General features: G+C 40.2%; 175 protein-coding genes, 1 tRNA gene, 1 pseudogene and 1 riboswitch. Of the genes and pseudogenes, 78 read left to right on the plus strand and 99 right to left on the minus strand.

All coding sequences use genetic code 11. The features are described 5' to 3' along the window. Nucleotides 1-88: 88 nt before the first annotated feature. Complete coding sequence (locus tag ACLKML_RS18105; RefSeq protein ID WP_413284373.1) at nucleotides 89-1,288, plus strand: iron-containing alcohol dehydrogenase; 1,200 nt, start codon at nucleotides 89-91, stop codon at nucleotides 1,286-1,288. Between the two features lie 191 nt (nucleotides 1,289-1,479). Here the strand turns inward: ACLKML_RS18105 and ACLKML_RS18110 are convergent, their stop codons facing one another. From ACLKML_RS18110 to ACLKML_RS18130, 5 genes are all read right to left on the minus strand, one after another. Further along, a complete protein-coding gene (locus ACLKML_RS18110) occupies nucleotides 1,480-2,334 on the minus strand; it encodes a MurR/RpiR family transcriptional regulator (RefSeq protein WP_413284374.1) in 855 nt (284 codons plus the stop codon). Nucleotides 2,335-2,718: 384 nt separating this feature from the next. Beyond that, nucleotides 2,719-4,362: a pyridoxal-dependent aspartate 1-decarboxylase PanP gene (gene panP / locus ACLKML_RS18115; protein WP_413284375.1), complete on the minus strand. Its 1,644-nt coding sequence runs from the start codon at nucleotides 4,360-4,362 to the stop codon at nucleotides 2,719-2,721. 123 nt (nucleotides 4,363-4,485) lie between these two features. Beyond that, nucleotides 4,486-4,998, minus strand: a complete 513-nt coding sequence (locus ACLKML_RS18120) for a hypothetical protein (protein WP_413284376.1) — start codon at nucleotides 4,996-4,998, stop codon at nucleotides 4,486-4,488. Between the two features lie 174 nt (nucleotides 4,999-5,172). Then, entirely contained in the window at nucleotides 5,173-6,078 is a 906-nt protein-coding gene (locus tag ACLKML_RS18125) for a lysine exporter LysO family protein (RefSeq protein ID WP_413284377.1), read from the minus strand. A 23-nt stretch (nucleotides 6,079-6,101) separates the two neighbouring features. Continuing rightward, on the minus strand, nucleotides 6,102-7,022 hold the full coding sequence (locus ACLKML_RS18130) for an HDOD domain-containing protein (protein WP_413284378.1): 921 nt from the start codon (nucleotides 7,020-7,022) through the stop codon (nucleotides 6,102-6,104). A gap of 356 nt (nucleotides 7,023-7,378) precedes the next feature. Between ACLKML_RS18130 and ACLKML_RS18135 the strand changes: the two genes are divergently transcribed. The 6 genes from ACLKML_RS18135 to ACLKML_RS18160 all read left to right on the plus strand — a co-directional run bounded on the left by ACLKML_RS18135 (nucleotide 7,379) and on the right by ACLKML_RS18160 (nucleotide 13,835). Then, the gene (locus ACLKML_RS18135) at nucleotides 7,379-7,966 is read left to right on the plus strand and encodes a TfoX/Sxy family DNA transformation protein (RefSeq protein WP_413284379.1); all 588 of its coding nucleotides are present in this window, start codon (nucleotides 7,379-7,381) and stop codon (nucleotides 7,964-7,966) included. A gap of 182 nt (nucleotides 7,967-8,148) precedes the next feature. Beyond that, nucleotides 8,149-9,177 carry an ABC transporter permease subunit gene (locus tag ACLKML_RS18140; protein WP_413284380.1) on the plus strand — a complete coding sequence of 343 codons (1,029 nt, stop codon included), beginning with the start codon at nucleotides 8,149-8,151 and terminating at the stop codon, nucleotides 9,175-9,177. Nucleotide 9,178: 1 nt separating this feature from the next. Beyond that, the gene (locus tag ACLKML_RS18145; RefSeq protein ID WP_413284381.1) at nucleotides 9,179-10,225 is read left to right on the plus strand and encodes an ABC transporter permease; all 1,047 of its coding nucleotides are present in this window, start codon (nucleotides 9,179-9,181) and stop codon (nucleotides 10,223-10,225) included. A gap of 26 nt (nucleotides 10,226-10,251) precedes the next feature. Beyond that, nucleotides 10,252-12,078: an extracellular solute-binding protein gene (locus ACLKML_RS18150; RefSeq protein WP_413284382.1), complete on the plus strand. Its 1,827-nt coding sequence runs from the start codon at nucleotides 10,252-10,254 to the stop codon at nucleotides 12,076-12,078. A gap of 27 nt (nucleotides 12,079-12,105) precedes the next feature. Next, entirely contained in the window at nucleotides 12,106-12,918 is an 813-nt protein-coding gene (locus ACLKML_RS18155) for an ABC transporter ATP-binding protein (protein ID WP_413284383.1), read from the plus strand. A gap of 71 nt (nucleotides 12,919-12,989) precedes the next feature. Beyond that, nucleotides 12,990-13,835, plus strand: a complete 846-nt coding sequence (locus ACLKML_RS18160) for an ABC transporter ATP-binding protein (protein ID WP_413284384.1) — start codon at nucleotides 12,990-12,992, stop codon at nucleotides 13,833-13,835. A 171-nt stretch (nucleotides 13,836-14,006) separates the two neighbouring features. Here the strand turns inward: ACLKML_RS18160 and ACLKML_RS18165 are convergent, their stop codons facing one another. The 3 genes from ACLKML_RS18165 to ACLKML_RS18175 form a co-directional block, all read right to left on the minus strand. Then, nucleotides 14,007-14,552: a hypothetical protein gene (locus tag ACLKML_RS18165; protein ID WP_413284385.1), complete on the minus strand. Its 546-nt coding sequence runs from the start codon at nucleotides 14,550-14,552 to the stop codon at nucleotides 14,007-14,009. 341 nt (nucleotides 14,553-14,893) lie between these two features. Then, the gene (locus ACLKML_RS18170; protein WP_413284386.1) at nucleotides 14,894-15,391 is read right to left on the minus strand and encodes a response regulator; all 498 of its coding nucleotides are present in this window, start codon (nucleotides 15,389-15,391) and stop codon (nucleotides 14,894-14,896) included. Continuing rightward, the gene (locus tag ACLKML_RS18175) at nucleotides 15,388-17,349 is read right to left on the minus strand and encodes an ATP-binding protein (protein WP_413284387.1); all 1,962 of its coding nucleotides are present in this window, start codon (nucleotides 17,347-17,349) and stop codon (nucleotides 15,388-15,390) included. Before ACLKML_RS18175 ends, ACLKML_RS18170 begins: the two co-directional genes overlap by 4 nt. Nucleotides 17,350-17,526: 177 nt before the next feature. Between ACLKML_RS18175 and ACLKML_RS18180 the strand changes: the two genes are divergently transcribed. Then, complete coding sequence (locus ACLKML_RS18180; RefSeq protein ID WP_413284388.1) at nucleotides 17,527-18,783, plus strand: DUF945 family protein; 1,257 nt, start codon at nucleotides 17,527-17,529, stop codon at nucleotides 18,781-18,783. 196 nt (nucleotides 18,784-18,979) lie between these two features. Continuing rightward, nucleotides 18,980-20,062: a 3-phosphoserine/phosphohydroxythreonine transaminase gene (gene serC, locus ACLKML_RS18185; protein ID WP_413284389.1), complete on the plus strand. Its 1,083-nt coding sequence runs from the start codon at nucleotides 18,980-18,982 to the stop codon at nucleotides 20,060-20,062. A 170-nt stretch (nucleotides 20,063-20,232) separates the two neighbouring features. On the opposite strand, the gene cydC is transcribed toward serC, so the two are convergent. The 5 genes from cydC to ACLKML_RS18210 form a co-directional block, all read right to left on the minus strand. Beyond that, the gene (gene cydC, locus ACLKML_RS18190; RefSeq protein WP_413284390.1) at nucleotides 20,233-21,954 is read right to left on the minus strand and encodes a heme ABC transporter ATP-binding protein/permease CydC; all 1,722 of its coding nucleotides are present in this window, start codon (nucleotides 21,952-21,954) and stop codon (nucleotides 20,233-20,235) included. After that, nucleotides 21,947-23,734 (minus strand): heme ABC transporter permease/ATP-binding protein CydD, encoded by a 1,788-nt coding sequence (gene cydD / locus ACLKML_RS18195; protein ID WP_413284391.1) that lies wholly within the window; start codon nucleotides 23,732-23,734, stop codon nucleotides 21,947-21,949. Before cydD ends, cydC begins: the two co-directional genes overlap by 8 nt. 180 nt (nucleotides 23,735-23,914) lie before the next feature. Next, the gene (gene trxB / locus ACLKML_RS18200) at nucleotides 23,915-24,886 is read right to left on the minus strand and encodes a thioredoxin-disulfide reductase (protein WP_413284392.1); all 972 of its coding nucleotides are present in this window, start codon (nucleotides 24,884-24,886) and stop codon (nucleotides 23,915-23,917) included. Between the two features lie 188 nt (nucleotides 24,887-25,074). Next, nucleotides 25,075-25,806, minus strand: a complete 732-nt coding sequence (locus ACLKML_RS18205) for a vancomycin high temperature exclusion protein (protein WP_413285926.1) — start codon at nucleotides 25,804-25,806, stop codon at nucleotides 25,075-25,077. Nucleotides 25,807-25,906: 100 nt separating this feature from the next. After that, the gene (locus tag ACLKML_RS18210; protein ID WP_413284393.1) at nucleotides 25,907-26,230 is read right to left on the minus strand and encodes a DUF3392 domain-containing protein; all 324 of its coding nucleotides are present in this window, start codon (nucleotides 26,228-26,230) and stop codon (nucleotides 25,907-25,909) included. Nucleotides 26,231-26,494: 264 nt separating this feature from the next. On the opposite strand from ACLKML_RS18210, the gene ACLKML_RS18215 reads away from it, so the two are divergent. Beyond that, a complete protein-coding gene (locus ACLKML_RS18215) occupies nucleotides 26,495-26,872 on the plus strand; it encodes a transporter (protein ID WP_413284394.1) in 378 nt (125 codons plus the stop codon). A gap of 114 nt (nucleotides 26,873-26,986) precedes the next feature. Here the strand turns inward: ACLKML_RS18215 and ACLKML_RS18220 are convergent, their stop codons facing one another. The 6 genes from ACLKML_RS18220 to ACLKML_RS18245 form a co-directional block, all read right to left on the minus strand. Then, nucleotides 26,987-28,090 (minus strand): phosphoribosylaminoimidazolesuccinocarboxamide synthase, encoded by a 1,104-nt coding sequence (locus tag ACLKML_RS18220; RefSeq protein ID WP_413284395.1) that lies wholly within the window; start codon nucleotides 28,088-28,090, stop codon nucleotides 26,987-26,989. A gap of 138 nt (nucleotides 28,091-28,228) precedes the next feature. Further along, a complete protein-coding gene (locus tag ACLKML_RS18225) occupies nucleotides 28,229-28,699 on the minus strand; it encodes a hypothetical protein (RefSeq protein ID WP_413284396.1) in 471 nt (156 codons plus the stop codon). Nucleotides 28,700-29,065: 366 nt separating this feature from the next. After that, nucleotides 29,066-29,248: a hypothetical protein gene (locus ACLKML_RS18230; RefSeq protein WP_413284397.1), complete on the minus strand. Its 183-nt coding sequence runs from the start codon at nucleotides 29,246-29,248 to the stop codon at nucleotides 29,066-29,068. Nucleotides 29,249-29,369: 121 nt separating this feature from the next. Beyond that, the gene (locus tag ACLKML_RS18235) at nucleotides 29,370-30,218 is read right to left on the minus strand and encodes a hypothetical protein (protein WP_413284398.1); all 849 of its coding nucleotides are present in this window, start codon (nucleotides 30,216-30,218) and stop codon (nucleotides 29,370-29,372) included. Nucleotides 30,219-30,320: 102 nt separating this feature from the next. Further along, complete coding sequence (locus ACLKML_RS18240) at nucleotides 30,321-31,004, minus strand: DUF2786 domain-containing protein (RefSeq protein WP_413284399.1); 684 nt, start codon at nucleotides 31,002-31,004, stop codon at nucleotides 30,321-30,323. A gap of 152 nt (nucleotides 31,005-31,156) precedes the next feature. Next, nucleotides 31,157-31,840: a DUF3334 family protein gene (locus tag ACLKML_RS18245; RefSeq protein ID WP_413284400.1), complete on the minus strand. Its 684-nt coding sequence runs from the start codon at nucleotides 31,838-31,840 to the stop codon at nucleotides 31,157-31,159. A gap of 184 nt (nucleotides 31,841-32,024) precedes the next feature. On the opposite strand from ACLKML_RS18245, the gene ACLKML_RS18250 reads away from it, so the two are divergent. Both ACLKML_RS18250 and ACLKML_RS18255 read left to right on the plus strand, forming a co-directional pair. Continuing rightward, nucleotides 32,025-35,144: an FAD-binding and (Fe-S)-binding domain-containing protein gene (locus ACLKML_RS18250; protein ID WP_413284401.1), complete on the plus strand. Its 3,120-nt coding sequence runs from the start codon at nucleotides 32,025-32,027 to the stop codon at nucleotides 35,142-35,144. Nucleotides 35,145-35,249: 105 nt separating this feature from the next. Next, nucleotides 35,250-35,711: a methyltransferase family protein gene (locus tag ACLKML_RS18255; protein ID WP_413284402.1), complete on the plus strand. Its 462-nt coding sequence runs from the start codon at nucleotides 35,250-35,252 to the stop codon at nucleotides 35,709-35,711. Between the two features lie 192 nt (nucleotides 35,712-35,903). Here ACLKML_RS18255 and ACLKML_RS18260 read toward each other — a convergent pair whose 3' ends face one another. Both ACLKML_RS18260 and mpaA read right to left on the minus strand, forming a co-directional pair. Further along, entirely contained in the window at nucleotides 35,904-36,629 is a 726-nt protein-coding gene (locus tag ACLKML_RS18260; protein ID WP_413284403.1) for a DUF3581 domain-containing protein, read from the minus strand. A gap of 135 nt (nucleotides 36,630-36,764) precedes the next feature. Further along, nucleotides 36,765-37,487: a murein tripeptide amidase MpaA gene (gene mpaA, locus ACLKML_RS18265; protein WP_413285927.1), complete on the minus strand. Its 723-nt coding sequence runs from the start codon at nucleotides 37,485-37,487 to the stop codon at nucleotides 36,765-36,767. Between the two features lie 191 nt (nucleotides 37,488-37,678). Here mpaA and ACLKML_RS18270 point away from each other — a divergent pair, with 191 nt between their 5' ends. The 5 genes from ACLKML_RS18270 (at nucleotide 37,679) to rplT (ending at nucleotide 42,692) form a co-directional block, all read left to right on the plus strand. Next, complete coding sequence (locus ACLKML_RS18270; protein WP_413285928.1) at nucleotides 37,679-39,280, plus strand: peptide ABC transporter substrate-binding protein; 1,602 nt, start codon at nucleotides 37,679-37,681, stop codon at nucleotides 39,278-39,280. Nucleotides 39,281-39,487: 207 nt separating this feature from the next. Continuing rightward, nucleotides 39,488-41,416 carry a threonine--tRNA ligase gene (thrS, locus tag ACLKML_RS18275; protein WP_413284404.1) on the plus strand — a complete coding sequence of 643 codons (1,929 nt, stop codon included), beginning with the start codon at nucleotides 39,488-39,490 and terminating at the stop codon, nucleotides 41,414-41,416. A gap of 30 nt (nucleotides 41,417-41,446) precedes the next feature. Further along, the gene (gene infC, locus ACLKML_RS18280; RefSeq protein WP_317716667.1) at nucleotides 41,447-41,971 is read left to right on the plus strand and encodes a translation initiation factor IF-3; all 525 of its coding nucleotides are present in this window, start codon (nucleotides 41,447-41,449) and stop codon (nucleotides 41,969-41,971) included. A gap of 135 nt (nucleotides 41,972-42,106) precedes the next feature. Beyond that, a complete protein-coding gene (gene rpmI, locus ACLKML_RS18285) occupies nucleotides 42,107-42,301 on the plus strand; it encodes a 50S ribosomal protein L35 (RefSeq protein ID WP_317716668.1) in 195 nt (64 codons plus the stop codon). Nucleotides 42,302-42,338: 37 nt separating this feature from the next. Then, nucleotides 42,339-42,692 (plus strand): 50S ribosomal protein L20, encoded by a 354-nt coding sequence (gene rplT, locus ACLKML_RS18290; RefSeq protein WP_171754615.1) that lies wholly within the window; start codon nucleotides 42,339-42,341, stop codon nucleotides 42,690-42,692. A gap of 100 nt (nucleotides 42,693-42,792) precedes the next feature. Here the strand turns inward: rplT and ACLKML_RS18295 are convergent, their stop codons facing one another. Beyond that, nucleotides 42,793-43,221, minus strand: coding sequence for a GNAT family N-acetyltransferase (locus ACLKML_RS18295; RefSeq protein WP_413284405.1), 429 nt, complete (start codon nucleotides 43,219-43,221; stop codon nucleotides 42,793-42,795). Between the two features lie 259 nt (nucleotides 43,222-43,480). Between ACLKML_RS18295 and pheS the strand changes: the two genes are divergently transcribed. Both pheS and pheT read left to right on the plus strand, forming a co-directional pair. Further along, the gene (gene pheS / locus ACLKML_RS18300) at nucleotides 43,481-44,464 is read left to right on the plus strand and encodes a phenylalanine--tRNA ligase subunit alpha (protein WP_317716671.1); all 984 of its coding nucleotides are present in this window, start codon (nucleotides 43,481-43,483) and stop codon (nucleotides 44,462-44,464) included. An 18-nt stretch (nucleotides 44,465-44,482) separates the two neighbouring features. Further along, the gene (gene pheT, locus ACLKML_RS18305; protein WP_413284406.1) at nucleotides 44,483-46,870 is read left to right on the plus strand and encodes a phenylalanine--tRNA ligase subunit beta; all 2,388 of its coding nucleotides are present in this window, start codon (nucleotides 44,483-44,485) and stop codon (nucleotides 46,868-46,870) included. A 105-nt stretch (nucleotides 46,871-46,975) separates the two neighbouring features. On the opposite strand, the gene glgC is transcribed toward pheT, so the two are convergent. Beyond that, the gene (gene glgC, locus ACLKML_RS18310; RefSeq protein WP_413284407.1) at nucleotides 46,976-48,229 is read right to left on the minus strand and encodes a glucose-1-phosphate adenylyltransferase; all 1,254 of its coding nucleotides are present in this window, start codon (nucleotides 48,227-48,229) and stop codon (nucleotides 46,976-46,978) included. A 634-nt stretch (nucleotides 48,230-48,863) separates the two neighbouring features. On the opposite strand from glgC, the gene ihfA reads away from it, so the two are divergent. After that, complete coding sequence (gene ihfA, locus ACLKML_RS18315) at nucleotides 48,864-49,160, plus strand: integration host factor subunit alpha (protein WP_195703195.1); 297 nt, start codon at nucleotides 48,864-48,866, stop codon at nucleotides 49,158-49,160. Nucleotides 49,161-49,199: 39 nt separating this feature from the next. Here the strand turns inward: ihfA and ACLKML_RS18320 are convergent, their stop codons facing one another. After that, the gene (locus ACLKML_RS18320; RefSeq protein ID WP_413284408.1) at nucleotides 49,200-49,967 is read right to left on the minus strand and encodes a RelA/SpoT domain-containing protein; all 768 of its coding nucleotides are present in this window, start codon (nucleotides 49,965-49,967) and stop codon (nucleotides 49,200-49,202) included. A gap of 268 nt (nucleotides 49,968-50,235) precedes the next feature. Between ACLKML_RS18320 and ACLKML_RS18325 the strand changes: the two genes are divergently transcribed. Beyond that, nucleotides 50,236-50,889: a thiopurine S-methyltransferase gene (locus tag ACLKML_RS18325; protein ID WP_413284409.1), complete on the plus strand. Its 654-nt coding sequence runs from the start codon at nucleotides 50,236-50,238 to the stop codon at nucleotides 50,887-50,889. 134 nt (nucleotides 50,890-51,023) lie between these two features. On the opposite strand, the gene purT is transcribed toward ACLKML_RS18325, so the two are convergent. From purT to ACLKML_RS18360, 7 genes are all read right to left on the minus strand, one after another. Then, nucleotides 51,024-52,199, minus strand: a complete 1,176-nt coding sequence (gene purT, locus ACLKML_RS18330; RefSeq protein ID WP_413284410.1) for a formate-dependent phosphoribosylglycinamide formyltransferase — start codon at nucleotides 52,197-52,199, stop codon at nucleotides 51,024-51,026. Between the two features lie 227 nt (nucleotides 52,200-52,426). Next, complete coding sequence (cdd, locus tag ACLKML_RS18335) at nucleotides 52,427-53,314, minus strand: cytidine deaminase (protein WP_413284411.1); 888 nt, start codon at nucleotides 53,312-53,314, stop codon at nucleotides 52,427-52,429. 471 nt (nucleotides 53,315-53,785) lie between these two features. Then, on the minus strand, nucleotides 53,786-55,150 hold the full coding sequence (locus ACLKML_RS18340) for a DEAD/DEAH box helicase (protein WP_413284412.1): 1,365 nt from the start codon (nucleotides 55,148-55,150) through the stop codon (nucleotides 53,786-53,788). Nucleotides 55,151-55,323: 173 nt separating this feature from the next. Next, nucleotides 55,324-56,013: an LrgB family protein gene (locus ACLKML_RS18345; protein ID WP_413285929.1), complete on the minus strand. Its 690-nt coding sequence runs from the start codon at nucleotides 56,011-56,013 to the stop codon at nucleotides 55,324-55,326. Continuing rightward, the gene (locus ACLKML_RS18350) at nucleotides 56,013-56,375 is read right to left on the minus strand and encodes a CidA/LrgA family protein (RefSeq protein WP_413284413.1); all 363 of its coding nucleotides are present in this window, start codon (nucleotides 56,373-56,375) and stop codon (nucleotides 56,013-56,015) included. The genes ACLKML_RS18345 and ACLKML_RS18350 overlap by 1 nt, the downstream gene beginning before the upstream one ends. 55 nt (nucleotides 56,376-56,430) lie before the next feature. Continuing rightward, complete coding sequence (sbcB, locus tag ACLKML_RS18355) at nucleotides 56,431-57,855, minus strand: exodeoxyribonuclease I (protein WP_413284414.1); 1,425 nt, start codon at nucleotides 57,853-57,855, stop codon at nucleotides 56,431-56,433. An 89-nt stretch (nucleotides 57,856-57,944) separates the two neighbouring features. Beyond that, entirely contained in the window at nucleotides 57,945-58,760 is an 816-nt protein-coding gene (locus tag ACLKML_RS18360; RefSeq protein WP_413284415.1) for an NAD(P)H-binding protein, read from the minus strand. A 269-nt stretch (nucleotides 58,761-59,029) separates the two neighbouring features. Here ACLKML_RS18360 and ACLKML_RS18365 point away from each other — a divergent pair, with 269 nt between their 5' ends. Continuing rightward, nucleotides 59,030-59,983, plus strand: a complete 954-nt coding sequence (locus ACLKML_RS18365) for a lactate/malate family dehydrogenase (protein WP_413284416.1) — start codon at nucleotides 59,030-59,032, stop codon at nucleotides 59,981-59,983. Nucleotides 59,984-60,340: 357 nt separating this feature from the next. Then, complete coding sequence (locus ACLKML_RS18370; RefSeq protein ID WP_413284417.1) at nucleotides 60,341-61,372, plus strand: succinylglutamate desuccinylase; 1,032 nt, start codon at nucleotides 60,341-60,343, stop codon at nucleotides 61,370-61,372. Between the two features lie 122 nt (nucleotides 61,373-61,494). On the opposite strand, the gene ACLKML_RS18375 is transcribed toward ACLKML_RS18370, so the two are convergent. Further along, nucleotides 61,495-62,277 (minus strand): sterol desaturase family protein, encoded by a 783-nt coding sequence (locus ACLKML_RS18375; protein WP_317716688.1) that lies wholly within the window; start codon nucleotides 62,275-62,277, stop codon nucleotides 61,495-61,497. Between the two features lie 83 nt (nucleotides 62,278-62,360). Between ACLKML_RS18375 and ACLKML_RS18380 the strand changes: the two genes are divergently transcribed. Together ACLKML_RS18380 and nagK are read left to right on the plus strand one after the other, a co-directional pair. Beyond that, entirely contained in the window at nucleotides 62,361-63,116 is a 756-nt protein-coding gene (locus tag ACLKML_RS18380; RefSeq protein WP_413284418.1) for a tRNA-uridine aminocarboxypropyltransferase, read from the plus strand. 176 nt (nucleotides 63,117-63,292) lie between these two features. Next, nucleotides 63,293-64,207: an N-acetylglucosamine kinase gene (gene nagK / locus ACLKML_RS18385; protein WP_413284419.1), complete on the plus strand. Its 915-nt coding sequence runs from the start codon at nucleotides 63,293-63,295 to the stop codon at nucleotides 64,205-64,207. 92 nt (nucleotides 64,208-64,299) lie between these two features. On the opposite strand, the gene ACLKML_RS18390 is transcribed toward nagK, so the two are convergent. The 3 genes and pseudogenes from ACLKML_RS18390 to mobA all read right to left on the minus strand — a co-directional run bounded on the left by ACLKML_RS18390 (nucleotide 64,300) and on the right by mobA (nucleotide 65,699). Further along, on the minus strand, nucleotides 64,300-64,560 hold the full coding sequence (locus ACLKML_RS18390; protein WP_413284420.1) for a DUF2960 family protein: 261 nt from the start codon (nucleotides 64,558-64,560) through the stop codon (nucleotides 64,300-64,302). Nucleotides 64,561-64,573: 13 nt separating this feature from the next. Continuing rightward, nucleotides 64,574-65,083: pseudogene (gene mobB / locus ACLKML_RS18395) on the minus strand (molybdopterin-guanine dinucleotide biosynthesis protein B); the annotation flags it as partial. Continuing rightward, nucleotides 65,070-65,699: a molybdenum cofactor guanylyltransferase MobA gene (gene mobA / locus ACLKML_RS18400; RefSeq protein ID WP_413284421.1), complete on the minus strand. Its 630-nt coding sequence runs from the start codon at nucleotides 65,697-65,699 to the stop codon at nucleotides 65,070-65,072. The gene mobA and the pseudogene mobB, both read right to left, overlap by 14 nt. A 480-nt stretch (nucleotides 65,700-66,179) precedes the next feature. On the opposite strand from mobA, the gene ACLKML_RS18405 reads away from it, so the two are divergent. Continuing rightward, on the plus strand, nucleotides 66,180-67,400 hold the full coding sequence (locus ACLKML_RS18405) for an ammonium transporter (RefSeq protein WP_413284422.1): 1,221 nt from the start codon (nucleotides 66,180-66,182) through the stop codon (nucleotides 67,398-67,400). A 350-nt stretch (nucleotides 67,401-67,750) separates the two neighbouring features. Next, complete coding sequence (gene cobB / locus ACLKML_RS18410) at nucleotides 67,751-68,473, plus strand: Sir2 family NAD+-dependent deacetylase (protein ID WP_413284423.1); 723 nt, start codon at nucleotides 67,751-67,753, stop codon at nucleotides 68,471-68,473. Between the two features lie 149 nt (nucleotides 68,474-68,622). Here cobB and ACLKML_RS18415 read toward each other — a convergent pair whose 3' ends face one another. From ACLKML_RS18415 to potA, 4 genes are all read right to left on the minus strand, one after another. Next, complete coding sequence (locus tag ACLKML_RS18415; RefSeq protein ID WP_413284424.1) at nucleotides 68,623-69,678, minus strand: extracellular solute-binding protein; 1,056 nt, start codon at nucleotides 69,676-69,678, stop codon at nucleotides 68,623-68,625. 110 nt (nucleotides 69,679-69,788) lie between these two features. Then, the gene (potC, locus tag ACLKML_RS18420; protein WP_413284425.1) at nucleotides 69,789-70,586 is read right to left on the minus strand and encodes a spermidine/putrescine ABC transporter permease PotC; all 798 of its coding nucleotides are present in this window, start codon (nucleotides 70,584-70,586) and stop codon (nucleotides 69,789-69,791) included. Beyond that, complete coding sequence (gene potB, locus ACLKML_RS18425; protein WP_413284426.1) at nucleotides 70,583-71,443, minus strand: spermidine/putrescine ABC transporter permease PotB; 861 nt, start codon at nucleotides 71,441-71,443, stop codon at nucleotides 70,583-70,585. Before potB ends, potC begins: the two co-directional genes overlap by 4 nt. Next, nucleotides 71,427-72,542, minus strand: coding sequence for a spermidine/putrescine ABC transporter ATP-binding protein PotA (gene potA / locus ACLKML_RS18430; protein WP_413284427.1), 1,116 nt, complete (start codon nucleotides 72,540-72,542; stop codon nucleotides 71,427-71,429). The genes potB and potA overlap by 17 nt, the downstream gene beginning before the upstream one ends. Before the next feature lie 316 nt (nucleotides 72,543-72,858). Between potA and ACLKML_RS18435 the strand changes: the two genes are divergently transcribed. From ACLKML_RS18435 to ttcA, 4 genes are all read left to right on the plus strand, one after another. Further along, nucleotides 72,859-73,707, plus strand: coding sequence for a hypothetical protein (locus tag ACLKML_RS18435; protein ID WP_413284428.1), 849 nt, complete (start codon nucleotides 72,859-72,861; stop codon nucleotides 73,705-73,707). After that, entirely contained in the window at nucleotides 73,700-74,482 is a 783-nt protein-coding gene (locus tag ACLKML_RS18440) for a glucosaminidase domain-containing protein (protein ID WP_413284429.1), read from the plus strand. Before ACLKML_RS18435 ends, ACLKML_RS18440 begins: the two co-directional genes overlap by 8 nt. A 10-nt stretch (nucleotides 74,483-74,492) precedes the next feature. Then, complete coding sequence (locus tag ACLKML_RS18445; protein WP_413284430.1) at nucleotides 74,493-75,155, plus strand: DUF2987 domain-containing protein; 663 nt, start codon at nucleotides 74,493-74,495, stop codon at nucleotides 75,153-75,155. Between the two features lie 177 nt (nucleotides 75,156-75,332). Further along, a complete protein-coding gene (gene ttcA / locus ACLKML_RS18450; RefSeq protein WP_413284431.1) occupies nucleotides 75,333-76,241 on the plus strand; it encodes a tRNA 2-thiocytidine(32) synthetase TtcA in 909 nt (302 codons plus the stop codon). A 181-nt stretch (nucleotides 76,242-76,422) separates the two neighbouring features. Here the strand turns inward: ttcA and uspE are convergent, their stop codons facing one another. The 10 genes from uspE to ccoN all read right to left on the minus strand — a co-directional run bounded on the left by uspE (nucleotide 76,423) and on the right by ccoN (nucleotide 85,421). Continuing rightward, nucleotides 76,423-77,370: a universal stress protein UspE gene (gene uspE / locus ACLKML_RS18455; protein WP_413284432.1), complete on the minus strand. Its 948-nt coding sequence runs from the start codon at nucleotides 77,368-77,370 to the stop codon at nucleotides 76,423-76,425. A gap of 160 nt (nucleotides 77,371-77,530) precedes the next feature. Beyond that, complete coding sequence (locus ACLKML_RS18460; protein ID WP_413284433.1) at nucleotides 77,531-78,280, minus strand: FNR family transcription factor; 750 nt, start codon at nucleotides 78,278-78,280, stop codon at nucleotides 77,531-77,533. Nucleotides 78,281-78,380: 100 nt separating this feature from the next. Beyond that, complete coding sequence (locus ACLKML_RS18465) at nucleotides 78,381-79,055, minus strand: sulfite exporter TauE/SafE family protein (RefSeq protein ID WP_413284434.1); 675 nt, start codon at nucleotides 79,053-79,055, stop codon at nucleotides 78,381-78,383. After that, the gene (gene ccoS, locus ACLKML_RS18470) at nucleotides 79,042-79,212 is read right to left on the minus strand and encodes a cbb3-type cytochrome oxidase assembly protein CcoS (protein WP_413284435.1); all 171 of its coding nucleotides are present in this window, start codon (nucleotides 79,210-79,212) and stop codon (nucleotides 79,042-79,044) included. Before ccoS ends, ACLKML_RS18465 begins: the two co-directional genes overlap by 14 nt. Next, complete coding sequence (locus ACLKML_RS18475; RefSeq protein WP_413284436.1) at nucleotides 79,205-81,574, minus strand: heavy metal translocating P-type ATPase; 2,370 nt, start codon at nucleotides 81,572-81,574, stop codon at nucleotides 79,205-79,207. The genes ccoS and ACLKML_RS18475 overlap by 8 nt, the downstream gene beginning before the upstream one ends. A gap of 16 nt (nucleotides 81,575-81,590) precedes the next feature. After that, nucleotides 81,591-82,070 carry a FixH family protein gene (locus tag ACLKML_RS18480; protein ID WP_413284437.1) on the minus strand — a complete coding sequence of 160 codons (480 nt, stop codon included), beginning with the start codon at nucleotides 82,068-82,070 and terminating at the stop codon, nucleotides 81,591-81,593. A 127-nt stretch (nucleotides 82,071-82,197) separates the two neighbouring features. Then, on the minus strand, nucleotides 82,198-83,172 hold the full coding sequence (ccoP, locus tag ACLKML_RS18485; protein WP_413284438.1) for a cytochrome-c oxidase, cbb3-type subunit III: 975 nt from the start codon (nucleotides 83,170-83,172) through the stop codon (nucleotides 82,198-82,200). Next, on the minus strand, nucleotides 83,172-83,348 hold the full coding sequence (locus ACLKML_RS18490) for a cbb3-type cytochrome oxidase subunit 3 (RefSeq protein WP_413284439.1): 177 nt from the start codon (nucleotides 83,346-83,348) through the stop codon (nucleotides 83,172-83,174). The genes ccoP and ACLKML_RS18490 overlap by 1 nt, the downstream gene beginning before the upstream one ends. Nucleotides 83,349-83,360: 12 nt before the next feature. Beyond that, nucleotides 83,361-83,981, minus strand: a complete 621-nt coding sequence (ccoO, locus tag ACLKML_RS18495) for a cytochrome-c oxidase, cbb3-type subunit II (RefSeq protein ID WP_413284440.1) — start codon at nucleotides 83,979-83,981, stop codon at nucleotides 83,361-83,363. 12 nt (nucleotides 83,982-83,993) lie between these two features. Beyond that, entirely contained in the window at nucleotides 83,994-85,421 is a 1,428-nt protein-coding gene (ccoN, locus tag ACLKML_RS18500) for a cytochrome-c oxidase, cbb3-type subunit I (RefSeq protein ID WP_317716723.1), read from the minus strand. Between the two features lie 247 nt (nucleotides 85,422-85,668). Between ccoN and ACLKML_RS18505 the strand changes: the two genes are divergently transcribed. Both ACLKML_RS18505 and ACLKML_RS18510 read left to right on the plus strand, forming a co-directional pair. After that, complete coding sequence (locus tag ACLKML_RS18505; protein ID WP_413284441.1) at nucleotides 85,669-86,040, plus strand: hypothetical protein; 372 nt, start codon at nucleotides 85,669-85,671, stop codon at nucleotides 86,038-86,040. Between the two features lie 98 nt (nucleotides 86,041-86,138). Further along, complete coding sequence (locus tag ACLKML_RS18510) at nucleotides 86,139-86,474, plus strand: PBPRA1643 family SWIM/SEC-C metal-binding motif protein (protein WP_413284442.1); 336 nt, start codon at nucleotides 86,139-86,141, stop codon at nucleotides 86,472-86,474. Nucleotides 86,475-86,614: 140 nt separating this feature from the next. On the opposite strand, the gene ACLKML_RS18515 is transcribed toward ACLKML_RS18510, so the two are convergent. The 3 genes from ACLKML_RS18515 to matP all read right to left on the minus strand — a co-directional run bounded on the left by ACLKML_RS18515 (nucleotide 86,615) and on the right by matP (nucleotide 89,025). Next, a complete protein-coding gene (locus ACLKML_RS18515) occupies nucleotides 86,615-87,964 on the minus strand; it encodes an MATE family efflux transporter (RefSeq protein ID WP_413284443.1) in 1,350 nt (449 codons plus the stop codon). A gap of 287 nt (nucleotides 87,965-88,251) precedes the next feature. Then, a complete protein-coding gene (locus tag ACLKML_RS18520; RefSeq protein ID WP_413284444.1) occupies nucleotides 88,252-88,560 on the minus strand; it encodes a DUF3634 family protein in 309 nt (102 codons plus the stop codon). Between the two features lie 15 nt (nucleotides 88,561-88,575). After that, nucleotides 88,576-89,025, minus strand: a complete 450-nt coding sequence (matP, locus tag ACLKML_RS18525; protein ID WP_413284445.1) for a macrodomain Ter protein MatP — start codon at nucleotides 89,023-89,025, stop codon at nucleotides 88,576-88,578. Nucleotides 89,026-89,189: 164 nt separating this feature from the next. Here matP and ACLKML_RS18530 point away from each other — a divergent pair, with 164 nt between their 5' ends. Next, complete coding sequence (locus tag ACLKML_RS18530) at nucleotides 89,190-90,848, plus strand: AAA family ATPase (protein WP_413284446.1); 1,659 nt, start codon at nucleotides 89,190-89,192, stop codon at nucleotides 90,846-90,848. A 64-nt stretch (nucleotides 90,849-90,912) separates the two neighbouring features. Next, nucleotides 90,913-91,431: a bifunctional 3-hydroxydecanoyl-ACP dehydratase/trans-2-decenoyl-ACP isomerase gene (gene fabA / locus ACLKML_RS18535; RefSeq protein ID WP_413284447.1), complete on the plus strand. Its 519-nt coding sequence runs from the start codon at nucleotides 90,913-90,915 to the stop codon at nucleotides 91,429-91,431. A 140-nt stretch (nucleotides 91,432-91,571) separates the two neighbouring features. Here fabA and rmf read toward each other — a convergent pair whose 3' ends face one another. From rmf to ACLKML_RS18600, 13 genes are all read right to left on the minus strand, one after another. Next, nucleotides 91,572-91,745, minus strand: coding sequence for a ribosome modulation factor (gene rmf, locus ACLKML_RS18540; RefSeq protein ID WP_317716738.1), 174 nt, complete (start codon nucleotides 91,743-91,745; stop codon nucleotides 91,572-91,574). A 143-nt stretch (nucleotides 91,746-91,888) separates the two neighbouring features. Further along, complete coding sequence (locus ACLKML_RS18545) at nucleotides 91,889-93,829, minus strand: DUF3466 family protein (protein WP_413284448.1); 1,941 nt, start codon at nucleotides 93,827-93,829, stop codon at nucleotides 91,889-91,891. Next, nucleotides 93,830-95,749 (minus strand): ABC transporter ATP-binding protein, encoded by a 1,920-nt coding sequence (locus tag ACLKML_RS18550; protein ID WP_413284449.1) that lies wholly within the window; start codon nucleotides 95,747-95,749, stop codon nucleotides 93,830-93,832. Continuing rightward, on the minus strand, nucleotides 95,727-95,969 hold the full coding sequence (locus tag ACLKML_RS18555; RefSeq protein WP_413284450.1) for a glutaredoxin family protein: 243 nt from the start codon (nucleotides 95,967-95,969) through the stop codon (nucleotides 95,727-95,729). The genes ACLKML_RS18550 and ACLKML_RS18555 overlap by 23 nt, the downstream gene beginning before the upstream one ends. Next, nucleotides 95,962-98,100 carry a bifunctional 23S rRNA (guanine(2069)-N(7))-methyltransferase RlmK/23S rRNA (guanine(2445)-N(2))-methyltransferase RlmL gene (gene rlmKL / locus ACLKML_RS18560; RefSeq protein ID WP_413284451.1) on the minus strand — a complete coding sequence of 713 codons (2,139 nt, stop codon included), beginning with the start codon at nucleotides 98,098-98,100 and terminating at the stop codon, nucleotides 95,962-95,964. Before rlmKL ends, ACLKML_RS18555 begins: the two co-directional genes overlap by 8 nt. Before the next feature lie 584 nt (nucleotides 98,101-98,684). Continuing rightward, a complete protein-coding gene (locus tag ACLKML_RS18565) occupies nucleotides 98,685-99,227 on the minus strand; it encodes a cell division protein ZapC (protein ID WP_413284452.1) in 543 nt (180 codons plus the stop codon). Nucleotides 99,228-99,382: 155 nt separating this feature from the next. Beyond that, nucleotides 99,383-100,393, minus strand: a complete 1,011-nt coding sequence (gene pyrD, locus ACLKML_RS18570) for a quinone-dependent dihydroorotate dehydrogenase (RefSeq protein ID WP_413284453.1) — start codon at nucleotides 100,391-100,393, stop codon at nucleotides 99,383-99,385. A gap of 46 nt (nucleotides 100,394-100,439) precedes the next feature. Continuing rightward, the gene (locus ACLKML_RS18575; protein WP_413284454.1) at nucleotides 100,440-105,284 is read right to left on the minus strand and encodes an NAD-glutamate dehydrogenase; all 4,845 of its coding nucleotides are present in this window, start codon (nucleotides 105,282-105,284) and stop codon (nucleotides 100,440-100,442) included. A gap of 177 nt (nucleotides 105,285-105,461) precedes the next feature. Then, a complete protein-coding gene (locus ACLKML_RS18580; RefSeq protein ID WP_413284455.1) occupies nucleotides 105,462-105,680 on the minus strand; it encodes a DUF2835 domain-containing protein in 219 nt (72 codons plus the stop codon). Between the two features lie 108 nt (nucleotides 105,681-105,788). Next, nucleotides 105,789-108,407, minus strand: coding sequence for an aminopeptidase N (pepN, locus tag ACLKML_RS18585; RefSeq protein WP_413284456.1), 2,619 nt, complete (start codon nucleotides 108,405-108,407; stop codon nucleotides 105,789-105,791). A 128-nt stretch (nucleotides 108,408-108,535) separates the two neighbouring features. After that, nucleotides 108,536-110,542, minus strand: coding sequence for a carboxy terminal-processing peptidase (gene prc / locus ACLKML_RS18590; RefSeq protein WP_413284457.1), 2,007 nt, complete (start codon nucleotides 110,540-110,542; stop codon nucleotides 108,536-108,538). 17 nt (nucleotides 110,543-110,559) lie between these two features. Beyond that, complete coding sequence (gene proQ / locus ACLKML_RS18595) at nucleotides 110,560-111,195, minus strand: RNA chaperone ProQ (RefSeq protein ID WP_413284458.1); 636 nt, start codon at nucleotides 111,193-111,195, stop codon at nucleotides 110,560-110,562. Nucleotides 111,196-111,295: 100 nt separating this feature from the next. Then, entirely contained in the window at nucleotides 111,296-111,769 is a 474-nt protein-coding gene (locus ACLKML_RS18600) for a GAF domain-containing protein (RefSeq protein ID WP_413284459.1), read from the minus strand. Nucleotides 111,770-112,016: 247 nt separating this feature from the next. Between ACLKML_RS18600 and ACLKML_RS18605 the strand changes: the two genes are divergently transcribed. The 3 genes from ACLKML_RS18605 to rsmF all read left to right on the plus strand — a co-directional run bounded on the left by ACLKML_RS18605 (nucleotide 112,017) and on the right by rsmF (nucleotide 117,581). Beyond that, nucleotides 112,017-113,303 (plus strand): PqiA/YebS family transporter subunit, encoded by a 1,287-nt coding sequence (locus ACLKML_RS18605; RefSeq protein WP_413284460.1) that lies wholly within the window; start codon nucleotides 112,017-112,019, stop codon nucleotides 113,301-113,303. 58 nt (nucleotides 113,304-113,361) lie between these two features. After that, nucleotides 113,362-116,013, plus strand: a complete 2,652-nt coding sequence (locus ACLKML_RS18610) for an MlaD family protein (protein ID WP_413284461.1) — start codon at nucleotides 113,362-113,364, stop codon at nucleotides 116,011-116,013. Between the two features lie 140 nt (nucleotides 116,014-116,153). Next, a complete protein-coding gene (gene rsmF / locus ACLKML_RS18615; protein ID WP_413284462.1) occupies nucleotides 116,154-117,581 on the plus strand; it encodes a 16S rRNA (cytosine(1407)-C(5))-methyltransferase RsmF in 1,428 nt (475 codons plus the stop codon). 176 nt (nucleotides 117,582-117,757) lie between these two features. On the opposite strand, the gene ACLKML_RS18620 is transcribed toward rsmF, so the two are convergent. From ACLKML_RS18620 to ACLKML_RS18630, 3 genes are all read right to left on the minus strand, one after another. Next, the gene (locus ACLKML_RS18620; RefSeq protein ID WP_413284463.1) at nucleotides 117,758-118,609 is read right to left on the minus strand and encodes a S1 RNA-binding domain-containing protein; all 852 of its coding nucleotides are present in this window, start codon (nucleotides 118,607-118,609) and stop codon (nucleotides 117,758-117,760) included. A gap of 133 nt (nucleotides 118,610-118,742) precedes the next feature. Continuing rightward, the gene (locus ACLKML_RS18625) at nucleotides 118,743-119,219 is read right to left on the minus strand and encodes a PaaI family thioesterase (protein ID WP_413284464.1); all 477 of its coding nucleotides are present in this window, start codon (nucleotides 119,217-119,219) and stop codon (nucleotides 118,743-118,745) included. A gap of 94 nt (nucleotides 119,220-119,313) precedes the next feature. Continuing rightward, the gene (locus ACLKML_RS18630; RefSeq protein ID WP_413284465.1) at nucleotides 119,314-120,195 is read right to left on the minus strand and encodes a putative PEP-binding protein; all 882 of its coding nucleotides are present in this window, start codon (nucleotides 120,193-120,195) and stop codon (nucleotides 119,314-119,316) included. A 210-nt stretch (nucleotides 120,196-120,405) separates the two neighbouring features. Between ACLKML_RS18630 and ACLKML_RS18635 the strand changes: the two genes are divergently transcribed. Beyond that, a complete protein-coding gene (locus ACLKML_RS18635; RefSeq protein ID WP_413285930.1) occupies nucleotides 120,406-121,467 on the plus strand; it encodes a 3-deoxy-7-phosphoheptulonate synthase in 1,062 nt (353 codons plus the stop codon). 3 nt (nucleotides 121,468-121,470) lie between these two features. Further along, a complete protein-coding gene (locus ACLKML_RS18640) occupies nucleotides 121,471-121,953 on the plus strand; it encodes a YajQ family cyclic di-GMP-binding protein (protein WP_413284466.1) in 483 nt (160 codons plus the stop codon). Nucleotides 121,954-122,117: 164 nt separating this feature from the next. Here ACLKML_RS18640 and ACLKML_RS18645 read toward each other — a convergent pair whose 3' ends face one another. Then, nucleotides 122,118-123,062: a bifunctional precorrin-2 dehydrogenase/sirohydrochlorin ferrochelatase gene (locus tag ACLKML_RS18645; protein ID WP_413284467.1), complete on the minus strand. Its 945-nt coding sequence runs from the start codon at nucleotides 123,060-123,062 to the stop codon at nucleotides 122,118-122,120. Nucleotides 123,063-123,505: 443 nt separating this feature from the next. Between ACLKML_RS18645 and ACLKML_RS18650 the strand changes: the two genes are divergently transcribed. The 6 genes from ACLKML_RS18650 to ACLKML_RS18675 all read left to right on the plus strand — a co-directional run bounded on the left by ACLKML_RS18650 (nucleotide 123,506) and on the right by ACLKML_RS18675 (nucleotide 129,099). Continuing rightward, complete coding sequence (locus ACLKML_RS18650) at nucleotides 123,506-124,534, plus strand: amino acid ABC transporter substrate-binding protein (RefSeq protein WP_413284468.1); 1,029 nt, start codon at nucleotides 123,506-123,508, stop codon at nucleotides 124,532-124,534. 80 nt (nucleotides 124,535-124,614) lie between these two features. Next, nucleotides 124,615-125,820, plus strand: a complete 1,206-nt coding sequence (locus ACLKML_RS18655; RefSeq protein ID WP_413284469.1) for an amino acid ABC transporter permease — start codon at nucleotides 124,615-124,617, stop codon at nucleotides 125,818-125,820. Between the two features lies 1 nt (nucleotide 125,821). Further along, nucleotides 125,822-126,919 carry an amino acid ABC transporter permease gene (locus tag ACLKML_RS18660; RefSeq protein WP_413284470.1) on the plus strand — a complete coding sequence of 366 codons (1,098 nt, stop codon included), beginning with the start codon at nucleotides 125,822-125,824 and terminating at the stop codon, nucleotides 126,917-126,919. 21 nt (nucleotides 126,920-126,940) lie between these two features. Then, nucleotides 126,941-127,690 carry an amino acid ABC transporter ATP-binding protein gene (locus ACLKML_RS18665; RefSeq protein WP_317716779.1) on the plus strand — a complete coding sequence of 250 codons (750 nt, stop codon included), beginning with the start codon at nucleotides 126,941-126,943 and terminating at the stop codon, nucleotides 127,688-127,690. A gap of 281 nt (nucleotides 127,691-127,971) precedes the next feature. Further along, complete coding sequence (locus ACLKML_RS18670; protein WP_413284471.1) at nucleotides 127,972-128,637, plus strand: Bax inhibitor-1 family protein; 666 nt, start codon at nucleotides 127,972-127,974, stop codon at nucleotides 128,635-128,637. Nucleotides 128,638-128,769: 132 nt separating this feature from the next. Further along, on the plus strand, nucleotides 128,770-129,099 hold the full coding sequence (locus ACLKML_RS18675) for a TusE/DsrC/DsvC family sulfur relay protein (protein ID WP_413284472.1): 330 nt from the start codon (nucleotides 128,770-128,772) through the stop codon (nucleotides 129,097-129,099). A gap of 57 nt (nucleotides 129,100-129,156) precedes the next feature. Here the strand turns inward: ACLKML_RS18675 and yccX are convergent, their stop codons facing one another. Further along, nucleotides 129,157-129,432 (minus strand): acylphosphatase, encoded by a 276-nt coding sequence (gene yccX / locus ACLKML_RS18680; RefSeq protein ID WP_413284473.1) that lies wholly within the window; start codon nucleotides 129,430-129,432, stop codon nucleotides 129,157-129,159. Nucleotides 129,433-129,725: 293 nt separating this feature from the next. Between yccX and ACLKML_RS18685 the strand changes: the two genes are divergently transcribed. From ACLKML_RS18685 to ACLKML_RS18695, 3 genes are all read left to right on the plus strand, one after another. After that, nucleotides 129,726-130,919 (plus strand): class I SAM-dependent methyltransferase, encoded by a 1,194-nt coding sequence (locus ACLKML_RS18685; protein WP_413284474.1) that lies wholly within the window; start codon nucleotides 129,726-129,728, stop codon nucleotides 130,917-130,919. Nucleotides 130,920-131,210: 291 nt separating this feature from the next. After that, nucleotides 131,211-132,515, plus strand: coding sequence for a TolC family outer membrane protein (locus ACLKML_RS18690; protein WP_413284475.1), 1,305 nt, complete (start codon nucleotides 131,211-131,213; stop codon nucleotides 132,513-132,515). A gap of 11 nt (nucleotides 132,516-132,526) precedes the next feature. Continuing rightward, nucleotides 132,527-133,138: an OmpA family protein gene (locus ACLKML_RS18695; protein WP_413284476.1), complete on the plus strand. Its 612-nt coding sequence runs from the start codon at nucleotides 132,527-132,529 to the stop codon at nucleotides 133,136-133,138. 185 nt (nucleotides 133,139-133,323) lie between these two features. On the opposite strand, the gene ACLKML_RS18700 is transcribed toward ACLKML_RS18695, so the two are convergent. After that, complete coding sequence (locus ACLKML_RS18700) at nucleotides 133,324-135,354, minus strand: methyl-accepting chemotaxis protein (RefSeq protein WP_413284477.1); 2,031 nt, start codon at nucleotides 135,352-135,354, stop codon at nucleotides 133,324-133,326. A gap of 110 nt (nucleotides 135,355-135,464) precedes the next feature. Between ACLKML_RS18700 and ACLKML_RS18705 the strand changes: the two genes are divergently transcribed. Then, on the plus strand, nucleotides 135,465-135,962 hold the full coding sequence (locus tag ACLKML_RS18705) for a C40 family peptidase (RefSeq protein ID WP_413284478.1): 498 nt from the start codon (nucleotides 135,465-135,467) through the stop codon (nucleotides 135,960-135,962). Here the strand turns inward: ACLKML_RS18705 and ACLKML_RS18710 are convergent. Beyond that, on the minus strand, nucleotides 135,959-136,303 hold the full coding sequence (locus ACLKML_RS18710; protein ID WP_413284479.1) for a DUF3802 family protein: 345 nt from the start codon (nucleotides 136,301-136,303) through the stop codon (nucleotides 135,959-135,961). The two genes, ACLKML_RS18705 and ACLKML_RS18710, sit on opposite strands and share 4 nt — an antisense overlap. Nucleotides 136,304-136,560: 257 nt before the next feature. Here ACLKML_RS18710 and ACLKML_RS18715 point away from each other — a divergent pair, with 257 nt between their 5' ends. Then, entirely contained in the window at nucleotides 136,561-137,433 is an 873-nt protein-coding gene (locus tag ACLKML_RS18715) for a fructosamine kinase family protein (RefSeq protein ID WP_413284480.1), read from the plus strand. A gap of 1 nt (nucleotide 137,434) precedes the next feature. Here the strand turns inward: ACLKML_RS18715 and ACLKML_RS18720 are convergent, their stop codons facing one another. Then, nucleotides 137,435-138,055: a riboflavin synthase subunit alpha gene (locus ACLKML_RS18720; protein WP_413284481.1), complete on the minus strand. Its 621-nt coding sequence runs from the start codon at nucleotides 138,053-138,055 to the stop codon at nucleotides 137,435-137,437. Nucleotides 138,056-138,165: 110 nt separating this feature from the next. On the opposite strand from ACLKML_RS18720, the gene ACLKML_RS18725 reads away from it, so the two are divergent. After that, complete coding sequence (locus ACLKML_RS18725; protein ID WP_413284482.1) at nucleotides 138,166-139,536, plus strand: MATE family efflux transporter; 1,371 nt, start codon at nucleotides 138,166-138,168, stop codon at nucleotides 139,534-139,536. A gap of 128 nt (nucleotides 139,537-139,664) precedes the next feature. Here the strand turns inward: ACLKML_RS18725 and ACLKML_RS18730 are convergent, their stop codons facing one another. Further along, nucleotides 139,665-140,513, minus strand: a complete 849-nt coding sequence (locus ACLKML_RS18730) for a DNA ligase (RefSeq protein ID WP_413284483.1) — start codon at nucleotides 140,511-140,513, stop codon at nucleotides 139,665-139,667. Between the two features lie 278 nt (nucleotides 140,514-140,791). On the opposite strand from ACLKML_RS18730, the gene ACLKML_RS18735 reads away from it, so the two are divergent. Beyond that, nucleotides 140,792-140,868: transfer RNA gene (locus tag ACLKML_RS18735), tRNA-Val, on the plus strand. 111 nt (nucleotides 140,869-140,979) lie between these two features. On the opposite strand, the gene ACLKML_RS18740 is transcribed toward ACLKML_RS18735, so the two are convergent. After that, entirely contained in the window at nucleotides 140,980-141,402 is a 423-nt protein-coding gene (locus ACLKML_RS18740; RefSeq protein WP_413284484.1) for a DUF3859 domain-containing protein, read from the minus strand. Nucleotides 141,403-141,708: 306 nt separating this feature from the next. On the opposite strand from ACLKML_RS18740, the gene ACLKML_RS18745 reads away from it, so the two are divergent. The 6 genes from ACLKML_RS18745 to ACLKML_RS18770 all read left to right on the plus strand — a co-directional run bounded on the left by ACLKML_RS18745 (nucleotide 141,709) and on the right by ACLKML_RS18770 (nucleotide 147,578). Next, on the plus strand, nucleotides 141,709-143,001 hold the full coding sequence (locus ACLKML_RS18745; RefSeq protein ID WP_413284485.1) for an extracellular solute-binding protein: 1,293 nt from the start codon (nucleotides 141,709-141,711) through the stop codon (nucleotides 142,999-143,001). A 73-nt stretch (nucleotides 143,002-143,074) separates the two neighbouring features. Beyond that, nucleotides 143,075-143,956 carry an ABC transporter permease subunit gene (locus tag ACLKML_RS18750; RefSeq protein ID WP_317716806.1) on the plus strand — a complete coding sequence of 294 codons (882 nt, stop codon included), beginning with the start codon at nucleotides 143,075-143,077 and terminating at the stop codon, nucleotides 143,954-143,956. Between the two features lie 89 nt (nucleotides 143,957-144,045). Next, nucleotides 144,046-144,888 (plus strand): sn-glycerol-3-phosphate ABC transporter permease UgpE, encoded by an 843-nt coding sequence (ugpE, locus tag ACLKML_RS18755; protein ID WP_413284486.1) that lies wholly within the window; start codon nucleotides 144,046-144,048, stop codon nucleotides 144,886-144,888. Between the two features lie 40 nt (nucleotides 144,889-144,928). Then, nucleotides 144,929-146,008 carry a sn-glycerol-3-phosphate ABC transporter ATP-binding protein UgpC gene (ugpC, locus tag ACLKML_RS18760; protein ID WP_413284487.1) on the plus strand — a complete coding sequence of 360 codons (1,080 nt, stop codon included), beginning with the start codon at nucleotides 144,929-144,931 and terminating at the stop codon, nucleotides 146,006-146,008. A 10-nt stretch (nucleotides 146,009-146,018) separates the two neighbouring features. Then, nucleotides 146,019-146,798, plus strand: coding sequence for a DeoR/GlpR family DNA-binding transcription regulator (locus ACLKML_RS18765; RefSeq protein ID WP_413284488.1), 780 nt, complete (start codon nucleotides 146,019-146,021; stop codon nucleotides 146,796-146,798). Between the two features lie 69 nt (nucleotides 146,799-146,867). Further along, complete coding sequence (locus ACLKML_RS18770; protein WP_413284489.1) at nucleotides 146,868-147,578, plus strand: glycerophosphodiester phosphodiesterase family protein; 711 nt, start codon at nucleotides 146,868-146,870, stop codon at nucleotides 147,576-147,578. Nucleotides 147,579-147,771: 193 nt separating this feature from the next. On the opposite strand, the gene ACLKML_RS18775 is transcribed toward ACLKML_RS18770, so the two are convergent. Continuing rightward, nucleotides 147,772-148,278, minus strand: coding sequence for a M48 family metallopeptidase (locus ACLKML_RS18775; protein ID WP_413284490.1), 507 nt, complete (start codon nucleotides 148,276-148,278; stop codon nucleotides 147,772-147,774). A gap of 168 nt (nucleotides 148,279-148,446) precedes the next feature. Here ACLKML_RS18775 and ACLKML_RS18780 point away from each other — a divergent pair, with 168 nt between their 5' ends. Continuing rightward, complete coding sequence (locus ACLKML_RS18780) at nucleotides 148,447-148,680, plus strand: glutaredoxin family protein (RefSeq protein WP_317716816.1); 234 nt, start codon at nucleotides 148,447-148,449, stop codon at nucleotides 148,678-148,680. A gap of 14 nt (nucleotides 148,681-148,694) precedes the next feature. Here the strand turns inward: ACLKML_RS18780 and ACLKML_RS18785 are convergent, their stop codons facing one another. Beyond that, nucleotides 148,695-149,048: an MmcQ/YjbR family DNA-binding protein gene (locus ACLKML_RS18785; RefSeq protein ID WP_413284491.1), complete on the minus strand. Its 354-nt coding sequence runs from the start codon at nucleotides 149,046-149,048 to the stop codon at nucleotides 148,695-148,697. Between the two features lie 173 nt (nucleotides 149,049-149,221). On the opposite strand from ACLKML_RS18785, the gene ACLKML_RS18790 reads away from it, so the two are divergent. Then, nucleotides 149,222-149,794, plus strand: a complete 573-nt coding sequence (locus tag ACLKML_RS18790) for a nucleoside triphosphate pyrophosphohydrolase family protein (RefSeq protein WP_413284492.1) — start codon at nucleotides 149,222-149,224, stop codon at nucleotides 149,792-149,794. 856 nt (nucleotides 149,795-150,650) lie between these two features. Here ACLKML_RS18790 and ACLKML_RS18795 read toward each other — a convergent pair. Beyond that, nucleotides 150,651-182,480 carry a retention module-containing protein gene (locus tag ACLKML_RS18795; RefSeq protein ID WP_413284493.1) on the minus strand — a complete coding sequence of 10,610 codons (31,830 nt, stop codon included), beginning with the start codon at nucleotides 182,478-182,480 and terminating at the stop codon, nucleotides 150,651-150,653. Nucleotides 182,481-182,720: 240 nt separating this feature from the next. Between ACLKML_RS18795 and ACLKML_RS18800 the strand changes: the two genes are divergently transcribed. Then, complete coding sequence (locus tag ACLKML_RS18800; RefSeq protein WP_413284494.1) at nucleotides 182,721-183,074, plus strand: DUF2750 domain-containing protein; 354 nt, start codon at nucleotides 182,721-182,723, stop codon at nucleotides 183,072-183,074. 124 nt (nucleotides 183,075-183,198) lie between these two features. Here the strand turns inward: ACLKML_RS18800 and queC are convergent, their stop codons facing one another. Further along, entirely contained in the window at nucleotides 183,199-183,885 is a 687-nt protein-coding gene (gene queC, locus ACLKML_RS18805; RefSeq protein WP_413284495.1) for a 7-cyano-7-deazaguanine synthase QueC, read from the minus strand. 183 nt (nucleotides 183,886-184,068) lie between these two features. Between queC and ACLKML_RS18810 the strand changes: the two genes are divergently transcribed. Then, nucleotides 184,069-184,881: a Cof-type HAD-IIB family hydrolase gene (locus tag ACLKML_RS18810; RefSeq protein WP_413284496.1), complete on the plus strand. Its 813-nt coding sequence runs from the start codon at nucleotides 184,069-184,071 to the stop codon at nucleotides 184,879-184,881. 104 nt (nucleotides 184,882-184,985) lie between these two features. Here ACLKML_RS18810 and ACLKML_RS18815 read toward each other — a convergent pair whose 3' ends face one another. The 7 genes from ACLKML_RS18815 to ACLKML_RS18845 form a co-directional block, all read right to left on the minus strand. Continuing rightward, nucleotides 184,986-185,471 carry an N-acetyltransferase family protein gene (locus ACLKML_RS18815; protein ID WP_413284497.1) on the minus strand — a complete coding sequence of 162 codons (486 nt, stop codon included), beginning with the start codon at nucleotides 185,469-185,471 and terminating at the stop codon, nucleotides 184,986-184,988. Between the two features lie 245 nt (nucleotides 185,472-185,716). Next, nucleotides 185,717-187,597 carry a propionyl-CoA synthetase gene (locus tag ACLKML_RS18820; protein WP_413284498.1) on the minus strand — a complete coding sequence of 627 codons (1,881 nt, stop codon included), beginning with the start codon at nucleotides 187,595-187,597 and terminating at the stop codon, nucleotides 185,717-185,719. Nucleotides 187,598-187,622: 25 nt separating this feature from the next. Further along, on the minus strand, nucleotides 187,623-188,924 hold the full coding sequence (prpF, locus tag ACLKML_RS18825; RefSeq protein WP_413284499.1) for a 2-methylaconitate cis-trans isomerase PrpF: 1,302 nt from the start codon (nucleotides 188,922-188,924) through the stop codon (nucleotides 187,623-187,625). Between the two features lie 14 nt (nucleotides 188,925-188,938). After that, the gene (gene acnD, locus ACLKML_RS18830; protein ID WP_413284500.1) at nucleotides 188,939-191,515 is read right to left on the minus strand and encodes a Fe/S-dependent 2-methylisocitrate dehydratase AcnD; all 2,577 of its coding nucleotides are present in this window, start codon (nucleotides 191,513-191,515) and stop codon (nucleotides 188,939-188,941) included. Nucleotides 191,516-191,555: 40 nt separating this feature from the next. Next, a complete protein-coding gene (gene prpC / locus ACLKML_RS18835) occupies nucleotides 191,556-192,686 on the minus strand; it encodes a 2-methylcitrate synthase (protein ID WP_413284501.1) in 1,131 nt (376 codons plus the stop codon). 266 nt (nucleotides 192,687-192,952) lie between these two features. Beyond that, a complete protein-coding gene (gene prpB, locus ACLKML_RS18840) occupies nucleotides 192,953-193,846 on the minus strand; it encodes a methylisocitrate lyase (protein WP_413285931.1) in 894 nt (297 codons plus the stop codon). Beyond that, nucleotides 193,846-194,547 carry a GntR family transcriptional regulator gene (locus ACLKML_RS18845; RefSeq protein WP_413284502.1) on the minus strand — a complete coding sequence of 234 codons (702 nt, stop codon included), beginning with the start codon at nucleotides 194,545-194,547 and terminating at the stop codon, nucleotides 193,846-193,848. The genes prpB and ACLKML_RS18845 overlap by 1 nt, the downstream gene beginning before the upstream one ends. A 263-nt stretch (nucleotides 194,548-194,810) precedes the next feature. Between ACLKML_RS18845 and ACLKML_RS18850 the strand changes: the two genes are divergently transcribed. The 5 genes from ACLKML_RS18850 (at nucleotide 194,811) to ACLKML_RS18870 (ending at nucleotide 200,368) form a co-directional block, all read left to right on the plus strand. Beyond that, nucleotides 194,811-195,494: a DNA-3-methyladenine glycosylase I gene (locus ACLKML_RS18850; RefSeq protein ID WP_413284503.1), complete on the plus strand. Its 684-nt coding sequence runs from the start codon at nucleotides 194,811-194,813 to the stop codon at nucleotides 195,492-195,494. Between the two features lie 132 nt (nucleotides 195,495-195,626). Next, nucleotides 195,627-197,054, plus strand: coding sequence for a TolC family protein (locus ACLKML_RS18855; RefSeq protein WP_413284504.1), 1,428 nt, complete (start codon nucleotides 195,627-195,629; stop codon nucleotides 197,052-197,054). Next, nucleotides 197,051-198,037 (plus strand): HlyD family secretion protein, encoded by a 987-nt coding sequence (locus tag ACLKML_RS18860; RefSeq protein WP_413284505.1) that lies wholly within the window; start codon nucleotides 197,051-197,053, stop codon nucleotides 198,035-198,037. Before ACLKML_RS18855 ends, ACLKML_RS18860 begins: the two co-directional genes overlap by 4 nt. 1 nt (nucleotide 198,038) lies before the next feature. Next, complete coding sequence (locus tag ACLKML_RS18865) at nucleotides 198,039-199,244, plus strand: ABC transporter permease (protein ID WP_413284506.1); 1,206 nt, start codon at nucleotides 198,039-198,041, stop codon at nucleotides 199,242-199,244. After that, nucleotides 199,241-200,368 carry an ABC transporter permease gene (locus ACLKML_RS18870; RefSeq protein WP_413284507.1) on the plus strand — a complete coding sequence of 376 codons (1,128 nt, stop codon included), beginning with the start codon at nucleotides 199,241-199,243 and terminating at the stop codon, nucleotides 200,366-200,368. The genes ACLKML_RS18865 and ACLKML_RS18870 overlap by 4 nt, the downstream gene beginning before the upstream one ends. 10 nt (nucleotides 200,369-200,378) lie before the next feature. Here ACLKML_RS18870 and ACLKML_RS18875 read toward each other — a convergent pair whose 3' ends face one another. Next, complete coding sequence (locus ACLKML_RS18875) at nucleotides 200,379-201,116, minus strand: chromosome partitioning protein ParA (protein ID WP_413284508.1); 738 nt, start codon at nucleotides 201,114-201,116, stop codon at nucleotides 200,379-200,381. Between the two features lie 511 nt (nucleotides 201,117-201,627). Beyond that, a riboswitch (glycine riboswitch) is annotated at nucleotides 201,628-201,747 on the plus strand. 186 nt (nucleotides 201,748-201,933) lie between these two features. On the opposite strand from ACLKML_RS18875, the gene ACLKML_RS18880 reads away from it, so the two are divergent. Then, a complete protein-coding gene (locus ACLKML_RS18880; RefSeq protein ID WP_413284509.1) occupies nucleotides 201,934-203,310 on the plus strand; it encodes an alanine/glycine:cation symporter family protein in 1,377 nt (458 codons plus the stop codon). 173 nt (nucleotides 203,311-203,483) lie between these two features. On the opposite strand, the gene ACLKML_RS18885 is transcribed toward ACLKML_RS18880, so the two are convergent. Beyond that, entirely contained in the window at nucleotides 203,484-204,131 is a 648-nt protein-coding gene (locus ACLKML_RS18885) for a LysE family translocator (RefSeq protein ID WP_317715088.1), read from the minus strand. Nucleotides 204,132-204,254: 123 nt separating this feature from the next. Between ACLKML_RS18885 and ACLKML_RS18890 the strand changes: the two genes are divergently transcribed. Beyond that, on the plus strand, nucleotides 204,255-205,736 hold the full coding sequence (locus ACLKML_RS18890) for a carboxypeptidase M32 (RefSeq protein ID WP_413284510.1): 1,482 nt from the start codon (nucleotides 204,255-204,257) through the stop codon (nucleotides 205,734-205,736). 386 nt (nucleotides 205,737-206,122) lie between these two features. On the opposite strand, the gene ACLKML_RS18895 is transcribed toward ACLKML_RS18890, so the two are convergent. Continuing rightward, complete coding sequence (locus tag ACLKML_RS18895; RefSeq protein WP_413284511.1) at nucleotides 206,123-206,296, minus strand: hypothetical protein; 174 nt, start codon at nucleotides 206,294-206,296, stop codon at nucleotides 206,123-206,125. 373 nt (nucleotides 206,297-206,669) lie between these two features. Between ACLKML_RS18895 and ACLKML_RS18900 the strand changes: the two genes are divergently transcribed. Together ACLKML_RS18900 and ACLKML_RS18905 are read left to right on the plus strand one after the other, a co-directional pair. After that, nucleotides 206,670-208,121, plus strand: coding sequence for a catalase (locus ACLKML_RS18900; protein ID WP_413284512.1), 1,452 nt, complete (start codon nucleotides 206,670-206,672; stop codon nucleotides 208,119-208,121). Between the two features lie 240 nt (nucleotides 208,122-208,361). After that, complete coding sequence (locus ACLKML_RS18905) at nucleotides 208,362-209,717, plus strand: MFS transporter (RefSeq protein WP_413284513.1); 1,356 nt, start codon at nucleotides 208,362-208,364, stop codon at nucleotides 209,715-209,717. A 136-nt stretch (nucleotides 209,718-209,853) separates the two neighbouring features. On the opposite strand, the gene ACLKML_RS18910 is transcribed toward ACLKML_RS18905, so the two are convergent. Together ACLKML_RS18910 and ACLKML_RS18915 are read right to left on the minus strand one after the other, a co-directional pair. Continuing rightward, the gene (locus tag ACLKML_RS18910) at nucleotides 209,854-211,452 is read right to left on the minus strand and encodes a sulfatase-like hydrolase/transferase (protein ID WP_413284514.1); all 1,599 of its coding nucleotides are present in this window, start codon (nucleotides 211,450-211,452) and stop codon (nucleotides 209,854-209,856) included. A gap of 90 nt (nucleotides 211,453-211,542) precedes the next feature. Further along, nucleotides 211,543-213,309: a solute:sodium symporter family transporter gene (locus ACLKML_RS18915; RefSeq protein ID WP_413284515.1), complete on the minus strand. Its 1,767-nt coding sequence runs from the start codon at nucleotides 213,307-213,309 to the stop codon at nucleotides 211,543-211,545. Between the two features lie 174 nt (nucleotides 213,310-213,483). Here ACLKML_RS18915 and ACLKML_RS18920 point away from each other — a divergent pair, with 174 nt between their 5' ends. Next, nucleotides 213,484-214,377: an AraC family transcriptional regulator gene (locus ACLKML_RS18920; RefSeq protein ID WP_413284516.1), complete on the plus strand. Its 894-nt coding sequence runs from the start codon at nucleotides 213,484-213,486 to the stop codon at nucleotides 214,375-214,377. Here ACLKML_RS18920 and ACLKML_RS18925 read toward each other — a convergent pair. Next, nucleotides 214,346-216,802 carry an EAL domain-containing protein gene (locus tag ACLKML_RS18925; protein ID WP_413284517.1) on the minus strand — a complete coding sequence of 819 codons (2,457 nt, stop codon included), beginning with the start codon at nucleotides 216,800-216,802 and terminating at the stop codon, nucleotides 214,346-214,348. The two genes, ACLKML_RS18920 and ACLKML_RS18925, sit on opposite strands and share 32 nt — an antisense overlap. Nucleotides 216,803-217,091: 289 nt before the next feature. After that, entirely contained in the window at nucleotides 217,092-218,288 is a 1,197-nt protein-coding gene (locus ACLKML_RS18930; RefSeq protein ID WP_413284518.1) for a potassium/proton antiporter, read from the minus strand. 461 nt (nucleotides 218,289-218,749) lie between these two features. Here ACLKML_RS18930 and ACLKML_RS18935 point away from each other — a divergent pair, with 461 nt between their 5' ends. Both ACLKML_RS18935 and ACLKML_RS18940 read left to right on the plus strand, forming a co-directional pair. Then, nucleotides 218,750-219,772 carry a hypothetical protein gene (locus tag ACLKML_RS18935; RefSeq protein WP_413284519.1) on the plus strand — a complete coding sequence of 341 codons (1,023 nt, stop codon included), beginning with the start codon at nucleotides 218,750-218,752 and terminating at the stop codon, nucleotides 219,770-219,772. Between the two features lie 260 nt (nucleotides 219,773-220,032). Next, nucleotides 220,033-221,838, plus strand: a complete 1,806-nt coding sequence (locus ACLKML_RS18940) for an EAL domain-containing protein (RefSeq protein ID WP_413284520.1) — start codon at nucleotides 220,033-220,035, stop codon at nucleotides 221,836-221,838. A gap of 32 nt (nucleotides 221,839-221,870) precedes the next feature. Here ACLKML_RS18940 and ACLKML_RS18945 read toward each other — a convergent pair whose 3' ends face one another. After that, on the minus strand, nucleotides 221,871-222,269 hold the full coding sequence (locus tag ACLKML_RS18945) for a ribosome recycling factor family protein (protein WP_413284521.1): 399 nt from the start codon (nucleotides 222,267-222,269) through the stop codon (nucleotides 221,871-221,873). 226 nt (nucleotides 222,270-222,495) lie between these two features. On the opposite strand from ACLKML_RS18945, the gene ACLKML_RS18950 reads away from it, so the two are divergent. Further along, the gene (locus ACLKML_RS18950) at nucleotides 222,496-222,711 is read left to right on the plus strand and encodes a hypothetical protein (RefSeq protein ID WP_413284522.1); all 216 of its coding nucleotides are present in this window, start codon (nucleotides 222,496-222,498) and stop codon (nucleotides 222,709-222,711) included. 135 nt (nucleotides 222,712-222,846) lie between these two features. Here ACLKML_RS18950 and ACLKML_RS18955 read toward each other — a convergent pair whose 3' ends face one another. Both ACLKML_RS18955 and hrpA read right to left on the minus strand, forming a co-directional pair. Next, on the minus strand, nucleotides 222,847-223,329 hold the full coding sequence (locus tag ACLKML_RS18955; RefSeq protein ID WP_413284523.1) for an outer membrane beta-barrel protein: 483 nt from the start codon (nucleotides 223,327-223,329) through the stop codon (nucleotides 222,847-222,849). Between the two features lie 168 nt (nucleotides 223,330-223,497). After that, nucleotides 223,498-227,460, minus strand: coding sequence for an ATP-dependent RNA helicase HrpA (hrpA, locus tag ACLKML_RS18960; protein WP_413284524.1), 3,963 nt, complete (start codon nucleotides 227,458-227,460; stop codon nucleotides 223,498-223,500). A 191-nt stretch (nucleotides 227,461-227,651) separates the two neighbouring features. Between hrpA and ACLKML_RS18965 the strand changes: the two genes are divergently transcribed. Next, complete coding sequence (locus ACLKML_RS18965; RefSeq protein ID WP_413284525.1) at nucleotides 227,652-228,014, plus strand: hypothetical protein; 363 nt, start codon at nucleotides 227,652-227,654, stop codon at nucleotides 228,012-228,014. A gap of 67 nt (nucleotides 228,015-228,081) precedes the next feature. Here the strand turns inward: ACLKML_RS18965 and ACLKML_RS18970 are convergent, their stop codons facing one another. After that, entirely contained in the window at nucleotides 228,082-228,804 is a 723-nt protein-coding gene (locus tag ACLKML_RS18970; RefSeq protein ID WP_413284526.1) for a sulfite exporter TauE/SafE family protein, read from the minus strand. Between the two features lie 135 nt (nucleotides 228,805-228,939). Here ACLKML_RS18970 and ACLKML_RS18975 point away from each other — a divergent pair, with 135 nt between their 5' ends. Beyond that, nucleotides 228,940-229,386 carry a TerB family tellurite resistance protein gene (locus ACLKML_RS18975; RefSeq protein WP_413284527.1) on the plus strand — a complete coding sequence of 149 codons (447 nt, stop codon included), beginning with the start codon at nucleotides 228,940-228,942 and terminating at the stop codon, nucleotides 229,384-229,386. A gap of 188 nt (nucleotides 229,387-229,574) precedes the next feature. Here the strand turns inward: ACLKML_RS18975 and ACLKML_RS18980 are convergent, their stop codons facing one another. Together ACLKML_RS18980 and ACLKML_RS18985 are read right to left on the minus strand one after the other, a co-directional pair. Next, nucleotides 229,575-230,105 (minus strand): exonuclease domain-containing protein, encoded by a 531-nt coding sequence (locus tag ACLKML_RS18980; RefSeq protein ID WP_413284528.1) that lies wholly within the window; start codon nucleotides 230,103-230,105, stop codon nucleotides 229,575-229,577. 37 nt (nucleotides 230,106-230,142) lie between these two features. Further along, on the minus strand, nucleotides 230,143-230,616 hold the full coding sequence (locus ACLKML_RS18985; RefSeq protein WP_413284529.1) for a DUF2947 domain-containing protein: 474 nt from the start codon (nucleotides 230,614-230,616) through the stop codon (nucleotides 230,143-230,145). Nucleotides 230,617-230,686: the final 70 nt, after the last annotated feature.

Below are 230,686 nucleotides of genomic sequence, written 5' to 3' on the forward strand. Positions count from 1 at the left end.
GAAAAGAGTGTCAGTGAGTTGTATTAAATCAATTTTTTAGATCGAAAACTCTAGCAACCTAACTGCACTTAATGTTTAGGGAGTTGACATGTTCCAGTTTATGACATCTGCAAAGATTGTATTTGGTGAAGGCGCGCTTAATGCATCATTGTCTATTTTCAATCAATATGGCTACAGTGTGTTGTTGGTTACTGGAAAAAGTAAACAACGTGCAGAGAGTGTGATTAACTATTTCAATAGTCAAAATATGCGATATCAGCATGTTTCTATATCAGGCGAACCCAATATCACAATGGTAGAAGAGATCTCTATGGTCGGACGAAAATTCAGACCAGATATGGTAGTTGCAATTGGTGGTGGCAGTGCGATTGATATGGGGAAAGCACTGTCAGCTGTTATCCCTAATCAAGGCAGTGTCTATGATTACGTAGAAGTAGTGGGTCGAAATGTGCCACTTAAAACTAAGCCTCTTCCCTTCATTGCCATTCCTACTACTGCGAGCACTGGATCAGAAGTGTCCAATAAAGCAGTATTAAGATCGGGCCAAGATAAAGTTAAAGTGAGCCTTCGTTCTCCAGATATACTGCCTGATGTTGCGATTATTGATCCAGTATTGACTTACGATACAGATAAAACAATTTTAAGCAGAGGGGCGCTTGAAACCTTTACACATCTCATGGAATCTTATGTATGCGGGTCGCCTAATCCGCTAACAGATATGGTGTGTGAAGAGGGGTTAAGAAGACTAGCGTTAGCTATTGTTCCTGGGTGTAAAAATAATGATTATAAATCACTATCTGACCTATCTTTTGCTGCTTGTTTGGGTGGGATGGCCATTAGCAATGCCAAATTAGGTGCCGCACATGGCCTTGCTTCTTCACTTGGTGGGAAAATAGAGGCGCCTCACAGCATCATTGCCGCTAGGTTAGCTCCTTTTGTCATGAAAGAAAATATTAAAGCGGCAGAAGCGCAAGGTCGTAATGATATTTTGCTCCGCTACAGAGAAATTGCGAAAATACTAACACAAAATAATCAGGCGGATTATCTTGATAGCGTTGTTTGGGTAGAGGGCATGCTAGAGCATTTGCAGTTGCCAAATTTGAATGACTTTGGTATTTGTAAAACTTCATTTAGCCAAGTGGCTCAAGATGCGTTGCAATCGGTATCGATTAAAGGTAATCCAATACCGCTTAATCAAGACCGGCTAGTTTTCATATTAAAGCAAGTTTGTTCTTGCGAAGAAAATTCAAATGATGAAAATTTACCTTTAAGTACGATTTGCCTCTAAATACTATTTGTCTCTAAATACTATTTGCTTCTAAAGACAATCAGCTTCTAAATATAAGAGCAATAGAGCAAGTTAACGATAATCAATGCGGAGAAACGTAATATAGAGCAAACTGCCAAGTCGGAAGATACCAATCGGCTTGGCTTAGTCGTTGCGCATACTTTGTTTCAGAAATACCCAGAGATATGAGATTAAAATTGAGTAATTTTATCGTAGCGAGAATCTTTTAACGCGTCTTTAACGCGTCTCAAGTTGTTTCTAAATCCAGAGCCACGACGCAATGTAAATCCAGTCGCTAATACATCAATAACAGTCATTTGCACCACACGACTGGCCATCGGCATATAAACATCAGTATCTTCTGGTACATCTAAAGTAATCGATAAAGACGCGGCTTTATCGAGCGGTGAATCTTTGGCAGTGATTGCAATAACGGTTGCACCATTTTCTCTGCCTAATTTAGCCACTTCAACCATACTCTTGGTTCGGCCAGTGTGTGACACTAACACAATGACATCGTTATCCGTGCAGTTAATGCAACTCATTCTTTGCATAACGATATCTTCAAAACAAGCGATCGGAATATTAAATCGGATGAATTTATTTTGAGCATCTTTAGCGACGGCAGAAGATGCCCCGAGGCCAAAGAATGAAATACGTTTTGCTTGAGTAAGCAGATCGACCGCTCGATTTATTTGAATTGGGTCTAAACTGTTTTTTGCAACATCAAGACAAGCCATTGTCGATTCAAATATTTTATGTGTATACGCATCAGGACCATCATCTTCTTCTACGTTCCTATTAACATACGGCGTACCGTTAGCTAAGCTCTGCGCAAGATGAAGTTTAAAATCAGGAAAGCCTTTGGTATCTAACCTTCTACAAAACCGGTTTACAGTAGGCTCACTTACATCGGCCATTTTGGCAAGCGTGGCAATACTTGAATGAATAGCGGTTTGTGGTGATGCCATAATAACTTCGGCTACTTTTCGTTCAGATTTACTGAAACTTTCAAGGCTTTTTTGGATTTTTTCCAGTGTATTCATAATATTATCTAGTCGTTTGCTGCAAATAAGCGTTTGGCTTTAAGCCAATCTAATGTAAAAAAGTGTAATCTAAAAATAAAACTCAGTTCATCAAAATCGACGAACTAAAAAGAATGATAAGCTGTTATAAAATAAACAGCATTAATACAACTCACTCTAACATGAGTATAAACCCAACCGTCAGTGTGTCTGAAACAAAACAGAACTATATCGTCTATTAATTGGCTATTCTATGACAAACTTCAAACAAAATTTCAGTTTGGAAGGTTAAACCTCAATATATGTACAAAATATAATCGCTAGGGTGTCTTTATTGACGACTGAATTACAAGATTTAGAAAAAAAATTACATTTATCGATTCATATACTGTTTGAATAATAACATTAAGCCAGGATGTGTTGAGATAGTTTGGTTATTTCGTTCAGTAACGAGCCACTGCCAGTGGCTATCTGTCGTTGTTCGTCTAAAACCGATTGTAATATTTGCTCGGTGGTTAACGGGTTGGCTAATACTACTCTAAATACAATCGTATCCATTTTGCCCCAACGATGAGGGTTGAGCTTGGTTCGTGAAACAAAGGTTTTGCCTTCTTCGCGTTGGCGCTTTTGAATATATTGAGTTAAGTCGTTGAGCAGTTTGTGCAGATGTTTGATTTGCTTAGTATCCGCCACGCTTAAGGCTCTAATCGCTAACGGTGGAATATAGCGGTAAGTTAATAAGCACAGTTCGGGTTCAGAAATTAACTCAAAATCGTCTTGTTGGCCAATAAGATTGGCAAAATACTTGGCTTTATTTATACCTTGATCAATAAGAAGTTCGTAACCTGGGCGGCTGATAATGTGCATGCTGGAATAAACTAACATTGCCATCCCAGAACGAGACCCTTCTAATGTATGGCTGCCAAGATCTTTCGAGCCTTTACGTAAAATATATTCAGCATGGTGTTCTATTGCAGACATGGCATCAGGGTTTTTAAATAACACCATTCCTGCACCCATTGGAATATAAAGCTGTTTATGCGCATCTATAGTGACTGAGTCGGCAAGTTCAATACCATCTAAAAGGTGACGATTGTTATTAGACATTAACGTTGCACCACCCCAAGCTGCGTCAACATGAAAATGGCAGTGTTCACGTTGACTGATTTCAGCCAGTTTTTTGAGAGGGTCGATATTGCCCGTTTCCGTTGTGCCTGCTACACCAACAATGGCGAAAGGTTTGATGTTTTGCTGCTTTAATTCGCCGATTTTTTTCTCAAGATCAGCGATACAGATGCGGCTGTTATTATCCGTTTTAATCGAGACTAAACTGTCCTGACCTATACCGAGAATGTTAATGGCTTTCTTTAATGAATAATGCCCTTTATCTGAAACTAATATGGCTAATCCGTCATAACCGTAGTGTTTCATTGCACGGTATAAGCCTTGGTTTTCTACTCCGGTAAAATCACGGTCTGCTTTTAACGCATTATTTCTCGCTACCCACAGTGCGGTAATATTAGCAATAGTACCGCCAGAGCAGAATGCGCCTAACGAGTGCTTCGCGCTGTGCATCCATTTTTGGTAGAACGAGTCGTGCTGCTGATAAATTAAACCATGTAACATGCCTAGAACTTGTCTTTCTAACGGTGTGAATGCTTTTGATGTTTCAATTTTGACCAGGTTTTGGTTTAGCGCAATCATGATTTTAGATAGCGGCATAAGAAAATATGGTAGGGCGGACGTCATGTGGCCGATAAAGCTAGGTGCTGAGGTGTGAACCGAATGAGAAACAACCGTGTTGAGTAAGTGCTGCGTATGATCTGAAACAAAAGTAGGAGTTTCAGGAATAGAACATTGTGAAAATTCTTTTTCAATCTCATTCAGAGGTTTTTCTTCAGCAACAATATGTTCTCCGAGAAATGCATTTAAATTCTCAGAGAGTTTTTTTTCGATCAAGGAAAGTGCCGAAGTAGGAGCTTCTGGGACAGTAAAAATTTTGAGTAAGCGTTCAAAGCTTACGTCTGCTATTTTATTTTCAGATATCATACAAACGAGGTAGACAAATACTAGTGGCTATTTTAAGGCGATTAATCTAAACGAAAACGGGAACAATGTCCCGCTCTAATTATGAAAATTCAATTATCATGCATATAACAAAAAAATTCAGAATTACATACAGTTAATGTTTTCTGTTTTTGCAATTGCGTTATTGTACTTACTCAGAACAGAGTCGATTTTGTTAGGGTGACTTAATAAATCTGCAAACGCAGAACGAAGTTGGTAATTTTTTTCGTGTGGTTTTGATTGCCTATCGTTAAAGCTAACCGATGCTAATTTACCAAGTTCATCAGTACGACTTGCCAACGCTTTCACATCAACTTGTTCAAGCTTCAACCAAGCTTCTATCGGTTGCTCGGTTGCCACTTTACTGGTGTTTTCTTCTAGAAAGACATGCACCGCAGCACGATTGAGTTCAAAGTGATTTTTTCTACCATTATAGAACCAGGCCCCAACTTCTTCTAAATCTGGATATTGTTCAGTGGTCAATGTAATTAAATCTTGGTACCAAGTCAGAGATGCATCAATATACGAGTCATACTTGCCTGTAAGACACTGGGTATCTGCGGCTTGGGACAGTGTAGAGGCGCTGCATAATAGAGCGGCAAAGAGAAAGCGTTTCATTTACGTTCCTTGGTCAAAATTTAGGATGAATAAGTCATTATTGCGATTTGCAACAACTAAGATTTGAGGTAATCAAGTTTACACTAATGTAGCAAAAAGTAACATCTCATCAACAGTTTCGATGAGATGTCGCTAACATTTTCAATTTTTGGCACATGATACCTATTTTGATAATTATGTACTTAGTGATACGAAAAACAGCATAAATACAGGCACAAATAAGCTTAAAATAAAACCACTAACGATAGCAACAGGCACACATTTTACGCCACCTGATGTTTGAATTATAGGTAGCGTAAAATCCATAGCAGTTGCTCCAGCATAGCCGATGGCACTGCATGGCCGACTTTGTATTAGCATAGGTATCATAACTAAAGCGAACAACTCTCTTAATAATTCTATCATAAATGAGGCACCACCAAATATTGGACCAAATGCATCGCCCATTAGAATACCGGAAAGAGAATACCAACCAAACCCTGACGACATAGCCAGCCCCTGCGCTATAGGGATTTCAAGCCATAGTGCTGATAATATGCCACCAATCCAAGAGGTGATAATAATCACCAGGGCAATAATCATTCCGTGTTTATTGAGTAATATTTGCTTGAGGCTCAGTCCACTATTACGTAATTGGATACCAATTAAAAACAATAGTAGAAATAAAATCCATTCACTGGCGGTATCAACCCAACTAAGATCAAAGTTGAGAATTAAACCGATCATTAACCCTGCACCTACAACGACAATGAGCTTAACGGATTCAAGAGCCATTGATGACAATGGAATTTTCTGTTTAGATTGCTCGGTTTTTAATGGAAATAGTTTATCGACTAACGGTAAAGCAAGCAGATTGCATAAGCCGAGTAAGACAAAAAATGTGGCAGTATATTTTAGAATAGTTTGGAGATTACTGCTTAAGTTATCCAGTGCGGCTAAACTCAATCCCATTAGAAATAAAATGACGTAAATAAGCTGAGCAGTATAGGCATTGATATGATTGAGTAATTTTTTGTCGGAGATAGCGAAAAAATACCCCACGATAAGTGGTGCAAAGATAAAAATCATACCTGAAAACATGGTTTAACCTGTAATATTTGAGCTTATAGCCCGGTGGAATTCATGACATCTGCAAGACGTTTGTTAAACTCGCTCGTCGTTAGGTTGCTTAATTCGTACATTGCATTGGCACCTGCAACATTGATTTCTACATAATGTTCATCAATCGCCTGATCTTGTTTCCGATACATCAGCAGATGATGAGCAATTCGTGCTATATCTAAATAATTGATTTTTTGTCTAGGTTGATAACGCTCTTCATTGGTTGCCACTTCAATATAATCTTCATCAAACATCCAATGTTTAAGAACAAGTTCGCTAATAATAGGGCAGCGGGATTCGAATATACGTATCGCTAATTGTTCCTTTAAATAGTTACCGCGTTCCAAATAAAAGTGGTATTCATTAACTAAACAAAACAAACCGATATCGGCAAGTAGTCCAACTAGTAGAGCTTTTTCTATTTCTAGATTACCGTATTCACTAGGAGAATAAGCCTGTATTGATTGTGTGATTAATAACATAGTTGCTGCTAACTCTCGTGAACGAGCGGCGCTATTTAGTAATATTTTACGGCATTCTTTGGATAAGTGGGTGCAGTTTTTTAATTGTTCAATTGACTGTGCGGTAACGATATCTCTTACTCGATAAATACCCAACCTAGAAATTGCGGTTTGAATATCGTTACAAGTAATATTACGACGATTGAATATAACCGAATTTGCAACCCTAATAACAACGGCAGTTAAACCGGGATCTTCAATTAAACATTCTGCTACATCCGAAACACAAGAGTCTTCTAATGTGCTGAGCTTCTGAATTTTTAAGACAACCTCAGGTATTGGAGGTAGGGTTATTTTTCCGCTGTTAATTGATTGTTCAACCAATTGGGCGAATTCAGATTCCAGACCTTCAAAAAGGGCTTTCTCATCTTCTGGAAGCCAAAAAAAAGATAAATGATTCATGTGGTTTTTCCTATTTTCTTGTTTGTAATATTACATGGGCGTGACTATCTGTACCACTATCAAATCTGATTAATTTTATTGTTTTAGCATCAATCTCGCAATTTGAGGTTTTACAAGGGCAAGTGAAAAATAAACTTTTACAACGATGAGAAAAATCGAACATTTTTTGTTCAATTGTTGTGAGGTGAGCCGTAAATAAAAAGTTAATGTGCTTATAATCCTATTTAATATGCAACCAAATAGACTTTAAGCAGTAATATCGAAATTGGTTTAATAATGACCAATAATACACAATTGTAGCATTAGCAGCATCGATGTTTACAACATGACAGCGTGAAAGCGCATAGGGACGTAGAATGGATAATTTATGTTTTTATGAGTACGCAAAAAAATTTGGAGCTTATGAAAAGCACTCTATGTTTGGAGGTGTTGGCTTGTTTTCTGACAATGCCATGTATTTATTAATAACAGATACACATTTCTATTTAAGAGGCGGAGGTATATTAGACAGTGAATTGGTAGCGCTCGGTTGCAGCCGATATCGTCATATTAAAAAGCAAGGAATAGTAACGGTAAACTATTATGATATTACAGAGCTATACTATCAAGGCTATGCTGGACTCTCTACTCTTATTCGTCGCTCAATATGTATTTCAATAGAATATCGAGAGTATTATCGTTTGAATCGAAAAAAGAGACTTCGAGATCTGCCCAATATGCGGTTGACCTTAGAACGAATGGTTATAAAGTCAGGGGTATCAGATGTCGATTTTTTTATTAGCCTTGGTGCGGTCGGGGTTTACCAAAAAGTTAAACAGCAATATGGTAAGAAGGTTGATTATCGATTGCTATGGAAGTTTGCAGGAGCGATAAATGGTGTCCATTGGATGTTAATTGATGCCAAAACTAAAAAAGAACTAAAGCGCACGTACGATTCGCTCTAGTTGTATTACCGTTACAAGTCAGGCCTAGCTTATGCTAGGCCTTTTTATTTTTGTAAAAAATAAAAAGGCAATGTTTTCTGGAAGTGGATCTTAATTTGCCTATATGATTGCTCAGAACATAGGTTGTGTTATAACAGGAAGGTTAGGAGTGTTAAAATCAAGGATAAGGAGAGTGGTAAGTAGTGTTTGATTATTTTTTACGCCGAATGATGTTAGTAGTTCCAACGTTTATTGGGATCACTATTTTAATCTTTGCCATCACTCGCCTCGTTCCCGGAGGCCCTGTTGAGCGAATTCTTTCTAGCATGCAGTTTAATAGTAGCGAGATTTCTGCCGTCACGAGTGATATTGGTGCAAGCTCTGCTTTATCAGACGACCAAATAGCCCAACTCAACGCTTTCTATGGCCTAGACAAACCCGTTGCTGAAGCGTACTGGCAATGGTTAACTAAAATAGTGACGCTCGATTTTGGTGAATCGACACGATATTATGAACCAGTGACCGATATGATAGCCGAACGCCTTCCGGTTTCGTTATTTTACGGTGGAATGACTTTCTTTATCGCCTACTTTATTTCAATTCCTTTAGGTTACTACAAAGCGCTTAAACATGGCTCCGTGTTTGATTCTTTGTCCTCGATAGCGATTTTTATTGGTTATGCGTTGCCTGGTTATATTGTTGGTGTGCTACTGATTACTTGGTTTGCTTATAATCTAGAATGGTTCCCAATGGGCGGTTTTGTAGGCGATGATTTTGATGATTTGGAAAGTTTTTCCGAACAAGTTAAAGACATTTTGTGGCATGCTATTTTGCCACTGATTTGCTATTTGATTGGTGATTTCGCTACATTAACTATGACCATGAAGAATAATTTGATGGAAAATTTATCGGCTGACTATATCCGAACTGCAATCGCGAAAGGCCTGCCATTTAATCAAGCGGTTCGTAAACATGCGTTAAGAAATAGCCTGATCCCTATCGCTAGTCATTTTGGTAATTCGTTATTATTTTTTATGACTGGCTCTTTTTTAATTGAAGTTATTTTTGATATTGATGGTATTGGTTTGTTAGGGTACGAATCTATCGTAGAAAGAGATTATCCGGTTGTAATGGGTATTGTTGCGATCAACGCAGTGATGCTATTAATTGGCAATATTTTGTCAGACATCTGTGTCGCTTTGGTCGATCCACGAGTTAAGTTTGGGGAATAATATGGCTTTTAAATTCGATCCCTTAACGCAAAAGAAAATTCGACGTTTCAAAGAGATCAAACGTGGCTATTGGTCACTAATTATTCTTACCACATTACTGCTGTTGTCTCTCGTCGCCGAATTATTAGTCAATAGTAAAGCTTTGGTGGTTCGTTACCAAGGTGAATATAGTTTCCCAATCTTAACCGATGTGAGATTAGGAACCGAGTTTGGTTTAGAGTACTTATCTGAAACTAACTATAGAGAATTAAAACAACAATTTATTGAGGAAGATAAAGGTAATTTTGTGCTTATGCCAATCATACCTTGGAACCCGTATGAACAAGATTTTTCTACTGATTATCCTCCAACACCACCAAGCGTGGCTAATGAGCACTATTTAGGAACCGATATTATAGGCCGAGATATTTTAGCCAGATTAATTTATGGTTTCAGAATTGCTATGGGGTTTGCGCTGATTACCATGGTGATCTCTTATGCAATAGGAACAACAATTGGTTGTGCGATGGGCTTTTGGGGCGGCAAGTTTGATCTTATTTTCCAAAGAGTGATTGAAGTATGGTCCATGGTACCGTTCTTGTACGTGATTATGATTTTAGTCTCTATTATTCAACCAACTTTTACATTGTTTGTGTTTATAAATGTGTTGTTTGGTTGGATGGGAATGACATGGTATATGAGAACCATGACTTATAAAGAGTCAGCGAGAGAATATGTTTTAGCAGCAAAAGCGTTAGGCGCATCAACGTCTCGTATTATTTTTAAACATATTTTGCCTAATACAATGGTTATGATAGTGACACTTGCGCCATTTACCATTGCGGGAAATATAACTGCACTGACTGCATTAGATTATTTAGGGCTTGGTTTAATGCCTCCAACCCCCTCCTGGGGAGAGTTACTACAGCAAGGGAAATCTAATTTAGACTCGCCATGGATTGTTATGTCAGTGGTTACCTCTATCGTTTCAGTTTTGGTGATGGTAACGTTTATTGGAGAGGCTGTTAGAGCGGCATTTGATCCGAAAAAATTCACCCGCTACATCTAATAATTTTTGTACATAAGGATATGGAAATGAAAAAAATTCTATCAGTTATTCTACTTTCCAGTTTTTCAGTTTCTGTTTGGGCCGATCAAGTTCTGCCAGCTGGTTTGACTTGGGAAACCAATGTGGATGAACCTCTTTTTGCTTCTGATAAAGCCCAATTTGGTGGCACATTTCGAACTTCTATTAGCAGTTTTCCACAAACCTTTAGAACCGTAGGACCTGATGCAAATGGCTCGTTTAGATCTTGGTTACTCGATGCGCATCCTGCACTAGTCAACAAGCATCCTAATACAGATGAGTGGATACCAGATCTTGCTAATGAATGGGCGTTTAGTGATGATAATCGTACCGTTTATTTTCGATTAAACCCGCAGGCCAAATGGTCTGACGGCCAACCAGTGACAGCAGATGATTTTACGTTTATTTTAACGTTAATGCGCTCAAAAGATATCGTAGCTCCCTGGTACAACACTTATTATTCAACAGTCTTGCAAGACGTAACTAAGTACGATGACCACACCATATCGATTACCTTATCTGAGGCGAAAGATAAAAAAGATTTGTTAGAAAGTACTAATCTTGCGCCAAGACCAAAACATTTTTATAAACCTGATGTGGATAAAAATGGCGATGGAATTGATGACAATTTTGTACGCAAATATAACTTTAAAGCTGAGCCGACAACATGGGCTTACGCGATAGATAAAGTCAAAAAAGGCCGCTCTATTACCTTTAAACATGTAGGGCAAGATTGGTGGGGCTATAGTAATCCGTATTATAAGAATCGTTATAATGTTGACACTATTCGTATTCAAGTGATTCGTGACGATGATATTACCAGAAAACATTTTGAAAAAGGCGATTTGGATTCATATCCTTTAGTGCGACCTAATTTGTGGCACGAAAAGTCTAATGGAAAAATGTATCAAAATGGCTACGTACATAAGTTTTGGGGATTTAACCAAGTGCCACAAGGTGCTGGTGGCATGTGGCTTAACACTGCCAAACCTAAGTTAAATGATATTAATGTTCGTAAAGGGCTTGCTCATGCGACAGATTTTGATGGCATGATTGAAAAAGTGTTGAGAGGTGACTATTCTCGTCAACCAAATGGTATGGGAGTAGGGCAAGATAAATTTACCAACGAATCTATTACCGCGCCTAAGTTTGATCCAGCATTAGCGGCTGAATTTTTTGACAAGGCGGGCTTTAGCACAATAGGTAGCGATGGAATTAGAGCGAATGAGAAAGGTGAACGACTATCCTTCGCCATTACTTATTCGGCAAGATTCCACACACCAAGATTGGCATATTTAAAAGAACAAGCAAAATTGGCAGGCGTTGAGTTCACTTTAAATCTTATTGATGGCTCTTCTGCATTTAAATATGTCAGTGAGAAAAAGCATGAGATTTCATTTCATACGATGGGGTCCGGTTCTCAACCACAATATTGGGAGTATCTCCATTCAGATAATGCCAATAAACCTCAAACCAATAATTTTACCAATTACAGTACGCCAAGTTTAGATAAATTGGTTATGCAGTTTCGTAGCGAATTTAGTCGTGAGAAACGCGAAGCATTATCGCGTGAAATACAACAAGTCGTTGACGATGCGGGTATTATTATTCCTGGCTATATGGTGCCATACACGCGTGTTGCCTATTGGCGCTGGATGAAGTTTCCTGACCAACCGATGACAAAAAAGACGTCCAGTTTATTTAGTACTGGTGCCCCGATGGATTTAGGGACGTATTGGATAGATAGCCAAGTTAAAAAAGAAACCAAGCAAGCTATTAAAGAAGGTATTTCATTTAAACCAGTGACATTAATTGATGACACCTACAAATTTTGATAGCGATTTACTCATTAAGGGCTTAATTTGACGACTCAAGCAGATGTAATTTTACAAGTGCGTGACTTGGAAACGGAATTTTTGACCGATGATGGCGAGGTCAAGGTGCTGCATGGTGTGAATTTCGATGTTAAAAAAGGTAAGACACTTGGTCTTGTGGGTGAATCCGGTTGTGGAAAAAGTGTCACCTCCATGTCGATTCTCGGCTTGCTTCCCAAGCCATATGGCCGAGTAAGCAAAGGTCAGATTATTTATCGTGGTACCGATTTACTAAAACTACCTGCCGATAAAATGTATGAGATGAGAGGGAATAATATATCGATAATATTTCAAGACCCAATGACAGCATTGAACCCTGTGCAAACAATTAAAGTACAGCTGGACGAAGTGTTAGTATTGCATCGTAAAGAATTGAATAAATCTGAACGGCAACAATTGTCACTTGAAATGTTACGTAAAGTACGTATTCCTGATGCAGAAAAAAGATTAAATGAATATCCGCACAACTTATCGGGTGGAATGCGACAAAGAGTGATGATCGCAATGGCCTTGGCATGTAAACCCGATATTCTGATTTGTGACGAACCAACGACTGCATTAGATGTGACCGTACAAGCTTCCATTCTTGATTTAATGGTGGAGTTACAAAATGAAACGGGAATGGCGATGATATTTATTACCCATGATTTAGGCGTTGTTGCGGAAATGTGCGATGAAGTGGCAGTGATGCTTGATGGCAAGATAGTAGAGAACGCCGATGTGTTTGAACTGTTTGATAACCCAACTCACGCATACACAAAAAAGCTGTTGTCGCTTATACCGACAGTAGAACACGGATAACAGAGCACGAATCCTGGCAACAAAACAGCGACATCGATGATAGAACCAATATTGAATATTTGAGTATATGGATGAATAAGCCGAAAAAAAAATCAAGTTCTAATGAGAAAGAAGTACTTCGGGTTGATAATCTGCAGCAGCATTTTACTTCTGGCAGTGGCGTGTTCAGAAGAGGCTACACTGTGAAAGCGGTTGATGGTGTGTCCTTACATGTTGCGCAAGGAGAAACATTAGGTTTAGTTGGAGAATCTGGTTGTGGAAAAAGTACTTTAGGTCGAACTATCCTCAAACTTTATCAGCCAACGGGTGGTAAGATTTTTTTTGAAGGTTCTGAAATAACGGATTATTCGGTTAAGAAAATGCGTCCGTTGCGTAAAGATATGCAGATTATATTTCAAGATCCTCTGGAGTCACTCAATCAACGTCATACCGTTGGTAAGATAATAGAAGAGCCCTTTATCATTCATGGAATTGGTAACAAAGTCGAACGTCACCAATGGGTTAAAGAGTTAATAGCAAAGGTCGGATTAACTCCAGAGTCGATAGAACGTTATCCACATGAATTTTCTGGAGGACAGAGGCAACGGATTGGGATTGCACGCGCCATCGCTTTAAAACCTAAATTACTCATTTGTGATGAATCGGTTTCAGCGCTTGATGTTTCTGTTCAAGCTCAGATTTTAGATTTGTTATTGCAGCTTCAGCAAGAGATGGACTTAGCGATGATTTTTATCTCTCATGATTTGTCGGTTGTTAGGCATATTTCTGACCGGGTAGCAGTAATGTATTTCGGTAAGGTGGTTGAATATGGTCCTGTTAACCAGATTTTTCAACAACCAGAAAATGCTTATACCAAAAAGTTGCTAGCAGCGATTCCTGTTTCTCATCCCAAATATAGAAAACGAAAAACAAATTAACCAACCCTATTATTATATTTAGAGTCTAGTTAAATAAAAACCGAAGCAAAATAGCTTCGGTTTAGAATGGTCATGGTAACTTACTTGATGCTGTAAATCCGTCTTTATTCTCACTCTATCGCTTTAATTGATAGAGTCTAAGTGCATTGATATAGCACCACACTCGATTAATTACAGCTTGAAACGAGTGGTAAACATAAGTTGATCACCGTAAAAGTCATTTATTTTACCTTCAAGACCAATACTAAATAGTTCTGTTGAATGGAAACGAGCAAATATTGAGCCGAATACATCGTCATCATCATAAATATCGATATAGCCTATCTTTCCACCTACTTCAAGTTGTGGTCCGATCCATTGGCGAAGACCAAGGTTGACTTCCATTCCAATGTCACTGTTCGCATCTTTCTCGTCTACAGCACGTAACAACATTTCACCAGTCATATCTGCCCAATTGTTGATAGGCGCGTGAAAGCCAAAACCACCAGAAAAGTTGTAATCACCTTCAAATTCAGAATCGACTTTCAACAATGCGTGTGCGTTCGGGTGAATAGATGCACTATAAGCCGCACCAAATGTGACGGGATCAATACCAATACGTGCTTCTGCATAATCGTAATTAAAGTTGCTCATAATTGCAGGACTGTTTGGATCTGATGCTGCGAACGCTGAGCTAGAAGCAAGTAATAAACCCGCAATAGTAAGTAATTTTTGCATAATTATAGTAAACCTGTGTTCTCTAAGTTAATCGAGATGGAGTAAATAAGCTTGAGTATTGGTACTACGATATAATATTTAATTGCATCAAGTCACCAAAAAAATTGATAATATTATTTTGTGTGGTCAAATAACAATCAAACGGCATCTTTTTATGCTTAGTAAATATATACCCGTTACCCTTGACGTTGCATTTTTGTGCCTACGTTGTTCACCTCAATCGTATAGTTTACCTATACTCATGAGCTTCATTCGCTTGTCGCCTTAATGCAACTCTAATGGTTTTAGGTATAACGATTAGTATTATTATTTAAGCAGACAATACCTTGTTTATTGACACGCTATTCACCAAACTGACTACGTTTGCTTGCTAAGGCATTAAAGATTTTTTCTGTATCTAGAACGCGAGCCCATGGCATAAGGTCTGCTTCATTTTCTATCATATATTGTGTTAATTGTTGCTTCAGAGTAGCGACAAGTTCGTTGCCATGCCACGGTTTCGCAATATAAAAATCTAAGCTCGCGCTATTGACAGCTTCAACGGTTGCCTCTAAATCGGCTTGGCCAGTGAGTAACAGTTTACGCGCTGGCTTGGTTAGTTCATTGTGATTTAGTTCGATGAGAAAACTGATACCCGTTTGTTCCGGCATAATATGATCACAGAGAATAAGGGCTAACTTGATATTGTCGTCGATATATTCTTGAATAACATCTTTTGCTTCTGCTACCGATTCTGCTCCTTCAATAATAAAGTTATCTTCAAACTCAGAAAGATCTTGTACTACGCTATCTAGAACTTCTCTTTCGTCATCCACACATAGAATGAGATATTTATTCATCGTATTTCCTTATCTGTATTTACGACCGCATTTGCAGGTTGAAACGGTAGCCACACAATCATTTTAGTATATTGGTTTGGGCTCGATTCTACGTCTATCCAACCACCATGTTGAGCCAGTATTTGATGACAAACTGACAGACCAATGCCTAAGCCAAAATTGCCTTCTTTTTTAGTCGTGTAATTTAATTCAAATATTTTGTCTTGTTGTTCTTTTGGTATGCCGCAACCATTGTCTTCAAATGTTATTTTGGCATACAGAGATCCTTGTTTAATTTCTTGTTCTGACGTTATCTTCAAGTATCCCTTGTCAGGAAAAGCATCAATAGCATTAGAAACTAGGTTAGTCCAAACTTGTTGCATCGCATTGGTTAAACATAAAATATTGGGTAAATCTTGATATTCTTTGATAACCGTATGCCGTTTAAGTTTGTTTTCAAAAATAACCAACGTATCTTCTATTCCTTCATGAATATCGACAACATGCATTACTTCGTTGTCTTGTCGGGCATACCCCTTCAAACTTTTCACCATATCGGCAATTCTTTTGGCACACACTTGAACTGACCGGAGTGTTGATCCTGCAATATGGTACTTTTCTAATCCTGCTATGCTGGTGGCTAAATTCTTACTTTCTTTACCAAGTTGAATAATTTCATCTAGATTGTGATGAAGATTGAGTTGAACAATTTTTTTTGCCAGTTGTTTATCGCTGATGTTAGGTAAAATTTCTTTGGTCTGTTGGCGTATTTCTGAAGTCGACATTGGACGTGACTGCATTGATTCTCGCAATATGTTTGCCCCTAGTTGTTGATGAGAAGCTGGTAATGGCGAATGAATCAGTTGGTCTATTTGGCTGGTTAATGTATCCGCTCCTCGTAGAATAGCGGCAATAGGGTTGTTTAATTCATGCGCAACACCTGCGACAAGTTGACCAAGCATGGCCATCTTCTCTCGTTCAATCAATTGTTGATGGGCTGTTTCTAAAGATTCATATGTTCTTTGTAACTCCAATTTAGTTTTGATACTTCTTTGCAATCGTCTGTTAAAGTGACGGAGTAGCATATTGGTAAAAAGTGGAAGCAGCTCACTATTTGAATTGAGTACTTCAGAAAAGACATTCTTATCTAATTTAATCACTTTAGTTGTAGTTAGTGTAATAGCTGTCGAAAACGACAGTTCACCAGTTACAAATGACATGCCACCAACTAGGCTACCTTTTGAATAACGCACCACTTCTCTTTGTATGGCTAAATCATCTGCTTTATAAAGTGCGACATCACCCTCTACAATAAACCATAAAAATTCGTTAGGTTCGCCTTCAACGGTTAATAGGTGATCGGTTGAATAGGTTCGACATGCTCGCGTGTCATCTTTTTCGGCAAAAAACTTGAGTAAAGCGCCAATGAATTGGTCTGCAAGATAAGAATCACTTAATTGATGAAAATCATGTATAAATCCTGAACGATAAGAGTCGAGTTTACTATTTATATGGGCACTTAGAATTCGCGATTGATCTAATACTGTGCTGTAACTCAGCCAGTTATCGGATGGCGTACCTAAGATAAAGGTGGTCAGTTCTTTTTGAGCAATTTCTAGTATAGCGTGTTTTTTAAGAGGTTTAGTTAAACAGTGATCTAAACGTCCTTCATTTACTGCCATTAAAATAGTTTCAATATCTTCACCGTCACTAACCAAAATTTTTCGCGCATCTTTGGTATGTTCGGAACGATCAAGTTGAATTAGGAAGTCTGCGGCATCAAATGAGTGGCTTGATGCTGCAATGGCCATGGCGACCGATTGTCCATTCTCTTGCACATATTCGAGTGTTTGTAGTGCGTCTTCTGGTGTATCGACACAGCAAATATCAAAATGAGTGGATAGAGCCGCTAATTCAGTTCTTAACGTTTCGACTGATATAGGATCATTATCTAGATAGAGCAATACATACTGAGTCACAGTCACCTCAACGATGTTTTATTTACTAATGTAACAATTTTCACCAATTAGAGATGGGAGCTAAGTAAAACTCTTACCCATAGCATGAATAGAAACTCTGATTTAACTCAAGGTTTTAAGTTATAGTTAATCACGTTATAGTTAATCCATTTTTTATAGACAACGATAAGTGAATTCATGCAACAGATAAAAAAGTTTGGCGCGGTTGGTGGTGTATTGGTATTGGTTGCGTGTTGGCCACTTGCCGTAGGCCAGATAGCGCAAAAGGTACTGACAGATGGTATTGCGGCAATTAACAATGAGCAATTCACTGCAGAAGTGGTTGATTATGACCGCCACTATTTATCTGCGTTGGCCACCACTAGATATGAAATTATTGATCCTACCCTGAAACAACAGTTTATTAATGACGGTTTGCCGACAGTATTTAACTTAAAGCACTCTATTCAGCATGGTGTTATCAAAGTCGATTCTGTTACCGAATTTGTCGATTTTGACCAGATTCCTGCCAGGTTATCTTCTGTCACACAGCTTAATGGCAATACGCATTTTACATTAGATATCGATAATATTAATTATCCTATTCCTGACACATTGAACTCATCTATTTATGTTGCGGCATCTAAAATTCAAGGCAAAGCAACGGTTTTAGGTGAAGTTGATGTTACGTTTGATATTCCTACCGTCCAGTTGCATTTTGATTCTGGCGAAAGTTGGAACATATCATCAATAACTGGTTCGGCAAAAGGTAAAAAAGACAACAGTTTTTGGCAAGGAGAGCAGCAGATTAATATCGCTGATTTTGCGTTACTTTCACCTGATGGTGGTGTAGAAGCAAGTGCCACTAATTTTAGCTATAAATTTAGTTCCTCTACCGATCATAACGAACAAAGATTGGATACCAACCATGTTATTACTGTTGAACATATGGTGTCGAATCAAGGTGAGTTAGATTCAGCTAAATTTGATTTTACACTTGGTTACTTAGATAAAAATGCTTTTGAGGGATTGGTCGGTTTATATCAATCAAACGCAGCGATTGATAACGCTGTAATAGCGAAATCGACCCCGTTGATCGACCAATTGTTTGATAGAGGATTTAAGATAAAATTAAACGAGCTGAATATTACCCAAGGTAAGGGTGTTTTCCGTTTAGATTGGTTATTAGAGATCCCTCAGGGTACCAGTAATGTAAGCCAGGACTTTAGCAAGGTTATTCCGGCGTTTACTGGCGACTTTACTGGTTATATTTCAAACGAACTCATAGAGTCTTATCCTCATATGCAAGAGGGAGTGGATGAGTTAGTGATAATGGAATTTATTCAACCGGATGAAAATGGCTATAAAAGTGACGCAAAAATCCTTAATGGTAAAATTGTATTTACCAATGGCCAAGAGATACCATTGATGATGTTATTGATGTCCATGATGTAATAACAATGGATAAATAACGGTTTTATTGAAAAGAGGCGATTAAGCCTCTTTTTTATGCTTTTTCTACGCTTAAAAACATGCTATTACTGCTGCATGTTTACAAGATATCTAGTTTATAAAAAGATACCGTTCACAAGAAATAGAATTTAAAAAATATAGTCCACAAGAAATAAAATAAGCAGGAGCAAAAAATATCATGGGAACCATTTATAATTTTAGTGCCGGGCCTGCTGCTTTGCCTAAAGCGGTAATGGAAAAAGCGCAATCCGAATTTATTGACTGGAATGGGCTTGGGACTTCTGTTATGGAAATCAGCCATCGTAGTAAAGAATTTATCAAAGTAGCTGAAGATGCAGAACAAGACTTGAGAGATTTACTTAATATCCCAGACAACTATAAAGTGTTATTTTGTCAAGGTGGAGCGCGAGCTCAGTTTTCAGCCGTACCGATGAACTTGCTTGGAAACGCGTCAACGGCCACCTATATTGATGCTGGCTATTGGGCTGAGAGCGCTATAGTGGAAGCAAAAAAATATTGCCAACCAGATGTATTTGATGCTAAATGCCTCATTGATAATAAAGTCGCTGTTTTGCCTGTACAGGACTGGAAAATCTCTGAACAATCCGCGTATGTTCATTTCTGTCCAAATGAAACCATTGATGGTATTGAAATAAATGAATTACCAGTGACTGATAAACCGATTGTTGCCGATATGTCTTCGACTATTTTATCTCGTCGTATTGATGTATCCAAATACGGGGTTATTTATGCTGGTGCTCAAAAAAATATTGGACCTGCAGGTATTTGTATCGCGATAGTACGAGATGACTTGCTCGATTTAGCCACTAAAACGCTGCCAAGTATTCTTAATTATAAAGTCCTTGCGGAAAAAGACTCAATGTACAACACGCCACCAACATTTGCTTGGTATTTATCTGGGTTGGTATTTAAGTGGTTAAAACGCAGTGGTGGCGTTGAGGCTATTGAAAAAATCAATATTCGCAAAGCAGAGCTACTGTATAAAGCGATAGATGACTCTTCATTCTATACCAATGGTGTACATGAAAATAATCGTTCTCTGATGAATGTTCCCTTTCAACTTGATAAACCAGAACTTGATAGCAAATTTTTACAACTGGCTGATGCAGCTGGTTTGAAAGCACTCAAAGGCCATAGAGCGGTAGGTGGAATGAGAGCTTCGATATACAACGCAATGCCACTTGAAGGTGTGCAGGCTTTAGTTGATTTTATGCAGAAATTTGAAGCTGAATACGCATAAACAGAGTTACTAGCCAAGATAGTATTTTGTGTAGTAGATTAGCTTTATAATAAGACAGCCTCGCAATGTGAAATTGTGAGGCTGTTTTTTACATAGTTTATTAACTTGTTAACTTACTTATATAGATATCATATTGTATCTATCACTAAACAAGCGAAATATCTGTGTTGTTATAGCGTTTGATGCAAATGATGGTATCGACCTTGTAGAGAAAGTAGCTGTTCATGGGTGCCTTGTTCTACTATGCAACCTTCTTCGATTAAACAGATTTGATCCATGGTCTTTAAACCAATTAATCTGTGAGTAATGAAGATGACGGTTTTACCTTCGAAATGTTGTTCAAATAGATCCATTATTTGTTGTTCCGTTTTTTGGTCTAACCCTTCAGTCGGCTCATCCAATAGAATGATTGGCGCGTTATGTAATATTGCACGAGCAATACCAATACGTCTTTTTTCGCCGCCAGAAAGTTGTCTGCCACCATCGCCTAACCATATATCGATACCGTTATCTGATAGCAACGTTGTTAGACCTACCTGCTCGACAACCTTGATAAGTTCAGCATCTGAAGCTTGTTCTTTTGCCATGGCTAAGTTGTCTCTTAGTGATCCGTTAAGTATATCGACGCGTTGACTAACAACCGATATCGTTTTGCGTAAATTCACTTCACTAATTTTATTTAGTGGAGTAGATGCAAGGGTGATTGATCCACTATTCACATCCCAATAACGACAAAGTAACTGAATAAGTGTTGATTTTCCTGAACCGGTCTGTCCTAGTATTGCGCAACGCGAATTGGCTTTAATTTCTAGGTTTAGGTTATTAATGACGGTTTGTGTCGTGTCAGCATAAGTAAAGCTCACACTATTAAATGCAATATCGTATTGATCTGAAATCAGCTCACCTTGATTAGGAAAGACCACCTCAGGGTCAGCCAGAATGATTTCGTTCAGTCTACGTGCTGAGGTTATAGTTTGACCTAAATGTTGAAAGGCGCCAGCGATAGGCATTAACAATTCGAAGCTAGCCATAGTGGCAAAAGCAAATAATGCCACCATTGGATCGGGAGGATTACCACCCACACCATCAGCTGCTAACCACAATATAAGAGTTAGCGTGAGGCCATTAACTAAAATCAGTAAACCACTCGCCATGCCAGTAAGATTGGCATTAACATATTGGTTTAGCATCAGCTTTTGCTGAGATTCTAAAATAGCGTTTCGATAACGTTCTTCAGCCGCAAATAAAACCAGCTCACTGTGACCTTGTAACCAATCGAGTGAGGTAACTCGTAATTGTGATTTATTATTGGTTAGGCTTTGCCCGTTATGTTTGCCGAGTTTGTAAAAAACTACCGGCCAAATCAGCAATATTGATAATAAAATCAAACCGAGAGTTAGGCCAAGAGTGACATCAAACCAACTCAAAAATACGGTAAGAGTAATGATACTAACAGCACTAACCACGATAGGGCTTAACAACCGTAAATAGACATGGTCCATTGCGTCTACGTCTGCGACTAATCTGTTTAGTAGATCACCATCGCGTAAATTGGTTACACGACCCGGTACTAAGGGTGCGAGTTTGTTGAAAAAGAATACTCGAAGTTCTGTTAACAGCTTAAATGTAGCGTTATGACTAACAACTCGTTCACCCCAACGTCCTGCGGTTCTTCCCATCGCTAAACCACGTACCGCCCCTCCCGGCAACATGTAGTTAAACGTTTCTTTAGCTATGGTTAGCCCTGCAATGGCGGAAGCAGAAATAAACCAACCAGATAAGGTGAGCAATCCTATAGAGGCAAACATAGTAACAAAAGCCAACAACATGCCTACGGATAAACCAAACCAGTGTTTTTTGTAAAGCTTTAGATAAGGCAATAACTCACGCATCGAGGTCTCCTTGTTCGCTATCAAGTACCGTGTTTTTAGCGTTTAGCATGGTGGCAAAAAGCCCGTTTTTGTGTCGTAAATCGGTGTAACTACCTAATTCGACTACTTGGCCGGATTGCAAAACAATGATTTGTTCAACATTCTTCAGTTGAGATAATTGATGAGTTACGATAAGCGTCGTTCTCGTTTGGATCTGATTTTCTAATCCTTTCATAACCAATTTTTCACTTTTAGCATCTAAGCTGGCCGTTGGTTCATCTAATAGCCAAAAATGACCTTTTTGCAACATAGCTCTGGCTAAAGCAATTCGTTGTGCTTGCCCAACCGATAACCCTCCAGAGCGATCGTTAATTTGATAATCTAACCCGTGTTGATTCACAAATTCTGCTGCAAAAGATTGTTCTAGAACAGTGTCAATCACACTGTCAGAAACGTTACTATTGCCTAACGTGATATTGTCTCGAATCGAACCGTGTAATAGCAATGGATTTTGTCCAACCCAGCTAATTTGGTCACGCCAATCAACTAAATCACATTCTTTAAGTTCCAACCCATTAATTGTTAAACTTCCGTCATAAGGTAAGAAACCTAATATGGCATTAATTAAACTGGTCTTGCCTGCGCCACTGGGGCCAACTAGGGCAGTAGTCTTGTTGGCGTGGAGCGTAAAGCTAACCGGTCCGAGTAATTGACTTCCTTCTGGGCTTTTAACGATTAAATCGTTAGCGACAATTTGAATAGCCTCAGGGGTTGGTATTGGTTGTACGCCGGAATGTTGTTCCGTTACTTCGGTATTTAAAAACTCTACAATACTTTCTGCTGCACCCACGGCTTGTGCTTTAGCATGATAAAAAGTACCAAGATCACGTAGGGGTTGATAAAATTCTGGTGCTAGAATCAAAATAAATAAACCGGAGAAAAGAGTAATACCAGTGCCATAGAAACCAAAGTTCAATTCACCAATGTAACTAAAACCAAAATAAACAGCGGTTATCGCAATAGAAATTGAAGTGAAAAATTCCAATACTGCCGAGGATAAAAAGGCGACTTTTAAAACGTCCATAGTGCGTGTTCTAAATACTTCTGAAGCACCGTGAAGAGTTTCTTGTTCGACTTTAGTTCGATTAAATAAGCGGATAGTGGTCATGGATTGTAATCGGTCATAGAAGTGACCAGATAAACGTTGCAGCGCTTTAAAGTTTTTCTTGTTCGCATCTGCTGCTTTCATTCCAACTAAAGCCATAAATAGTGGCACTAATGGAGCGGTGACAAGGAAAATAAGTCCGGCGGCCCAATTGGTTGGGAAAACTACCGCTAAAATTATTAGCGGAACCAATACTGATAAAGACATTTGTGGTACATAGCGTGCGAAAAAGTCTTGCATGTCTTCGACTTGTTCTAGCAGCAATGTTGCCCAAGTTCCTGCGGGTTTGCCTTTGATATAAGCGGGTCCCAACACTCTTAATCGATCTAAAATGAGTTGTCTAATATAAATCCGAATCTGCTCACCGGCTCGAAACCCTGCAATTTCTCGTCCCCACGTGCAGATAGAGCGTCCAATAACTGTTGCGACTAAACCAACGAAGTAGGGGATTAGGACATTTTTATCGACATTTTCAATAATCAATTGGTGTAGGATTGAAGCAAGTAGTGCTGCTTGACCGAGCAAGAATAGGCTTGATAACAAACCCAAAGAAATACTAATAACCAGCCAGCGTTTCGCTAACTTGCTTTGCAGTTTAAGCCACTTATTGAGATCTCGCTGTTTTGATTTATCCATGTACTTATAAGACTTCTTTTCATTATGATTTTTTGTTTTAGGAAACAATTGGTTATTTTAGAAAACAAATAATTGTTTGGAAAAATCATCAAATCATGTATGTGTTAGAACAAAGGGTGATTATACAAAAAGAAAACCAACGGGAATACCGTTGGTTTATAAGGTTTTGATAATAAATCTTTATTCGCTCGAATTACTGTCAGTGAGCGAATCTAAGTATCGTTCTGCGTCCAATGCGGCCATACAACCTGTCCCTGCAGAGGTAATGGCTTGTCGATAATTTTGATCCATCACGTCACCAGCGGCAAAAATACCTTCAATACTGGTTTGAGTTGCATTGCCATTTAGTCCCGAATTTACGGTTAAATAGCCATTATTGGTATTTAACTGCCCATTGAACATATCGGTATTTGGATGATGACCAATTGCCACAAAAAGCCCCATTACATCAATTTCTTCTAATGAATCGCTTTGAGTATCTTGTAAACGAAGTCCAGTCACGCCCATGTCATCACCAAGCACTTCATTAAGTGTTCGGTTGGTATGTAGAATTACATTACCATTATTTACCTTGTCCATAAGACGGTTCATCAGTATTTTTTCAGCTCTAAAACCGTCACGACGATGAATTAAATGTACTTCAGAAGCAATGTTAGCAAGATATAAAGTCTCTTCAACTGCGGTGTTTCCTCCGCCGATTACAGCGACTTTTTGATTTTTATAAAAGAACCCATCACACGTTGCACAAGCTGATACTCCGCGACCTTTAAAGGCTTCCTCTGATTCCAAACCGAGATATTTTGCTGAAGATCCGGTCGAAATAATTAAGGCATCGCAAGTGTAAGTCAGGTTGTCGCCTTCAAGGCGAAACGGACGATTTTGAAAATCGACGGTGTGAATATGGTCAAATACAATTTCTGTTTCAAATTTTTCAGCGTGTTCTTTCATGCGTTCCATTAAAGATGGACCGGTTAAATCATCAGCGTCGCCAGGCCAGTTCTCTACTTCGGTGGTCTCAGTTAACTGCCCACCTTGTTGTAAACCAGTAACTAAAACGGGTTTTAGATTAGCTCTTGCCGCATAGACAGCAGCGGTATAACCTGCTGGACCACTGCCTAATATCAATAGTTTACTGTGTTTTACTTCTTTCATTGGGCTAACTCCAAAATGATAATTTATTTTTGTTGTGATTGTAGGGAATATGAGTGCTAGTTTAAAGACAATCTACGTATTAAATTGGTAACTTTGTTAGTTTAAAGCATCGTTCCACTCTAGTAATCGTTTGCGCTGAAAAGTTGCTTATTCTCTGTTGTTCTTTTCGTTCTACTTTATAATCAAAGTTAATTGTTTGGGCTGGCATCATTAGGTTTTATACCGATTGTATTACTGTGGTCAGCATCCATTAATTCTGCGTTTGTCTGTACTGTTGTTGTGGTCGTGTGTTTTATGGGCTCTTTTGGGCCTAAAAATTTAGGTTGTGTTCGGAACACGTATAAGTCGAGCAAAGCTTTAACTCGGGCAAACACTTCCCTAAACCTGACCGATATACCAGAATATTGTTGAGGTCCGGGAACAGCAAGGCAGACTGCTTCTATATCATAGTGTTTTGCAATATATAATGCTCTTTCACAGTGGAACTTCTGGGTGATAATAATAAATTCATCTGCCTCGAATATTTTTTTAGCTCGAACGATTGAGTCCAATGTTCTAAAGCCTGCATAATCCAAATGAATGGTTTCTTCAGGAACCCCCGCCTTTAATAAATCTCGTTTCATTGTCCAAGGTTCATTGTAAGAGCGATGAGCATTGTCACCGCTTAACAGAAAATCATCTACTTTATCGTTTTTGAACAGGGTAATAGCAGCATTGATTCGGTTAGCATAATAATCATTTAATACCTTACCAAGGTATTTGCTGGTTCCGAGTACCATGGCGACATCGTAATTGGGTAAATTTGATGGTTGGGTATATATATTGTTTTGGGTTGTCCAGCTAAAAATACGATCTGCTAGCACAATACTTACCACCGATAATATTAGCGTTAGTGATAAGCTAATGACTAAGATTCGCATCGATATTTTACCAGACAAAAATCGTTTGTTTGATAAATATTGTGCTGATTTAACTCGCTGTGTTTTAGTCAAATTTGAGTGTCCTAATGGCGTATGCGTATTATACGTGACGATTCTTTTGTGCCCACATGCCTATGACAATAAAACAAATGATAACTGAAATAAATAAGATTCCGGTATCTAATGTTTTGAGCCATCGAGCTAAGTAAGGTGATACATTGATAATAATTAGCCCATAACCAAAAGCGTTAAGTAATATAAAGGTAAATGTTCGCACGATGAAATGTTGTCTAACCATTTTCCTACGCATGAAATGGTTAATATCTCCACCAAGAATAACCAGCATACAGGCAATAAAAGCGACTGAAATTTCAGTAACGTAAGGTATTAAGTAGTAACCTACGGGCGAGAAAAAATCCAACATAATTTATAATCAATTGTACGATATTCAATAATGACCGATTCTATCAAATATCCTCTTGTTCGTGTTGTATTGAACCAAAAAATATCATTCCTGTAGGAATAGTGTTACAAGCTTGTTGTTGATATGCCTTTATGTACCGCTAGATTCAACCAACAGATTATTGTCTTATATTCTATTGCCATATATTGCTTGTTGTTTAATAGTAATTGTATGTTGTTTAATAAATAGCAGCATGTTGTTTAAACGCAATAGCGTGGGGGCATAATGGAAAAGCACGAAGACACAATAGCAGTGTTTGATTACACATTGTTTTTGGGTGAAAGTTGCAAACAAAAATGGACTTTTATTGATGGGCTTTATTCTTCGGTCTCGGTTTTTTGTAGAGTGTGGAAGGGCAAAGCCAATCAACAATGTGAACCTAATGATAAGCTGTGGAAATTGGCTTTGAATAATTTATCAGCCAGCTCAAGTGATGAATCAAATATTATCAGTTTAGTTAATGTTGCTCGGCATGAGGGTATAAAAGAGTTACACCTTATGCTGCCTTATGAGTTAGATATTCAGCAAATTAATACCATTATAGAACAAACCAATGTCAAAGTATGGCATGTAAAAAAAGATCAACTTATTGTTATTTTTTGAAAGGCTTTAAGCTGCCACTTTAGTGGTAACGTTATGTTATAAAATACAACGGACACCTATCACTAGAGTGTCCGTTGTTCATTGTATCTTGGTTAAATTATTTTCAGACGATGATTAAACAATCAAATCGTATTCATTACGCAATATATCTATAATCTCTTGTTTAGGGTTATTGCTAAGTTCGATCTTTTTATTGGTGATTTTTTCCGCAATATCGATGTAAACTTTTGATACTTTCATCAACGCTTCCAATGGCAATTCATTGTTCTGCGCAAGAGCGGCTCTTTCTGGCATACGCTCTTTATTTAATAGAATATCTGGATCAGGGAAGTAATTAAGTAAAAATTGTCGAAATCCTTCTTTTGAATTCTCAACAATATTGCCTTTTTCATATTCCGATTTATCCCAAATCCGAGATGAATCTGGGGTACCAACTTCATCCATATAAATGAGTTTTTCAATACCATCGCGATCAGTAACGTAACCAAATTCAAATTTTGTATCGACAAATATTTGACCTACTTCATCAAGTGCAGAGCTAATAACATTGAAACCTTGTTTAAGTAATTGCTCATAAAGTTTAATATCATCAATGTTAGAAAAATTGAATGCAACAAAGTTATCTTCAATATTTTTTCGCGAAATATTCACATCGTCTGCTTCAGGTACGCCAGCAATACCTTTTAGAATACCCTTGGTCGATGGGGTAATTAATAGTTCCTTCAAGGGCTTGTCTTTTTCTAAATCGTTTGGCAATTCAATACCACAGAATTCACGTTCTCCTTTTTCATAAGAACGCCACATCGAGCCAGTAATATATTGACGGCAAATTGCTTCTATCATTACTGGTTTGGCTTTTTGAACGATCCAGATAAAAGGATGAGGAATATCTAGAATGTGGCTATCTGCTAGACCGTTGTCTTTAAATAGCTGAAACCAGTGATTAGAGATCGCATTTAATGCTGCACCTTTTCCAGGAACACCTTTAAGGCCACCTTCACCTTGCCAAATACAGTCGAAAGCTGAAATACGATCACTGATAACCATTATAGCAAGTGGGGCGTCTGGAGAGACATTATAGTTTTTTTGTTCAATTAAACGTTTACTGTCTTCTTCTGTTAGCCAGTAAACAGAACGAACTTTACCACTATGAACGGGTTTATCGGTTCTAATTGGAAGATCATCATTTACAGCGAGAACTTGGTTAGCGAGACTCATCAAGATATTCCTTAAGTATATGCTTCAAAATATGGGCGCATAATACCAGAACTAAATTTGACTGCCACAGAAAAAGCAAACGATTGCGGTGTGATCAGTTACTAAAACATATGATTAACTTAGTGGCACAAATGTATTTTAGTGACAAAAATGGCTTTGGTCGGTATTTATCCCTAAATAAAAGACAGCACATCCTTTAATACTCGCTAAGGTATTAATTCTTATTCTAGAGTGATATTCAATTTTTGAACTTGCTACGATTGCGCTAGCGGTTCCTGCTTCTATGGCTTTAATCACGATCTCTTCTTCGCAAAATAGAGACGACGACTTCATTTGGATAATGGTATTACAATTAATGTTATGTTTGGCTAATTCAGCATGAATAGGACGAGGGCAGTCAGCTGTATAAAGAATCCATTGTTTTCTGTTAGACAAAATCGCCAACGCTGAGTAGATAGAATCAACGGAATTTTGTGACTGTGTTGCTTGGTTAATAGCAGCAAAGTTACTCGATCTGGTATTGGGACCAATTTTGTTTTTCTCAAATTGGTAATTCTTAAACATATGACTTTCAGACGCATTGCTTTCACATATATTGCTCTTAAACATAATGCTGTATCTCCATACATACTGTATAAATAAACAGTATTATAGTTTTGTTCGTTATGCAAGCATATTTTTGTCCAAATAATAACCTCTCCGGTGATGATTTAGACTAGACGAGTTATTAGAGGTGGAACGTGGTAATAACCATTTATTGTCAATGAGGAGATTGAATGGTCTTAAGTTATTCTTTAAATAGAAAACAATAGAGGAGAAACAAGGATCAGGTTAAATCTTAAGAGATTTAGCGACGTTTGGTTAGTTAATACAGTGTGGGGGGAGATAAGCGTGGAATCTAACTAACCTGAATTCTAAATAGAGCCACATTGAGAAGCTTAGGTTATCCATAATTCAGGTTATCTGGGCTAGCGATTAGTAGCTCTCTGCTAGTTTGTTTCTTAAGGCTATTTCATCTGTATTAAACAAACTTACATCGATTCTCGCTAAATCATTGCATTCTTCACAAGAGTGATGACATTTACCATCTACATATTCATGACGAGTAAGTAAACTACGTTTGTTACACCAATCACAGTTGCCTTCGATACTTGACATTACATTCTCTCCAATAGTTTTGTTCTTATTTGTACGCAATCGAGACTATGCCATCGATTTAGTATGGTACTATTTTTAAGCGGGATTATGACATAAAACGCAATGAAATGTTAAATTTTTGTTACTTTTTGTTGATTGGTTGTTTCAAATAATGGCTGATGGTTTTCACGGCTGCGTTTAATCGTTGCATTTCTTCATCACTACCACCTGCATCCGGATGATAAATGCGGCTGAGTTTTTTGTATCTGAGCTTAATGTCTTTTTCGTTAGGCACGTAAGGTGCTCTAAAGCCTAAGACTGCGCAAGCGATGGTCAGGCTTTGTTCTTGCTTGCTTTTGTTTATATCATCTTGATTTTTTTTCAATCGAGAATGAGCAAGTGAAAGATGTTTCTGTAAAGTTTTGATTTTTTTACTTTGTTCCACAATCTGTAGATTGAGATTAGTTGCTTTGGTATTTTTGTTATTCCGGTATAACCGCTTTACAAAAATATAGAGTAGAGAGAAAAGAATAAATAGAGAAGTAATAAGGTAATTTGCGTTTAGGGTACTTGGCGTGTCTATTGCTGCTGGAATTGGTTGGTTTTTTAATTGGGCTAGGTCATCATCTATTTGCTGGTCAAGTACTGAGATGGATGCAACTTGTTTCGCTCTTCTATTATTAAATAGAGATTCTAGTACCCGCGCGTAACCTTGTTCAGACTCTGTTAGTTGCCGTTCGTTACCGATTAAATACCAATTTTTAGCTAATGAAAGGCTATTGTATGCTCCGTTGTTACCGAATTCGAATAAGTTTCCTAGTTCAGATATTGCCTGATTATTACCTTGTAAAGCGGCTCTCAGCAGCCAGTAATGAGCTTGTTCAGTGGCTTTGTCTGCTATTAATTGCTGAGCTAACTGAATTTGAGCTGTAGTATCGCCTGATTCTGCCTGTGCAATAAGTGCCTCATCGCTTGCTGCTGCCACTGACAAGGATATGGTGTTTAAGAAAAAATAAAGGCTGATTACGATGAACCGATAATGTCTCATTTAATCTATTGAGCCTCATTGTTTTAGTTTAGATAGTGCATTTTTTTATTTAAGCATTTTAGGCGTTTTTCCGCCGTCAACCGGACGGTTGACGGAAAGTTTTCTGCCTTTTTTGAGACCGACTTCGTAGTCTTTAGTGATATTTTTCATTGCGTCTCTAAGTTGTTGCTTAAAGGTTTCACGATCAATATTTTTAAATTCACGGTCAATGTAGTTATTGATTTTACTGTTTGAATCATCATCTGGTGCAATTTCAGGTAGTTTTTCTAGTGCACCTTCAACCCACCCAGAAACAAAAGAATTGACGCGTTTTGTCACTTCAGTGGTACTGGTTCCCGTGCCACTGAAGCTGTTTCTAAACTGTCCAGTGTGTTCATTCATTTCTCGATAAACAATATCAAAAGCAAAAGCAGCAAAAATTGCACGGTCTGCCTCACCAATAAATTCTACTCTCTTTAATCCTTTATGATTAAGCAGCACGGCTTCTACACCAAATTTAGTGTTAATACCTCTAATAACTCGCAAAATAGTCGAACTTATACTTGCGGGCAAAAGATGAGAAGATTGAGTCTTGCCCATTTTGATAAATTCAATATCGTCTTTATCTAGACCATATTTAATCATCAATCGATGAGCCATTTTTATTGCTTGAGCCGCTTCATTTACATTGGCTGAGTTACCTAGTTCTAGGCATTTTGCAATTTTCTTTAGGGCTTTCTGCTTATCCATGAACCTACTTTTTAGACAGGGCTTAAATTTTGAAAGTCGGTTATTTTACCTAGTTTTATCTAAGAGATAAAGCACACTTAACGTTTACAAGTAGACAAATTTGTAAATTAACGGTTTTTAATTCATCAACATACGTATGAGTTAATACAGGGTTAAATACCTAGTTCATCCAATAAATCATTCGCTGTATTATTGTCCACATCTTGTGTTGTTTTAGTAGAACTAACTTGTCGGTTTTGTTCTTGCTCGATAATCGAATCGGGACATTGATTTTCTTCTATCTCAAATTCTTCCATTTGAATAAATTCGGTTTTATCCATCGCGAGTTCCAGATAAAAGATATTGTTAGCTGCAGTAGAAAAGCTAACTCTTCTTGCTTGTGGACGATCTAAGTCTGTATCTACAGAAATTTTTACTTGCTTATTGATTGCCAGCATTTTCGGCTGGTTTTGGGTGATATTGGTTTTTAATTCATTACGAATTTTATTGGTGAAATCTCCTACCAGTTGATTGGTTAACTCTCCAAGAACATCGCCCACTTCATTTGAAGTGTGTAATATCGCGAGTTCTTCTTCCGGCATTCCCATATTTCTCATGTACTGAGTATAGATTTCTAATGCAGCTTGTGAGGTAAAGTTGATAATAACCAAGCCAGAAAAGCCGCCATCGAACAGAACAAAACAGCCAAAATCTGGACGCAGACAGGTCTTGTTGATTTTTTGTACCATTGCAGAGTATTGAATATTAGTATTAGTCGCGGTACTTAATACGCTGGAGACTGATTGACAGAGCTTAAGTAAAATATCTTCAGTTGTAACGACCTTGGTTTTTTTCATGATTTTTATTCTCATAATGTTTTGCAATAGTGAGTAATGATTATGAGCAAAAAGATTGCTTAGGTCACTAGGAATAGTGTTTTGTTCAATTGTCATATGATGTAAAGTGACAACAATCAAAATTTAACACTGTTAAAGCATATTGAGCGGTAGGAAACAGTGTAGTAAAGGGCAGGAAGCACCAATGTCTAGCAATGTAGAAAAAATAAATAATATAAACGAATCGTCTAATAATAATCAGCCTTTTAATGCAAAACTAACAACGACCAAATTACCTAGATTAGAGAATCAAAATAGTGTTGATCCTCTGGTTCTAAAGTATTTGAAATTGTTAGAGTCGCAAGGTTTCACTGGTGATATTGAATCTCAATATTCAAGTCGACTTGCGGTTGCTACTGACAACAGTGTGTATCAACAACTTCCTCAAGCGGTGGTACACCCTAGAAGTACTGAAGATGTGCGTTTAATTGCTAAATTGAGTAAACATTCAGATTATGACCGTATTACGTTTTCTCCTAGAGGCGGTGGAACTGGAACCAATGGCCAGTCGCTAACCAAAGGTATCGTCGTTGATCTTTCGCGTTATATGAATAAAGTTTTGGAGGTCAACCAAGAAGAAGGTTGGGTTAGAGTGCAAACTGGTATTGTTAAAGATAGTTTGAATGATGCTGTGCGCCCTTATGGTTATTTTTTCTCTCCAGATTTGTCTACCAGTAATCGAGCGACGGTAGGCGGTATGATCAACACTGATGCCTCGGGCCAGGGTTCATTGATGTACGGTAAAACGTCAGATCATGTTTTATCGTTGCAAGCGGTTTTTGCTGATGGGTCAATTTTTGAAACTGATCATTCTCGTGGTGAGCCGGAGGTGGGAGAGTATGCGCATCAAGCATACCAAGTGGCTGAAAAGGTGTGTCGGGATAAAAGACAGCAAATTGTTGACAAATTCCCGCCTTTAAACCGCTTTCTTACCGGCTACGACTTAAAGAATGCATTGAATGATCAGAATGAGTTTGACTTAACTCGAGTGCTTTGTGGATCAGAAGGGTCACTTGCATTTATTACTGAAGCCAAGCTTAACTTAACGCCTATTCCAAAAGTTAGAACCTTAGTTAATGTTAAATACGATAGTTTTGATTCGGCACTAAGAACCGCCCCTTTTCTGGTCAAAGCAAACGCTTTATCAGTAGAAACGATTGACTCCAAAGTACTTAATTTAGCTAAGCAAGATATTGTTTGGCATTCTGTGCGTGATCTGATTCTAGATGTACCAGATAAAGAGATGCTAGGGATCAATATTGTCGAATTTGCAGGAAATGATGACCAAGTGATTGCTCAACATGTTGATTCATTGGTCGAACAGCTAGAAGCAATGATGGCTAATCAAGAAAACGGTGTGATTGGTTATCAGGTTTGTGATGATTTAGCGAGTATCGGTCGAATTTACGGTATGCGCAAAAAAGCGGTCGGCTTACTAGGTGCAACCAAAGGACGAGCTAAACCAGTCGCCTTTACCGAAGATACTTGTGTTCCTCCAGAGAATTTAGCCGATTTTATTGTCGAGTTTCGTCAACTACTTGATAGTAAAGGCCTTTACTATGGAATGTTTGGCCACGTTGATACCGGTGTATTGCATGTGCGTCCTGCATTAGATCTTTGTGATCCGTTACAAGAAAGTTTGATGCAAGAAATTTCTGACCGTGTGGTTGTTCTTGTTGCCAAGTACGGTGGATTAATGTGGGGCGAACACGGTAAAGGATATCGCTCTGAGTACGGTCCTGCTTTTTTTGGTGAAGAGTTATTCCAAGAGTTACGTCGTGTTAAAACTGCTTTTGACCCGATGAATAAGATGAACCCCGGTAAGATATGTACTCCATTAGATAGTGCTGCAGAATTAGTCAAAGTAGGTGACACTAAACGTGCTTACTATGATAGGCAGATCAGCGTCCAAGTTCGGGATAGCTTTCAACAAGCTATGGAGTGTAATGGTAATGGTTTATGTTTTAATTACGACACTAGCTCACCAATGTGCCCATCTATGAAGGTTACCGCAGATAGACGACATTCACCCAAAGGGCGAGCAGGTTTAGTCCGTGAATGGCTTCGTCAGTTGACAGAGCAGGGGGTTGATATTCTCGATCTAGAAAACGATACATTGAGTAAGAGTCCTAGTATCAAAGTAATGATAGATCGAGTTAGGAATAGTTTGAATAAAAAACATGAGTATGATTTTTCTCATGAAGTTTATGAAGCGATGAATGGCTGTTTAGCTTGTAAAGCGTGTGGTACTCAGTGTCCGATAAAAGTCGACGTACCGAGTTTCCGTTCGCGTTTCTTAAATATCTATTATTCGCGTTATCAGCGTCCAGCTAAAGATTATTTGGTTGCTAATATTGAAACCATGCTACCGTTAATGGCAAAAGTACCGGTGGCAGTTAATGGTGTCCTGAGGCAAAAATGGGTGCAAAATTTAACAGCAAAAACGGTTGGTTATATTGATGCTCCACTGCTTTCAAAACCGACTTTAAAGCAGTACCTTGCGAAAACTGGCGGTATCAAATTTGATATGCAACAGTTGCAGAAACTGTCGTTACAACAACGAAACGATTATGTCCTTATTGTTCAAGACCCATTTACTTCGTTTTATGATGCTGATGTGGTTGCTGATTTTGTTGCATTGCTAGAAAGATTAGGTAAAAAACCGGTGTTATTACCATTTAAACCGAATGGAAAAGCACAACACATTAAAGGGTTTTTAAAACAATTTACCAATACAGCGAAAAACACATCGAGTTTTTTAAATGACGTGTCCGAGCTTGACATTCCGATGGTTGGTGTCGATCCTGCACTTGTGCTGTGTTATCGAGATGAGTATGTGGACATTTTGGGTGAGGACCGAGGTGAGTTCCAAGTTCTAAATTCGCATGAGTATTTGCTTAATCAACTGGATAGTTTCCCTGTGGGTAAACCCTCTCAGCTTGAACCATGGCACCTTTTTGCTCATTGTACCGAAAAAACTAGAATGCCTAATGCAGAAAAAGAGTGGCAAACCATCTTTAAGTTTTTCGGTGGCGTGTTAGAAACAGTTTCAGTCGGTTGTTGTGGCATGGCGGGTACCTTTGGCCATGAACTGGATAAATTCGAAATGTCGAAAGATATTTATAATTTAAGTTGGCAACCACAAATGCAGAATTTACCTAAAGAGCGCTGTCTCGTAACCGGTTATTCTTGCCGTAGTCAAGTTAAGCGTTTAGAAGGTGAAAAGATCAAGCACCCAATTCAAGCGTTGCTACTAATGGTTTAAGCTGTTGATGTTTTAACTTATTGATAGTAAAAGCTATTGACAGTTTAAAATGCTTATTACCTAGTGAATTTAGGCTTAAACACTCAACGTAGTCGAGGGAAAAATATGCGTGCACTTGAATTAAAAGTACCACCAGTCGTTGTCTTTTTATTGTGTCTTGTCGTTATGTATTGGATCAATACTATTTCAACTGTTTGGAACGTTTATTTACCTATGCCTTATATTGTCGGCGCTGTTTGTTTTTGTGCGTCTGGTTATTTTGGTTTAAGTGGGATAATGGAGTTTAGTAAGGCGAAAACTTCAGTCCATCCAGTTAACATGAATAAAACAACCGCGGTAGTAAATAGTGGGGTGTATAAGATAAGCCGAAACCCAATGTATTTCGGCTTACTATTGCTATTATTTGCTTTTGCTTATGTGCAACAAAACATACTGAATTTTTTGGTTTGTGCCGCATTTGTACTGTATATGAATAGATTTCAAATTTGCGTAGAAGAAAAACATTTACAGCAAAAATTTGGTGCTGAGTATCTGGATTATAAGAAAAAAGTACGACGTTGGATTTGAGTGATAGACTTTTTGCGCAATAGCTACGCGTTAAGCTTTCAGTGACATAAGATAAAATTTGGTGTAATACAGAAGAGCCAGCATGTTTGCTGGCTCTTCTGTATCGATAAGATAAAGAGTGTTATTGCTAAACTAACCGCTATGCATGTTACCCATTTCTACAAACTCATTACAAAATAACGGATTGAAACATTACGCTGCAATAGGATTTTGAGATAAGAACGCATCTTTGCAGGTATAGAAGTGAGTGACTAAGTTATCTACCGCGGTTTTGTCATATGGGCGCAATCCACTGGTCACTAAACGTTTCACACCTTTGCCAACGATGACACCATCTTCTTTAAATACAAAGTTAAGAGTAACGACGCCACGCTTGCCTTCGACTTCAAAATTGGTTTCTGATATTTCAACATCGGGGTGGTGAAGATCGAATCTATCAAACTCGACTTCCATACTTTCATATATAACCAATGGACGTTGACAATTAATCATTACATTTTTCTGTTCCATTAAAGGAACTAAAATATGTGGAAAATTCATACCAGAAAACTTAACGTATGTTTTAATTACATGTTCGATGAATTCTGAATCGTGGCTGACTTTTCCTTGTCGATTCATATGCAAGTATTGTTTGCCTTTGTCATCTACAAGAGCGCTTTCATTTTCGCATTTATGTTCTAATTTCAGAGCAATACCATCGTTAACCATGCCAGAGAAATCAAAGCGCATTTTTTGGCTGATACCTTCTTCTGTTAATAAAACAGCAAAAAGGAGATCACCTGGTACACAAAAGCGTTTATTATCTTCGTCGTGAATTGGATTAAAATCACCGGCTATCTTTTTAGCAAAGTGGCTGGCTTGACGACGAGTAAACTGAAACTGATTATTGGTTACTGAAACATAAGGAGATAGAAACATAATTCTCTGCTAGTGGCTAAAAACGCCACAATTATATACAATTTTTCAATGAAGATGGTCTAATCAGTCAATTTCATTTAAAAAACAATAAAACTCTAGTTTTTATTGTTTAAAATCAAACAGTTGAATTTTAATTTATTTCTTGGTTAATAACGAGTAATCACTGGTTAGTAGCCTTATCATTGGGTTTATATAGGTTTCGCTAGCTGAATCAGCTGAAATCGCAGGTAACTCAACCGTTACACACGGGGTATGGTTTTCTTGGCACCATGTCCCAAAAGAGCCAGGTGTTTCATAGCCGACATCTTTAACCACCGGCAGTGAAAATTGCTCTGACAACCAGAATGCTAAGGCACTGAAATATGGATCATCTATGCAAGAAAGCGGTTCGTGAAAACTCACCGTAAATTTGGGTTCGAGTTGATTTATCAACTCGATAAGCGCCTGAGTTTCCGGCTCTATTTTATTTGAACTTGCCGTCTTGATCACTACGTCTCTACTGCTAGCCAAGCTATTCCAGCGATACACAGTATCTTGGTGAAGTTGATTTTGGGTTGGAAAGTTTCGATTTAAATCGACGCAATTGGCATTAGACCGTGTTCCTAGCTGATTGCCATCAGGATTAATAGATAAAATGACATTATGCTGCAGTTGATTTGGTTCTATACTGCGAAGCGCACAAGATAACGTCGATATCGATGCGGTTTCATCGCCATGAGTGCCGGCAAAGATCAATCCAGCATTATCTGAGTTAGTTTGTGCTGGGAAATATAATAGAGGAGCGCCATAAACAGAGCGACCATATTGTATCGGTTCAATAAGAAGTGAGGCTCTATGATGACGAGGTCTTAGATTCAACATAATTTATCCTAAATATGTCAGGCTTAGCCTAAAAGTATCGATCACAAACTGATATATTTACTTTCGGCAAATTGTTGTAATTATATAAACAAATATTGTTGCAATTGCCTATCGATTTTAATTGATCGCTCATGTCTAAGTGTATCAATATTTAAGGAAAACCCATGAAAATAAAAAATAAAATATCTATGTCAGTGGTCGCAGGTGCGATTTTTTGTCTTTTAAATAATGCTTACGCAGCTAACGTGCCCGATGGCGTTGTACTCGCAGATACTCAAACCATAATAAGAGGCAATGATGCGGAAGCTGCGACCTTGGATCCACTAAAAGCAGAAGGAATGCCTGAGATTCATATTTTACGTGATCTATTTGAAGGCTTAGTTATTCAAGACCAAAACGGTAAAGTGATTCCTGGGGTAGCGGAGCGTTGGGAAAATAAAAACAACCAAACTTATACTTTTCATCTTAGAAAAGAAGCGCGCTGGTCTAATGGTGACCCTGTCACTGCGGAAGATTTTCTGTTTAGTTTACGCCGAGTAGTCGACCCTAGCTTTGCTTCACCTAATGCGTGGTATATCAAGCTAACAGAAATCAAAAATGCAAAAGCGATTATTGAAGGGAAAATGCCAATAGATTCATTAGGTGTAAAAGTATTAGATCCTTATACGATTAAGTTTGAATTAGAAAAACCAGTTCCTTATTTTATTGCAATGACGGCACATACCGCGATGATGCCGTTGCATCGTAAAAGTGTATTAGAGCATGGTGAAACTTGGGCAAGGCCAGAAACAATGATTTCTAATGGCGCATTTATCCTAGAAGAGTGGGTCATTAACGAACGTATTGAATTAGAAAGAAGTGACGCTTATTGGGATAGCAAAAACACCGTTATTAATCATGTCACGTATATACCGTTTGAAAATCAAAACTCTGCGCTAAACCGTTATAAGGCAGGTGACATTGATATGACGTCAGATGTTCCTGCTCAAATGGCAACCATGCTGCAAGATCAATATCCAGAAGACTACCGTGTAACACCATTGTTATGTACTTATTACTATGCTTTCAATACCGAACATGCGCCTTTTAATGATCCTAATGTACGCAAAGCTGCCGCTTATTCGATTAAACGAGATGTTATCACCAAAGGAATAACCAATGTTGGTAACGTCCCTGCATACACTTTTGCCCATAAAGATGTGGCTGGGTTTACAGCGACGATGCCAGAATATGGTTTATGGACACAAAACCAGCGCGAACAAGAAGCGGTACGATTAGCGAAAACGTCTGGGTTTGATAAAAACAAACCTATTGAAGGAACGCTGCTTTATAATACTAGTGAGAGTCATAAGACTATTGCCGTTGCAATCGCTTCTATGCTTAATAAAAATCTCGGTGCAGATATTACGCTCGAGAATCAGGAATGGAAATCATACTTAAGTGCTAGAAAATCCGGTGATTTTGATATTTTAAGAGCTTCATGGTGTGGTGATTATAACGAAGCCTCTACATTCTTGAGTTTGTTTACATCAGATAACGAAAGAAACTATGCGTTTTATAAAAATCCTGTTTATGACCAAGCGATCGCACAAGCCCAGTCGGCAACCGATGAAGTAGAAAGAAATAAATATTATGACCAAGCAGAGACGATTCTCGCAGAAGACATGCCAATAGCGCCAATCTATTTTTATATGCAAGCAAGACTAGTCAGACCAACTATTGGCGGCTTTCCGATGCATAATGCAGAAGGGCGAATCTATTCTAAAGATCTTTATGTTATGAAAAAATAACCGTGAGTAAAAAGCAGAGTAAGGTCTGATATGACGATAAATCAGAATTATTCTGCTTTCTCCCTATGCAAAGCGTTATTAAGCGAGTAAAATCCGTCGCTTGGTGAATATCCGGTATACGTATTACTGAGAGATATTCAGCAACTTTACCCAACTTTAAACAATCATGTGTTGCTTGGTACGCAACACCACTGTGAAGGAAATCTCATGCCTATAATCACTCTACCTGATGGTAGTCAACGTCAGTTTGATAACCCTGTTTCCACTATGGATGTCGCCGCTTCAATTGGTCCTGGTCTTGCTAAAGCAACGATTGCAGGTCGTATTGATGGTCATCGTGTTGATGCTTGCGACCTTATTGAGACAGATGCAAGTCTTGAAATCATAACGGCAAAAGATGAGCAAGATGGTTTAGAAATTGTACGTCATTCATGTGCACATCTTCTGGGGCATGCGATTAAGCAGCTATTTCCAGACGCAAAAATGGCCATCGGTCCAACCATCGATAATGGTTTCTATTATGATATTGATCTAGAGCATTCGCTGACTCAAGAAGATCTTGATGCTTTAGAAAAGCGTATGAAAGAACTGGCTAAAACCAAATATCAAGTGGTGAAACAGAAGGTAAGTTGGCAAGAAGCACGCGATGCTTTCGAAGCACGTGGTGAAACGTATAAGATTGAAATCTTGGATGAAAATGTTGCAAGAGACGACCGTCCAGGACTTTATCATCATGAAGAATATGTTGATATGTGTCGTGGCCCACACGTACCGCATATGGGGTTTTGTCAGCATTTCACATTATTAAATGTTGCAGGGGCTTATTGGCGTGGTAATAGCGATAATAAAATGCTGCAACGTATTTATGGTACGGCTTTTCATGATAAGAAAGCGCTTAAAGCGCATCTTACTCGTTTAGAAGAAGCAGCAAAACGAGATCATCGTAAAATTGGCAAGCATTTGGATCTATTCCACATGCAACAAGAAGCGCCAGGCATGGTCTTTTGGCACCATAACGGCTGGTCTATTTTCCGTAATCTTGAAGCGTTTATTCGTGCTAAATTAGATGAATATAACTATCAAGAAGTAAAAGGTCCATTGATGATGGATCGCGTTCTGTGGGAACGTTCAGGTCACTGGGATAAATACGCGGATGCGATGTTTACAACCAGCTCTGAAAACCGCGAATATGCGATTAAACCAATGAATTGCCCAGGACATGTGCAAATTTTTAATCAAGGTCTTAAATCGTACCGCGATTTACCCTTGCGTATGGCTGAATTCGGCTCTTGCCACCGTAATGAGCCGTCAGGTGCCTTACATGGCATAATGCGCGTTCGTGGCTTCACACAAGATGATGCTCATATCTTCTGTACTGAAGAGCAGATCCAAGATGAAGTAACCGAGTGTATTAAAATGGTATACGACGTATACAAAACGTTCGGCTTTGAAAATATAGAAGTGAAGCTTTCAACTCGCCCTGAACAACGTGTCGGGAGTGATGAAATTTGGGACCGCAGTGAACAAGCACTAACAGAATCTTTGGATAATCTAGGCATCAAATTTGATATCCAAGAAGGCGAAGGTGCATTTTATGGACCTAAAATTGAATTTACTTTACATGATTGTTTAGATCGAGCGTGGCAATGTGGTACAGTACAACTCGATTTCAACCTTCCAGGTCGATTAGGAGCAACTTACGTTGGTGAAAACAACGAAAGATTGGTTCCTGTAATGATTCACCGTGCAATATTGGGTTCTTTAGAACGATTTATTGGTATTCTTATTGAAGAGTATGCAGGATTTTTCCCAACGTGGTTAGCTCCTGAACAAGCTGTAATTATGAATATTACCGATAAACAAGCTGATTATGTCCAAGAAGTAGCAAATAAATTGCAAAAATCGGGAATTAGAGCAAAAGTAGACTTGAGAAATGAGAAGATAGGCTTTAAAATTCGCGAACACACTTTAAAGCGTGTACCGTATCTGCTTGTTTGTGGTGACCAAGAAATGGAAGCTGGTGAAATCGCAGTACGAACTCGTAAAGGTAAAGACCTTGGTAAGATTAAAGTTGAAGACTTTATAAGCAATCTTCAAGTTGAGGTTTCTACCCGTAAGCTTAATCTGGAGGAATAAACTATTAAAGGCGGAAGACGTGGCCAGCAAGTGGCCAAACCAAACCTGCACCGTTTAAACGGTGAAATTCGTGGCGTACGTGAAGTACGTTTGACTGGCGCAGATGGTGAGCCAGTAGGTATCGTAAGTCTTGCTGAAGCAATTACAGCAGCAGAAGAATCTGGAATGGATCTGGTAGAGATCAGTCCGAACGCCGAACCACCAGTCTGTCGAGTGATGGACTATGGTAAGTTCCTCTTCGAGAAGAGCAAAGCTGCTAAAGAGCAGAAGAAGAAGCAAAAGCAGATCCAGATTAAGGAAATAAAATTCCGACCTGGGACTGATATTGGAGACTATCAGGTAAAACTACGCAACCTGACGCGTTTCCTAGAAGAAGGCAACAAAGTGAAGGTAACAATTCGCTTCCGTGGCCGAGAAATGGCACACCAAGAGATTGGTGTCGATGTTCTTAAGCGTTTAAGAACCGATACAGAAGAATTAGCTGTTGTCGAGTCTTTTCCAACGCGTATAGAAGGTCGTCAAATGATCATGGTGTTAGCCCCTAAAAAGAAGTAATTAACGGCCTACAAGTAATCTAGTCTCGCAGCGACTATCGTTGCGGGATTTTATTCGCCCTAATTACTATGTTTATTAACGATGTTTATTAACGATTAAGTTAATTTAAACCTAACAATGCGGAGTTCTTCATCCATGCCAAAGATGAAAACCAACAGAGGTGCAGCTAAGCGTTTCAAGAAAACAGCTGGTGGCATCAAGTTTAAGCACGCGACAAAACGTCATATCCTGACTAAGCGTACTACTAAGAATAAGCGTCAACTACGTCCTAACGCAATCCTTCCTAAATGTGAAGTGGCTGGTGTTATGCGTATGATGCCATACGCTTAAATCTTTTTAGTTTAATTAATAGTTTAGGAGAGACATAATGCCTCGCGTAAAACGTGGTGTACAAGCTCGTGCATCTCATAAGAAAGTTCTAAAGCAAGCTAAAGGTTACTACGGAGCACGTTCACGTGTTTATCGTGTAGCTTTCCAAGCAGTTACTAAAGCTGGTCAATATGCATACCGTGACCGTCGCAATAAAAAGCGTCAGTTCCGTCAACTATGGATCGCACGTATTAACGCTGCTTCTCGTCAAAATGGTCTATCTTACAGCCGTTTCATTAACGGTCTAAAGAAAGCATCTATCGAGATCGATCGTAAGATCCTTGCTGACATCGCAGTATTCGATAAAGCTGCTTTTGCAGTTTTAGTAGAAAAAGCGAAAGCTGCTCTTTAATTAGAACAGTGAATCAGACTTGAAAAAAGAGACCTTAATTGGTCTCTTTTTTTGTTCTATGGTTTTTATTTTTTATCTATATATTCAATCAGGATTCTGGTTATCCGGCTATCAACTGCTTTTGCATTGAAATATGCTCGATATTTGCTTCGGTATACTGTTCACCAAAACAACTAAAACCTAATTGGGTATAAAAAGATTCGGCATGTAACTGAGCACCTAAATAGAGTCTTGGGTAATGGTTTTCAACAGCAAATCGTTCTAATGCACTAATAACTTGTTTGCCATAACCTAGTCCTCTATGACTACTGAGTACGGCGACTCGTCCAATGTGCCCATCATCTAATAATCTGCCTGTTGCGACAGGGGTTTCATTATCGTAAATAAGAGCGTGGGTAGCGAACGAATCAAGTCCGTCAAAATCAAGAGTCGAATCCACCTTTTGCTCTAAGGTAAAGACAGAATGTCTAATATGACGGATCAGTGGTTCATATTCCGCAACGAATTTTATACAGATAGCGTTATTCATGGTTAGTCTTGTTTATTAGTTATTGTGCAATCCTATCAAAACAGCTCAAGGACGGCCAAAATTTATTAAAATTCAAAATTAATTTAGTTTTAAGCGTCGAATAAGGTAGATTCGATTTGGCTTTAACTCGTTGTTTGATTACTATGTGTAGTTATTCAGTTATATACATTGGGCGTGTTGATTTTTCAAAGTAGTAATCTACTTCGAAAGAACAAAACGCCTTTATTATGGACACTACCGAAAGGTAGATGAGGAAAAAATGCAACATCTACAAGAGATCATTGCTAACGCAACGTCAGCTATTAATAGTGCTGAATCGTTAGTCGCGCTTGACGAAGTGCGCGTTCAATTTCTAGGAAAAAAAGGGGAGCTGACCAGTCAACTTCAAAGCCTAGGTAAACTCCCTCCAGAAGAGCGACGTACCGCTGGACAAGAAATCAATAAAGCCAAAGGTGTTGTTCAACAATCGATTGCCGCACGTAAAGATGCGCTGCAACGTGCAGAACTAGAAGCAAAATTAGCTGCAGAAACGATTGATGTAACTTTACCTGGACGCCGTATCGCTAATGGTGGGGTTCATCCTGTTACTCGTACTATTGAGCGAATTGAAAGCTTTTTTGGTGAATTAGGTTTTACAGTTGAATCTGGTCCTGAAGTTGAAGATGATTTTCATAATTTTGATGCGCTAAATATTGCCGATGATCATCCAGCTCGTACCGATCATGATACGTTTTTCTTTAATCCTAAGTTGATGCTTCGTACTCATACTTCAGGTGTACAAATCCGTACGATGGAAGAGCGTCAGCCTCCATTGCGCTTTATTGCACCTGGCCGTGTATATCGTAACGATTACGACCAAACGCATACACCAATGTTCCATCAAGTAGAAGGTATGCTTGTAGACGAAAATGTTAACTTTGCTCAACTTAAAGGGATTCTAAATGATTTCCTTTGTAATTTCTTTGAAGAAGATTTAGAAGTTCGCTTCCGTCCTTCTTACTTTCCTTTCACAGAGCCTTCAGCTGAAGTTGACGTCAAAGGTAAAAATGGCAAATGGTTAGAAATTCTAGGCTGCGGTATGGTGCATCCAAATGTACTTCGTAGTGTTGGAATTGACCCAGAAAAATATTCAGGCTTTGCCTTTGGTATGGGAGTAGAACGTTTAACGATGCTACGTTATGGCGTAAATGATCTTCGAGCGTTCTTCGAGAACGATCTTCGTTTCCTTAAACAGTTCAAGTAATTCAGAGGCAGTCGAACAATGAAATTCAGTGAATCTTGGCTACGTGAGTGGGTAAACCCTGCTGTAACAACTGACGAGCTAACACATCAAATTACTATGGCTGGTTTGGAAGTTGATGACGTTCTACCAGTCGCCGGAACCTTTTCTGGTGTTAAAGTGGGCAAAGTTGTTGAATGTGGACAACACCCTGATGCCGATAAACTTCGTGTAACAAAAATTGATATTGGTGAAGATGAGCTTCTTGATATCGTGTGTGGCGCGCCTAATTGTCGTGAAGGTATAAACGTTGCCGTTGCAACCGTGGGTGCGGTACTGCCGGGCGATTTTAAAATAAAGAAAGCCAAACTTCGTGGTCAACCATCGCATGGCATGCTGTGTTCGTTTTCGGAACTTGGTATTGATGTTGAATCTGATGGAATAATGGAGCTGTCAACCGATGCTGAAATCGGTAAAGACTTCCGTGAATTTTTAGATCTGGAAGATGTAACCATCGATGTAGACTTAACCGCTAACCGTGCCGATTGTTTTAGTATTCGTGGTTTAGCAAGAGAAGTCGGAGTGTTGAACCGAGCAGAAGTTGAATCGCCAACTTTTGACGTAGTCAACCCATCAATTGATGATACTGTTTCTATTGATGTTAAAGCAGAAGATGCTTGTCCGCGCTACCTTGGTCGAGTTATTAAAGGTGTCAATGTACAGATTGAAACACCTATTTGGATGCAAGAAAAATTGCGCCGCTGTGGTATTCGTTCAATTGATCCTGTTGTTGATATCACTAACTATGTTTTGCTGGAACAAGGCCAACCAATGCATGCTTTCGATTTGAGTAAAATCGAAGGTGGTATTGTCGTTCGTTTGGCAGAGCAAGGTGAAAAATTAACTCTATTAGATGGCAATGAAGCGGAATTAAATAGCGATACGCTGCTTATTTGCGACCATGAGAAGCCGTTAGCAATTGGCGGTATTTTTGGTGGCGAAGGTTCTGGTGTTACAACCGAAACCAAAGATATTTTATTGGAGTGTGCCTTTTTCTCACCGGATGCGATCCGTGGCCGTGCTCGTAGCTATGGTCTGCATACGGATGCTTCGATGCGTTATGAGCGAGGAGTTGATTATACTCGTCAAACTGAATGCATGGAACGTGCAACACAATTGTTGATTGATATTTGCGGTGGTCAAGCTGGGCCGATTGCAGGTTTTGAATCTGATCAGCATCTTCCTACCGCTAACACGGTTTCACTTCGCCGCTCCAAGTTAGATTCTCTTCTTGGGCATGAAATTCCTTCTAGCGATGTAGTGGAAATATTATCTCGTTTAGGTTGTGAAGTAACCGAAGTTGCAGAAGGATGGACAGCAATATCGCCGGCTTGGCGTTTTGATATCGCTATTGAACAAGATTTGATTGAAGAAGTTGGTCGTATTTATGGCTACGACAATATTCCAAATCAAGCTCCAATCGCTGGACTGAGCATGAATCTGCACAAAGAGGTAAATCAACCTCTTAAGCGCGTTCGCGACCTTTTAGTTGACCGTGGTTACCACGAAGCTATTACCTATAGTTTTGTTGAACCAGAGCAACAAAAATTAGTTGTTCCAGAAGTTGAACCATTAATTTTGCCATTTCCAATATCAGCAGATATGTCAGCAATGCGTCTTGGCTTAATTCAAGGCTTATTAAATACTGTTGTACATAACCAGAAGCGACAGCAACCGCGTGTTCGTTTATTTGAATCCGGTTTAAGATTTATCCCAGATGAAACGGCAGAAAACGGAATACGTCAAGAGTCGATGCTTGCTGGCGTATTAGCTGGAAGTCGTAGTGAGGAACATTGGGATATCGAGAATACAACTGTCGATTTTTATGACTTGAAAGGCGATTTAGAAGCGATTCTTGAATTGACAGCTAATGAGAAAGCGTACAGCTTTGCTGCAACAAAGCACCCGGCACTTCATCCAGGGCAAGCGGCAGCAATTATTGTCGATGGTAAAGAAGTCGGTGTTATTGGTACGGTTCATCCTGAGTTAGAGCGCGCATTTGGCTTAAATGGTCGCACGGTTGTATTTGAGGTTGAATGGTCGGCGATTAATACTCGTGTTTTACCTGAAGCGGTGGCAGTATCTAAATTCCCTGCTAATCGTCGTGATATAGCATTAGTGGTTAGTGATGAAATATCTTCAGGAGAGGTAGTCAATGCTTGTCTTCAAGCTGGCGGCGAATTCTTAACAGAGGCCAAATTGTTTGATGTGTATGTAGGCAAAGGGGTAGAGGATGGCAAAAAAAGCTTGGCGATTGCTTTAACTCTTCAATCTAAACAACGCACATTGGAAGATGCAGATATCGCGGGTTCGGTTGACGCAATTGTAGCGGCTGTTGCAAATCAGTTTGGTGCTGCACTGCGCGTTTAATGTGAATACCACATTGTATTAAAAAAGGGCTCTTAAGAGCCCTTTTTACATTATATTTTTATAACCTATTCATTAATAAGTCGAATTCATTTAGAAACAAAGATATTAATCAAACATATCTGACGTTACTAAGATCACGCCTGTTTCCGAAATGGTGTATTTTTCTGCGTCTTCAGCTGGGTTTTCCCCGATGATTGTTCCGTCAGGAATTTTACAGCCTTCACCAACAATAACTTTAGTTAATCTACAGTTTCTACCTATTTCTGAATTTGGTAAAAGAATACTATCTTTGAGCTTAGAATAACTATGTACGCGAACATTTGCTGAAACCATACAATGTTCTAAGTGAGCACCAGAAATGATAGTGCCAGCGGAGAGTACCGAATCGACGGCATAGCCGCGTCTCCCTTCATCATTGAAGACAAACTTAGCACCAGGTCTTTGTGATTGATTGGTGATAATAGGCCAGTTATGTGAATAAAGATCTAATTCAGGATCAGGTGATAGTAAATCCATAGTTGCCGCAAAGTACTCATCAAGGTTACCTACATCGCGCCAGTATGCTGTTTTTCCAGGATGTCCTTCTTGGGTAAATACGTAACCACAAACCTTCGCTCGACCAAGTAAGCCTGGAATAATGTTATGTCCAAAATCGTGGTTATATTTAGGGTCTTCTAAAGATTTGACTAATTCTTCTTCCAAGATATCAGCATTAAAAATATAAATACCCATCGATACAAGTGATTGAGTTGGATCGCTAGGATCTGCCGGTGGGTTTTCTGGTTTTTCTACGAAAGTTGTAATTTCACCCGTTGCATCTAAACCCATAACACCGAAAGAAGAGGCTTCTTCTATTGGTTTATGGATACATGCTACTGTTACCGCAGCGTCATTTTCGACATGAAAATTAAGCATGCGAGAATAATCCATCTTATAAATATGGTCGCCACCAAGTATAAGTACACGTTTTGTATTTTGTCTTTTGATAAGGTCAAGATTTTGATAAACAGCGTCGGCAGTACCACGATACCAGTCACTACCAGTTCTTTGTTGGGCTGGAACAATACGTACTCCTTCACCCATTGCTGGAGAAAGAATTTGCCAACCATCTTGAAGATGGTCAATTAAATCTTGTGCCATATATTGTGTTAATACACCCACTTTTCTGACGCCGGAATTGATACAGTTTGAGAGAGTAAAATCGATAATTCTAAATTTACCACCAAAGGAAATAGCCGGCTTAGCATTATTGCTAGTTAATTGTTTTAATCGTGTTCCTTTTCCGCCGGCTAAAATTAGCGCACTTGTTTCACGCACAAGTTGGTTGGTATCAGCGTGTGAATAATTGTTACTTGCCATATAGTTAAAGCCTTATAGGTAATGTATTAAAATTGGCGATGTTGTTTATTATTAAGGGGGCAACACCGTCATTACTAAAGTACTATTATTATCAACATTTCTATGTCGATTGGGTCACTGATTTGTTAAGAGATAGGGTGAGTTTTCAATCTTTTGATATTCATCACTAAATATTAGCACTAAATTATTTCGTTCGGTCGAAAATGTTTTACTGCAGTATTATCATCGGTTAATTGTTGTTCGTTAAATATTCAATTTTTGTATGCTAGCTAATTTTATTTAAATTTTTTATTAAAAGTTGTTGCAAGATCATGAAATGATTGAAAAAATACAAAAATTTTACATTGATCGTCTTTGGTGGTTTATTTGACTGCTTTTTTGTGTTTTTTAAATATTTATAGTTGATTTTTGATTGTTTGTTAGTTTTTATAACTGATGAAAATGTGGAGAGTTAGCGGTAAAACAACCTCTACTTGAGTGTTTAGTTAATAAATGAAATAAAAAAATTAGCCAAAATCATAAGGTTGGCTTACACTTCTTTTGATGTCGCCGATATTTTACATCGGTAAAGCACTATCCAATTTGGTGTTACTTAATTGTAGCAATATTTAATACAGCTTTGAGGGAAGTTTTTATGGCGCTCACAAAGGCCGATTTGGCTGAGAACCTGTTTGAAAAACTTGGATATAGTAAGCGAGATGCCAAGGAAACGGTAGAAGTGTTTTTTGAAGAAATTCGTAAAGCACTCGAAAATGGTGAACAGGTTAAGCTCTCTGGATTTGGAAATTTTGATTTACGAGAAAAAAGTGAAAGACCTGGTCGAAACCCAAAAACTGGCGAAGACATACCAATTTCCGCTCGACGGGTGGTTACATTCCGTCCTGGGCAAAAATTGAAAGCTCGAGTTGAAAATATCAAAATCGAGAAATAGCCTTTAATGAAAGACCACATTTAAGTGGTCTTTTTTATTTTATGCTGCTTTTATTTTCGTTGTGATATACGGTTGCCAAGCATCATGATACAAATTAATCGATTGTTGGCGCAATTTGTTTATTCGTGCTTGTTCTAATTGGTTTAGCATACCATTGCTTGCGACCGCATTTCGTTCAATATGCTGAATTTGTTCATACAATTCATGTTCTGGACCGTTTTTCACTTTTGCGATGTCGGCAAGGTGGAGTTGCACTTCTGCGATGATCTTAGTCTTGGGTAATTCTACTAGTATATTTAAATCACGGTAACCAGAAGGAGCCGGATTTTTAAAGCGATTTTTCACACTGACAATCTTGGTTTGATTCTCAAGTAATTCAAACGTTGTGACTAAATCTTCGATGTCGTTGGTGACAATCGTTCCTCTCGCCAAATCAGTGATCCTGCTTACCTCATTAGACAAATCTGTTTTTATTTTGGTTTGAGCTCTTTGTTGTGATTTTACTCCGGAGAAAAGCGCCTGTGAGTTTGTTTGCAGCGCAACACTTTTACAGATGGTTTCTAGTTCGTATTGGGCTTGATGAGCTTTAGAATAGAGCGTATTGAAATCTGAGTAAGGTTGGCGTGCTGAAAGACGAAAAGAATTTATACCGTACAGTCCGCTTAAACTGTGTTTGAACAGTTTTGAGTTAATTTGGTTCTGAGTTTGGCTTCGTTGTTGGTTATCGTTTATAGGCTCAATAGAGGCAAAGGCGGGCGCCCGGCTAAATACCAGTAAGGTGAGAATAGTACGTAACAGTACGTTCATTAAAGCTCCTTGGATTGATGACGTTTGGTAAAATGTGAACTCTAAAGGTCAAACGTATTATTCAATCAAGTGTGCATTTTTGTAGTCGAAACAATTTGTACTCGTTATGTTTTATATCTTAGGGCATTTTTAGTATTTTCAATTGTTCTTTGCACAAATTTACAATCAGTGAGAGATCAATCACATATACAATTTCTTTATGTTACTTGCTTTCTGTACATGATTTAGAGACAGTATTGCGACTTGTTGTTATTAATATTTGGTTGTTATGAGAGATAAAGAATTTTGGCATCATAAGTGGGCGTCGAATCAGATAGGTTTTCACTTAGATGATGTTAATCCATTGCTGATTAAATTTTGGGAAAAGGTCGAGCCTAAAACGACTGATAAAGTGTTATTACCACTTTGTGGTAAAAGTGAAGATCTTATTTGGCTTGCACAAAGGCATGAGTCTGTACAAGGTGTTGAAATTAGTGATATAGCCGTGCGCTCTTTTTTTTCTGAGCATTTTTATACCCCAATGGTCGTAAAGTTAGATGCATCTCATGAGCTGTATCAGTTTGATGAATTATCTATTTATGTAGGCGACTTTTTTACATCTCCAATAGAGAATGTCGACATTGTATACGATCGTGCGGCATTAGTTGCTCTACCTGAGGATATGCGAGAAGAGTACGTTAATCGATTGAAAACGGTGCTTAACAAAGGTGGTAGAATATTATTAGTGACGTTAGATTATGTGCAAGCAGAAATGTCAGGTCCTCCGTTTAGTGTTGCGGAAGTGGAGTTAAGAAGATTATTTAGTGAGTACAAGCTGACATTACTTAATCGGGATGACGCTGATGATATGCACCCTAAAATAGCTAAAAGTGGCTTGAGTCGATTTGCTGAGTTGGTGTGGTTAATTGAAGATGATAGTTAGTGTTTAAAGCCCATTATTGAATAAATATAAACTGAAGATTAAGCATTTATACAAAACAGTGACAACAAAAATGGGCTTGAATTTGAGTCCATTTTTGTTAGTAACTATTAGTGAGTTATATAATTCTATACTTATTAGTACACAATTTTGATTTTAGATGCAGCTGATATAGCTTGATCAATTGCCTTATCCAATTTTTTACGTTGGGCGAGGGCTACACCTAAGCGACGACGACCATCTATATCAGGTTTAGCGAATAAACGGATTTGAGTTTTTGGTGCGCTTAATGCTTCATCCAAACCAGTATAACGGATGTTGTCTGATGTACCATCTCCCAGAATTACTGCAGAGGCGGCTGGACCATGTTGAACTATTTTATTAATAGGCATTCCAGTGAATGCTCTGACATGCAAAGCAAACTCAGAGAGTTCCTGCGAAATCATCGTCACCATACCAGTATCATGTGGTCGCGGTGAAACTTCACTAAAGATAACCTTATCGCCTTTCACAAACAGTTCAACACCAAATAACCCGTATCCACCTAAAGCATTCACGACTTGCTCCGAGATATACTCAGCGGCTTTCAACGCAATATTAGACATAGCTTGTGGCTGCCAAGATTCTCTATAATCGCCATCTTCTTGTCTGTGGCCAATAGGCTGGCAGAAATGAACACCATCAACGGCTCTTACTGTAAGTAGTGTTATTTCATAATCAAAATCAACAAAACCTTCAACAATTACTCGTCCAGCTCCGGCTCTACCACCTTCTTGAGCGTATTCCCATGCAGTTAATATGTCATCTTCGGTTTTTATGACGCTTTGTCCTTTACCAGAAGAGCTCATAACCGGTTTTATAACGCAAGGCATGCCTACATGTTCGATAGCTTGTTTAAATTGCTCTAAGGTATCAGCAAATTTATAAGGCGAAGTTAAAATAGAAAGTTCTTCTGCAGCTAAACAACGGATACCTTCACGGTTCATTGTTAACTTAGTAGCGTTAGCGGTCGGAACAACATTTAAGCCTTTGGCTTCTAGTTCGACTAAAGTGTCCGTGGCAATAGCTTCAATTTCTGGCACCACATAATCTGGTTTTTCCAGTTCAATTATGGCTTTCAAGGCTTCACCATCGAGCATGTCAACCACATGGCTACGATGCGCCACTTGCATTGCAGGCGCATTAGGATATCGATCACACGCGATTACCTCTAATCCAAGTCGGTGACATTCTATTGCCACTTCTTTGCCTAGTTCTCCAGAACCTAATAATAAAACTCTAGTCGCGCCTGTGCTTGTAGCAGTACCCAGCATTGGAAAATCCTTCATTATGATCAAATTGCAAGGATAATACTGGATCTTGAGAATTCCGCAATCGTTTGCTTGTGAAATACGGTCGTTTGCTCGTGAACTATAACGGTTTGCTTTGAATCATAACCGTTTACTGATCAAGGGTAAGCAAAAAAGCCTTAATAAATTAAGGCTCTGGGCGATGAATGTAACGATTGAAAATAGAAGTTATGTAGAATTGGGCAACGAAGTTATATAGAGATATAAGCTAAGGGAATATCAGGGTTTAATGCTTCTAATGTTGCTTGGGTTCCATCAATATTATGAATTTTTCCAGTTGATAATTCAGCAAGCGCGGCTGCTGTTATTTGATCAAACGATTTCCCAGCCATCAGAACTTGTGCTAATGCTACTTGTAGAGGAGGAAGGCTAGGATTAAATGCGGCGTTTTCTGCATAAGAACCAAGAAATACACTACCGTCATTGAGTTCTAACGCTACACCACTGAAATTTCCTGAATAAGGGGCATGGCTATAGTTCAATGCTTTTAGCGCATTGAGTATTAATGGATCCGACTCTGTTGTTTTATAACTTAAAAATTTACCATCCATAAGGCGGTCAGGAATATCAAGATCAGCAGGACCAAAAGAATCGGGCAAATATTCTTGCAGTGACATTTCTTGTCGTTTCGGCAGTTGGATCTTAAGTTCCTGCGCAGTGGTCAATTCATTCATAAATTGGCGGCAGTGACCGCAAGGACTATAGTTGATGGTTATATCTTTTATGCCTGTCTCACCTTTCATCCACGCATGACTTATTCCAGATTGTTCAGCATGTACGGTTTGACTCATTTGAGCGCCTATGAATTCCATATTTGCGCCAAAATACAATTTACCTGACAGACCTCGCACAATTGAACCAACATAAAACTCTGAAATCGGTGCATAAGAATAGGCGGCAGCAAAGGGTAGAAGAGACAGTCTCAACGCTTTATCGCTTAATCCTGAACATTGTAAAAGTTGTTCAAACTGTTCGGCGGTAATGGTCGCGTCAAAATTACCTGATTGAATGAGGTTATTTAAATAGTCAGCAACAGGTTGTGGTGCACCATCGAGTGCTGCATTTAATCGAGTCTTCATATTCGGTCCTTTAAAGGGAAGTACCGACATTCTAGCTAAAGCAAGTTGAATTACAGAGACCTGTGTCACATATTAAATTGCAAGGTGATCTAATTTTTCATAAATAGAGTGACATCACATAGATTTAAGTGACACAGTCGTGATTGGTGTACGTTATTATTGTTATGTAGTTATCGGTAACTTACTGAGCGAAATTATGATGTTATCTAAATTGCAACGTTATCTAAATCGGATGTAATATGATAAATAGTCTCTGAATAATAGTAATGAAAAATCTACAAATATGAAGGAATGTAATAAATAGGAAGTATAAACGTTGTAGCAAAGCGTGGCTTGTTTATCTGCTCAGAGATAAGTAAGGCAGGTGATATTGATTTGTTTCTATCATAAAGTTGCACGCTATGCCGCAGTCAATCATAGAGCTAACGCCAATGCGTTAACTCTATTTGTTTATTGAGACGATGATTTGGTTTATTGAGACGATGATTTAGTCGGTCTTCTGCGTTTTGATGATGTTTGATTATTGGTGTTGTTCGGGTTTTTGTCTGAACCGTTAACTGAAAAATGACGCTTATTTTTACTGGCAGGTTTATGGCCACGAGCCATATCTGTAGAGCGCTGTCCATCACTATGGTTTGTTTTGGGCTTTTTGGTTTTTTTAGCTTTAATTGGACGCTTATTAAGGTTTGATTCCGCTAATGGAACATTGGGCGTAAAACCTTGCACTTCAACTCTTGGAATGATTTTTTGTATCAATCTTTCGATACCAAATAGGTCGGTAATTTCGTCATTTGCAACAAGTGAAATGGCTTTACCAGCTTCTCCAGCTCGACCAGTACGACCGATGCGGTGTACGTAATCTTCGGCGACATTTGGTAAATCAAAATTGACCACTTGCGGAAGTTGTGGAATATCAATGCCACGAGCTGCAATATCCGTCGCAACCAGAGCTCGTACTTCGCCTGATTTGAAACCGGCCAACGCTTTAGTCCGAGCCCCTTGGCTTTTATTTCCGTGGATAGGCGCAGATTTAATCCCTTGTTTATCGAGATAAGTAGATAGACGATTAGCCCCGTGTTTTGTTCGGCTAAAAATGAGCACTTGTTGCCAATCATTGTCTTTGATCAGCTTGACTAGTAATGCTGATTTTCTAGATTTTTCCGCTGGATACACAAGTTGTTCTACTGTTGTTGCGGTTGAGTTTTCTTGGTTGACTGAAATCTCTAACGGATCGTTGACTAATCCTTTGGCTAACGTGCGTATCTCTGGTGAAAAAGTAGCCGAGAACAGTAAATTTTGGCGTTTATTGGGTAGCAAAGCCAGAATCTTTTTAATGTCTCTTAAAAAACCCATATCTAGCATTCTATCTGCTTCGTCTAGAACCAGGACTTCTACTTGAGAAAACTTAACCGCATTTTGATTATAAAGGTCAATGAGTCGCCCCGGTGTTGCAACTAGAACATCACTACCTTTGCGAAGTTTTTGCATTTGAGGATTGATCTTTACTCCACCAAACACAACCATAGAAGTTAATGGTAAATATTTACTGTAGGTTTCAACACTTTGTTGTACTTGTGCCGCAAGTTCTCTGGTAGGCGTTAAGATCAGGGTTCGAATATGGTTACTTTTTACTTTTGTATCGCCACTTAGTTTTTGCAAAATTGGCAAGGTAAAACCGGCGGTTTTTCCTGTACCTGTTTGAGCGGCAGCCATGACGTCTCGCCCATCTAATACTGCAGGAATAGCTTGTTGTTGGATCGGGGATGGTGTGTCGTAACCTTGTTCTTCAATTGATTTAAGAATAGGTGCAGATAAACCTAAAGAGTTAAAACTCATAATATGTTGATTCTCGATTAATAATGGCAAATTAGATGGCAGTAGAGGCATGAATATATGCTACATAGGTGGATAAAAGCCACACGTGTGGATATTAGCAACGTGAGCGCGCATTCTGAGCTATTTAGCCACTGAACACAAGCCCCGTTTATGTTCTGTTGTTGATTTAGTATTTAACCATTCACCAACACGTTCAACCATTGTATGTAACTGTAGATTACCGGAGCAAGAATGGAGGTGATAACGCCGCATAGTACTAATGCCAGTGAGCTAAATGCGCCATCCTTGGGATCTTTTTCGATGCAGGTTGCGGTTCCTAGCGCATGAGATACGGTGCCCATGGTTAGTCCTCTAGCAATAGGATGAGTTACGTTTAATATTTGATAAATTGGATAAGCGAATATCGCACCAAATGCACCGACAATAAGAACCAAAATAGCCGCTATGGCAGGTTCTCCTCCTAGGTGGCTCGATATTTCCATGGCAATCGGAGTGGTGACTGATTTACCCATAATACTGGCGACCAATGACATATCCGTTCCAAGTAAAACCGCAATGGTTGCAGAACTGAGCATAGATAAAGCACTGCCAACTCCGCAAGCAAGAAAGATAATTTTCCAGTTTTTTTTAATGGAGGGAAACTGTTCATAAAGAGGGTAAGCAAGTGCGACCACTGCCGGTTGGAGTAAATAGACAAAAATATCGTTGTCTTGTTGGTACTCAACATAAGGGATATCCAATAACAATAAGATTGGAATTATAATCATTAAACTAATTACCAATGGATTAGCTAGTGGATTATTGAGTTTTGTTGCTACGGCTCTAGCAATGAAAAATGTGGCTATCGTAACCCATGCCCAAATCATGAATCTTCCTTTAACATCTTTTTTAAAACCAAAGCGAGGAATACTATCATGACTAAAGTTCCTCCCACCACGCTAACTAAAATTGGAAAAGCGTTGTTAGCAAGCATTTCATAATGGTCGATTAAACCAACACTGATTGGAATAAACAATATGACCATATAACGGATAAATACATTAGCTGTTGGTTTTATCCATTCTGAAGAAATCACGCCACTCATCATGGCTAAAAAAAGCAATATCATACCAATAATGCTGCCTGGGATAGAGATATCTAACCAGTGTTGAATTATATTTCCTAGCGATAACGCAATTAAAATCATCGTAAGGGAAAAAATGTATTTCAGTACCGTTTGTATCATTGTTTAATAAGACTCTAATTATTTAGGATGTTAAGAAACTAGTCGTTTTACGATGTTAGGAAACCAATTGTTCTACATAATTGTAAACAGACTTTAAAATGCGCATTTTTTTCTCATCGTTCTCATGTTCATGAGCAAGGTTTTCTAAATTTAAAATGTAATTGGGCAGTGATGCCTCAAAGTAGTCTCTGCAACTGCTAGCCCAACGTTGTTGTTGTTGTTCGTCTAAGGTTTCGGGGTAGTTTCTTGCTTGATAATTGAACAACAAAGGAGCAATTCGTTTGTCACCAAATTGAATATCCAAAGCGGCGAGATTTTCTGGTTTTGTTTCAAGGATAATGTCCATCGCCGTTCGATCGGCTGGGGTGAAAAAACCGGAGTAAAGTTGGCTATCGACGTCTTGGTTATCTGGATACTCTCTTTCAACAGAATATAGTTCGACCAGCTTTTCTCGAATCTCAGGATGATTTTTTATCAAGGATAGATTCTGTAGACACTGTTCTCTATTGATACCGATACGCTCGGCGTTATCTGAGGTTAATGTTTTAGCAGGTGCAAGAATAGGGCACTTATTTAAATGCACTAATTTTAGTGGAATTGGTAATTGATCAGGTAATAGCGCATCACGCTTTGTGTACATACGCTGGCGAATTTCGTCACTTGTTAATTCTAAAAGAGGCGTTGGGTCCATAGCAAGATTGATGGTTATAACGGCGTTTTGATTTTTAGGGTGCCATGCCATTGGGACAATCCAACTTATATTTGAACAACTGACGCCAAACATACCCGATACATGAACTAGCGGAGTAAGATTTACAATATCAATAAGTTCATTTAATTTTCTTTTATGCCGCATGTTAAATAAGTAATTAAACAGTTTCGGCTGCGCTGCTTTCAACTTTTTCGCTAATTCAATGGTTGCAATAACATCGGCCATTGCATCATGCGCATTTTCATGTTCAATACCATTGGCTTGGGATAGCTTCTCTAACCTGAATGTAGGCTTACCTTCTGAATCAATTGGCCAATTGATTCCTTCTGGGCGAAGGGCGTAACAGGTGCGCATTACATCGAGCAGATCCCAACGAGAGTTGCCATTTTTCCAACTCCATGCGTAAGGGTCATGAAAATTTCGGTATAAGGTATAACGGGTAACTTCATCGTCAAATCGAATGCTATTGTAACCTAAACTCGTTGTGTTGGGTGTAGAGAGAGCTTGGTGTATTAACTTAATAAATTCCGGTTCAGGTAAGCCATCCTTTATTGCCTTTTGTGGCGTAATACCTGTGATGAGAGCTGCTTCAGGCGAAGGAAGATAATCACAAGGCGGTTGGCAATATATAACGAGAGGTTCGCCGATAATATTAAAGTCCATATCCGTTCGAACACCTGCAAATTGGCTTGGTCGGTCTTTGGCTGGGTCGGTTCCCCACGTTTCATAATCAAACCAAAAAAATGTCGGTTGTTCGCTTGTATTCATAATAGGTCTTTCATTCCTAAGTTAGCCGCCACGGAAGGGCTCATCGATGAGTATTATAAGGTATTTACCACTCAGTAGATGAATTTAATTTACGCTTTATCGACTAGTTTCAGCATCTCATAGCTATCTAAGTGGCAACTTTGGTTTAATGACTGATTATTTGACTCATGGCGATTTGAGCCATGATTGTTTAATGCACAAGAATTTCCGTCGTCCGATACGAACGGTGATAATGCCAATATCATCGCTTGAGCAACGTGTTTAGCAGCAATGGGCTTAAAACTGGCTAAAGGGCCAATAAGTAATGGCCGTAACACTCTAAGTACGGTTTGTACAATCAGTTCATCTTTTCGTACTTGATTTCTTTTACCCAATAATGGACCTGGTCTAACAAAAACCACTTGAGAAAAATTCATCCGCACTAGGTTTTGCTCCATGTTACCTTTGCATTTTAGATAATGAAAAGGAGAGCTGATATCCGCACCGAAGCTAGACACAACCGCAATTTTTTTGACGCCAAGCGATTGCATTGTTTGAGCTACTTGGGTTACTAAGTCCACATCTACCGCGGCTAAAGCTTGCTTACTGCCTGCTTGTTTTTTAGTTGTCCCTAAGCAAATAAAGCCCACATCTGGTTTGGGAGTTGTTTCATGCCAATGAGTGACGGCTAAGTTAGAGTCTTGGATTTGAATCAATTTTTGATGCTGAATCGGGACTGGACGCCTCACCAAAGCACTGACAGAACTTATGTCATTCGAAACTAACAATTGTTTGACCAGTTCTGAACCAATTAACCCTGTTGCGCCTGCAATAATAGCATTGACGTTATTGGCCGCTTTTTTATCGTTTAAATGCGTATCGGCAAAATGTTCGTTGGTATTTGGTTTAGCTACAAAAGTATCCATATCTTTCCGGTAGATAGTAAAATAGAACAATAACGTAATCTAACTATTAGTCAATTGTATCTAAAGCCAGATTAGATAGCCTTTCGACTAAGAGATAAGTTTGTAATACAGATTACAAATGATACTACTTCACTAAATATAGTAAATCAAAAATACATGTAGCAGAACATTCTGCTAAATAGCTGGTTAAGTAGTTATATTGATTGATTTGGTCAATATATTTGGGGTATTGTTTGTTTAGTTTGTTATTATTTTCATGGAGAGAAAATATGAAAATTGGAGTTATTGGTGCGGGTTCAGTCGGTGTCGGGATCTGTAATTACATGTTAACACTTGGTAGTGTGAGTGAGTTGTGCCTTTTAGATCTCAATAAAGAACGAGCTGAAGGCGAGATTCTAGATTTTAGTCACACCAATGCATTAACTTTTAGCAAAAATACTCGCCTTCAAGCAGGTGACGATTATGCCATGTTGCAAGGTGCCGATATTGTAGTGATTACCGCAGGAGCACAGATAAAGGCTGGTCAGAGTCGGTTAGATTTAGCCGAAATCAACAGTAAAATTTGTGTTGATATCGCCAAGAAGATAGAAAAAGTTGCACCAGATGCCATTTTGATTGTGGTGACTAATCCTTGTGACATTGTCACTTATTTCATTGCAGCGAATACCAGTTATAACGCGTCACAGATTATCAGTGCTGGTTGTTTGATTGATACGGCTAGATTAATGACTATTGTGGCTAAAAAGGCGGAAATTGATCCAAAAAATGTGTTTGGCTACGTACTCGGTGAGCATGGTAGCAACTGTTTTACACCCAAAAGTTTGATCAGTATTGCGGGTCAATCTGCCGATTACTACTGTGAAATGAATGGAATAGAGAAAATAGATGCCGATGAACTACTCGACCAAGTTCGTCAAGCAGGTTACGAAATTTTCACTAAAAAACAAAATACTACACACGGTATCGCGGCAAGTGTCTTTAGGATCGTTCAAGCGATATTAATCGATGAAAAGTCGGTTTTACCAGTAGGGACGCTAATTCAAGGCCAATATGGTTTAAATGATGTTGTTGTGAGCTTACCAACGATTGTTTCTAGCAAAGGCGCAGAAAAAATTCTTATTCACCCATTTGAAAAACATGAAAAACAACGGTTAGACTATATTGCTTCTCAGCTGAAAACACTGATTGCCGATGTTGCTACAAAAACCGGTTTAATGCGCTAATCTAGTTTAAAGAAAGCCAATTACATTCAATATTAAGCTTGTTTATTGCGAACAAGCTTTTTGAATATAGGCCCAAATTATAAGTTCACGATAAGTAAAAAAGCCGATTGGATCACTGAAGTCGGATAGAAATCCCTCGATTAGGTGAATTTTCTTTATTAGAGATTGATTCAATAAGTCTAGAAAGTTACTCTCTTATGTCTAATAAAGTGACGCTTGAAATAAGATAGCGGATACTTAAGATAGCGGATAGTAATGTATGTAGAGTTGAGATGTTACTAAGGCTTACTTTGAATTTTGTTACACTAATTATGACTCGTTGGTTTATACAAGACCTGATGTAGTGAGGAGTTACACATGGCACAGTCGCTGTTTCGTCAATCTTTCTTAAACGACAGTTTAGACATAGAAAATAAAATGTTACCGAAACAGATCCAGCTCCCTGATGGTGTTACGATCCGCGTGTTAAAAAGAGGTGTTGTTGAAGTTATTCCTTGCCAAATGTATGAAGATAGCAAAGCGATTGTTCTATCTGCGGGTATTCATGGTGATGAAACTGCGCCGATGGAGCTGCTTGATCAACTTGTTGACGACATTTTAAATCAAAAATTGGTCGTACAACATCGCTGTCTTTTCTTACTTGGCCATCTAGAAGCGGCTATTCAACATACTCGTTTTATACAAGAGAATTTAAACCGCTTATTTGACCACAAAGAGCATGATAGTAGCGTTGAAACTAAAATAGCCACAGACATTAAACAGTCGATAACGGAATTCTTTCAAGATACAGCAGAAAACCAACGTTGGCACTTGGATTTGCATTGTGCTATCCGTGGTTCAAAACACTATACTTTTGCGGTAAGTCCTAAAGTAGCTAAAGCAAATAATCGTAGCCGTGAGTTAATTGAGTTCCTTCAAAAAGCTCAAATAGAAGCGGTGCTGTTGTCAAATTCTCCCGCTAGTACATTGAGTTGGTACAGTGCCGATAAATTCTCAGCACAAACGCTAACAGTAGAACTAGGTAAAGTGGCACGATTTGGTCACAATGATCTTGGACTAATTAGTGAATTTAGCCAAGCTTTGTATGGATTATTGGCTAACAATTTAGATGGTTTTGCACCGTCTCCAGTGATTACTTACCGCGTAACACAGTGTATCAAACGACATACAGAAGATTTTGACTTTACCTTTAGTGATGATGTAGAAAACTTTACTCAATTTGAGCATGGACAAGTTTTAGGTCATGACGGAGATAAGTTACTTTTTGCTAAAGTTGACCAAGAAGCCGTGGTATTCCCAAACAAAAGGGTAGCGTTGGGTCAACGAGCGGCTCTGATGGTAACGCCCGTTGAAACTAGGTACCAAGATGACCAATTAGTTTATGATTGATTCCAACATGCTATTCATATGCTAACCGAACCTTTAATTCATAAATGGCTGTTTATAAATCAATAGTTTATAAACAGCCATTTTAGCCTTTCAAATACTGAGTCTATAGACTAAAGGCTTGTTTAACGAAAAGGTTGAGTCAGCATCTTATCCAAATACTGTTCTCTGCTCTGTCTAAACTCAGGCACCCCAATTAAACAGTTTTCATGGCCACCCGTTGGTTGGCTGATATAAGTGTTAAAAATACGATCCCATATGGAGAGAAAGAAACCAAAATTTGAATGGGTTTCTTTGACCACAATGGAGTGATGTACTCTATGCATATCAGGTGTAACGATAACTTTCCTCAAAATTTTATCTATTGCTAACGGCAGTTTTGCATTGCTGTGATTAAACATGGCGCTGACATTTAATACGATTTCAAAAATGACCACCGCTATTGCTGGAGCACCGAGTAGCATTACGCATGCAATTTTTATCCATACAGAAAGAATGATTTCGATTGGGTGAAAACGAGAGGCGGTAGTCACATCAATATCTTGATCGGTATGATGGACACGATGCAAGCGCCATAAAATAGGTAGCCGGTGAAATAGCAAATGTTGCAGATAAATTGCCATATCAAATAGAACAACGCACACAACTATTGCCATCCAGTTTGGTATTTCAATTAAATTGAACAATCCCCAGCTCTCTTTATCAGCAATTAAAGCCGCTTGAAAAGCTAAAATTGGCATGATGACCGCGAGCAAAAAGCTATTGGTAAAGATTAAACCAAGATTGCTTAACCATCTTATCAGTTTGTTTTGGGATAATTTTTTTCTAGGGTAGAGATATTCCCAAAGGGCAAATAAACAGAAAAACCCAATAAAAAATGACAAACGAATAAGCGAAGAATCTTGCATAAGTAAAACCTAATGTATTTGTAATTACCGATACTGTAAGTACAATTGCGCCAACTTGCTACTACTAATTAGTTTAAAAAAACATGCGAATTCATTCTGTTCATAAATTGATACAGTACAGATTATCAATATCGACTAAGCAATTTAACGCACGCGGTTGTAAAGTTGTACGCTGTCAATATTGTCAAATAGAACAACAATATTGTATCTGTGATTATCAACCTGATATGGATAGCTCACTTTCTGCCCTCATTTTAATGTCACCAAGTGAAGTATTAAAACCAAGTAATACCGGTCGTTTAATCGCCGATGTAATTAAAGATACTCATGTATTTCAGTGGCATAGAACGGAGCCAGACAATGCGTTACTTGAATTATTGGATTCTCCGTCCTATTGCCCAGTAATTGTATTTCCACAGCAATACGTTACCGACCCAGAACGTATTATTCGTCCTTTAGAATTAGAGCAATTGACTCTGAATACAACGAGTGATGATTGTTTAACAAAAGATAAGCGTTTGTTATTTATTTTTATCGATAGTAATTGGCGTGAGGCAAAAAAAATCTTCCGTAAATCTTCATACTTAAGCGGATTACCAGTGCTATCTATTTTACCCGACAAAGTGTCAGAATACGTAATGAGAAAGTCAGATAATGAACACCACCTCTCAACCGCTGAAGTAGCCAGTTTAGTCATGGAGATAGTAGGAGATCGTGAAGCAGCTAAAACACTACAAGCATGGTTTGAATTATTTCGTGAAAGCTATCTGTTGAGCAAAACCCGTATGCTTAGAGATTTAACTCGCCCAGCGTTAAAAAACTACTTGAAAGGTCTGTAGATAACCACGTGATTAAAAAGCCCTTAATAATAGAACCGTATCGTATTTAATTTCAGCTAACAAAATAAGGGCAAGATCACGGTATGCGTAACTTGACTCATGGATAATATCGACTTTTATTTGTGAGTTTGTATTTTTTATTGGTATTTTTAAGCGGATTTTTTGGGAGAAACTACATGTATTACGGCTTTGATGTCGGTGGCACTAAAATTGAGTTTGGTGCGTTTAATGAAAAATTGGAACGTGTTGCGACAGAGCGTGTAAAAACACCCTCTGATGACTATCAATTGCTGATAGACACGATTGCCGACATGGTAAAGAAATATGACCATCAATTTAACACACAAGGAACGGTTGGCTTGGGCCTACCTGGAATGGAAAACGCCAACGACGGCACGGTGTTAACTGTCAATATTCAAGCGGCTAAAGGAAAAACGTTACGGGCCGATCTTCAGCAAGCGATTGGTCGCAGTGTAGCGTTAGAAAACGATGCAAACTGTTTTGCGCTTTCTGAAGCATGGGATGAAGATCTGCAAAACGAAAAATCGGTTGCTGGATTAATATTAGGCACAGGTTTTGGTGGTGGATTTGTTTTTGATGGTAAAGTTTTTTCTGGCCACAATAATGTAGCCGGCGAAGTAGGGCATATGCGTTTACCTATTGATGCATGGTTTCATTTGGGCGATAGTGGCGTGGCTCCTTTGTTTGATTGTGGTTGTGATAAAAAAGGGTGTTTAGATAACTACTTATCTGGTCGTGGATTCGAACTTCTTTATGCTCACTATTATGGTGAAAAGAAAAAAGCGATTGATATTATTCAAGCTCAAGCAGATGGTGAAGCAAAAGCGGTTGAGCATGTAGAGCGCTTTATGGAATTAGTGGCGATTTGTTTTGCCAATTTGTTTACGGGCCTTGACCCAGATGTGGTGGTGCTTGGTGGAGGGTTATCTAATTATGATCTGCTTTATCAAGAATTACCGAAACGTATTCCAAAATATTTATTATCAGTCGCAACATGCCCTAAAATTATCAAAGCCAAACACGGTGATTCTGGCGGTGTACGTGGCGCTGCATTTTTAAATATCAAATAACGAAAATTGAATCAGTTTTAACTCAGTTTTTAGCTAGATAAGCCTTAATATATCATTGAGGCTTATCGGTTATTCATATCGGTAAGGAATGGTTACTTCTCTCCAACACCACGATTGGTTTTTTGAGCTAGCGTTATTTTATCAAAACCTAATTTTTTAAAGTAATTATCTCGATAATCGCGCACGGCTTTTGTTGACGATACCGCTTCAACCTGTTGTTCCATTTTCAAAAAATCACTAATGTCTAATCCTTCCGCTTCAGCCACGGCTTCTTGGATAGTACGATGTTTTTCATAAGAAAAGGGTAATGTTTTTTGCTGTTTTTTATAGATATATATAATGGTTCTAGTCATTTTAGGCCTTGTGAAAATTATGTACATACGTAGTAACAAACAAACTTACTGCGTGTATATCATTTATATCAATTTGTGGGAGTGTGCTATCAACAGCTGAATCGGATGCAATAGCGATAATGTTTGGATCTTGTGTATATAACCAAGGCTTATTCAGTGCTTCACGATGCAGTTCAATTTTAGGGAAGTCCAGAGATTTGCAGCCTTCTACCAAGATCAAATCAAGCTTAGAATGGTCAAACATATTCAGCAGATAATCGAAGCTTGCTTCTTGTTTTGGTGTTTCTGTAAAAAGAACATGACGTTTGGCTGAAGCTACCAACATTTGGTCTGCTCCTGCTTTTCTTAAACGATAGCTGTCTTTTCCTGGTGTATCTAGGTCAAAATCATGATGTGCGTGCTTAAGAACAGCAACACGAAGACCACGTTCTTTGATTAGAGGGAGAATCGCTTCTAACAGTGTGGTTTTACCGGTTCCGCTATACGCAGCGAAGCCGAGTAGTGGTAGGTTAGGCTTGTTCATCTGAAATATTACCAATCTTTGTCGTATGTGCGAAACTAGGGATCGTGTTGTACGTCTCCAGTTGTTCAGGTGTGTTGAGATTAACAAAGGTTTCTGGAATATCAGAAAAATCGACATAGCGAACATTGCATTGTTCGAACAGTAATTTCATTTTGCGATCTCCTTGATTAAGAAACCTTTCTAACTTGTTCAACATATTACCATTCCAAACACTAAAAACAGGTTGCGGATAAGTACCATCATGAGCCACGTAGATATCAATATTATTGTCTAGGCTTGCACTTAGCCGAGATACTAAAGTAGTTGGTATATTTGGTGCATCACAAGGAGTAAAGCCAACCCATTGGCTTGTACTGCGCAATAATGAGGCATGTATCCCTGCTAGTGGTCCTTGAAAGCCGGTTATTGTGTCACCGTGAACACAAGCAATCTTGCTATATTCAAGTTGATTTCGATTTGCGTTAATTGCAATGCTGCTTACTTGATTTTTCAATTTATTATAAATGGTTTGTACCAAAGATTGCCCATTTAACAGCAGTAAACCCTTATCGGTTCCTCCCATTCTTGATGCTTGTCCGCCAGCTAGGATTATCCAGCTTAATTTATTCTTTGCCATTTAATTATTTATATACCAAAAGGTTAATCTATTACTTAATGAAGTATTAGTTGATGCATGATCGGTTTTAAAACGTTTTATCTATTTGATGAACAGAATGTTTATATCGATTCTCGTTTAGCAACATCGTACAGAAAAACAACTTTAGTATAACATAAAACCTCGCAGATATTGATTCTGAAGGATGGAGTGATAATAATTTCAGGGCACGTTAAGTACGACTTTTAAGCCTTAATGTAGTGCAGTTCGCACTATATTGATGCATTTATGGTTTTATCATTGTGCGAGTTTTTCTATCATAATATTTTTGTTTTCATTAATAACAGTTACTTATGTGAGATATCTATTTTAACTAATTTCTGTGTTTACTGGCGTATATATTGCTTAAGGGTGTAACTAACAAAGAAGTTGACCTATTTTGGGTCGCCCTCAAATAATAAGCACGAATATAGTGCAAGTACAAACGGAGTAGTATTTAGAATGAGTATTTCTACTAGCGAAGTTCATGGCGCAGTTCAAATGTTAACTCAAAGCTCGGACACCTTGTTTCTGCTTTTAGGCGCAATAATGGTGTTTCTTATGCATGCTGGTTTTGCCTTTTTAGAAGTTGGCACGGTGCGTAAAAAGAACCAGGTGAATGCATTAGTTAAGATTTTAGCTGACTTTGGCGTCTCAGGTCTTGCTTACTTTTTTATTGGTTACTGGGTCGCGTATGACGCGAATTTCTTTTCCAGTGCATCAACCCTATCGGCGGGTAATGGTTACGAACTGGTTAAGTTTTTTTTCTTATTAACCTTTGCTGCGGCTATTCCGGCGATTGTTTCTGGCGGTATTGCAGAGCGTGCACGTTTTTATCCGATCTTACTTGCTACATTTTTCACCGTCGGTTTTGTGTATCCATTTTTTGAAGGCATTATTTGGAATGGAAACTACGGTGTGCAATCTTGGTTTGAAAACAATTTTGGTGTTGGTTTTCATGATTTTGCCGGTTCTGTGGTTGTTCACGGTGTCGGTGGCTGGATAGCATTAGTGGCGGTGATGTTTTTAGGTATGCGTAAAGGGCGCGTACGTGCCGGAAAACATACTAACTTTGCTCCATCGAATATACCGTTTTTAGCTCTAGGTGCTTGGATACTTTCCGTGGGTTGGTTTGGGTTTAACGTTATGTCGGCTCAGACTCTGAATGGAATAAGTGGTTTAGTCGCGATGAATTCATTGATGGCAATGGTCGGCGGAATTATTGTTGCGTTAATTGTTGGTAAAAATGACCCAGGTTTTATCCATAATGGTCCGTTAGCAGGCTTGGTAGCCGTTTGTGCTGGGTCTGATTTAATGCATCCAATTGGTGCTTTAGTTACAGGGGCCATCGCTGGTGGTTCGTTTGTTTGGTTATTTACCTTTTTACAAAATAAGACCAAGATCGATGACGTTTTAGGTGTTTGGCCTCTGCACGGTGTTTGTGGTGTTTGGGGGGGGATTGCTGCTGGTATATTTGGTCAAACTGCACTCGGTGGTTTAGGTGGCGTGAGTTTTACCGTGCAAGTTCTGGGTTCAATCTTAGGCGTTGCGGTTGCTTTGATTGGTGCTGGTATTGTCTATGGCATTTTAAACCAATTCTTGGGACTTCGTTTATCAGAAGAAGATGAATTTAAAGGTGCCGATTTAGCAATTCATAAAATTAGTTCAGTAAATGAAGATTAAGTTTGTTAGCGAGTCATGATGAAATTTGATGATGCAGCGTAGACTAAAAACGTCATTAGTAAGATTAAAAACGGCACAAGTGCCGTTTTTTTGTACCGATTTGTATCTCGTTTATTACGGGATTTTATTTGCCTTCGACCATAGTCTATAACCCTTTAACTATCAGTGGTATTCCCTTAATGCTAGACTTTACTGCATAATCTCAATACTGGATAACCTAATCGAGTCAGTATTGCTCTTCGAGTATTTAACGTTGTTGAAAAATATCTACACTTAAAAATTGAGAGTGCTAGGTTTTGTTGTTCTCGGTTTAGGTTAAATAGACAAGTTGTACCGCAGAAGGAATTGAAATGTTATTTCCATATAAGAATATCGTTATATTAACTGGTGCTGGTATTTCAGCGGAATCAGGCATCCAGACTTTTAGAGCACAAGATGGGCTTTGGGAAAATCACAAAATAGAAGATGTTGCCACACCAGAAGGTTTTCATGCTAATCCAGATTTGGTGCAGACATTTTATAATGAACGACGTAAGAAATTACAAAATGAAGATATCAAGCCTAATCCTGCTCACATTGCACTGGGTAAACTAGAAGCAGAATTGAATGGTAAAGTGACGGTTGTGACTCAAAATATTGATAACCTTCATGAGCGAGGCGGCACAAAAAATATCATTCATATGCATGGTGAGCTGCTTAAAGCGCGTTGTTCCGAATCGGGCCAAGTCGTGGAGCAGAAAGGCGATATTGTCACCGGCGACTTATGCCATTGCTGTCAAATTCCGGTGCAAATGCGACCACATATTGTTTGGTTTGGTGAGATGCCGTTACGCATGGGTGATATCTATTCTGCGTTAGAAGAAGCCGATTTGTTTATTTCTATTGGGACTTCAGGTGTTGTATATCCGGCTGCGGGCTTTGTTCATGATGCTAAAATGCATGGTGCTCATACCATTGAAATAAACCTTGAACCATCGGCTGTAGAAAGTGAATTCGCAGAAAAAAGAATTGGTAAGGCGAGTGTTGAGGTGGTGAAACTTGTCGATGAATTGTTACAACATCAGGTTGCTTAAACCTTGGTTTCAAGACATTTTAATGATTAAATATTGTTAACGGATAAATATTCTCAACTTATCTGTTAACAACTAACTAGTGTCAATACTATTGATTGAGCTGAACCAGTACAAGTGTATGAGACGACTTGTACTGGACCAAGCAAAAATTATTGTTCTATTTTCAGTTTTTGGAAGTATTCTTCATAAAGCACACTTGCTTCACCAACTTCATCCTGCCAATAGCCCGAGTCCATAATTTCTTGTGGTGGGAAAATATTTTTATCCTGAACAAATTCTTGCGGTAGTAAAGGATAAGCCGCTTCAACTGGAGTAGGGTAACCAATTTCTAGAGCAATTTTGGCTGCGTTTTCAGGGCGTAATAAGAAGTCGATCATCTTATGTGCGGCTTCTATATTTTTTGCTCCAGATGGAATTGATAGGCTATCCATCCAAAAAATAGAGCCTTTTTCGGGCCATATGATCTCAATATTCGCGCCTTCTTGTCTCGCACTATAAGCCGAACCATTCCAAAGCATACCGACCGCAGTTTCACCGGCTAAATAAGGGTTAGCAGGATAATCAGAATTAAACACCAAAACGTTTGGCATTAGCTTTTTCAACTCGTTATAAGCGGCTTTAATCTCATTCGGGTTTGTGGTGTTAGGAGAGTAGCCAAGCTTGACCAACGCGATGTGAAAAAATTCTCTAGAATCATCCATCATCATGAGTTGGCCTTCCCATTTAGGATCCCAGAAATCATTCCAGCTTGTGATTGAATTTGAGTCCATCATATCAGTGTTAATACCAATACCCGTTGCGCCCCAAATATATGGAATAGAATAGTCGTTATTTGGATCAAAAGATTTATTCAGGTAATTGGTGTCAATGCCTTTGAAATTAGATAATTTGCTTTTATCGATTTTAGACAACATATTTTCTTTGCGCATTTTTGAGACAAAGTAGGTAGATGGTACAACCAAATCGTAGCCTTCACCTTGGGTCTTTAGTTTTGCGTACATGGTTTCATTCGATTCATAAGTCGAATAAAGTACTTTGATGCCCGTTTCTTTGGTGAACTCTTCAAGAATTGAATTTGGTATATATTCCGACCAATTATAAAAATACAATTCATCTTCAGCGGCTGAAGCGCCAGTTGATATCGCGGCAGCAGCGAGTGTAACGGCGGTTAAAGTGCCTGAAAAAATTGTTGACCAGTTTTTCATTGTGTTTCCAACTTTACTTATAGATTGATGCTCGAATGTAGATCGCGCATGTATAAAGACATTTCACGTGTATTAGATTTTAAACCAAGCTAACGGGTTTGCAATTAAATTTATTTTTCATCATGTTTCGTTTTTACCTCTATCTTCTTATCTCTCAATATAAATTGAGAGACGATAATTAGAGCTAATGATACTATTAACATTAAGGTAGCTAAAGCATTAACTTCGGGTGAAATACCGACTTTCACCATGGAATAAATCTTTAGAGGTAATATCTCGTATGACGGCCCAGTAACAAACGAACTGATGATAACGTCATCAAGCGAGAGAGTAAAACTCAATAGCCAACCCGAAATTACAGCCGGTTTTGCGAGGGGAAGAATGATTTTTTTCAATATTATCCATTCACTCGCACCAAGGTCTTTGGCTGCTTCTAACATTTTGACATCGAAGTCATTTAAACGGCTGTAAACGGTCACCACTACAAATGGCAAGCAGAATGTCACATGAGCAATTAATAAAGTCGCAAAACCTAATTGGACGCCAATGACTAAAAATAACGCGAGTAGGGCGATAGCCATAACAATATCGGGCGACATCATTACCACAAAAAGCATCCCATTAACCAATTTTTTACCTTGGAACTGATATCGAAATAGTGCAACTGCAGTTAAGCTACCAATGATCGTTGCAACGGTTGCGGAAAAAATAGCAATGTTTATAGAGTGCACGGCCGCTTGCATTAAGCTGTCATTGTTGAAAAGTGATTGATACCACTTTGATGTGAGCCCACCCCATTTCATACCAAACTTATTATCGTTGAATGAGTTGGCTACCAGTACAATTATTGGCAAATAAAGAAATAGGTAGACTAAAGACATAAAGCTAAAAGAAGCTATGCGTTTCATTGCTGTAACTCCACGTTTCGGTTGAGCATTTTTCCCGCACGGTAATACACATAAAGCATCAGTGCCATCGCTAAAGTTAATGCAATACTTGTTGCTGAACCGAAGGGCCAGTCTCGGCTATTGAGTACCTGACTTTTTATTACATTCCCTACCAGTAGGTTTTTTGCACCGCCAAGTAAATCAGAAACATAGAACATGCCTAACGCAGGCAATAAAACCAGCAAGCATCCAGCAATGATCCCCGGCAAAGTTAACGGTAAGGTTATTCGAATAAAACTCTGCAATTTGTTTGCGCCTAGGTCTCTTGCGGCTTCTAAATAGGTATTGTCCATTTTTTCTATTGCCGAGTAGAGCGGCAAAATCATAAACGGTAGAAGAACATAAACTAATCCGATCATCACCGCGGTTTCGGAATACATAATGCGAAGCGGTTTATCGATGATATCCAAAAAGAGTAGTGCTTTGTTAATAATACCTTGAGTCCCTAGAACGATTTTCAAGCCGTAGATTCTAATCAAAGAATTGGTCCAGAAAGGGACAATAATCAAAAACAACATTATTGGGCGCCAATTGGTTGGCATTTTTGCCACAATGTAAGCAAACGGATAGCCAATCAGTAAGCAAAAAATAGTCGCAATGCCTGCCATATAAAATGAGTGTGCGAGTACTTTGGCGTAAAGTGGGTCAAACAGTCGAACGTAATTATCGAAAGTAAAAGTCATCTCGATAAGATTCGATTCATGTCGAGTAAGGAAACTTGTGCCAATAATCATGATGTTTGGTAACAAAACAAACAATGTTAACCAACCAACGATTATAGCGATAATAATGTTTTGTAGGTTAAATTTGCTGTTCATGTTTTAACACCACCTCCCAGCTTTCAACCCAAGTCACCACAACTTTTTGTCCTAATGAATGATCAACATCAGGATCATCTTCATTAAAAAATTCACTCACCATTACTTTTTCACCTGACTGGAGCTCAACCAGAGAATCTAACGTCATACCTTTATAGGTGCGTTCTATGACGTGTCCGACTATGCCACAGGTTTCTGATTCTTTAATTTCTTCTAGGCGAAGATCTTCAGGCCGCAACAATACCAATAGCTTTTCACCTTCATAAAAATCATCAGGATAAAAAATAATTGATTCGGTTCCTTCAAATTCTGCTAGTACCCGCTTATGGTCTATTCGTCGAATAGGCTTAGCTTCAAATACATTAATTTCACCGATAAACCGAGCCACAAAAAGGTTAGTCGGTTGCTCGTAAATCTCTTTTGGTGTCCCGTCTTGCTCGATAACACCATCTCGCATAACGATAATGCGATCCGACATTGATAAGGCTTCTTCTTGGTCATGAGTAACAAAAATAAAAGTAATGCCAAGTTTGCGTTGTAGTTGTTTTAACTCTATCTGCATTTGTTTACGCAATTTGTAATCCAATGCAGATAAAGATTCGTCTAAAAGCAAAACCTTAGGTTTATTGACAACAGCTCTCGCTATTGCAATACGTTGTTGTTGTCCTCCAGAAAGCTGGTGAGGCTTTCGATAAGCCATTTCTTCAAGGCGAACCATCCGCAATGCTTCTAAAACTCGAGGTTCTATTTCCTCGTTGGTTACTTTTTGCATCCGTAACCCAAAGGCGACATTTTCATATACGCTCATATGAGGAAATAGAGCATAGCTTTGGAATACCGTATTAACAGGGCGGTTTTCCGATGGTTTCTCAGTTACGTTGTCACTATCAAGCAGTATGTCGCCAGTATCAGCTTGCTCAAACCCAGCGATAAGACGAAGCACCGTGGTTTTCCCACAACCGGATGGGCCGAGTATGGTCAAAAATTCACCATGATTTACATCCAAACTTAACTGGTTAATTATTTCTTTTCCGTCAAAGCTTTTTGAAATGTTCGATAATTGAACCACGGGATTTACTGAGGAAGTGTTCTGAGTCAACGTTTTTACTGCTCCATAAAGTCTAAAAAAACATAATTAGGGTAAGATCGAATAATAGCTGTGAACGAATATAAATCAAACAAGTTTTCACACAATTAATAACAACAAAAGTAAATTGGCAATTTTAGCCTTGAGAGTGGCGGATGCTAATATTAACGCAGATTAAGAAATAAGGTTGTAACTTCATAGATAAAAATGACAGGAAATAAACTAAAACAAGTTAGTGTTTTAAGATTGTTATGTAATTAAGTATACTGCCCACTATTAATGTATCAGCAAAGAGCAACTTCTTGACTAAACTTGCTCGGAATCAAAAATGACTAATAAAATTGAAAAGAATTTTACTTTAGGTGGTTCAATTGAAACCGCACTTTCAGGCCAATATGAACTAAAGACGATTGATGTCCTAAGAGAAGCATGGAAGCACACACTGAAAAATTTTGTCTCTTTTTTCCCAGCAATTATTATTCTATTAGTGGTCCAAATTGCGATTTTCTATGTTGCGTTGAAACTGCAAATAAGCGATCTATCGGTCATGTTAGATATGTTTCAAAACCCAGAAAACTTCGATAGTAGTATTGTTTCTGCCATATTTATCGCTAATTTTAGTTATGAAGTGATCTCTGCCCCGATATTCGCAGGGGTGTCTCTGATGGCAATGAGTCATGTCGCGGGTCTAACAACTAAAACAAGCCACATATTAAAAGGGCTTTCTTTTACTATTCCGTTGATAACGGCGACTTTAATTAGTTTAGCAATACAAGGATTTTCCGGGATGGTAATTCCACTGTTATCTATGTATTTCTCGATTGCTTTTAGTAATGCCACATTGTTGATTTGTGAAAAACGCGTTTCACCTATGAAATCATTACTGCTCTCATTTCGTGCGGTGAACAAGAAAATATTCCCTCTAGTTAGTCTGTATATTATCGTTACTGCTTTGTTATTTTTGTCTGCTGTTTTTTACGGTTTTCTTTTGGTTATAACCCTACCATTTATGTTCCACGTTAAGGGTATTATCTATCGCAACATGTTTGGTATATCACTTAAAGTTATTTCTGTTAAGTCAGGCGATAGCAATGACCAAAACGGTGACACAGCTGATCAAGATAGTGAAAGTAATAAACAAAATAATGATAAAGGATCGGATGTTTTTGATGCGTAATTATTCTAAATTTTTGTATGCGCTGCTGACTTTGGCCATAGTTGGCTTAGTCTTATTTGCCAGTGGAATAATACACAGAGACTCGAACAGTGATCTTGTGTCAGGTGATGCTCCGGATTTTGCTACGATAACCGATGTGAATGAAAAGAAGTCACGCTTTTTTGAATATCTTACGCCAAGTGTTGAAGCTGAAAATCAACGTGTAGCACAAGAACGAGAAAAACTCATTGCAATAGAAAAATCGTTTCAAGCAGATAAGGTTAATAGTTCAGATAAAGATTACGCCAGTAAGATTGGAGATAAGTATAATTCACCTTTACCTGAAAATGGCGTGACACAGAAATGGTTGGAGGAAATACTTCTAAAAGTTAACGTATTACCAAAAGCGTTAGTCTTAACACAAGCGGCGAATGAATCGGCTTGGGGAACTTCTCGATTTGCTATTGAAGCTAATAATTATTTTGGTCAATGGTGCTACCAACAAAATTGTGGGTTGGTTCCGTTGAAACGTGTTGAAGGTGCGACGCATGAAGTGGCTAAATTTGCTTCTGTAACGGAATCGGTACATGGTTATTTTATGAATGTAAATCGAAATTCTGCGTATGCAGACCTTCGTAAAATTAGAGCCCAACTTAATTCTCAAGGGGAAGACTTACTTAGTCAGACTACTGCGAATAAACTGACTCAAGGGTTATTACGTTACTCGGAACGAGGGCAAGATTATGTTGACGACCTTCAATCAATGATTCGTGTTAACGCTGAATACTGGAAATAATGGGTAAAGTATGAAAAAAAAATTAGTTAATATAATGGTTTGCGCTATTGGTAGTGCAGTATTCTCCACCGCTAGTATTGCCCAAGAATACATGTTTACTTACTCCAAGTTGTATTCTCAATTAAAAAATAATGCTAAAGAAGGCCATGAAGATGTAAAAGTTGGCTTTTTTTTCGTTAATGCTGATGATAAATCATTATGTAATATTGAAAAAGTTTGGATGGAAAAACAAGGTAAATACGAAGAGTTGCCGCCTGTTAATGGTAAAGAAGTTGTAGTGCCACTTGATAGCAATTTGAAATCCGCTAACCCTTTAGTATTTGTTAGAACACCAATGGACATGCGGTGTGATTTTTCGATGGTGGTGATGACTAAGCAACCATTATCAGACAAAGTACATTATCAAGATATTGAGAAGTTACTGCCACAGATGCAGAGTATGTTAGAAGATCTGGGCGGTATGTTTGCCAGTTGGTTTACGCCTGATGTTGAAGGATTGACGCTGGAATTTCCCGAGAGCACGTCAGGCACAGTTGGTTTTTCAAATGGACTTTCGGTTGACATTGTTGAGCATAAAGCGCGTATTCGTCTTGCTGATTTAAAACCAGGTGAGTATATCGAACTACCAGCGACTACCTCCAGAGTATTACCTTGGCTACCGGCTGCAAAATAGCAATAAATTACTATTCTTAATTAAGTAACATTCTCTTCATTTTCTTTAGTCAAACTTTATGTGATTAAAGAAGGTGAAGGCAGTTTTCACTGCTATTAAAACAAAGTATAATCCGCGCCCAACTAACCTATAAGTGAAATCTACATGTCGATAAAATTGGCATAATGAGAAATTGCAATGAACCCTATTGATACAAAAAAGCAAACATTAGAATTTAATAAGCTGCAAAAACGTTTAAGACGCAACGTTGGTAATGCCATTGTTGACTACAATATGATTGAAGAAAATGATGTTGTTATGGCCTGTATCAGTGGCGGTAAAGATTCATTTGCTATGCTGGATATTTTGTTAAAGCTAAAAGATTCTGCTCCAATAAAATTTGATGTGGTTGCGGTAAATTTAGATCAAAAACAACCGGGTTTTCCAGAGCATATATTGCCAGCTTACTTCGAAAAATTAAATATTCCTTACTATATTGTCGATAAGGATACTTATTCTGTTGTTCAAGAAAAAATAGAAGAAGGTAAAACCACATGTGGATTGTGTTCTCGACTTCGTAGGGGGACTTTATATTCTTTTGCCGAGAAAATCGGCGCGACTAAAATTGCATTGGGTCATCACTTAGATGACATTGTAGAAACTATGTTTCTGAATATGTTTTATGGCGCACGTTTGAAAGCCATGCCACCAAAGCTGAGATCAGACGATGGGCGCAATGTGGTTATTAGACCATTAACATACTGCAGAGAAAAAGATTTGATCCGCTATGCTGACCATAAAGCGTTCCCTATCATTCCTTGTAATTTGTGTGGATCGCAAGAAAACCTGCAACGACAAAATATTAAAGCTATGTTGATTGAATGGGATAAGAAAACCCCAGGTCGAGTCGATAAGATATTTAAATCGATCCAAAATATTAGCCCAAGTCAACTGGCTGATAGAGCGTTATTTGATTTTGAAAATTTGCCATTAGAAAGAGAAGGTGAAAGAAAAGCATACGCGTTTGATGAAGCAGAAGTTTCATCTTCAAACATCTCACCTGAAAATATTGATGAATCATTGTTTATCGATGTTTCTAATATATAGAGACGATAAGTTCTCTATTAGGTTATCAAGACCAAAAAAGGTGTGCAACCAATAACAAACACTCCTTTTACTGATTAGTTGTAATGGTTAATTATAAACCTAATCGTAAAAGGAGTGTTGCTTCATTTGCTCGCTAAGCTTATAAGGCTATTGTTCGCTGAACTCGACAATCAATTTTGTATCACGATGACTGATTTGGATCGAGTGGGCTAATAAATCCATTCGGTTTAATCGCCAATACGTCACAATTAATTTTATCGATCACTTGTTCGGCAGTGTTACCAATAAACACTGCTGAAAGGCCAGTTCTACCAGCGGTACCAAGTATCACTAGACCTGCTTTTAACTCTTTTACTGCTGCTGGTATAACATCTTCAGGTAGGCCTTGTTCTACTCGAGTAAATGTTTCATCTATACCGTGTTTTTGTCTCAGGGCTTTCATTTCTTTCAGATGATGACCACGAACAGCATCGGTATAAGTACTAGGATCAAACTCTGGTAATTCAATAGTGATGTTCGACGGTGTTACGGGGTACGAATTAACGAGATAAGGCTGTGCGTCTAAGCGACCACATAAATTTAGTAGTTGCTGAACAATACAGTCATTCAACTCTAAGTGGATAGGGTTTTCTGAACCAACATGAACAGAAGCGATTACGTTACCATTCTCTGGCCATTCATGTTCTTTTACTAATAATACAGGGCAGGGTGCTTTGCGTAATAGATGCCAATCGGTAGGCGTAAATATGACCGATTCTAATATATCGTGTTTTCTGGTCGCTTTTATTAAAATATCATGGTTACCTTCAAATACCTCGCCAATAATGGCTTCGTATGGTCGGTTATGCCAAACTACTTTAACTTGAAAATTAACACTATCATCAATATACGGTGCGGCAACTTTATTCATCCAAGATACTCTTTGCTGAACTACGCCTTTGCGCATTGCGTTGCGTTCATCAATTGAGAGCATAGATGTCATTTCGTATGAAAAGTCGTAGATCGAAAGAAAAAAAGTGATGTTACTTTTAGATTTACTTTTACGTGCTAATTGCATTGCTCTGGCCAAAGCTGGCTGAGACTCATTGTTCACGTTTGCAACGACCAAGATTTGGTTATATATGCTCATAGTCATTCCCTTTTTTGGATAAGAACCAAAGAGTTAATAATACTACTCTAAATATAGTCTATTTGAAGGGAAATTGGAAAAAAGAGATGAAAGGACTTCACAAAATTGAAGTGGCTTCATATGAAGCCACATTTGAACAGGATAATTTATCGGCAATCACTTATTCGTCTGCAGAAATACCAGCAAGGATTTTCAATTCTTGGTGATCGAGAATAGTAATGTATTTACCTTTTACACTGAGGATTTCTGATTTTTGAAAACGTCCTAGCAAACGGCTGATGGTCTCGACAGTTAAACCAAGATAATTACCAATGTCGCCTCGCGTCATAGTTAAACGAAACTCGCGTGGACTAAAACCTCGTTGAGAAAAACGAGTAGATAAATTATACAAAAAGGCGGCTAAACGTTCTTCTGCATTTTTCTTCGATAGTAGCAGAATCATATCTTGATCGCCTTTTATTTCATTGCTCATCAAACGCATGATCTGCTGGCGAAGCTTAGGCATTTTTCCTGATAAATCATCTAAAATCTCGTACGGTATTTCACACACCATAGAAGTTTCCAATGCTTGAGCAAAAGAAGGGTGAGCACTATCGGTAATTGCATCAAAACCAACAAGATCCCCGGCTAAATGAAAACCGGTAATTTGTTCGTCACCTTGCTCAGTGATGGTGTAACTTTTTATTGTACCTGAACGAATAGCATACAAACATTTCAGATCATCACCTGCTTTAAAAAGTTCTTGTCCTTTTTGAATCGGCTTTTTACGTTCTATGATTTGATCGAGTTGATCAAGCTCTGATTCATTTAAGGTAAATGGAATACATAGTTGAGAAATACTACAATCTTGACAGTGGATAGCACATCCACCGGACTGAATTCTTTTAGTTGCTGGTTTTTCTGAAATCATAATTTCCAAGTCACTAATTGATATACATCAATATTTTACCATTGCTCAGGCTTAAAGGATAGTTAAATAATTAATATTAAAATCAATAGATTATTGCATTTTAAGCGAATAAGTTAACAGATTGACTCAAATTATACACTCCATAACTTAGAAGGATTATGGCTCCTGATTGCCTAAATAATGGTGAGTTTTTTAACTTGTTTACGTAATTTGCTCCCAATCCTACCAGTAACATTGACGGCAGTGTTCCAACACCAAATGCAGCCATGATTAAACTACCGTTTACAGCGCTGCCAGATACGGCAGCCCAAGTTAACGATGAGTAAACTAAGCCACATGGTAACCAACCCCATAGTAAACCTAGTGGGAGTGCATGTAAGGGCGATGATAATGGAAGTAGCTTTTTGGTTAAGGGTGAAATGAATTTCCATAAATGTTGCCCAAGCTTTTCAACATATAATAATCCGTGCCACCACTTTCCAATATACAATGCAAGAATAATCATTACTAATGCTGACATTATTCTTAAGGCATTTAAAACCGCATAATCTTGTAATAAACTTGCCGCACTCGAGATCGCACCGCCAACTAATGCACCTGCAATCATGTAACTGATAATGCGCCCGATGTTATACAACAGTGTGGTTAAGGTTCTTCCACCTTTAGTTACGCTATTTAAGCTCATAACGGAGGCGATACCCCCACACATGCCGACACAATGTGCTGAACCTAGAAATCCAACCAGCAATGCGGCGATCCAATCATTTGTTAGCATTTTTTTTCTTATCTAATTCGTCATCGTCAAATAATATATTTTGGCCTTGCCTTTCGAGGTCTTCAAATTGTTCACTTTTTACTGCCCACAGAAATACCCCTACCGCGATGAAAACAAAAACAATTGCGATAGGTATTAGTATATAGAGACTACTCATCTTTTTTTAACAGCCTTAGTGAATTGGTAACGACAATAATGGAGCTTGCAGACATGCCGACAACGGCGATATATGGGGCAACATTTCCTGTAACAGCAAGGGGCAGTATGAAGAGGTTATATCCCAAAGACCATAGTAAATTTTCTCTTATAATCTTACGAGCTTTCAGAGCCAGTTTTCTTGCCGTGAGGATCTTACTCAACTTGTCTCCGAGTAAAACAATATCAGCAGATGCTTTTGCCACATCAGTTCCGCCGCCCATGGCAATAGATAAGTGAGCACCAGACAAAGTAGGGGCGTCATTGATTCCATCACCAACCATCAATGTTATTTGGCTTTCATCCAATGCTCTTAAACATTCGAGTTTTTCAGACGGTGAGGCATCAGCAATTACTGAATGGATCGCCAAGTTGTTAGCAATTGGTTCGGCGTTAACTAAGCTATCGCCAGTTAATAGTGTGGTTTTTATTCCGAGTTGATTTAAGGTACTAATAAACGATTGGCTTTCCGGGCGAATAGGATCTGAATAACAAAACGTTGCAACATGGTTGCCATTAATAGATAGAAATACGGAAGAAGGAACAGCACGGCTATGGTCACCTAATACAAAGCGTGCATTACCTATACGGCACTCTTGGTCATTCCACTGGCCCTTAATGCCTGATCCTATAATATTTTTAACGTGTGAAACTTCTATTTTATTATCAGCATACTGTTTGAATGCATTAGCAATAGGGTGGTTGGCATGCATCTCTAATGCAGCAGCAATAGCGCGGCATGTTTTTTCATCATAATCGGTCAATAATTCTGCGTTGTCGATGACAATTTCACCTTTAGTTAAGGTCCCCGTTTTATCAATAACAAGATGGTTTACTTTACAAAATGTCTCAATGACGTGAGATTTTCTAAGCAATAACCCCAAATCGCCCATTCTTGATGTTGCACAAGTTATCGCAGTGGGTGTGGCAAGGGATAAGGCGCATGGGCACGTTGCCACCAGAACCGATAACATAATCCAGAACGCATCTTCTGGTTGATGTTGATGCCAATAAAACCAGGTTATCGAAGCGATGATTAGAATGACAGCGACAAAATATCTAGCAATTATGTCAGCCAATAAAGCTATTTTAGGTTTGGACATTTGTGCTTCATCTTGCAAGCGAACGATGTTTGCTAACATAGAGTCAGCTTTGCTCGACGTAACTTCGAACTGAAACGCTTCATCGGTATTTATGCTACCAGCATAGACGTTATCGCCGACGGTTTTAACAATCGGAATTGATTCACCAGTTAACATTGACTCATTAACGTGAATACGGCCTTTAAGGATAATTCCATCGGCCGGAATGTGCTCTCCTGGTAGCACTTTTATTTTGTCTCCTGGGTGTAAAACTCTAACTGGAACTTGGCTACCATCAATTTTTGTTGCCATTGCAGGAATCAATTTTAGTAGATTCGCGCTCGCGGCAGCGGCTTTTCGTCTGGCTCGCATCTCTAAAAATCGTCCCAGCAACAAAAAGAAAGTAAACATAGAAACTGATTCAAAAAAGACTTCGCCTTTTTCTTGTACTGTCGCGATGACGCTAGCGCTATACGCGAAAATTAACGCGATAGAAACGGGAACATCCATACCTAATGTTCTGCCTTTAATACTTCTCCAGGCATTGAGATAAAATGGCAAAGCAGAATAAACTAAAACAGGCGTTGCAAATAGTAAGCTAACTATTCTTAGGTACTGCTTAAACTCATTATCAAGGTCACCAAATACCTCAAAATATAATGCTACAGCTAACATCATTACCTGCATGGAAGCTAAACCCGCTACCCCTAGACGGTACAGATATTGCTTCATGGACTGGTGAAAAAATGCTTCGTGAGCGTCGGCTTCAAAAGGGGCGGCTTTATAGCCAAGGTTGTGAATAGCAGACAATAAATCACTGAGTTTGGCCTTTGAATTATCCCAACTCAAAATAGCTCGGTTTGTTGTGGTGTTAACTCTAATTGAGTTCACGCCAGTTTTATCGCTAATTTGTTTCTCTATCAACCAAGCACATGCAGCACATGTTACGCCTTCTAATGACAGAGTGATCTCTGACGTATTGTTATCTTTCCGCACAAATTCTGACTGAACGTCTTCATTGTCATAATTTATAAGCGCTTTTAGTTGTTCTGGAACCAGTTCTGCTTTTTCCGCTTTTTCTGTTCTAAACTGATAATAACTTTCTAAACCACTGTCAATAATGGTTTGTGCTACGGCTTGGCAACCAGGACAACACATCGGCTGAGGTTTGCCCAATATTTCAACGATATAATTCGAGTCTACTGGTACATCTTCACCACAGTGGAAGCACGAAAGTGTCATATTAGATCTCAGATAATTAATTAGTTAATAGGGTTGCGGTTGCCGATGGGAATGAAACTTTCCCTTGTAATAACCATGTTTTGTTATGAGGCTCTACTTCTATAAACCACGGCCCGGCTAACTTATCTTGTAAAATTACTTTATATTGTCCTTTAGCGTTAGAACTTACTGTTTGGCTAAAATCTCGGTCGGCAAGTGTTCTGTGAGTAAAGGTTACCACTAACGCGGGATAAACCTCTAAATCGCCTTTATCAAATTGGATGGATATATTGTTTTGTTCAGAAATGACACTAGCGGATAGCCCTAACGATTGTGCGTATTTGATTTTTGACAAATCGACATTAATTCCTTTGCCTTTTTTATAGTAATCTTTAGCGACAAGGGAAACGGAATTTTTTGAAAAGATGGCTAAGGTTGTAAAACTCGCTACAACGACACATAACGGTAATGTGATTAGAAACCACGGCCAAAATTGTTTATACCAAGGTTTTATCATGAATATCTCTGCTGATTGTTTTAAAGATTGACTGTCTCTAAGGCCAATTGTTGCTGTTTCAAAGACCAAAAGGGAGTTTATTTTAAATAAAAATAGCCCCATAAATGGGGCTATAAATCATTATAGGTTATTTTTCAGTATTACTTAAACTCCACACATAGGAAGCGACAAGTTGTACTTTTTCTTCACCTAAAATATCTTTCCATGCTGGCATCACACCTTGACGACCATTGGTAACCGTTTCAGTTACAGCCGCGCGTGAGTCGCCAAATAACCAATCTTGGTCGGTTAAATCAGGAGCACCTAAAGCAGGGTTACCTTTACCATCTGTACCATGGCAAGCAGCACAAACGACAAAGCGTTGTTTACCCGCTGCGGCTTCTCTGGCATTCACTTTTCGTCCAGACAAGCCCAAAGTATAAGTGACAACTTCTTTAACGCCTTGCTCTCCTAATGCATCACCCCAAGCAGGCATTGCACCAATACGACCATTCATAATGGTCGTTAGGATAGCTTCAGGTTCACCACCATAAAGCCATGCTTTATCTGTTAGGTTAGGAAAGCCTATTTGACCTCGAGCATCCGAACCATGACATTGAGAACAGTTTTGCAAAAATAGACGTTGACCAACTTTAAGGGCTTCTGGATCGGCTGCTATTTCCGGTACAGGACGCAGTTCACCATTTGCGCTATAAGCAAGTTTATTAAATGCTTCGTCATAAAACGTATTTGCTTCATCTAGAGCTCTAGCGTATTCATCTAATGTTTGATTAGCGTGCGCTTGAGCAATATGTTGACGAGATTCTTCGACACTTTTTACTTGTTGGTTTGAGCTAGTCCAACCTAAAAGTCCTTTGAAGGTTCCCAACCCAGGGAATAGAGCCAAATAAATAATGGTGAAAACAAAGGTCCCAATAAACAGAAAACTCCACCATTTAGGCAATGGGTTGTTTAGTTCTTTGATACCGTCATATTCATGTTCCATTTCGGCGCCTTCTTCAACGCCGACATTATTTTTCAAGGCCCAGCCTAAAATCACAGCACAAAAAACTAATGTAACAACTGTGAGAACAATAATCCACGCACTCCAAAATGACGTCATTATTTGTTTACTCCTTTATTATTCTTACCGGCTGTTGTTGGCTCATCTGCAAACACTAAATTTGCATCTTCTTCAAAGCGACTTTTACGGTTCTTACCGAAAGCCCACCAAACAATACCAAAAAAGCTCACAAATAAAATCACTGTCCAGATGGAATGGAAAGTACCAATACTCATAATCATTCCTCCTTATTTCATCGCATGACCGAGAGATTGTAGATAGGCAATAAGCGCATCCATCTCGGTTTTGCCAACGACTTCAGATTTAGCATTTGCAATTTGATCGTCAGTATAAGGAACACCAAATTGATCGCGGAATAGAGTTAACTTAGCTTGGATCAATTCACCGTCTAATACATTTTCAGCCAACCAAGGGAAGCCAGGCATGTTAGATTCTGGAACTAACGCTCTTGGGTTAAGCAAATGCACTCGGTGCCATTCATCAGAATAACGTTGACCAACGCGAGCTAGATCTGGGCCTGTACGTTTTGAACCCCATAAGAATGGGTGTTCCCAAACACTTTCACCAGCAACAGAGTAGTGACCATACCGCTCTGTTTCCGCACGGAATGGACGGATCATCTGGCTATGACAAACACTACAACCTTCGCGGATATAAATATCACGTCCTTCCATCTGTAAGGCAGTGTAAGGTTTTAAGTTATCTACAGGCTCGTTGACTTGTTTTTGAAAAAATAGTGGCACAATTTCCACTAAAGCACCGAAGCTAATAGCTACAATAATTAAAATCGCTAGCAAACCGACGTTACGTTCGACTAGATCATGGCGATTATTTGAGTTTGAACTCATTAATCAATCTCCTTATGCCGGTTGCTCGATAGCTTTAAGACTATCTTCAGGTGCAGTAATAGTTTTATAAGCGTTATAAGCTAACAAGAACATACCTGATAGGAAAATAAAGCCGCCAATAAAACGAACGGTATAGAACGGATAGGATGCTTGAACAGACTCTACAAAACTGTATGTTAGAGTACCGTCGGCATTAACCGCTCTCCACATTAGACCTTGCATTACACCAGAAATCCACATTGCGACAATATAAAGTACCGTACCAATTGTTGCTAACCAGAAGTGAACGTTGATTAAACTAACAGAGTACATTCTCTCTTGTCCGAATAACTTAGGAATCAAGTGATAGACAGAACCAATAGAAACCATTGCAACCCAACCTAAAGCACCTGAATGTACGTGACCTACTGTCCAGTCGGTGTAGTGGGAGAGAGCATTGACGGTTTTAATTGCCATCATTGGGCCTTCAAAGGTAGACATACCATAGAATGACAGTGAGACCACCATAAAGCGCAAGATAGGATCGTAACGAAGCTTATGCCAAGCACCAGACAAAGTCATAATACCGTTAATCATACCACCCCATGAAGGAGCAAATAGGACAAGCGACATCACCATACCAAGTGATTGCGTCCAGTCAGGTAGTGCGGTGTAATGAAGGTGGTGAGGGCCAGCCCAAATATAAAGTGATACTAGTGCCCAGAAATGGACAATTGATAAACGATATGAATAAACAGGGCGTCCAGCTTGTTTAGGAACAAAATAATACATCATTCCCAAAAAACCTGCAGTAAGTAAGAAACCTACAGCATTATGACCATACCACCATTGGATCATCGCATCAGTTGCACCAGAATAGACGGAGTAAGATTTCCCCATAGATACTGGAATAGCTAAGCTGTTTACTATGTGTAAAACAGCAACGGTAAGTATAAACGCACCGAAGAACCAGTTAGCAACATAAATATGTGATGTTTTTCGCTTAACAATCGTACCAAAAAATACGATAGCGTAGGCGACCCATACAACAGCAATCAAAATATCGATTGGCCATTCTAATTCAGCATATTCTTTACTGGTTGTATACCCTAAAGGAAGTGTGATAGCTGCAAGTAAGATTACTGTTTGCCATCCCCAGAAAGTGAAGGGTATAAGAAATCCCCCAAACAGGCGTGTTTGGCAGGTACGTTGCACAACATAATAAGATGTGGCAAAAAGGGCGCTAGTACCAAACGCAAAAATAACAGCGTTGGTGTGCAGCGGGCGTAAACGGCTGTAAGTTAACCACGGCGTATCAAAATTTAGCTGTGGCCAAACTAACTGAGCAGCAATCAATACACCTACAGACATACCAACAATTCCCCAAAGTATAGTAACTAGGGTAAATTGACGTACGACCTTGTAGTTATAGTTGTGCTCAAGTTGTTGTACTTGGCTCATTATATTTCTTCCAATGTTTAAGTGACTACTTTGCTTTTATGCGACTTTATGTCGTAATACGTTCCAAGCGTAATGAAAAAAACCCAATGTATCTAGTGGATCTATCAAAACACTGTTTGGAATGGTATTTTCACCGGATATGATAGTTGAATTAACATTTTAATGACAACGATTTAACCTGCAATTTTTACATTGTGGGATTAATTATTATTAAAAGTTTGAAGTTTGTTACATGAGAATATAAAAAATGGCTGCAGAAAAATTAACTAGAGCGCGACTAGCTCAAATTTTATTCATGATGTTACTACTCGTTTCAGCTTTCATCTGGCGAAGTGTAACTCATTCTAACCACGAAGTTTTGTGTAAAATTAAAAAAAATTGTCTCGTAGAGTCAGGTAAATACACGATTAGTGCCATTTGGGAAAATACTCGGCAACAATACCATATTTCAATCAAACCAGATAATAAAAATTGGTCGATAGAGCAAACTGATAATCAGACGAATTTATTGGAAAAAGAGGACTATTGGACCCTTGATACTGAAAAGTATCCTGTACGTTTAAAAGTGACACAAACTGAGACAACCAATTCTCCGGTGTATTACCTTAATTTTCGTTAGATTGGCTCATTGCCTATGCGTGGTTTATTGCTAATACTAATTTAGATTATCTGCAGTTAAGTTGCTACTATGCGCGTTTTATAAAACTGAGAAGTAAAATGTCAAAATTTTTCTATCGCGGTACGCCCGATATCATGAGTGATTACGGCAAAAATGGTTACAATCCAAAAGCGACACTAAAGTTAGGTTCGAGTAATCGACCTTTATCGTTAGTTGTGCCGAACCAAACTCGCGAGTTAGAAGTGCAAAAATTGGTCGCCTTGCATAAGCTTCATGCGAACATAGAGGTTAATAGCAGCGTAGAAGAAAATATAAAGGAACTAGACGTTGTTATAAATAAGCCACAACCCCAACGATTTGATAAGACACCAGATAGAAATGATCCTTGTTCATGTGGTAGTAACAAAAAATACAAAAAGTGTTGTGGTAAGTAAGCATTAAGTTAAGCGATTTTTGGTATGATATAAGTTACAGAGAGATTTTTTGTCACCCTGTAACTTATATCCTTACTTGAAATTTATACAATAGATTTATTTTTATCGTTAAGTAAAACAATAGATTAACTGATCTATTGTCAATCAAAATTGAGCTTATTGGCTTGTTCACTATCAAATTCTTTCACTGTTTTTCTAGCCAAGGCTCTAAACGGAAACGCTTTGACTATTTCTTCAAACGGTTGAACTGCAAACGCCCACAATATTGAACCTTCAAATACAAAAATGATAATAGCCAATAAAGGAAGAGAAATAACCCATTGGCCAATAAAGTTAATTTTGAATACCGATGTCGTTTTACCAACGGCTCTTAATATGTTGCCATGTATGGTGTTATAACCGCGCACCAGTGGTTGAAAAATATACAGAGGCGCAATGATGGATACTGCCAAATAGGTCTCGGGAGCAAGTTCAGTATAAAGGTGTGGAAAAACGTAATGCACACAAACAAAGAACAGACTACAAAAGACGGACAGCCAGACGGCAATATCGATACTTGAATTAACTGACTTTTCAAGCTGACTAAGTTTACCAGAGCCGATCTGTTGACTGATTAGGATTGCCGAAGCATAAGACCATGAAGCAATAACCCTTCCTCCAGCTTGGATCCATGGGTAGAGCAGGGTAATGGCAACATATTCGTTAATGTTTAATTGAGAATACAGCAACAAATAGAGTGTGGCACCGATGGCTAAAATAGTAGTATTAGCGGCAAAAGGTAGAATTTCAACGATATGCTTACGGGTGTTATGTATAAAAGCATAAAATTGAGTTGGTAGCGTCAATTGAACATTCGAGGCATTAAGTAAGCAGTATCCAAGGAAACAAGTGCGCAGAATTATAGCGAAAACACTGCCTAACGCAGCACCCGATACTCCCATATCTAATTGATAGATAAACAAGTAAGAGAGTAAAGCATTAAAAGGCATTTCAATTAAATAGCCTTTAAAAGGGATCTTAGTTTTGCCCATGCCATTAAACAAAGCGATAGTAATTTGGGTTAACGCGGTGAAAAAAATCACATACAGCGAAATATCTAAATAGCTATAGGCGAGTGTTCGAATCGAATCTGGTTCGATAATCCAATCGACAATGTTCTGCCCAAAAATGAAAATGATCAGCATAAATAAACAGGCGAAACCGCCAGAAATAGTTAAACCAGCAAAAAAACCATTATTTAAGCTTTTGGTGTTTGCGCTGCCATAAGCACGACTCAAGATAATTTGGCTTCCCATTGCTAAAGCCATTTGCATGCTAAGAACGAAGGAAACAATCGTTGATGAAACGCCCATCGCAGCGACAGATTCTTCTCCTAATGGTGAAACCAAAAGAGTATCTATCATTAGCATGGATTGTATAAGCAGACCGTTCAACGCTAAAGGCCAAGCCAAAGCGATATTTTTTTTAGTGTAAGTATCTAGAAGCGACATTGATAAAGTTCATTTGAAAAGTGTAACGAAAAGATTAGTAATATAATAACATAAAAAATAATAGCATTAATATATCGAAGCTAGACCGGGGAGTTCACGAGCAGCTAGAGAAGAACTATATTTAACATAATATACATAATGCGCACTTGTATTAGATGCAATTTATACCCGTTGTTACTGTATTAAACTTGTTGCCATCATATATTATTACGTAGTCAACACTTTGGTATACCGATCTATTGCATGAAGAAGCATCAATAGAAAACCATAATAACGAGCTAACGAAACTATGCTCTCTTTTTATGTTTTGATTTAGGGCTGTGATGAGGAAATACGTTTCGAATTCTTTGCTGAACTTTATGTGGAATCTGTTTAGAGAATTTGAGTTTAGAGCCAAATCGTGTGGTATAGACTTTAACGGTGCCGCTAAATGGCGTTTTATGACCTATTTCTTTACAATTTTGAGTAAAGCCGTGTGGCACATTTCCTTTGTGATTGATGAGAATTCCATCTTCAAATTTTAAGGTAAATTTAGGTCTATCTACAGCAACTAACCAAAAAATAAGCAACGTAGCAACGACTATTACATACAACATATTTAATCACCTTTGTTATTCACCAAGTAATTTACTTAAATCTTGTTTTAAACTACTAACTTTTTTGCTAACTTTCTCTGTACGAGATGCTTCGCTAACCAGATATTCTATTGCATCGGATAAAGTACAGCCTAATTCATTTGCTCTTTCAGATAACTTTTCCCAAACTCGATAATCCAAATCAATAGATTTCTTTTTGGTGTGGATCTGTTCAGCATTAAAATGCCGTTTTCGTTTGGCTCTAATCGCTTGCTTTAACTTATTATCGAGTTCAAATGACATATGATTGTCAATCCACTCAATTACTAGAATCGGTTCACTTTCAATTTCTTTTAATAACTGAACCGCACGATCAGCTTCACTGCTGTCAATATGTCTTGTTATTGCCGTGCCGTCTTTCCATTTATTATGCAAATATTGCCATTTCCAGCCACATTCAAGATTTTCAAGTTGTTGGTATTTCATGATTACTTTCCGACGTTCTGCCTAGTGACAGCGTAACCCAAAAGTGAGTATTTAGACAAGACTTGTAACGGTTTTTGTTTTTAAAACTGTTAACTTGGATAATAACTATTAGCCGCTTGAATTTTTATATATAATCAACGCCCTTTTCACTATATTAGGCCGAAATGAAGCAAGCAGATTGGCGTTCAGTCACACCACAGTTTGATAAGTATGAAGCTATCATTAGTAGTTTTTCAACGTTATCTCCGTTATCTTTTTTTGATCTCCAGCCGAGATTGCGAGCCGCATTACTTCGTTTTGAACAGTTACATAACTGGACTAAAGTTTTGCTTATCAATTCACCGGACAATGCTATTTATCGAAACGCAATCTTGGATGCGATTCACGATGAACACTTAGTGCCAGATGAACGCGTGGTTGTCAAAGCTGAAACACTGGAAATTCGTTCTATTTTAGGTGAATACAAAGCTAAAGATGGAAAAGTTGAGTCCGTATCACCAGGTCTGCTTAGTAAAGCGCATGGCGGTTATTTAGTGGTATCTGCGAATTTAATTATGACTAATCCGTCTTCATGGATGGTGTTAAAGTCGGCATTGCTGGGCGAGTCTATTTCACCTGTTAGTGTTGACACCAAGCACATAGCCATCGACCCACCTTCACAACAAATTGACGTTAAACTTATTGTCATTGGCGATAGAGAGCAATTAAGTGAATTGGATTACTTTGATTCAGACATGAATTCAGGATTTTGTATGTTCAGCGAAGTTGAGCTTGAAAGTAAGCTTAGCGAAGAAACTCTTGTTGGTTACTTAGGGTATGTTAAAGGGCTAATCGACAGTTTCAATCTGCCCAGTTTAGATGCTTCGGGTATTAAAAGGCTCCTTACCGCTGGGACTAGAGAATGTGAAGATCAACACGCTATACCGCTGTGTTTACAATGGCATAACTCTTTACTGAGTGAAGCTGCGTTACAAGCTACAAATGGCGTAATATCTGATATTGAAATTGATCAAGCTATTGATGACAAGTATTTTCGAGAATCTTATTTACCTAAACGTGCACTGGATGACATTTTAGACGGACAAGTTATCATAGAAACTAACGGGGAGCATATTGGCCAGGTTAATGGTTTGACTGTTGTCGATGTTCCTGGTCATCCAATTTCTTATGGTGAGCCTGCTAGAATTTCATGTGTTATTCACTTCGGGGATGGGGATATTTCAGATGTCGAACGGAAAGCTGAGTTAGGTGGCAATCTACATGCCAAAGGTATGATGATCATGCAAGCATTAGTAAGCACAGCGTTAGATTTAGATGAAGCACTGCCCTATTCTGCCTCTATTGTTTTTGAGCAATCATATTGTGAAGTTGACGGCGACAGCGCGTCTCTTGCGGAGTTTTGTTCGTTGGTCAGTGCATTATCTGAAACACCAATCAATCAACAGCTAGCGGTAACCGGTGCGGTTGATCAATTTGGTCGAGTTCAAGCCGTTGGCGGGTTGAATGAAAAAATCGAAGGCTTTTATCATGTATGTAAACATCAAGGCTTCACTGGCAATCAAGGCGTTATCTTACCTAAATCTAATTTAAAACATCTATCGTTACACAAAGATGTTATAAATAGTATTAAGCAAGGTCAGTTTGGTATTTGGCCGGTAGAAAACGTAGATGAAGCAATTGTGTTAATCACAGGTAAAGATTTTAGAGGTGAAAGTGATGACGCTATCTTGAATCGTATATCCGATAGAATCGTACTTTTTAATCGAAGAGAAAATTATCCTTCTTTCTTTCAGAGTCTCTTTAATCGGTTTATAACCAACTGATCGGACTTGATTAGCGTATCTGTGTTCACTAAGATGCACCTAACAAAATTTGGAGTATATAAAAATGCAAAACAGACGTAGCTCGTATAACCGTGAAGATTTACTCGCCTCTAGCCGTGGTGAATTATTTGGCGAAGGATATCCACAACTTCCAGCACCAAACATGCTAATGATGGATAGAGTCACATTAATGACAGAGGATGGCGGAGAATTTGGCAAAGGTTATGTTGAAGCAGAACTCGATATCTCTCCTGATTTGTGGTTTTTTGATTGTCATTTCCCAGGTGACCCTGTTATGCCAGGTTGTTTAGGTTTGGATGCCATGTGGCAACTAGTAGGGTTTTTCCTTGGCTGGGTTGGCGGTGAAGGTAAAGGTCGAGCATTAGGAGTTGGTGAAGTTAAATTTACTGGACAAATATTACCAACGGCGAAAAAAGTCACTTATCAAATAAATATGAAGCGTGTTATTAATCGCAAACTTGTTATGGGATTAGCTGATGCGCGAGTTCTTGTTGATGGCAAAGAAATTTACGTTGCGAAAGATTTAAAAGTAGGCCTTTTCAAAGATACGTCTAGTTTCTAGAATTTTTAGGTAAGTGATCTAATAAGGTTTATTGTGGCAGCTTTCGGGCTGTCAATTTTTTAACAATAAATTTAGTTATAGTGCGTTAAAGGGTAAATATTAGGCCTCATAATTAGAGGCCTGATATTACTAATACTGTTTTATTTATAGAGACCAGAATTTTTATCATCTCTTGCTTCTCGCCATCCGCCTAGCCAAAATGACTTGGCATCAGTTTGCTGATACGGGCATTCATCCATCGATTTTCCATTCAGGCCCGCTTTATAACCTTGAGATTGTGCTCTTTCATGGCGATCGCGCTTTTGTCTCTTCATATTATCGTCCTTTAGCTATTATCAATTTGAACGTGTATGGAGTCAGCAACTCCATAATTAATATTGGTTCAACAATGCTAATTTCTCAAGGGCAAAAAAAAACGGATTCAAAAATTTGAACCCGTTTCATTAATTTGAAAAATTTATCGTTTACGACTGAAACTAAAAAGAGCTAATAGTGTCAAAGCAATAAATCCAATACCACCACCTTGTCTTGAAACAGTAGTGCTTGCAGCGCTGCGCACTTCTATATCTGCACTCGTGGCACCAGAAATTGGCACTAATTTAACGGCAACAATATGTTCCTCGCCAGAACCTTCACCACAATATGCGTTATGTGCGGTAGAATCATACTCGCCAACAGAACATTTAAGCGCTGTAGCAGATATAACACCTGCATCATTAATATCCGACGCATTAATCACGCGATAGCGATTATTAGCAGAACTGTGAGTTCCGCCATTAGTTAAATCATCAATCCACCAAGCTTGATTATTAAATATCGCTCTTCTTTCCGATTGAGTTGTGTCATCATTATACGGATAGATAAACGCCCGCTTTCTACGAACTTTACCATTAACTTCTCGATGACTTTCTGCGTCTATTTGGCCCACAATTTCATTGTAATTATTAATGGCATTGGCTTCACCGCCAGCACCACTAAAGAATATACCACCGTCAAAATAACTCGCTGTCGGATTACCTGAGCTTGCATCGGCAATAAATAAACGATTATTGGCAGATCCTGATTCTGGTTTGCTGCCATAACGTTTTGCTTCGCCGATAACTAACAAATGTTCATTAATATCTTTTGCCACCGAATTACTATAAATGTAATCGCCACTAATTCTAACCGTAGCGTTGGTAATAAAGGTATTTGACCATCCATTTTCTTGAACAGAAAAATTAGCTTTAGGATAAAAAACCGCGGCTTGCATTAATAGAATGCTATTATATTCAGTAGTGTTATAACCGACCAGAACAGGCTTATCTTGATAGCTTCCTGACGTTGGAACGATCGCTGCTCGTACACTACCCTGGGCTGAGTAATCGTCTTCATTGGCGCTATCTTTGGTATCATCTCCAGAAGCATCACCAATGTCATCCCATAAAGCAACACTTACACCTTCAGCCGTTAAATTAGTCGTAGTATCAGTGACACCCCAAACATAAGGTTTCATGGCAAATGCAAAGTTTTGACACGCCTCAAGCACTTCAGGATCATCAACTAAGCAGTTAGCTAAATCGCCAGAGTAGTCTTTGTCGCTATCAGAGTAGTTAAATGGTGCGACAGCGGCGGAGCCAACCACATATTTTTCTGGCGTTCCGTCGTCGTCGTCATCATATTCAAACCAATCGAACGCCAAGGTTCTGCCCATTTTAGCAACAATTGCATCACTAGCATCTTGTCGAGGAAGTAACAAAGTACCGTCGTAAAATCCACGTTGACGATAAACAAGAGCAGCATTCGTTCCGTTAGAAAAATAACCACTACTTGTGATACCGATGGCTTTAGAATCATCATCTAATGCAGTTACTACGACATTTTTACTGTCGTTAATTGCACTAAAACTGGTTGGTGTAACACTAGAATCAGGCGCATCAACACTGGTCGATTCAATAAATCCAGATGCATTCGATTTATAGGTACCCAAGTTCCAGGCTTCACGCTCGTGGTACAACCCTCCTACTTGGTTATCTAAATCACCGAACCATTGATTTTCAGCCCACGCTTCACAAGTTGCATAGCCGAGTTCATTGTCACAGTAGCTTTCTAGATCATCTTGATCTAGATAAAAGAATCGGTTATCAATACCAAAAGGCACTTCTTTTTTATAAGAGAAGCCAACATAAGATTCACCAGTATCGCCAGCCAGATCAAAGCTTGAACCAGTCCCGCAATCGACACTTGAACTAAAGCAACCTAGATTGTCGCTACCAATATCTCCAGTTTCAATAACAGAACCATAAGATTCTGTTCCAGTAGAGGTAACTTCAACAACCTGATACAGTGCTGCGTTAGCCTGTGTTGCCCCTAACACTAACAAGGCTAATGCAGATAATTTAAATTTATTATTACTCATTTACTTATCAAATTCCTGTTGCATAGCCTCTAATTCTTCCCATCTTTCAAAGGCTATTTCCAATTGTTGTTCTTGCGCTGCCAATTTATCTAATATAGGTTGAGTTTGCTCGACAGACTGAGCAAAAAACTCTGGCGTATTGACTTCTTGTTGAAGTTTTTCTATCGCCATTTCAAATTGTTCTAATTTTGCTGGCAGCTCTTCTAATTCACGTACAAGTTTATACGATAATTTTTTTGTCTTAACGCTTTGCTTGGTTACTTTTGTCGGCGACTTAACAACATTTTGCTTTTTTTCAACGCTTGGAGCTCTAGTTTTGAGTGCTTGTAATCGTTGCTGTTGAGCATCGTGGTATCCGCCAACGAATTCTTCTATTACACCATCACCTTCAAATATCCAACTTGTCATTACTGTATTATCAACAAACTGGCGATCATGACTAACTAAAAGTAATGTCCCCTCATAGTTGGCAAGTAAATCCTCTAAAAGTTCCAATGTTTCGATATCTAAATCATTCGTCGGTTCATCAAGAATCAATAGGTTATTAGGTTTAGTGAATAACCTAGCCAATAATAAGCGATTTTTTTCACCGCCAGACAAGGCTTTTACTGGGGTGCGTGCTCTCTTAGGTGAGAATAAAAAGTCCTGTAAATAACTAAGCGCATGACGCTCTTTACCACCTATAGTGACTTCTTGTTTGCCATCAGCCAGATTATCAATAACGGTTTTTTCTGGATCTAACGTTTCTCGGTACTGGTCGAAATAGGCAACCTCAAGTTTGGTACCACAGCGTAACTTACCTGATTGAGGTTCGAGTTGGTCGAGCAGCAGTTTTAACAGTGTACTTTTACCACAGCCGTTTGGACCAATAAGACCGATTCTGTCACCACGCATAATATTAAAACTAAAATTAGATACGATTGGTTTGTTATCATATTCAAAACTAATATTGTCAGCTTCAAAAACGATTTTTCCAGAACGATTAGAAGTATCGATTTGAATATTTGCTTTACCCTGCACTTCTAAGCGATCCGATCGCTCTTGCCTAAGTTTTTTTAGAGCACGAACTCGACCTTCATTACGGGTCCGGCGAGCTTTAATTCCCTGACGGATCCAAACTTCTTCCTGGGCTAATTTTTTATCGAATTCCGCATTTTGCATTTCTTCAACTCGCAAAGCCTCTTCTTTATCGACTAAAAACTGCTCGTAGTTGCCAGGAAATGAAGACAATTTACCTCTGTCGAGGTCTACAATTCGAGTCGCCATTGATTTAATAAATGCTCTATCATGCGAAACAAAGATAATTGAACCACGGAAATCTTTTAAAAACCCTTCTAACCATTCAATCGTGGTGACATCTAAATGGTTGGTCGGTTCATCGAGGAGCAAAACATCTGGGTCGCATACTAACGCTTTAGCTAACGCTGCTTTTCTCTGCCAACCTCCAGATAAATCGGTTAGCTTGGTATGTCCGTCTAATTTTAGTGCCGCTAAAACGTTTTTAATTCTATCCTCAAACCGCCATGCTCCAGTGTGATCAAGCTCTTCTTGCACTTTAGCAAGCCGGTTGATATTTTTCTCTGACGGGTCCTCAGCAATAAGATCCAAAAGATCTTGGTAGATCTTAAGAGTTTTTCCTATTTCAGCTAAACCACTCGCAACGTACTCTAAAACTGTACCTTGTTCATTTCTTGGCGGGTCTTGTTCTAAACGGGAGACAACCACATCTTGTGTTATCTGGTACTTACCGTCATCCATAATAACGTCACCAGATAGAATTTTCATTAGAGTAGATTTACCTGCCCCATTTCTTCCAACCAAACAAACTCGTTCATTTTCTTGTAAGGCAAAATCTGAACCATCGAGAAGTGGAACATCGCCAAATGCTAAGTGACCATTATTTATGGTAAGTAATGCCATTTTTTTCTAACCAATATTTAAGTTGTTCGTCATCAAACGGCCAATTCAATTCATTGCCAGCACAATGCAGTACTGGAATAGTGACCCCGTAACGTAAAAATAATTCATCATTGAATGCAATATCAATGACCTGTGGTGTTAATCCTATCACACCAAGCATAGCTAGCACTTGTTCACACAAATGGCAGCCGTCGGTGCTATAAAGTATCAGATTAGGCATTATTATCATGAGTAATCAGCCAACAATTATGAATCTGTTTATTACGCGCAAAATCCATAGGCAGCGTTTTCGCCGAGATGTTAACGGCACAAAGCCCTGCTTGTTTTAATCCATCTAAATCCATTTTAAAGTGGCGTCTGTTATTGGAAAACAGAATCGTCCCCTCTTTTCTAAGCAGTAATTTCAAATCCTTCAGCAGCGTTAGATGGTCTCTTTGCACGTCAAACGTTTGATCCATGCGTTTTGAATTAGAAAACGTCGGCGGATCAATGAAAATAAGGTCATAATCCTGAGTACATTTGCGTACCCACTGTAAACAATCAGCATGTTCAAATCGGTGCTGATCACCAATCTTAACGTTCAACTTTAAGTTTTCTTTCGCCCACTCAAGATACGTTTTCGACATATCAACCGTCATAGTTGATTTTGCTCCGCCAAAAGCGGCGTGAGCAGTTGCCGATCCGGTATAAGCGAACAAGTTAAGAAAATCTTTACCCTGCGCCATTTCACCAATAATACGTCGTGTAATTTTATGGTCGAGGAATAGACCGGTATCTAGATAATCATGTAGGTTTACCAGCAATTTTACCCCATATTCTTGTACTTCAAAATTGCGAGACCCTTCACCTAATTTTTGATATTGAGAGGTGCCTTTCTTCTTTTCGCGAGTTTTGAGTACCACGTTATTAGCATTAATTCCTGTCACTTGAATAGCCGCGCGAATAACATCCGTTAACCTGCGTTTTGCTTTTTCTTCAGGAATATCTTTTGGTGCAGCGTATTCTTGTATAACAAGATTGTCTAAGTACAAATCGATAGCGACGTTATATTCGGGAAGGTCGGCATCGTAAATTCGATAACAGTCGAGCTGTTCTCGTTTAGCCCACTTGCCAATTTTTGCCAAATTCTTTTTCAATCGATTAGAAAAATCAGGAGCGATTGGGCCATCAGATGACGCGTTTTCCGTACCAATTGATGAAGTGGCTCGGCGTTCACTGATTAAGTAATTTTTTTGGTGACACGGTAACGCCCCGTTTTGTAGCTTATACTGTTTTTCTGCTCTCATCCTCAAACAACTCAATAATTCGTCTGAACTGGAGAAAATTGACGCTTGGCTACCCGCGAAGTTCGCTTTTAACTGTGCTCCCAGAGACGTATATAAAGCAATTAAGCCAGGTTCTGTTCCCAACCTTTCTCCATATGGAGGGTTAGATACAATAACGCCTGTGTCGAAACCTTCAGGGCGAGTTAACGCCGCAGCATCAGCGCAAGAAAATTCAATGACATCAGTTAAGCCAGCTCTTTTCGCATTAGCTCTTGCAATAGTTAATACACGCTTATCATTATCGAAACCAAAAAATTTGGTCTCAATATTTCTTAGCCCTTTGCGCCCTTGCACATTCGCTTCTGCTTTCATTTGAGCCCACACTTCGGGTTCAAAATCGTTTAGTGCTTCAAAAGACCATGTTTTTCTCAACACACCTGGCGCCATATTGGCCGCCATCATCGCAGCCTCAATCAACAAGGTTCCTGAACCACATAGAGGATCCAATAACGACACCCCCTTTTTCCAGCCACTACGCATTATAATTGCAGCAGCAAGTGTTTCACGTAATGGCGCTTTGCCAGCTTCGGTTCGATACCCACGTTGATGCAAACCTAAACCAACTAAGTCTAACCCTAGAATAGCTTTATCACGATGGAGCCTAACATGTACACGAAGATCCGGTTGCTCTTTATTAATAGACGGTCTTTCCAAGTTTTTCTTGGTAAAGCTATCAACAATCGCATCTTTCACTTTCATCGCGCCATATTGGCTGTTTCTAATTTGATTGTTGGTGCCGTTAAAATCGACTACAAACGTTTTATCACTGGTGAAATGAGAAGACCAATTTACTGCCGAAGCTGTCAAATAAAGATCCATATCATCTTGGCAGTTAAATTCTGACAGTACACGTACAAACCTTGAAGCAATTCGGCTCCACAAGCAACAGCGGTATATTTGTTGGTTAGTTGCTTTAAATTTTACCCCTGCTTGTACAGGTTTAACATCAACTATTCCGAGTGTTTTAAGTTCTTCGGCAAGCAAATTTTCTAAGCCATTTGAAGTAATCGCTAAATATTGGTTCATATCTGTCTTAATCAGCAAAAAAATGGTCTTGATTATACCTGATTAGTAATTCAATTAAGAAATAAAACACCGATAAATCTCAGTTAAATAATTTAATCGACTAAAAAACCACCGCTTAATTTTACCCAACTAACAGGAAACTAATTTTACTCAAAAAATGAAGTGAGCATTTACTTCATAATTTATCTAACCATTTTTAAATACTCACAAGCGAAGTGAATACTTATGCTTTATCAATTTGGTATAGACCAGATTGAATTTACGGATGAAATTTAATTACATTTGGCTTTAAAATGGGAATTTTTTAGCAAAAACTGTACAAAAATCCATCTTGTTTCTATTGTATAGGAAATAAAAAAAATTCGATTTGGCAGGCATGTCTCAGTGATGAGAGCAAAATTAGCTTGGTAGTAAGGGATGTTGCTAACTAATTGATCGATAGATTCAGTATGAGTTTGAAGTGGCTTATCTTCAAAAGCTTACCTTTAAAAAAGAGCTGTGGAGATCATGGAGGTGAGTAACAAAAAAAATCGACCACTTAGGGTCGATACAAATACAACAAGGGAACAGGAACGAATTAAATATTAACCAACTAATGCAACGTTTAATGAGTTAAATAGATGATTAGCGCGTGCCATACGATTGTGCATTACTTTAATCGCCTCGCCAAATTTAAGTTCCTTACGGCCATCTAATATAAAAGGTTCATTTTCAACAAGAGCACACAAGCTGGCATTGTCACCAACTTCTATCACCATGAAGTAACCTTCCCCATTGCGATTTTTTAAATGAATAATGTCGCCTTCACAAGGCACGTAATCGGCCTCTTGTAAGTCGAAAAACCAACTCTTAGGCAGAACGGGTTTATGGAAACGTTTTGCTGCAACGCAATTGAGTGTTAATTCAGCTTGTCTAGGTTCAGATAACTCTAATTTGGACGCTCTTTGTTTGAATTCTTGGAATGCGGACGCATCATCAACAGTAAAATCTGTATCAGTATAGGCGCAATCTACAAGAAGCTTGTTTGGGATATTGACTCTAAACAACATGTCATTTCCAAGGTCCAACATCAGAGCTTTCTCTTGCTCATCGTAAAACCAATTCCATGTATCTCTTGGTTTAAGCATCGTTCCGTCTCTATTATTTTTTTAATTCCGTCTCTAGGTTGACTGTAATTTCACCTATTCCAACTAACGAAAATAATTCTACAAGTAGAAGAACAAAAAAAAAGAGGAAATTAAATTCCTCTTTTCCAGATAAACAACGATGTAAAACCGTAAAATTAGAGATTCTTAACGATATCTTTGACTAAACCTGGGCCGTGATAAATAAAACCAGAATAAACCTGTACAAGTTTAGCGCCCGCAAGCATTTTCTCTTTTGCCGCAACAAAAGAGTCAATTCCACCAACACCGATTATCGGAATATTATCGCCCAACTTAGCATGCAGTAGTCGAACAACTTCGGTACTTCTTTGTTGTACAGGACGACCACTTAACCCACCTGCTTCATTGGCGTGCTTCATTCCTTTTACCAAATTTCTATCTAGCGTAGTATTGGTCGCGATAACTCCATCTATTTGGTGTTGGAGCAAGGAATCACATATTTGATTTATTTCATCATCACTTAGGTCTGGGGCTATTTTAAGTGCGAGTGGCACATACTTCCCGTGCAATCGTTCAAGTTCACCTTGTTTGGTTTTTAACTCAGCCAATAGTTGGTCCAGCGCTTCTCCATATTGAAGCGTTCTTAGTCCGGGTGTATTAGGTGAAGAAATATTAACGGCAATATAACCCGCATACTGGTAGGTTTTTTCCATGCAGATTAAGTAATCTTCTGTACCTTTTTCTATTGGAGTATCTTTATTCTTACCAATGTTGATACCTAATACGCCATCGTAAGAGGCTTTTTGAACATTGGCGATAAGATTATCCACCCCATCGTTGTTAAAACCCATTCGATTAATTAAACCTTCGGCTTCAGTTAAGCGAAACAACCTTGGCTTATCATTACCTGGTTGTGGCTTAGGAGTAACCGTTCCTACTTCAATGAAGCCAAAACCCATGGCCCCAAATGCATCAATACATTCACCATTTTTATCTAAGCCTGCAGCGAGACCTACGGGATTTTTAAAGGTTAATCCCATACATTCGACTGGTCGGTCAGGTAAATGTTGGCGGTAAAATAGATCTAATGGTGTACCTTGAATCCGTTTAAAGTTATCAATGGCGAGATCATGTGCTTTCTCGGCATCAAGTTGGAAAAAGCCAGTCCTGGCTAGACGGTAGAGCATGTACACCTCCGATAAAAAAAGCCCCGTATAAACGGGGCTGTATTATTTACTTATTTTTAGAACAATTCAAATTTAATAACATCAGTTCTCGCAAAGCGACTGAAAATTTAGCAAATTCATGCACAGCTCCAACTTTAAACTCATTGAGTATACTTTCCCAACGTTGTAATGAAGGTTCATTACTAGTGATCCATTCATCTAACGCGACTAACGGGTCCAACGTATCACCTTCCGCACAATTGCAACTTAATACTAATGAAGTCAGCTGACGTTGTTGCCAATCAAGATCTTCTCTGAAAGCTGCACGGGCAAGTGCTTGCCAATTATTATCCACCGCTTGAGTATTGATCTGTTTTAAGAACCAATGTAAGGAAATTCTATCTCCTAAATTAAAGTATAATTTCGCCGCATCTTCAACACTGTGGCCACTCTCTTTAGCAACAGATGAAATATCCAGAGCTGAATTTAAACTAGATAAACGAGATACATGGTGAGCAAGCTCTGGTTCAACACCTTGTTCAATCCAAGATTCAGCGAGTTGGTTGTGTTCTTCCACTTCCGCTGAAACCAAGCATTGATCCAGAACCTGATGAACAGCATTAACATCAGCCTTATAAGTTTCAATAAGTTGGCTAACATTACACTGACCAGGATTATTTCTAATCATCCAACGAGACAACCGTCGTAACGTTCGACGTACATGGGAAATAAGTTCATATTGCGCTTCGGCTGTTGCAATATTGTCCAATTTACCAATTCGTTTTATTATCTGTTCAAAATTAAATATATCTCTAGCTGCAGCATAGGAATTCGCTACTTTTACAATGTCGGCCCCTGTTTCCTCTTGTAAGCGAGTAACAAAATTGCACCCCATCTCGTTTACCATTTGATTGGCTAACGATGTAGCAATGATCTCGCCTTTCAATGGGTGATTGTCGGCATGCGCAATATAGTTACGGCGTAACTCTTCTGGGAAATATCGAACTAGTGACTGCTTGTGATATTCATCAGATGAAATCGCATCAACAACCAATTGTTCTTTTAACACCATTTTTCCGTAAGCAATCAAGACCGAAAGTTCAGGTCTAGTCAATGCTAAACCTTTCTTCTCACGTTCTAGTAGAGTTTCATCATCGGGAATATGTTCTAGCGCTCTGTCCAAATAACCCGTTTTTTCCAAAGTATGAATAAAACGGACCAATTCCTTAACTAATGCCGTACCTTGATATTCAGTAACAGAAATAGATTCGGATTGACGATAAGCGTCGTCAAGCACGATCTCTCCTACTTCAGCCTCCATTTTAACTAAAATTTCATTGCGCTGTTTGGTGGTCATATCGCCAAGAGCAACTAAACCATTGAGAAATATCTTGATATTAACTTCATTATCCGAGCAATCAACGCCGCCCACGTTATCGACAAAGTCCGTATTTACCCGGCCACCGTTTAATGCATATTCAATACGGCCACGTTGAGTAAAGCCTAAATTACCGCCTTCACCAATAATTTTTGTTTTCAATTGTGAACCATCTATACGTAACGCATCGTTTGCTCTATCACCTACGTCGGTATGTGTTTCTGTTGATGCTTTAACATAGGTACCTATGCCGCCATTCCATAAAAGATCCACTTCCATTTGCAAAAGCATCTTAATAAGATCATTCGGAGCTAACGATGCTTTGCGTGTTCCCAGCATTTTTTGGATTTCTGGCGTTAATTTGATCGACTTAGATCGACGCGAGAACACTCCGCCACCTTTAGAGATCAATTGTGGATCGTAATCCTCCCAACTTGATCGACCTTTATGGAATAAACGATCTCTTTCTACCCATGATGTAGCCGCATCAGGATTAGGATCGATAAAAATATGTAAATGGTTAAATGCTGCTTGTAGCCTAATATGTTTTGACAGTAACATACCATTGCCAAATACATCCCCTGCCATATCGCCAATACCTACACAGGTAAAATCGGTTGTTTGGCAGTTAATACCCATTTCTCTAAAGTGGCGTTTGACCGATTCCCAAGCACCTTTTGCTGTTATACCCATCGCCTTGTGGTCGTAACCATTAGAACCACCAGATGCAAATGCATCACCCAACCAAAAATTATATTCATCCGCCACTTGGTTGGCTAAATCAGAAAATGTTGCGGTACCTTTATCGGCCGCGACGACCAAATAAGGGTCGTTTTCATCATGGCAAATGACATGATTTGGATGAACGGTTTCACCTTCAATAATATTGTCTGAAATATCTAACAGTGCGCGGATAAATTGCATGTAGCAACGCTTACCTTCGGCAAATATCTCATCTCGAGACGACAAGTTAGCTTGCTTTTTGCACACAAAGCCACCTTTTGCTCCAACCGGAACAATTACCGTATTTTTCACTTGTTGTGCTTTAACTAAGCCTAAAATTTCAGTACGGAAATCTTCTTGTCTATCTGACCAACGAAGTCCACCACGAGCAACTTTGCCTCCGCGTAGATGTACACCTTCGATATCTGGCGAATAAACGAAGATCTCAAAAGCTGGAACGGGTTGTGGAATATCAGGGATTTCACTTGGCTTGAGTTTTAACGATAACCATGGTTTGTTTTTTTTATTTTGATCTATTTGGAAGTAATTCGTTCTTAACGTTGCACAGATCATTTCCATATAACGACGAATGATCCGATCATCATCTAAACTCTCAACTTGATCTAGTTGTTCAGTGATGTGGTTAATAAGATCAGATTGACCTTTATTGGTACCTTTATGTTTAGGATCAAAACGTTTAATGAATAACTGAACCAAACTTTTCGCCAATTCAGGATGATTAGATAACGTATCTTCAATATAATTTTGACTAAAGGGGAAACCCACTTGCCTCATATAACGGGCGTAACTTCTAACAATAGTAATTTCTCTGCCCGTTAAACCAGCACCAAGCAAAAGGCGATTAAAACCATCACTTTCAAGTTCACCGGCCCAAATAGAGGCAAAGGCTTGTTGGAATCTCTGTTGCGATTCTCTCAAATCGATTTGCGCTTCACTTTTGTGCAGCATAGAAAAATCCAATATCCAATAGACGGTTCCATTGGTTTTTCTTATTTCATACGGTGATTCCCCTACCACACGTAAACCTAAATTTTCTAGCATAGGCATTACATCAGACAAATGAATCGGGTTGTCTCTATGATAAAGTTTTAGATGAACAACTTTTGAATTCATGCCCTCTTCTTGTGGACGATAAAACAACATGCCTAATTTATTGTTGTCACTTAGATTTTCCAGCTTCTCAATATCCGCAACCGCAACACCTGGCATCACATCCGATTTATATGAGTTAGGAAATGCATTTTTAAATTCCTTGGCAAATGGCAAACCTTTACTCTCTCCAAGGTTAGCAACAATTGCGTCGGTTAATCTATCGTCCCAAGTTGAAAACGCTTCCATTAAATTATGCTCTATCGTTTTTACGTCCACATTGAAATTATTATTATCAACACGAACGATATAGTGTGTTCTGGCTATCGGGCTTTCTGAAAAATAGGTCGTGAAATCCACTTCTTGATCAGAATTTAGGTGCTGTCTTAAAATCTTTTGTGTTTGTTTTCTTACTTCGGTGCTATATCGTTCTTTTGACACATAAACCATACAACTAAAAAATCGACCAAACGGGTCTTTTCGTACAAACAAACGAACCAGATCTCTGTCCTGCATCTGTACTACACCCAAGCCAATTTTTAGCAGTTGATCTTCATCAGCTTGAAGTAATTCATCACGTGGATAATTTTCTAAAATATTATGCAGTGCTTTGTAAGAATGCGAACCGGCCCGATAACCACTTGAGTTAAGAATACGTTCCACTTTCTGACCAATAAGCGGAATATTAAATACACTTTGGTTATAAACTGCCGAGGTATATAGGCCAGTGAATCGATGTTCGCCAACTACGTTGCCTTTTTCATCGAATTTTTTTATGCCAATGTAATCTGTATAAGCAGGACGATGAATTCGTGATGGCGCATGTCCTTTTGTTAAAATAAGCAGATAAGGTTTGGTGGCTTCAGCCTGTGCGGATTCTGCAAACTGTGTTAGTTTTACCGTGCGAATACGCTTTTTAATAGCGAACAAGCCTAGTCCTTTTTCTGCGGTAGGTTCTAGCTGAAGCCCTTCTTTATTTTCAACCAAGTCATATTCTTTATATCCCATAAAGGTAAAATTATGCTTAGCCAGCCATTTCATAAATTGCAGGCTTTCTTGCAAACGTTCTTTTTCTAGTGGGATATTATTAGCATTCTGCTCAGATTGTTGGATGACTTGTTGTAACTTGTCTGACATAAGTTGCCACTGAGAAACAACCAGTCCAGTATCAGTCAGTACTGCAATTAGCTCTTGTTTTAACGCCTTCATTTCATCTGGATCATTTAAACGGTCCACTTCAATGTGGAACAACGATTGGTATTCACCTTTACCATCGTTAACGGATACCATATCGCCCGTTTTATTTCTCTGTATTTGCGTCGGTCCGTTTAGCATGAAATGACAAGTTAACCCCAATCGAGTTAATGCCATTTTTGTTGACTCAACTAAAAATGAACTGTCCGGTACTACTATTTCTACAATAGTATGAGTAGATTGCCATCCATGACGACCGAAACTAGGATTAAAAACTCGAACAGAAACATCACTCGGGCTTGTCTCTGAAATATGATGCCACAAGCTTACTATCGCACCGTAAAGATCAGAATCGTTACGATGAATTAAATCGTCTTGCGAAATATTGTTATAAAGATGTTTCGCAAGTTGGGTAACTAAAGGTTTTTGAGCAATTTCAAGTTTATCTTGTATAAGCTGATACACTTTTTCAAGAAGAACTGGTACAACCGTTTCGCGTGCGGCCATAATGCACTCCAAATTGTATTTTTGTTAAGGGCAAGGAATTGTGAGTTCATGGAACAAGACACATGTTTAATTGTAAAATACTTATTGTATTTTGGTTAATCAATTGAACGTTTAAGTGTCGAGCAAGATCAAAATCTGTGAGAGATAGCATATTTAACCTACTGAAATTTAACACTTCTACAAGACTTCCAATCGGACAAACTTGTTATCAGGATCTGTGGTTAAACGAAATCGACCTCGAATCCCTATTTGAGTTAGGAAAGGCCTCAATCTTGCGGCGGGAATTTGTAAATTAAGGCCTTGCTCAGTATAAACCATAACGCTGCTTGCACTACCAGAATAGTGCTGTAAAAACACGTGATAAGGAATATCTAAGCGAAAGGTATAATGATTCATTTAATCTAGTCAAATCCTTAATCTTTAGTGTCGAAGTTTACAATCTCTAATTAAGATAACCTGAAAACAAGTGTTCACAGGTTATCTTATATAAACATGTTATGTTGATTAAGACTCTAGTGCTTTTGTGACTTTCTCAAATAAATCTTTGGCTAAATTGTCCAGTTTAGAAAGTTGCTCTAACTGAGTACGCATTAATGCCTGACGGGCTTGATCATAATTGCGATATTTCAGCAGTGGATCAATAAGTCGCGATGCCACTTGAGGATTACTGTTATTTAATTCAGCTAATATTTCACCAATAAACTGATAACCTGAACCATCCTTGGCATGGAAATGAACCGGATTAGCATTGAAAAATGCACCTAATAAACTACGAATTCTATTCGGGTTTTTCAAACTAAAGGCAGAATGATTCATTGTTTGTTTGATCATATGTAATGCATTATCTGCCGGATTAGTACCTTGTAATGCAAACCATTTGTCCATTACTAATCCGTCGTCACTCCACTTATTGCTAAAATCAGCCATCAGATTTTCACGACAGTCGAGTTGTGCCAAATTAGCCGAGGTTAATGCCGCGATTGTATCGGTCATATTATTCGCGCTGGTATAATGTTGTGACACGAGCTCATTTCCACTTGGTAAATAAGCCAAGTAACCTAAGCAAACATTTCTAAGTGAGCGCTGACCAATAGCAGGATGTTCGATTGAATAGTCATCTTTACGTAACGTTACGTAAAGTGCATTTAATTCATCTTGCAAGCTTTCCGCCAGAAGCACTTTAATTGAATGTAAAACTGAAGCGATCACGTCTACATCAATAGGTTTAAACCAACCAGCAACTTCATTCTGACTTGGCAGCGACAACATCTCTGCAATAAAAGCATGATCAAGATCGGAATTTAACAAGACACCTCTAAATGCGTCGATAACTTGCTCAGAGAGTAAAAATGGTTGCCCTTTTTGCTGATTTTCAGCATTAGATTTAATGTATTTAGCCAATAACATCTGGCCAGCGTCCCAGCGAGCAAAATCATTGGATGCATGTACCATCAAAAACATTAATTCATCATCTGAATAGTCATAGACCAATTTAACTGGCGCAGAAAATTCTCTAAGTAATGAAATAACTGGCTTTGCTTCTACATTTTCAAATATATAAGTTTGCTTTTCATCTTTAACATCCAGTACATTGCCAATTTGTTTACCAGCACATTGAAGTGGAATTATCTCACCTTGCTGTGAATATAATTCAATATTCAACGGAATATGTAATGGCAGTTTTTCTGGCTGTTCTGGGCTAGGAGGCGTAGATTGAACCACAGTAAGACTAAAGGTTTGTCTCTCTGAATTAAACTCTGTACTGACATTTATTGTTGGTGTTCCCGATTGGCTATACCAACGTTTAAATTGAGATAAATCAACTGAGGTAGCATCTTGCATAGCGGCAACAAAATCATCACAGGTTGCTGCCGTACCATCATGACGTTCAAAGTATAGTTTCATTCCTTTTTGGAAACCGTCTTCACCCAATAAAGTATGCATCATTCGAATAACTTCACTGCCTTTTTCATACACAGTTAAGGTATAAAAATTATTCATCTCGATGACTTTATCCGGTCTAATCGGATGCGACATTGGGCTGGCATCTTCTGCAAACTGAGGCCCGCGAATAATCCTTACATTGTTAATTCGATTAACTGCTCGAGATCCAAGGTCAGATGAAAATTCTTGATCTCTAAACACGGTTAAGCCTTCTTTTAAGCTCAATTGGAACCAATCACGACACGTTACTCGGTTACCTGTCCAATTGTGGAAATATTCATGACCGATAACCGCTTCGATACCTAGATAATCTGTATCGGTCGCAGTTTGATCATTGGCTAGTACATACTTTGAGTTAAAGACATTCAGCCCTTTGTTTTCCATTGCACCCATATTGAAAAAGTCTACTGCAACAATCATGTAAATATCTAAATCATATTCTAAGCCGAAACGCTTCTCGTCCCACTCCATAGAACGCTTTAAAGAAAGCATGGCATGAGTGGCTCGATCGAGATTACCTTGATCAACATATATTTCTAACGTGACCTCTCGACCAGACTTAGTTAGATATTTATCCGAAAGAACATCAAAGTCCCCCGCTACAAGAGCAAAAAGATACGCTGGCTTTGGATGAGGATCATGCCATTCAACCCAGTGTTTACCATTGGTAAGCTCACCTTGCGCGACTTTATTACCATTGCTCAATAAAAATGGGTATTGAGATTTATCCGCAATAACTTTCGTAGTAAATACCGCCAAAACATCAGGGCGATCCATATAATAAGTAATACGACGAAACCCTTCTGCTTCGCACTGAGTACAGAAAGCACCATCGGATTTATACAACCCTTCAAGCGCGCTATTTGCTTCTGGATCAAGTTGTGTTTTAACAGTAAGAATAAATTGGTTGGGTAACTCATTGATAACCAATTTTCCTTCCGTTTGTTGATATTGAGTCCAGTCAACTCCGTCAACTTGTAGTTCGAGTAGCGTCAGTTGCTCACCATCTAAACTAAGTGAATTGTTGCTACCCATTTGCTTAATAGTTGATACGGCAGTGACAACGGTTTTATTGTCGGCAAGATCAAATTCAAGCTTAATTTGAGAGATAGTGTGGCTAGGGGATTGGTAGTCTTTACGATATTTTGCTACTGGTTGGGATTGATTTTGTGACGACATCTTATTTCCTTTACTTTAACTTGTTAGCTTATCTGATCTAACAAGGTATAAATCGAATCTTTTATCTTGTTCAATCGAGCTAACAGAAAAAAACGAGCATTGCGCTCGTTTTTTCTGTTACCAATTGGTTAACTGGTTCGTAGTGTGTTGATCATATCTACCATAATATCAACAGATTCGTCTAAATAGGCGTCGGGGGCTTGATAATCTTTATCTACTTCATCTAAAGATTTAAACATTTCATTACCCATCGCTTTTTGACGTTGGTTTATACGATCCAAACGTTTCGCTTCTCTATCTTTTATTTGCTGCTCGCGTACTTTTTCATTTAAAGACAGCATATTATCGTCTTGTTCTGCTTTGTACTTAGCAATATCTTCAGCAATAAAACCAAACTCTCTGTCAGTACTAATTCGAACCTGATGTAGTTTGTCGAGTTGAGCGATTTGATCTTGGCGCTGCTTGATAACATTGTATGCAGCTTTATCTATGCTATCCCATGGAAGCGCATTATCTTCCACACTTTCCCCGGTATCTTCTGGATCAATAGCGGTTGGATAAGCGATATCAGGCACAACACCTTTGTTCTGGGTACTACCACCATTTATACGATAGAACTTTTGAATCGTGTATTGAACGTACCCTAATTCTTTATCAAACAAATCATAAATATGGTTCAAAGAACGGTGTTGTTGAACAGTACCTTTACCGAAAGTCTGCTCGCCTAAGACAATCGCTCTGCCGTAGTCTTGCATAGCAGCAGCAAATATCTCAGATGCAGACGCACTATAGCGATTAATCAATACCGTCATAGGACCATCATAACTAGAAACATTATCTGTATCACTGTTTACATTAACACGCCCATAACTGTCTCTTACTTGAACCACTGGGCCTTTTTTAATAAATAGACCAGAAAGCGCCGTCGCTTCAGTTAACGCGCCACCACCATTGTTACGCAAATCAACGATAATGCCATCGACTGATTGTTGTTCAAGTTGCTTGATTAATTTATCGGTATCTTTAGATAAGCCAACATAAAAACTCGGTACTTCAAGCACGCCAATTTTTTTGCCATCTTTCTCTACAACTTCAGATTTAACGGCCCTATCTTCTAAACGTACTTTATCGCGTACAATAGTGACATTGTAACTTTTACTGGTCTTTCCGTCAGGAAGAATATTAAGTGTAACTTTGGTGCCTTTAGGCCCTTTAATTAACTGAACGACATCATCAAGTCGCCAGCCAATAACATCAACCATTTCAGCATCTTCTTGACCAACGCCAATGATTCTATCACCATCATTTAATTCTTTACTTTTTGAAGCTGGTCCACCAGCGACAAGAGAGCGAATAACGGTATAATCATCGGTCATTTGAAGCACAGCGCCGATACCTTCTAACGACAAACTCATTTCTGACTGAAATTGCTCAGCATTACGTGGCGATAAATAACTGGTATGCGGATCAACTTGACGAGCAAAAGCATTCATATAAACCTGAAATGCATCTTCACTCTTAGATTGAGTAAGACGTTTAATCGCGTTGTTATAACGCTTTTCAAGCATCTCTTTAATTTCTGGCCACTCTTTTTCAGTTAACTTTAGGCTCAGCGCATCGTATTTTACTCGCTTACGCCACAATTCATCTAGTTCACTGGTATTTTTAGCCCAAGGCGCGTCTGATCTATCTAATTGGATAGATTCATCGCTATCGAAGGTTATTTCATCATCGAGAAGGGACAAAGCATAAACGTAGCGTTCATATCTTCTAAGCATAGATAAGTTGTAGACATCAAAGGCGATTTGATTGTTGCCGATTTTTAATTGATCATCGAGTAAAATAGACCAATCAGCAAAAGAGTCAATATCCGCTTGCGTGAAAATATTACGATTATAATCAAGCATTTCTAAATAGCGTTCAAACATCGCCTTAGAAAAATCATCATCTAAACTGAAATGTTTATAATGAGATCGAGTAAACCGTGAGGTTACTCTTTTACTTGCGGTTTGGTGCTGAACTTCAGCAGCAAGAGTTGGAAGTTGATCTTTAGAAATTTTTGATTCTAAAGCTTGGGCAGAAGCCGCAATGCTAATGCATGCGGCGACCAAAGTCAGTTTTAAACGGCATTTCATGCGTAGGATAATCTCCTCTATGCGCGCAAGTGCTCCACTTTTACCACCATTTGAAGGCCATTGGTTAGGCGAACACGTACATCATCCTTATTGATTTCGACTATTGTTGCAGCCATATTTCCTTTACCCATATTTACATTCACCTCTTTACCAACCGCCATTTCATCGGAGTTTAAAGAACGGGTTTCTGCAACTACAGGCTTACTTTTTTGTTTCTGCTGCTGTGGCTTAGCGGGTTTGGCATTGCGTTTTTGTGCCGCTGCTTTAGCTTTAATTTTGCCTTCTTCACGAGCTTTGTTAGCTTGCTCTTTTCGGCGTTCTTGCACTCGAGCCTTGCTCTCAGCAAGTGCTTGTTTTGCATGTTCAACATGCTCTTCTTCAAGCTCTCCACAAGCATTACCATCTAAATCAACACGTACTGCTCCGGGTTTTATCCCATGCAGATAACGCCATGACGACGTGTATTGTCTAAGTGCTGCGCGTAACTGAGTTTTACTCACTTTAAGGTCATCTTTCAATCGTTCTGCTAGATCTTGAAAAATACCAATTTTAAGTGGTTTAGCTTCACCTTCTAACGTAAAGCATTTAGGGAAACATTCAGCAACATAAGCGATAACTTCTTTGCTGTTTTTCAACTTTTCAGTGTTTTCCATGAGGTTTCCTGGTTGGAGCGGCCTTCCCGCGAACTAAATTTGACAAATATTTTGGCTATTATAAAGACATGCTTATGAAAAACCACAGGCAATTAACTTTTTATACTTTAATAGCCTGCGAATTAAGCACCTTTTCCACTTTATTCATCAGATCAACCAAGCCTAACTCATCAATTTCGCTGAACCTTGACAATTTAGGGCTATCGATATCTAAAACACCAGCAATTTTGCCATCAATAGAAAACGGAATAACAATTTCAGAATTAGTCTGCGCATCGCAAGCTATGTGCCCAGCAAATTCATGCACATCTTGTATTCTTTGTACTTGATTGGTTGTAACAGCAGTACCACATACTCCTCTTCCTAGAGGGATACGGATACAAGCAGGTTTACCTTGAAACGGACCTAATACAAGTTCATCGCCATCCATCAAATAGAAACCGACCCAATTAACGTCGCTCAATTCTAAATTTATTAACGCACTAAGGTTTGATAAATTCGCGATTAGGTTTTTCTCTGTCTCAATTAAGGCGATAGCTTGCTTAGCCAAAGATTGGTAATCTTTTAATTCCATACTTATATTTACCACTTAAAAATAGTTATATTGTCACCTAAGACAATATTTTGATATTAATTTTGTTTATGATTACTCGTAATCGTTTAATTTACTATGTAATGTTTACACAGTGCAAACTTTAAAATGCTTTTAACTGTACATATGTACCGCTAAATTAATTTATGTTTAATCACTCAAGTTATGGCTGAACATCTTACATGAGCACATTTAACTGCAATATGCTTTCTTACTTAGGATAACAACTATGCAGCAACACATTCTAAACCGTATAGAAAGCAATCAACAAGAGTCCCAACTTTGCAAAGGCTGTGAATTACCTGTCGCGATAGAAAGTTTGCCTGCAGGTAAAAGTGCATTTTGCCCTCGCTGCAATACAAAACTGTATCGAGGTGGGAAAAAGAATTTGAGCGGTAATATTGCCATTGCAATCACTTGTTTACTGTTATTTATCCCTTCGCATTTTTTCCCTTTTATCAGTATCCGCTTGATAGGAATGATGATTCCTGCCACGCTCCCTTCTGGAACCATCACTCTGATGCAAGAGGGTTTTATCGCATTAGGATTGTTAATTTTATTTTGCAGTTCTATTGCTCCTCTTTTAGTTAGCTTATGCGTACTTCTGGTTCACCTTGCGTTAAAAAAAAGGTGGTTTTTAGCATTTAAACACGCTCTTTCTGTCGTTCATTTCTTGAAACAATGGATGATGTTAGATGTGTTCTTGGTCAGTGTGGCAATTGCATGTTTTAAACTACAAGATTATTCCGACATCTATGTTGGGGTCGGTTTATACGGCATTATTTTATTACAGTTGTTTTCACTATTGCTCATATCAAGAATTAGTGTAAAAAGTTATTGGCAAGCTTGGCAAAGCGACTCTAGCTTCAATGTCGCTAAGACCGTGGTACATTGTAGCCATTGTCATCTATCTCAGCCCGAAGCAGAGCAATGCCTTCGCTGTCGCTCTACGCTTTATCACCGAAAACCGAATTCAATACAAAAAACCTGGGCATTGCTTATTGCCGCAGCAGCGTTCACTATTCCGGCTAACGTTATCCCCATTTCCATCTTTTTTAACAATGGCCAACGGGTTGAAGATACCATTTTTTCCGGTGTAGCTTCGTTAATTGTTAGAGATATGCATGGCATCGCTCTGATTATATTTGTTGCCAGTATTATTGTTCCTGCCGCTAAAATAATCGGTTTAGGCTATATATTACTCAGCATTCAATGTAAGCAACGTATTTTAAAGAAACAGCGAATGTTCATTTACTTTGTTGTGAAATGGATAGGAAAGTGGTCAGTGATGGATCTGTTTGTAATTTCTATTATGATGACCTTGGTTGATAGAGGGCAAATACTTAATTTTGCACCTGGCTTTGGTGCAGTGGCGTTTGGTGCGGTTGTCGTTTTAACTATGTTAGCAACAGAAAGCTTTGACCCCCGTTTGATATGGGATAACCCACCTCATCAACAGTCATCTTTGGCTAAACCCTTAAACCAATCGCTAGCTAAAAACAGCGACAATAGTTAACGAAAAACAAAAAAAGCAATTTCGGTCGGCATTAATAACAAGGAACTTGATACACTAGATGAGTAATTCTGAATCAACATCACAAACATACAAACCAAACGTTAAAAGAGAGTTTGGCATATCGCCCCTGTGGATCTTACCCATCATCACCTTAGCGTTAGCAGGTTGGCTTGTGGTTAAAGCGATAAATGATGCTGGCCAACGTGTACAAATTTATTTCTCCGATGCTCAAGGTCTTATAGCAGGACGTACCACCATACAATATCAAGGTTTAGAAGTTGGTATGGTTCGTGATATCTCTTTGTCTTCTAACTTGGACAACATTTATGTCGACGCAGATATTTACCCACAAGCCACACAATTACTGGGCAAAAACACCCGCTTTTGGTTGGTCAAACCTAAAGCGAGTATTTCTGGAATTTCTGGGTTAGATGCATTGGTTTCGGGCAATTATATTGCTATTCAACCAGGCGAAGCGTTAAATCAAGATGATGATGACGATGAATTACAAACTCAATATATCGCGCTAGAAAGTCGTCCAGCCGATTTAGAAGCCGATCAAGGTTTAAACATCACGCTAAGATCGGATGACCTTGGTTCTATTTCTATTGGTTCTCAAATTGTCTATCGAAAAATTCCAATCGGCGAGGTTTATAATTACAAACTTGAATCGGATGGAAAAACCGTTCTTATCAATGCCTACATAAAAAACGAATACGCTAATATTGTTACTAACAAAAGCCGATTTTGGAATGTAAGTGGCGCAGGCGCTCAAATTGGCTTCCATGGTGTCGATGTTCAATTTGAAAGTTTAAGCGCCCTTTTAACAGGAGCAATAGCGGTAGATTCTCCCGATGGTGGAGAACCCGTAGAAGAGAAAGCCAAATTTCGGCTCTATCCTGATTTAAAAACCGCAGGTCGTGGGATTCCGATCAATATAACCTTACCAGATGAAAATAAAATCTCTGCAGGCGGAGCACCAATAATGTATCGCGGCATAGAAATAGGACAAATTACTCACTTGACCTTAAATAAAGGGCGTAAAAACATTGTCGCACTGGCCGCTATCCAGCCTGCATTTAGTGATACTTTAAACAGTGGCACACGCTTTATGCTAGAAGAAGCAAATTTGTCCTTAACAGAGTTGGATAACTTATCTAACTTGGTCACTGGTAATTTTTTAACGCTTATCCCTGGCCAAGGTGAACAAGCTAGAAATTTCACAGCGATTACAAAAGACGAACTTTTAAAAGAAACGCACCATTCAACTTCTCTATTGCTAATGTCAGACGACTCATATGGGCTAAGCGTTGGTACAGAAATTCTTTATCGTGGTTTCGCCGTAGGTTCTATTAGTGCAATCGATTTAGTCAACGATCAAGTTATATTTAATGCACTGATTGACAACAAATATCGACATCTTATCAAGTCTGACAATCGCTTCTTCGTTTCCGGAAGTGTCAGCGCAGAACTAACTGAATCTGGCGTTAATATCACCGTTCCACCGGCAAAACAATTGATCACAGGCTCAATAAGTTTCGTTAGCAAAGGGAGTAATCAAGTCAATAACGATTATCGATTATTTGCCAACCAATCTCTTGCTGAGCTAGCCGATTATGAGCAATCTGGCATACATACGTTAACGCTATTTGCTAACCAACTACCTTCGGTATCTAAAGGCAGCCCCCTACTGTATCGCAACCTACAAGTAGGCAAAGTACAAGATTACGCACTCACCAGCAACGGAGTCGAAATTACCGTTGCTATCGATAATAAATACAAACACTTGCTCTCTGAACAAACTGTTTTTTGGAATCGTTCTGGCGTCGAAGTGCAAGCCGACTTGAGTGGCGTTAGTATTAAAGCCGCACCACTCAAAAGCTTACTTCAAGGTGGAATCGCTTTTGATACGCTAGCAGGAGTGGAAAATAAATCTGGCCAGTATTGGCGTCTCTATGACGATTATGAGCAAGCGACAAAATACGGAACGACTATTTCGTTACTCACGTCTGATACGGTCACAGTAAAAGTTGGCTCTGCGATAAAATTTCAAGGGGTAACAGTAGGTGAAGTGCTCACTCTTACCCCTAATTTTACCAATAATACAACCAACATTCGTGCTCGTATCTTCCCTGGTTACGCAGCTAAATTAACCTTATCAGGCAGTTATTTTTGGACAGTTTCACCACAAATCAGTTTGGATGGTGTTAAAAATTTAGATTCTATCATTGCTAGCTATATTAATGTTCAACCTGGACACGGCGAGCACACCACACAATTTTCGTTGTACTCTTCGGCCATTGAAACGTCAGGTGTATCGTTTACCCTACAAAGTCAGCATCGTCGTTCCGTCACTGTTGGTGCACCAATATTCTATCGTGACATAGAAGTAGGAAAAGTCACCGATGTACAGCTAGGAACATTTGCCGATCGAGTGGTAACAAGCATTGAGATACAACCTGAGTACGCCTATTTGGTACGAGAAAACAGTGTATTTTGGAATGTATCTGGACTTGATATTTCGATAGGCCTATCAGGCGCGCAGATTAAATCGAGTACGGTCGATAATTTGCTTCGTGGTGGTATTGCCTTTGCTACCCCGCAAGACAAGCAACTATTACCGATAGCCAAACCGGAACAAGCTTTTATTTTACATCCAGAGCTACAACCAGAATGGCGAGAATGGCGAACAGCGATACCAAAACCATAACTAACTGAGTGGTTAATTATTTATTGCTCAGGTATTCGCACCTAACTTGTAACGAAATGCAGTATAAAAGCTGCATTTCGTTTTTATATGCTGGTAATTTTAGTTAGAATTACCCTCCATTACCTTACCGAGATACCTTTGTGCACGCCAATATTAAACTTCCACAACAGTTTTTAGATCAAATTAAATCCATCATGCCATCCCATTTGGACATGAATGATTTCATCGAAGCTTGTAAAAGGCCTTTGCGCAGAAGCATCCGAGTGAATACCTTAAAAATTTCGGTGCAAGATTTTGTCTCTAGGGCGGAAGATAAAGGATGGGAGCTGACTTCTATACCTTGGTGTGATGCTGGCTTTTGGTTACAACGACCAAAAACAGAACAAGGTAGATTAGGTAATACAGCAGAACATATGGCCGGGTTATTTTATATCCAAGAAGCCAGTTCAATGCTACCCGTTAGTGCCTTACTTAACGGCCAACAGGACGCATTAATTACGGTATTAGATATGGCCGCAGCCCCAGGTTCAAAAACCACTCAACTTTCTGCAGCGCTGCACAATACCGGTACTGTGGTAGCCAATGAATTCTCGGCAAGTAGAGTTAAAATACTACATTCAAATATTCAACGTTGTGGTGTTCGAAATGCTGCTCTAACTAATTTTGATGGTCGAGTATTCGGTGGCTGGTTACCAGAACAATTTGACGCAATATTGTTAGACGCGCCCTGCTCGGGTGAAGGAACGATTCGTAAAGACCCAGACGCAATGAAAAACTGGAGTAAAGTCTCCACTCTAGAAATATCACACACACAAAAAGAGTTAATTGAAAGCGCCTTTTTCGCACTAAAACCGGGTGGAACACTCGTTTACTCTACTTGCACACTCAACCACGAAGAAAATGAACAAGTTTGTCACCACCTAGCTGAAAGGTTTGCGGGTAATGTTGTATTTGAGCCACTGGATAATTTATTCGATAATGCGAGCCAAGCTATTACTAAAGATGGTTTTTTACATGTTTACCCCCAAATATTTGATAGTGAGGGTTTCTTTGTTGCGAAAATACGAAAAATAGGCTCAGTAAAAGCACCAACAGTTAAAAAACGCTTAGGTAAGTTTCCTTTTACTAAAGCGAGCCAAACACAATGTGACAACGTAACCAAATCATTATTTGATACACTGGAATTAACCGTACCAGACTCTAGTCATATTTGGATTCGTGAAAAAGAAATCTGGTTGTTTCCTGATTCATTAGAAAGCATGTTAGGAGAAATTCGATTTTCTCGCATGGGAATAAAACTCGCCGAAAGTCATAAAAAAGGTTATCGATGGCAACATGAAGCAGTCATCGCACTTGCTACTGGTCAAGAATCAAATACCGTTAGCCTTATAATGGATGATGCCAGAGAATGGTATATGGGAAGAGACGTACGTCCAAAAAACTTATCTGGAACAGGTGAAGTGATTGTAAAGTATGGCGACGATGTTATCGGCATCGGGAAATGGGTAGGAAACCGAATTAAAAATGGCTTACCAAGAGAGTTAGTAAGAGATAATAACTTATTTTAAGCTCATCCAATCAATCGGGTATTGGTATTGGTAAACTCAACCTATACCGCCACTTATACCTAATTACCTAGCACCAAGCTAAAAGGAAAAAGGAAAAAGCCCAAACCTAACCATAACTGTGGGCTTTTCTAGTTGATCCTATCCATTAATGCACAACTTAATCAACTAAGTGTATGCTAATCAACTAAGCGTATGCCTTCTTTTTCGATAACAATAATGCCCTTTTTGTATAAACCGCCGATACTTTTCTTAAACGTGCCCTTGCTGGTTCTAAACACGGAAAATATCGCATCAGGTGTCGATTTATCATTCAAAGGCAGATAACCTTGTTTTTTCTGCAGTAGATCGATAATTTTTTCACTTAAATCATCCATCTTCGCGACACCAACTTTCTGCAGTGATAAATCTATTTTGTCATCATCTCTGATGTTTTTTATAAAGCCTTTAACTCGTTTACCAATAAACAGTTTGCCGAATACGTCGGAAGGAAAAATCATTCCCCAATGTGTGCCGTTAATAATCGCTTTGTAACCAAGTTCACTGCGTTCAGCGATAATTAGATCGACCGCTTGGTTAACCGAATATTGAGCAGGAACTTGATCGAGAATCTTATTAAATTTGGTGGTACCAACAATTCGACCAGATGCTTTGTCAGTGTATACATAAACTAGGATTTTTTGCCCTTCATTGAAGCGAGTTCGTTGCTCACTAAAAGGAACCAATAGATCTTTTTTATCAATGCCCCAATCCACGAACGCTCCAGTATTGTTAACACCAACAACATTCATTAAACCAAACTCTCCGACTTGTGCAATCGGCGTATCGCAAGTGGCAGTCAACTGGCGCTCTGAATCGAAATATAAAAATACTTTAATCTGTTTACCAATAACCTCTGGACCAAGGTTTAATCCCTCTGGCGCTTCACGCTTTGGAAGCATGACACTTCCGTAATCTTCTGCATCCAGAAAAAGACCAAAATCTTCTATTTTTACTATTTCTAGCTCGTTTATCTGACCAACTTTAATCATCAATTTGTTCCTATATCTAACCAACCGCGGATTATACGCTAGATAAGTGTACGTTGTTATTAGTTTCTTTTCGCAATCGGCGATCAAGGTAATTTATTTATTACAACGATGCAGTCAATTACCGGGACTTACTTTAGTTAATCACTTTTATCGATAACGTCAACTTAAACCAAGCCATTAATTCATGTTCATTAATAGATGGGCACGTTACGTTTATTTTTACTGATTTATTGACTCGTTCGCCTGATTTCATCGCCTCTGCTAACATGTCGTCAATCAGTTTGCCATCGTCACAGCTAAATAATACATCCCCTTCTGGCCTTTTAATAAACTGAGCTTCCACCTCTTTAAACGCCAGTGAAATCTTGTGGCCACTTTGCTGCGCTTTACTCATCGCTAAAAAACCGCCCGCCACATCTGCTCCAACAGCAAGCGCACCAAAATACATACTGTTTAAATGGTTTTTAGTCCGTCTTTTTAAAGGAATTTTTACGATGACTTTTTCATCATTCATCACCAGTATTTTCGGTCTGCATAACCAGATCAAAGGTACTTTAGTAAACGAAAATAAGTTGAGATAAAGGTTAGCTTTTGCGAGAGGTGATAACATAAAAGGTGCCACTATAAAAACTGATTAGACCAGTTAAGCGACACCAACAAAAATTGTCAAATTTATGTTACAAAATTGCTACTGAAATAGCATTCTAAGCAGTAATGGCCACTTTCATATTCTTAAGTTCTGCCATTGTTTCTTGTAATAATGGTAAATGGTTTAACGAAGGACACAAAACTAAGTACGGTTTATTCGCTTTATTAACTAATTTCACCATTTGCACCAATAACAATGAAATAGCTTCACTTTGCATATCAAATGCGTACTCTAGTGATTCATTTTTATTATCAAGACCTAATGTAAACTGAGCAATATTTTCTAGGTTAATCACTACCCCATCAAAATACTGAATGATTTTATCGGCAAGAAGAATAGAAGAAGGAACATCACAAGAATAAAGTAGGCGGAAACCGTTTAACCCTCTCGGCAAGCCTTGTTCTGCTAGCTTATCGATTATCGTTGCCGCATCACTCAACTTTCTAACAAACGGAACTACAACTTCAATATTATAACCTTCAGCACGTAACTGTTTCACCACATCACACTCTAAAGCAAACGCCTCGCTATAAAGTTCTGAAGCATAACGAGCCACACCTCGTAACCCCATTGTCGGGTTCACTTCGGTATTTTCACACTCACCACCTAAAAGAGATGCAAAGGTGTAGCTATCCATATGACTCAAACAAACACGGATAATCTGATGCTTGGGTGTAATAGAATCTTTTATCTTAGAACAAAGCGTAGAAACAAAATGCTCTTTGAGCGGTTGCCCATTAAGTATCGCTTTTAACGTTTGGCTATCCTTATCTGATAATGAATCGATTTTAATAGCAGGATGATAAAATATATAATCCATTATTAAATCGCCCAAAGACACATACAACTGATCTGAATCGACCAAGTCTGTGTAAGAAGGAAGCGCGTTAACAACTTCAATATCGGTAAGAATGGCACCTTGATCTGCGTTACTCATTACTGCTCCGTTAGATAATCAATTACTATGTGCACGAAAATACAATTCAACACCATTTAACTCAAGTTAAAAGTGCGAATTAAGCTAAGAAAAATCAATAAAATGGCTAATTGCAATATTTTTCAACGTAACTACTCGATTGGCAGTTTATTCCTACCTTCATTTCCGCTATCTTTAGCGCTTGATATAATATTGATTACAGGCGCAAAGATGCCATTAAAAACCGACGAATTGAGAACTCAAGCTATAGGGCCAATGCCAACTCCCGCTGAACTTGTGAGTTCATATCCTCTGACTGATGATGTTGCAGAGCGAATAGCACATTCTCGTAGACAAATTGAAAACATTCTCACCGGACAAGATCATCGTCTGCTCGTCATTGTTGGACCATGTTCTATTCACGATACTGATGCGGCGTTAGATTATGCCAAGCGCTTAAGTCAACTTCAGAACCAATATGAAGATGAGTTATTCATCGTCATGCGAACCTATTTTGAAAAACCTCGCACCATTGTAGGTTGGAAAGGCTTGATTACCGATCCAAATCTCGACGGTTCATATGCGTTGGAAGCTGGGCTAGCAAAAGCACGTAAACTGTTATTGGATGTAAACAATCTCGGCTTAGCCACTGCTACCGAGTTTTTAGATATGATTACTGGCCAATATATTGCAGACCTTATTACTTGGGGGGCAATTGGTGCACGTACTACCGAATCTCAGATTCACCGAGAAATGGCCTCAGCATTATCTTGTCCTGTCGGCTTTAAAAATGGCACTAATGGTAATGTAAAAATTGCGATTGATGCGATTAGAGCAGCGAAAGCTAGCCACTATTTTTATTCGCCTGATAAAAATGGCCGTATGACCGTTTATCGTACCAGTGGAAACCCATTCGGACATGTTATTCTTCGTGGTGGCGATCAAGGTCCGAATTTTGATTCAGCCTCAGTTAAACAAGCTTGTGAAAAGTTACAACAAGTTGGTTTACCAGAAAAACTCGTGATCGACTTTAGCCATGCGAACTGTCAAAAACAACATAAAAAACAGCTAGATGTAGCAGAAAATATTTGCCAACAGATTCTATCAGGAAGTACAGCGATTGCAGGTATTATGGCGGAGAGCTTTATTTTAGAAGGTAACCAACCGATGACTGATCTAAATAATTTGGTTTATGGTCAATCAATTACTGATCCATGCTTGAGCTGGAACGACACCGAAACAATGTTGGATATGCTTGCTAACGCGATTAAAAATAAACCACAAGGAGCCTAACTTATGCCTTCGTTTGATATTATCTCTGAAGTCGACAGCGTAGAACTACGTAACTCGGTCGACAACGCAAATAGAGAACTTTCAACTCGATTTGATTTTCGTAACGTTGACGCTAGTTTTGATATAAAAGATGACACGGTAAAACTCACTGCTCAAGATGATTTTCAACTTAGGCAAATGATGGATATATTACGTGGTAATTTAGCCAAACGAGGTGTTGATGCAGAATCGATGGAAACCAAACCTTCAGTCCACTCTGGGAAGAATTGGTATCAAGACGTTGCATTTAAGCAAGGAATTGAAACATCAGTCGCCAAAAAAGTGGTTAAAACCATTAAAGATGCAAAAATCAAAGTTCAGGCATCTATCCAAGGCGACAAAGTCCGTGTCACGGGTAAAAAACGAGATGACTTGCAAGGTGCTATGGCTTTGATTAAAAATTCCGAGTTGGGACAGCCGTTTCAATTCGAAAATTTTAGAGATTAAATTACCACTTATCCACCACATACCTACTCTTAATGTGGCCTTAATTTGAAATAAAATTGACGTTCTCATAACGCCTTCTAACGACAAATTCATTCGTAGAAGGCGTCATTAAATTTGCTGTCACTGTTTCACCTAAATAGGTATGACTTTTATCGGTTGATTGACTAATCAACTATTCTCAATAAAGTGTCATTCGATGCCATCTTTTTCATCCACTCATTTTCGTTCAGTCCGTTTTTAGGAATAAATATGCAAACCTTCTTTAAATCAGAATCAATATATTTTTCCAGTATCTGAGCTAAATTATCACTGTTTTTGTATATAAATCGCTCGGCATCTCTACGACAAAGATCAATAAACGGATACGGACACGTCTCTGGGTATAATACCAATTCACTCTGCTGCATTATGCGCAATGTTCTAATAGAAAGTAGCTCTACATTTTCACCAAACTCAACCCAAAATCGTGACACTGTAACAGTGTATTTATTTTGTAAATAAGAAGTATAAATTACCTCTAAATTTTCTTTATTTTCAGCTAGCTCTACTTCTGGATTGGCAAAGAAAGCCTCCCAAAACCGACGCCTTTCATCTACTGTTTTATACGTTTTTTTTATATCGGATCGTTTACTAGAAGCAAAGTCAGTTAGTAAGGCCGTATTTTGCGGTAAAACACTTTCGATTTTCTCTCGTAAGTTACGAATCAAAACAGGTGATGCTCCTCCGCTGGATATGGCAATTTGAACTTTGCCACGATTAATCATTGAAGGCGTAATAAAATCACAATAAGGTTTATCATCCACTACGTTAACAAGTATACCGCGTTTTTTTGCATCTTTATGCACCTGATGATTCAGATCAGGATTATTGGTCGTAGCCCACACTTGGATGAAATTCTCAGTGTAATCGTCTCTATATTGAGACTGAAACCAAACTAATAATTGCTTATCTGCGCAATCTTTGAGGTAAGTTGACACTTCTGGCGAAACGACAGTGACACGAGCATTAGCTCGCAACAACGCTTCCACCTTACGGCTAGCTACATCGCCTCCCCCTACAACCAGGACAGGCTTATCGTTCAAATCAACAAAGAGTGGAAAGTACTGCATATAAATCCTTTTCTAATAGATATCACTAAAGTGGCACAGGTATCCAAATTGGTGCTTCGAAGTAACATTTTGTGCACAAAAATAACTATTTACTGTCAAATTTATACATCATACCAGTTTAGAACTCCGATAATAACTAAGAAATCAGAATTTAAAACCAGTAGCACGTCTTTTTTACTACAAATCACTCTAAATCACCATGCTTGTGCACTGTTGCACTATTTACAAACACGCAACATTTCGTCATTCTAAACATCGTACGGTTAATCAAATTTTTTGAGCTATACTTTTTCAAATCATTCATTAATAGAATTTTTGACCTACAAACGGATGTAAATGATGTTCTAACTGCATTAGTAAATATAACGATGCATATAACATAACATATAAGAACTGTATCAGGTGTCACCTGGTTCAACATGGATTATACAGGAAGGATACAAATGGCGAATAAACTTACAATTATTGCTTCAGTCGTAGCAGCTTCTACTGCATTAATGGCTCACTCAGCATCAGCGGCAGAAAGTACTTTAGAAAAAGTCAAAGCTCAAGGCTTTGTTAGTTGTGGTGTATCAACCGGTCTACCAGGATTTTCTAACCCTAACTCAAAAGGCGAATGGGAAGGTATCGATGTAGAATACTGTCAAGCCATCGCAGCCGCAGTGTTAGGCGATAAAACTAAAGTTAAATATGTACCTTTAACCGCTAAAGAGCGCTTTACTGCTCTTCAGTCAGGTGAAATTGATGTGCTAAGCCGTAACACTACTTGGACTCTTCATCGTGATACTGCTCTAGGGTTAAACTTTGCTGGCGTAAACTATTACGATGGTCAAGGTTTCATGGTTAAAAAAGAACTAGGCCTAACCAGTGTTAAAGAACTAGATGGAGCTTCTGTTTGTGTTCAATCTGGTACAACAACAGAACTTAACTTAGCTGACTACTTCCGTAATAACAGCATGTCTTACAAGCCAGTAGTATTTGATACTGCGGCTCAAACTTCTTCAGGTTTCGATTCGGGTCGCTGTGACGTATTGACTACTGACCAATCAGGTCTTTACGCCCTTCGTTTGAATCTTGCTGAACCTTCATCTGCGGTAGTATTGCCAGAAATCATTTCTAAAGAACCTCTAGGTCCAGTGGTTCGTCAAGGTGATGACCAATGGTTAAATATTGCAAAATGGTCATTGAACGCAATGATTAACGCCGAAGAGTACGGTATTACTTCAACCAATGCTGATGAAATGCTTAAGTCATCTGATCCAAACATAAAACGTATTCTTGGTGTAGATGGTCCTAAAGGTAAAGGTTTAGGTATTGCAGATGATTGGGGTTACCAAATCATCAAACAAGTCGGTAACTACGGTGAAAGCTTCGAACGTACTGTAGGTAAAGGTTCTCCTCTGCAAATATCTCGTGGTGTTAACGCACTATGGAATGCAGGCGGCTTTATGTATGCTCCACCAATTCGTTAATTCACTTTTTTAGAATTAATAATTGAATAAGGGCGGTTTAGGCCGCCCTTTGTTATATGGATTTAGAGGTTAATAGCTGTATGAAGCCTAACACTACAATAGCGCAGGATTCGGACGCTCCGACACCAAAAAGCGCAAACCTGCTGTATAATCCCACTTTTCGATCGGTCGTTTTTCAGGTCGTCGCAATCACTGCTCTCGTATATTTTTTCTATACTATCGTTAATAATGCCCTAACCAACCTCGACGCACGAGGTATTGCTACTGGTTTTGGTTTTTTAGATCAAGAAGCTGGCTTTGGGATTGGCCTCACGCTTATTGAATATGATGAAACCTTTTCTTATGGCCGTACATTTATCGTCGGACTTCTGAATACGGCACTTGTTTCCGTACTCGGTATCGCCTTCGCAACGGTACTTGGATTTACGATTGGTATTGCTCGCCTGTCGTCAAACTGGCTCGTTAGCCGCTTGGCTGCTGTCTATATTGAAACATTTCGAAATATCCCACTGTTGCTACAGATATTTTTCTGGTATTTCGCTGTGTTGCAAACCTTACCATCCCCTAGACAAAGTATGAGTTTAGGTGAAGCAATATTCCTAAATGTTCGTGGGCTGTATTTCCCTGCACCTGTTTTTGAAACGGGTAGTAACTTTGTTATCGCATCGATGATTTTTGGTATTGTGTTCACTGTAATCATTAACATATGGGGTAAAAACCGACAAAAAATCACAGGACAACAAACACCAATGTGGCGTATTGCTATTACTCTGTGTGTTGTTATTCCTATGATTGTCTACTTTTTAACAGGCTCACCTATTTCTGGAGACTATCCTGTCCTCAAAGGTTTTAACTTCAGAGGCGGTATTAGTATCCTTCCTGAACTTGGGGCTCTGCTTTTTGCCTTAAGTATTTATACGGCGTCTTTTATAGCCGAAATCGTTCGCTCTGGTATAAATGCGGTCAATCACGGACAATCTGAAGCTGCTATGTCGCTTGGTTTGCCACGTAATAAAACACTAAAACTTGTTGTTATCCCGCAAGCGCTGCGAATTATTATTCCACCGCTTACTAGCCAATACTTAAACCTAACTAAAAACTCATCTTTAGCGATGGCTATCGGCTACCCTGATCTGGTGTCTGTTTTCTCAGGGACAACATTAAACCAAACCGGTCAAGCAATAGAAATTATAGCGATGACCATGGGCGTTTATCTAACTCTAAGCTTGTTAACTTCAGCTTTGATGAACGTTTACAACCGCAAAGTAGCATTGGTGGAGAGATAATATGAAAGTACATCAATTTCAAGAAAGTCTGCCACCACCGGCGAATACTGTTGGCGCTGTAGGATGGTTGAGAAAAAATTTGTTCAATGGTCCATTCAATACCATTTTGACCTTTGTGTTGGCTTACTTAATTTTTAACCTTTTTTCTGGCGTTATTCAGTGGGCTATTATTAACGCTGATTGGGTGGGAACCACTCGTGAAGCGTGTTCTAGAGAAGGCGCATGTTGGGTATTTATCAGTGTTCGCTGGGAACAGTTCATGTATGGATTTTATCCAAGCGAAGAGCTGTGGCGCCCTCGCCTATTCTATGCAACATTAGCTATATTCATTGGACTTTTAGTCTATGAGAAAACACCAAAGCGCACGTGGATATGGATGTTTTTTATCGCCATTTATCCATTTATCATCGCCTCACTACTCTACGGCGGTGTGTTTGGGTTAGAAGTTGTCGACACTCATAAGTGGGGCGGTTTGCTCGTTACACTGATCATCGCGCTTGTTGGTATTATTGTTTCGCTGCCAATTGGTATTGTACTTGCTCTTGGACGTCGTTCAGACATGCCGATCATTCGAAGCATATGTACGGTATATATAGAAATATGGCGTGGTGTTCCACTGATTACCGTGCTGTTTATGGCCTCTGTAATGTTGCCGCTATTTCTTGCCCAAGGATCAGAAACTGATAAGCTAGTACGTGCACTTATTGGTGTGGTGTTATTTAGTTCAGCTTATATGGCAGAAGTTATTCGTGGTGGCTTACAAGCTATTCCGAAAGGGCAATATGAAGCTGCAGACGCCTTGGGTTTGGGTTACTGGAAGAAAGTGGGTTTAATCGTGCTTCCACAGGCTCTTAAAATCACTATTCCTTCAATAGTAAACACTTTCATCGGTCTATTCAAAGATACCAGCTTAGTATTAATTATCGGTATGTTTGATGTACTCGGTATCGGTCAATCAGCCAACAATGACCCTGAATGGCTTGGTTTTTCTAAAGAAAGTTATGTATTTGTCGCGTTAGTGTTCTGGGTATTTTGCTTCAGTATGTCGAGATATTCGATATATCTTGAAAACAAACTACATACCGGCCACAAACGATAGCTAAAGATTCAAGGACGTATTATGACGCAGCAAGAAGATTATGTAATCAAACTAAAAAAAATGAACAAATGGTACGGTGATTTCCACGTACTGAAAGACATAAACTTAAAAGTTAAAAAGGGTGAAAAAATTGTTATCTGTGGCCCTTCTGGTTCAGGAAAATCGACGATGATTCGTTGTATTAACCGTTTAGAAGAGCATCAACAAGGTAAAATCATTGTTGCAGGTAACGAACTGACTGAAGATTTAAAAAATATCGAAGCCGTTCGTCGTGAAGTTGGTATGTGTTTTCAGCACTTTAATCTATTTCCACACCTTACAGTGTTAGAGAACTGTACGTTGGCTCCTATTTGGGTGAAGAAGATGCCTAAAGAAGAAGCAGAAGAAATTGCGATGAAATACCTTGAACGCGTAAAAATTCCAGATCAAGCTGACAAATATCCGGGCCAATTATCTGGCGGTCAACAACAGCGTGTGGCCATTGCTCGTTCTCTTTGTATGAATCCGCAAATTATGTTGTTCGATGAGCCAACATCAGCACTTGACCCAGAAATGGTAAGAGAAGTACTTGATGTTATGGTAGAGCTAGCAGACGAAGGTATGACCATGCTTTGTGTAACTCATGAAATGGGGTTTGCTAAAGAAGTAGCAGATAGAGTTATTTTCATGGATGCAGGGGAAATCATAGAAGAAAACAATCCAATTGAGTTCTTTGATAACCCGCAGTCAGATCGGACACAAAACTTCTTAAGTCAGATTTTAAGCCACTAAATCATCAGTTAATAAAATCTAACAATACCGATAAAAGAGGCGACCATGGTCGCCTCTTTTATTTAAAACGATTAAATTGAATGTTTAAACCTGTTAGATTGGATATTTAACGCGGTTAAATTGGAAGCATAATTTACAATTTGTTACATCTAGATTGATACTATCTTTATAATTTAACGCGTTTTTTTATATACTTAATTATGCCAAGGGTTGAAAGTTGAAACTTTTATCCCAAGATATAGACTAAATAACTAATTAGTCAGTTACCTTTGAGGAAGATTATGAACAGTCCATTAGCGTCGCGTTCGTCTACAACGCAACAAAGTGTTATTCAAACAAACAAAGTATTACGTAATACCTATTTTCTACTGTCTCTGACATTAGTGTGGTCAGCGATTGTTGCCGCAACCTCAATGGCACTCGCCTTACCGCGTCCTGGTTTAATTGTAATGCTGGTTGGTTTCTATGGCCTACTTTTCCTAACTGAAAAGAACCGCAATAACAGCATGGGACTTGTATTCACATTTCTGTTTACTGGTTTCTTGGGTTATACCATCGGTCCAATCCTAAATGCCTATATTGGTGCAGGTATGGGTGACGTGGTCGTAACCGCACTAGGAGGCACAGCGCTTGCCTTTATGGGAGCCTCAGCTTATGCATTAACTACTAAACGTGATTTATCATTCTTAAATGGTATGATGATGGCTGGTTTTGTTGTGATTGTAATCGCAATGGTTGCCAACATATTCCTACAAATGCCAGCGCTTTATCTAGCGATGAGCGGTATGTTTATTTTGTTCTCAACTGGCGCAATTTTGTTGACTACCCAACAAATTATACGTGGTGGCGAAACGAACTATATTTCTGCAACGGTTACCTTGTACGTGTCTATTTACAACTTGTTTATTAGTCTTCTAAGCATTCTAGGCTTTATGAACGACGACTAAATGCAAATCAACTAAATAAATTTGCTTTTACTAAGCCCAGATAATTGTCTGGGCTTTTTTATTGGTAAGAAAAACGGTATCTTAGGCCCAATTAAATGCAACTTGATTCCACAAAAATAAGTCTAAAAAATAATGTTTGAATATAACGGAAAACAAATCCAGACCGATAATGAAGGTTACTTACTTAATTTTTCTGAATGGGAAAGCGGTATGGTGGCCACTTTAGCCGAACAAGAAGGTATAGAATTAACTGAAGCTCATTTAGAAGTTATCTATTTCGTGCGCAAATTCTATGCAGAATTTAATACCTCCCCGGCAATAAGAATGCTAGTTAAAGCGATGGCAAAAGAACATGGCCCCGAAAAAGGCAGTAGTAAATATTTATTTACTCTGTTTAGAAAAGGCCCCGCCAAACAAGCAACCAAACTAGCAGGTTTGCCTAAGCCGGCAAAATGTTTGTAGTTCAGCCTAACTTTGTAGTTCAACCTAGTAATGACACAGCTGAACAAGATATCACTATCAATATAATACTTGAAACCCTTGATAAGCTTTAAATTCCACGGGTTGTGAAATCACCTTATCGACTCTGGACGTTGTCGGTCCTTGTTGCAACCATTGGTCTAGCGACTCTAGAGCACCCTGCTCTCCACAAGCAACCACTTCAACGTCACCGTTGTCTAAGTTTCGTGCATAGCCTGTTAAGCCTCTTTTATTACCTTCATGGCACGTGTGAAACCTAAACCCTACCCCTTGAACAAAGCCTGATACAACAAATTTAACGCAAGTTCTAGTCATAACGATAACTCCTGTAAAATGGTTCTGTCTTGTATACTTGTTAACTTCTATATGCCTGTAAACTCTTGTACCACGGTTGCCGATTAATAAACCAACAGCATCAATAAACTAAGTGTTCATATTACCTAGTTGATAAGATACTTTGATATCGATAAATATTAATTATGTGATCAAACTAAGTTAGCAATTATTACTCACTAGAAATAAATTTGTCATACCGCGTTTATTTGGAGGTTGATTTTAACTATACAATTCCCCACAATATTGCACTCTCATCATTACTAGGCAAAACCATGACAGCAGCAATCTACCTTGAAAAAGGCCGAGACAAATCACTACGACGCAAACATCCATGGGTCTTTTCCCGTGGAGTGATGAGAGTAGAGGGAGACCCACAACCAGGAGAAACCGTTAATGTACATGCGCACAATGGCGAATGGTTAGCTAAAGCTGCTTACTCACCGGAGTCTCAGATACGTGCTCGAGTGTGGAGTTTTGACAAACAGCAAATAGATGCACAATTTTTTGTTAAACGAATACAGCAAGCATTGCTAATTAGACAAGAGGTCATCGCACGCGATGGTTTAACCGGGTTTCGACTTATCGCTGCAGAATCCGATGGTTTGCCAGGGGTCACTATCGACAAATACCAAAACTACCTCGTTTGCCAATTACTCAGTGCTGGGGCCGAATTTAACAAAGCACAACTTGTCGAAGCTTTAGTGTCATGTTTCCCTGATTGTCATATCTATGAACGTTCAGATGTCGCTGTGCGTGATAAAGAAGGTTTACCTCAAATTACTGGAGTTTTGCATGGCGAAATGCCACCAAAAGTCGTTGAAATTGAAGAAAATGGTGTGAAAATCAATGTTGATATCGTTAATGGACATAAAACCGGCTTTTATTTAGATCAACGTGATAGTCGCCAACGCTCAATGAAATACGTTAATGATAAAGAAGTACTAAACTGCTTTTCTTACACTGGTGGGTTTGGCTTATATGCACTAAAAGGTGGCGCGAAAAGGGTAATTAATGCTGACGTATCTCAACCGGCTCTTGATACAGCAAAACAGAATGCCTTGCTAAATGATTTTGATATCAGCAAGAAACGTGCTGTTTTTCTCAACGCAGATGTATTCAAATTACTACGAGAATATCGAGATCAAGGCACTAAATTTGATGTTGTTATTATGGACCCACCCAAATTTATCAGCAGCCGGAAAAATATCACCTCCGGTGCTAAAGGGTATAAAGACATTAATATGTTAGCAATGCAGATACTCAAACCTGGCGGCGTATTACTAACTTACTCATGTTCAGGTTTGATGACCACCGAACTGTTCCAAAAAATCATTGCTGATGCAGCGGTCGATTCAGGTAGAACAGTGAAATTTATAGAACGGTTTGAACAAGCTGCCGATCACTTAGTTGATACGGCCTACCCTGAAGGGTTTTATCTAAAAGGATTCGCTTGTAAAGTTTTGTAACTATTCAGAACAGCTTTAAGAGTTAATCGATGTTATACGCATTCACTAATATTGCGGCAACTAAAAGTACAGGTTTTGGTAACAAAACCTTACAAAAAACGCTATGTAATACTGATATAATTGTTAACTATGATAAACATCGTATCTAAACATACAACACAACCAATTTTCAGTTAAATTTGTATTAATTCAAAATGTTACTAAGAATTGACAAACTGTGCTACTATCTTTGAATCAAGTACTATTTTGTATGTTTAAAATGCACGTATTCAAATTTAGGAGACGTAGATTTTGAAAAGACTTCGTTTGGCAACTCTATCATGCTGCATAGCGTTAAGTTTACCGGTATATAGCCAATCATTAGAGCAAGCAGTAGCCGTAACTCTTACTTCAAACCCCGAAATAAAGAGCGCATTTAACGAATATAAAAGCTATGTTGAGACACGCCGATCTTCTGGAGGTAACTATCTGCCAACCGTCGATCTCGATGCCGGAATTGGTTATGAAAAGATAAATCCGACAGCTGGTGATTCGACAGAACTAACGCGTAAAGATGCAACTATCAGTATTACTCAATTGCTGTGGGATGGGTCAGCGACACTTAATGATATGGATAGAACAGCTGCCGAAGCGGAATCTATGCGTTATCAATTAAATTCTGACGCACAAGACAAGGCATTAGAAGTGGTCAGTGTTTATCTCGATGTAGTCAAAGCAGAGGAAGTATTAAACTTATCAAAAGCTAACCTTGAGATTCACAAAAGCATCTATAGTGACATTAAACGTCGCGTCGAGTCCGGAATTGGTTCAACTGCCGACTTATCGCAGGTGGAAGCACGTTTAGCCAACGCGCACAGTAATCTACTCGCCGCACAAAATAATATTTTCGATACACAGACTCAATTTACTCGTATTGTTGGTGAATTACCTAAAGATCTCGTTTTTCCTAGAGCAAACCAAGATGCACTTCCTCTGTCTCTAGCAGAAGCCAAACAAATTGCCGAAAAATATCACCCGGTAATTAAGATAGCTGCAGCCGATGTTGAAGCCGCTAAGTATCAATACGACCAGTCTAAAGCAACCAATTATCCAACCTTTACCATTGAAGCCTCACAAGCTTGGTATGATGATGCAGACGGTGATGAAGGACAAAGAGACGAACTATCAGCGATGTTAAGGATGCGGTACAACCTTTACAATGGCGGCTCCGATTCTGCTCAACAGGATAATATGGCTTATCAGTTAAATAAAGCCAAAGATTTGCGTGATAGCTCTCATCGTCAACTAGCAGAAAGCTTGCGTCTGGCGTGGAGTGCACTTGATTTAACCTTACAACAAAAAGAATTTCTCGCTGACCATGTTGATTCCGCTTCCGATACCGCAATTGCTTACGAAAAGCAGTACAGAATTGGACAACGTACTTTGTTGGATGTATTGAATACAGAAAATGAACTGTTCGAAGCGCGAAAAGAGTACTTAACCGCACATTATGAAGAACAATATTCGAAATACCGAGTGCTTAATGCCTGTGGGATTTTATTAGATTCATTATTGGTAGACACTGCATATGAGTGGAACCAACCAGCGGATTATTAAGGAGAGATAAAATGAAACATTCTAACACTCTACTGTCTCTGCTAGCCGCTAGTTTGGTCTTTTCGGTGCACGCAGATGATAAGTATCAATATATTGCCACACCTAACGCAGACCAAATTGCCGATTTGCGTGATGATGATAGCGATGGCGTGATCAACGCTCGTGATAAATGCCCAGACACCATCATTGGAGCAGAAATAACCAATTATGGATGCGGTGAAACCGTCAACGCATCCAGCGAATTTGACCTAAAAATATTATTTGAAAACGATTCAGATGAGGTAAGCGCTGCCTACATTTCTGAAATTCGCCGCTTAGCGGACTTCCTAAATCGTTACTCAGGAACGTCTATCGAATTACAAGGATATGCTAGTAAAGTGGGCAACTCTAGCTATAATCTTAATCTTTCCGAACGTCGTGCAAATAACGTTATGGCAAGTTTGATTAATGCTGGTGTAAGCGCAGATCGAATAAAAATCGTTGGTTTTGGTGATTCTGTACTGGTTGCAGAAGGAGAAACAGAGTTATCACATTCGTTAAATCGACGGGTAGTAGCAACAGTTGTGGGTTATACCAGCGAAATTCTTAAGGAATGGACTATCTTTTCAAGGAAAAAGGATTAATTTTTACTTCACTCCTAGAAATGAACAGTAAGCACGCTCTGCTTTATCAATGATTAGCCAGAGCGTGCTTAATTATTATTATATTCATGCTACGTAATCATTATTTGACTACATAACCATTATTTGACTACATAACCATTATTTGACTACATAACTATTATTTGATTACTCATGTCATTTGGCTTTTATAAAGAGTACTTGTTTAGTATTTTTTTCTGTTGCACAACGATATTACTCACTTCTTGAGAACACTTTACCATTGAATGCAAATGACCAAGAGTTTTGTTTCCTTGTTCATTAATCTCATTTAAGCTCAAATTAACATTTTTGCTAGCTTGTTCTTGCTCATCTGTCGCGATAGATACCTGCTCAAGCTTATTACTAATATGATCAACGACATGTTGAATATCAGCAAAAACTTGTGTCACTTGTTGATTTGATTGGCTAGCGTGATTCATCTCTTCTCTACTATTTAAGACTGATTGTTGGGAAACTTCCACCGACTTCACCAACTGCGCCATCATTTTTCTGATGTTCTCAGTTTGAATACTTGTTCCAGTCGCCAACTTACGAACTTCATCTGCTACCACCGCAAACCCTCTTCCATGTTCACCTGCTCTTGCAGCTTCAATTGCTGCATTTAAGGCAAGCAAATTAGTGCTATCAGCAATACCACTTATTAAATCAACCATCTCAGCAATTTGTGCTACGTTGGAATCAAGATGGTTCGTTAACGTTTCATTTTGCTGCAAAGTTAGTTCTAAAGTTCGAAGACGTTCATTATTTATTTCTATTACTTCAATACCTTGTAAGGTTGCTTTAGTCGCAGAGCCTGATTCAATAAACAATTCATTGGTTATTTTATTGATCTCTTGTACTGATCCTTGTAACTGCTCTAACGTTGCCGATATATCCATCAACGCTTTATTCTGTATTTCTAAATTTTGATTGGCATTTTCTGCTGCAGTGTGGGTATGATCAGCAGAAGAATAAAGAAGTTCACAGTTATTTACTACAATCGATAGTGAATCATTGGTCGACTCTATTATCCGATTTAATTGAGTGGCAATCTGTTTTATTTCCCTAGGCCCTTCAGTCTGAGCGAATTCAGCCAAATTATGTTCCGTTACACTGGCCATATGTTGAGTTACATTGCTCAGCCCTTTACCGATCCAAGAACGCAATAAAAGACCGGAAAACAGAATGAAGACACCTAAAACAATGGCAAAGATAACAATCAATTGAACAATATGTTGCATGGCATTAGTAACAGTCATTTGACTATTATCTATCATTTGCGCACTTTGATATGAAATGTCATTGAGTAAATCAATAAGTTGATCAGATAACGCTGTTACAGCCTTTAAGTCAGCAGTTTGCGCTTCAACTATTTTTAACCTAGTTAGAATAAGTGATAATATCCCCTCCTCTTCAAAACCTTCCGTTACCATGTTAAAAGGCATAACCAAACTAGAAAATTCACTGATTTCAGGATACCAATCGGAAAAATCACTAAATGCAAGATCTATCCCCGCTTTACGGCTTCTCATTTCTTTATATTGCTTGAGTGCTTTTTCGTAACTGTTCTCTACCGTAAGGAGAACAAATGCACGCTCAATGTCACCAGATTGCGATGAAAAACGATTAGCAGCGTCGTACGCCTCAGAATTATCTTGTACAAGGAAGGATGCAATTCGTGTCATTTCTGGCCCAATAGATGCAGAACCATAGCGAAAAGAATCGCGTAACTGTTCTATTTTTAATTCTGTTGCAATTGACTGATTTTGTGCATCTAGAATCGTCGTGGAACGTTGTTTTAGTTGTTGTAAAAAATCAACTAAACTTGCACTTTGATCTTTGGTTAAAGCGTGTCCATACTGTTTAGAAATTTGCTGTAATTCATCAAGAATGAAGTCAATTTGTTCTGACAATGAATGATACAAAGTTATAGTGTTTTTAAGTTCATCAAGTGAATGAGTATTTAAGCCTGCATTGAGTACTTTAATTTGCTCTAGCACATTCTGGATAATTTGGGCATTATTGGTGGATAGAGGCAAAGCTTGTTTGGATAACTTGTTAAATTCTTTACCTATATCGTCCATAGCTAATTTGCTGCTGTACGACTGGACCATGACTAATATAAAAAACGAAATAAAGATAGTAACCATTGCTTGAATAAGCGAAATCGAACCGTGTTCTTTGCTAGCCTTAACCATAAGTTATCCAATAAGCTCAAATGTGATTTGCTACGCATAATATATGGTCAATATGACAATTATATTACTAACATTACAAACGACAAACTCTGCTATTTTGGCTTTAAATCATGAAAAAAACATTAAAAATCAGCATTATAATCTACTTTGCGTTCATCTTATCTGCTTGTTCTAGTAATAAGGTGTTGACTGATCCATCAAAACAAAAAAATTCGAAATCAGCTCACTCCATATTGAGCCAATCTAATAATATTGTATTCGTTAACCCATATAATACTTGGCAAGGTACGCCATATAAATATGGAGGTTCGAGTACTAATGGAGTGGATTGTTCTGCATTTGTTCAAGCAGTAATGTTAGAATCTCATAATAAGTCATTACCGAGAACAACCTACCAACAAAGTAAGTTAGGAGCAGAAATTTCATTGTCTAAAGCTAAAAGTGGTGATTTAGTCTTCTTTAAAACTGGTCGGAAACAACGGCATGTTGGGATTTATTTAGGCGACTATGCATTCATGCATGCATCCACTTCCAAAGGCGTTATTATTTCTAGGCTGGATAACCCCTATTGGGCATCGGTATTTTGGCAAATTAGAACGGTCGATTAATCGTATTGGCCTATCGCACCATCAAACAGGTTTTTTAATAAAGCAACATATTCATCCAAAAAAGCAATTTGTTGATTGGTCGCTTTCTTTTTCCATGCTCCCTCTAGCGCTTCCCCTAAATCTGCTAAAACAAAATCCGCTTCTTTGAGTAACTTAAAGCGCACACTAGAATGTAACTCAGGATTTTGATCAAAAATTGCCATAATATTTGATGCCATCATGTCAGTAACAACATCCTCTACGGTCTCATCTCCTATGTCGTCACTACGTGATGAAAATATATCTAAATTATACGTTAAGTGCTCTATCAGCGCTAAGTATCCATCGGTATCTATAACCACTTATTCACTCCAATTGATCGGTTTACAACATCCTAAAATGGCCTGTATAAACCATACTAATTGATTAGATAGAAAGCAAAGTTTATGTTGATGCTTGCACAACAAACAACCCACTTCTAACGAATAAACGCCGAATCAAATTTCAATAGTTTGCACTTGATCAACAAGTAAACCTCTTAAACACAAGGCGGTTTCTGCTAATTACGTTACACTATTCTAAACCGTTGTAATCTGTACTCAAGCATGAGGAGATTTATATGTGGCAGGCAATAGCTAAACAACTTTCAGATACCCTACTGTTTGATTTTAAAATCATCGAGAAAGAGAAAGTGAATGGTGGCGATATTAATGACTGCTATATGATCAGTGATGGAGAACAGCGCTATTTCGTCAAATGCAACACCGATGATTTTTTAGCAATCTATAAGAGCGAACAAGATAACCTCTGCGCATTAAGAAAAACCAATAGTATCTATATTCCAGAGCTAGTTCATGTTGGTCATAGCAAAAAGACCGCTTTCATTATTTTAAATTACCTGCCAACGAAACCATTAACAGACAGTAAGTCGAGTTATGAATTGGGTATCCAATTAGCGACTCTACACCAATGGAGCGAACAAAAAGAATATGGATTCGATGAGGATAATTATATTGGAGCTATCGTTCAACCAAACGCTTGGAATAAGAAATGGAGCCGTTTTTTCTCCGAACAAAGAATTGGTTGGCAGCTACAATTACTAGCAGAAAAAGGCATAAGCTTTGGCAATATTGACGATATCGTCTTTTTAGTAAACCGAAAGCTATGCAAACATAATCCTAAACCATCGCTATTACACGGCAACTTAGCATTTGGTAATGTGGCAAACTCACCTTTTGGCCCGGTTTGCTATGATCCTGCCTGCTATTGGGGCGACAGAGAATGCGATCTCGCCATGACGGAACGGTTTACTCACTTCCAACCAGAATTTTACCAAGGTTATAATAGTATACTTCCTGTTGATACTGGCTATGTGGAAAGGAAGCCTCTTTATAACCTTTATCATGTTCTTAACCACTGTAATTTATTTGGCGGGCATTACCTTGCACAAGCTGAGCAAATACTGAGTTCACTAACTGGCGAGCCGAACTAGCTTAAATACTATTTTCTAGTTGCTGAGCCAACACACGCTCCACAGTATCAACGATTGCTTGAGTTTGCGGATCAAATTCAATATTTACTTTATCTCCAATCACTCTTTGTCCAAACAGAGTTCGCGTCAACGTTTCTGGTATTAAATGCACACAAAACTGATTATTTACGACTTTTCCGATAGTTAATGAACAACCATCAATACCGATATAACCTTTATCTAAAACATATTTGATTTTATTTTCAGGCAATTGAAACCAAATCGTTCTATTATTGGCGGTGGTTTCTATATCAGTAATTTGTGCGGTTAACGTTATATGGCCCGACATATTATGCCCGCCAATTTCGTCGCCAAATTTGGCTGCTCGCTCAATATTAACTTGATCGCCTTGTTGTAATAACCCAAGGTTAGTGTATTGCAAGGTTGCTTGCATCAAATCGAATGAAACTAACGGGCCATCAATCTTTGTAACCGTTAGACAACAACCATTGTGAGCAACCGATGCTCCTATCGATAAACCCGCCAACATATCTTCTGCCAAGTGCAGAACGTGAGTTTGAAATGCCTGTTTCTTGTTTATTTCTATCACTTTAGCGGTACCGGCTACGATTCCTGTAAACATTAAGATCCTTAAATACGAGTAAATGATGATATGTATGGTGCTAATGATGACATTTCTTTATCATGTCAGCCAGTTAGTTGACGTTATAAATGTAATTTGGAGAAAAACATTTGCACAGTTACAAAAACGAAGCAAAAAAATTAGTCTCATTAGCGACGCCTGTGCTACTGGCTTCAATAGCACAGACCGGCATGGGTTTCGTTGATACCGTAATGGCTGGCGGTGTGAGTGCGACAGATATGGCCGCCGTCGCCGTCGCTTCAAGTATTTGGTTTCCTACCATTCTGTTTGGTATGGGGTTATTAATGGCTCTAGTACCAATCGTTGCACAACTAAACGGAGCCAATAAAACACAGCAAGTGCCTATGGAAATTTTCCAAGGGTTTTGGATGGCACTATTCTTGGTTGCACCAACCCTGTTAGTGCTATTTCAAACCGAATCAATTTTAACCGCTATGGAGGTAGAACCCATTTTAGCGGAAAAAACCATCGGTTATATCCATGCCATGATGTGGGCCATTCCTGCATTCTTACTTTATCAAGCATTAAGATCGTTCACCGATGGCATGGCAGTAACAAAGCCGGCTATGATTATCGGATTTATAGGTTTGTCGGCAAACATTCCTCTCAACTGGGCATTTGTTTATGGCGAACTCGGCATGCCAGCATTGGGTGGTGTTGGTTGCGGGGTTGCAACAGCGATTGTCTATTGGCTTATGTTTTTCTCTATGCTGATCTATATTTTAGTTTCGTCTAGACTCAAACAAGTCAAACTATTTGCGACTATTTATATGGCAGATTGGTCAGCACAAATTCGATTGTTCAAGCTGGGTTTACCTGTCGCTTTAGCATTATTTTTTGAAGTAACATTATTTGCCGTAATTGCACTTCTAGTCGCTCCACTTGGAGCAACAGTGGTTGCAGCACACCAAGTGGCCATTAACTTTTCATCGCTGGTATTCATGATACCGTTAAGTATTAGCGTTGCAGCAAGCATTCAAGTTGGACATCGCTTAGGACAAGAAAATACCGATGGTGCAAAAGTAACCTCTCATGTTGCTTTAATCTTAGGTATTGCCTGTTCTGTCGTGACCGGTATTCTAACGATCGTACTAAGAGACCAAATATCAGCCCTTTATACCTCTGATCCTTCGGTTATTATCATCGCTACTCAATTATTAATTATCGCCGCGATATATCAAATAACTGATTCAATACAAGTTATTGGTGGAGGCATTTTGCGAGGATATAAAGACATGCAGGCTATATTTATATGTACCTTTGTTGCCTACTGGATACTTGGCTTACCTACTGGCTACATTTTAGCAAGTACAGATCTAATCGTGGATAAAATGGGTGTATATGGCTACTGGCTAGGGGTTATTGTTGGTTTAACCAGTGCAGCAATTATGTTGAGTTTGCGTCTACGTTGGATGCACAAGCAAGCTCCTTCAACTCAATTACAGTTTGCATCACGCTAATTGAGGCATTGATATAACAACTTAATAAGCAAAACCACGTGGTAATGACACAAACTAGCGAGTAGCACAAACTCCATAATAAAATAGGACGTAGGCATAAAGTCAACGTCCTACAAAACCGGCAAATGTTACTCTTCTTGCCTAACCCGAACAAAGCGGGCAAACCTCGGTAGTCCTGTACTAGTAAATCCATTGTGACGATACGTAATCCGCTCACCTAAAGCTGGAGGTTCAGAACGCAATAAATCGGTAAGCCCTGACCCTATCGATAAAATCCGTCCATCGTCTAATTTAACAATCAACGCACCGACTTTACCTTGATATTTTCCATTCCCTTGTTTATAACCAATTATGCTGCCTTCGCTGTCCATATGTTTTTTAATTTTGATCGGTTTTATTAATGAACTAGACTGCTGATGGACATTACGTAACATTAAACCCTCACCCCCAGTTTTATTAGTATTTTCGAGCCGTTCTACTAACGCATCATGGGAGAGAACAGGAGCTTGAATAATCAGCCCTACATGATTAACTTGTAAAGCCTCAACAACCGCAAACAACTTTTGATAACGTTGTTTAAAATTTGCATCTCCATTAGGAATGTCAAACAACATATAACGAATGTTAGCCCATTGTTGCTCATTGGGTTTATGATCCAATACGGTATTTTGCACTTTATCAAAGTTACCTCTTCCAGCCCACAACTCGCCTTCTAATTGAATATTAGGCAAGCTTTGAATAAACCATTGTGGTGCATGAATTTTGTTTCCTTTTCGAGTGAGTAACTCTTTTCCTGTCCACAAAGCTCGAATTCCGTCTAGCTTTTCACTAACCCAATAATGGCCAAATTCAAATTCTTTTTCTGCCAAAGACTCGAGTAACACAAAAGGCAGTTTTACATCCGCTATTGCAGGAATGGGGAAGCAAAAAGCAGAAAGGCAACACGCGACTACTGGTAAGGAGTTTGTTTTAGACATCAACTGAATCGCTCTTGACTGAAATAAGGATACTTACAGTAAACATAAACGAAACAGAAAGAATAATTGGATTAACGACACGCGATCAACTTTTCTATTATCCATACTTATATAAGTATTTTTTGATAGAAAACCATCTAAAACTAACCTTGATTTATGACGATGTGCCGCATATTTAGCCATAGTGGCGATATTGCGACCATACAGTTCAACTATATGAAAAATATACTTGAACTACGCTGCGTGAATCGTTAATATTCATCTCGTTCAAACAAGAAGCTCGCTTAGCTCAGTTGGTTAGAGTACTTGCATGACATGCAAGGTGTCACTGGTTCGAGTCCAGTAGCGAGCACCAATTTGGTAAAAAAGCCCATACTACTGTATGGGCTTTTTTCGTATTTATGAATGAAATATGTATCAACCATAAAAATTAAGAGGCGGTTTAAAGCCTACCAAATTTAATTGATTAGAAACCTCTATTTTTCCAAAATTGTCCTTCATCTTTTGCATACAAATTAAAAATTTTTTCTGCCACCACTTGGCCTTCTAATTCCACCACCATCCGCCAAGGGCCTAGTTTATTTTCAATCGGCAACCAAATAGTATCGCCTAAATAAAAATCCCAGTCGTTATTATTAATATGTTCCTGGCCAGAAAAAGGCGCCATCACCTCTCCCTCGTCAGAACTAATACCTGGATGATAAATACAAAAATGAATTTTTTTACCTTTCGCTTTTTTGATATTGAGTATAAAACCAAATTCAATATCTACCTCGGCAGGAACCTCCGTGGTGAAGTCTAATATTTTAGGTAATTGTTTAGATTTAGAATCCCATGTTGAATAAATTCCATAGGAAGTCATAGTAATTATTGCGGAGCGTTTGGCCATAATAGGAAGCTATATAATTAAAATCAAAGTCATAAAAATTGATAACAGATTATATCAGCTTAAGTTTTTATAGATACCGTTTACCTCACCGCTCTTGGTCTCAAGCTCTGAAATATAGTCAATTTCACTCATGCCTGCCATCGTTTAGACACAAATCATTCATTAAAGTTAAATTCGAGCGAAACATAAATGTCATGTTTTGACTCGATTATAGACCCCAAGCGAAACACCAACGCGTTCGCTCGAAACCCACAACACATAAAACTGGGTTGTACGAACGATTTTTCATAAACAAGGGAAATAAAAATGAAAAAAATATGGCTAGCTGGGCTACTTTCGGCAACCGTAACCGGTAGCGCATTTGCAGCAACTGAAATCACTTGGTGGCATGCAATGGGTGGACAACTTGGAGAAACTGTCAATAAAATTGCGACGGATTTTAACGCGTCACAGTCAGATTACAAATTAGTACCGGTATATAAAGGTACTTATACAGAAACGTTAACAGCAGGCATCGCCGCCTATCGTGCCAATGAAGCGCCAAACATCTTACAAGTATTTGATGCTGGTGCAGCGACCATAATGAACGCAAAAGGTGTCGCAAAACCAGTACAAGACGTGATGATTGAATCTGGTTACCAGTTTGACTCTGCATCTTACTTGTCTGGTGTAAGAAATTTCTACGCTGACAGTGCAGGAAAAATGGTAGGAATGCCATTTAACAGCTCTACTCCTGTTCTTTATTACAACAAAGATATGTTAAATGAAGCGGGTGTTGACGTTCCAAAAACTTATGAAGACATGGAAGTAGTCGCAGAAAAGTTAAAACAAAAAGGCCATGCGGCATTCTCTCAATCGCACACCCCTTGGATCTTTTTTGAAAACTTTAAATCGCGCCATAACCAACAGTTAGCCGATAAAAATAACGGTTTTGATGGCCCAGCGACAAAAATAATGTACAACACCAAAAACCTTAAGATGCACTTCTCTAAAATGAAAGAGTGGTCAGACAAAGGTTACTACAAATATTACGGTAAAGATTGGGCTGCGAACCAAACTCCATTCGAACAAAAAGACGTAGCAATGTGGATTGGTTCTTCGGGTTCTTTTGGTGGATTAAAAGAACGTGTTGATTTCAATCTAGGCACAACTTTCCTTCCTTATTGGAAATCGGTAAACGATAAACCGGGAGTAACCTTCATCGGTGGAGCGGCGTTGTTTGCTCTTTCAGGCCACGAAAAAGGCCAAGATAAAGCGGTTGCCTCATTCTTCAATTACTTGACCAGCCCTGAAGTACAAATGTACTGGCATAAAACAACTGGCTATGTACCTGTTACTAACGCTGCATACGAACTTACTAAACAATCGGGTTACTACCAACAAAGCCCTGATGCAGAAGTTGGTGTACAGCAGCTTAGTTTGTCGGGTGGAGAATGGACTAAAGGTTATCGTTTAGGCTTTTACCCACAGATTCGTGAAGTGATTTATCGCGAAACCGACAAAATGTTTTCTGGTGAGTCTGAAGTAGACGAGAGCCTCGAGAAAATCAATGTCGAAGCGCAACAATTGCTTAAACGTTTTGCTCGTACAGTTAAGTAATTAAGCCCTGCCCCAACAGCGGCTGCTGTTGGGGTTTTTTATTATTTTCAATTTAATATCAATAGGTATTCTTGTGGAACGTCGCCAACATTTTCGACACTCTCCTTTGCCATATCTTCTTTTGGCGCCGCAAATAGTCATTATCGCTATTTTCTTTGTTTATCCTGCCGCCAAAGCGGTATACCTTTCATTTATGCTCGAAGACCCTTGGGGAATGTCGTCTGAATTTGTTTGGTTTGAAAACTACCAGATGATTTTTTCATCTACTGAGTATTTAAAGTCGGTAGGCTTTACCTTGTTTTTCTCGATTATTGTCTCATTTTGTTCGTTAGCTTTAGCGCTGCTATTAGCGGTTAAAGCCGACAAAATCATTCATGGACAAAGCATTTATCGCGTAACGTTAACGTGGGTTTATGCAGTGGCACCTGCCGTTGCAGGGATTATGGGTTACTTTATTTTTAATCCAAACATTGGCCTGTTTGTCGATTTTTTCCAACGAATTGGATACGACTTCAGTTATCAAACCAATTCAACTCAAGCCACTTTTATCTTAATTATAGTGTCAGTATGGAAGCAGATTTCGGTGAATTTTGTCTACTTTCTTGCCGGTTTACAGTCTATCTCTTACGCAGTGAGAGAAGCCGCCACACTAGATTGTGAAAGTGATATTAGACGCTTCTGGACGATCACTTTTCCTCTTTTGGCCCCTACAGGCTTCTTCTTGCTGGTAATTAATATGACTTACGCCTTTTTTGATACGTTCGGCGTTATTGACACCATGACAGCCGGTGGCCCTGGAGGCTCAACAACATCACTCGTTTATAAAGTATTCTCAGATGGCTTCGTTGGCGCTGATCTAGGCGGGAGTTCTGCTCAATCAGTCATTCTTCTGCTGTTGGTATTATTTTTGACATTTTTGCAGTTCAGATTCGTTGAAAAACGCGTTCACTACTAAATTGGTGCGAGTTAACGTCTGTACCGCTTCTCATCTGTACTCATTAACACTGGCACCAATTAATATCTGAGTTATTAAAGGAAAAACACATGAAATCAAATCACTGGAGTGATCATCTTATCTTACTATTGGGCGCATTAATTATGCTGTTGCCGATATGGTTGATATTTGCCAGTTCCACCCACGAATCAGCCAGTATATTAACGGATGGTCTAAAATTCTGGCCAGGTGATAAAATGGTCGATGTATACCAACAAGCATGGACAAAAAGTCAGGGCTTTTCAAACAACGTCACGGCTAAATCTATGATTATCAATTCATTTATTATGGGCTTTGGCTTTGCTGCCGGAAAAATTGTTATCTCAATGTTCGCCGCCTATGCGTTGGTTTATTTTAGATTACCTTACGCATCCGCGTGGTTCTGGCTAATTTTTATCACCCTACTTTTGCCACTTGAAGTTCGCATTATCCCATCTTACGAAGTGGTATCGAGCTTGGGTATGTTAAATAGTTTCTCTGGCTTGATTATTCCACTTATCGCTTCTGCAACGGCTACCTTTTTCTTTCGTCAATTTTTCAAAACCATTCCTGATGAGTTACTTGAAGCCGCCCAACTGGATAACGCAGGACCGGTACGCTTCTTCATTGATATTTTACTACCACTATCTAAAACCATGATGGCTGCGATTTTTATCATTATGTTTATTGTTGGCTGGAATCAGTATTTATGGCCAATCATGATGACGACTGATGAAAGCTACAGCACTATCGTTATGGGAATAAAGCAGATTCTTAGCAACATTAACGAAACACCAAAACCTCAATATAACTATGCCTTTGCCATGGTGATACTCGCCATGCTTCCTCCTGTACTGGTGGTCATAATTTTCCAACGCTGGTTTGTTAAAGGCTTGGTAGAAAGCGAGAAATAACCTCAATTTAACTTGTTCTACACAGAACAAAGGAATCACAATGTTAAACATACAAAAATTAGTAAAAACCTATGAAAACGGTCATCAAGCCATCAAAGGGATTGACCTTAGCATCGAAAAAGGTGAATTTATCGTCTTGGTGGGACCATCCGGGTGTGGTAAATCTTCTATTCTACGTTCAATCGCTGGGCTAGAAGCGATTACCGGTGGGGAACTTCACTTAAATGGCCGTCGAGTTGACAGCATAAAACCAGCTGAACGTGATATAGCTATGGTATTCCAAAACTATGCACTTTATCCACATATGAGTGTTTATAATAACCTTGCTTATGGATTAAAGAATCGTGGCGTGGATAAAGCAACGATTGAACAGAAAATTCAACAAGTAGCTAAGACTCTAAAAATTGACGCCTATTTGGACAGAAAGCCATCTAAATTGTCTGGCGGACAAAGACAGCGTGTAGCGATGGGCAGAGCGATAGTACGAGATCCACAACTGTTTTTGTTTGATGAGCCTCTATCAAACTTGGATGCTTCCCTTAGAGCTCACATGCGTTTGCAAATTAAAAAATTACAACGTGAATTGGCGGTAACCAGTGTTTATGTTACTCACGATCAAGTTGAAGCTATGACATTAGCCGATAGGATCGTGGTACTTAATCTAGGTGAAATTGAACAAATCGGCACTCCTTCAGAAGTCTATCACCAACCTGCTAGTAAATTTGTTGCAAGTTTTATGGGCAGTCCGGCTATGAATTTTTTTACTGCTGAAATACGCAGAGGCAAGCTTGTAATTGGCGATCAAGAATTAACGTTAGCCAATTATGCCTATTTAAAAGATCAAAATATAACCTTGGGAGTAAGACCTGAGCACATAGAAACTAGCACGTTTTCTGAAGGGTTAGCCCTCTCTATTAAAATTAGTGTCATTGAGCCATTAGGACCGAATCAGTTGGTTCATGGTCGATTTCAGGGGCAACCTGTAATTGCAGTCACACCTGAGTACCCGTTCGATCTAAAACAAGCATTATCTCTTGGTGTAGCGGCTAAAAACTTACATTTGTTTGACAGCCAAGGTAAACGCATTGCTAGTCAAGCCCCTTTACAACGTGCAGGATAAATAGCGTCTAATGGTCAATCTAGTCACTTTATCGGTAAGACAGAAACAGATATTGAGCTATGTACAACAAGTTCACGGCGTGTTGTCTAGCTCTCTATTGTCAGATAAATTTAACGTGTCAGTGCAAACCATTCGTAAAGACATGAACGAATTAAGTGATAAAGGTTTAGTGCGCCGAGTCCATGGTGGTATTTCACTGCCTAGTGACAATGATAATCTGTCTTTTAGCAAGCGTGAATTAGAAAACGTCGCAGCGAAGCAAGGTATCGCGCAAAGTGTCGTACGGGAAATTCCTAAAGGCTGCAGTATTTTCTTAGGTATCGGTACGACGCCTAAGCAAGTCGCTCATGCTTTGTTAGATCATCCAGGACTGACCGTCGTGACCAATAATATCAATGCTGCCCTTACGTTAAGCCGTAATCATAACATTGAGGTTTATTTAGCGGGCGGTATTGTCAGACCTTCAGATGAGGATACGGTAGGCGAAACAGCAACGGATTTTTATCGTCAATTCAATATAAAAATAGGCATCTTTGGCGTCGGTGGCTTAAATACCGATCAACAAGGTCAATTGCTAGATTTCACTCCAGATGAGGCGTCACTGACTCGGGCAATCATCAGCCAAAGTAGCCAATGCTGGTTAGTTGTTGATCAAAGTAAACTGACTCGCTATGCGCCTATCGTCAGTGCTCAACTGAACGAAATAGATCGAGTATTTATCGACCAAGCTAACCAACAACTCATCACTTTATGTCATAACAACAAGGTCGATCTGATGATAGCCAACTAAGTGCTCGGTTAAAAATATCTTATTCGATTAACCACTACTTATCCAATTAATAACCAATGGACATTTACTATGCAAACAAACATTGTTGGTCATCGAGGGCTGTCTGGACATTACCCTGAAAATACCAAAGCCAGCATCTTGGCTGCGATCGAGTCGGGACTGAAATGGATAGAAATTGATATACAGCCAACCAAAGATGGTCAATTAGTGGTCATTCACGACCATACTATAGACCGATGTAGCAATGGTTCTGGCAGAGTAGACAGCTTCACTCTAGCAGAATTACAACAGTTTGATTTTGGTGCATGGTATCACGATGACTTTGCAGGAGAACCAATTCTGACTTTTTCTGAGTTACTGGATCTGGCTAAATATTATGACTTGTCCTTAAACATTGAAGTAAAATTGGACACGGATTGCGCTATTTCGGTGGTCAATACCATGCAACAGCAGCTCGAACTCGCGAATATAGATAAAGGTAAATTGCTCCTATCAAGCTTTTCTGATGCGGTTATTCGTCAGTTATCGTTGCAATGTCCAGACTATTGTTTAGGTGTGATTGGCAACAAGTTAACAGAACAACAGTTACAGTTATTACAAGAGACCAACGCATTCAGTTGTCACCTTAATTATAAATATATTACGGCTGAGGATATAGAAACCCTCAAATATCAGGGTTATCAAGTATGGTGTTTTACCGTTAATCAGCCAGAGCAATTTCCGTTATTAGATGAAGTGGATGCTATTTTTTCTGACTTTCCGCTAAAGTTTATAAAATAAAAGATTATAAAAAACAGGTTATAAAGCGCGTCGCAACCGTACAATTAACCTGAGATTTAATCTAACTGTTGTGAAATTTAAATTAAAGAGCATAACATGATCAATCAAAGGTCATAACATGGTTAATAAAGGGCCAATCTGTGCCCTTTTTGTTGTCTATTTTAGTGCAGAATTATTGAGTTGTATTGTTCAGTTAGCGCGAACTGGTTTCTAATTCTTTTGCTATCATAAACAATCTAGCGTCAAACTCGAGTTGGTGATACTCGGGTTCCATATGACAACACAAAGAATAGAAAGCCTTATTGTGTTGTTTCTCTTTAAGGTGCGCTAATTCATGTACTACTAACATCCTTAACAGTGGCTCAGGAGCCTGTTTAAAGACACTAGCAATACGAATTTCATTTTTTGATTTGTACTTTCCACCGTGCGCTCTTGAGACAAATGTATGTAAGCCTAGCGCATTATTAATGAGGTGGATATTTGAATCGTAGATCACTTTACTCAACGGTGACGATTTTTTTAAGTAACGGTTTTTGATCCCAATAGCATAGTCAAACAACGCCTTTTCACTCTTAATTTGATGGTTATCAGGGTACCGTTGAGTAAACCAATTGATAAACTGATCGGAGACAATCAGACTCTCAATTTGCTGAACAAGATTTTCCGGATAGCCGTGGATATAACGTAGAGACGAATGCATAATAGAAATTACAGTGATAAAAGAGTTATTATACTCAAAATCATTGGGTTTGCATTATGACGACGGGTTTATACACCACGACTACAATAAAAGCCCTTTTCTCTTTACAGAGAATAAAATAACCTGAGTTTACAGGGGATAACATGAAAAAAGTTGACAGGAAATAGCATGAAAAGAGTTGTTTTATACGTTGCGGATAAATGCCCTCATTGCAAAGATGCGCAAAAATACCTCGATTCCAAAGGAATCAAGTACCGACTAACTAATGCAAAAATGCAGAGAGGTCGTAAAGAGCTACAGGCTATGGGCGCACGTTCCATTCCAGTACTTAAAATTGGTGATCAAGTTATGGTTGGTTGGAATGCTAAAAACTTCGACCGTATGTACGGCAATGGTAACTAAGCGCACCGCTCGCTTTAATTGAATTCAGCTTGCACTTTTTTCGGCAATGACGATTTGACCAACGCATAAGAATCGTCAATTAACCCTTGTAACATCGCCCTATTTTCTAACTGTGCAATATCAACCGAAATCCAGTGTTTTTTATTCATATGATAACCAGAATAAATCTCATCATATTGCTCAATAAGAAATAATACATCATCTGGTTTGGCTTTTAAGTTGATAAAATACTTACCATTTCGGTACCCAATCAATGCAAACATTTTGCCCTTAATTTTATAAACTTGTGTATCGGGTCCAAATGGATAGCACTCTTCACTAGCAACTAGAGAGTGTAAATAATGACGACAGTTATCGAGTTGATTCATAGTTAGACTCTCGTTTTTTAGCAAAGAGTATTCGCGATAAAACCATATTAACCGGTTACTTCAATTGGTCAATAATCGATAGCCAAGTTCTAGCGTTCGAATAGGTTCACAAGCTCAGAAAAGACAACTTTTATGTTATGATCTCATCATCTTATTTACTCAGGACAACACTAATGAAATTAACCAAGTTAACTCAGCCAATATTCGATCATATTTATCGCGATATTAATGAGTTTCGTGTCACATTTGATCTCCCTGTCGACGACAAAACCTCAATGAACGATTCGTTAGATGCGCTGCATTCTTCACTTATTATTGAAGAGTTAACTGAACTTGCTCAAGCGGATAGTAAGATTGAGCAAGCAGATGCGATTGTAGACAGCGTATATGTGCTTATGGGGCGTTTAGTCCACCTTGGCGACAAGAAAGTCGAGGATAATCTGGCCATCAGTTATTTTATTGATGTTCTATTAAGTGCTGCTGACAATCTTTCTATCGACTTTATTCCATGTTGGGACGAAGTACACTCAAGTAACATGAGTAAAGTCTGTAAAGATTCAGCTGAATATTTACAAACTGAGAAGTTTTATGCCGAGCAAGGAATTAAACTTATGGCGGTTGAGAAAGGTAATTACATTATCGCTAAATGTGCGGCGGATTTTGTCTCTGACTCAAAAACAATCCGAAAAGGAAAAGTGCTCAAATCGATAAATTATCGCCCCGCCGATCTTAGCCCACTTGTCTAAAGCGTAATTCAAATTTATCTATATCGTTGTATTTTCAATAATTTCAGACAAAAAAATGCGCCTTCTTCAATGCCAGGAGAAGGCGCGAATGCCTAACGAAAGTAGAACGAGAATGTATCTATAATTAATAATGCCAGTTACATGCCAACTTTAAATAAAATTTAACTCATTGTTTTTAAACACATTAATTAATTCAGCATTTTTATTGTTATTCTGAACGCACTGGAATAGTGCTCACTGCACAAAATAAAGTAAAAACTCCCCCAGATAACTGCAGTAAAAACAGTCATTTCAATGAATTGAGCCGGTGCCACCTAATCAGTTATCCGGAAAAAATGGCGGGTAGAGTACAATTTATTTAGAAAGTAAATTGTTTAAAAATAGAAAGTAGATTATTAAAAAATAAACACTAGATTGTTAAAAAATCGATGACTTAAATGCGGTTGGGGGATAGAACTTAAATGCAGTTAGGGATAAAGCTTAAATGTGGTTGGAGATAAAGCGATGCTAGCCGAAAAAAGATAAAAAAATGCGCCTTCTGCTGTTAAGTAGAAGGCGCGAATGCCTAACGAAAGTAGAACGAGAATGTATCACTATAAGTATTGCCAAATACATGCCATCTTTTATATTTTCTCTATCTACTTGATATTAAAGAAATAGTTTTGATTTTCTTTAATTTATAAAATCTTATATTGCACTAGAACTGAGCTTGTTGCTCCACTATCGCTCAGACAGCTAAAGTTGTTTCCATTTATTATGTTATCCAAATAGATTCAATTGCGTGAATCTGAAAACAAAATAACCCCTCAATCATTGCTAATCAGGCAAACGCTTGAGGGGCTTAATATTAGCTTGGTTATTCTTTGATCAAGTTTATCAATTCATTTTGATATAAATGATTAACCAGTGAAGAACTATCCGCGCCTGAATGTGAATCTATAAACTCACTTTGATTTTCAATCGCAATGGTTTGAACCACTTCTCCTTCATTAAGGACATTGATATTAACGGTGCTATTATCATCTTTAAACTCAACGGTAATATTGGCCAAAATACTTTCAAGTCCGTTATTCTCAAAATCAAATAAATCAGAGAAATCCAATACATCATGTTGCTCACCAGAAATTTGGAAATCTTTTATCACATCAACGCTAGGAGTCGTATCTAAGCTGTCCTGATTCCAGGTAAATGTGTCTGAGCCTTCACCACCATAAAGTATATCTGCCCCTTGACCACCGTCGAGGATATCATCTCCAGCACCGCCGTACAGCTGGTCATCACCTTGATAACCTCTCAGAATATCGTCACCATCACCGCCATCAATAACATCGTCATATTGTGTTCCGGTCAGCGTCTCATCAGAATCAGAACCATATAAGTAGCTACCCACACCGGATAGATCCCAGTCATCATCTAAATTATCACCGATGTTATCAACACTAGAATCTAGCTCAATGTTGATATCAACTGGTTGTGATTCAACAACCGAACCATTGGTATCTTCACTGATAGCAACAATACTCAGTACGACTGATTCACCAAGATTACTTATTTGTAGATCTTCAATATAGTTCGCATTAGGCACAGTAATGGTGACTTGATTATCTGACACCACTAAGGTTTGGCCGCCAATCGATAAGGTCGCATCATTTGGAATATCAGAAATAACTACCTTAATATTTTCCGATTCACCAGCATTAACCAACATTGGAATTAACCCGAGCAGCGAGATAATACCGGTATTGTTGGAAGCAATAATATTTCTTGCTTGTGCTGTTGCAAGTTGTAGCTCAGTTTGATTAGAAACGGCAAGCGATAGATTTGCACTGTCGCTTTTTGCCCCTTCAGCATCGGATACTTTATAGCTGATATTAATAGTACTGTTATCAGTTAACGGAGTGAACGTAAACGAACCATCTAGATTTTCTGTTACTGTCACTTCCGAAGTATTAACGATAATATCACTGGCTTGAACGACTAATGAATTCAAGTCGGAATCAATATCGGTAGCTGAATTCAGCAGTTCTTCCTGTGTTAGCGTAATTGATGAGCCAGAACCAATACTTTCTTCTATACTGCTATCAATAAATGTTGGTGCGTCATTCACTGGCAATACATTAATATCAAAACTATACGTTTCCGCATTGTGCTCATCGGCTAAACCAGAACTTGCGCCATTATTATTACCATCATTAAGATCAACATTTACCGACACGGTACCATTAAAGTCACTCTCTGGAGTGACCGTAAAGCCGCTCGCTAGTAACGCGTTAATTTCTGCTACAGAGTTACTCAGTGTGTAAGTGCCATCTAAATTATCAACTACCCAACTTGGCGCATCATCACCAAATGAAATAGAACTGTTATTAACCGATAATGTAAGGGTATAACTGTCTTGCGCGTCCGTGTCACCAGTATCAGGATCTGCAACAGAGATGTTGTTGATTAAGATTGAACCATCTTCATCTATTTCTGGTGCATAGTTGTCTGGCGCTTCAATTGTCGGCTTATCGTTGATGGCATTGACTGTAATATCGAAACTATACGTTTCAGCATTGTGCTCATCGGCTAAACCAGAACTTGCGCCATTATTATTACCGTCATTAAGATCAACATTTACCGACACGGTACCATTAAAGTCGCTCTCTGGAGTGACCGTAAAGCCGCTCGCTAGTAACGCGTTAATTTCCGCTACAGAGTTACTCAGTGTGAAAGTACCATCTGAATTATCAACCACCCAACTTGGCGCATCATCACCAAATGAAATAGAACTGTTATTAACCGATAATGTAAGGGTATAACTGTCTTGCGCGTCCGTGTCACCAGTATCAGGGTCTGCAACAGAGATGTTGTTGATTAAGATTGAGCCATCTTCATCTATTTCTGGTGCATAGTTGTCTGGCGCTTCAATTGTCGGCTTATCGTTGATGGCATTGACTGTAATATCGAAACTATACGTTTCAGCATTGTGCTCATCGGCTAAACCAGAGCTTGCGCCGAAGTTGTTACCATCGTACAGATCGGCTGTAACTGAAACTGTACCATTAAAGTCACTCTCAGGTGTGACAGTAAAACCATCAGCTAATAAACTGTTAATCTCTGACAATGAATTGGTAAGTGTATACGTGCCATCTAAATTATCTACTACCCACTCCGGCGAGTTATCGAATGAAATATCGCTGTCATTCACGCTTAAGGTTAATACATAGTTATCTAATCCACTTGCATCATTTGAGTCAGGATCTTGAATTTGTATATTGTTGACAACCAGTGACCCATCTTCATCTATCGCAACTGTATTGTCTTCTGAAGCAGAAATAACCGGTTTATCGTTAACGGCAGAGATATCGAGTGAAACCGTGCTCTCATCGTACATTTCACTGAGTACACCGTTGTCATCACTATATACTTTTATGTTGAGCGCTGGATTGCCATCAGAATCAACTGCACCAAACCAATCATCCTCTGAATCTTGTGTCGTCCACGTATCATTATTCACGTCACCAGAGTTAAAGACAATTTCCTTAAGCACAGCGTCTTGAGCAGAAACTTTCCACTCACCTGTATAGTTGCCATCATCATCTAACACTTGAACCGCAGTTCCTGCTACACCGTCAGGCAGAGAAATGGTTGCGCCTTCTGGTACATCACTAATAATTACCGTTATGGTTTCGCTAGCATTTTCTGTATAAGTACTACCTTCTCCAATAGACAACTCGTTATCAATCACCTTAGCATTGATTTCGATGACAACGTCCGTCCCTTCTACCGCTTCCTGTGGTTGTAAAATTCGGCTATCGACTTCATCACCAACAGGAGTAACCGTCAGGTTAATTTGGCCACTTTGTTCGATTGCTTCACTGGTTGATGACTCTTGACTATAAACCACATAGTTAAGAGCTGCTGTACCACTAAAGTCTTCTGCAGGTAGAATTTGAATACCTTCTAAATTAACCTCTGTGGTTCCTTCAGCAAGGTTTTTAAGCTGTATACTCCATTCGCCATTACCATTGTTTTTTACTGCGAACTGATTCTCAAAAGCAGAATCAACAACGAGCAAAAAGTCTTCAGGCATATCAGTAATTTTTACCGATAGGAACTCTTCTGAACCATCGGTATCGGCTAGGGTAAATGTCATATCTTTAAGTGAGATATGACTGTCTTCCTCGCCCGTTATGTCTACATTTTCTGTAGAGTTAATACCATCGGTAACCGCAACAATTTCAAAACTAACATTGCCTAAATCAACATTTTCAACTTGATCGGATGCGGTTTCTGAGCCGTCTAGGTCATAAGTCGTGCTATCAACAAGTGTTCCAGAAACGTTTAATGTAACGGTTTGCGCGCCCACATTAGCATTTGGAGTGAAGGTTAAATCAGCCAGTACATCATCTACCGTCACATCACTATTCAACTCATCAGAATTAATAGTGATACTTTGTAGATTCCCACTGCTATCGTAACTAACGTCAAACGCGGCTGACGAACCGTAGCTACTAGGATCATTTTCAAATCCTAATTGACCAAGTTCCGGTGTATTAACCTCTATTGTTACTTCAGCAAAGGATTCAACGCCACCCTCGGTCAATGAATCACTGGTATCTGACAAGGTTCGACCCAAGTTTAGATGAACGATACCATCTTCATAAGCGGTATTGGTTTGTGGATCGGTTGGTTCACGCCCAACGTCGGTATAATTATCGGTACCTTCTACCGTAAGATCCGCGCTTCCTGCATCTACTTGTGGCGCAACTTGCACGGTGAAATTGACCGTTTCAATCCGCTCATCACCGGTTTCTTCATCGGTAATAACGATAGTCACTGGTAAGGTAAAATCACCTGAATAATCATTCGGTAATGATAAAGTGAGTCCTTCTAATGCGTCAGCTGGAATACTACCATCACTACCTAGTGCAAACTCGTAAGCCATTGACCCATTAGCAAAGTTCTCTTCACCTGTAATACTTAAACCTGGCATATCAATAAATGGAATATTGCCTGTATTGAAAACAATAGAAACCACATCGTTTGCGGCTAATGAATCGTCAAACTGCAACACACCAGAGTTGGTCAAAAATTCACCTAGATCATAATCCGTATCTTCTGTTGCGGCAATAATTTGCGAGTCATCCACTGTTACCGTGGTGGCCTTTTCTCCATCTAAGTTGTCTGTTGAATCTGGATCATTGAATTGCACAACCATTGATATGGTTTTTTCTACTTCCCCACTTCCTTCTAATTCATCACCTTCATCGACGACTTGAGCAGTAAAGTTAACGGTTAGATCAACGATGTTGCCATCGGCATCTTTCAAACCATCTGGTGCGTTAATAGAGAAGTTTTCTTCATCAGTGATTGTCCACGTTCCATCACCATTGTTAATCGCGCCTTCAACGTATAATTGATCTAATAGTGCAGTTTCCTCGGCATCAATGATGGGGCCAAAATTAAAATCCATTACCAGTTGGTCGACTTTTTCAACCGAGGAGATATCATTTTGCTCGAAGTTAATCGAAAAATTGTTGCTGTTGTTATCATTAATAGAGAAGGTGATTTCACCACTATCAACAACGTATTTGCTATCAATAATATTATAGTCAATGCCATCGTCGTTGAGGAGAGGGTCAGGATCATTATACGTAACGATTAAATCCGCATCCTCTTCTACTACAGGATTCACATTGACACTAATCGTGCCTTCAACTTCTTTTTCAACCGTATCAGTTATACCATCTAAGCCTGCATCTACATCTTGTTCTACAACGGTGAGTACCGTATTAAAACTAAAGTTCTCTGATGAGTCAGGAATACCTTGAACCTGAATAACAAGGTTGTTTTCGGTTAACGCGACCCCTTCAGCTGCTTCAATGGTAACGCTAAGGTTTGCCGCGAAGATATAGGCTCCATCCACAGCGACCATAGCCAAACCTGTTTCATTATTGGTCAGTGTATAATCTGCACTTTCTGCGATTGTGACCAATACGGTTTCGGTTGACAAGACACTATCAGGACCATTTTTAAGCACCACTTTAGAAATAAATTCATTATCGTCCGTCGTCGCACTATCGCTTAGATTCGCTGCCCAATCGAGGCTAAATTGCGAATCTTCATTGCCTGTTGTGCTGCTAGTATAAGTATCTGTGGTACTTATTTCTGGATTCACTTCGACGATAATATCTTTTTCAAATACGTAAGAATTACCATCGTTTTCTGTTACCACAATTCTGGCAACCAGATTAATATCATCGGTAGTGTTAGCCGCAGGAACAATTTTAATACTATGACTTTCTAGCTGAGCTTCATATTTTGGATAGCCATTCTCTTCCCCAATATAAGTTAAGCTCACTTCACCGCCTGTAGATTCATCAATGATCTGGTAGTCGCCGGTATTATTGCCTTTATCATAGATAATAATTGACAAGGTTTCAGAGCCGTCTGCACCTTGATTAATTTCACCACTGACAATGTCAAAATCAAGTACTGCCTCGCCATTTTCATTAATAGTAGTAGTAATACCTGTCAATGCACCATCATCAGCGGTGACTTGTTTCCAATCATCATTGGCTTCAATAATAGGTTCGTCTGACACCCCTTTGATATCAACAAAAATAGTTTGGACTGGAATATCATCATTACTATTGGATACAGTATCACCATTGCTTAGCTCTGCTGTATCAACAATACTAAGTTTCACATCGAAACTAAAATCAACATTACTGTCTTGCGGTGGGGTTAATGTTGTTGTGCCGTTAGCGATTAATGCATAATCTACAACCAAATCCACAGATTCATTCGGCTCGATAATTTCGCCATTATCGTCGAGTAACAACGCTTGACCTGCGACAATAATGACATCATCGCCATCAGCATTAATATTAGAGATAGTGCTACCATCAGGTAAACCAATCAGTTCAATATAAGCCGTTTCAGATCCATCATTAAGATCATCAAGTACAGTGACTTCAATATGGTCTTTAAGCACAATCGCGTTATCTTCATCCACTTTGACACGTTCAACAACTAATGTCGCATCATCGGCAACTGGAGAAACATCGACAATAATAGAGGTTGAGGTATCGGCCGACGCAACCGCTGCATTATCGTTTGACTCATGTGAAGTCGCGGTAACATTCAGTTCTATTTGACCTGCAAAGTTATCCGTAGGATTAACATAAACATTATCAATTTGATCGGCTGTAAACTCATAAACTCCATCAGAATTAGGTGTAATTGGTGTCCCATCACTGGTTTCTAGTGTATGTGTGACGCTAGGATCAGCAAAGCTCAATGTATAGGTGATCGTTTCTGGTGTATTGCCCGTATCTTGGTCTTGTGTCTCAGCAGCAAAGTTGAGTTTGATACTATCTGAATCCTCAGTCCCTGTTGGGTTATTATCAAATGAATCAGTCCATTCAGGCAGGTCAGCAATAGCCTGAACTTCCACATTAATCGTAGTATCAACTTCTTCAGTGACAACCGTTGTTGAACCATCCGAGTTTTCGATAGTGCGTTGTATAACAATCGTTGCATTCGCATCTATGCCATCACTGTCGGTTGCAAAGTTTCTATCTGGGACAAACACGATATTGGTGATGCTTAACTCGCTAGTGCCCTCACCACTCACGTCTAGATTGTCGGCATTGACTGCATTGCCTTCGATTGCTACCAGTAAACCGGTGTCAGGATCAACATAGTAATAGGCGCCCCCTTCAGGATCTTGGATAGTAATCGATTGGACCGCTTCTTGTGCATCCACATCCGCCACATTAATAGACAAATTAACACTAATAGCTGGGTTACTCGATAGACCATAATTATCATTAGGATTAATGTTCTGGCCAGCATCTTCTGTACCAATCGCAGACGCTTGCACAATAGTAGAATTATCATCTTCAATAATCAGAGTCAGTTGACCGGTGTCTTGGTCACCATCACTGTCAGTCCCAACCACATTCAATACCGCGTTGACATCTCCCAATCGGTTATCAACTGAATCTTCGGCAGTAAAACTAATTTTTCCGTTAGTTTTGACTGTTAGAGTACCAATCACTTCCCATGTTTCCAAACCAATACTATCAACGACTTTAGCTGACACGACCACTTGTTGATTATTTGATGTGATAGAAACAGATTCCACACCATCAAGTCGGAAGTTGCTCGTATCATCAACGGATATTTCGGTAAGAATAGCACCATCAAATCCCTTACTTTGGAACATTGTAGAATTAGCGGTCGTTTCACCTTCTTCAACGGTATAAGTTCTGTCGCGAAGCACAGGAACTTGATCGACAACGTCAATCACAAGATCGAGTTGCTCGCTGGTATCATTATCGAAATCTGTCGCGGTTACAGGTAGGGTAATAGTTAACGTATCTTGCCCATCAATTTGATGATCCAGTGGTTTAAGTATCTCAACGGACACTTTACCAAAATTAGCATCTGTATAATCTGAGTTAATTGTTAGATCCAGAACGGTTGTTTTACTTCCAGAGCTATTCACCGTGTAGCCACGGTAACCATCATCGGTTGCTTCAAAGATCACCTCTTTGCCACCCGACATCAGATCAACATTAAGCACATCACCTGAACTATCAATTTGTGTGACACTAATATCATTAGTGTCGATTTCAAATTTCTCAACGTTATCTGAACTTGGAGCCAGTGTTATATTACCAGAATCATCACGTCCGTTACTCTGATTGTTCTTTTCGTAAATCGTCAATCTATCGATAGAGCTGATTTGTGGGTCTTCACCGTCTTTGAGAGAAACAACGAAATTGGCTGAATTACTGTCTTGATCGGTGTCGGTAACGATAACTTGTAACGTCAATTCAATTATATTGTCATTTACTGAGTTACTATCTGGGTTATCTAGTGGTAAATACTGTTTAACGGTAACATCACCACTGTCCGCATCTAAGCTAACTTGCAAGACTTTTTCATTGCTTCCATCAATGTACAAAGTATAGACAGAATCAACGGTTTCTCCGCGTAGAGTTTGACCGCTACTAGTAAGATTATCTAGCTGATAAAGACTATCGGCAGATAAACCAACAGTAACACTATCAATATCATCGGCACCTTGATCAATTGATACCACATCTTCAACAACTATTGTCGCTGGCGTTGTTGCAGACATATCAACGGCTTCTTTTAAAGTGACGCTGTCACCAATAACGATATTAAGATCTTCACCATCAGCAATCGTAATATCAATGTTGCCTACATTTGTGGCGGTATCGCCATCAGTGTCGGTAATATCCACACCCAAACTAAGCTCAGTAATATCACCGGCATTGTTCTGCTCGATAGCTTGATGTTGGGTCAGGTTATACGTGCCATTAGTATTAATATTGGCCGATAAAACATAGTTAGCTGTATTACCACTGTCTGTACCTGTGTACACCACGACCGTGCTGCCATCGTTAATGATGGCTACGTTGGTGTCAACATTGTTGCTGGTTAAGCCTGTCCATGCATCATCACTTAACACCCCATTATTAAAGGTGACCGACTCAACATTGTCGCTACCTTGTATTACCGCAACGGCTAACGGTTCACCATTACTATCGGTACTAATAATTTGCGCCGCTTCGGTCTCCGTCCAAGAAACCGCTGTGTTATCTGAACTGGCCAATGCACCATCATTGATCGTTATCGCGATATTGCCAGCATTCGCTGCGGTATCACCATCGGTATCGGTAATATCAACACCCAAAGTTAAGTTGCTGGCTGTTCCATCGCCATCATTCTGCTCAATAGCCTGATGTTGAGTAATGCTGTAGCTACCATCAGCATTGATGCTAGCGGATAAAACATAATTCGCTTCAGTGCCACTGTTGTTGCCCGTGTACACCACGACCGTTTTACCATCATCGAGCAACGCTACGGACGTTCCAACGTTGTTGCTAGTGATGCCTGTCCATGCAGCATCACTTAATACTCCAGTGTTGAAGGCTACTGACTCTACATTGTCGCTACCTTGTACTACCGCTACGGTTAACGGATTACCATTTCCATCCGTACTAATGGTTTGTGCCGCTTGGGTTTCTGTCCAGGTTACGCTGCTGTTGTCCGCCGTCGCTAACGCGCCATCATTAATCGCTATGTTAATATTGACCGCATTCTCTACCGTATCATCATCGGTATCGGTGATATTCACACCAAGGGTTAAGTTGTTGGCATCGCCATCAGTGTTATTTTGTTCAATCGCTTGATGCTGGGTCAGATCGTACGTGCCATCGGTATTAATATTGGCCGACAACACATAGTTGGCAGCATTGCCACTGTCTGTGCCCGTAAACACCACGACCGTAGCGCCATCGTTAATGATGGCTACGTTGGTATCCACATTGTTGCTGGTTAAACCTGTCCAAGCCGCATCATTAATGACTGCATCATTAAAGGTCATCGATTGAATATCATCGCTGCCTTGAGCCGTGACTACCGTTAATGGCTGGCCATTGCTATCAGTGGTAATGGTTTGTGCAGTGCTTGTTTCTGTCAAAGAAACTGTGCTGTCATCTACATTAACAAAAGCACCATCTTGAATGCTGATGGCAATGTTGGCGGCATTCTCAACCAGATCATCATCGGTATCAGTAATATCGACACTTAAACTTAAATTATTAACATCACCATCAGTGTTGCTTTGCTCAATCGCTTGGTGCTGGGTAAAGCTGTATGTACCATCAGTATTGATGTTGGCTGATAGCACATAGTTGGCTGAATTCAGAGGATCGCTACCGGTATAGACTACCACCGTCGTGCCATCATTAATAAGCGCAACATTGGTATCCACATTGTTGCTGGTTAAGCCGTTCCAAGCTGCATCATTAAGTACGTCGTCATTAAAGATCACCGACTGTATATCGTCGCTGCCTTGAGTAACCACAATGGTTAATGGGTCGCCATTGCTGTCAGTGCTGATAGTTTGTTCTTGGTTAGTTTCGACCCAAGACACACTGCTGTCGGCTGTACTTACTAACGCGCCATCGTTAATTTCAATAGTAATATTGGCCGCATTCTCAACGGTATCGCCATCAGTGTCAGTAATATCTACACTAAGGGCTAGATCGGTATCATCACCATCAGTATTACTCTGCTCTATTGCTTGGTGTTGCGTTAGGCTGTATGTGCCATCAGTATTGATATTAGCAGACAACACATAATTACTTGAATTTTCAGGATCGGTGCCGGTATACACTACCACTGTACTGCCGTCATTAATTAACGCTACAGACGTTTCGACGTTATTGCTAGTTATGTCTTTCCAGGCCACATCATCAAGCACGGCGTTGTTGAATGTAACCGATTCAATATCATCGCTACCTTGCGCTATCGAAATAGTTAATAGATTACCATCAGGGTCTTTAGTGATGGTTTGCTCTGTATTAGTCTCAGTCCAAGACACACTGTCATTTTCAGCGCTTGCTAAAGCACCATCATTAATTACGACAACAATATCCGCTGCATTACTAGTAGTGTCACCGTCGGTGTCGGTAATATCCACTCCTAGCTTCAGAACAGTTAGATCTGCGTTGGCATTACTCTGCTCAATTGCTTGATATTGAGTAAAGCTGTAACTGCCATCAATATTGATGGTGGCTGATAATACATAATTGGCTGAGTCCGCAGGATTTGTCCCAGTGTAAACGACAACCGTCTTACCATCATTAATCAACGCCACAGACGTTTCAGTATTATTACTGGTTAACCCAGCCCAAGCGGCATCACTGATAGAAGCACTGTTAAACGTCACAGATTCAACATCATCACTACCTTGCACTACCGTAACGGTTAACGGATTACCACTAATATCTGTCGTAATTGTTTGTGCAGCCTCCGTCTCTTGCCAAAATACTGTGCTATTGCTGCCACTGGCCATTGCGCCATCATTTATCGTAATGGCTATGTTGCCCGCATTCGCTGCAGTATCGCCATCAGTGTCGGTAATATCGACACCTAACGTTAAATTACTAACCGTTCCGTCACCCGCATTCTGCTCGATAGCTTGATGTTGGGTCAGGTTATACGTGCCATCAATATTAATATTGGCCGATAAAACATAGTTAGCTGTATTACCACTGTCTGTACCTGTGTACACCACGACCGTGGTGCCATCGTTAATGATGGCTACGTTGGTGTCAACATTATTGCTGGTTAAGTCTGTCCATGCATCATCACTTAACACCCCATTATTAAAGGTGACTGACTCAACATTGTCGCTACCTTGTATTACTGCAACGGCTAACGGTTCACCATTACTATCGGTACTAATAGTTTGCGCCGCTTCGGTCTCCGTCCAAGAAACCGCTGTGTTATCTGAACTGGCCAGTGCACCATCATTGATCGTTATCGCGATATTGCCAGCATTCACTGCGGTATCACCATCGGTATCGGTAATATCAACACCCAAAGTTAAGTTGCTGGCTGTTCCATCGCCATCAGTATGCTCGATAGCCTGATGTTGAGTAATGCTGTAGCTACCATCAGCATTGATGCTAGCGGATAAAACATAATTCGCTTCAGTGCCACTGTTGTTGCCCGTGTACACCACGACCGTTTTACCATCATCGAGCAACGCTACTGACGTTTCAACGTTGTTGCTAGTGATGCCAGTCCATGCTGCATCACTTAATACTCCAGTGTTGAAGGCTACTGACTCTACATTGTCGCTACCTTGTACTACCGCTACGGTTAACGGATTACCATTTCCATCTGTACTAATGGTTTGTGCCGCTTGGGTTTCTGTCCAGGTTACGCTGCTGCTTTCCGCCGTCGCTAACGCGCCATCATTAATCGCTATGTTAATATTGACCGCATTCTCTACCGTATCATCATCGGTATCGGTGATATCCACACCGAGGGTTAAGTTGTTGACATCGCCATCAGTGTTATTTTGTTCAATCGCTTGATGCTGGGTCAGATCATACGTGCCATCGGTATTAATATTGGCCGACAACACATAGTTGGCAGCATTGCCACTGTCTGTGCCCGTAAACACCACGACCGTAGCGCCATCGTTAATGATGGCTACGTTGGTGTCCACATTGTTGCTGGTTAAACCTGTCCAAGCCGCATCATTAATGACTGCATCATTAAAGGTCATCGATTGAATATCATCGCTGCCTTGAGCCGTGACTACCGTTAATGGCTGGCCATTGCTATCGGTGGTAATGGTTTGTGCAGTGCTTGTTTCTGTCAAAGAAACTGTGCTGTCATCTACATTGACAAAGGCACCATCTTGAATGCTGATGGCAATGTTGGCGGCATTAGACACGATGTCGCCGTCGGTATCGGTGATATCCACACTTAAACTTAAATTGTTAACGTCACCGTCAGCGTTGCTTTGTTCTATTGCTTGATGTTGAGTAAAGCTGTATGTGCCATCGGTATTGATGTTGGCTGATAGCACATAACTGCTGGTGTCTTCCGGATCACTACCCGTGTACACCACCACTGTGCTGCCATCGTTAATGATGGCCACGTTGGTGTCTAGGTTGTTGCTGGTTAAACCTGTCCACCCATCGTTGGTTAACACATCGTCATTGAAGGTTACGGAGTCAACATCGTCGCTGCCTTGTGCAATAGTGATTGCGAGTGGATTGCCGTTGCTGTCAGTCGAAATAGTTTGCGCCGCTTCAGTTTCCGTCCAGGCTACACTGCTGCTTTCGGCCGTCGCTAATGCGCCATCGGTAATGGCGATGCTGATGTTGGCGGCATTAGACACGATATCGCCATCGGTGTCGGTGATATCTACACCAAGGCTTAGGTTATTGACGTCACCGTCAGCGTTGCTCTGTTCAATCGCTTGATGTTGAGTAAAGCTGTATGTGCCATCGGTATTGATGTTGGCCGACAACACATAATTGGCAGCATTGCCACTGTCTGTGCCAGTAAACACCACTACTGTGCTGCCATCGTTAATGATGGCCACGTTGGTGTCCAGATTGTTGCTGGTTAAGTCGGTCCACGCATCGTTGGTTAACACATCGTCATTGAAGGTTACGGAGTCAACATCATCACTGCCTTGCGTAATAATAATCGCGAGCGGATCACCATTGCTGTCAGTCGAAATAGTCTGCGCCGCTTCAGTTTCCGTCCAGGCCACGCTGCTGCTTTCCGCCGTCGCTAACGCGCCATCAGTAATGGCGATCGCAATGTTAGCGGCATTTTCAACGGTATCGCCGTCGGTATCGGTGATATCTACGCCTAGCGTCAAGTCAGTGACATCGCCTTCGGCATTGCTCTGTTCAATCGCTTGGTGCTGGGTAAAGCTGTATGTGCCATCGGTATTGATGTTGGCCGACAACACATAATTGGCAGCATTGCCACTGTCTGTGCCAGTAAACACCACTACTGTGGTGCCATCGTTAATGATGGCCACGTTGGTGTCAAGATTGTTGCTGGTTAAACTGGCCCACGCATCGTTAGTCAGTACATCATCATTGAAGGTTACGGAGTCAACATCGTCGCTGCCTTGCGCAATAACAATCGCGAGTGGATCGCCGTTGCTGTCGGTCGAAATAGTTTGCGCCGCTTCAGTTTCCGTCCACCCCACGCTGCTGCTTTCCGCCGTCGCTAACGCGCCATCGGTAATGGCGATGCTGATGTTAGCGGCATTTTCAACGGTATCGCCGTCGGTGTCGGTGATATCGACACTCAAACTTAAATTGTTAACGTCACCGTCAGCGTTGCTTTGTTCAATCGCTTGGTGCTGAGTAAAGCTGTATGTACCATCGGTGTTGATGTTGGCCGACAACACATAATTGGCAGCATTGCCACTGTCTGTGCCAGTAAACACCACTACTGTGCTGCCATCGTTAATGATGGCCACGTTGGTGTCCAGATTGTTGCTGGTTAAGCCAGTCCACGCATCGTTAGTCAGTACGTCATCATTGAAGGTTACGGAGTCAACATCGTCACTGCCTTGCGTAATAACAATCGCTAACGGATCGCCATTACTGTCAGTACTGATGGTCTGCGCCGCTTCAGTTTCGGTCCACGCTACACTGCTGCTTTCCGCCGTTGCTAACACGCCATCGGTAATGGCGATGCTGATGTTAGCAGCATTTTCAACGGTATCGCCGTCGGTGTCGGTGATGTCCACGCCTAGCGTCAAGTCGGTGACATCGCCCTCGGCGTTGCTTTGCTCAATCGCTTGATGTTGGGTCAGATCATACGTGCCATCGGTATTGATGTTGGCTGATAGCACATAACTGCTGGCGTCTTCCGGATCGGTGCCGGTGTACACCACCACTGTGCTGCCATCGTTAATGATGGCCACGTTGGTGTCAAGATTGTTGCTGGTTAAGCCGGCCCACGCATCGTTGGTTAACACATCGTCATTGAAGGTTACCGACTGCACATCGTCGCTGCCTTGCGTGATCACAATCGCGAGCGGATCGCCGTTGCTGTCAGTACTGATGGTCTGCGCCGCTTCGGTTTCCGTCCACGCCACGCTGCTGCTTGCGGCCGTTGCTAATACGCCATCGGTAATGGCGATGCTGATGTTAGCAGCATTTTCAACGGTGTCGCCGTCGGTATCGGTGATATCCACACCTAGCGTCAAGTCGGTAACATCGCCCTCGGCGTTGCTCTGTTCTATCGCTTGATGTTGAGTAAAGCTGTATGTGCCATCGGTATTGATGTTGGCCGACAACACATAGCTGCTGGTATCTTCCGGATCGGTGCCGGTGTACACCACCACCGTGCTGCCATCGTTAATGATCGCCACATTGGTGTCAAGATTGTTGCTGGTTAAGCCGGTCCACCCATCGTTGGTTAACACATCGTCATTGAAGGTTACGGAGTCAACATCGTCGCTGCCTTGCGTAATAACTATCGCAAGTGGATTGCCGTTGCTGTCAGTTGAAATAGTTTGCGCCGCTTCAGTTTCCGTCCACGCTACACTGCTGCTTTCCGCCGTCGCTAACGCACCATCGGTAATGGCGATGCTGATGTTAGCGGCATTTTCAACGGTATCCCCGTCAGTGTCGGTAATATCCACACCAAGGCTTAGGTTGTTGACGTCACCATCAGCGTTGCTCTGTTCTATCGCTTGATGTTGGGTCAAATCATACGTGCCATCGGTATTGATGTTGGCCGACAACACATAGCTGCTGGCGTCTTCCGGATCGGTGCCGGTGTACACCACCACTGTGCTGCCATCGTTAATGATGGCCACGTTGGTGTCCAGATTGTTGCTGGTTAAACCCGTCCATGCATCGTTAGTCAGTACATCATCATTGAAGGTTACGGAGTCAACATCGTCGCTGCCTTGCGCAATAACAATCGCGAGTGGATCGCCGTTGCTGTCGGTCGAAATAGTTTGCGCCGCTTCAGTTTCCGTCCAGGCTACGCTGCTGCTTTCGGCCGTCGCTAACGCGCCATCGGTAATGGCGATGCTGATGTTGGCGGCATTAGACACGATATCACCATCGGTGTCGGTGATATCCACACCAAGGCTTAGGTTGTTAACGTCACCGTCAGCGTTGCTCTGTTCTATTGCTTGGTGCTGAGTAAAGCTGTATGTACCATCGGTATTAATGTTAGCCGACAACACATAACTGCTGGCGTCTTCCGGATCGGTGCCGGTGTACACCACCACCGTACTGCCATCGTTAATGATGGCCACGTTGGTGTCCAGATTGTTGCTGGTTAAACCGGCCCACGCATCGTTGGTTAACACATCGTCATTGAAGGTTACGGAGTCAACATCGTCGCTGCCTTGCGTAATAACAATCGCGAGCGGATCGCCGTTGCTGTCGGTTGAAATAGTTTGCGCCGTTTCGGTTTCCGTCCACGCCACGCTGCTGCTTTCCGCCGTCGCTAACGTGCCATCGGTAATGGTGATGCCGATGTTAGCGGCATTTTCAACGATATCGCCGTCGGTGTCGGTGATATCTACGCCTAGCGTCAAGTCGGTAACATCGCCCTCGGCGTTGCTTTGCTCAATCGCTTGGTGCTGAGTAAAGCTGTATGTACCATCGGTATTGATGTTGGCCGACAACACATAATTGGCAGCATTGCCACTGTCTGTGCCAGTAAACACCACGACTGTGGTGCCATCGTTAATGACGGCCACATTGGTGTCCAGATTGTTGCTGGTTAAACCGGCCCACGCATCGTTAGTCAGTACGTCATCATTGAAGGTTACGGAGTCAACATCATCACTGCCTTGTGTGATAACAATCGCTAACGGATCGCCATTGCTGTCGGTACTGATGGTCTGCGCCGCTTCAGTTTCGGTCCAGGCTACACTGCTGCTTTCGGCCGTCGCTAACGCGCCATCAGTAATAGCAATCACAATGTTAGCGGCATTTTCAACAGTATCGCCATCGGTGTCGGTGATGTCCACGCCTAGCGTCAAGTCGGTGACATCGCCCTCGGTGTTGCTTTGCTCAATCGCTTGATGTTGGGTCAGATCATACGTGCCATCGGTATTGATGTTGGCAGACAACACATAGCTGCTGGCGTCTTCCGGATCACTACCCGTGTACACCACCACTGTGCTGCCATCGTTAATGATGGCCACGTTGGTGTCAAGATTGTTGCTGGTTAAACCGGCCCACCCATCGTTAGTCAGTACGCCATCATTGAAGGTTACGGAGTCAACATCGTCGCTGCCTTGCGTAATAACAATCGCAAGTGGATCGCCGTTGCTGTCGGTCGAAATAGTTTGCGCCGCTTCAGTTTCCGTCCAGGCCACGCTGCTGCTTTCCGCGCTCGCTAACGCGCCATCGGTAATCGCAATAGTGATGTTAGCAGCATTTTTAACGGTATCGCCGTCGGTGTCGGTGATGTCCACGCCTAGCGTCAAGTCGGTGACATCGCCCTCGGCGTTGCTTTGCTCAATCGCTTGATGCTGAGTAAAGCTGTATGTACCATCGGTGTTGATGTTGGCTGATAGCACATAGCTGCTGACATCTTCCGGATCACTACCCGTGTACACCACCACCGTGCTGCCATCGTTAATGATGGCCACGTTGGTGTCCAGATTGTTGCTGGTTAAACTGGCCCACGCATCATTAGTGAGTACATCATCATTGAAGGTTACGGAATCAACATCGTCGCTGCCTTGCGTAATAGTAATCGCTAACGGATCGCCATTACTGTCAGTACTGATGGTCTGCGCCGTTTCAGTTTCCGTCCACATAACGCTGCTGCTTTCGGCCGTTGCTAACGCGCCATCGGTAATCGCAATCGCAATGTTAGCGGCATTTTCTACGGTATCGCCGTCGGTGTCGGTGATATTCACACCAAGGCTTAGGTTATTGACGTCACCGTCAGCGTTGCTTTGTTCAATCGCTTGGTGCTGAGTAAAGCTGTATGTGCCATCGGTGTTGATGTTGGCCGACAACACATAGTTGGCAGCATTGCCACTGTCTGTACCAGTAAACACCACGACCGTGGCGCCATCGTTAATGATGGCCACGTTGGTGTCCAAGTTGTTACTGGTTAAGCCGGCCCACGCATCGTTAGTCAGTACATCATCATTGAAAGTTACGGAGTCAACATCGTCACTGCCTTGCGTAATAACAATCGCGAGCGGATCACCATTACTGTCAGTCGAAATAGTCTGCGCCGCTTCAGTTTCCATCCAGGCCACGCTGCTGCTTTCCGCCGTGGCTAACGCGCCATCGGTAATGGCGATGCTGATGTTGGCGGCATTTTCAACGGTATCACCGTCGGTGTCGGTGATGTCCACGCCTAGCGTCAAGTCGGTAACATCGCCCTCGGCGTTGCTTTGTTCAATCGCTTGGTGCTGAGTAAAGCTGTATGTACCATCAGTATTGATGTTGGCTGATAGCACATAGCTGCTGGCGTCTTCCGGATCATTACCCGTGTAGACTACCACTGTGCTGCCATCGTTAATGATGGCCACGTTGGTGTCCAGATTGTTGCTGGTTAAGCCAGTCCACGCATCGTTAGTCAGTACGTCATCATTGAAGGTTACGGAGTCAACATCGTCGCTACCTTGCGTGATCACAATCGCGAGCGGATCGCCGTTGCTGTCGGTACTGATGGTCTGCGCCGCTTCAGTTTCCGTCCAGGCTACACTGCTGCTTTCGGCCGTCGCTAACGCGCCATCGGTAATGGCGATGCTGATGTTCGCGGCATTAGACACGATATCACCATCGGTGTCGGTGATATCCACACCAAGGCTTAGGTTGTTAACGTCACCGTCAGCGTTGCTTTGCTCAATCGCTTGGTGCTGAGTAAAGCTGTATGTGCCATCGGTATTGATGTTGGCCGACAACACATAATTGGCAGCATTGCCACTGTCTGTGCCAGTAAACACCACGACTGTGCTGCCATCGTTAATGATGGCCACGTTGGTGTCCAGATTGTTGCTGGTTAAGCCAGTCCACGCATCGTTAGTCAGTACGTCATCATTGAAGGTTACGGAGTCAACATCGTCGCTGCCTTGCGCAATAGTGATTGCGAGTGGATCGCCGTTGCTGTCAGTCGAAATACTTTGCCCTACTTCAGTTTCCGTCCACGCCACGCTGCTGCTTTCGGCCGTCGCTAACGCGCCATCGGTAATGGCGATGCTGATGTTAGCAGCATTTTCAACGGTATCGCCGTCGGTGTCGGTGATGTCCACGCCTAGCGTCAAGTCGGTGACATCGTCCTCGGCATTGCTCTGTTCTATTGCTTGATGTTGGGTCAGATCATACGTGCCATCGGTATTGATGTTGGCTGATAGCACATAGCTGCTGGTGTCTTCCGGATCGGTGCCGGTGTACACCACCACTGTGGTGCCATCGTTAATGATGGCCACGTTGGTGTCCTGATTGTTGCTGGTTAAACCCGTCCACGCATCGTTAGTCAGTACGTCATCATTGAAGGTTACGGAGTCAACATCGTCGCTGCCTTGCGCAATAACAATCGCGAGTGGATCGCCGTTGCTGTCGGTTGAAATAGTTTGCGCCGTTTCGGTTTCCGTCCACGCCACGCTGCTGCTTTCCGCCGTCGCCAACGCGCCATCGGTAATGCCGATGCTGATGTTAGCAGCATTTTCAACGGTATCGCCGTCGGTGTCGGTGATATCTACGCCTAGCGTCAAGTCGGTGACATCGCCCTCGGCATTGCTCTGTTCTATTGCTTGATGTTGGGTCAGATCATACGTGCCATCGGTATTGATGTTAGCTGATAGCACATAGCTGCTGGCGTCTTCCGGATCGGTGCCGGTGTAGACCACCACTGTGCTGCCATCGTTAATGATGGCCACGTTGGTGTCAAGATTGTTGCTGGTTAAACCGGCCCACGCATCGTTAGTCAGTACATCATCATTGAAGGTTACGGAGTCAACATCGTCGCTGCCTTGCGTAATAACAATCGCGAGCGGATCGCCATTACTGTCAGTACTGATGGTCTGCACCGTTTCAGTTTCCGTCCACGCCACGCTGCTGCTTTCCGCCGTCGCTAACGCGCCATCGGTAATCGCGATGCTGATGTTAGCGGCATTTTCAACGGTATCGCCGTCGGTGTCGGTGATATCGACACTCAAACTTAAATTGTTAACGTCACCGTCAGCGTTGCTCTGTTCTATTGCTTGATGTTGAGTAAAGCTGTATGTGCCATCGGTATTGATATTGGCCGACAACACATAGCTGCTGGCGTCTTCCGGATCATTACCCGTGTACACCACGACCGTGGCGCCATCGTTAATGATGGCCACGTTGGTGTCCAAGTTGTTACTGGTTAAGCCAGTCCACGCATCGTTAGTCAGTACGTCATCATTGAAGGTTACGGAGTCAACATCGTCGCTGCCTTGCGCAATAACAATCGCGAGTGGATCGCCGTTGCTGTCAGTACTGATGGTTTGTGCCGTTTCAGTTTCCGTCCAGGCCACGCTGCTGCTTTCCGCCGTCGCTAACGTGCCATCGGTAATGGCAATCGCAATGTTAGCGGCATTTTCAACGGTATCGCCGTCGGTGTCGGTGATATCCACGCCTAGCGTCAAGTCGGTGACATCGCCCTCGGCGTTACTCTGTTCTATTGCTTGATGTTGGGTCAGATCATACGTGCCATCGGTATTAATGTTGGCCGACAACACATAGCTGCTGGCATCTTCCGGATCACTACCCGTGTACACCACCACTGTGCTGCCATCGTTAATGATGGCCACGTTGGTGTCCAGGTTGTTGCTGGTTAAACCGGTCCACGCATCGTTGGTTAACACATCATCATTGAAGGTTACCGACTGCACATCGTCGCTGCCTTGCGTAATAACAATCGCGAGCGGATCGCCGTTGCTGTCAGTACTGATGGTCTGCGCCGCTTCAGTTTCCGTCCACGCCACGCTGCTGCTTTCCGCCGTCGCTAACGCGCCATCGGTAATGGCAATCGCAATGTTGGCGGCATTTTCAACGGTATCGCCGTCGGTGTCGGTAATGTCCACGCCTAGCGTCAAATCAGTGACATCGCCCTCGGCGTTGCTTTGCTCAATCGCTTGGTGCTGAGTAAAGCTGTATGTACCATCGGTGTTGATGTTGGCTGATAGCACATAGCTGCTGGCGTCTTCCGGATCACTACCCGTGTACACCACCACTGTGGTGCCATCGTTAATGATGGCCACATTGGTGTCCAAATTGTTGCTGGTTAAGCCGGCCCACGCATCGTTAGTCAGTACATCATCATTGAAGGTTACGGAGTCAACATCGTCGCTGCCTTGCGTAATAACAATCGCGAGCGGATCGCCGTTGCTGTCAGTACTGATGGTCTGCGCCGCTTCAGTTTCCGTCCACGCCACGCTGCTGCTTTCCGCCGTCGCTAACGCGCCATCGGTAATGGCAATCGCAATGTTGGCGGCATTTTCAACGGTATCGCCGTCGGTGTCGGTAATGTCCACGCCTAGCGTCAAATCAGTGACATCGCCCTCGGCGTTGCTTTGCTCAATCGCTTGGTGCTGAGTAAAGCTGTATGTACCATCGGTGTTGATGTTGGCTGATAGCACATAGCTGCTGGCGTCTTCCGGATCGGTGCCGGTGTACACCACGACTGTGCTGCCATCGTTAATGATGGCCACATTGGTGTCCAAATTATTGCTGGTTAACCCGGCCCACCCATCGTTAGTCAGTACATCATCATTGAAAGTTACGGAGTCAACATCGTCACTGCCTTGCGTAATAACAATCGCGAGCGGATCACCATTACTGTCAGTCGAAATAGTCTGCGCCGCTTCAGTTTCCATCCAGGCCACGCTGCTGCTTTCGGCCGTGGCTAACGCGCCATCGGTAATGGCGATGCTGATGTTGGCGGCATTTTCAACGGTATCACCGTCGGTGTCGGTGATGTCCACGCCTAGCGTCAAGTCGGTAACATCGCCCTCAGCGTTGCTTTGTTCAATCGCTTGGTGCTGAGTAAAGCTGTATGTACCATCAGTATTGATGTTGGCTGATAGCACATAGCTGCTGGCGTCTTCCGGATCATTACCCGTGTAGACCACCACTGTGCTGCCATCGTTAATGATGGCCACGTTGGTGTCCAAATTGTTGCTGGTTAAGCCAGTCCACCCATCGTTGGTTAACACATCGTCATTGAAGGTTACGGAGTCAACATCATCACTGCCTTGCGTAATAACAATCGCTAACGGATCGCCATTACTGTCGGTACTGATGGTCTGCGCCGCTTCAGTTTCCGTCCACGCCACGCTGCTGCTTTCCGCCGTCGCTAACGTGCCATCGGTAATGGCAATCGCAATGTTGGCGGCATTTTCAACGGTATCGCCGTCGGTGTCGGTGATGTCCACGCCTAGCGTCAAGTCGGTGACATCGCCCTCGGCGTTGCTTTGTTCAATCGCTTGGTGCTGAGTAAAGCTGTATGTACCATCGGTATTGATGTTGGCTGATAGCACATAGCTACTGGCGTCTTCCGGATCGGTGCCGGTGTACACCACCACCGTGCTGCCATCGTTAATGATGGCCACGTTGGTGTCCAGATTGTTGCTGGTTAAGTCGGCCCACGCATCGTTAGTGAGCACGTCATCATTGAAGGTTACCGACTGCACATCGTCGCTGCCTTGCGCAATAGTGATTGCGAGTGGATCGTCATTGCTGTCAGTACTGATGGTTTGTACCGTTTCAGTTTCGGTCCAGGCCACGCTGCTGCTTTCCGCCGTCGCTAACGCGCCATCGGTAATGGCGATGCTGATGTTAGCGGCATTTTCAACGGTATCGCCGTCGGTGTCGGTGATATCGACACTCAAACTTAAATTGTTAACGTCACCGTCAGCGTTGCTTTGTTCAATCGCTTGGTGCTGAGTAAAGCTGTATGTACCATCGGTGTTGATGTTGGCCGACAACACATAATTGGCAGCATTGCCACTTTCTGTACCAGTAAACACCACCACCGTGCTGCCATCGTTAATGATGGCCACGTTGGTCTCAAGATTGTTGCTGGTTAAACCGGCCCACGCATCATTAGTGAGTACATCGTCATTGAAGGTTACGGAGTCAACATCATCACTGCCTTGCGCAATAGTGATTGCGAGTGGATCGCCGTTGCTGTCAGTACTGATGGTCTGCGCAGCTTCGGTTTCGGTCCACGCCACGCTGCTGCTTTCGGCCGTCGCTAACGTGCCATCGGTAATGGTGATGCCGATGTTAGCGGCATTTTCAACGGTATCGCCGTCGGTGTCGGTAATATCTACACCAAGGCTTAGGTTGTTAACATCGCCCTCGGCATTGCTCTGTTCTATTGCTTGATGTTGGGTCAGATCATACGTGCCATCAGTATTAATGTTGGCCGATAGCACATAGCTACTGGCGTCTTCCGGATCATTACCCGTGTACACCACCACTGTGCTGCCATCGTTAATGATGGCCACGTTGGTGTCCAGATTGTTGCTGGTTAAGCCAGTCCACGCATCGTTAGTCAGTACATCATCATTGAAGGTTACGGAGTCAACATCGTCGCTGCCTTGCGCAATAACAATCGCGAGTGGATCGCCGTTGCTGTCGGTCGAAATAGTTTGCGCCGCTTCAGTTTCCGTCCAGGCTACGCTGCTGCTTTCGGCCGTGGCTAACGCGCCATCGGTAATGGCGATGCTGATGTTGGCGGCATTAGACACGATATCACCATCGGTGTCGGTGATATCCACACCAAGGCTTAGGTTGTTAACGTCACCGTCAGCGTTGCTCTGTTCTATGGCTTGGTGCTGAGTAAAGCTGTATGTACCATCGGTATTAATGTTAGCCGACAACACATAACTGCTGGCGTCTTCCGGATCACTACCCGTGTACACCACCACTGTGCTGCCATCGTTAATGATGGCCACATTGGTGTCCAGATTGTTGCTGGTTAAGCCGGCCCACGCATCGTTAGTCAGTACGTCATTATTGAAGGTTACGGAGTCAACATCGTCGCTGCCTTGCGTGATCACAATCGCGAGTGGATCACCATTACTGTCAGTCGAAATAGTCTGCGCCGCTTCAGTTTCCATCCAGGCTACACTGCTGCTTTCGGCCGTTGCTAATACGCCATCGGTAATGGCGATCGCAATGTTAGCAGCATTTTCAACGGTATCGCCGTCGGTGTCGGTAATATCCACGCCTAGCGTCAAGTCGGTGACATCGCCCTCGGCGTTACTTTGCTCAATCGCTTGATGTTGGGTCAGATCATACGTGCCATCGGTATTGATGTTGGCCGACAACACATAATTGGCAGCATTGCCACTGTCTGTGCCAGTAAACACCACTACTGTGCTGCCATCGTTAATGATGGCCACGTTGGTGTCCAGATTGTTGCTGGTTAAACCCGTCCACGCATCGTTAGTCAGTACGTCATCATTGAAGGTTACGGAGTCAACATCGTCGCTGCCTTGCGCAATAACAATCGCGAGTGGATCGCCGTTGCTGTCGGTCGAAATAGTTTGCGCCGCTTCAGTTTCCATCCAGGCTACGCTGCTGCTTTCGGCCGTCGCTAACGCGCCATCGGTAATGGCGATGCTGATGTTAGCGGTATTTTCAACGGTATCGCCGTCGGTGTCGGTGATGTCCACGCCTAGCGTCAAGTCGGTGACATCGCCCTCGGCATTGCTCTGTTCTATTGCTTGATGTTGGGTTAGATCATACGTGCCATCGGCATTGATGTTGGCCGACAACACATAATTGGCAGCATTGCCACTGTCTGTGCCGGTGTACACCACCACCGTGGTGCCATCGTTAATGATGGCCACGTTGGTGTCCAGATTGTTGCTGGTTAAACCGGCCCACGCATCGTTAGTGAGCACATCGTCATTGAAGGTTACGGAGTCAACATCGTCGCTGCCTTGCGTAATAGTGATTGCGAGTGGATCGCCGTTGCTGTCAGTTGAAATAGTTTGCGCCGCTTCAGTTTCCGTCCACGCTACACTGCTGCTTTCCGCCGTCGCTAACGCGCCATCGGTAATGGCGATGCTGATGTTGGCGGCATTAGACACGATATCGCCGTCGGTATCGGTAATATCCACACCAAGGCTTAGGTTGTTAACGTCACCGTCATCGTTGCTTTGCTCAATCGCTTGATGTTGGGTCAGATCATACGTGCCATCGGTATTGATGTTGGCTGATAGCACATAGCTGCTGGCGTCTTCCGGATCGGTGCCGGTGTACACCACCACTGTGCTGCCATCGTTAATGATGGCCACGTTGGTGTCCAGATTGTTGCTGGTTAAGCCAGTCCACGCATCGTTAGTCAGTACATCATCATTGAAGGTTACGGAGTCAACATCGTCGCTGCCTTGCGCAATAACAATCGCGAGTGGATCGCCGTTGCTGTCGGTCGAAATAGTCTGCGCCGCTTCAGTCTCCGTCCACGCTACACTGCTGCTTGCGGCCGTCGCTAACGCGCCATCGGTAATCGCAATCGCAATGTTAGCAGCATTTTCAACAGTATCGCCGTCGGTGTCGGTAATATCTACGCCTAGCGTCAAGTCGGTAACATCGCCCTCGGCATTGCTTTGTTCAATCGCTTGGTGCTGAGTAAAGCTGTATGTACCATCAGTATTAATGTTAGCCGACAACACATAGCTGCTGGTATCTTCCGGATCGGTGCCGGTGTACACCACCACTGTTGTGCCATCGTTAATGATGGCCACATTGGTGTCCAGATTGTTGCTGGTTAAGTCGGCCCACGCATCGTTAGTCAGTACGCCATCATTGAAGGTTACGGAGTCAACATCGTCGCTGCCTTGCGTAATAGTGATTGCGAGTGGATTGCCGTTGCTGTCGGTCGAAATAGTTTGCGCCGCTTCAGTTTCCGTCCACGCTACACTGCTGCTTTCCGCCGTCGCTAACGCACCATCGGTAATGGCGATGCTGATGTTAGCGGCATTTTCAACGGTATCCCCGTCAGTGTCGGTAATATCCACACCAAGGCTTAGGTTGTTGACGTCACCATCAGCGTTGCTCTGTTCTATCGCTTGATGTTGGGTCAAATCATACGTGCCATCGGTATTGATGTTGGCCGACAACACATAGCTGCTGGCGTCTTCCGGATCGGTGCCGGTGTACACCACCACTGTGCTGCCATCGTTAATGATGGCCACGTTGGTGTCCAGATTGTTGCTGGTTAAGCCAGTCCACGCATCGTTAGTCAGTACATCATCATTGAAGGTTACGGAGTCAACATCGTCGCTGCCTTGCGCAATAACAATCGCGAGTGGATCGCCGTTGCTGTCGGTCGAAATAGTTTGCGCCGCTTCAGTTTCCGTCCAGGCTACGCTGCTGCTTTCGGCCGTCGCTAACGCGCCATCGGTAATCGCGATGCTGATGTTAGCGGCATTTTCAACGGTATCGCCGTCGGTGTCGGTGATATCTACGCCTAGCGTCAAGTCGGTGACATCGCCCTCGGCATTGCTCTGTTCTATTGCTTGATGTTGAGTAAAGCTGTACGTGCCATCGGTATTGATGTTGGCCGACAACACATAGCTGCTGGCGTCTTCCGGATCGGTGCCGGTGTACACCACCACTGTGCTGCCATCGTTAATGATGGCCACGTTGGTGTCCAGATTGTTGCTGGTTAAGCCAGTCCACCCATCGTTAGTCAGTACGTCATCATTGAAAGTTACGGAGTCAACATCGTCGCTGCCTTGCGTAATAACAATCGCGAGCGGATCGCCGTTACTGTCAGTACTGATGGTCTGCGCCGCTTCAGTCTCCGTCCACGCTACACTGCTGCTTGCGGCCGTCGCTAACGCGCCATCGGTAATGGCGATGCTGATGTTAGCGGCATTTTCAACGGTATCGCCGTCGGTGTCGGTGATGTCCACGCCTAGCGTCAAGTCGGTGACATCGCCCTCGGCATTGCTCTGTTCTATTGCTTGATGTTGGGTCAGATCATACGTGCCATCGGTATTGATGTTGGCCGACAACACATAGCTACTGGCGTCTTCCGGATCACTCCCCGTGTACACCACCACTGTGCTGCCATCGTTAATGATGGCCACGTTGGTGTCCAAGTTGTTACTGGTTAAGCCAGTCCACGCATCGTTAGTCAGTACATCATCATTGAAGGTTACGGAGTCAACATCGTCGCTGCCTTGCGCAATAACAATCGCGAGTGGATCGCCGTTGCTGTCAGTCGAAATAGTTTGCGCCGCTTCAGTTTCCGTCCAGGCTACGCTGCTGCTTTCGGCCGTCGCTAACGCGCCATCGGTAATGGCGATGCTGATGTTGGCGGCATTAGACACGATATCACCATCGGTGTCGGTGATATCCACACCAAGGCTTAGGTTGTTAACGTCACCGTCAGCGTTGCTTTGTTCAATCGCTTGGTGCTGAGTCAAGCTGTATGTGCCATCGGTATTGATGTTGGCTGATAGCACATAGCTACTGGTGTCTTCCGGATCGGTGCCGGTGTACACCACCACTGTGCTGCCATCGTTAATGATGGCCACGTTGGTGTCCAGATTGTTGCTGGTTAAACCGGCCCACGCATCGTTGGTTAACACATCGTCATTGAAGGTTACGGAGTCAACATCGTCGCTGCCTTGCGCAATAGTGATTGCGAGTGGATCGCCATTGCTGTCAGTACTGATGGTTTGTGCCGTTTCAGTTTCCGTCCAGGCCACGCTGCTGCTTTCCGCCGTCGCTAACGTGCCATCGGTAATGGCAATCGCAATGTTAGCGGCATTTTCAACGGTATCGCCGTCGGTGTCGGTGATATCCACGCCTAGCGTCAAGTCGGTGACATCGCCCTCGGCGTTACTCTGTTCTATTGCTTGATGTTGGGTCAGATCATACGTGCCATCGGTATTAATGTTGGCCGACAACACATAGCTGCTGGCATCTTCCGGATCACTACCCGTGTACACCACCACTGTGCTGCCATCGTTAATGATGGCCACGTTGGTGTCCAGGTTGTTGCTGGTTAAACCGGTCCACGCATCGTTGGTTAACACATCGTCATTGAAGGTTACGGAGTCAACATCGTCGCTGCCTTGCGCAATAACAATCGCGAGCGGATCGCCGTTGCTGTCGGTCGAAATAGTTTGCGCCGCTTCAATCTCCGTCCACGCCACGCTTCTGCTTTCCGCCGTCGCCAACGCGCCATCAGTAATGGCAATCGCAATGTTAGCAGCATTTTCAACCGTATCGCCGTCGGTGTCGGTGATGTCCACGCCTAGCGTCAAGTCGGTGACATCGCCCTCGGCGTTACTTTGCTCAATCGCTTGATGTTGGGTCAGATCATACGTGCCATCGGTATTGATGTTGGCTGATAGCACATAGCTACTGGCGTCTTCCGGATCGGTGCCGGTGTACACCACCACTGTGCTGCCATCGTTAATGATGGCCACGTTGGTGTCCAGATTGTTGCTGGTTAAGCCGGTCCACGCATCGTTGATTAACACATCATCATTGAAGGTTACCGACTGCACATCGTCGCTACCTTGCGTGATCACAATCGCAAGTGGATCGCCGTTGCTGTCGGTCGAAATCGTTTGCGCCGCTTCAGTTTCCGTCCAGGCTACGCTGCTGCTTTCGGCCGTCGCTAACGCGCCATCGGTAATGGCGATGCTGATGTTAGCAGCATTTTCAACGGTATCGCCGTCGGTGTCGGTGATGTCCACGCCTAGCGTCAAGTCGGTGACATCGCCCTCGGCGTTGCTTTGCTCAATCGCTTGATGTTGGGTCAGATCATACGTGCCATCGGTATTGATGTTGGCCGACAACACATAGCTGCTGGCGTCTTCCGGATCATTACCCGTGTACACCACCACTGTGCTGCCATCGTTAATGATGGCCACGTTGGTGTCAAGATTGTTGCTGGTTAAGCCGGTCCACGCATCGTTAGTCAGTACGTCATCATTGAAGGTTACGGAGTCAACATCATCGCTGCCTTGCGTAATAGCAATCGCGAGTGGTTCGCCGTTGCTGTCAGTCGAAATAGTTTGCCCTACTTCAGTCTCCGTCCACGCCACGCTGCTGCTTTCCGCCGTCGCCAACGCGCCATCAGTAATGGCAATCGCAATGTTAGCAGCATTTTCAACGGTATCGCCGTCGGTGTCGGTGATGTCCACGCCTAGCGTCAAGTCGGTGACATCACCCTCGGCATTGCTCTGTTCTATTGCTTGATGTTGGGTCAGATCATACGTGCCATCGGTATTGATGTTGGCTGATAGCACATAGCTGCTGGCGTCTTCCGGATCATTACCCGTGTACACCACCACTGTGCTGCCATCGTTAATGATGGCCACGTTGGTGTCCAGATTGTTGCTGGTTAAACCCGTCCACGCATCGTTAGTCAGTACGCCATCATTGAAGGTTACGGAGTCAACATCATCGCTGCCTTGCGTGATCACAATCGCTAACGGATCGCCGTTGCTGTCGGTCGAAATCGTTTGCCCTACTTCAGTTTCGGTCCACGCTACACTGCTGCTTTCGGCCGTCGCTAACGCGCCATCGGTAATGGCGATGCTGATGTTAGCAGCATTTTCAACGGTATCGCCGTCGGTGTCGGTGATATCCACGCCTAGCGTCAAGTCGGTGACATCGCCCTCGGCGTTGTTCTGCTCTATCGCTTGATGTTGAGTCAGATCATACGTGCCATCGGTATTGATGTTGGCTGATAGCACATAGCTACTGGCGTCTTCCGGATCGGTGCCGGTGTACACCACCACCGTGCTGCCATCGTTAATGATGGCCACGTTGGTGTCCAGATTGTTGCTGGTTAAGCCAGTCCACGCATCGTTAGTGAGTACATCATCATTGAAGATTACCGACTGCACATCGTCGCTGCCTTGCGCAATAGTGATTGCGAGTGGATCGCCATTGCTGTCAGTCGAAATAGTCTGCGCCGCTTCGGTTTCGGTCCACGCCACGCTGCTGCTTTCCGCCGTCGCTAACGCGCCATCGGTAATGGCAATAGTGATGTTAGCGGCATTTTCAACGGTATCGCCGTCGGTGTCGGTGATATCCACGCCTAGCGTCAAGTCGGTGACATCGCCCTCGGCGTTACTTTGCTCAATCGCTTGATGTTGGGTCAGATCATACGTGCCATCGGTATTGATGTTGGCTGATAGCACATAGCTGCTGGCGTCTTCCGGATCGGTACCGGTGTACACCACCACTGTGCTGCCATCGTTAATGATGGCCACGTTGGTGTCCAAGTTGTTACTGGTTAAGCCAGTCCACGCATCGTTGGTTAACACATCGTCATTGAAGGTTACCGACTGCACATCGTCGCTGCCTTGCGTGATCACAATCGCGAGCGGATCGCCATTGCTATCAGTCGAAATAGTTTGCCCTACTTCAGTCTCCGTCCACGCCACGCTGCTGCTTTCCGCCGTCGCCAACGCGCCATCAGTAATGGCAATCGCAATGTTAGCAGCATTTTCAACGGTATCGCCGTCGGTGTCGGTGATATCCACGCCTAGCGTCAAGTCGGTGACATCGCCCTCGGCGTTACTTTGCTCAATCGCTTGATGTTGGGTCAGATCATACGTGCCATCGGTATTGATGTTGGCTGATAGCACATAGCTGCTGGCGTCTTCCGGATCGGTACCGGTGTACACCACGACTGTGGTGCCATCGTTAATGATGGCCACGTTGGTGTCCAAGTTGTTACTGGTTAAGCCAGTCCACGCATCGTTGGTTAACACATCGTCATTGAAGGTTACCGACTGCACATCGTCGCTGCCTTGCGTGATCACAATCGCGAGCGGATCGCCATTGCTGTCAGTCGAAATAGTTTGCCCTATTTCGCTTTCCGTCCACGCTACGCTGCTATCATCAGCACTAGCAACTGAACCATCAATCACCGTATAATTAAGTGAATTGCTAACTTGATCACCATCAAAGTCAGTTGATGTAATAGGAAGAAGAATATTAAGAGCATCGGACAGATTATTATCTTGCTCGAATGATTGATATTGGCTAATGGAATAATTACCGTCCAAATCAACTGTTGCTTCAAATACCAAATTGTCTGGTTCACCTGCGATAAAGACACTTAACGTGCGTCCATCATCTGACAACACAACATCTAACGATTGATTATTACTTAACACATCATCAAATAGGTTTAGTGCAGACTCATCAAAACGAATATCTTGTAAATAGTCCGAACCAATATCAATTACCGAACCTTCAAAGGTAGCCGGATTATCCACACTTAAGTCAACTGTTTCTGTATATTCGATATTAACGTCAACCGCTGATTGATTAACACCATCATTTATCGTTGGTGTTAATGTCACCGGGTTAACCAAATAATTACCATTGGTGTCTTGTCCCTGAATCGACACATCTATTGCTAAGGTATCGTCGGTAAATCTTACTAAACCAGTGTTCCCTTGAGAAACATTGTGATCAATAGGTTGTTCTAACGTTGTTGTTAGGGACAACTCAACATTACTTCCAACTGAGTTAGCATCTAGAGTAATGGTAACAATAGTTACGTCACCTTGGACGCCGATGATGCTATTGGTATTTGCATCAAAACTAAACACTACCGCTTCACCAGAAGAAGTAATTTCACTATTAAGTTCAGCAATAAGATCGGTAAGTTGCTCAGCTTCAAATGTAAACGTTGTTGGGTCAAGAGGTCGTGTACCAGCCTCCACTACAGTGGTTAATACCGAGGATGACGCTGCGGCCCCTATTTCACTTTCAGTCAATGATATACTGGCGCTTTCGCCGCCCGAACCAGGAAGAATTAAGTTTCGGTCTTCATCTTCTTCATTTCCTGTTCTTTCAAAACCTTGAGTCTGGAAGTAAGTAGAAGCAAGCAATTCAGCGTAAGTATAATCAATAGTGCCAAAACCGCCCAATGCACTCGTTACACCTGGCCCACCTGCAGCTGCTGCTTCTAACGCAAGTGTCGGGTCGACACCATCTAAAATAGCTTGTTGTATTGCAGCAATATCGTCACCATCAAATGATAGCTGTTGATTGTCAACTGCATCAGTATCTACCGTCAATTCGGCACCTACTGGGCCTACAACCAATGGATTATCTGTGCTTTGGCTTTGATTTTCTGGTGCAAGACAAGATAGGCAATTTTTATCGACAATAACAAGTTGCCCATTTATTTGAACGATAACTTCGGCATTATTAGGAGTAAGTAGAATGTCGTTTGCGAGTAATTGCATGCCAGATTGAACGTTTGTAGCCGCCGATCCTGGTCGAATCAAGATGGCATCACCAATACTCGATGTCACTAATCCATTTTGAGTTAAAATTTGTTCAGTCATACTTTTATTCCCCAACATTTTACTTATAGCTTGAACTGCCTGCCGAAACATCTGAATTGAATGAGTGGCTCATCAGATAGGACATTATTTTGAGTCAAATCATGAGTTTTACAATTTTGTTAAATGTGCACCCATATATTAACAGTATATCATGCTATACAACTTTCTGAATAAAAAAGTATTATTTTATATAGCTAAAGGTGATAATCTTAACTTACTAAATATACTGAGAAAAATGCCATGACAAAACTAACATCTGATACCGCTCAAAACTTACAATTGTTTATTGATCAAACAAGAAAAAATCAATTAGTTTGGGGGTTAAAAAACAGTGACGGAGATTGGCTCGCCTGTGATTCATCAGAATTTGAGAACAGCGAAGTCATGCCATTTTGGTCTAGTAAAGAAAGTGCGGGCATTCATAACGTAGAGGAATGGGCCGAGTTCGAAATATGTGAAATCCCATTAGACGTATTTGTAGAAGACTGGTTAATTACTCTATCTGAAGATGGTGTACTGGTAGGAACCAACTGGAATGAAAATCTTGAAGGTAAAGAAATGGAACCTTCAGACCTGGCTAAATTATACCTATAAATATTTATCTGATTTTCTATTAAGAAAGCCCATTATTGGGCTTTCAATTTACACTTTGTTACAACTTCCATTTAGTAAAAGGTATTTTTAACTCTGAATTATCTAAATGAATAATAATAATAATTTATGTCTGCTTATGTATCAGACTAGCAACGACGCTTGATTGATTCGCTAGATAGTCATTTAATCCAGTTTGTCTCAATTTACACGATGGGCAATCACCACAACCATCACCAATCACACCATTGTAACAAGTCAACGTTTGCTCTTTAATTAATTGTAGTGAGTTGTATTGATCAGCCAAGGCCCATGTTTCGGCTTTATTCAACCACATTAAAGGCGTTTCAATTGTTAGCTCCCTATCCATTCCTTTAATCAGAGCAGTATTAAGTGATTTGACAAAGTCATCACGGCAATCCGGATAACCTGAAAAGTCAGTTTCACAGACCCCAGTAATGATAACTTTCGCACCGATCTGATAAGCATATATTGCAGCTAAAGTGAGAAAAAGGATATTACGTCCAGGAACAAATGAGTTAGGTAATCCGTTAGATTGCAGCTCGTCTGAAACAGCAATATCATCGCGAGTCAATGAACTAATCGCTAGTTCATTTAACAAACTCACATCCATTACTTTATGGGCAACAACACCCAATTTTTTAGCCAGTTTCTGAGCAATCTCAACTTCTAATTTATGTCTTTGACCATAATCAAAAGTGATAGCGTGCACTTGATCGAACTCTTTTAGAGCTTTGACTAAACAAGTAGTCGAGTCTTGTCCGCCACTAAACACCACAACGGCTTTTTTCATTTATTATCCCCAAGCTTATTTTTTAACGACATTAATTGACTCTATATGCCAGGTCAATTATTAGTGATATTTAAAATAAGTTGGACCTTAAATTTGACGCCAGATAGAACTTATATTTAAGCGGGTTTAGAACTAGTGTATTCTTTATCCAAATGACTGTTTTTTGTTACCTTAAGGTTAAGTATGTATAAATTAGTTGCGCTAGATATGGATGGAACACTGTTAAACAGTGAAAAGCAGATCACTCAAAGAAATAAACAAGCAATTGCGCAAGCTCGTGCGCTAGGTGTAACAGTGATTCTCGCTTCTGGGCGACCATTAGCAGGCATGCAAGAAAAATTGCAAGAACTTGAACTAACCACCGACAAAGACTTTGTGGTTTCCTCCAATGGTTCATATGTACACAGAGTGTCTGATCTTGGCATGGTACACAGTCAAATTGTGACAGGTAAAGATGCAAAAAGAGTCGCTCAACTTGCCCGAGAGTTGGGGGTCAACATGCATGCGTTTAGTATTAAGCATGGCTTAATTACCCCTAAACATAATCAATATACGCAGCATGAATCAGATATAAATGGCATCACTGCTCAAGAATTCGATTTCTCGCAATTAGAAGATGAAGATGGAATTGTTAAAGCGATGTTTGCCGATTCGCCAGAAAAACTTGATGCGGTTACCCCGCAACTTACTTCCGAGCTCTATGATGATTACACTATTGTACGCAGTGCTTCTATCTTTTTAGAGTTTTTGCATAAACAAAGCAATAAAGGAGTTGGTGTGGCCGCTGTAGCTAAGCATTTAGGCATAGACTCGAGCGAAATAATCAGTATGGGTGACGCCGAAAATGACCATCATATGATTGAATATTCGGGATTAGGTGTCGCAATGGGTAACGCCACAGAGCAAACAAAAGCACTTGCTGACTATATTACGGCTACTCATGATGAATCTGGTGTGGCACAGGTGATAGAAAAATTCATACTCAATACTAAGTAGCTAAAGTAACTAAATGACTCGGTATTTGTCATCAAGATAAACGAATCCAAGTTTAAGTAACTTGGATTTAACCAACTCAAAATTACTCACTATTTACCACCCTATCAGCGGGCGATTGATTTACACATCCAATGGATGTGATGATCAAAGCCTTTTTTTTGGTAAAAGGCTTTTGCGGGTTGATTAAAGTCCCAAACCTCAACGAATACTTTTTTAACACCGTATTGTTCAAAGATAAGCTCGATTCGTTGCATTAATTGTTCTGCTATTTTTTGCTTTCGATATTCCAATGACACAAATAGCTCATCAACACTGCCCATTAAGATAGGTTTGCTGATTACCGAAACCAATTCACAAAAATGACCAGTAACAAAGCCCAGCACTCTATCTGTCTGCTGATCTATCGCGACATACACTAAACATTCTGGGTCATCTAAATAGCGGCTAATCGATTTTTGCTGTTCAATCTCTTCAGCGGTTTTTATATCACTTGGATAACTCTGATGGTGAAAATCATGCAGCTCGAACATCAAGCGGTTAAGTTGTTCAAGATCGTCTAAACACGCGGCGCGGATTAAAACAGAAGTCAAAATTAAATCCTATATAAGATATTGATTCACTGGAATTTAACCCCACTATACCAATAATTATTTCAAAATAAACAACAGCATAAATATTAAACGAATCAACCATCATTCTAAGATAAAAACAACGATGATTCCAAAATTAAAAAAGCAAAGACGCTCATTAGTAAGCGTCTTTGCTTGATCTGGTAATATCGGTCATCGATATTGTAACGATTCAATTAAGTGACTAATTTATCGAAAATTTAATATTAATCATGATGAAGCACTCGTTCCATTTCAGTTAAGCTACTTGGATCATCAATAGTAGAAGGCACGGTATATGACTCACCATCAGCAATCTGACGGATAATGCGACGCAAAATCTTTCCCGAGCGAGTTTTAGGTAGTCGGTCCACCACTAACGCATGTTTAAAACACGCAACGGCACCTATTTCTGTACGAACTTTACCAATCAGTTCACCTTGCAAAACCAATTCATCCATTTTGACACCATCTTTGAGCACAACCAACCCTAAGGGCAGTTGACCTTTGAGTTCGTCATGGACACCAATAACGGCACATTCTGCCACCGCTGGATGCGCGCCAACAATTTCTTCCATTTCACCAGTCGATAACCTATGTCCGGCTACATTGATAACATCATCGATTCTTCCCATAATAAACAGGTAGCCATCTTGATCTACATAGCCTCCGTCACCAGAAATATAGTAGCCATCGAATTGACTGAGGTAACCACTTTCAAATCGATCATGATTGCGCCAAACCGTAGGCAATGTTCCAGGAGGGAGTGGACGCTTTAACGCGACAAATCCTTGCTGATTAGGCGGTACGAGTTCACCTACTTCATTTAACACCACCACATTGTAGCCTGGAACCGCGACAGTCGCAGAGCCTGGTTTAACTTCCATCATTTCTAATCCGGTAGGATTACTCGCTATCGCCCAACCTGTTTCAGTTTGCCACCAATGATCAATTACTGGCTTTTCGGTTTTTTCTAGCACCCAATCTAACGTTGGAGGGTCTAAACGCTCTCCCGCCATAAAAATAGTATCAAGCTGAGATAAATCATACTTCGCCAATAAACACGCATCAGGATCTTCTTTTTTAATCGCTCTAAATGCAGTTGGTGCAGAAAACAAAACCTTCACTTTATATTCATCACATACACGCCAGAACGCGCCAGGATCGGGAGTTCGAACCGGCTTACCTTCAAATAAAATGGTAGTACAACCATGAATCAATGGCGCATAAACAATATAGGAATGGCCAACTACCCATCCCACATCAGACGCAGCCCAAAACACACCATCTTGTGGCATATTATAAATGGTTTTCATACTGTATTTCATTGCCACAGCATGACCACCATTATCACGCACCACCCCTTTAGGTTTGCCTGTGGTTCCTGATGTGTACAAAATATACAGTGGATCGGTTGCTCTCACTGCAACACAATCGTGTTTCTTCGCCTTAGCCACCGCTGTTATCCAGTCGACATCTCGTTGATTATTCAACTCCGCCAGTTGTTCTTTACGCTGAAAAACCAATACTTTGTCTGGTTTCCAACGACTGTCCATTATTGCTTGGTCAATTAGTGGCTTGTATGGGATTATTTTTGATATTTCTATTCCACAAGAAGCAGTCATAATAACTTTGGGTTCGGCATCTTCAATTCGTACCGCAAGTTCATTCGGCGCAAATCCACCAAATACCACCGAATGAATAGCACCTAAACGCGCACACGCTAACATCGCCATCGCAGCTTCTGGGATCATTGGCATATAGATAACGACTCGGTCACCTTTAGTTACCCCATTATCGGCCAGCATACCGGCGACTTTTGCGACCTGATCACGTAGCTGATTATAGCTGTATTTGCGTTTGGTTAGTGTTACGGGTGAATCGTAAATTAGCGCAATATTATCACCTCGGCCCTGTTGACAGTGGTAATCCAAGGCGAGCCATGCGGTATTCATCACCCCATCTGGAAACCAGCGTTCAATTCCGTTTTGATCTTGCTCCAATATTGTTTTTGGCGCTTCAAACCAGTCAATATTCTGAGATTGTACTTGCCAAAAGTCTTCAGGTTGGGTTTTAGCCCATTGATATTCTTCAAAATAAGCAGACATATTGCTTCCTCCAACGTGTCTAAATTTAGTTATTAATATTGGTAGTGTTGCTGGTATTGGTAGTATTACTGGTACTGATCGTATCAAGGGTATCGACAGGCACTCTGACCCAACCTTCCATTAGTATTCTTGCACTGCGACTCATCACTGCTTTTTCAATCACCCACTGGCCTTGTTTTTGTTGAGCGTGCGCCCCTACTTTTAATGTTCCTGATGGGTGACCAAACGTAACAGAATTTTTTTCTCCACCACCTGAGGCGATATTAACTAGTGTATTTGGCACACAGGCTGCTGCTGCAATAGCTACGGCGGCGGTTCCCATCATGGCATGATGTAATTTGCCCATTGAAAGTGCTCTAACGACTAAATCAATCTGTTGTGCGCTAACCGTTTTGCCACTTGAACAAGTATAATCTTTCGGCGCTGAAACAAAGGCAACTTTAGGCGTGTGAGCTCGAGTTTCAGCTTGTTCAAGTGTCTCTATTAAACCCATTTTCATTGCGCCATAGGCTCGAATCTTCTCAAATAACTGCAATGCTGTAGCATCATTATTTATGTCATCTTGTTGTTCGGTGCCTTGATAACCAATAGCAGATGCATCAATAAAAATTGTGGCAATACCTGCATTAATCATAGTGACTTTGAGGATGCCTATACCGGGAACAAATAATTCGTCAATTAAATTTCCGGTTGGAAACATACCCCCTGTTCCTGCCGATGGGTTAACAAAATCGACTTGAATTTCAGCCGCGGGAAATGTTACGCCATCTAACTCAAATTCACCTGTTTCTTGCACGCATCCATTATGAATCGGGACGTGTACTACAATCGTTTTCTGAATATTAACTTGCCAAACTCGTACTACAGCAACACCATTATGTGGGATTCTTGATTGGTCTACTAAACCACTGTGTATGGCAAACGGCCCGACCGCAGCCGACAAATTACCGCAATTTCCACTCCAATCGACAAAAGGTTTATCAATAGAAACTTGGCCAAACAAATAATCTACATCGTGATCAGGTTGACTACTCTTACTTACAATTACCGTTTTACTGGTGCTTGACGTTGCTCCACCCATGCCATCAATTTGTTTGGCATAAGGATCTGGACTGCCGATAACACGCAGTAATAGACGATCTCTTATCTCCCCCTGTTGCTGAGCTGCTGGAGGTAAATCTTGTAAATTGAAGAACACACCTTTACTCGTTCCTCCTCGCATATAGGTAGCTGGAATTTTAATTTGGCCATGGTTGGTTTGCTCAGACGCTAAATGTGTTACGTCAACGCAATTATTATTAATTTGTTCAGAGGTGCCATTATTCATCACGATTCCCCTTTTTAAGCTAAAAAGTCTTGAGCAAAACGTTGTAAAACACCGCCTGCGTTATATACCGAAAGTTCATCTTCGGTATTTAAACGACAGGTAACCGTGACGTGATCTTTTTGGCCATTTTGCCTTGTTACGATTAAGGTAAGGTCACCTTCAGGTCTGATCTCTCCAACAACGTCGTACAATTCTGTTCCATCCAATTGTAGTGAATGTCGATTATCACCTGGCTTAAATTCCAGCGGTAAAACCCCCATTCCGACTAAGTTTGTACGATGTATCCGCTCAAAACCTTCGGCAACAATCACTTCGACACCTGCCAAACGTACGCCTTTTGCTGCCCAATCTCGCGACGAACCTTGTCCATAATCCGCACCTGCGATAATGAGCAAAGGTTGTTTACGTTGCATGTAAGTTTCAATCGCTTCCCACATTCGAGTCACTTTACCTTCCGGTTCTATTCGGGCAAACGAACCTTGCCGCACCGCTCCGTTTTCTGTCACCATTTCGTTAAAGAGTTTCGGATTAGCAAACGTCGCTCGTTGAGCGGTAAGATGATCACCACGGTGTGTAGCATAGGAGTTGAAGTCCTCTTCTGGTACACCCATTTTTGTCAAATATTCACCAGCAGCACTTGAGGCTAATATCGCATTCGACGGTGATAAATGGTCGGTGGTAATGTTGTCGGGTAATATGGCTAAAGGTCGCATTGCAGAAAGTGTTCGCTTGCCAGCAAGTGCGCCTTGCCAATATGGAGGACGACGTATGTAAGTGCTCTGTTCACGCCAATCGTACAATGGTTGGCTCTTTTCTGACTGGTCAGTCATTTTGAACATTTGAATATAGACTTGATTAAACTGTTCAGGCTTAACAAATTGTTCCACAACATCATCTATTTCTTGATCGGTTGGCCATAAATCATCTAAATAGATGGCTTCTCCGTCACTATTGGTGCCAATCGCATCTTTTTCTATATCAAACCGAATGGTGCCAGCTAACGCGTAAGCTACCACCAGTGGCGGAGAAGCTAAAAATGCTTGTTTAGCGTAAGGGTGAATTCGTCCATCAAAATTTCGATTCCCTGATAATACTGCGGTGGAATATAAGTCTCTTGCGATTATTTCTTGCTGAATCGCGGGGTCCAATGCGCCACTCATTCCATTACAGGTTGTACACGCATAGCCGACGATACCAAAGCCGAGTTTTTCTAGTTCTGGTAATAATCCAGATTCTTGTAGATACAATTTGGCGACTTTAGAACCTGGTGCAAAAGAGGTTTTGACCCACGGTTGACGGGTTAAACCTAGTTGATTGGCCTTTTTAGCTAATAGCCCAGCGGCAATAACATTTCTCGGGTTACTGGTATTAGTACACGAGGTAATTGCCGCGATAATCACTGCACCATCAGGTAGTTTGCCTTCTTGCTTACTCCACGCTTTAGCTATGCCACGCTGTGTTAGTTCGGATGTTGGTAATCGTCGATGAGGATTTGATGGACCTGCCATATTGCGATGAACTGCTGATAAATCGAATTCAAGTACGCGCTCATATTGTGCCTGTTGCAATGCATCTGCCCATAAACCAGTCTGCTTAGCATACTGCTCTACTAAAGCGATCTGTTTATCGTCACGACCGGTTAACTTTAAATAATTTATGGTTTGTTCATCAATATAAAACATCCCTGCGGAGGCACCATATTCTGGTGTCATATTAGAAATTGTGGCCCTATCTCCAATGGTGAGTCCTTTCGCCCCTTCGCCATAAAACTCCAGGTACGCTGACACGACTTTTTGCGCGCGTAAAAACTCAGTAATCGCCAGCACAATATCTGTAGCGGTAATTCCTGGCTGACGAGTACCGGTTAATTTCACTCCGACAATATCGGGAAGTCTCATCATAGATGGACGCCCTAACATAACCGTCTCTGCTTCTAAACCACCAACACCAATTGCGATAACCCCGAGCGAATCAACATGTGGTGTGTGACTGTCGGTCCCGACACACGTATCGGGGAAAGCTACTCCATTTTTAACTTGAATAACCGGCGACATTTTCTCTAAATTAATTTGATGCATGATGCCATTGCCTGCTGGAATCACATTTACATTTTCAAATGCAGTTTTGCACCATTCAATAAAATGAAATCTATCTTGATTTCTTCTGTCTTCAATCGCTCTATTTTTATCAAACGCATCGTTATCAAAACCAGCGTGCTCCACCGCGAGAGAATGATCGACGATTAATTGAGTTTCAACTACAGGATTCACTTTTGCTGGGTCACCGCCTTGCTCCGCAATAGCATCACGCAACCCGGCTAGATCCACCAATGCGGTTTGACCCAATATATCGTGACAAACGACTCTGGCGGGATACCAAGGAAAATCTAAGTCCTTTTTACGCTGTATAAGTTGCAACAATGCCGCGTCTAAATCGTCAGGATTACATCGTCTTACCAAATTTTCAGCTAACACACGAGAGGTATAAGGTAAGGTTGCGTAAGCGCCCTCAACTAGATTATCTACCGCTTGTTGTGCGTCATAATATTCAACTTGCGTGCCGGGCAAGCATTTTCTAAATTGACTATTCATCTATTCACTTCCTCTACTACTCGATCCAACTTACCGACAACTAATTTCTTTGTTCTATTGGCAACCATTGCTGATGCTCAGGACCATCGTAATCTGCACTTGGGCGAATGATCCGATTATTGTCACGCTGCTCGTAAACATGTGCGGCCCAGCCCGTTAGACGACTCATTACAAATATAGGCGTAAATAATTTGGTCGGAATATCTAAGAAATGATAAGCAGATGCATGAAAAAAGTCGGCATTACAAAATAGACCTTTTTCTCGTTTCATTACCGCCTCCACACGCTCAGAAACCGCATACAAATGTGTATCACCTACCGCTTTAGAAAGGGCTTGTGACCATTTTTTAATTAAGGCGTTTCTAGGATCGCAATCTTGATAAACCGCATGACCAAAACCCATTATTTTTTGTTTGTTCTTCAGCATCACCAAAAGCTCTTGTTCCGCTTGATCGGGCGACGTCCATCCTTCTATCATTTCCATTGCCGCCTCATTTGCGCCGCCATGAAGTGGTCCACGCAATGTCCCTACTGCCGCACTAATACAAGAATGCAAGTCAGATAATGTTGAAGCACAAACCCGTGCAGCGAAAGTAGACGCATTAAATTCGTGTTCTGCATAAACAGTTAGTGAGCAATGCATGACTTGTTTGTGCAGATCCGTTGGCGCTTTGCCAGTCAACATTTTTAAGAAGTAGCCGCCGATTGTGTCTTCAGACGTGTCGTTGGTATCAATCCGCACGCCGTCATGGCTAAAGCGATACCAATAACAAATCATCGCCGGAAACAGAGCAAGTAGTCTTTCTGTGCTCGCTTGTTGCTGACTGAAATCCATTTCCTGTTCTAGATTCCCCAACATAGAACATCCGGTACGCATTACATCCATTGGATGAGCGCTTTTAGGAATCAATTCTAAGGCTTGTTTTAGTTCATTGGGTAAACCTCTTAAACCAATCAGGCGAGCCTTATATTTGTCCAATTCGGCTTGATTTGGTAAGTGACCTTGTAGCAATAAATGGGCGACTTCTTCAAATTGTGCATGCTCTGCGAGGTCGGTAATGTCGTAACCTCGATAAGTTAGCCCTGTTCCAGACTGTCCAACAGTACAAAGTGAGGTTGTTCCTGCGCTTTGCCCTCGTAGTCCCGCTCCGCCTATTTTTTTATCTGACATGAGGTTCTCCTTTCCTTATTTCATCCGCTACCTGGTCGGTCGCTTTGATTGATTCACGTTATTTTCAATGTTTTATTTGTAGGTTTTTTTATTGTTTGTAATTGTTTTTTATTATGTTTTCTAAAAAATATTGCTGTTTTGTATTGTGTTATAACAAGTAGTATTAATGCTGGCATTTTTTAGGTTATCTGTGCTCACTTGTGGTAATTGTGATACGAAATGCAGTTACGATAGAAAGCATAAAAATCCATTAACCCGTTGCTAGGTTATTCTTGCGAAAACAGTTGATCGAGTTTGTTTTCGTAATCGTGATAATTAAGGTGGGCATACAGCTCTTTTCGTGTTTGCATATGCGTTACCATGGCTTGTTGGTTACCCACAGCTAATAAATGTTGGTAAACCATTTCTGCCGCTTTATTCATGGCACGAAAAGCACTTAATGGATAAAGAATCATATCCACATTGGCTTGAGCTAATTCATCACCACTGTAAAGTGGCGTTTGACCAAACTCAGTAATATTAGCCAATATAGGTACATGCTTTCCGGTCGCTGACGCCAATGCAGCCGAGAAAGTCTTATACTGCTCTAACTCTGTCATGGCTTCAGGAAAAATCATATCGGCTCCCGCTTCAACACAAGCAATAGAGCGTTCAATTGCGGCATCAATGCCTTCTACTGCTAAAGCATCGGTTCTTGCCATAATGACAAAATCGGGGTTAAGTCGCGCATCGACGGCAGCTTTTATCCTATCGGTCATTTCATTTTGGCTAACAATAGCTTTGTTCGGTCGATGGCCACAGCGCTTTTGCGCGACTTGATCTTCCATGTGTACTGCGGCAGCACCGGCTTTTTCCATTGCTTTAATGGTTCTTGCAATATTAAATGCGCCGCCAAAGCCGGTATCAATATCCACCATCAATGGAAGATCGCACGCATTAGTTATGCGCTCTACATCCACTAAAACGTCATTTAAAGTGGTAATACCGAGATCGGGCAAACCGTAAGAAGCGTTTGCGATCCCTCCACCAGACAGATATATCGCTTGATGCCCAATGTTTTTGGCCATCATTGCGCAATATGGATTGATTGTTCCTACGATTTGTAATGGGTTATTTTCTTTAACCGCTAATCGAAATTTAGCACCTTGGCTTAGACTCATCATTTTGTCTCCTTTACAGATTTCATTTGTTGCTCAATAAGCAATCGGCTACCTGAGATATGTCGTCTCATTAACATTTCAGCTAACTCTTCGTCACGGTTTTGTATCGCTTGCAAAATAAATTTATGTTCTTCTAACGCTTTCTCTGGTCGAGAGTGGGATCGAGGAGATTGCGCGCGATACATGCGTAGCAAGTGATATAATTCATCACACAATAAAGCGATTAATTTTGTGTTGCGGCTGGCTTTAATAATTCGGTAATGAAAATCGAAGTCACCTTGCTGTTGAAAATATGACCGCCCTTCCACTTCATCTATATGTTGCGAGTGTTTCGACAATAACTGTTGAAGCGCAACCAGCTCTGGTTCACTGATATGACGCGCTGCCAAACGCGCTGCCATGCCTTCTAGCGCTTCTCTTACCGCGTATAACTCTGATAAATGATGTTGAGAAAACGAAATAACCCGAGCCCCCACATGTGGGATGCGTTCTATTAAACCTAGCCCTTCTACCCGCATAATCGCTTCACGTAACGGGCCTCGACTGACACCAAAACGTTTGGCTAGTTCAGGTTCGGATATTTTTGCACCTGACTCTATATCACCGGTCACAATCGCTTCAATTAGGTACTCGGTCAGATTCTCTGACTTGGTATTTTCTTTGTCATTTGTAACGACAACTTTGTCGATAATCTGATTCACACAAACCTTCATTGTTAACAATATTATTTAATAAACGCTAAAATAACGGATAAAGGCCGATCATTTCAAGACAATTGTCGACAATGTAGACTAATGTCTAACCTTTCAATCATCGTAACAAACTAGATAGGCAGTCAATCAGAGCGAGTGAATATTCAGACAAATTTAATCTTGTTGTGATACCAGTTCTAAAAGTCCAGCAAGCGATCTACAATGATGCTTCATCGATGAAACCAACCATGGTCTACAAGCACGAGTATAAAATGGAAAAATTTGCTTCAATTTATCAACGAGCAGCCGAGCGTAAAGGTGGCGAACCAGCACTTGAATCCCTATTAAGTCGACCTTTAGCAAAACAACAATTACTGCAAATTACAGATGATCGATGGCTGTCCGCATTTACTATGAAAGTATTTCAATGTGGTATATCTTGGCGTGTGGTAAGGAATAAATGGCCGAATTTTGAACAAGCATTTTTTGAATTTCATATTCCCTCACTACTGATGTTGTCAGAAGAGCAGTGGGAACAAAAAGCTAAAGATCCCAAAATTATCCGTCACTTAACCAAGGTAATGTCAATTGCCACTAACGCACAGATGATCCTATCGGCTCGATATGAGCACCCTTCGTTTTCCAGCATGGTTGCTGACTGGCCAAACGAGGATATGATTGGTCTGTGGCTTTATTTGAAAAAACATGGCTCTCGACTTGGCGGAAATACTGGCCCTTATACTTTACGCCAAATGGGTGTGGATACCTTTATTTTGTCTTCAGATGTAGAGGCTTACCTACGTAACACCGCAATTATTGATTCAGGTCGAACGACAAAAAGAGCAATGACGGCGACTAACTCAGCCTTTGTTGAGTGGCAACAGCAATCTGGACGAAGCTTTACAGAGATCAGCCAAACCATTGCTTTTAGCTGTGGTGACAACAGCGTGATGTAATTCACCTGACCGATTCGCACCTTGTTAGTTAAAAAACAATTTATGTGGTTAGTAAAGTTTTAACCCAATCATGTTGAACTGACTTTACCTAGAGTATATGCTCTATTTTTATTGTCCTAAGGTTGTTTTGCTATGAATCACAAAAGCAAGATCACATTTCTGTTTGCATCTGTTGTATTTTCTACCTCTAGTCTCGTTAGTTCGGCGAGCTTTGCTGGCGAAATCAGTTTTGAAGATGCTTGGGGATTACTGCAAACAGAAAATAGTGCTATCGCAGCACAACGAGCCAATGTTGATCGTTATCAGCAACTAGAAAAAGCGAAATCTGCTCTAAATTTACCTTCCATCACTTTAGGGGCTAATTACACAAGATTAGACGATGATGTTACCGTAACAGGCGAACAATTAGCAGGCAGCCTGAATTCAACAGGGAGTGCATTGTTAGCGTCTACCGGCTTAAGTTCGCTTTTAGCGGGTATAACCTCCACCGTGACAGAAAAAGATCTGTTTAATTCATCTATCCGTGCCATATGGCCTATCTTTACTGGTGGCAGAATAGACGCGGCACAAGCAATTGCATCGGGACAAACCGACCAAGCTGTCGCACAACTGGCTATGGAAACGCAAGCGCAATATGACGATCTGGCAAAATATTATTTTGGTGTCGTACTGGCCAAAGATGTTTTACAAACCAAGATATCGGTCGAGAAAGGACTGACTAAACATCGCGATTTTGCGATCAAATTGGAACAACAAGGCCAAATAGCCCGAGTAGAACGGCTGCAAGCAGAAGCATCATTAGACAAAGCGATAGTGGATAGAAAAAAATCACAAAAAGACGTCGAAATTGCTATCTCCGCCTTAACGCAGATCCTAAATCAAGATCAAGCTGTTCTGCCAAAAACCACGCTATTTATCAACGATAAATTACCTCCGCTAAGTGCGTTTACCACTCAAACGCTAACCACCTATCCTGGTTTATCTATATTAGAGGCGAAAGATAAGCAAGCTAGCCAATTGATATCGGCAGAACGCGGGCGTTATTACCCACAAGTGTATTTATATGGTAATTACACCTTGTACGAAGATGACAGTTTGGCATCACAACTTACTCCTGATTGGTTAGTTGGCGTCGGTGTCAACATTCCATTATTGGATAACAATGGCCGTTCCGAATCGATTCAAGCCGCACAGAGTGCCAAATTGCAAGTAAACCATCTGCGGCAGCAAGCCAAACGCGATTTAACGGTATTGGTCGAGAAAACCTATTTTGAAGCAGAACAAGCTATTGAAGAAGTTAAAGGGCTTAACTCTAGTTTAACCTTAGCAAAAGAAAATTTACGCTTAAGAACCAAAGCATTTAATCAGGGACTTGCCACCTCTTTAGAAGTGGTTGACGCAGAATTATATGTTGCCAGTGTACGAACACAGCAACAAGTTGCTAGCTTTAATTATCTTATTTCATTGAATAAACTTTTAGCATTGAGTAGTGAAATGAAAACCTTTAACCAATATTCATCCAATCCATCACAGACGGTAAAATCAGAGGTAGAACAATGAAAGTCGTTAAACCCATCATCATCACAATCGCTGCTGTCGGTATCTGTTCTTGGATTGGTCTGAGTTTTTATCATGCCTATCAACCTAAACCGGTACAAATTCAAGGGCAAATAGAAGCGCAGCAATACAGTATATCGTCTAAAGTTGCTGGCCGTATTGATGAAGTTATGGTGGAAAAAGGCGAAACTATTTCAATCGGTGACCCTATTTTTACTTTGTACAGCCCTGAAATAACAGCCAAACTAGACCAAGCTCTTGCAGGACAAAAAGCCGCTGGAGCACTGGCTCTTCAAGCAGAGAATGGGGCGAGAAGTCAACAAATTGCCGCGGCGAAAGATCAATGGCAAAAAGCCAAAACTGCGGCTTCTTTAGCTGAGAAAACCTTTCAACGAGTGGATAACCTTTTTAATGACGGCGTGGTTGCTGAACAAAAACGAGATGAAGCCATGACTCAATGGCAAGCTGCCAAATATAGTCAAAGCGCCGCTTATCAAATGTATCAAATGGCCAAAGAAGGCGCGAGACAAGAGACAAAACAAGCAGCCAATGAAAAAGAACGCATGGCTGCCGGAGCCGTTGCTGAAGTCGAGGCTTATGCCAAAGACACCAAAATAAATAGTTGGTTTAACGGTGAAGTGTCACAAGTCCTACTCCATAGCGGAGAATTAGCGCCTCAAGGTTTCCCGGTAGTGACGGTAATTGATATGAACGATGCGTGGGCGGTGTTCAATATTAGAGAAGACAGGCTAAAACACTTCAACAAAGGTTCCCGCTTTGTTGCTTACCTACCCGCACTAGATTCGGACGTTGAATTTGAAGTAACTCATATTTCTGTAATGGGTAATTTTGCGACTTGGCGTTCAACCGATTCCTCACAGGGCTTCGATTTAAGGACCTTTGAAGTGGAAGCAAAACCAATAGAAAAAATTGACAACCTCAGGGTGGGCATGAGTGTTTCAGTCACATTAGACGTAGAAGAATAATATGGCAGACGATTTTCAACACAGATCGTTAGATTTGCAAGACAAAGCTCGACATATCAATGTTACGAGTAAGCTGTCTCAATGGCATGTATTGCGCAATGATAAATGGTTATTATCCTCGATTACATGGATCCCTATTTTACTTGCTTTATCAATATGGTGGATTTTTTCGCAAGGTATTGCTCGTGATTTATCTATTGCGGTGGTTAACCTCGAAGACAGTAGTTTGTCTCGCAATGTAATCCGACAGTTTGATGCCACACCATCACTTAAGGTTACGCATGTTTATCAAAGCGTCCAGCAAGCTAAACAAGCTCTTGTGGCTGGCGATATTTATGCCTATGCGGTCATTCCTACCAATTATAGCCGCGATATCTACTTGAACAAACTACCGCAAGTAACGGTGTTTTATAATAGCCAATACATTCTTATTGGTAAATTGATCAACTCAGCAATAGCTCAAGCTCATGCCACATTTAACGCTCAAATCGGTGTAACAAAACAGCTAGCTAAAGGGACAGGCACTATTGCTGCTGCAACAGGAAAAACGGTAACGATTCAGAGCCAAATCACGCCTTTGTTCAATAAAAATTCTAATTATGCCCAATTTCTGGTGAGCGCTATTATTCCTGCACTTTGGCAGATAGTGATTATTGTTTCAACCATACTGGCTTTAACTGCCAATCATCGAATATACGGCCTAAAAGCCATGTTAGGGTCGTCACCAATACGACAGGTATGTCGAATCACTGCTTTTTATGTCCCTGTATTTTCATTGTTTGGATTTGGCTTTTTAACCTGGTTCTACTTAGGATTTCAATGGCCTTTTGAAGGCACCTTATTTCCACTGATATATGCGCAGCTACTGACGATAATTGCTTGTGTGATAATGGGTTGTTTTTTCTTTTTTCTAACGCTTGATTCGGCAAGGGCGATGAGCTTTGCCGGCGCATTTACTGCACCAAGTTTTGCCTTTATGGGTGTCACCTTTCCAGTTTCTGATATGAATTATTTAGCATCAATCTGGCGTTCGTGTCTGCCTATCAGCCATTATATTGAAGTGCAGATTGGCCAATCTAGTTACGGTGTTACTTCATGGAATGCAATACACTCCATCTCAACTGGCTTATTAGGTTATCTCATTCCATTGGCATTAACGTATCTATTGTGTAAAAAACATCAAGCTAAACTGGAGGTGACATCATGAGTTACCTTGAACTGCTTAAAAATGAATTGAAATCTATTTTCACTAACCCAGTGATATTACTAACCATATTTGGCGGGGTGGTTTTTTATTCATTTTTGTACCCTTTACCTTACGCAAAACAAACGCCACAAGAGCAAAAAGTCACGGTGGTGAATCTAGATAACAGCTTGACTAGCCTTCAATTAGAAAGGATGGTTGACGCCACACCACAAATACAACTAATTGAACGAGCCCATTCAATATCCGAAGCGAAACAACAGTTTTTAAATGGCGATGTAAACGGTATTTTAGTCATTCCAGAGCATTTTTATAAAGATTTATTATTAGGTAAAAGCCCGACGCTTTCTTTTGCCGGAGATGCGTCCTATTTCTTAGTGTACGGTACTATAGTTCAAGGGTTAGCCAGTGCGAGTGGAACCTTAGCAGCCAAAGCGACAATTAATCGCTTGCTTATCGAAGGCGAACCGATGGTGAATGCCACTCACCACTATGCTTCTTCCATCGTAAATATGAAACCGACTTTTAATCCAGAAATAGGCTATGTTAATTACGTAGTGCCTGCGGTATTTGTACTGATATTGCAGCAAACGTTAATCATGGGTGTGGGTATATTGGGTGGCACACAGAAACATGGCCGTGGTTATTGGACACAAATTCCGCCTTTAAAATTGACTGTGATTCGATCAGCGATTTTTGTCTTCATTTATTATTTTCTAGCCATGTACTATTTTGGTTTTAGTTTCGATTTTTATTCCATTCATCGACTTGCACAACCAGTAATATTACTCACACTGTTACTGCCTTTCTTGTTCACCAGTAGTTTTATAGGGATCGTACTTGGCGCTCTATTACCACGCAGAGAGTTGGTTACGGTTGTGGTGTTAGTCTGTTCTATGCCCTTGGTTTTTAGTGCAGGGTTTATTTGGCCTTTGGAAAGCATCCCTAGCCCAATAATTTGGCTCTCCAATTTAATACCTTGCACACCGGCAATACAGGCTTTGCTCAAGGTCAATCAAATGGGAGCCGAATTTTCCGTTGTTAATCAGCAATGGCAATTGTTATGGATGCAATTTATCGCTTGGGGATTACTGGCTTACCTCGCGCTAAAATATTATGCCAAATAGGACACAAACGTTATAAACCAATATTACTGGCAATATTTTCTATCTCTCTTAGATCTAACTTATTAATTTCTATCATTTGATCAAGCTGAGAAAGGGTCGAATTTGCTTCGTCTTGTTTATCACAAGCAGATGAATTTGCATCAAAAGACGTTCCTTCTAAGTAAATATCACACTGTTTTTTATAACGTGACACTTTTGGCTCTAGGGTATCTCGTTCTTCTTGCAGTCGCTCTAAATCTTGCTTAATCAGCAACTCTCTTTGAAATAACTCCCGTGAGCGTTGGAATATATTGGTTTGCATAGCGATTTGTTGTTCTAATTCAGCGATTATCTTCTGCTTGTCAGTAATCTGTTCCGCTTGAGATTGAATCTGCAGTTCAAACTCGTCATTCACTTTTTCTAATTCAATAATCATTGCTTGCAATTTTTGTTGCTCTTGCTCACTTTGCAAAGCAATAGAATCCACTTGCGTTTTCACTCTGCGCTGAATGTCACTCTCCACATCCTGAAATTTATCTTCCACTGCTTGTTGTTTGTTATTCACCACATCCGTATGTAGTTTAGTGACCTGATCAACTTTTTCTTGCAACGCCTGATAGGCCGGTTGCCATTTATTCTCTGTTACTACCGACCCTAATAAACCGCCGACGGCAATGCCTAACACTGCAGCAATACCGATATAAATTAAGGTTCGCTTATCTCGCTCTTCAATAACAACAACTTCATCATCTTGATCTGAAGAATTCATAGGTTGATTCACTCTTCTTTCTCTCCTCTTTACCGAATCAATTCACTTATTACAAGTAGGCTGATATAGGTGGCCAATCCAATCAAAAATGTAAGTACCACTCCATACTGCACCTTCTTGTTTGTTCTATAACGAATCAGAACAACGGCAAGTAGAATAAAAGCTGCTATCGCGACGATTCTGGTCATACGGCCTCCTGTTTTCTTTTATATATAGCATCTTCTGATAAGTTTTACGTTGTTTTTTCACTAATTAGCCACTCAGCGATTGAAATTTGCGCAATCAAATATCTCGCTGCTGACAACCATTTAAATGTCCGGTATTATTCCGCGCACAGAATACTTGAATAATAGAATAATTCAGGTATTTGTTCCGATGAAGACGCCAGGAGAGAGGGTATAACGCTAATTATTTGTTAATAATTAGTTAAATCACCCCACCGAAGAAGTAAATCTTTCAGGTGCAATATGTCACGCGAATACAGCCGCGGTTTATTGCAAGGACTGTCGTTGGAGGAACCTCTGGAGAGAGCCGATATGCTCAGTTTAAAGACAATATTCGGCCGCCGAAGGAGCAAATCTGATTATCGTAATCAGGTGAAACTCTCAGGCAAAAGGACAGAGGAGTGGAAAGTGTATTTATAAGTATCTTGTGCATCCATCATAGAGTGACTGCCCTCTTAGTAAGCGGTCCTTTGTAGTAAACGATCCTTGTAGTAAACGCTTGTAACAGGCGTAATTATTACAAACGTAACATGAGTTCCTTAGCGCAACCTTCCCTCTTCTCTTGATAATTTATTATTTTATTAAGGGGAATCATGAGTAACATTCAAGCTACATTACAAACCGTCGACAGCTTTGTTTGGGGACCACCACTTTTAATTTTACTGGTTGGTACCGGAGCATATTTCACTTTTCGCTTAGGTTTGATCCAATTTAAACATCTTCCGACCGCTTTAAAGTTAGTTTTCAGTCGCTCTGACAACAAAAAAGCGCAAGGTGATGTATCCAGCTTTGCGGCATTGTGTACCGCATTATCAGCAACAATCGGGACCGGCAACATAGTCGGTGTTGCAACGGCAATCAAACTGGGCGGCCCTGGCGCACTGTTTTGGATGTGGTTGGCGGCTTTGTTTGGCATGGCAACCAAATATGCGGAATGCTTACTGGCGGTTAAGTATCGTAAAATAGACGACAAAGGCCAAATGGTTGGTGGCCCAATGTACTATCTTCAGTACGGTGTCGGTTCAAAACTGCTCGCAACCCTTTTTGCTATTTTCGCTCTTGGCGTAGCGTGTTTTGGTATTGGAACATTCCCGCAGGTAAACGCCATATTGGATGCTTCTCGACTTTCGTTTGGTATTTCAAGAGACATATCAGCGGTTGTGTTAACTTTATTGGTTGCGGTGGTCACTATTGGCGGAATCAAGTCAATTGCCAAAGTAGCGGGACGAGTGGTTCCTACTATGGCCGTATTCTATGTTCTCGCTTGCTTGTCGGTCTTAATTTCTAATGCTGACCAACTGTTTTCGGCAATAGAGCTCGTGATTGTATCCGCCTTTAGTAAAACAGCGGCAACTGGCGGCTTCTTAGGTGCGGGCATGATGTTGGCAATTCAATCTGGTATCGCGCGGGGTGTGTTTTCCAATGAATCAGGTTTGGGTAGCGCTCCAATGGCAGCAGCAGCAGCCAAAACAGATTCTTGCGTCCGCCAAGGTCTTATATCCATGACTGGCACGTTTTTCGATACCATTATAATTTGTACAATGACTGGCTTAGCGTTGATTTTAACTGGTGCTTGGCAGAGTGATTACGCTGGCGCAGAGATGACCACTCACGCTTTTGCTGTTGGTCTACATTCGGAAACATTGGGGCCAATGCTAGTCTCTATTGGTTTAATGTTTTTTGCTTTCACCACTATTCTTGGTTGGAACTATTATGGCGAACGTTGCGTTGTCTTTTTGATAGGAACCAAAGCCGTATTACCTTACAAAATTATTTTTCTGCTATTGGTAGCATCTGGTGCATTCTTGAAACTGGATATGATTTGGATCATTGCCGATATTGTTAATGGATTAATGGCGGTGCCAAATCTAATTGGTTTAATTGCCTTACGTCATATTGTAGTGGATGAAACCAATAAGTATTTTAATAGATTAGTTAAAGGCGAAGGTGAAGCCGTACTTAACCGTTAAAACAAATAAATTTACTAAAATTGATCAGCCTCTAAAAATCCATAAGCCCGTAAAAATCAATAAGCCCGCGAAAATTCGCGGGCTTATTGTTCGCTATTGTCTAGCAATTAATTGTCTAAAAGCTAACTGTCTAAAAAAGAAAGCATTTACCGAACTAATATACCTGTAAAATGCTATATTTTCGGCACTGGTGGTTCTTCTAGCAATAACTTAATACCAAGCGCTATCAATACCGCACCAGTAATCCCCTCCATCCATGTCATCACAGAACCATTTTGCACCAAGCGTTTAGCAAAATTAATCGCCCCCGCGAGACCACATTGCCATACCATAGCAATAACAAAATGAATCATTGCCATTACTAATGACTGCAACAAAGGCGAGTAAGCAGGATCGATAAACTGTGGTAAAAAGGCTAAATAGAACACCGCTGTTTTAGGGTTTAGTACATTAGATAGAAATCCTTCTCTTAAAGATTTCATCACTTTAAAATCAGCGTGTTTTGCTTCATTAATCGCTAAACTACTATTGCCTTTGAAGGTCGCTCGCAGACCATTTACACCAAGATAAATGAGATACGCCGCACCTATCCATTTCATCGCTTGAAAGGCTTCGGCTGAATGAAGCAAAATCGCCGAAATACCAATAGCAGAAAAAGTGGCGTGCACAAACAAACCTAAACAGATACCAAAACTGGTCACACAACCATCTTTCATACCCGAGCGGCTAGTATTACGAATAACCACCGCGGTATCTAATCCTGGGGTCAAAGTTAAAATCGTTATCGTAATCAAAAATGATTCGATATTTAAAATATGCATCCTTGTTATACCTTAAAAAAACTGCAGTTATTTCGTTATATCAGGTAATTAAGCGAAACCCAAGTCTTCTCTAACGTAATATAACAATGATAAACTGATTTTTTTCGTATTTTGGTTACTATTATGTCTGCTTACAAAGATCTCGAAACTCACTCAAAAAAAATCGCTCACTTCAATCACCTTGCCGCTATTTGCGGATGGGATCAGGCTGCAGTAATGCCAACAGGCGGCAATCAAGCGCGTTCTGAAGCAATGGCAGAGTTATCTGTTCATATTCATAAACTTATGACAGAGCCACAATTGGCCGAATGGTTCGATAAAGCGGAAAACGAGTCACTCAGCATCGAGCAACAAGCCAGCCTACGTGAATTAAAACGTACTTGGTTGCAAGCGAATGTTCTTCCAGAAGAGTTAGTGCAGAAAAAATCATTAGCAGGCTCTCGATGCGAACATGCTTGGAGAACTCAACGTGAACAAAATGACTGGTCTGGCTTCCAAAAAAACTGGCAAGAAGTCGTCACTTTATCTCAGGAAGAAGCGCAAATCCGAGCAGAAGCAACGGGGGTTAGCCGTTATGATGCCATGCTGGATCTTTATGAACCAGGAACGACCAGCAACGCTTTAGATAGCTTGTTCAGTGACGTAAGCAGCTGGTTACCAGACCTAATAGATAACGCAATCGACCAACAAAAATCAGATATTCTTATCAAACCGAGTGGTCACTATAGTAGCAGTACCCAGAAAGCATTAGGGCTTGAAGTAATGAAGTTACTTCAGTTTGATTTTACTCATGGTCGGCTAGATGAAAGTGTCCATCCATTTTGTGGTGGGGTTCCAACTGACGTGCGTTTGACCACACGTTACGATAGCAATGACTTTGTTCAATCACTTATGGGGACAGTCCATGAAACAGGACACGCACGATATGAACAAGGTTTGCCAAAAGCATTAGCAGGGTTGCCTGTGGGTGAGGCTCGTTCAATGGGGATCCACGAATCTCAATCACTCTTTTTTGAAATGCAAATCGGTAGAAATGGTCATTTCATTTCTCACTTAGCCACAATGGCGGCAAAATCGTTCGAGAGTAAAAATGATCCTGTTTTTGAAAAAAGTAATTTACAAAAACTATACACCAGAGTTGAAAAAGGCTTTATCCGTGTCGATGCAGATGAGTTAACCTACCCTGCTCACGTGATTTTACGTTATGAAATTGAGAAAGATCTGATTAACGGAAAAATCTCTTATTCCGATGTACCGGAGTTATGGGATACAAAAATGAAAGCCTATTTAGGATTAACCACTAAAGACCATTACCAAAATGGTTGCATGCAAGATATTCACTGGACAGACGGCGCATTCGGATATTTCCCTTCCTATACATTAGGTGCGATGTATGCTGCTCAATTTATGGCTTCAATGAAGAAAACTATTGATGTTGATTCAGTAATTCAAATTGGTGACCTATCCCCTATTTTTACTTGGCTATCGGAGAATATCTGGAGTAAAGGGAGTTTGTTGACCACAGATGAGTTGGTTAAATCTGCAACTGGTGAGACGTTAAATGCTGATCACTTTCAAGCGCATTTGAGAAGTCGTTACCTGTAACGAACCCTTGAGAGAACGGTCTGTTAGACTGTCCTCTCATTAAACTAACTTATCTAATTCAAATTCTTGATTATCTGATGCCGATATAGAGCGCTAATCAGATCTTGCTTGGTATGCAAAATAAGCATCACATAAGCTTTATTATCGATTACTTCATATAAGCATCGATATGAACTATCTAACCTTTCCTGAAACTTAATGCCAAAATCTAACAGTGTTGCGTTGAATCTGTAACGTTCAGGATTCTCAGAGATCGCATCAAAATTCTGATTTACTAAACCATCGGTAAATACTGCCACTTGCTCTTGGGATTAATTTTCAACGCCAAGAGATTCTATTTCTAATAAACAGTTAACCGCCATTTCAGTAAAAACAACTTCCAAGAGTTAGCTCCTTGCAGCGCGAAGGCGATCTAACACCTGTTCTTTTGAATGAACACGACCAACAACAACATCTTCAGAGTCATGACGGATAATAACGGTTGTATCTACGTCACTCACGACACTATTTACAACAGCGTTTAGTCCGTTTCTTGCTTCCGTAAAAGATTCTATTCTCATAAAAACGCCACATGTACATTTTATTGGACAGGTATAACGTCACAACCTTAACTTGTACAGTAATATCGACAACTGTTCATTTATTCAGATGTGAATTATTGGATCAACTACCAAGTTTTTAAATCGCTTACACTTCTATATCACCTTGGATTCAACGATATGCAATGGACAGAATATACAGCAAACAGAAAAACCATATGACAATGTGATAGGTTTAATAGATTGTAACGATAAGTACAAACAATTATGGTTTAACACCAATATCGTTCTATTCTTTAACCATGATAAATCAACGGTTTTTCTTTAGCTAAAGTAAAGCCAACGATTTAGGTACGGTAATGTTGCCAGTATCGTTGCATAGAAGGACTAGATCATGAGTAAAAAGCTAACCACAGCGGCAGGCTGCCCTGTCGCTCACAACCAAAATGTACAAACAGCAGGTAAGCGTGGCCCTCAACTGTTACAGGATGTTTGGTTTTTAGAAAAACTGGCGCATTTTGATCGAGAGGTAATTCCTGAACGTCGCATGCATGCAAAAGGATCTGGCGCTTATGGTACTTTCACTGTTACTCATGATATTACGCAATACACTAAAGCAAAATTGTTTTCTGAAATAGGTAAGAAAACCGAGTTATTTGCTCGCTTTACAACTGTAGCGGGTGAACGTGGAGCGGCTGATGCAGAGCGTGATATTCGCGGTTTTGCGTTAAAATTTTATACTGAAGAAGGCAATTGGGATATGGTGGGGAACAATACCCCTGTCTTCTTCTTGCGTGATCCACTTAAATTCCCTGACCTCAACCACGCAGTTAAACGTGATCCTAGAACCAACCTACGTAGTGCAAAAAACAATTGGGATTTTTGGACTTCTCTACCCGAGGCATTACACCAAGTTACTATCGTAATGAGTGATCGCGGTATTCCTGCCACTTATCGCCATATGCACGGTTTTGGTAGCCATACCTTTAGCTTTATTAACGCAGATAATGAGCGTTTTTGGGTTAAATTCCACTTCAAATCTCAGCAAGGCATTAAAAACTTGTCAGATACAGAGGCGGCTCAAGTGATTGGTGATGATCGTGAAAGCCATCAACGTGACCTTTTGGAAAGCATCGACAATAACGATTTTCCTAAATGGACCTTAAAAGTTCAAATCATGCCAGAAGAAGATGCCGCAAAAGTGCCTTATAATCCTTTCGATCTTACTAAGATTTGGCCACATAAAGATTATCCATTGATTGAAGTAGGTGAATTTGAATTGAATCGTAATCCGCAAAACTTCTTCGCAGAAGTCGAGCAATCGGCATTCAACCCTGCCAACGTTGTTCCGGGTATCAGTTTCTCACCAGATAAAATGCTACAAGGACGGTTGTTTGCTTATGGAGATGCACAACGCTACCGTTTAGGGGTGAATCATCAGCATATACCAGTCAATGCACCTCGTTGCCCGGTACACAGTTACCACCGTGACGGCGCAATGCGAGTAGATGGTAACTTTGGTAGTACATTAGGTTATGAGCCAAACGACCAAGGCCAATGGGCCGAGCAAGCAGATTTTGCTGAATCAGCATTAGAGTTGGATGGCGCAGCTGCACATTGGGATCATCGTGAAGATGAAGACTACTTTTCTCAGCCGGGTGATCTATTCCGTTTGATGACTGCAGAGCAACAAGCCATTCTATTTGATAACACTGCGCGTAATTTAAATGGTGTACCTAAAGAAATCCAGCTTCGTCATTTAAGACATTGTTTCAAAGCCGATCCTGCATACGGTGAAGGAATAGGTCGCTTACTTAATATAGATAGCAGTGAGTTCAGTTCATAGTTTCTAAACTATTCAATAAACCTTCGATCATTCAGGCGGTGGAGTTTATTACTCTACCGCTTTTTCTTTTGTCTATGTCTTGTTTAACAACCGCACAAACCCACGAAATTGTACCTCTCGTTATTCAATCAGAACAGTGAACGTTATGGCTAAAACTCGACAGTTTAACAACTGACCTTTTACTATTGAGTAAAAGAGGTATATACATGATCTTATATAATTTAAAGTTTTGTATTTTTCATGACGCTTAAAGAAATTCTTCAAATCGGTAATGTACGCTACTTCTTAATGTTTCGAAGCAGCTACTTTGCACGTTTTTATTATCCAGTATTTACCTTGCTCTACTTAGACTACGGTTTAAGTCTGTCTCAATTTGCCATGCTTAACGTAGTTTGGGCCGCAACCATTGTTCTAGCGGAAGTTCCATCAGGTGCATTTGCCGATACTCTGGGACGTAAAAAACTGGTGATATTGTCTTCAATTGTCATGTTTATTGAAATCACCATGATCGCTGTCGTTCCTACTGGCAACCCTTCTTTGGTCTTCGTTGTCTTTTTGATTAACCGAATATTAAGTGGCTTAGCCATGGCTTTAGCAAGCGGTGCCGATGAAGCCTTAGCTTATGACACCTTAAAGGAACAAGGCAAAGAAGAGTTGTGGCCAAGAGTTCTACAAATCCAACTGCGTCTTTCCTCTAGTATCGGCATTTTTGTCACCTTGCTGGGTGCAGCCATGTACGACGTAAACGTAATGGCTCACATTTATCATATACTCGGCTTAACAGAACCAGAAAGCACCCAGGAAATCATGCGCATCCCTGTTTATGCTACCTTGCTTGTCGCTATGGTTGCCATTTATTCAGCGTTCAATATGGAAGAAGAGCAAAAACACTTACCACATAATCACAATAAAATAACCACCACAATTGCCAGTTTAAAACTCACACTAGTCACAGGAAAGTGGGTGATTTCTACCCCTTATGTACTATTTATTTTGCTCTATTACAGCTTGTTCGAACACACGTCTCGAATGTTTTTAACCATGAACAGCCAATACTATAAGGCTATCGACATACCAATTATTTATTTCGGTTTAATTGGCGCAGGGATAAGTTTACTCAAGATTATTTTAGCCGCGCAAAGCCGTCGATTAGCAGAAAGCATGGAGCCTAAAAAGTTCATTGCAGTGATGGGGTTCGCCTGTATTGCGAGTTACTATGGGATAAGTTTAGGTTGGTCGATTTACGGAGTAATTCCTGCCCTAATCTTAATATTTATTATTATGACAATGAATATTTTCATTAGTTACCACCTTAATAAACAGACCGAATCACACAATAGAGCAACGGTACTAAGCTTTAAGGGGCTAATGTTTAATCTTGGCTATGGATCTATCGGTATCTTGTATGCTTATTACTATAAACTGCTTTCTAATAATTACACTGAACAACAAATAGAACAGCATATTGACTTCTTAGCTTCGCTTTCTTCTTTCTTTTATTACTTTACTTTTTTATTCGTTGCCATCAGTACGGCATTCTATTTTAACAATAAGAATAAACCTATTTTTAAAAAAGAGTGGTGTAGAGGTGAATAGCACTAGCTGAATTTTGAATCACTGATCTCTTATGCATCGTCAAGGAAAAAGGTCTGCTCCCAGCTGGATTGTATTTATTCTTGTTCAATCGCAGACCGTTATATTGATTTGGGAGGAGACCATTGCTTGAAGTCAATTAATAGATTGGCTTAAGCATCTGCATATCATTATTAGCGTCCTCAGACAAATACTCCATATTGTGAAGACGATATGAAGCCCAATAGCCACGCCAGCGCGGATCTGAACTTAACACTTCAGCCATTTTATTTACCAACTGCGGACGCAACTCTATGCCGAGAGTTTGGTAAAACTGATTAACTTGAACATCGGCATCAACATCATAAAGTTCTTGATAACCAGTTGATACGTTATAGCCATAGAACCACTCTTTTCCCATTAGTTCGATGCGAATACCCGCGCCTAGGTTCATACCTACATGCATGCCCGTTTGAAATACCGGTTCCAACTTATCTCTATCCTGCCCTTTTGCTACTTTCAACAACTCACTTCCTTCCATATGGCAAGGTTTATCTATACCGGCAAATCTGAGTAATGTTGGCGCTATATCCAATGCAGAACATACGGTATCGACATTTTTGGCCACTGGTAGAGCTGATTTTGGCGGTTTTAAATATAACGGAATAGCAAAGATATCTGGCTGGAAATACACACCTTTATCTGCCATTCCCAGACGGCCATTCATGTCGCCATGGTCGGCAGAAAATACCACCACACTCTCATCCCAAAGACCTTCGGCTTTAAGATAGTTAATAATACGACCAACCGCATAATCAATCACTTCAACTTGAAGTAAATGACCGACAATATAATCAATCACGGTCTGTTCATCGTACATACCCCAATATTTTCGGTACAGATGATAAATAGGGTTATCTGGCATTTGATCAGATTGCTCAAGACCGAGATAACTCGCAGGTAGTTTTACCGCACGTTTAATCTCTTGGTACCTTTGTTCAAAACCACTAGGTATCGAATAGGGTTGATGTGGATCAAAAAAGTCTATTTGTGCGAAAAATGGTTGGTTAGGTTCTTGTCTTCGTGCTGCTTTTATTTGACGAACCGTGAGATCGGCAAGAAACGTAGAATAATGTGCCTCTTTGGGAAAATCTGAACCGTCTTGTTGCTCTATCCAACCGCCAAATGAATTAGCAGGCGTTTCTCTATCGACGCGTAATCCTTTAAGCTCACGACGATAACGTGGTAATTTCACTGCCATATCATCAATGAAATCAAGGTATCGATCATCATCGGCTAATGGTGGCCCCCAACGATCCCAAGCGTGTAAGTTTTCACCAAAAGTACCAATAAATTTATCCACACCAACGTGACACTTACCAGAGTGTTTCATCACGTAGCCTTCCGATTTAAGATAATCTTGAAAAATTGTATCGCTTACCCGTAAATCAACTTGCGAACCAGATGGTGCACGTTCACCGTTGGTTAAGTAAGGTGGATGCATACCAGTAAACATCGCAGCTCTTGCTGGACCGCATAAAGGACTAGTCGTATACGTACGTGTAAAACGTGTTCCATCTTTCGCTATTGCATTAATATTTGGTGTATTAATTACTTGAGAAAGTGGTCGATTATCGAAGTAACAATCTGGTGAGATCATATCAACCGTAATGAAAATCATGTTAGGTTTCTTGACCGAAGGATCCGTGTTGTAGCCACCTTCGCGCAGTTTAGGTTTTAAGAATTTTTGATTCATCATATATATCCAAAATAGAAGCCAATAAGTTGATAATTAAATGTAGGTAAAAGGACAGGTTTAGATCCCTGCCCTAGTTAAGTAAGCTTTTTGTTAGGTCAGTTTTTCTGCAATGACATTCTGTTGGGTTTTCCTCTGAATCAACCGATGTATTCCATAACAAATCGCCGCCACACTTATCAAGACTGCCGCCACTTTAATCACACTTCCTTGACTACCTAAAATACCGATGTTAGAAAAAACGGTGTAAAGTACAGCCAGCATAGCGATAATTGTCCAGCTTGCTGTTGTCGCATGTTTCCATGGTTGAACTTCAACTTCATCTGTGGCTTTTTGTTGGTAAGGAGTGTCCATAGGTTTGATATATCGCACAAGCATCATAATAGCCACCATCCATAAGAAATTCAGACCAACAGTATGCAACCAATGTAATTGAAACCAACCGAAGTCATTTTTAAGTACAAAATTAGCGATAAAAAAAGTTAACATGCCGATTGGCAATGCAATGTATGCGCTTAATGCAGGTGTTCGTTTAGAAACCACACCAACCAAAACAACCGTTAGAATTGGTACATTAATTACCGCCATAATGGTTCTCATTAACGTATACAAACCATCCGATTGAGCGATCCAAGGAGCAATACAAACACAGATGGCAATGGTTACTGAACCAAAGATTTTCCCTATACGCACCACACTTAAATCATCGGCGGTCGGATTAATTATCTGTTTATAAATATCTAAACTCACCAAGGTTGAAATGCTATTCACTCCACTGTTAAATGAACTCATCACAGCACCAAATAACACTGCACCGAAGAATCCGGTTAGCCAAGATGGCATCACTTCACGTACTAACGTTGGATACGCCATATCTTTGGCTAAAATAACTTCACCTGCATCGGTGATACCTTGTGTCGGTACGGTAATCATACCTTTTTGATGCATATGCCAAGCAATGATGCCTGGAAGAACCAACATAGCAACACCAAACACTTTCATCATAGCGGCAGCGAGCACACCCTTTTGTCCTTCTGCTAAATTTTTAGCCCCTAACGAACGCTGAACGATAGCTTGGTTAGTACACCAATAGAATAAATTGATCAGTAAAATACCAGAGAAAAGTGTATGCCAAGGTACAGAAGCGCCTTCACCGATACCTGCCGCAGCCATGCGCTCTGGCGACTCACTGATAACAATATTAAAGCCATCAGCTATACTGCTATCGCCTAATTGATAAAGGGCAAGAATTGGAACTAAGAATCCACCAAAAAGTAAACCAACCCCATTGACGGTATCTGAAACCGCTACCGCTTTTAATCCTCCAAATACTGCATAAATTCCGCCAGTAATACCTAGACTAATAACCATAATCCATGTCGCTGCATTTTCACTTACTCCTAAAATATCTGAAACAGCGAACAATTTACCTAGCGTAATTGCTCCGGCATACAAAACAAATGGAAGAAAACCGATGACAATTGCATAAATAAAAATAAACGAAGCGACCGAACGCATACGCTTACCATAGCGAAGCTCAAGGAATTGAGGAACAGTTGCAACACCACCTTTTAAGAACCTTGGCAGGAATACCACCGCCAGCACAATCATGGTCACGGCTGCGACAGTTTCCCAAGCCATTACATTTGCACCGTTCATAAATGCATTACCATTTAATCCGGTAAGTTGTTCTGCAGAAATGTTGGTTAAAAATAAAGAACCAGCAATAACAAACCAAGGCAAACTGCGCCCTGCTAAGAAATAGCCAGTTGTTTGATTGAGGTTTTCCTCTTTTGTTGCTTTGTATGAAATCCAAGCAACTAAAAGAGTAAACGATATGAATGAAACCATTGCTATCATTTTTTACTCTCCGTGTAGGTACGTTATTATTTATTTGTTTTTTTTATATAAACAATCACTTCATTCGGAATGAGTACTTAATGCCTACTCTCCATCACAAAGATAATTATCTTTTTGTTTACCTATGGAAATATAATTTAATTTAATACATCATCCTATGTACGTTACGAACCAATGAATGTAAAAAACGAAACTATGAAGAATGAACCATTAGTTATTACTAAAAATGTGAAGTTCAGCAGTGTTAGCATCCGTTCATTTTGGGATGTGACCGGTGACGAAAGTTATATCAACGCTTGGCCAAGAGATAGAAAACTGCCTTTTTCTGATAACACACTAGTGATAATATATACAGAAAAAGGTAATGGAATCATAAGATTAAATGACAAAAAAGAAATTAAAACGCTTGGTAATAACTTGACATTTCTAGATCCTAAAACAATAAAAAGCTATCAATGTAATGGCTTAATTTGGAAGCTATTTTGGATAGAAATATATATAGAGCCAGAAATTTATAAATTAATACCTAAAGAAAAAGTGATCCAGATCGACAATCATAGACATTTCGAAATTCAATTTGATGAACTTATCAATACGTTAGAACAAAAAGAAAAACTTGCTCGTTTTTATGCTGCAGCATTATTTAATAAAATATTTTATGAATGGCTTACAATGTTAAACCATGAACCTCACTCCAAATCTTATAATAATGTAAAGTTTGTTATAGAGGAAATGCACCATCGTTTGTCGGAGAACTGGCAAGTTAAATCAATGGCAACATTTGTTGGTTGCAGTGAACAACATTTGCGTAAGCAATTTTTGACCCATACCAACAAGTCACCCAAAGACTATTATCTTCAATTGAAAATCGACATTGCACTGGGTGTACTAAAACGCGGAAATAAAAACGTATCTCAAGTAGCAACTGAACTCGGTTTTTCGGATCCATTTCACTTTAGTAATGTTTTTAAAAAACGCTTCGGTTACTCGCCTTCAAGCGTGACACCTTTAGCCAATAGTACCCGTCACTTTGTGGCTAAAGAAATCGCTTCTCAAACTCATTCATAGCAATAGCAGGAGACCAAAAATACCCCTGCCCGACACTGCCTCCGAGTGTCCTAATCATTTGCAACTCTTTTTCCGTTTCAATTCCTTCGATGACCACCTGCGCACCAAGCGCGTCGGCCATATTTAATAACGTTTTTACAATCGTTTGATTAGTGGTGTTATCTTGAATATTTTTAACAAATATCATATCAATTTTAACTTCATCAATATTTAATTGGCTTAGGTAAGCCATTGATGAATAACCTGTTCCAAAATCATCGATAGAAATAGAAAAACCTAGCTTTTTTATCGCGGTGATTTTATCTAATAGTTCCTTCGAATTGTCTAGCTCTTGCGACTCTGTAATTTCTAAAGTAATTAAGCGAGCATCTACTGAATATTTTTCACTGGTAAATTGCAAGAAATCAACAAAACCTTTTTGTTGTAAGTCCAGTACCGAAATATTAATAGATAAATTGATAGTCACTGGATGCCGCTGTAACCAAGCAAACATTTTTTCAAATGCAATACGAGTCAAATCATGAAGCAAACCACCTTGCTCTGCGATTGGAATAAATACACTTGGTGCAACTCGCCCTAAAGATGGATGGAACCAACGCATTAAAGCTTCGCCAGCAATGACTTTGTTGGTCGTAAGATCTAGTTGAGGTTGTATGTAAATATCAAGTTCTTGTCGAGCTATTGCTTCTTTTAACAGTTGATGAATCCTAACATTTTGCTCAACTCTCTCGGTCATTTTCTGATTGAACGGTAGCCATTTCAGTCCACGTTTTTGTGCTTCTAGTAAAGCAAGATAAGCCGTTTGGTGCAACAGTGGAAAATCATCATCTGAGTTAAGTACCCGAGAACTTGATGCAGTCATATGCAAGTCGACTAAATAACGGCTATCTGCCAAACCTTGTCCCCAAATAGTCAACAATTGTTCTATTTGTTTCTCGGTCGTTTGATCATCGTTGACAAACAACAATACTTGTTGAGGAGGAATACAAACACAAAAATACTTTTTGTCTAAAACCAGATCAATGTGCCATGGTAAATTTGACACCTTGCTTGATATGTTATGGTAAAGATTATTAAGCTCAGAGGTCACTCTCTCTGTGCCTAACGCACTAATAAGATGGTCGATACCTTCTAGGTAAATCAACACCAATTTAATACGTTTCAAATCAATCCCACGGGTAATAAACTGATCCTTGAGTACATGCTGATAGAAGTTCTGATTAGGCATATTCAGAGTTTGATCGATTAACCTTTGATGCTTCTTTTGTTGTTCTTGGTATTGCAACCGTTTAGCTAAACTAATCGACAGCAGATAAAGTTCAGTCAGTGAACCAATAAGAAAACTATGCATGGTAACGATATTTTGCGGCAATATATTAATGTAAGTAAGATACCCACAAGTTGCACCAATAACGGTACATAGCCAAGAGAGTAGATAATATGATGCGGGGTAATACCGCTGTCTTAATGCAATCACAGCTGTAGAAATACAAATATAGCTAACAATAATAATAAACGGGATATTAATAATCATACGTTGTAGCTCAAGCAAATTGTAACTCAAGACTAAAACGAATGGGAAAACCCACTTACTTTTATCAATCACCCAGCCAATTCGAGGCTGAAATTTCTTAATATCAATGAAGTGTTGACCAAACATCAATGCACACCAGCCAGTTAATAAATGTAATACCCCCATGTGATTAGCAAGCCAACGACAAAGTGCATCAGGCATAATCAAATAGCCAAATCCATGCAATGGTGCAAATTGGAGAAACATAAATAACTGAAATAACATATACCATGCATATTGAGCGCTATTAGGATTCAATGAAAAAATGAAACCGTTATATAACGCTAAAGCAAGGAATATTCCGATCGCGCAGCCCCAGAGAAATAATGTAGCAAACTCAGTATATTTAAAAGTTTGCTCGTCCATTAAACTCAACGGCATAATCACGGGACCATCACTTTGTTTTCGAATCAGTAATGTAAGAGTTTGTTCAGAATCAATCGAAAACCGAAAAGCATCACCAGTATATATAGCTTGTGGCACTGGACGATCGTTAACCCCGAGCTTTATGCTATTAACTAGTTGATCTTGTTTGAATAGATAAACATCCAAAAATTGTAACAGATGATTTTCCGAAACGAGCACTAGAGCTTTTGGTTGATTAAGTTGGTTTGCAGACACGTCGATTCTATACCAATAAACATCATTATTTGGAGATATAGATTGTTGGTACAAACTCGTTTCAAAAATGGCTGAAACTTGTATCTGCTCGACACTACTTTGCTGAATATCCAATGCGGTGCGCAGTGACCCTTTCAAGTTTAACTGTTTGAAAGAGTCATTAATCGTGATATCGGCTGCAAACAAACCGCTACTGAATAGTAGAAGCAAGGCCAAAATAGACCTGATCATATGTGATGACAATCCTTCTAACCTTTATTTACCAATACCTTTTGCTATACGACCTTATAATTAATACTGTTTATATCAAAAAACTAACAACATGGAATGAGCAAGTATTGGTATAATTATTAGTATATTCATACTAAAGAATATGTCACTACACGGATATATCAAGAAAATAGATTATTGATTTGTATTTAGTTCTTTCTGCTACCTGCATTTAGGTCAATGGGCTATTTAGAAATGTCGACAAACAACCTAGCCCACCAGTAAAATTTTTAACTAGTAGGCCTCGAGGTTATTTTTCGGGCCCAATATTAAGTTGTAATTTTTTTGCCAATGGATCAATCGCACTTCCTTGGCAGAATACCGAAATAAGTACGATAAAAAAGACCATATTCACGATCGTTAATGACCCACTAACACCAGCCGCCGCAGGGATTAAAGCAAACACCATCGGAGTCGCACCTTTTAAACCAATCGCAGAAATAAATAAGCGTTTTTTCCAAGTAGCTTTAGGAAACAACAAATAACAAGCTTGAACCGCTAACGGCCTGGCGACCAAAATTAATAACGCGGCAGGAACCAATGAGTGGACAAAAACACCAAATAATTGTTGAGGGAATATTTGTAAGCCTAGTACGATAAACATCAATGCTTGAGCCAACCACGAGAGACTATTAAAGAAATGTTTACTTACTTCACGTCCCCTTCTTACTCCATTACCGATCACAACGCCGACCACATAGGACGCTAATAGAATGTTTCCACCGGCAAACTCACTGCCATAAGTCGCCAAGGTAAAACTACAAAGAATAAATACCGGAATTAACCCATACTCGTTGAGTTTAATGTGATTAAGCAACCAAACGCTAAGCTTGCCAACCAAAAAAGCAACCGTTAAGCCGCAAAATATTTGAATGAACAATTCAGTCCCAATGGTTCTTGCGGAAATTGGCAGGTCAGGCGCAAGAGCAAGTTCAGTAAGAAGGACCACTAAAATAAGTGCGATTGGGTCATTGGTTGCCGATTCAAATTCTAGCACAGTGTCGGTCTGTTCTTTCAAATGAAGCTTTTTCGATTGAAGAATTGAAAAAACCGCGGCGGCGTCGGTTGAGGACACAATAGCCGCAAAAAGTAAGCAATGTATAAATGGTAAATCTAATACAAATGAAATTAATATCGCAAAGAACAATGTGGTAAATAACACACCTAACGTAGATAGAATCCCTCCTTCACGATAAGCAATACGCACACTAGCCATTGGTGTATTGAGGCCTCCCACAAAAACAATGACGTTCAGCGCTATTGCACCAACTAAAGATGTCGTTTGTAAATTATCATAAACAAAATTAAATTCGCCATTTCCCAACATTAATCCCACGCCCATAAATATAAGAAGAGATGGCATACCAAAAGTACGAGATGGGTGGTGTAAAAGTATTCCAATAGCGACTAAAGCAGAAACACTGATGAGAATAAGTTGGTACGACATTAACCTTCCTTTGATTTGTAGCAATACACGATAACTTATATTAGTTTACAACTACCGCCGTCCAAGGGGTAGCCAACAAAGCTAATTTAATCACCTTTATTTTACTTTGAGATTACTAATTCCTGATGAACGTTGAATAAATAGTTATTAAAAGAGACCACCGACAATTTACCACAAATAGGAGTGGCTGACTCTATTATAAATGTCATCACATATTAACAATATCGACATATTAAGACCAATAGTATCGTGTCATGTCTGTTCAGAGGTCATCTATACGCCAACACAATCACTATAAAATCAACTTAATAAGCGGAATCTATATCCGAAATGTATGTTGGCAGTATAGAAAATTTATTGACGGTGTCAAAATTTTGTATTTAATGTTCTATACTGATAAACAAATATCGTTTAGCGTAACAAGTGCTGCAGATACAATGTTGTGATGAAAGGAATTTATTATGGTACGTCTCTTGGTTCTTCTTTTGCTATTTTTCCAACTGCCATCCTACTCTGCTGTCTTAAAAGACCTTGAAATAGTAGTCGATGGAATGAGTGTGGCAAATATGCAAGAGGCAGAAAAGCTTATCGTTGATGACAGCACAATATATTTAGGGCCAGGCATCTACTCGCAAGGTATACATATTAAAGCCGATAATGTTCTACTGTCTGGCAGTCAAGGTACCCACTTTATAAATGCCATCATCGAAAATAAAGCAGCAATTATTACTTCTGGAAACAATATAACCATCGAAAATATCGAGTGCAGTAAAATTCAATCAACGTCCAATAATGGCGCCTGCATAAGGCACCAAGGGGAAAATATTACCGTATCGAATGTATATTTTCATGATAGTGAACAAGGGATACTCGAAAGCCATAATAATGGCCGAATGTTAGTCAAATACAGTCGTTTTGAACGCTTAGGTTATAATGGAAGAGCGCATGGTATTTATAGTAATGGCAATGAATTAATCATTGAGAACTCTTCATTTACTTCCATGCTTAGTCAAGCGCATGCCATCAAGTCTCGATCGAAAAAAACCACCATTAACCATAGTTTAATTTCCACTAGTACTGGTCTTGACAGTCGTCTTATCGATATAGCCAATGGTGGAGAACTTATTATTACCAACTCTATTTTGCACCAAAATAATAATACTCAAAATAGACAAGTCATCGGTTATGGTTTGGAAAAAATGGCATTAAACAGAAATCACAATATCAAGATTCTAAGTAATTTAGTGATTATGGAAAGAGAAAAAGGAAATCAATTCTTAGGTTTACCAAACTGGAAAGACAATCATATTTCTTTTGACATCAATGTGTTAGAAAATATTTTTATTGGTGAGCATATTGACCATGAACAATGGGCTAACGATAATTATTATTTTACTAACAGAGATGAAGCTGGTTTATCATTAAAATCTTTGCCTAGTCTATCTGCTTTACCACAACTTTTTGAATATTTGTCTACGCCATAGACTATCAAGCCAATAGGCATATAAGCTAAATAATAAAGAAATAAAATCGACGATAAATACAAACAGTCAGATTAACTCACTATTTTTATCAATGTATGACATCAGCTTCTATACGCCCATTGCGCCCACCTGATCAATAACTTATGATAGTATCTTGTACTGTAAAATAAGTTACTAGTCCGTTAAATCATTAAAACTAATCAAACGTTCGATTTATTAAAATTTCAATCTGCTTGTAGTTATAGGTAATAGAATACCAAATGAAAGACAACAATGACGCCACACATCGTTCGAACTCGCATTTATTCGATGCTTTAGAAGAAGGTTTTTTAGCACCAAACTCTATAACTCCAATATCAACCGAACTAGAGCACTTAGTCATGGACAAAAAAAACGACTCCTCGCTGTTTTTTTCTATTGTCGATCAAAGCTCCAATGCTGTCGTTATTACTGATATAAGTAAAAATATTGTTTACGTAAATAAGAAATTTGAGCATCTTAGTGGCTATAGCCTTCAACAAGTGATTGGTCAAAACCCTAGGATCTTAAAATCAAATCAAACGTCTAAAGAAACTTATCGAGATTTGCATATTTGTTTACAAGCCGGGAAACAATGGCGAGGTACTTTCATTAATTTACATCGGAATGGAAATGAATATATAGCAGAAACCGTTATATCACCGATAGTTAATAATGATGGCGAAGTGATCTGCTTTTTAGCCGAGAAAAAAGATATTACCACGCAAAAATTAGCTGAAGATAGAATACAAAAACTAACACATTACGATAATCTCACCGGTTTACCGAATCGAGCACATTTTATCAATGAATCTGAATCATTATTAAAACACGCTCAAAGCACAAAATATCATAGTTTCAGCATATTGTTCGCCGATTTGAATAAGTTTAAAGAACTCAATGATACCCATGGTCATTTGGCAGGTGATGCCGCATTAAAAGCGGTTGCCGAACGTTTTTCTCAACAGCTGACTCAAGATGACTTTATTGCACGAGTTGGTGGCGACGAATTTGTCATTATTCATAAACACGCCACATTAACCAGTACCGCACTTCTAGCACAAAAATTAGTCGATTCTTTAATAACTCCAATCACTGCCCTCGATAAAAAATATCACTTAGGTGTCAGCGTTGGTTCGGCAAACTGGCCAAAAGATGGAAGTAATCTCAAAGAACTTTTGTCTCGATCAGATTTAGCGATGTATAAAGCAAAATCTTTGAATAAAAACTATATCGCGTATACCACTATTATTGGCTATGAACATAACCGTGAAGTCATACTTTCCAATAAGTTAGCTCAAGCAATAGACAATCAACAGTTTTCTTTGGAGTATCAGCCTAAATATCAATTACAAACCAATAAAATTGTTGGCTTAGAAGCGCTTTTACGTTGGAAAGATCCCGAATTAGGTAACGTGAGCCCCGTCGATTTTATTCCAATTGCAGAAAAACACAGTTTAATGGCGGAGATTGGAGATTGGGTCATTCAACAAGCTTGCCAACAGTTGAAAATCTGGCGCTCAAAAGGATGGAAGTTTGAGGGGCGTATAGCAATCAATATTTCAATACAACAAATTGAGCAAGCGAATTTCCATGATAGTTTCCTTGCCATTCTAAATAAAGAACGTATTAAACCAACGCAAATCGAGTTAGAAGTAACCGAATCCATATTGATTCGCGATACACAAAAAGTAATCTATATATTGAGCCGACTAGAAGCTATTGGCGTAACCATCGCCATAGACGATTTTGGAACAGGCTATTCATCCTTATCGTATTTAAAAAGCCTCAAAGCCAATAACCTTAAAATTGATCGTTCGTTTATTCGCAACGTGACCAATGACATACACGATAAAACCATTGTTCAATCTATTGTCGATTTAGCCCATAATTTAAACTTGTCAGTTATTGCTGAAGGAGTAGAAACGGAACAACAGTTGAAACATCTTATGTCTATTGGTTGCGATATGGTTCAAGGGTTTTACTTCTCTAAACCCAAAAAACCAGATGATTTATTAACCGACATGCTCAAAAAAAGCAGCAGATAATAATATCGTTACCAATGGTATGAGGTATGAGGTTAAAATATATCGGCTTGAAATCTCGCTTGTCTCGCTTCTAAAAGTGAGCAATTTGTCAATTCCATCAACTCAGATAGCGTGATCGTCGGCTTTTCAATTACTAGCCGAACTAACATCTGCTGTGGTGTCTCATCGATAAAGTCAGCCGCTACCAAGTTACTTTCCAATTTTTTAATCAGATAATGTGTTTCAATTGAATAGTTACTTTTAAGCTGATTAAGGCAACAATTTACATTGCTGGCTTTTCCTGTTATTTGCCAGTTTCTAGAGCGACGAACTCTTTTCAGTTGGCACTCATTTTCTTGAGCAATAAGTTGCGATATTTTTACCCATTTTGAGCCAATTCGGTGTATCAGCGATGGTAAATGAACACGCAAAATTTCACTGTCGTCTGACACGGCCTAGTCCTAATACTGGTTAAATTGATAATTTTATTGTGCTGTAAATCTTAGCAGTTGTATATATACGATCACTAATCTTGATCCATGCGACATTAACTTAAACTGCTTATTTTCTTTTCTTACACTAAATGCTACGCACATCTACTTGATGACATAGCCATTTAGACAAATGAGTCCAGAAGCGATACATTGTAGCTTAGCAACAACTAAAAGGAGAAATGAAATGGATTATGAGCCCTGTGCCCAACCTGCAGTTTCGACTACCCATTTTCCAACAGGCACTTACGTATGTGCTACCTGCAATATGGCCATCGACATCGATTTTGAAGAAAATCATAAAACACCGACATGCCCTTGTTGTGAACAATCTTTATTCTTATCCATTGAAGAAGAAAAACAACCCGTATCACAAGTATCCCTCTCTATTGTAAGATTCTAATTATCTTCTAACCACGTAATTTGTATTCTCGCTGTTTAACAACCAACAGCAAAAAAGCAAAACACCAAGTCGGCAAAATGCTAACTTGGTGTTTCTATTTCAAGCTTGGTATTTTTGTGTCAACCAATCAGATAATTATAAAAAGTGAAAAGTCGCCGTTAATGAGAAATTTTTCACATCTTCGTTATCCATTTTATAAACATGGTAACCGGCACCGATAGCAATTGGTCCAAACAGAAAGTACTCAACACCAACGCCGTACATTGGATCGATACCATCGTCTTCTACTGTCGTACCAGAAATGTCAGAATTCCAAGAGTGTAGTCCTGCACGACCATAGATATGTAAAGGCCCTAAATCAATACTCGGGCGAACCGCTGCATAAAGTGAGCTAGCGTTTAACTCGCCACTCGCAACATCAAATGAACCATGATCAATATACCCACCTTCGATACCAATAAACGGCAATAAACCAGTACCAACATGAATCTCCGTTGATGTCGATGTTTCGCCATCATAATCTGATTGGCCTACCATCGCTCCACCGTAGATTAATGCATCTGCTGCAGCGGTTGTAGTAAAGCTAGCCAAAGCTATTGCTAATAGAGTTTTTTTCATACCTTACCTTCTTAATTATAATCTGAATGCATACTTGTATTTTAAATCGTACGTTTAGTTAAAATACTGAGTTATATTCTACCTACTTATTATATCCCGAATGGGGCATACCTTTGCCTCAAACGTTGCGTATTTTCTATCATACCTAGTTTAAAGCAATTTTCTTGCCTAACATGCATCAATTGCGTTTTTAATTCTTTTATCCGACACAGGATAAGGTGTTCCGAGCTGTTGTGCAAAGTAGCTAACCCTCAGCTCTTCAATCATCCAGCGTATTTCTTTGACGTTTTCCGGAATCGCTATACCTTTCGGTATTTTATTAAGTAATTCACGGTAGTCCTTTTGTATTGACTCAATTTTGAGCATATGCAATCTATCTCTATTTGGATCAATTGGCAGCTTTTCCATTCGACGCTCTATCGCTTTTAAATAGCGTAGGATATCTGGCAATTTTTTCCACCCACACTCTGTTGCAAATCCCTTGAAAATAAGACCTTCAAGCTGAGCTTTGATATCTGACAATGCAAATGCCATAGTAAAATCAACTTTGCCCTTTAATTTCTTATTAATCGCAAAGGCGGTGGTTAAAATCGTTTCCACTTGTTGTGCAATGTTCACAACAGTGTCGCCTAATTCAGCACGAATCGTTTCTTTTAGACTGTTAAACCTTTCTACTTGCCAAACCAGACCGCCATGTTCTTCAATTAACTTATCAATACCACAGGCAATACAATCATCTATTAGATCTAGTACTTTACCATACTGATTGAAATAGAGGCCAAGCTTAGATTTATTGGGCAAGTTAGTATGTAAGTATTTAATTGGCGATGGTACATTTAATAAGATTAATCTTCTCTGGCCAGCTCTCATCGCTTGCAGTTGCTCTTGCTCTGTTTCAAACAGCTTTATCTCAACACTATCTTTACTATCTACTATAGCGGGGAAAGCCTTAACATCAAAACCACCGCGTTTTTGCTGATAAACTTTAGGCAATTCACCAAAGCTCCAAGTATGTAATCCTTGCTGTTCAATATCATCATCCGCAACTTGGGATAAGGTTTTTTGCACTTGTTCTTTAAGGCTGTCTTTTAATTCATGCAGATCTTTATGCTCTTTCAGTTTGCGTCTTTTATGATCGATCGCTCGGAAAGTCATTTTTAAATGATCAGGAATTTGTTCTAGGTTCCAGTCATCACGCAACACTTCGGTGCCAGTGATTCGACGCAACTCTTTTTCTAATGAGTCTAGTAATGGCATGTCTTGTGCCGTAACTCTCGCTAAAAATGCCTCGGCATAGTTTGGCGCAGGAACAAAATTCCGTCGTAAAGATTTCGGCAAAGATTTAATTAAACTAATCACCAACTCTTTCCGTAGTCCAGGGATCTGCCAATCAAACCCATTTGACTCAACTTGATTAAGAATGGCAAGCGGGATATGCACCGTTACACCATCATTATCCTCACCCGGTTCAAATTGATAAGTCAGCTTTAACTTAATACCATCTTGATACCAGAAGTTTGGATAATCTAAATCCGTAACATGACTAGCGTCTCCTCTATACAACATCTCTTTGGCAAAGTTAAGTAATTCAGGACTGGTTTTTTTTGTATCTTTCCACCACTTATCAAAATGTCTAGCAGAAACTATATCTGTAGCAACTCGCTGGTCATAAAATTCAAACAATTCATCGTCATCAACCAAAATGTCGCGTCGTCTAGATTTATGCTCTAACTCTTCAACTTCAATAAGCAGTTTTCTGTTATTGCTGAAGAAAGCATGCTTGGTGTCCCATTCTCCTTCAACTAACGCACTCCGAATAAAGAGTTCTCGGCTCAAAACAGGGTCAATCGCGCCGTAGTTCACCATCCGCTTAGCGACAATAGGAATACCGTATAGCATGACTTTTTCTGAAGCCATAACCGCACCTTGCTTTTTAGACCAGTGCGGTTCACTGTAACTTCGTTTAATTAAATGTTTGGCAAGCGGTTCAATCCATTCCGGCTGGATTTTGGCGACCACACGTCCCCACAATTTAGAGGTTTCCACCAGTTCAGCAGAAATAATCCATTTAGGTTGTTTTTTAAATAATCCTGAAGCAGGAAAAATATGGAAACGAGCATTGCGAGCCCCTTGGTATTCGTTCTTTTCTTGGTCTTTTAAACCGATATGAGAAAGTAACCCAACCAATAGCGCACTATGAATACTTTCATAGTTACCCGGCGCACTGTTTAACTTAGTATCCATTTCTCGCATCGATTGATGCAATTGAAAATAAACATCTTGCCACTCACGAATACGTAAGTAATTTAAAAAATCTTTCTTACACTGCTTTCTAAATTGATTGGATGAAAGCGCATTTTGCTGTTCTTGGATATAGTCCCACAGATTAACAAAGGTTAAAAAATCAGATTCTTTATCAAAAAAGCGGCGATGTTTCTCATCAGAAGCTTGTTTATGTTCTGTTGGGCGCTCCCGCGGATCTTGAATTGATAAAGCAGCCGTGATCACCATGACTTCTTTTAGGCAGGAATAGCGAGTCGCTTCGATCACCATTCTCGCTAAACGAGGATCAATAGGTAATTTAGCCACCTTCCTCCCTATGGCGGTCAACTGTTTCTTGCCATCTTTACTACCAGGATTTATCGCACCTAACTCTTCGAGCAACCTTACACCATCTTGAATATTACGCTTATCCGGCGCTTCAACAAACGGAAAGGCTTGAATATCACCTAAGCCCAGTGCTGTCATTTGTAAAATGACTGACGCTAGGTTGGTCCTTAATATTTCTGGGTCGGTAAACTCGGGTCTGGAACAAAAATCTTCCTCTGAATATAACCGGATGCAAATACCTTCTGCAACACGCCCACAACGGCCTTTACGCTGATTAGCACTGGCTTGTGAGATTGCTTCAATCGGCAAACGTTGAACTTTGGTTCGATAACTATATCGGCTGATACGAGCAGTGCCGGGATCTATCACGTATCTAATTCCGGGCACGGTCAATGAAGTTTCCGCAACGTTAGTCGCTAAAACAATGCGTCTACCAGTGTGTGACTGAAATATCTTATTTTGCTCGCCAGATGATAATCGCGCGTATAACGGCACTATTTCGGTATCACGCAAATTTCTTTTATTCAATGCATCGGCGGTATCTCTAATCTCTCGTTCGCCGTTCATAAAGATAAGAATATCACCCAGCCCCTCTTCACACAGCTCATCAACTGCGTTAAATATCCCTTCCAACTGATCAGTATCATCAGCATCTTCACTGTTTAACGGACGATAACGGGTGTCTACTGGGAAAGTACGACCAGATACTTCAATGATAGGTGCATCAAAAAAATGCTTAGAAAAACGCTCAGGGTCAATAGTTGCAGAAGTAATAATAACCTTAAGGTCAGGGCGCTTAGGCAAAAGGTTTTTCAAATAACCTAAAATGAAATCAATATTGAGACTGCGTTCATGAGCTTCATCAATAATAATTGTATCGTATTGATTTAAATAGCGGTCATGCTGAATTTTCGCCAATAAAATCCCGTCCGTCATTAACTTAACTTGGGTGTTATCTGACACCTGATCGTTAAAGCGAACTTTGTAACCGACGAATTCGCCAAGCTGTGTATCCATTTCTTCCGCGATACGATTCGCGACGGAACGAGCCGCTAAACGACGAGGTTGGGTATGACCAATTAGCCCATATTTTCCTCGACCAAGTTCACTGCAAATCTTAGGTAGCTGGGTTGTTTTACCAGAGCCTGTTTCACCTGCCACAATAACCACTTGGTTTTGCTCTATCGCTTTGGCTATATCATCTCTTTTTTGGCTAACGGGAAGTTGCTCAGGATAAACTATCGTTGCCGTTTGCTGCTGTCGCTGCTGGACAACCATCATAGATTTAGCAATATCCAATGCTATCTCATCAAAAACCGCATGCTTCGACTCAAGATTTTTAATTCTGTCGGCACCTTGAATTCTTTTCGATAGTCGAAATCTATCTTTTATGAGGCATTGCTTAAGTGCATGACGTAGTTGAGCCGAACTGTTGTTCTTGCTGCTATCTTTAGTAGAACGGTTGGCGTTATTTGTATTCTTAGCATTATTTGGCTGAGATCTTGTATTTGACCCGGTCAACGTAAAACCCTGCTTGACTTAAAAAATTGGGCTGATTGTATCACAGCCGTCATAATAACTTGTAGCCTGTTAAGTGTTTACCTTCAGTGATTAATTTGAGTAATTACATTAAAGGAAACATAAAGATTGTTTACGCTTTTGCGAAAATTATCGCTACAATGCGCAAACTTACCTTACTCAAGCGGTCTATTGTGAAAACATCTGAATTAATCCAGTTTTTAGTTAATCTTCCAGAAAATACCGATCCTGACGTTGTGACTGGAGAAGAATGGTTACCAGAACAATTAATCAATGCAAGCTTTGATGGCAACCTTGTCAATCTTCATTTTGACAATGCACCAGAAGAAGACGCCGGCGAAATAGAAGCTCGAGGTTTTGTTGAACACGAAATAACCATGATAAAAGATAAAATTGTTCAGCTTATGTTTGAAGCCGATTTACCCCCCAAGACAAAAGCTGAAATCTTACTAAAACTCATTGTTGTCAGCCATGAAAACAACAGTGATGAAGTTCTCGAGATTTTAACCAATCCGGCCAATTGGCAGTCTAAGTAATCACTTTTCTGCCAAGTTCGTTATCCACTGAAGTACATTATCCAATGGATAGGCCGCAGAGCTTAAATTAGCTAAAACTTTTTACTATTGCCCCTACTCCACTAATTAAGCACAAACTCAGAGCTGACCATCGGATCCATTGCTTAGATAAACGATGAGCAACCAGTGTTGCTACCTTATAACCTAACCATGCAGCAGGTAATAGCGGCAAACTTAAATAAATATGTTCTACGGTTAAGTAACCCACTAACCACTGAACAACTAACGACATAATTGAGCTAAATAGAAAAAATGCAGAAAGGTTGCTGCGAAATTTATTAGCTTCTTGATGTTGTAATAGTATTGCCATTGGCGGTCCACCAATACCAGAGCTTGTACCCATAAATCCCGACAAAAAGCCAGCAATGGCCATTTTATTTCTAGTTGGCTCTAAGCGAAATGGTAGTAAGCTGACTAACAAAGAGAGCAATACGATAATGCCTAGCCATAGAGATAAAACTTGAACTGAAACATAGGTTAATAATAGCCCACCAACAACGGAACCCGGTATACGGCCAATAATCGCACTTTTCAACTCTCCAACCTCTATATTTGAACGATTTTTAAGTGTGCTAAGTGAGGTAATAAATAAAGCAATAATAACTATCGGAACCGGCACATAATCATTAGATAACAACATAAGTAATGGTGCAGCTAAAATAGCTAAGCCGAAACCAATCGCGGTTTGTACAAACGATCCAAGAAAAATAATTGCCATTGCAAGCAATACAGGAGAATAGCCATCTAACATATTGATTAAGCTTATAAGTAAAGAGTAAGTTGATAACTAACCTTATATCATTATTTGTAAAGTATCGTAAGGATCTCTTGAAAAAATAATAAACACCTATATGTTTTAATAAACAGCAACAACCAAGGCTAACGCATGTTCAAATCTATTAAATCGATGTTTAAAGAATTATTGGAAGGCAACGACTTATCAATAAACCAATTGGATAACCCTGATCTTGCTATCGCTTCATTACTTTGCGAAGTAGCGGCAGCAGATACACAGGTCCAACAAGACGAAGAAAAAGCAAAAATAACCCTACTTTCCCAGTTACTCAATATCACCGAACAAGAAGCTGAGAGCCTGATAGTACAAGCGAAGCAAAATATTAAAGACTCTGTCTCTTTGTATGATTTTACTACTCAATTACGCCAACTAGAGCAAAATGACCGATTTGAATTAATTAAAGCCATGTGGCAAGTTGCTTATTCTGATGGGGAAATTGATCCACTAGAAGACGCGGTGATTCGAAAAGTAGCAGAATTACTGTACGTTGACCACAGCGAATTTATTCGTGCTAAGTTGAGCGTAGTGAAGCCTTAGTGTTGGTAATGAATCTTGCTTTAAAAGAACAACTTAGTTTAAAGAATAACGATATCTAAAGAATAACCATATCTAAAGAACAAAGGGCACACAGCCCTTTGTTCTTTTTATCTAAAACGATTATTTTCAACTTGATAGGTTACAACTTATCCAACCCCCATCTAATAAACATCAGTAAAATATTCCGACTATAGGATTGTGACAGCAAGTTTTGCTAAATTATATGCGTCTACATAACCAGAATGTTGTCTACCTTCCCATTCAATCCCTTTAGATTCTTGTGCTTGTTTATGGCCAATTCTTTTATCTTTAAGTCGATTTTGTACACGAAACAATGTGGCTAAGTTAATGTACTCTTGGAACGGAACAGACAAGCCTTTTTGTTGGCATTCTTGACTAAGCACTAAGTCATCTCGCCCCCAAGCGGCATATATTTTATTACGGCCGCCAAAGTTCTTAACCATCGTCTTTAACACGCTATCGAGTGGACGACCTTGTTTTTCTATTCTCTTGGCAGTAATTCCTGTTAGCTCAGTACAAAAACTCGACACTTCATCATGTTGTGGTTTGACATAATATTGTGCTCGCTTCACTATCTGTTGAGTCACTAAGTCAATCTCAGCCAAACCAATTTCGATGATTTCGCCGGTACTACCCACACCGTTAATATTCCAACAGCACATCTCTAAATCAAAGCATACAATTCTATTATAGTTCATGAATAACCTTTTAGTTGGCTACTCTGGCAAACATTCACTATGACTTTTCTCCCAGTTTTACACTGCCATCACTGGCAAACCAAAGCGCTTGTTTTCGTCTTCTCGCCAATAGTATTGGGCCATCATCATAAAATAAAAAATTCTTCCAATTTTGCTTAAAAACAAACCATTTAGTTTCGATAACATTATATTTTTCATAACAAAAATAAACGGTCACATCATCTTGCCAATCAATATGTTGCAGAATTTCTTCAGGCAACGCATTGTCGTCACTTTCCCATTCACTCATCCAATCAACAACATTAAACCAGCTATTGGTTTTTGTTGGCCAGTCTTGATTAGAAAACCTTTCTGAATCAGGGCTTTGTGCACTCAGGTTCTCTTTCCAAAATTGTGCAGATCTTTCTGCTGTCATTGGCTTAATCAATGAATGAAGAGACTCGTCAACCGGCATTGAATGATGGGTAAAAATCCATTTCCGATGATATTCATTAAAATTCAAGTACGACATTAACCTTCCTAAGTTGCTCTAATACAAATCACACTAATCTTAAATATCGCCTACACCAAATGAGGCGAAT

The organism is Vibrio sp. MA40-2 (genome assembly GCF_047302445.1).
In the GTDB taxonomy this organism is placed as follows: Bacteria; Pseudomonadota; Gammaproteobacteria; order Enterobacterales; family Vibrionaceae; genus Vibrio.

Coding starts and splice junctions, on each gene's coding strand:
- ACLKML_RS18105 (WP_413284373.1), top strand. CDS start 89: ATGTTCCAGTTTATGACATCTGCAAAGATTGTATTTGGTGAAGGCGCG.
- ACLKML_RS18110 (WP_413284374.1), bottom strand. CDS start 2,334: ATGAATACACTGGAAAAAATCCAAAAAAGCCTTGAAAGTTTCAGTAAA.
- panP (WP_413284375.1), bottom strand. CDS start 4,362: ATGATATCTGAAAATAAAATAGCAGACGTAAGCTTTGAACGCTTACTC.
- ACLKML_RS18120 (WP_413284376.1), bottom strand. CDS start 4,998: ATGAAACGCTTTCTCTTTGCCGCTCTATTATGCAGCGCCTCTACACTG.
- ACLKML_RS18125 (WP_413284377.1), bottom strand. CDS start 6,078: ATGTTTTCAGGTATGATTTTTATCTTTGCACCACTTATCGTGGGGTAT.
- ACLKML_RS18130 (WP_413284378.1), bottom strand. CDS start 7,022: ATGAATCATTTATCTTTTTTTTGGCTTCCAGAAGATGAGAAAGCCCTT.
- ACLKML_RS18135 (WP_413284379.1), top strand. CDS start 7,379: ATGGATAATTTATGTTTTTATGAGTACGCAAAAAAATTTGGAGCTTAT.
- ACLKML_RS18145 (WP_413284381.1), top strand. CDS start 9,179: ATGGCTTTTAAATTCGATCCCTTAACGCAAAAGAAAATTCGACGTTTC.
- ACLKML_RS18150 (WP_413284382.1), top strand. CDS start 10,252: ATGAAAAAAATTCTATCAGTTATTCTACTTTCCAGTTTTTCAGTTTCT.
- ACLKML_RS18160 (WP_413284384.1), top strand. CDS start 12,990: ATGAATAAGCCGAAAAAAAAATCAAGTTCTAATGAGAAAGAAGTACTT.
- ACLKML_RS18165 (WP_413284385.1), bottom strand. CDS start 14,552: ATGCAAAAATTACTTACTATTGCGGGTTTATTACTTGCTTCTAGCTCA.
- ACLKML_RS18170 (WP_413284386.1), bottom strand. CDS start 15,391: ATGAATAAATATCTCATTCTATGTGTGGATGACGAAAGAGAAGTTCTA.
- ACLKML_RS18180 (WP_413284388.1), top strand. CDS start 17,527: ATGCAACAGATAAAAAAGTTTGGCGCGGTTGGTGGTGTATTGGTATTG.
- serC (WP_413284389.1), top strand. CDS start 18,980: ATGGGAACCATTTATAATTTTAGTGCCGGGCCTGCTGCTTTGCCTAAA.
- cydC (WP_413284390.1), bottom strand. CDS start 21,954: ATGCGTGAGTTATTGCCTTATCTAAAGCTTTACAAAAAACACTGGTTT.
- cydD (WP_413284391.1), bottom strand. CDS start 23,734: ATGGATAAATCAAAACAGCGAGATCTCAATAAGTGGCTTAAACTGCAA.
- trxB (WP_413284392.1), bottom strand. CDS start 24,886: ATGAAAGAAGTAAAACACAGTAAACTATTGATATTAGGCAGTGGTCCA.
- ACLKML_RS18205 (WP_413285926.1), bottom strand. CDS start 25,806: ATGCGAATCTTAGTCATTAGCTTATCACTAACGCTAATATTATCGGTG.
- ACLKML_RS18210 (WP_413284393.1), bottom strand. CDS start 26,230: ATGTTGGATTTTTTCTCGCCCGTAGGTTACTACTTAATACCTTACGTT.
- ACLKML_RS18215 (WP_413284394.1), top strand. CDS start 26,495: ATGGAAAAGCACGAAGACACAATAGCAGTGTTTGATTACACATTGTTT.
- ACLKML_RS18220 (WP_413284395.1), bottom strand. CDS start 28,090: ATGAGTCTCGCTAACCAAGTTCTCGCTGTAAATGATGATCTTCCAATT.
- ACLKML_RS18225 (WP_413284396.1), bottom strand. CDS start 28,699: ATGTTTAAGAGCAATATATGTGAAAGCAATGCGTCTGAAAGTCATATG.
- ACLKML_RS18230 (WP_413284397.1), bottom strand. CDS start 29,248: ATGTCAAGTATCGAAGGCAACTGTGATTGGTGTAACAAACGTAGTTTA.
- ACLKML_RS18240 (WP_413284399.1), bottom strand. CDS start 31,004: ATGGATAAGCAGAAAGCCCTAAAGAAAATTGCAAAATGCCTAGAACTA.
- ACLKML_RS18245 (WP_413284400.1), bottom strand. CDS start 31,840: ATGAAAAAAACCAAGGTCGTTACAACTGAAGATATTTTACTTAAGCTC.
- ACLKML_RS18250 (WP_413284401.1), top strand. CDS start 32,025: ATGTCTAGCAATGTAGAAAAAATAAATAATATAAACGAATCGTCTAAT.
- ACLKML_RS18255 (WP_413284402.1), top strand. CDS start 35,250: ATGCGTGCACTTGAATTAAAAGTACCACCAGTCGTTGTCTTTTTATTG.
- ACLKML_RS18260 (WP_413284403.1), bottom strand. CDS start 36,629: ATGTTTCTATCTCCTTATGTTTCAGTAACCAATAATCAGTTTCAGTTT.
- ACLKML_RS18270 (WP_413285928.1), top strand. CDS start 37,679: ATGTCAGTGGTCGCAGGTGCGATTTTTTGTCTTTTAAATAATGCTTAC.
- thrS (WP_413284404.1), top strand. CDS start 39,488: ATGCCTATAATCACTCTACCTGATGGTAGTCAACGTCAGTTTGATAAC.
- rpmI (WP_317716668.1), top strand. CDS start 42,107: ATGCCAAAGATGAAAACCAACAGAGGTGCAGCTAAGCGTTTCAAGAAA.
- rplT (WP_171754615.1), top strand. CDS start 42,339: ATGCCTCGCGTAAAACGTGGTGTACAAGCTCGTGCATCTCATAAGAAA.
- ACLKML_RS18295 (WP_413284405.1), bottom strand. CDS start 43,221: ATGAATAACGCTATCTGTATAAAATTCGTTGCGGAATATGAACCACTG.
- pheS (WP_317716671.1), top strand. CDS start 43,481: ATGCAACATCTACAAGAGATCATTGCTAACGCAACGTCAGCTATTAAT.
- pheT (WP_413284406.1), top strand. CDS start 44,483: ATGAAATTCAGTGAATCTTGGCTACGTGAGTGGGTAAACCCTGCTGTA.
- glgC (WP_413284407.1), bottom strand. CDS start 48,229: ATGGCAAGTAACAATTATTCACACGCTGATACCAACCAACTTGTGCGT.
- ihfA (WP_195703195.1), top strand. CDS start 48,864: ATGGCGCTCACAAAGGCCGATTTGGCTGAGAACCTGTTTGAAAAACTT.
- ACLKML_RS18320 (WP_413284408.1), bottom strand. CDS start 49,967: ATGAACGTACTGTTACGTACTATTCTCACCTTACTGGTATTTAGCCGG.
- ACLKML_RS18325 (WP_413284409.1), top strand. CDS start 50,236: ATGAGAGATAAAGAATTTTGGCATCATAAGTGGGCGTCGAATCAGATA.
- purT (WP_413284410.1), bottom strand. CDS start 52,199: ATGCTGGGTACTGCTACAAGCACAGGCGCGACTAGAGTTTTATTATTA.
- cdd (WP_413284411.1), bottom strand. CDS start 53,314: ATGAAGACTCGATTAAATGCAGCACTCGATGGTGCACCACAACCTGTT.
- ACLKML_RS18340 (WP_413284412.1), bottom strand. CDS start 55,150: ATGAGTTTTAACTCTTTAGGTTTATCTGCACCTATTCTTAAATCAATT.
- ACLKML_RS18350 (WP_413284413.1), bottom strand. CDS start 56,375: ATGATACAAACGGTACTGAAATACATTTTTTCCCTTACGATGATTTTA.
- sbcB (WP_413284414.1), bottom strand. CDS start 57,855: ATGAATACAAGCGAACAACCGACATTTTTTTGGTTTGATTATGAAACG.
- ACLKML_RS18360 (WP_413284415.1), bottom strand. CDS start 58,760: ATGGATACTTTTGTAGCTAAACCAAATACCAACGAACATTTTGCCGAT.
- ACLKML_RS18365 (WP_413284416.1), top strand. CDS start 59,030: ATGAAAATTGGAGTTATTGGTGCGGGTTCAGTCGGTGTCGGGATCTGT.
- ACLKML_RS18370 (WP_413284417.1), top strand. CDS start 60,341: ATGGCACAGTCGCTGTTTCGTCAATCTTTCTTAAACGACAGTTTAGAC.
- ACLKML_RS18375 (WP_317716688.1), bottom strand. CDS start 62,277: ATGCAAGATTCTTCGCTTATTCGTTTGTCATTTTTTATTGGGTTTTTC.
- ACLKML_RS18380 (WP_413284418.1), top strand. CDS start 62,361: ATGCGAATTCATTCTGTTCATAAATTGATACAGTACAGATTATCAATA.
- nagK (WP_413284419.1), top strand. CDS start 63,293: ATGTATTACGGCTTTGATGTCGGTGGCACTAAAATTGAGTTTGGTGCG.
- ACLKML_RS18390 (WP_413284420.1), bottom strand. CDS start 64,560: ATGACTAGAACCATTATATATATCTATAAAAAACAGCAAAAAACATTA.
- mobA (WP_413284421.1), bottom strand. CDS start 65,699: ATGGCAAAGAATAAATTAAGCTGGATAATCCTAGCTGGCGGACAAGCA.
- ACLKML_RS18405 (WP_413284422.1), top strand. CDS start 66,180: ATGAGTATTTCTACTAGCGAAGTTCATGGCGCAGTTCAAATGTTAACT.
- cobB (WP_413284423.1), top strand. CDS start 67,751: ATGTTATTTCCATATAAGAATATCGTTATATTAACTGGTGCTGGTATT.
- ACLKML_RS18415 (WP_413284424.1), bottom strand. CDS start 69,678: ATGAAAAACTGGTCAACAATTTTTTCAGGCACTTTAACCGCCGTTACA.
- potC (WP_413284425.1), bottom strand. CDS start 70,586: ATGAAACGCATAGCTTCTTTTAGCTTTATGTCTTTAGTCTACCTATTT.
- potB (WP_413284426.1), bottom strand. CDS start 71,443: ATGAACAGCAAATTTAACCTACAAAACATTATTATCGCTATAATCGTT.
- ACLKML_RS18435 (WP_413284428.1), top strand. CDS start 72,859: ATGACTAATAAAATTGAAAAGAATTTTACTTTAGGTGGTTCAATTGAA.
- ACLKML_RS18440 (WP_413284429.1), top strand. CDS start 73,700: ATGCGTAATTATTCTAAATTTTTGTATGCGCTGCTGACTTTGGCCATA.
- ACLKML_RS18445 (WP_413284430.1), top strand. CDS start 74,493: ATGAAAAAAAAATTAGTTAATATAATGGTTTGCGCTATTGGTAGTGCA.
- ttcA (WP_413284431.1), top strand. CDS start 75,333: ATGAACCCTATTGATACAAAAAAGCAAACATTAGAATTTAATAAGCTG.
- uspE (WP_413284432.1), bottom strand. CDS start 77,370: ATGAGCATATATAACCAAATCTTGGTCGTTGCAAACGTGAACAATGAG.
- ACLKML_RS18460 (WP_413284433.1), bottom strand. CDS start 78,280: ATGATTTCAGAAAAACCAGCAACTAAAAGAATTCAGTCCGGTGGATGT.
- ACLKML_RS18465 (WP_413284434.1), bottom strand. CDS start 79,055: ATGCTAACAAATGATTGGATCGCCGCATTGCTGGTTGGATTTCTAGGT.
- ccoS (WP_413284435.1), bottom strand. CDS start 79,212: ATGAGTAGTCTCTATATACTAATACCTATCGCAATTGTTTTTGTTTTC.
- ACLKML_RS18475 (WP_413284436.1), bottom strand. CDS start 81,574: ATGACACTTTCGTGCTTCCACTGTGGTGAAGATGTACCAGTAGACTCG.
- ACLKML_RS18480 (WP_413284437.1), bottom strand. CDS start 82,070: ATGATAAAACCTTGGTATAAACAATTTTGGCCGTGGTTTCTAATCACA.
- ccoP (WP_413284438.1), bottom strand. CDS start 83,172: ATGACGTCATTTTGGAGTGCGTGGATTATTGTTCTCACAGTTGTTACA.
- ACLKML_RS18490 (WP_413284439.1), bottom strand. CDS start 83,348: ATGAGTATTGGTACTTTCCATTCCATCTGGACAGTGATTTTATTTGTG.
- ccoO (WP_413284440.1), bottom strand. CDS start 83,981: ATGAGTTCAAACTCAAATAATCGCCATGATCTAGTCGAACGTAACGTC.
- ccoN (WP_317716723.1), bottom strand. CDS start 85,421: ATGAGCCAAGTACAACAACTTGAGCACAACTATAACTACAAGGTCGTA.
- ACLKML_RS18505 (WP_413284441.1), top strand. CDS start 85,669: ATGGCTGCAGAAAAATTAACTAGAGCGCGACTAGCTCAAATTTTATTC.
- ACLKML_RS18510 (WP_413284442.1), top strand. CDS start 86,139: ATGTCAAAATTTTTCTATCGCGGTACGCCCGATATCATGAGTGATTAC.
- ACLKML_RS18515 (WP_413284443.1), bottom strand. CDS start 87,964: ATGTCGCTTCTAGATACTTACACTAAAAAAAATATCGCTTTGGCTTGG.
- ACLKML_RS18520 (WP_413284444.1), bottom strand. CDS start 88,560: ATGTTGTATGTAATAGTCGTTGCTACGTTGCTTATTTTTTGGTTAGTT.
- matP (WP_413284445.1), bottom strand. CDS start 89,025: ATGAAATACCAACAACTTGAAAATCTTGAATGTGGCTGGAAATGGCAA.
- ACLKML_RS18530 (WP_413284446.1), top strand. CDS start 89,190: ATGAAGCAAGCAGATTGGCGTTCAGTCACACCACAGTTTGATAAGTAT.
- fabA (WP_413284447.1), top strand. CDS start 90,913: ATGCAAAACAGACGTAGCTCGTATAACCGTGAAGATTTACTCGCCTCT.
- rmf (WP_317716738.1), bottom strand. CDS start 91,745: ATGAAGAGACAAAAGCGCGATCGCCATGAAAGAGCACAATCTCAAGGT.
- ACLKML_RS18545 (WP_413284448.1), bottom strand. CDS start 93,829: ATGAGTAATAATAAATTTAAATTATCTGCATTAGCCTTGTTAGTGTTA.
- ACLKML_RS18550 (WP_413284449.1), bottom strand. CDS start 95,749: ATGGCATTACTTACCATAAATAATGGTCACTTAGCATTTGGCGATGTT.
- ACLKML_RS18555 (WP_413284450.1), bottom strand. CDS start 95,969: ATGCCTAATCTGATACTTTATAGCACCGACGGCTGCCATTTGTGTGAA.
- rlmKL (WP_413284451.1), bottom strand. CDS start 98,100: ATGAACCAATATTTAGCGATTACTTCAAATGGCTTAGAAAATTTGCTT.
- ACLKML_RS18565 (WP_413284452.1), bottom strand. CDS start 99,227: ATGCTTAAACCAAGAGATACATGGAATTGGTTTTACGATGAGCAAGAG.
- pyrD (WP_413284453.1), bottom strand. CDS start 100,393: ATGCTCTACCGTCTAGCCAGGACTGGCTTTTTCCAACTTGATGCCGAG.
- ACLKML_RS18575 (WP_413284454.1), bottom strand. CDS start 105,284: ATGGCCGCACGCGAAACGGTTGTACCAGTTCTTCTTGAAAAAGTGTAT.
- ACLKML_RS18580 (WP_413284455.1), bottom strand. CDS start 105,680: ATGAATCATTATACCTTTCGCTTAGATATTCCTTATCACGTGTTTTTA.
- pepN (WP_413284456.1), bottom strand. CDS start 108,407: ATGTCGTCACAAAATCAATCCCAACCAGTAGCAAAATATCGTAAAGAC.
- prc (WP_413284457.1), bottom strand. CDS start 110,542: ATGAAATGCCGTTTAAAACTGACTTTGGTCGCCGCATGCATTAGCATT.
- proQ (WP_413284458.1), bottom strand. CDS start 111,195: ATGGAAAACACTGAAAAGTTGAAAAACAGCAAAGAAGTTATCGCTTAT.
- ACLKML_RS18600 (WP_413284459.1), bottom strand. CDS start 111,769: ATGGAATTAAAAGATTACCAATCTTTGGCTAAGCAAGCTATCGCCTTA.
- ACLKML_RS18605 (WP_413284460.1), top strand. CDS start 112,017: ATGCAGCAACACATTCTAAACCGTATAGAAAGCAATCAACAAGAGTCC.
- ACLKML_RS18610 (WP_413284461.1), top strand. CDS start 113,362: ATGAGTAATTCTGAATCAACATCACAAACATACAAACCAAACGTTAAA.
- ACLKML_RS18620 (WP_413284463.1), bottom strand. CDS start 118,609: ATGATTAAAGTTGGTCAGATAAACGAGCTAGAAATAGTAAAAATAGAA.
- ACLKML_RS18625 (WP_413284464.1), bottom strand. CDS start 119,219: ATGTTATCACCTCTCGCAAAAGCTAACCTTTATCTCAACTTATTTTCG.
- ACLKML_RS18630 (WP_413284465.1), bottom strand. CDS start 120,195: ATGAGTAACGCAGATCAAGGTGCCATTCTTACCGATATTGAAGTTGTT.
- ACLKML_RS18635 (WP_413285930.1), top strand. CDS start 120,406: ATGCCATTAAAAACCGACGAATTGAGAACTCAAGCTATAGGGCCAATG.
- ACLKML_RS18640 (WP_413284466.1), top strand. CDS start 121,471: ATGCCTTCGTTTGATATTATCTCTGAAGTCGACAGCGTAGAACTACGT.
- ACLKML_RS18645 (WP_413284467.1), bottom strand. CDS start 123,062: ATGCAGTACTTTCCACTCTTTGTTGATTTGAACGATAAGCCTGTCCTG.
- ACLKML_RS18650 (WP_413284468.1), top strand. CDS start 123,506: ATGGCGAATAAACTTACAATTATTGCTTCAGTCGTAGCAGCTTCTACT.
- ACLKML_RS18655 (WP_413284469.1), top strand. CDS start 124,615: ATGAAGCCTAACACTACAATAGCGCAGGATTCGGACGCTCCGACACCA.
- ACLKML_RS18660 (WP_413284470.1), top strand. CDS start 125,822: ATGAAAGTACATCAATTTCAAGAAAGTCTGCCACCACCGGCGAATACT.
- ACLKML_RS18665 (WP_317716779.1), top strand. CDS start 126,941: ATGACGCAGCAAGAAGATTATGTAATCAAACTAAAAAAAATGAACAAA.
- ACLKML_RS18670 (WP_413284471.1), top strand. CDS start 127,972: ATGAACAGTCCATTAGCGTCGCGTTCGTCTACAACGCAACAAAGTGTT.
- ACLKML_RS18675 (WP_413284472.1), top strand. CDS start 128,770: ATGTTTGAATATAACGGAAAACAAATCCAGACCGATAATGAAGGTTAC.
- yccX (WP_413284473.1), bottom strand. CDS start 129,432: ATGACTAGAACTTGCGTTAAATTTGTTGTATCAGGCTTTGTTCAAGGG.
- ACLKML_RS18685 (WP_413284474.1), top strand. CDS start 129,726: ATGACAGCAGCAATCTACCTTGAAAAAGGCCGAGACAAATCACTACGA.
- ACLKML_RS18695 (WP_413284476.1), top strand. CDS start 132,527: ATGAAACATTCTAACACTCTACTGTCTCTGCTAGCCGCTAGTTTGGTC.
- ACLKML_RS18700 (WP_413284477.1), bottom strand. CDS start 135,354: ATGGTTAAGGCTAGCAAAGAACACGGTTCGATTTCGCTTATTCAAGCA.
- ACLKML_RS18705 (WP_413284478.1), top strand. CDS start 135,465: ATGAAAAAAACATTAAAAATCAGCATTATAATCTACTTTGCGTTCATC.
- ACLKML_RS18715 (WP_413284480.1), top strand. CDS start 136,561: ATGTGGCAGGCAATAGCTAAACAACTTTCAGATACCCTACTGTTTGAT.
- ACLKML_RS18720 (WP_413284481.1), bottom strand. CDS start 138,055: ATGTTTACAGGAATCGTAGCCGGTACCGCTAAAGTGATAGAAATAAAC.
- ACLKML_RS18730 (WP_413284483.1), bottom strand. CDS start 140,513: ATGTCTAAAACAAACTCCTTACCAGTAGTCGCGTGTTGCCTTTCTGCT.
- ACLKML_RS18740 (WP_413284484.1), bottom strand. CDS start 141,402: ATGGCCAAACGCTCCGCAATAATTACTATGACTTCCTATGGAATTTAT.
- ACLKML_RS18745 (WP_413284485.1), top strand. CDS start 141,709: ATGAAAAAAATATGGCTAGCTGGGCTACTTTCGGCAACCGTAACCGGT.
- ugpE (WP_413284486.1), top strand. CDS start 144,046: ATGAAATCAAATCACTGGAGTGATCATCTTATCTTACTATTGGGCGCA.
- ugpC (WP_413284487.1), top strand. CDS start 144,929: ATGTTAAACATACAAAAATTAGTAAAAACCTATGAAAACGGTCATCAA.
- ACLKML_RS18765 (WP_413284488.1), top strand. CDS start 146,019: ATGGTCAATCTAGTCACTTTATCGGTAAGACAGAAACAGATATTGAGC.
- ACLKML_RS18770 (WP_413284489.1), top strand. CDS start 146,868: ATGCAAACAAACATTGTTGGTCATCGAGGGCTGTCTGGACATTACCCT.
- ACLKML_RS18775 (WP_413284490.1), bottom strand. CDS start 148,278: ATGCATTCGTCTCTACGTTATATCCACGGCTATCCGGAAAATCTTGTT.
- ACLKML_RS18780 (WP_317716816.1), top strand. CDS start 148,447: ATGAAAAGAGTTGTTTTATACGTTGCGGATAAATGCCCTCATTGCAAA.
- ACLKML_RS18785 (WP_413284491.1), bottom strand. CDS start 149,048: ATGAATCAACTCGATAACTGTCGTCATTATTTACACTCTCTAGTTGCT.
- ACLKML_RS18790 (WP_413284492.1), top strand. CDS start 149,222: ATGAAATTAACCAAGTTAACTCAGCCAATATTCGATCATATTTATCGC.
- ACLKML_RS18795 (WP_413284493.1), bottom strand. CDS start 182,480: ATGACTGAACAAATTTTAACTCAAAATGGATTAGTGACATCGAGTATT.
- ACLKML_RS18800 (WP_413284494.1), top strand. CDS start 182,721: ATGACAAAACTAACATCTGATACCGCTCAAAACTTACAATTGTTTATT.
- queC (WP_413284495.1), bottom strand. CDS start 183,885: ATGAAAAAAGCCGTTGTGGTGTTTAGTGGCGGACAAGACTCGACTACT.
- ACLKML_RS18810 (WP_413284496.1), top strand. CDS start 184,069: ATGTATAAATTAGTTGCGCTAGATATGGATGGAACACTGTTAAACAGT.
- ACLKML_RS18820 (WP_413284498.1), bottom strand. CDS start 187,597: ATGTCTGCTTATTTTGAAGAATATCAATGGGCTAAAACCCAACCTGAA.
- prpF (WP_413284499.1), bottom strand. CDS start 188,924: ATGAATAATGGCACCTCTGAACAAATTAATAATAATTGCGTTGACGTA.
- acnD (WP_413284500.1), bottom strand. CDS start 191,515: ATGAATAGTCAATTTAGAAAATGCTTGCCCGGCACGCAAGTTGAATAT.
- prpC (WP_413284501.1), bottom strand. CDS start 192,686: ATGTCAGATAAAAAAATAGGCGGAGCGGGACTACGAGGGCAAAGCGCA.
- prpB (WP_413285931.1), bottom strand. CDS start 193,846: ATGAGTCTAAGCCAAGGTGCTAAATTTCGATTAGCGGTTAAAGAAAAT.
- ACLKML_RS18850 (WP_413284503.1), top strand. CDS start 194,811: ATGGAAAAATTTGCTTCAATTTATCAACGAGCAGCCGAGCGTAAAGGT.
- ACLKML_RS18855 (WP_413284504.1), top strand. CDS start 195,627: ATGAATCACAAAAGCAAGATCACATTTCTGTTTGCATCTGTTGTATTT.
- ACLKML_RS18860 (WP_413284505.1), top strand. CDS start 197,051: ATGAAAGTCGTTAAACCCATCATCATCACAATCGCTGCTGTCGGTATC.
- ACLKML_RS18865 (WP_413284506.1), top strand. CDS start 198,039: ATGGCAGACGATTTTCAACACAGATCGTTAGATTTGCAAGACAAAGCT.
- ACLKML_RS18870 (WP_413284507.1), top strand. CDS start 199,241: ATGAGTTACCTTGAACTGCTTAAAAATGAATTGAAATCTATTTTCACT.
- ACLKML_RS18875 (WP_413284508.1), bottom strand. CDS start 201,116: ATGAATTCTTCAGATCAAGATGATGAAGTTGTTGTTATTGAAGAGCGA.
- ACLKML_RS18880 (WP_413284509.1), top strand. CDS start 201,934: ATGAGTAACATTCAAGCTACATTACAAACCGTCGACAGCTTTGTTTGG.
- ACLKML_RS18885 (WP_317715088.1), bottom strand. CDS start 204,131: ATGCATATTTTAAATATCGAATCATTTTTGATTACGATAACGATTTTA.
- ACLKML_RS18890 (WP_413284510.1), top strand. CDS start 204,255: ATGTCTGCTTACAAAGATCTCGAAACTCACTCAAAAAAAATCGCTCAC.
- ACLKML_RS18895 (WP_413284511.1), bottom strand. CDS start 206,296: ATGAGAATAGAATCTTTTACGGAAGCAAGAAACGGACTAAACGCTGTT.
- ACLKML_RS18900 (WP_413284512.1), top strand. CDS start 206,670: ATGAGTAAAAAGCTAACCACAGCGGCAGGCTGCCCTGTCGCTCACAAC.
- ACLKML_RS18905 (WP_413284513.1), top strand. CDS start 208,362: ATGACGCTTAAAGAAATTCTTCAAATCGGTAATGTACGCTACTTCTTA.
- ACLKML_RS18910 (WP_413284514.1), bottom strand. CDS start 211,452: ATGATGAATCAAAAATTCTTAAAACCTAAACTGCGCGAAGGTGGCTAC.
- ACLKML_RS18915 (WP_413284515.1), bottom strand. CDS start 213,309: ATGATAGCAATGGTTTCATTCATATCGTTTACTCTTTTAGTTGCTTGG.
- ACLKML_RS18920 (WP_413284516.1), top strand. CDS start 213,484: ATGAATGTAAAAAACGAAACTATGAAGAATGAACCATTAGTTATTACT.
- ACLKML_RS18925 (WP_413284517.1), bottom strand. CDS start 216,802: ATGATCAGGTCTATTTTGGCCTTGCTTCTACTATTCAGTAGCGGTTTG.
- ACLKML_RS18930 (WP_413284518.1), bottom strand. CDS start 218,288: ATGTCGTACCAACTTATTCTCATCAGTGTTTCTGCTTTAGTCGCTATT.
- ACLKML_RS18935 (WP_413284519.1), top strand. CDS start 218,750: ATGGTACGTCTCTTGGTTCTTCTTTTGCTATTTTTCCAACTGCCATCC.
- ACLKML_RS18940 (WP_413284520.1), top strand. CDS start 220,033: ATGAAAGACAACAATGACGCCACACATCGTTCGAACTCGCATTTATTC.
- ACLKML_RS18950 (WP_413284522.1), top strand. CDS start 222,496: ATGGATTATGAGCCCTGTGCCCAACCTGCAGTTTCGACTACCCATTTT.
- ACLKML_RS18955 (WP_413284523.1), bottom strand. CDS start 223,329: ATGAAAAAAACTCTATTAGCAATAGCTTTGGCTAGCTTTACTACAACC.
- ACLKML_RS18970 (WP_413284526.1), bottom strand. CDS start 228,804: ATGTTAGATGGCTATTCTCCTGTATTGCTTGCAATGGCAATTATTTTT.
- ACLKML_RS18975 (WP_413284527.1), top strand. CDS start 228,940: ATGTTCAAATCTATTAAATCGATGTTTAAAGAATTATTGGAAGGCAAC.
- ACLKML_RS18980 (WP_413284528.1), bottom strand. CDS start 230,105: ATGAACTATAATAGAATTGTATGCTTTGATTTAGAGATGTGCTGTTGG.
- ACLKML_RS18985 (WP_413284529.1), bottom strand. CDS start 230,616: ATGTCGTACTTGAATTTTAATGAATATCATCGGAAATGGATTTTTACC.